The organism is Agromyces sp. NPDC055661 (assembly GCF_053618135.1).
In genome coordinates this window covers 320,361-547,310 of sequence record NZ_JBSHHC010000001.1, presented here as the reverse complement: position 1 = coordinate 547,310, position 226,950 = coordinate 320,361, and the positions used below count along the sequence as shown (strand labels likewise).

203 protein-coding genes, 2 tRNA genes and 1 riboswitch (1 of these 206 cut by a window edge) are annotated in these 226,950 nt (G+C 72.2%); of the genes, 113 read left to right on the top strand and 92 right to left on the bottom strand.

Annotated features, from left to right (window positions below):
- Window positions 1-219 precede the first annotated feature (219 nt).
- The 7 genes from ACWGO8_RS02510 (at window position 220) to ACWGO8_RS02480 (ending at window position 8,029) form a co-directional block, all read left to right on the top strand.
- Window positions 220-1,077 (top strand): hypothetical protein, encoded by an 858-nt coding sequence (locus ACWGO8_RS02510; protein ID WP_452041561.1) that lies wholly within the window; start codon window positions 220-222, stop codon window positions 1,075-1,077.
- A gap of 8 nt (window positions 1,078-1,085) precedes the next feature.
- A complete protein-coding gene (locus ACWGO8_RS02505; protein ID WP_452041560.1) occupies window positions 1,086-2,723 on the top strand; it encodes an O-antigen ligase family protein in 1,638 nt (545 codons plus the stop codon).
- Window positions 2,720-3,580 carry a glycosyltransferase gene (locus ACWGO8_RS02500; RefSeq protein ID WP_452041559.1) on the top strand — a complete coding sequence of 287 codons (861 nt, stop codon included), beginning with the start codon at window positions 2,720-2,722 and terminating at the stop codon, window positions 3,578-3,580. The genes ACWGO8_RS02505 and ACWGO8_RS02500 overlap by 4 nt, the downstream gene beginning before the upstream one ends.
- Window positions 3,544-5,193 (top strand): lipopolysaccharide biosynthesis protein, encoded by a 1,650-nt coding sequence (locus ACWGO8_RS02495; RefSeq protein WP_452041558.1) that lies wholly within the window; start codon window positions 3,544-3,546, stop codon window positions 5,191-5,193. The genes ACWGO8_RS02500 and ACWGO8_RS02495 overlap by 37 nt, the downstream gene beginning before the upstream one ends.
- Window positions 5,190-6,074 (top strand): SGNH/GDSL hydrolase family protein, encoded by an 885-nt coding sequence (locus ACWGO8_RS02490; RefSeq protein WP_452041557.1) that lies wholly within the window; start codon window positions 5,190-5,192, stop codon window positions 6,072-6,074. Before ACWGO8_RS02495 ends, ACWGO8_RS02490 begins: the two co-directional genes overlap by 4 nt.
- Window positions 6,071-7,003, top strand: coding sequence for a glycosyltransferase (locus tag ACWGO8_RS02485; RefSeq protein ID WP_452041556.1), 933 nt, complete (start codon window positions 6,071-6,073; stop codon window positions 7,001-7,003). Before ACWGO8_RS02490 ends, ACWGO8_RS02485 begins: the two co-directional genes overlap by 4 nt.
- Before the next feature lie 72 nt (window positions 7,004-7,075).
- Complete coding sequence (locus ACWGO8_RS02480) at window positions 7,076-8,029, top strand: glycosyltransferase family 2 protein (protein ID WP_452041555.1); 954 nt, start codon at window positions 7,076-7,078, stop codon at window positions 8,027-8,029.
- Here ACWGO8_RS02480 and ACWGO8_RS02475 read toward each other — a convergent pair.
- The 4 genes from ACWGO8_RS02475 to ACWGO8_RS02460 form a co-directional block, all read right to left on the bottom strand.
- The gene (locus ACWGO8_RS02475) at window positions 7,978-9,132 is read right to left on the bottom strand and encodes a glycosyltransferase (protein WP_452041554.1); all 1,155 of its coding nucleotides are present in this window, start codon (window positions 9,130-9,132) and stop codon (window positions 7,978-7,980) included. The two genes, ACWGO8_RS02480 and ACWGO8_RS02475, sit on opposite strands and share 52 nt — an antisense overlap.
- 32 nt (window positions 9,133-9,164) lie before the next feature.
- A complete protein-coding gene (locus ACWGO8_RS02470; protein ID WP_452041553.1) occupies window positions 9,165-10,682 on the bottom strand; it encodes a sugar transferase in 1,518 nt (505 codons plus the stop codon).
- A 336-nt stretch (window positions 10,683-11,018) separates the two neighbouring features.
- Complete coding sequence (locus ACWGO8_RS02465) at window positions 11,019-12,221, bottom strand: glycosyltransferase (RefSeq protein ID WP_452041552.1); 1,203 nt, start codon at window positions 12,219-12,221, stop codon at window positions 11,019-11,021.
- Window positions 12,218-12,778, bottom strand: coding sequence for an acyltransferase (locus ACWGO8_RS02460; RefSeq protein ID WP_376956356.1), 561 nt, complete (start codon window positions 12,776-12,778; stop codon window positions 12,218-12,220). The genes ACWGO8_RS02465 and ACWGO8_RS02460 overlap by 4 nt, the downstream gene beginning before the upstream one ends.
- Before the next feature lie 323 nt (window positions 12,779-13,101).
- Between ACWGO8_RS02460 and ACWGO8_RS02455 the strand changes: the two genes are divergently transcribed.
- From ACWGO8_RS02455 to ACWGO8_RS02435, 5 genes are read left to right on the top strand one after another with little or no spacing between them, the layout of a single operon-like run.
- Complete coding sequence (locus tag ACWGO8_RS02455) at window positions 13,102-14,847, top strand: fatty acyl-AMP ligase (protein WP_452041551.1); 1,746 nt, start codon at window positions 13,102-13,104, stop codon at window positions 14,845-14,847.
- Window positions 14,844-16,544 (top strand): acyl-CoA dehydrogenase family protein, encoded by a 1,701-nt coding sequence (locus ACWGO8_RS02450; protein ID WP_452041550.1) that lies wholly within the window; start codon window positions 14,844-14,846, stop codon window positions 16,542-16,544. Before ACWGO8_RS02455 ends, ACWGO8_RS02450 begins: the two co-directional genes overlap by 4 nt.
- Window positions 16,541-18,283 carry a hypothetical protein gene (locus ACWGO8_RS02445; protein WP_452041549.1) on the top strand — a complete coding sequence of 581 codons (1,743 nt, stop codon included), beginning with the start codon at window positions 16,541-16,543 and terminating at the stop codon, window positions 18,281-18,283. The genes ACWGO8_RS02450 and ACWGO8_RS02445 overlap by 4 nt, the downstream gene beginning before the upstream one ends.
- Entirely contained in the window at window positions 18,280-18,537 is a 258-nt protein-coding gene (locus ACWGO8_RS02440) for an acyl carrier protein (protein ID WP_452041548.1), read from the top strand. The genes ACWGO8_RS02445 and ACWGO8_RS02440 overlap by 4 nt, the downstream gene beginning before the upstream one ends.
- The gene (locus ACWGO8_RS02435) at window positions 18,534-19,211 is read left to right on the top strand and encodes a 4'-phosphopantetheinyl transferase family protein (RefSeq protein ID WP_452041547.1); all 678 of its coding nucleotides are present in this window, start codon (window positions 18,534-18,536) and stop codon (window positions 19,209-19,211) included. Before ACWGO8_RS02440 ends, ACWGO8_RS02435 begins: the two co-directional genes overlap by 4 nt.
- Here ACWGO8_RS02435 and ACWGO8_RS02430 read toward each other — a convergent pair.
- The 3 genes from ACWGO8_RS02430 to ACWGO8_RS02420 form a co-directional block, all read right to left on the bottom strand.
- A tRNA-Pro gene (locus ACWGO8_RS02430) sits at window positions 19,190-19,266 on the bottom strand. The two genes, ACWGO8_RS02435 and ACWGO8_RS02430, sit on opposite strands and share 22 nt — an antisense overlap.
- 58 nt (window positions 19,267-19,324) lie before the next feature.
- A complete protein-coding gene (locus tag ACWGO8_RS02425) occupies window positions 19,325-20,305 on the bottom strand; it encodes a metallophosphoesterase (protein ID WP_452041546.1) in 981 nt (326 codons plus the stop codon).
- On the bottom strand, window positions 20,302-22,872 hold the full coding sequence (locus ACWGO8_RS02420; protein ID WP_452041545.1) for a transglycosylase domain-containing protein: 2,571 nt from the start codon (window positions 22,870-22,872) through the stop codon (window positions 20,302-20,304). Before ACWGO8_RS02420 ends, ACWGO8_RS02425 begins: the two co-directional genes overlap by 4 nt.
- Before the next feature lie 160 nt (window positions 22,873-23,032).
- Between ACWGO8_RS02420 and ACWGO8_RS02415 the strand changes: the two genes are divergently transcribed.
- Entirely contained in the window at window positions 23,033-23,260 is a 228-nt protein-coding gene (locus tag ACWGO8_RS02415; RefSeq protein ID WP_452041544.1) for a hypothetical protein, read from the top strand.
- Complete coding sequence (locus tag ACWGO8_RS02410; RefSeq protein ID WP_452041543.1) at window positions 23,260-23,730, top strand: RidA family protein; 471 nt, start codon at window positions 23,260-23,262, stop codon at window positions 23,728-23,730. The genes ACWGO8_RS02415 and ACWGO8_RS02410 overlap by 1 nt, the downstream gene beginning before the upstream one ends.
- A gap of 82 nt (window positions 23,731-23,812) precedes the next feature.
- On the opposite strand, the gene acs is transcribed toward ACWGO8_RS02410, so the two are convergent.
- A complete protein-coding gene (acs, locus tag ACWGO8_RS02405) occupies window positions 23,813-25,768 on the bottom strand; it encodes an acetate--CoA ligase (protein ID WP_452041542.1) in 1,956 nt (651 codons plus the stop codon).
- Window positions 25,769-26,239: 471 nt separating this feature from the next.
- Here acs and ACWGO8_RS02400 point away from each other — a divergent pair, with 471 nt between their 5' ends.
- From ACWGO8_RS02400 to ACWGO8_RS02380, 5 genes are all read left to right on the top strand, one after another.
- The gene (locus ACWGO8_RS02400; RefSeq protein WP_452041541.1) at window positions 26,240-27,403 is read left to right on the top strand and encodes a TadA family conjugal transfer-associated ATPase; all 1,164 of its coding nucleotides are present in this window, start codon (window positions 26,240-26,242) and stop codon (window positions 27,401-27,403) included.
- A complete protein-coding gene (locus ACWGO8_RS02395) occupies window positions 27,400-28,407 on the top strand; it encodes a type II secretion system F family protein (RefSeq protein WP_452041540.1) in 1,008 nt (335 codons plus the stop codon). The genes ACWGO8_RS02400 and ACWGO8_RS02395 overlap by 4 nt, the downstream gene beginning before the upstream one ends.
- A gap of 61 nt (window positions 28,408-28,468) precedes the next feature.
- Window positions 28,469-28,732, top strand: coding sequence for a DUF4244 domain-containing protein (locus ACWGO8_RS02390; RefSeq protein WP_452041539.1), 264 nt, complete (start codon window positions 28,469-28,471; stop codon window positions 28,730-28,732).
- 16 nt (window positions 28,733-28,748) lie between these two features.
- Window positions 28,749-29,057 carry a TadE family type IV pilus minor pilin gene (locus ACWGO8_RS02385; protein ID WP_452041538.1) on the top strand — a complete coding sequence of 103 codons (309 nt, stop codon included), beginning with the start codon at window positions 28,749-28,751 and terminating at the stop codon, window positions 29,055-29,057.
- The gene (locus ACWGO8_RS02380; RefSeq protein ID WP_452041537.1) at window positions 29,054-29,428 is read left to right on the top strand and encodes an Rv3654c family TadE-like protein; all 375 of its coding nucleotides are present in this window, start codon (window positions 29,054-29,056) and stop codon (window positions 29,426-29,428) included. Before ACWGO8_RS02385 ends, ACWGO8_RS02380 begins: the two co-directional genes overlap by 4 nt.
- Window positions 29,429-29,430: 2 nt before the next feature.
- Here the strand turns inward: ACWGO8_RS02380 and ACWGO8_RS02375 are convergent, their stop codons facing one another.
- A complete protein-coding gene (locus ACWGO8_RS02375) occupies window positions 29,431-29,667 on the bottom strand; it encodes a hypothetical protein (protein WP_148732086.1) in 237 nt (78 codons plus the stop codon).
- A gap of 205 nt (window positions 29,668-29,872) precedes the next feature.
- Between ACWGO8_RS02375 and topA the strand changes: the two genes are divergently transcribed.
- The 5 genes from topA to ACWGO8_RS02350 all read left to right on the top strand — a co-directional run bounded on the left by topA (window position 29,873) and on the right by ACWGO8_RS02350 (window position 36,224).
- Complete coding sequence (gene topA / locus ACWGO8_RS02370) at window positions 29,873-32,686, top strand: type I DNA topoisomerase (RefSeq protein WP_452041536.1); 2,814 nt, start codon at window positions 29,873-29,875, stop codon at window positions 32,684-32,686.
- The gene (tmk, locus tag ACWGO8_RS02365; protein WP_452041535.1) at window positions 32,683-33,303 is read left to right on the top strand and encodes a dTMP kinase; all 621 of its coding nucleotides are present in this window, start codon (window positions 32,683-32,685) and stop codon (window positions 33,301-33,303) included. Before topA ends, tmk begins: the two co-directional genes overlap by 4 nt.
- 44 nt (window positions 33,304-33,347) lie before the next feature.
- On the top strand, window positions 33,348-34,517 hold the full coding sequence (locus ACWGO8_RS02360) for a DNA polymerase III subunit delta' (RefSeq protein WP_452041534.1): 1,170 nt from the start codon (window positions 33,348-33,350) through the stop codon (window positions 34,515-34,517).
- Window positions 34,514-36,073, top strand: a complete 1,560-nt coding sequence (locus ACWGO8_RS02355; RefSeq protein WP_452041533.1) for an alpha/beta hydrolase — start codon at window positions 34,514-34,516, stop codon at window positions 36,071-36,073. The genes ACWGO8_RS02360 and ACWGO8_RS02355 overlap by 4 nt, the downstream gene beginning before the upstream one ends.
- A gap of 78 nt (window positions 36,074-36,151) precedes the next feature.
- A tRNA-Thr gene (locus ACWGO8_RS02350) sits at window positions 36,152-36,224 on the top strand.
- A 65-nt stretch (window positions 36,225-36,289) separates the two neighbouring features.
- Here the strand turns inward: ACWGO8_RS02350 and ACWGO8_RS02345 are convergent.
- Complete coding sequence (locus tag ACWGO8_RS02345; RefSeq protein ID WP_452041532.1) at window positions 36,290-37,177, bottom strand: SGNH/GDSL hydrolase family protein; 888 nt, start codon at window positions 37,175-37,177, stop codon at window positions 36,290-36,292.
- Window positions 37,174-37,971 carry an SGNH/GDSL hydrolase family protein gene (locus tag ACWGO8_RS02340; protein ID WP_452041531.1) on the bottom strand — a complete coding sequence of 266 codons (798 nt, stop codon included), beginning with the start codon at window positions 37,969-37,971 and terminating at the stop codon, window positions 37,174-37,176. The genes ACWGO8_RS02345 and ACWGO8_RS02340 overlap by 4 nt, the downstream gene beginning before the upstream one ends.
- 215 nt (window positions 37,972-38,186) lie before the next feature.
- Here ACWGO8_RS02340 and ACWGO8_RS02335 point away from each other — a divergent pair, with 215 nt between their 5' ends.
- Together ACWGO8_RS02335 and ACWGO8_RS02330 are read left to right on the top strand one after the other, a co-directional pair.
- A complete protein-coding gene (locus ACWGO8_RS02335) occupies window positions 38,187-38,513 on the top strand; it encodes a DUF7882 family protein (protein WP_452041530.1) in 327 nt (108 codons plus the stop codon).
- Window positions 38,510-38,854 carry a hypothetical protein gene (locus ACWGO8_RS02330; RefSeq protein ID WP_452041529.1) on the top strand — a complete coding sequence of 115 codons (345 nt, stop codon included), beginning with the start codon at window positions 38,510-38,512 and terminating at the stop codon, window positions 38,852-38,854. The genes ACWGO8_RS02335 and ACWGO8_RS02330 overlap by 4 nt, the downstream gene beginning before the upstream one ends.
- 71 nt (window positions 38,855-38,925) lie before the next feature.
- Here ACWGO8_RS02330 and ACWGO8_RS02325 read toward each other — a convergent pair whose 3' ends face one another.
- The gene (locus ACWGO8_RS02325) at window positions 38,926-39,276 is read right to left on the bottom strand and encodes a hypothetical protein (RefSeq protein ID WP_452041528.1); all 351 of its coding nucleotides are present in this window, start codon (window positions 39,274-39,276) and stop codon (window positions 38,926-38,928) included.
- Between the two features lie 132 nt (window positions 39,277-39,408).
- Here ACWGO8_RS02325 and ACWGO8_RS02320 point away from each other — a divergent pair, with 132 nt between their 5' ends.
- The 6 genes from ACWGO8_RS02320 (at window position 39,409) to ACWGO8_RS02295 (ending at window position 45,885) form a co-directional block, all read left to right on the top strand.
- Entirely contained in the window at window positions 39,409-40,392 is a 984-nt protein-coding gene (locus ACWGO8_RS02320; protein ID WP_452041527.1) for a Gfo/Idh/MocA family protein, read from the top strand.
- A 63-nt stretch (window positions 40,393-40,455) separates the two neighbouring features.
- The gene (locus tag ACWGO8_RS02315; RefSeq protein WP_452041526.1) at window positions 40,456-42,036 is read left to right on the top strand and encodes a D-alanyl-D-alanine carboxypeptidase/D-alanyl-D-alanine-endopeptidase; all 1,581 of its coding nucleotides are present in this window, start codon (window positions 40,456-40,458) and stop codon (window positions 42,034-42,036) included.
- On the top strand, window positions 42,033-43,313 hold the full coding sequence (locus ACWGO8_RS02310) for a M20/M25/M40 family metallo-hydrolase (protein ID WP_452041525.1): 1,281 nt from the start codon (window positions 42,033-42,035) through the stop codon (window positions 43,311-43,313). The genes ACWGO8_RS02315 and ACWGO8_RS02310 overlap by 4 nt, the downstream gene beginning before the upstream one ends.
- Complete coding sequence (locus tag ACWGO8_RS02305; RefSeq protein ID WP_452041524.1) at window positions 43,310-43,912, top strand: isochorismatase family protein; 603 nt, start codon at window positions 43,310-43,312, stop codon at window positions 43,910-43,912. The genes ACWGO8_RS02310 and ACWGO8_RS02305 overlap by 4 nt, the downstream gene beginning before the upstream one ends.
- A complete protein-coding gene (locus tag ACWGO8_RS02300) occupies window positions 43,909-44,685 on the top strand; it encodes an alpha/beta fold hydrolase (protein ID WP_452041523.1) in 777 nt (258 codons plus the stop codon). Before ACWGO8_RS02305 ends, ACWGO8_RS02300 begins: the two co-directional genes overlap by 4 nt.
- Window positions 44,686-44,811: 126 nt before the next feature.
- Window positions 44,812-45,885, top strand: a complete 1,074-nt coding sequence (locus ACWGO8_RS02295) for a type IV toxin-antitoxin system AbiEi family antitoxin domain-containing protein (RefSeq protein ID WP_452041522.1) — start codon at window positions 44,812-44,814, stop codon at window positions 45,883-45,885.
- Between the two features lie 147 nt (window positions 45,886-46,032).
- On the opposite strand, the gene hpaD is transcribed toward ACWGO8_RS02295, so the two are convergent.
- The 8 genes from hpaD to ACWGO8_RS02255 all read right to left on the bottom strand — a co-directional run bounded on the left by hpaD (window position 46,033) and on the right by ACWGO8_RS02255 (window position 54,831).
- On the bottom strand, window positions 46,033-47,175 hold the full coding sequence (gene hpaD / locus ACWGO8_RS02290; protein ID WP_452041521.1) for a 3,4-dihydroxyphenylacetate 2,3-dioxygenase: 1,143 nt from the start codon (window positions 47,173-47,175) through the stop codon (window positions 46,033-46,035).
- Between the two features lie 118 nt (window positions 47,176-47,293).
- A complete protein-coding gene (gene hpaE / locus ACWGO8_RS02285; protein WP_452041520.1) occupies window positions 47,294-48,787 on the bottom strand; it encodes a 5-carboxymethyl-2-hydroxymuconate semialdehyde dehydrogenase in 1,494 nt (497 codons plus the stop codon).
- Window positions 48,788-48,886: 99 nt separating this feature from the next.
- The gene (locus tag ACWGO8_RS02280) at window positions 48,887-49,567 is read right to left on the bottom strand and encodes a GntR family transcriptional regulator (protein WP_452041519.1); all 681 of its coding nucleotides are present in this window, start codon (window positions 49,565-49,567) and stop codon (window positions 48,887-48,889) included.
- The gene (locus tag ACWGO8_RS02275) at window positions 49,564-51,060 is read right to left on the bottom strand and encodes a fumarylacetoacetate hydrolase family protein (RefSeq protein ID WP_452041518.1); all 1,497 of its coding nucleotides are present in this window, start codon (window positions 51,058-51,060) and stop codon (window positions 49,564-49,566) included. Before ACWGO8_RS02275 ends, ACWGO8_RS02280 begins: the two co-directional genes overlap by 4 nt.
- A gap of 72 nt (window positions 51,061-51,132) precedes the next feature.
- Window positions 51,133-51,942 (bottom strand): HpcH/HpaI aldolase family protein, encoded by an 810-nt coding sequence (locus ACWGO8_RS02270; RefSeq protein WP_452041517.1) that lies wholly within the window; start codon window positions 51,940-51,942, stop codon window positions 51,133-51,135.
- Window positions 51,927-52,712, bottom strand: coding sequence for a 2-oxo-hept-4-ene-1,7-dioate hydratase (hpaH, locus tag ACWGO8_RS02265; protein WP_452041516.1), 786 nt, complete (start codon window positions 52,710-52,712; stop codon window positions 51,927-51,929). The genes ACWGO8_RS02270 and hpaH overlap by 16 nt, the downstream gene beginning before the upstream one ends.
- A gap of 143 nt (window positions 52,713-52,855) precedes the next feature.
- Window positions 52,856-54,511 carry a thiamine pyrophosphate-binding protein gene (locus ACWGO8_RS02260; RefSeq protein ID WP_452041515.1) on the bottom strand — a complete coding sequence of 552 codons (1,656 nt, stop codon included), beginning with the start codon at window positions 54,509-54,511 and terminating at the stop codon, window positions 52,856-52,858.
- Between the two features lie 155 nt (window positions 54,512-54,666).
- Complete coding sequence (locus ACWGO8_RS02255; protein ID WP_376956437.1) at window positions 54,667-54,831, bottom strand: hypothetical protein; 165 nt, start codon at window positions 54,829-54,831, stop codon at window positions 54,667-54,669.
- Between the two features lie 178 nt (window positions 54,832-55,009).
- Here ACWGO8_RS02255 and ACWGO8_RS02250 point away from each other — a divergent pair, with 178 nt between their 5' ends.
- From ACWGO8_RS02250 to ACWGO8_RS02235, 4 genes are all read left to right on the top strand, one after another.
- On the top strand, window positions 55,010-55,321 hold the full coding sequence (locus tag ACWGO8_RS02250) for a hypothetical protein (RefSeq protein ID WP_452041514.1): 312 nt from the start codon (window positions 55,010-55,012) through the stop codon (window positions 55,319-55,321).
- A 193-nt stretch (window positions 55,322-55,514) separates the two neighbouring features.
- Window positions 55,515-57,008: a glyceraldehyde-3-phosphate dehydrogenase gene (locus ACWGO8_RS02245; protein WP_452041513.1), complete on the top strand. Its 1,494-nt coding sequence runs from the start codon at window positions 55,515-55,517 to the stop codon at window positions 57,006-57,008.
- Between the two features lie 55 nt (window positions 57,009-57,063).
- The gene (locus ACWGO8_RS02240) at window positions 57,064-58,239 is read left to right on the top strand and encodes a thiolase family protein (RefSeq protein WP_452041512.1); all 1,176 of its coding nucleotides are present in this window, start codon (window positions 57,064-57,066) and stop codon (window positions 58,237-58,239) included.
- A 76-nt stretch (window positions 58,240-58,315) separates the two neighbouring features.
- Window positions 58,316-59,104: an SDR family NAD(P)-dependent oxidoreductase gene (locus ACWGO8_RS02235; RefSeq protein WP_452041511.1), complete on the top strand. Its 789-nt coding sequence runs from the start codon at window positions 58,316-58,318 to the stop codon at window positions 59,102-59,104.
- 71 nt (window positions 59,105-59,175) lie between these two features.
- Here ACWGO8_RS02235 and ACWGO8_RS02230 read toward each other — a convergent pair whose 3' ends face one another.
- The 3 genes from ACWGO8_RS02230 to ACWGO8_RS02220 all read right to left on the bottom strand — a co-directional run bounded on the left by ACWGO8_RS02230 (window position 59,176) and on the right by ACWGO8_RS02220 (window position 62,255).
- Window positions 59,176-60,153, bottom strand: coding sequence for a permease prefix domain 1-containing protein (locus tag ACWGO8_RS02230; protein ID WP_452041510.1), 978 nt, complete (start codon window positions 60,151-60,153; stop codon window positions 59,176-59,178).
- A complete protein-coding gene (locus ACWGO8_RS02225) occupies window positions 60,150-60,491 on the bottom strand; it encodes a PadR family transcriptional regulator (protein ID WP_452041509.1) in 342 nt (113 codons plus the stop codon). Before ACWGO8_RS02225 ends, ACWGO8_RS02230 begins: the two co-directional genes overlap by 4 nt.
- Before the next feature lie 321 nt (window positions 60,492-60,812).
- The gene (locus tag ACWGO8_RS02220; protein ID WP_376956451.1) at window positions 60,813-62,255 is read right to left on the bottom strand and encodes a helix-turn-helix domain-containing protein; all 1,443 of its coding nucleotides are present in this window, start codon (window positions 62,253-62,255) and stop codon (window positions 60,813-60,815) included.
- A 128-nt stretch (window positions 62,256-62,383) separates the two neighbouring features.
- Between ACWGO8_RS02220 and ACWGO8_RS02215 the strand changes: the two genes are divergently transcribed.
- The 3 genes from ACWGO8_RS02215 (at window position 62,384) to ACWGO8_RS02205 (ending at window position 65,026) form a co-directional block, all read left to right on the top strand.
- The gene (locus ACWGO8_RS02215) at window positions 62,384-64,249 is read left to right on the top strand and encodes a phosphoenolpyruvate carboxykinase (GTP) (RefSeq protein WP_452041508.1); all 1,866 of its coding nucleotides are present in this window, start codon (window positions 62,384-62,386) and stop codon (window positions 64,247-64,249) included.
- A 141-nt stretch (window positions 64,250-64,390) separates the two neighbouring features.
- Window positions 64,391-64,771 (top strand): DUF1622 domain-containing protein, encoded by a 381-nt coding sequence (locus tag ACWGO8_RS02210; RefSeq protein ID WP_452041507.1) that lies wholly within the window; start codon window positions 64,391-64,393, stop codon window positions 64,769-64,771.
- 57 nt (window positions 64,772-64,828) lie between these two features.
- Window positions 64,829-65,026, top strand: a complete 198-nt coding sequence (locus ACWGO8_RS02205) for a hypothetical protein (RefSeq protein WP_452041506.1) — start codon at window positions 64,829-64,831, stop codon at window positions 65,024-65,026.
- Window positions 65,027-65,042: 16 nt separating this feature from the next.
- Here the strand turns inward: ACWGO8_RS02205 and ACWGO8_RS02200 are convergent, their stop codons facing one another.
- The 6 genes from ACWGO8_RS02200 to ACWGO8_RS02175 all read right to left on the bottom strand — a co-directional run bounded on the left by ACWGO8_RS02200 (window position 65,043) and on the right by ACWGO8_RS02175 (window position 70,824).
- The gene (locus ACWGO8_RS02200; protein ID WP_452041505.1) at window positions 65,043-65,519 is read right to left on the bottom strand and encodes a 2'-5' RNA ligase family protein; all 477 of its coding nucleotides are present in this window, start codon (window positions 65,517-65,519) and stop codon (window positions 65,043-65,045) included.
- A gap of 50 nt (window positions 65,520-65,569) precedes the next feature.
- Entirely contained in the window at window positions 65,570-66,391 is an 822-nt protein-coding gene (locus ACWGO8_RS02195) for a hypothetical protein (protein ID WP_452041504.1), read from the bottom strand.
- Between the two features lie 157 nt (window positions 66,392-66,548).
- Window positions 66,549-68,438: an ABC transporter ATP-binding protein gene (locus tag ACWGO8_RS02190; protein ID WP_452041503.1), complete on the bottom strand. Its 1,890-nt coding sequence runs from the start codon at window positions 68,436-68,438 to the stop codon at window positions 66,549-66,551.
- 170 nt (window positions 68,439-68,608) lie between these two features.
- On the bottom strand, window positions 68,609-68,836 hold the full coding sequence (locus tag ACWGO8_RS02185) for a hypothetical protein (RefSeq protein WP_376956465.1): 228 nt from the start codon (window positions 68,834-68,836) through the stop codon (window positions 68,609-68,611).
- A 187-nt stretch (window positions 68,837-69,023) separates the two neighbouring features.
- A complete protein-coding gene (locus tag ACWGO8_RS02180) occupies window positions 69,024-69,923 on the bottom strand; it encodes a carbohydrate kinase family protein (RefSeq protein WP_452041502.1) in 900 nt (299 codons plus the stop codon).
- On the bottom strand, window positions 69,907-70,824 hold the full coding sequence (locus ACWGO8_RS02175) for a pseudouridine-5'-phosphate glycosidase (protein ID WP_452041501.1): 918 nt from the start codon (window positions 70,822-70,824) through the stop codon (window positions 69,907-69,909). Before ACWGO8_RS02175 ends, ACWGO8_RS02180 begins: the two co-directional genes overlap by 17 nt.
- A 91-nt stretch (window positions 70,825-70,915) precedes the next feature.
- On the opposite strand from ACWGO8_RS02175, the gene ACWGO8_RS02170 reads away from it, so the two are divergent.
- From ACWGO8_RS02170 to ACWGO8_RS02160, 3 genes are read left to right on the top strand one after another with little or no spacing between them, the layout of a single operon-like run.
- The gene (locus ACWGO8_RS02170) at window positions 70,916-71,842 is read left to right on the top strand and encodes an ABC transporter ATP-binding protein (RefSeq protein ID WP_452041500.1); all 927 of its coding nucleotides are present in this window, start codon (window positions 70,916-70,918) and stop codon (window positions 71,840-71,842) included.
- Window positions 71,839-72,675, top strand: coding sequence for an ABC transporter permease (locus ACWGO8_RS02165; protein WP_452041499.1), 837 nt, complete (start codon window positions 71,839-71,841; stop codon window positions 72,673-72,675). Before ACWGO8_RS02170 ends, ACWGO8_RS02165 begins: the two co-directional genes overlap by 4 nt.
- A complete protein-coding gene (locus ACWGO8_RS02160; protein WP_452041498.1) occupies window positions 72,672-73,505 on the top strand; it encodes an ABC transporter permease in 834 nt (277 codons plus the stop codon). Before ACWGO8_RS02165 ends, ACWGO8_RS02160 begins: the two co-directional genes overlap by 4 nt.
- A 14-nt stretch (window positions 73,506-73,519) precedes the next feature.
- On the opposite strand, the gene ACWGO8_RS02155 is transcribed toward ACWGO8_RS02160, so the two are convergent.
- Window positions 73,520-75,520, bottom strand: coding sequence for a glycosyltransferase (locus tag ACWGO8_RS02155; RefSeq protein ID WP_452041497.1), 2,001 nt, complete (start codon window positions 75,518-75,520; stop codon window positions 73,520-73,522).
- A 30-nt stretch (window positions 75,521-75,550) separates the two neighbouring features.
- Window positions 75,551-75,865, bottom strand: coding sequence for a hypothetical protein (locus tag ACWGO8_RS02150; RefSeq protein ID WP_452041496.1), 315 nt, complete (start codon window positions 75,863-75,865; stop codon window positions 75,551-75,553).
- A 200-nt stretch (window positions 75,866-76,065) separates the two neighbouring features.
- Here ACWGO8_RS02150 and ACWGO8_RS02145 point away from each other — a divergent pair, with 200 nt between their 5' ends.
- Window positions 76,066-76,419, top strand: a complete 354-nt coding sequence (locus tag ACWGO8_RS02145) for a hypothetical protein (protein ID WP_452041495.1) — start codon at window positions 76,066-76,068, stop codon at window positions 76,417-76,419.
- An 85-nt stretch (window positions 76,420-76,504) separates the two neighbouring features.
- On the opposite strand, the gene ACWGO8_RS02140 is transcribed toward ACWGO8_RS02145, so the two are convergent.
- The 8 genes from ACWGO8_RS02140 to ACWGO8_RS02105 all read right to left on the bottom strand — a co-directional run bounded on the left by ACWGO8_RS02140 (window position 76,505) and on the right by ACWGO8_RS02105 (window position 83,908).
- Window positions 76,505-76,930 carry a hypothetical protein gene (locus tag ACWGO8_RS02140; RefSeq protein ID WP_452041494.1) on the bottom strand — a complete coding sequence of 142 codons (426 nt, stop codon included), beginning with the start codon at window positions 76,928-76,930 and terminating at the stop codon, window positions 76,505-76,507.
- A gap of 194 nt (window positions 76,931-77,124) precedes the next feature.
- Entirely contained in the window at window positions 77,125-78,546 is a 1,422-nt protein-coding gene (locus ACWGO8_RS02135; protein WP_452041493.1) for an MFS transporter, read from the bottom strand.
- A 181-nt stretch (window positions 78,547-78,727) separates the two neighbouring features.
- The gene (locus tag ACWGO8_RS02130) at window positions 78,728-79,084 is read right to left on the bottom strand and encodes a hypothetical protein (RefSeq protein ID WP_452041492.1); all 357 of its coding nucleotides are present in this window, start codon (window positions 79,082-79,084) and stop codon (window positions 78,728-78,730) included.
- An 86-nt stretch (window positions 79,085-79,170) separates the two neighbouring features.
- Window positions 79,171-79,641: a 6,7-dimethyl-8-ribityllumazine synthase gene (gene ribH / locus ACWGO8_RS02125; RefSeq protein WP_452041491.1), complete on the bottom strand. Its 471-nt coding sequence runs from the start codon at window positions 79,639-79,641 to the stop codon at window positions 79,171-79,173.
- The gene (ribA, locus tag ACWGO8_RS02120) at window positions 79,638-80,936 is read right to left on the bottom strand and encodes a GTP cyclohydrolase II (protein WP_452041490.1); all 1,299 of its coding nucleotides are present in this window, start codon (window positions 80,934-80,936) and stop codon (window positions 79,638-79,640) included. The genes ribH and ribA overlap by 4 nt, the downstream gene beginning before the upstream one ends.
- Complete coding sequence (locus ACWGO8_RS02115) at window positions 80,933-81,601, bottom strand: riboflavin synthase (RefSeq protein WP_452041489.1); 669 nt, start codon at window positions 81,599-81,601, stop codon at window positions 80,933-80,935. Before ACWGO8_RS02115 ends, ribA begins: the two co-directional genes overlap by 4 nt.
- A 1-nt stretch (window position 81,602) precedes the next feature.
- Complete coding sequence (gene ribD / locus ACWGO8_RS02110; RefSeq protein WP_452041488.1) at window positions 81,603-82,643, bottom strand: bifunctional diaminohydroxyphosphoribosylaminopyrimidine deaminase/5-amino-6-(5-phosphoribosylamino)uracil reductase RibD; 1,041 nt, start codon at window positions 82,641-82,643, stop codon at window positions 81,603-81,605.
- Window positions 82,644-82,717: 74 nt separating this feature from the next.
- Window positions 82,718-82,863, bottom strand: a riboswitch (FMN riboswitch).
- 61 nt (window positions 82,864-82,924) lie between these two features.
- Window positions 82,925-83,908, bottom strand: a complete 984-nt coding sequence (locus ACWGO8_RS02105; protein WP_452041487.1) for a sugar-binding transcriptional regulator — start codon at window positions 83,906-83,908, stop codon at window positions 82,925-82,927.
- A 148-nt stretch (window positions 83,909-84,056) separates the two neighbouring features.
- Between ACWGO8_RS02105 and ACWGO8_RS02100 the strand changes: the two genes are divergently transcribed.
- From ACWGO8_RS02100 to glpK, 3 genes are all read left to right on the top strand, one after another.
- On the top strand, window positions 84,057-85,805 hold the full coding sequence (locus tag ACWGO8_RS02100) for a glycerol-3-phosphate dehydrogenase/oxidase (protein ID WP_452041486.1): 1,749 nt from the start codon (window positions 84,057-84,059) through the stop codon (window positions 85,803-85,805).
- Between the two features lie 233 nt (window positions 85,806-86,038).
- Window positions 86,039-86,812, top strand: a complete 774-nt coding sequence (locus tag ACWGO8_RS02095; RefSeq protein WP_452041485.1) for an MIP/aquaporin family protein — start codon at window positions 86,039-86,041, stop codon at window positions 86,810-86,812.
- Window positions 86,813-86,878: 66 nt separating this feature from the next.
- Window positions 86,879-88,393, top strand: coding sequence for a glycerol kinase GlpK (glpK, locus tag ACWGO8_RS02090; protein WP_452041484.1), 1,515 nt, complete (start codon window positions 86,879-86,881; stop codon window positions 88,391-88,393).
- Window positions 88,394-88,571: 178 nt separating this feature from the next.
- Here the strand turns inward: glpK and ACWGO8_RS02085 are convergent, their stop codons facing one another.
- The 9 genes from ACWGO8_RS02085 to sdhC form a co-directional block, all read right to left on the bottom strand.
- Entirely contained in the window at window positions 88,572-89,318 is a 747-nt protein-coding gene (locus tag ACWGO8_RS02085) for an HAD family hydrolase (RefSeq protein WP_452041483.1), read from the bottom strand.
- The gene (locus ACWGO8_RS02080; protein ID WP_452041482.1) at window positions 89,315-89,896 is read right to left on the bottom strand and encodes a GNAT family N-acetyltransferase; all 582 of its coding nucleotides are present in this window, start codon (window positions 89,894-89,896) and stop codon (window positions 89,315-89,317) included. The genes ACWGO8_RS02085 and ACWGO8_RS02080 overlap by 4 nt, the downstream gene beginning before the upstream one ends.
- A 1-nt stretch (window position 89,897) precedes the next feature.
- Entirely contained in the window at window positions 89,898-90,908 is a 1,011-nt protein-coding gene (gene trpS, locus ACWGO8_RS02075; RefSeq protein ID WP_376956514.1) for a tryptophan--tRNA ligase, read from the bottom strand.
- Between the two features lie 28 nt (window positions 90,909-90,936).
- A complete protein-coding gene (locus tag ACWGO8_RS02070; RefSeq protein ID WP_452041481.1) occupies window positions 90,937-91,776 on the bottom strand; it encodes an exodeoxyribonuclease III in 840 nt (279 codons plus the stop codon).
- A gap of 10 nt (window positions 91,777-91,786) precedes the next feature.
- Entirely contained in the window at window positions 91,787-93,112 is a 1,326-nt protein-coding gene (locus ACWGO8_RS02065) for a YhjD/YihY/BrkB family envelope integrity protein (RefSeq protein WP_452041480.1), read from the bottom strand.
- Window positions 93,113-93,203: 91 nt separating this feature from the next.
- Entirely contained in the window at window positions 93,204-93,965 is a 762-nt protein-coding gene (locus ACWGO8_RS02060; RefSeq protein ID WP_148732026.1) for a succinate dehydrogenase iron-sulfur subunit, read from the bottom strand.
- A gap of 1 nt (window position 93,966) precedes the next feature.
- Window positions 93,967-95,775, bottom strand: coding sequence for a succinate dehydrogenase flavoprotein subunit (sdhA, locus tag ACWGO8_RS02055; RefSeq protein ID WP_452041479.1), 1,809 nt, complete (start codon window positions 95,773-95,775; stop codon window positions 93,967-93,969).
- A 7-nt stretch (window positions 95,776-95,782) separates the two neighbouring features.
- A complete protein-coding gene (locus ACWGO8_RS02050; protein WP_376956523.1) occupies window positions 95,783-96,229 on the bottom strand; it encodes a succinate dehydrogenase hydrophobic membrane anchor subunit in 447 nt (148 codons plus the stop codon).
- Between the two features lie 11 nt (window positions 96,230-96,240).
- Window positions 96,241-96,663, bottom strand: a complete 423-nt coding sequence (sdhC, locus tag ACWGO8_RS02045; RefSeq protein ID WP_376956525.1) for a succinate dehydrogenase, cytochrome b556 subunit — start codon at window positions 96,661-96,663, stop codon at window positions 96,241-96,243.
- 180 nt (window positions 96,664-96,843) lie between these two features.
- On the opposite strand from sdhC, the gene ACWGO8_RS02040 reads away from it, so the two are divergent.
- The 11 genes from ACWGO8_RS02040 (at window position 96,844) to ACWGO8_RS01990 (ending at window position 108,573) form a co-directional block, all read left to right on the top strand.
- Window positions 96,844-97,968 (top strand): mannose-1-phosphate guanylyltransferase, encoded by a 1,125-nt coding sequence (locus ACWGO8_RS02040; RefSeq protein ID WP_452041478.1) that lies wholly within the window; start codon window positions 96,844-96,846, stop codon window positions 97,966-97,968.
- Between the two features lie 26 nt (window positions 97,969-97,994).
- Window positions 97,995-99,056, top strand: a complete 1,062-nt coding sequence (locus ACWGO8_RS02035; RefSeq protein ID WP_452041477.1) for a BMP family lipoprotein — start codon at window positions 97,995-97,997, stop codon at window positions 99,054-99,056.
- A 224-nt stretch (window positions 99,057-99,280) separates the two neighbouring features.
- Window positions 99,281-100,390, top strand: coding sequence for a BMP family lipoprotein (locus ACWGO8_RS02030; RefSeq protein ID WP_452041476.1), 1,110 nt, complete (start codon window positions 99,281-99,283; stop codon window positions 100,388-100,390).
- Between the two features lie 165 nt (window positions 100,391-100,555).
- A complete protein-coding gene (locus ACWGO8_RS02025; protein ID WP_452041475.1) occupies window positions 100,556-102,070 on the top strand; it encodes an ABC transporter ATP-binding protein in 1,515 nt (504 codons plus the stop codon).
- Window positions 102,067-103,443: an ABC transporter permease gene (locus ACWGO8_RS02020; RefSeq protein ID WP_452041474.1), complete on the top strand. Its 1,377-nt coding sequence runs from the start codon at window positions 102,067-102,069 to the stop codon at window positions 103,441-103,443. The genes ACWGO8_RS02025 and ACWGO8_RS02020 overlap by 4 nt, the downstream gene beginning before the upstream one ends.
- Window positions 103,440-104,753: an ABC transporter permease gene (locus tag ACWGO8_RS02015; protein ID WP_452041473.1), complete on the top strand. Its 1,314-nt coding sequence runs from the start codon at window positions 103,440-103,442 to the stop codon at window positions 104,751-104,753. Before ACWGO8_RS02020 ends, ACWGO8_RS02015 begins: the two co-directional genes overlap by 4 nt.
- 62 nt (window positions 104,754-104,815) lie before the next feature.
- Complete coding sequence (locus tag ACWGO8_RS02010) at window positions 104,816-105,235, top strand: cytidine deaminase (protein ID WP_376956539.1); 420 nt, start codon at window positions 104,816-104,818, stop codon at window positions 105,233-105,235.
- Window positions 105,232-106,533: a thymidine phosphorylase gene (locus tag ACWGO8_RS02005; RefSeq protein ID WP_452041472.1), complete on the top strand. Its 1,302-nt coding sequence runs from the start codon at window positions 105,232-105,234 to the stop codon at window positions 106,531-106,533. The genes ACWGO8_RS02010 and ACWGO8_RS02005 overlap by 4 nt, the downstream gene beginning before the upstream one ends.
- Before the next feature lie 109 nt (window positions 106,534-106,642).
- Window positions 106,643-107,764: an adenosine deaminase gene (locus ACWGO8_RS02000; protein ID WP_376956543.1), complete on the top strand. Its 1,122-nt coding sequence runs from the start codon at window positions 106,643-106,645 to the stop codon at window positions 107,762-107,764.
- Between the two features lie 51 nt (window positions 107,765-107,815).
- Entirely contained in the window at window positions 107,816-108,292 is a 477-nt protein-coding gene (locus ACWGO8_RS01995) for a PTS sugar transporter subunit IIA (protein WP_452041471.1), read from the top strand.
- Window positions 108,289-108,573, top strand: coding sequence for a PTS sugar transporter subunit IIB (locus tag ACWGO8_RS01990; RefSeq protein WP_452027772.1), 285 nt, complete (start codon window positions 108,289-108,291; stop codon window positions 108,571-108,573). Before ACWGO8_RS01995 ends, ACWGO8_RS01990 begins: the two co-directional genes overlap by 4 nt.
- Before the next feature lie 74 nt (window positions 108,574-108,647).
- Here the strand turns inward: ACWGO8_RS01990 and ACWGO8_RS01985 are convergent, their stop codons facing one another.
- Both ACWGO8_RS01985 and ACWGO8_RS01980 read right to left on the bottom strand, forming a co-directional pair.
- The gene (locus ACWGO8_RS01985; protein WP_452041470.1) at window positions 108,648-110,354 is read right to left on the bottom strand and encodes a phospho-sugar mutase; all 1,707 of its coding nucleotides are present in this window, start codon (window positions 110,352-110,354) and stop codon (window positions 108,648-108,650) included.
- 10 nt (window positions 110,355-110,364) lie between these two features.
- Window positions 110,365-111,192: a purine-nucleoside phosphorylase gene (locus tag ACWGO8_RS01980; RefSeq protein ID WP_376956551.1), complete on the bottom strand. Its 828-nt coding sequence runs from the start codon at window positions 111,190-111,192 to the stop codon at window positions 110,365-110,367.
- Between the two features lie 85 nt (window positions 111,193-111,277).
- Here ACWGO8_RS01980 and ACWGO8_RS01975 point away from each other — a divergent pair, with 85 nt between their 5' ends.
- The 3 genes from ACWGO8_RS01975 (at window position 111,278) to ACWGO8_RS01965 (ending at window position 115,421) form a co-directional block, all read left to right on the top strand.
- Window positions 111,278-112,708 (top strand): NAD(P)H-quinone dehydrogenase, encoded by a 1,431-nt coding sequence (locus ACWGO8_RS01975; RefSeq protein ID WP_452041469.1) that lies wholly within the window; start codon window positions 111,278-111,280, stop codon window positions 112,706-112,708.
- 46 nt (window positions 112,709-112,754) lie between these two features.
- On the top strand, window positions 112,755-114,269 hold the full coding sequence (locus ACWGO8_RS01970; RefSeq protein WP_376956555.1) for an APC family permease: 1,515 nt from the start codon (window positions 112,755-112,757) through the stop codon (window positions 114,267-114,269).
- Window positions 114,270-114,530: 261 nt separating this feature from the next.
- Window positions 114,531-115,421, top strand: coding sequence for an endonuclease domain-containing protein (locus tag ACWGO8_RS01965; protein WP_452041468.1), 891 nt, complete (start codon window positions 114,531-114,533; stop codon window positions 115,419-115,421).
- Window positions 115,422-115,693: 272 nt separating this feature from the next.
- Here ACWGO8_RS01965 and ACWGO8_RS01960 read toward each other — a convergent pair whose 3' ends face one another.
- Window positions 115,694-117,472, bottom strand: a complete 1,779-nt coding sequence (locus ACWGO8_RS01960; protein ID WP_452041467.1) for an acetyl/propionyl/methylcrotonyl-CoA carboxylase subunit alpha — start codon at window positions 117,470-117,472, stop codon at window positions 115,694-115,696.
- 90 nt (window positions 117,473-117,562) lie between these two features.
- Entirely contained in the window at window positions 117,563-118,201 is a 639-nt protein-coding gene (locus ACWGO8_RS01955; protein WP_452041466.1) for a Maf family protein, read from the bottom strand.
- Between the two features lie 46 nt (window positions 118,202-118,247).
- On the opposite strand from ACWGO8_RS01955, the gene ACWGO8_RS01950 reads away from it, so the two are divergent.
- From ACWGO8_RS01950 to ACWGO8_RS01935, 4 genes are read left to right on the top strand one after another with little or no spacing between them, the layout of a single operon-like run.
- Window positions 118,248-119,600, top strand: coding sequence for a class I SAM-dependent RNA methyltransferase (locus tag ACWGO8_RS01950; protein ID WP_452041465.1), 1,353 nt, complete (start codon window positions 118,248-118,250; stop codon window positions 119,598-119,600).
- Window positions 119,601-119,621: 21 nt separating this feature from the next.
- Entirely contained in the window at window positions 119,622-120,308 is a 687-nt protein-coding gene (locus tag ACWGO8_RS01945; RefSeq protein ID WP_376956564.1) for a response regulator transcription factor, read from the top strand.
- Window positions 120,295-121,536 carry a sensor histidine kinase gene (locus tag ACWGO8_RS01940; RefSeq protein ID WP_452041464.1) on the top strand — a complete coding sequence of 414 codons (1,242 nt, stop codon included), beginning with the start codon at window positions 120,295-120,297 and terminating at the stop codon, window positions 121,534-121,536. The genes ACWGO8_RS01945 and ACWGO8_RS01940 overlap by 14 nt, the downstream gene beginning before the upstream one ends.
- On the top strand, window positions 121,533-122,540 hold the full coding sequence (locus ACWGO8_RS01935) for a hypothetical protein (protein WP_452041463.1): 1,008 nt from the start codon (window positions 121,533-121,535) through the stop codon (window positions 122,538-122,540). The genes ACWGO8_RS01940 and ACWGO8_RS01935 overlap by 4 nt, the downstream gene beginning before the upstream one ends.
- Window positions 122,541-122,895: 355 nt before the next feature.
- On the opposite strand, the gene ACWGO8_RS01930 is transcribed toward ACWGO8_RS01935, so the two are convergent.
- Window positions 122,896-123,153 (bottom strand): acyl-CoA carboxylase epsilon subunit, encoded by a 258-nt coding sequence (locus tag ACWGO8_RS01930; RefSeq protein ID WP_452041462.1) that lies wholly within the window; start codon window positions 123,151-123,153, stop codon window positions 122,896-122,898.
- A gap of 8 nt (window positions 123,154-123,161) precedes the next feature.
- A complete protein-coding gene (locus ACWGO8_RS01925) occupies window positions 123,162-124,760 on the bottom strand; it encodes an acyl-CoA carboxylase subunit beta (RefSeq protein WP_452041461.1) in 1,599 nt (532 codons plus the stop codon).
- A gap of 112 nt (window positions 124,761-124,872) precedes the next feature.
- Between ACWGO8_RS01925 and ACWGO8_RS01920 the strand changes: the two genes are divergently transcribed.
- The 3 genes from ACWGO8_RS01920 (at window position 124,873) to ACWGO8_RS01910 (ending at window position 127,291) form a co-directional block, all read left to right on the top strand.
- Window positions 124,873-125,736, top strand: coding sequence for a biotin--[acetyl-CoA-carboxylase] ligase (locus tag ACWGO8_RS01920; protein ID WP_452041460.1), 864 nt, complete (start codon window positions 124,873-124,875; stop codon window positions 125,734-125,736).
- A gap of 7 nt (window positions 125,737-125,743) precedes the next feature.
- The gene (locus ACWGO8_RS01915) at window positions 125,744-126,307 is read left to right on the top strand and encodes a PH domain-containing protein (protein WP_452041459.1); all 564 of its coding nucleotides are present in this window, start codon (window positions 125,744-125,746) and stop codon (window positions 126,305-126,307) included.
- Window positions 126,308-126,451: 144 nt separating this feature from the next.
- Window positions 126,452-127,291 (top strand): DarT ssDNA thymidine ADP-ribosyltransferase family protein, encoded by an 840-nt coding sequence (locus tag ACWGO8_RS01910; RefSeq protein WP_452041458.1) that lies wholly within the window; start codon window positions 126,452-126,454, stop codon window positions 127,289-127,291.
- On the opposite strand, the gene ACWGO8_RS01905 is transcribed toward ACWGO8_RS01910, so the two are convergent.
- Window positions 127,227-127,877 carry a GtrA family protein gene (locus tag ACWGO8_RS01905; RefSeq protein ID WP_452041457.1) on the bottom strand — a complete coding sequence of 217 codons (651 nt, stop codon included), beginning with the start codon at window positions 127,875-127,877 and terminating at the stop codon, window positions 127,227-127,229. The two genes, ACWGO8_RS01910 and ACWGO8_RS01905, sit on opposite strands and share 65 nt — an antisense overlap.
- A gap of 77 nt (window positions 127,878-127,954) precedes the next feature.
- Here ACWGO8_RS01905 and ACWGO8_RS01900 point away from each other — a divergent pair, with 77 nt between their 5' ends.
- From ACWGO8_RS01900 to ACWGO8_RS01890, 3 genes are all read left to right on the top strand, one after another.
- Window positions 127,955-129,100: a 5-(carboxyamino)imidazole ribonucleotide synthase gene (locus tag ACWGO8_RS01900; protein WP_376956582.1), complete on the top strand. Its 1,146-nt coding sequence runs from the start codon at window positions 127,955-127,957 to the stop codon at window positions 129,098-129,100.
- Between the two features lie 110 nt (window positions 129,101-129,210).
- Window positions 129,211-129,678: a 5-(carboxyamino)imidazole ribonucleotide mutase gene (gene purE, locus ACWGO8_RS01895; RefSeq protein ID WP_376956838.1), complete on the top strand. Its 468-nt coding sequence runs from the start codon at window positions 129,211-129,213 to the stop codon at window positions 129,676-129,678.
- Complete coding sequence (locus ACWGO8_RS01890) at window positions 129,675-131,039, top strand: LCP family protein (protein WP_452041456.1); 1,365 nt, start codon at window positions 129,675-129,677, stop codon at window positions 131,037-131,039. The genes purE and ACWGO8_RS01890 overlap by 4 nt, the downstream gene beginning before the upstream one ends.
- Window positions 131,040-131,123: 84 nt before the next feature.
- On the opposite strand, the gene ACWGO8_RS01885 is transcribed toward ACWGO8_RS01890, so the two are convergent.
- Window positions 131,124-132,266 (bottom strand): glycosyltransferase, encoded by a 1,143-nt coding sequence (locus ACWGO8_RS01885; protein WP_452041455.1) that lies wholly within the window; start codon window positions 132,264-132,266, stop codon window positions 131,124-131,126.
- Between the two features lie 97 nt (window positions 132,267-132,363).
- Window positions 132,364-133,323: a glycosyltransferase gene (locus tag ACWGO8_RS01880; protein WP_452041454.1), complete on the bottom strand. Its 960-nt coding sequence runs from the start codon at window positions 133,321-133,323 to the stop codon at window positions 132,364-132,366.
- Window positions 133,324-133,364: 41 nt separating this feature from the next.
- Here ACWGO8_RS01880 and ACWGO8_RS01875 point away from each other — a divergent pair, with 41 nt between their 5' ends.
- Window positions 133,365-133,649, top strand: a complete 285-nt coding sequence (locus ACWGO8_RS01875; protein ID WP_452041453.1) for a hypothetical protein — start codon at window positions 133,365-133,367, stop codon at window positions 133,647-133,649.
- A complete protein-coding gene (locus tag ACWGO8_RS01870; RefSeq protein ID WP_452041452.1) occupies window positions 133,646-135,160 on the top strand; it encodes a glycosyltransferase family 2 protein in 1,515 nt (504 codons plus the stop codon). Before ACWGO8_RS01875 ends, ACWGO8_RS01870 begins: the two co-directional genes overlap by 4 nt.
- Before the next feature lie 52 nt (window positions 135,161-135,212).
- Here the strand turns inward: ACWGO8_RS01870 and rfbD are convergent, their stop codons facing one another.
- Window positions 135,213-136,064: a dTDP-4-dehydrorhamnose reductase gene (gene rfbD / locus ACWGO8_RS01865; RefSeq protein WP_452041451.1), complete on the bottom strand. Its 852-nt coding sequence runs from the start codon at window positions 136,062-136,064 to the stop codon at window positions 135,213-135,215.
- Window positions 136,065-136,068: 4 nt separating this feature from the next.
- Window positions 136,069-137,067, bottom strand: coding sequence for a dTDP-glucose 4,6-dehydratase (gene rfbB, locus ACWGO8_RS01860; RefSeq protein WP_452041450.1), 999 nt, complete (start codon window positions 137,065-137,067; stop codon window positions 136,069-136,071).
- A gap of 216 nt (window positions 137,068-137,283) precedes the next feature.
- Here rfbB and ACWGO8_RS01855 point away from each other — a divergent pair, with 216 nt between their 5' ends.
- The 3 genes from ACWGO8_RS01855 to rfbA are packed head-to-tail and all read left to right on the top strand — an operon-like array spanning window position 137,284 to window position 140,618.
- Window positions 137,284-139,101 (top strand): PIG-L family deacetylase, encoded by a 1,818-nt coding sequence (locus ACWGO8_RS01855; protein WP_452041449.1) that lies wholly within the window; start codon window positions 137,284-137,286, stop codon window positions 139,099-139,101.
- A gap of 39 nt (window positions 139,102-139,140) precedes the next feature.
- Window positions 139,141-139,749, top strand: coding sequence for a dTDP-4-dehydrorhamnose 3,5-epimerase family protein (locus tag ACWGO8_RS01850; RefSeq protein WP_452041448.1), 609 nt, complete (start codon window positions 139,141-139,143; stop codon window positions 139,747-139,749).
- A 2-nt stretch (window positions 139,750-139,751) separates the two neighbouring features.
- Window positions 139,752-140,618, top strand: coding sequence for a glucose-1-phosphate thymidylyltransferase RfbA (rfbA, locus tag ACWGO8_RS01845; protein WP_452041447.1), 867 nt, complete (start codon window positions 139,752-139,754; stop codon window positions 140,616-140,618).
- Window positions 140,619-140,673: 55 nt separating this feature from the next.
- On the opposite strand, the gene ACWGO8_RS01840 is transcribed toward rfbA, so the two are convergent.
- The 5 genes from ACWGO8_RS01840 to ACWGO8_RS01820 all read right to left on the bottom strand — a co-directional run bounded on the left by ACWGO8_RS01840 (window position 140,674) and on the right by ACWGO8_RS01820 (window position 145,788).
- Complete coding sequence (locus ACWGO8_RS01840) at window positions 140,674-141,507, bottom strand: hypothetical protein (protein WP_452041446.1); 834 nt, start codon at window positions 141,505-141,507, stop codon at window positions 140,674-140,676.
- Complete coding sequence (locus ACWGO8_RS01835) at window positions 141,507-142,739, bottom strand: ABC transporter ATP-binding protein (protein WP_452041445.1); 1,233 nt, start codon at window positions 142,737-142,739, stop codon at window positions 141,507-141,509. Before ACWGO8_RS01835 ends, ACWGO8_RS01840 begins: the two co-directional genes overlap by 1 nt.
- A gap of 64 nt (window positions 142,740-142,803) precedes the next feature.
- Entirely contained in the window at window positions 142,804-143,721 is a 918-nt protein-coding gene (locus tag ACWGO8_RS01830; protein ID WP_452041444.1) for a glycosyltransferase family 2 protein, read from the bottom strand.
- A complete protein-coding gene (locus tag ACWGO8_RS01825) occupies window positions 143,718-144,635 on the bottom strand; it encodes an ABC transporter permease (RefSeq protein WP_452041443.1) in 918 nt (305 codons plus the stop codon). The genes ACWGO8_RS01830 and ACWGO8_RS01825 overlap by 4 nt, the downstream gene beginning before the upstream one ends.
- Window positions 144,636-144,672: 37 nt before the next feature.
- The gene (locus tag ACWGO8_RS01820) at window positions 144,673-145,788 is read right to left on the bottom strand and encodes a glycosyltransferase family 2 protein (RefSeq protein WP_452041442.1); all 1,116 of its coding nucleotides are present in this window, start codon (window positions 145,786-145,788) and stop codon (window positions 144,673-144,675) included.
- A gap of 151 nt (window positions 145,789-145,939) precedes the next feature.
- Here ACWGO8_RS01820 and ACWGO8_RS01815 point away from each other — a divergent pair, with 151 nt between their 5' ends.
- Both ACWGO8_RS01815 and ACWGO8_RS01810 read left to right on the top strand, forming a co-directional pair.
- A complete protein-coding gene (locus ACWGO8_RS01815; RefSeq protein WP_452041441.1) occupies window positions 145,940-148,276 on the top strand; it encodes a DUF7402 domain-containing protein in 2,337 nt (778 codons plus the stop codon).
- A 79-nt stretch (window positions 148,277-148,355) separates the two neighbouring features.
- Window positions 148,356-149,729: a hypothetical protein gene (locus ACWGO8_RS01810; RefSeq protein WP_452041440.1), complete on the top strand. Its 1,374-nt coding sequence runs from the start codon at window positions 148,356-148,358 to the stop codon at window positions 149,727-149,729.
- A gap of 145 nt (window positions 149,730-149,874) precedes the next feature.
- On the opposite strand, the gene ACWGO8_RS01805 is transcribed toward ACWGO8_RS01810, so the two are convergent.
- From ACWGO8_RS01805 to ACWGO8_RS01785, 5 genes are all read right to left on the bottom strand, one after another.
- The gene (locus ACWGO8_RS01805; RefSeq protein WP_452041439.1) at window positions 149,875-153,111 is read right to left on the bottom strand and encodes a DUF7402 domain-containing protein; all 3,237 of its coding nucleotides are present in this window, start codon (window positions 153,109-153,111) and stop codon (window positions 149,875-149,877) included.
- A gap of 177 nt (window positions 153,112-153,288) precedes the next feature.
- Window positions 153,289-156,603: a PIG-L family deacetylase gene (locus ACWGO8_RS01800; RefSeq protein ID WP_452041438.1), complete on the bottom strand. Its 3,315-nt coding sequence runs from the start codon at window positions 156,601-156,603 to the stop codon at window positions 153,289-153,291.
- Between the two features lie 163 nt (window positions 156,604-156,766).
- Window positions 156,767-157,660: a DUF7402 domain-containing protein gene (locus ACWGO8_RS01795; protein WP_452041437.1), complete on the bottom strand. Its 894-nt coding sequence runs from the start codon at window positions 157,658-157,660 to the stop codon at window positions 156,767-156,769.
- A gap of 116 nt (window positions 157,661-157,776) precedes the next feature.
- Window positions 157,777-158,913, bottom strand: a complete 1,137-nt coding sequence (locus ACWGO8_RS01790) for a glycosyltransferase family 4 protein (RefSeq protein WP_452041436.1) — start codon at window positions 158,911-158,913, stop codon at window positions 157,777-157,779.
- On the bottom strand, window positions 158,910-160,193 hold the full coding sequence (locus ACWGO8_RS01785; protein ID WP_452041435.1) for a hypothetical protein: 1,284 nt from the start codon (window positions 160,191-160,193) through the stop codon (window positions 158,910-158,912). Before ACWGO8_RS01785 ends, ACWGO8_RS01790 begins: the two co-directional genes overlap by 4 nt.
- 188 nt (window positions 160,194-160,381) lie before the next feature.
- Between ACWGO8_RS01785 and ACWGO8_RS01780 the strand changes: the two genes are divergently transcribed.
- The 5 genes from ACWGO8_RS01780 to ACWGO8_RS01760 are packed head-to-tail and all read left to right on the top strand — an operon-like array spanning window position 160,382 to window position 165,215.
- Window positions 160,382-161,029 (top strand): glycosyltransferase family 2 protein, encoded by a 648-nt coding sequence (locus ACWGO8_RS01780; protein ID WP_452041434.1) that lies wholly within the window; start codon window positions 160,382-160,384, stop codon window positions 161,027-161,029.
- 6 nt (window positions 161,030-161,035) lie between these two features.
- Window positions 161,036-161,440 (top strand): DUF2304 family protein, encoded by a 405-nt coding sequence (locus ACWGO8_RS01775; RefSeq protein WP_452041433.1) that lies wholly within the window; start codon window positions 161,036-161,038, stop codon window positions 161,438-161,440.
- A complete protein-coding gene (gene galE, locus ACWGO8_RS01770; protein WP_452041432.1) occupies window positions 161,437-162,429 on the top strand; it encodes a UDP-glucose 4-epimerase GalE in 993 nt (330 codons plus the stop codon). Before ACWGO8_RS01775 ends, galE (ACWGO8_RS01770) begins: the two co-directional genes overlap by 4 nt.
- A 4-nt stretch (window positions 162,430-162,433) precedes the next feature.
- A complete protein-coding gene (locus ACWGO8_RS01765; RefSeq protein ID WP_452041431.1) occupies window positions 162,434-164,065 on the top strand; it encodes a DUF2142 domain-containing protein in 1,632 nt (543 codons plus the stop codon).
- Window positions 164,058-165,215: a glycosyltransferase family 4 protein gene (locus ACWGO8_RS01760; protein WP_452041430.1), complete on the top strand. Its 1,158-nt coding sequence runs from the start codon at window positions 164,058-164,060 to the stop codon at window positions 165,213-165,215. The genes ACWGO8_RS01765 and ACWGO8_RS01760 overlap by 8 nt, the downstream gene beginning before the upstream one ends.
- Here ACWGO8_RS01760 and ACWGO8_RS01755 read toward each other — a convergent pair.
- Genes ACWGO8_RS01755 through ACWGO8_RS01745 form a run of 3 tightly spaced genes read right to left on the bottom strand, consistent with a single transcriptional unit; the run spans window position 165,202 to window position 168,406 of the window.
- Complete coding sequence (locus tag ACWGO8_RS01755) at window positions 165,202-166,293, bottom strand: glycosyltransferase family 4 protein (protein WP_452041429.1); 1,092 nt, start codon at window positions 166,291-166,293, stop codon at window positions 165,202-165,204. The genes ACWGO8_RS01760 and ACWGO8_RS01755 overlap by 14 nt on opposite strands.
- Window positions 166,290-167,537 carry a hypothetical protein gene (locus tag ACWGO8_RS01750; RefSeq protein WP_452041428.1) on the bottom strand — a complete coding sequence of 416 codons (1,248 nt, stop codon included), beginning with the start codon at window positions 167,535-167,537 and terminating at the stop codon, window positions 166,290-166,292. Before ACWGO8_RS01750 ends, ACWGO8_RS01755 begins: the two co-directional genes overlap by 4 nt.
- Window positions 167,534-168,406: a glycosyltransferase family 2 protein gene (locus ACWGO8_RS01745; RefSeq protein WP_452041427.1), complete on the bottom strand. Its 873-nt coding sequence runs from the start codon at window positions 168,404-168,406 to the stop codon at window positions 167,534-167,536. The genes ACWGO8_RS01750 and ACWGO8_RS01745 overlap by 4 nt, the downstream gene beginning before the upstream one ends.
- Before the next feature lie 55 nt (window positions 168,407-168,461).
- On the opposite strand from ACWGO8_RS01745, the gene ACWGO8_RS01740 reads away from it, so the two are divergent.
- Together ACWGO8_RS01740 and ACWGO8_RS01735 are read left to right on the top strand one after the other, a co-directional pair.
- A complete protein-coding gene (locus ACWGO8_RS01740) occupies window positions 168,462-169,637 on the top strand; it encodes a glycosyltransferase family 2 protein (protein WP_452041426.1) in 1,176 nt (391 codons plus the stop codon).
- Complete coding sequence (locus ACWGO8_RS01735; protein ID WP_452041425.1) at window positions 169,637-170,635, top strand: glycosyltransferase family 2 protein; 999 nt, start codon at window positions 169,637-169,639, stop codon at window positions 170,633-170,635. The genes ACWGO8_RS01740 and ACWGO8_RS01735 overlap by 1 nt, the downstream gene beginning before the upstream one ends.
- Before the next feature lie 11 nt (window positions 170,636-170,646).
- On the opposite strand, the gene ACWGO8_RS01730 is transcribed toward ACWGO8_RS01735, so the two are convergent.
- The 3 genes from ACWGO8_RS01730 to ACWGO8_RS01720 are packed head-to-tail and all read right to left on the bottom strand — an operon-like array spanning window position 170,647 to window position 174,515.
- Window positions 170,647-171,960: an O-antigen ligase family protein gene (locus ACWGO8_RS01730; RefSeq protein WP_452041424.1), complete on the bottom strand. Its 1,314-nt coding sequence runs from the start codon at window positions 171,958-171,960 to the stop codon at window positions 170,647-170,649.
- Window positions 171,957-173,312, bottom strand: a complete 1,356-nt coding sequence (locus ACWGO8_RS01725; protein ID WP_452041423.1) for an O-antigen ligase family protein — start codon at window positions 173,310-173,312, stop codon at window positions 171,957-171,959. The genes ACWGO8_RS01730 and ACWGO8_RS01725 overlap by 4 nt, the downstream gene beginning before the upstream one ends.
- Before the next feature lie 24 nt (window positions 173,313-173,336).
- Window positions 173,337-174,515: an acyl-CoA dehydrogenase family protein gene (locus ACWGO8_RS01720; RefSeq protein ID WP_452041422.1), complete on the bottom strand. Its 1,179-nt coding sequence runs from the start codon at window positions 174,513-174,515 to the stop codon at window positions 173,337-173,339.
- Window positions 174,516-174,622: 107 nt separating this feature from the next.
- Here ACWGO8_RS01720 and manA point away from each other — a divergent pair, with 107 nt between their 5' ends.
- Both manA and ACWGO8_RS01710 read left to right on the top strand, forming a co-directional pair.
- Entirely contained in the window at window positions 174,623-175,864 is a 1,242-nt protein-coding gene (manA, locus tag ACWGO8_RS01715; protein WP_452041421.1) for a mannose-6-phosphate isomerase, class I, read from the top strand.
- 349 nt (window positions 175,865-176,213) lie between these two features.
- Complete coding sequence (locus ACWGO8_RS01710) at window positions 176,214-176,525, top strand: GIY-YIG nuclease family protein (RefSeq protein ID WP_452041420.1); 312 nt, start codon at window positions 176,214-176,216, stop codon at window positions 176,523-176,525.
- Between the two features lie 145 nt (window positions 176,526-176,670).
- On the opposite strand, the gene ACWGO8_RS01705 is transcribed toward ACWGO8_RS01710, so the two are convergent.
- Entirely contained in the window at window positions 176,671-177,627 is a 957-nt protein-coding gene (locus ACWGO8_RS01705) for a GlxA family transcriptional regulator (protein WP_376956642.1), read from the bottom strand.
- Window positions 177,628-177,711: 84 nt separating this feature from the next.
- Here ACWGO8_RS01705 and ACWGO8_RS01700 point away from each other — a divergent pair, with 84 nt between their 5' ends.
- The 5 genes from ACWGO8_RS01700 (at window position 177,712) to ACWGO8_RS01680 (ending at window position 184,275) form a co-directional block, all read left to right on the top strand.
- Window positions 177,712-177,861, top strand: a complete 150-nt coding sequence (locus ACWGO8_RS01700) for a hypothetical protein (RefSeq protein WP_452041419.1) — start codon at window positions 177,712-177,714, stop codon at window positions 177,859-177,861.
- Between the two features lie 161 nt (window positions 177,862-178,022).
- The gene (gene galE / locus ACWGO8_RS01695) at window positions 178,023-178,991 is read left to right on the top strand and encodes a UDP-glucose 4-epimerase GalE (protein ID WP_452041418.1); all 969 of its coding nucleotides are present in this window, start codon (window positions 178,023-178,025) and stop codon (window positions 178,989-178,991) included.
- 225 nt (window positions 178,992-179,216) lie between these two features.
- Entirely contained in the window at window positions 179,217-179,537 is a 321-nt protein-coding gene (locus tag ACWGO8_RS01690) for a WhiB family transcriptional regulator (protein ID WP_148731958.1), read from the top strand.
- A gap of 174 nt (window positions 179,538-179,711) precedes the next feature.
- A complete protein-coding gene (locus tag ACWGO8_RS01685; protein WP_452041417.1) occupies window positions 179,712-182,840 on the top strand; it encodes a glycosyltransferase in 3,129 nt (1,042 codons plus the stop codon).
- The gene (locus ACWGO8_RS01680) at window positions 182,824-184,275 is read left to right on the top strand and encodes a DUF5719 family protein (protein WP_452041416.1); all 1,452 of its coding nucleotides are present in this window, start codon (window positions 182,824-182,826) and stop codon (window positions 184,273-184,275) included. The genes ACWGO8_RS01685 and ACWGO8_RS01680 overlap by 17 nt, the downstream gene beginning before the upstream one ends.
- A gap of 69 nt (window positions 184,276-184,344) precedes the next feature.
- On the opposite strand, the gene ACWGO8_RS01675 is transcribed toward ACWGO8_RS01680, so the two are convergent.
- Complete coding sequence (locus ACWGO8_RS01675; RefSeq protein WP_376956652.1) at window positions 184,345-184,713, bottom strand: hypothetical protein; 369 nt, start codon at window positions 184,711-184,713, stop codon at window positions 184,345-184,347.
- A 117-nt stretch (window positions 184,714-184,830) separates the two neighbouring features.
- Between ACWGO8_RS01675 and ACWGO8_RS01670 the strand changes: the two genes are divergently transcribed.
- From ACWGO8_RS01670 to ahcY, 3 genes are all read left to right on the top strand, one after another.
- Window positions 184,831-185,046 (top strand): DUF3499 family protein, encoded by a 216-nt coding sequence (locus ACWGO8_RS01670; protein ID WP_376956653.1) that lies wholly within the window; start codon window positions 184,831-184,833, stop codon window positions 185,044-185,046.
- Complete coding sequence (locus ACWGO8_RS01665) at window positions 185,043-186,476, top strand: phosphomannomutase/phosphoglucomutase (RefSeq protein WP_452041415.1); 1,434 nt, start codon at window positions 185,043-185,045, stop codon at window positions 186,474-186,476. The genes ACWGO8_RS01670 and ACWGO8_RS01665 overlap by 4 nt, the downstream gene beginning before the upstream one ends.
- Window positions 186,477-186,647: 171 nt before the next feature.
- Window positions 186,648-188,126, top strand: coding sequence for an adenosylhomocysteinase (gene ahcY, locus ACWGO8_RS01660; protein ID WP_452041414.1), 1,479 nt, complete (start codon window positions 186,648-186,650; stop codon window positions 188,124-188,126).
- 38 nt (window positions 188,127-188,164) lie between these two features.
- On the opposite strand, the gene ACWGO8_RS01655 is transcribed toward ahcY, so the two are convergent.
- The gene (locus ACWGO8_RS01655; RefSeq protein WP_452041413.1) at window positions 188,165-189,007 is read right to left on the bottom strand and encodes an RDD family protein; all 843 of its coding nucleotides are present in this window, start codon (window positions 189,005-189,007) and stop codon (window positions 188,165-188,167) included.
- Between the two features lie 17 nt (window positions 189,008-189,024).
- Here ACWGO8_RS01655 and ACWGO8_RS01650 point away from each other — a divergent pair, with 17 nt between their 5' ends.
- Window positions 189,025-190,020 carry a stage II sporulation protein M gene (locus tag ACWGO8_RS01650; protein WP_452041412.1) on the top strand — a complete coding sequence of 332 codons (996 nt, stop codon included), beginning with the start codon at window positions 189,025-189,027 and terminating at the stop codon, window positions 190,018-190,020.
- A gap of 73 nt (window positions 190,021-190,093) precedes the next feature.
- On the opposite strand, the gene ACWGO8_RS01645 is transcribed toward ACWGO8_RS01650, so the two are convergent.
- The 6 genes from ACWGO8_RS01645 to ACWGO8_RS01620 form a co-directional block, all read right to left on the bottom strand.
- Window positions 190,094-190,876: an aquaporin gene (locus ACWGO8_RS01645; RefSeq protein WP_452041411.1), complete on the bottom strand. Its 783-nt coding sequence runs from the start codon at window positions 190,874-190,876 to the stop codon at window positions 190,094-190,096.
- A gap of 200 nt (window positions 190,877-191,076) precedes the next feature.
- Complete coding sequence (locus ACWGO8_RS01640) at window positions 191,077-192,414, bottom strand: DUF58 domain-containing protein (protein ID WP_452041410.1); 1,338 nt, start codon at window positions 192,412-192,414, stop codon at window positions 191,077-191,079.
- Between the two features lies 1 nt (window position 192,415).
- The gene (locus tag ACWGO8_RS01635; RefSeq protein ID WP_452041409.1) at window positions 192,416-193,390 is read right to left on the bottom strand and encodes an AAA family ATPase; all 975 of its coding nucleotides are present in this window, start codon (window positions 193,388-193,390) and stop codon (window positions 192,416-192,418) included.
- Window positions 193,387-194,679: a DUF4350 domain-containing protein gene (locus ACWGO8_RS01630; protein ID WP_452041408.1), complete on the bottom strand. Its 1,293-nt coding sequence runs from the start codon at window positions 194,677-194,679 to the stop codon at window positions 193,387-193,389. Before ACWGO8_RS01630 ends, ACWGO8_RS01635 begins: the two co-directional genes overlap by 4 nt.
- Entirely contained in the window at window positions 194,676-195,332 is a 657-nt protein-coding gene (locus tag ACWGO8_RS01625) for a DUF4129 domain-containing protein (protein ID WP_452041407.1), read from the bottom strand. Before ACWGO8_RS01625 ends, ACWGO8_RS01630 begins: the two co-directional genes overlap by 4 nt.
- Window positions 195,323-196,738: a hypothetical protein gene (locus ACWGO8_RS01620; RefSeq protein ID WP_452041406.1), complete on the bottom strand. Its 1,416-nt coding sequence runs from the start codon at window positions 196,736-196,738 to the stop codon at window positions 195,323-195,325. The genes ACWGO8_RS01625 and ACWGO8_RS01620 overlap by 10 nt, the downstream gene beginning before the upstream one ends.
- A 204-nt stretch (window positions 196,739-196,942) precedes the next feature.
- Here ACWGO8_RS01620 and mtrA point away from each other — a divergent pair, with 204 nt between their 5' ends.
- The 6 genes from mtrA (at window position 196,943) to secA (ending at window position 205,556) form a co-directional block, all read left to right on the top strand.
- A complete protein-coding gene (gene mtrA / locus ACWGO8_RS01615) occupies window positions 196,943-197,623 on the top strand; it encodes an MtrAB system response regulator MtrA (RefSeq protein WP_452041405.1) in 681 nt (226 codons plus the stop codon).
- 10 nt (window positions 197,624-197,633) lie between these two features.
- On the top strand, window positions 197,634-199,307 hold the full coding sequence (gene mtrB / locus ACWGO8_RS01610) for an MtrAB system histidine kinase MtrB (protein ID WP_452041404.1): 1,674 nt from the start codon (window positions 197,634-197,636) through the stop codon (window positions 199,305-199,307).
- The gene (locus ACWGO8_RS01605) at window positions 199,300-200,973 is read left to right on the top strand and encodes a GerMN domain-containing protein (RefSeq protein ID WP_452041403.1); all 1,674 of its coding nucleotides are present in this window, start codon (window positions 199,300-199,302) and stop codon (window positions 200,971-200,973) included. The genes mtrB and ACWGO8_RS01605 overlap by 8 nt, the downstream gene beginning before the upstream one ends.
- Window positions 200,974-201,094: 121 nt before the next feature.
- Window positions 201,095-201,844: a ComF family protein gene (locus ACWGO8_RS01600; RefSeq protein ID WP_452041402.1), complete on the top strand. Its 750-nt coding sequence runs from the start codon at window positions 201,095-201,097 to the stop codon at window positions 201,842-201,844.
- A 23-nt stretch (window positions 201,845-201,867) separates the two neighbouring features.
- Window positions 201,868-202,569: a ribosome hibernation-promoting factor, HPF/YfiA family gene (hpf, locus tag ACWGO8_RS01595; RefSeq protein ID WP_376956683.1), complete on the top strand. Its 702-nt coding sequence runs from the start codon at window positions 201,868-201,870 to the stop codon at window positions 202,567-202,569.
- 194 nt (window positions 202,570-202,763) lie between these two features.
- Window positions 202,764-205,556, top strand: a complete 2,793-nt coding sequence (gene secA, locus ACWGO8_RS01590) for a preprotein translocase subunit SecA (protein ID WP_452041401.1) — start codon at window positions 202,764-202,766, stop codon at window positions 205,554-205,556.
- Between the two features lie 89 nt (window positions 205,557-205,645).
- Here secA and ACWGO8_RS01585 read toward each other — a convergent pair whose 3' ends face one another.
- Window positions 205,646-206,092 (bottom strand): Rv3235 family protein, encoded by a 447-nt coding sequence (locus tag ACWGO8_RS01585; RefSeq protein ID WP_452041400.1) that lies wholly within the window; start codon window positions 206,090-206,092, stop codon window positions 205,646-205,648.
- Between the two features lie 176 nt (window positions 206,093-206,268).
- Here ACWGO8_RS01585 and ACWGO8_RS01580 point away from each other — a divergent pair, with 176 nt between their 5' ends.
- Window positions 206,269-206,874, top strand: coding sequence for a hypothetical protein (locus tag ACWGO8_RS01580; RefSeq protein ID WP_452041399.1), 606 nt, complete (start codon window positions 206,269-206,271; stop codon window positions 206,872-206,874).
- Here the strand turns inward: ACWGO8_RS01580 and ACWGO8_RS01575 are convergent.
- The gene (locus ACWGO8_RS01575; protein WP_148731936.1) at window positions 206,871-207,164 is read right to left on the bottom strand and encodes a helix-turn-helix domain-containing protein; all 294 of its coding nucleotides are present in this window, start codon (window positions 207,162-207,164) and stop codon (window positions 206,871-206,873) included. The two genes, ACWGO8_RS01580 and ACWGO8_RS01575, sit on opposite strands and share 4 nt — an antisense overlap.
- Window positions 207,165-207,284: 120 nt before the next feature.
- Here ACWGO8_RS01575 and ACWGO8_RS01570 point away from each other — a divergent pair, with 120 nt between their 5' ends.
- Genes ACWGO8_RS01570 through ACWGO8_RS01560 form a run of 3 tightly spaced genes read left to right on the top strand, consistent with a single transcriptional unit; the run spans window position 207,285 to window position 210,704 of the window.
- Window positions 207,285-207,914 (top strand): hypothetical protein, encoded by a 630-nt coding sequence (locus ACWGO8_RS01570; protein ID WP_452041398.1) that lies wholly within the window; start codon window positions 207,285-207,287, stop codon window positions 207,912-207,914.
- A complete protein-coding gene (locus tag ACWGO8_RS01565; protein ID WP_452041397.1) occupies window positions 207,914-209,161 on the top strand; it encodes an AAA family ATPase in 1,248 nt (415 codons plus the stop codon). The genes ACWGO8_RS01570 and ACWGO8_RS01565 overlap by 1 nt, the downstream gene beginning before the upstream one ends.
- 49 nt (window positions 209,162-209,210) lie before the next feature.
- Window positions 209,211-210,704, top strand: a complete 1,494-nt coding sequence (locus ACWGO8_RS01560) for a sensor histidine kinase (protein WP_452041396.1) — start codon at window positions 209,211-209,213, stop codon at window positions 210,702-210,704.
- Window positions 210,705-210,749: 45 nt separating this feature from the next.
- Here the strand turns inward: ACWGO8_RS01560 and ACWGO8_RS01555 are convergent, their stop codons facing one another.
- Complete coding sequence (locus ACWGO8_RS01555; RefSeq protein WP_055859573.1) at window positions 210,750-210,998, bottom strand: WhiB family transcriptional regulator; 249 nt, start codon at window positions 210,996-210,998, stop codon at window positions 210,750-210,752.
- Between the two features lie 203 nt (window positions 210,999-211,201).
- On the opposite strand from ACWGO8_RS01555, the gene ACWGO8_RS01550 reads away from it, so the two are divergent.
- The gene (locus ACWGO8_RS01550; protein ID WP_452041395.1) at window positions 211,202-211,660 is read left to right on the top strand and encodes a hypothetical protein; all 459 of its coding nucleotides are present in this window, start codon (window positions 211,202-211,204) and stop codon (window positions 211,658-211,660) included.
- 48 nt (window positions 211,661-211,708) lie between these two features.
- Here the strand turns inward: ACWGO8_RS01550 and bcp are convergent, their stop codons facing one another.
- From bcp to aroA, 3 genes are all read right to left on the bottom strand, one after another.
- Window positions 211,709-212,179 (bottom strand): thioredoxin-dependent thiol peroxidase, encoded by a 471-nt coding sequence (gene bcp / locus ACWGO8_RS01545; RefSeq protein WP_452041394.1) that lies wholly within the window; start codon window positions 212,177-212,179, stop codon window positions 211,709-211,711.
- Between the two features lie 79 nt (window positions 212,180-212,258).
- Window positions 212,259-213,296, bottom strand: coding sequence for a ribosome small subunit-dependent GTPase A (gene rsgA / locus ACWGO8_RS01540; RefSeq protein ID WP_452041393.1), 1,038 nt, complete (start codon window positions 213,294-213,296; stop codon window positions 212,259-212,261).
- Entirely contained in the window at window positions 213,293-214,663 is a 1,371-nt protein-coding gene (gene aroA / locus ACWGO8_RS01535) for a 3-phosphoshikimate 1-carboxyvinyltransferase (RefSeq protein ID WP_452041392.1), read from the bottom strand. Before aroA ends, rsgA begins: the two co-directional genes overlap by 4 nt.
- A gap of 109 nt (window positions 214,664-214,772) precedes the next feature.
- Here aroA and ACWGO8_RS01530 point away from each other — a divergent pair, with 109 nt between their 5' ends.
- From ACWGO8_RS01530 to ACWGO8_RS01520, 3 genes are all read left to right on the top strand, one after another.
- Window positions 214,773-215,435 carry a sigma-70 family RNA polymerase sigma factor gene (locus ACWGO8_RS01530; RefSeq protein ID WP_376956703.1) on the top strand — a complete coding sequence of 221 codons (663 nt, stop codon included), beginning with the start codon at window positions 214,773-214,775 and terminating at the stop codon, window positions 215,433-215,435.
- Window positions 215,432-215,689: a zf-HC2 domain-containing protein gene (locus ACWGO8_RS01525; RefSeq protein ID WP_376956705.1), complete on the top strand. Its 258-nt coding sequence runs from the start codon at window positions 215,432-215,434 to the stop codon at window positions 215,687-215,689. Before ACWGO8_RS01530 ends, ACWGO8_RS01525 begins: the two co-directional genes overlap by 4 nt.
- A 117-nt stretch (window positions 215,690-215,806) precedes the next feature.
- Window positions 215,807-218,083, top strand: a complete 2,277-nt coding sequence (locus ACWGO8_RS01520; protein WP_452041391.1) for an MMPL family transporter — start codon at window positions 215,807-215,809, stop codon at window positions 218,081-218,083.
- 74 nt (window positions 218,084-218,157) lie between these two features.
- Here ACWGO8_RS01520 and ACWGO8_RS01515 read toward each other — a convergent pair whose 3' ends face one another.
- Window positions 218,158-222,009, bottom strand: a complete 3,852-nt coding sequence (locus ACWGO8_RS01515; RefSeq protein WP_452041390.1) for a multifunctional oxoglutarate decarboxylase/oxoglutarate dehydrogenase thiamine pyrophosphate-binding subunit/dihydrolipoyllysine-residue succinyltransferase subunit — start codon at window positions 222,007-222,009, stop codon at window positions 218,158-218,160.
- Between the two features lie 146 nt (window positions 222,010-222,155).
- On the opposite strand from ACWGO8_RS01515, the gene guaB1 reads away from it, so the two are divergent.
- From guaB1 to ACWGO8_RS01495, 4 genes are all read left to right on the top strand, one after another.
- On the top strand, window positions 222,156-223,595 hold the full coding sequence (guaB1, locus tag ACWGO8_RS01510) for a GMP reductase (protein WP_452041389.1): 1,440 nt from the start codon (window positions 222,156-222,158) through the stop codon (window positions 223,593-223,595).
- Window positions 223,596-223,847: 252 nt separating this feature from the next.
- The gene (locus ACWGO8_RS01505) at window positions 223,848-225,182 is read left to right on the top strand and encodes a hemolysin family protein (protein ID WP_452041388.1); all 1,335 of its coding nucleotides are present in this window, start codon (window positions 223,848-223,850) and stop codon (window positions 225,180-225,182) included.
- Window positions 225,179-226,216, top strand: coding sequence for a hemolysin family protein (locus ACWGO8_RS01500; RefSeq protein WP_452041387.1), 1,038 nt, complete (start codon window positions 225,179-225,181; stop codon window positions 226,214-226,216). Before ACWGO8_RS01505 ends, ACWGO8_RS01500 begins: the two co-directional genes overlap by 4 nt.
- Before the next feature lie 92 nt (window positions 226,217-226,308).
- A complete protein-coding gene (locus tag ACWGO8_RS01495; protein ID WP_452041386.1) occupies window positions 226,309-226,743 on the top strand; it encodes a VOC family protein in 435 nt (144 codons plus the stop codon).
- A 9-nt stretch (window positions 226,744-226,752) separates the two neighbouring features.
- On the opposite strand, the gene ACWGO8_RS01490 is transcribed toward ACWGO8_RS01495, so the two are convergent.
- Window positions 226,753-226,950 carry the 3' portion of an NADH:flavin oxidoreductase/NADH oxidase gene (locus ACWGO8_RS01490; protein ID WP_452041385.1) on the bottom strand. Its footprint extends 912 nt past the window's final position, so 198 of the gene's 1,110 nt are visible here — the last part of the coding sequence; its start codon lies beyond the right edge, outside the window — the gene reads right to left on this strand; it ends in the stop codon at window positions 226,753-226,755.

Here is a 226,950-nt window from a genome sequence, read left to right as displayed (position 1 = left end):
GGACACAACGCGCGTCGTCGGGTTGACGCGCAGAGTTAACAGACCCGCAACAGAGGCCGGGTCGGGCGTTAACAATCGGCCCCCACGATGAGTCTGACGGAGTGTTCCTCATTCTCGCGTTGGCGATGGCGCACCGGGACCGAGTGATCGGAACGGGGGCGCTCGCCGATGCGTCCGACGGCCGACAGGCCGGCGGACACGGAAAAAGGGGGACGCGCCATGGAGACTCCGAAGTACCTCCAGACGCTCTGGAGCTACAAGTGGCTGCTGGCATTCGGGCTCATCGTCGCGATCGTCGCGGCGTTCTTCGCCGGCTTCTCGATCACCAACGGACAGGTCGAGTCGCGGGCGGTCAAGACCTTCTCGGCCGGGACCACGGTGCTCGTCACGAGCCCGAGCGACACGCTGTACCAGGCGCAGGTCCCCGGGCAGCCCGTGGATCCGACCGTGACCGCACCGCAGCAGCTCGACCTCGCCGGCGCCGCGCAGATCTACGCGTACATCGTCGCCGGCCAGACGATCGAGGACCAGGTCGTCGCCGAGGTCGGGCCGCTCGACGAGGACACCGAGTCGATCACGGCCATCCGGCGCACCACGCAGCCCGCGGGCGACGAGCGGTTCCCCGGGTCGCTGAAGCTGCCCCTGCTCGAGGTCGTCGGCACCGCGTCGACCGAGCAGCGGGCCGAGGACATCAGCGCGGCGGCGACCGACGCGTTCCTCGCGTACGTCGTGGCCGAGCAGGAGGCGAAGCAGATCGCGGCCGAGAACCGCGTCGAGCTCGAGGTGCTCGCGCGGGGCGCCGCGGTGGAGGGCGATACGAGCAACCCCGCCATCCCGATCGTCATCACGGGCGTCGCGGTGTTCCTCGGGTTCGTCGCGCTCGCGCTCATCCTCGGCGGCATCCGCTCGGGTCGTGAGAAGCGTCGCACCCGCAGCTGGCGCCGCACCCGCGACGCCGGGGCGTCGCCGGCACCCGCCGGCATGGCCGATGAGCCGACCGACTCCGAAGACACGGCCGATGCCGGTGACGCCGAGCGCGAGCTGATCGGCGCAGGCACGGGTCCCCGAGCGGACTGAACGACGCCATGACGGTCCTCAACGGCGCACCGCCGGAGGCCGGCGAGACGAACCGGGCTGCGGATGCCCCCGGCTCCACGAACGGGGCATCCGCAGGGCCGCTCGCGGGCGTCGGCCGTGGTCGGGTGATCGCCGCGGCCGCGGTGCTCGCGGCAGCGGTGCTGGCCGCGGTGCTGCTCCTGCCGCCGCTCATCGCGGGCGGGGCGCTGCTCGTGCTCGCGCTGCTCGTGATCTTCCGCCGGTTCGTGTTCGCCTGGACGACGGCGCTCGTGCTGCTCGTCGCGGTGATCATGTTCGTCCCCGCCCGGCGGTACGCGATCCCGATCCCGCTCCCGTTCCAGCTCGAGCCCTACCGGCTCGTGCTCGGGATCGTGATCGTCGCCCTGGTGGTGGCGCTCCTCACGAAACCCGACTTCAGATGGCGACCCATCGCCTTCGGGGTCCCGATCGCGATCATGCTCGTCACGGTGCTCGTGTCGTTCCTCGTGAACGGCATGGCGCTCGCGAACTCGGGACTCGTCGAGACGGCGATCGGCGGCATCACCCAGCTTCTGGTCATGCTGTCGGTGTTCTTCGCCTTCCGGCAGCTCCTGCGCAGTGAGCGCGACGTCATGCTGCTCATCACGGTGCTCACCTGGGCCGGCGTGATCGTGTCGTTCTTCGCCCTGATCGAGCGGGTGGCGCGCACCAACGTCTTCCTCATGCTCGGGAGCTTCCTGCCGCTGACCCTGCTGCGGGAGGGCGGCGACGTGAGTCGAGCGGGTGCCGCGCGAGCGTTCGGCTCTGCGCAGCATCCGATCGCCCTCGCCGTGGCGCTCTGCCTCCTGATTCCGCTCGCCATCTACCTCGCGAAGTACGCCGTGTGGCCGCGCAACGAGATCAATCGGCGGCTCGTGTACGCAGGTGCGATCATCATGCTCTTCGGAGGCGTGCTGGCCGCGATCTCACGCACGGCCGTCGTCGTGCTCGGGGTGATGTTCCTCATCACGTTGCTCCTGCATCCACGCGTCGCCGCAGTGCTCTTCGCGATCGCGTTCCCGGTGGTGCTGCTCGCGGCCGTCGTGCTGCCGAAGGCGTTCGACAAGATGGTGCTCTCGTTCCTCGACGTCGACTCGCTCGTCGCGTCGCAGTACCAGTCGGCCGGAATGGGCGGCGCCGGGCGGCTCGCCGACCTCGAACCCGCGATGCGTGAGGTCGCGAAGCAGCCGTTCTTCGGCAGCGGGTTCGGCAGCCGCATCGTCATCGGTGACGAGGCGAACTCGTTCATCCTCGACAACCAGTTCCTCGGCACGCTCATGGAGACGGGCGCGCTCGGCGTGCTGGGACTCGCGGTGTTCCTGCTGGTGCCACCGGTCATGCTGATCCGCTTCGCGTTCGGGCAGGCCGCCGAGCGGCGGCACGCCGCCCTCGCCTTCACGGTCGCGGTGGCGATCGCGGGCTACATCGCCGCGATCTTCTTCTACGACGCGTTCGGGTTCTTCCAGACGTTCTTCATCCTGTGCATGCTGCTCGCCGTGGGCGCGTGGCTGCTCACCGAGGCGCCGCGGCGCGCGGCAGCCGTCGTGCCCCTCGAGGGCGAGCCCGCGAGCGCGGAGCCCGCGACGGCCGCACCCGCGACGGCCGCACCGGCGGAGGCGACGGCATGACGCCGCGGATGTCGGTCGTGATCCCCGCCCACGACGAGGCGGCGGTGCTCGGGCGGCTGCTCGACGCGCTCACGGGCGACCCGCGCTCTGGCGAGCTCGAGCTCGTCGTGGTGGCGAACGGCTGCACGGACGCGACCGCCGACGTGGCACGCGCGTACGGGGCATCCGTCGCCGTCGTCGAGATCGCTCGGGCCTCGAAGATCGCGGCGCTCGAGGCCGGCGACGAGGAGGCGTCCGCCTTCCCGCGCGCCTACGTCGACGCCGACGTGCTCGTCGAGGTGGCCGCCCTGCTCGCGCTCGCCGACGAGCTCGAGCGGCCCGGCGGCGCGCTCGTGGCGTCGCCGCGGCTCGAGGTCGACACCGACGGGGCGTCCTGGCTCGTTCGGCAGCACTACCGCGTCTGGGCGCTCACCGACTACCGGCGGGCGGGCCACATCGGGTCGGGCGTCTACGCGCTCTCCTCGGCGGGCCGGGCGCGATTCGGACGGTGGCCCGACGTGATCGCGGACGACCGCTTCGTGCAGCAGCTGTTCCTCCCCGAGGAGCGCCGCACGCTCGACGCGCACGCGTTCTCCGTGCGCAGCGCCCGCACGATCGGCTCGCACCTGCGCCGGTCGACGCGCATCGCCCGCGGCAACCTCGAGCTGCCCGACGAGGTCCAGCGGGCGACGGATGCCCCGACCGGCGCGCGTGCGACCAACCTCCTGCGGCGGGTCGCCGCCCGCCCCCGGCTCTGGCCGGCGTTCGGCGTCTACGCCGTGACCTCCACCCTGCCGAGGGCGCGCGCCCGTCGGCTCATCGCGGAGCGGACGGAGGCGGAATGGGCACGCGACCAGACGAGCCGGGCGACCGCATGAGCGCCCCGGCGACGGACCGGCTCGCGCACACGTCCTCTCGCGGCGTGTTCGTCACCATGGGCGGGTTCGGGGGCAAGACGCTCATCCAGCTCGCCTCGACGGTCGTCCTCGCGCGCCTGCTCTCGCCCGCCGACTTCGGCCTCGTCGCGATGGTGACGGCGATCGTCGGGGTCGCCGACCTCGTGCGCGACTTCGGCCTGACGGGGGCGATCATCCAGGCGCGCAAGCTCAGCGAGCGCATGTGGATGAGCGTGATGTGGCTGTCGGTCGCGCTCGGCATCGGGCTGATGCTCCTCATCGCGGCATCCGCGCCACTCATCGCCTGGCTCTACGACGAGCAGCGGCTCATCCCGCTGACGCTCGCGATCGCACCCATCCTGCTGGTCAACGGCCTCACGATGCCCATGCAGGCGCGCGTGCAGCGGGACCTGCGGTTCGGCACCCTCGCGAACATCGACGTCGTGTCGATGCTCGTCGGGGTGGGACTCGGCATCGCCACGGCGGCGCTCGGCTGGGGCGTGTGGTCGCTCGTCGTGATGTCCGGCGCCGGCCAGGTCTACCGGCTCGTCGCACTCTGGGTCGCGTCGCGGCCGAGGTTCGGCCGGCCGCACATCTCGCGCGAAGTGCTGCCGCTCGTCACCACCGGCGGGAGCCTCTTCGGCGTGCAGTTGCTGAACTACGCCACGAAGAACCTCGACAACGTGGTGATCGGCCAGCAGCTCGGACCCGCGGCGCTGGGCCAGTACTCGCGGGCCTACGCGCTCTACCTGCTGCCGATGCAGCAGCTCAACGGCACCCTCGGACGCGTCGCGCTCCCGGTCCTGAGCAAGCTGCAGGACGACCCTGAGCGCTTCCGCCGCTACACGCGCGGCGCCCTGATGATCATCGGGTACCTCACGATCCCGGTCTACGCGGTCGCCGCGGCCGTGTCGTCGCCGCTCGTCGCGATCCTGCTCGGCCCGGGGTGGGAGGAGGCGGCGACGCTCTTCAGCATCCTCGCCCTCGCGGGCATCGCCCAGGCCATCGGGAGCGTGCTCGGCTGGCTGTACCTCACGCTCGGACGCGCGCACAAGCAGCTGCTCTTCTTCGTGATCACGCGGCCGATCCTCATCGCCGGCTACTTCGTCGGCATCTGGTGGGCGGGCGTCGAGGGCCTCGCGCTCGTGTTCGGCGTGCTCTCGCTGCTCCTGCTGATCCCCGAGCTCGTCTACGCGACCTCGGGCACGTTCATGCGGGTGCGCGACATCCTCGCCCCGATCGCCCGGCCGCTCGTGCTCGCCCCGTTGTGCTTCGCTGCGGCGTTCGCGGTGGAGCGGGCGACCGACGGGATGCCCGCAATCCTGCAGCTCGTGCTCGGCGTCGCGGCCGGCGTCGTGCCGCTCCTCGCGTCGCTCGCGATCCCCGCGTACCGCAGGGACCTCGCGCAGATCGTGGGCTTCGTGAAGCAGGTGCGCAAGCCGGCCCGCACGGCGCCGGCATCGGATGCCGCGGCATCGGGCTCGGCGGAACCGGACGAGCCGACCGGGGAGTCGTCAGCGGCGGCGCGCAGCGATGTCGACGAGGTGATCCTCGACGACGCCGAATTGGCCAGGGAGCGGAAGGCGGAACCATGACGAGCACCTCGATGCGAGGCCGGGCCGGGCGTCTCGCCCGGGTCGGCGTCGCGACCCTCGCCCTCGGCGTCCTCGCGGGTTGCGCCTCGAGCGCGGCCTCGGCGCCCGACCTCGAGCAGCTCGAGCCGCCGGCCGCCGCGCCCGAGGTCGTGACGCTCGGCATCCTCGGCGACTCGATGTCGCTCGGCGTGAACGCGTGCCAGGAGCCGGGGCAGTGCGCCGAGGTGTCGTGGTCGGGCGGCACCGACCCCGCGGTCGGCTCGATCGCGCTCCGGCTCGCCGCGGCATCCGGTGTCGAACCGAAGGTCGTGAACGCAGCGAAGGACGGCGGCGACGTCGGGGACGCGCTCGACCGCGTCGACGAGGTCATCCAGGCCGGTCCGCAGCTCGTGACGGTGCTGCTCGGCGGGAACGACGCCTGCAAGCCGACGCTCGAGGAGATGACGCCCGCCGCCGAGTACGAGGTGCAGCTGACCGAGCTGTTCGGCCGGCTGAACGCCGAGGCGCCCGACGCGACGATCCTGGCGCTGTCGGTCCCCGACCTGTACCGCCTGTGGGACATCGGCCGTGCCGACCCGCGGGCCGTGCAGACGTGGAACAGCAGCCCGTCGTGCTCGAACCTGCTCGGCGACGCCGACGACGACTCGGCCGAGGCGACGGCGCGGCGCGACGCCGTCGCCGCGCGCGTCGACGAGTTCAACGCGGCCATCGCGCGGGTGTGCGCGGCCGCCGAGCGGTGCATCGACGACGGAGGAGCGGTGTTCGCCTACGACTTCTCGGCGGACGAGATCTCGGGGATCGACTTCTTCCACCCGTCGGTGGCCGGACAGCGCGTGATCGCACAGCTCGCATGGGAAGCACTCGAAGGGGGATCGCAATGACGACCATGCTCGTGGCCATCTCGGGGGGCCATCTCGCTCAACTGCACATGCTCGCGCCGCGGATCGTCGGCTCCGACCACGTGGTCTGGATGACCGACGACACGGCGCAGAGCCGCTCGCTCCTCGAGGGCGAGCACGTCTACCACGTGCCGACGCGGCCGCCGCGGGACACGCTCGGCGTGCTCCGCGACACCCGCATCGCACAGCGCGCCTTCGCCGAGCACCGGATCGAACGCGTGGTGAGCTCGGGTGCCCAGATCGCGCTCTCCGCGCTCATCCCGGCGCTGCTGCACCGGGTGCCGTTCAGCTACGTCGAGAGCGCGACCCGCGTGACCGACCTCTCGACGACGGGCCGGCTCGTCGACCACATCCCGTCGGTGCGGCGCTACGTGCAGTACCCGAACCGGGTCTCGGTGCGCTGGCAGTACGCGCTGTCGGTCTTCGACGGCTTCCGCGTCGAGCGCGCGCCCGAGCGGCCGATCACGCGGGCGGTGGTGACGGTCGGCGGCAACGGCGACTACGGCTTCCGACGCCTCGTCGAGTCGGCGCAGCGCGCGCTGCCCGACGACGCCCGGGTGCTCTGGCAGACCGGGTCGACGGATGCCTCGGGGCTCGACATCGATGCCGTGGCCTCGGTGCCGTCGGCGACCCTCTCGGAGGAGCTCGCCGCGGCGGACGTCGTGATCGGGCACGCCGGAACGGGGACCGCGCTCGCGGCGCTCAGCGCGGGCAAGGTCCCGGTGCTCTCGCCGCGATCGGTCGAGCTCGGCGAGCACGTCGACTCGCACCAGGACGACCTCGCGCGGTTCCTGTCCGACCGCGGCCTCGCCGTGGTGCGCCCGGCCGACGAGATCACGCTCGACGACCTGCGCGAGGCGTCGCGCTGGCAGGTCACCCGGCGCGACGACCTCGAGCCCGTCGCGATCTGACGCGTCGCGGCCGGGCGGTCCCTCGGGCCCGCCCGGGCGTCGCCACCCCTGCAGCCGACCGGAAGGAGCGCCGTGCCCGACCTGAGCGTCGTCGTCGTCAACTACAACACGAGGGATGCCACGTCGGCGTGCCTGCGCTCCGTGGTGCAGGCGGCATCCGCCGTCGACCTCGAGCTCGTCGTCGTGGACAACGGCTCGACCGACGGCAGCGCGGCGGCGTTCGCGTCGCGGTTCCCCGATGCCGTGATCGTCGACGCGGGGGAGAACCTCGGCTTCGCGCGCGGCGTGAACCGGGGCGCCCGCTCGGCCACCGGTTCGTGGCTGCTGCTGCTCAACCCCGACACCCTCGTGCTGCCCGGGTCGCTGCGCGCTCTGCTCGACTTCGCGGAGGCGCACCCCGAGTACGGCGTGTACGGCGGCCGCACGCTCCGACCCGACGGCGGCGTCGATCCGAGCTCGTGCTGGGGCGCGCCGAGCCTCTGGTCGCTCGCCATGTTCGCCACGATGCTCTCGACGGCGTTCAAGCGGTCGCGCGTGTTCGACCCCGAGTCGCTCGGCGCCTGGGACCGCGACTCCGTGCGCGAGGTGCCGATCGTCACCGGATGCCTCCTGCTCATCCGACGCGCGGATTGGGAGCGACTCGGCGGCATGGACGAGGACTACTTCCTGTACGGCGAGGACGCGGAGTTCAGCCTCCGGGCGGGCCGCGCGAGCCTCCGGCGCGTCGTCGTGCCCGAGGCCGTGATCGTGCACGAGGTCGGCGGCTCCAGCGACGCGGGCGGCGAGAAGGGCTGCATGGTCATGGCGGGCAAGGTGACGCTCCTGCGCAAGACGTGGTCGCGGCCCGGTGCCGCCGTCGGGGTGTGGCTGCTGCTCGCCGGGGTCGGCGTGCGCGCGGCCCTCGAGACCGTGACGCGGCGCGCGCGAGCGCCGTGGCGCACGGTGTGGCGGCGTCGGGCGGACTGGCGGGAGGGCTACCCGGCCGCCGAGGCGACGCTGTTCGGGCGGGAGGTCGTGCCGGTCTGACCGAGCACCCAGCCGCGCACCTCGTCGAGGAACCGGTCGGTGTCGAACGCGAGCGCGCGCCGGCGCGCCGCCGCCCGGTCGATGCCTTCTGCCGCGGCGACCGCCGCCTCGAACCCGGCGGGATCGTCGGGATCGAAGTGCACGCCTGAGGCCCCGTCGACCACGGACTCCGCGGCGCCGCCGACGCGGTTGGCGAGCACGGGGCATCCCGCCGCCATCGCCTCGACGGGCATGATGCCGAAGTCCTCGATCGGCGGGAACACGAAGGCCAGCGCGCGCTGGAACAGCGCGCGCATCAGCTCGTCGGAGACGCGCCCGAGCAGGTGCACCGGCACGCTCGCAGATGCCGCGAGGGCCTCGAGCCGTTCGCGTTCGGGCCCCGAGCCGGCGATCACGACCGGGATCCCGAGCCGCTCGCCCATGCGGATCACGGCGTCGTGGCGCTTGTAGGGCACGAGTCGCGACGCCGCCATGAGGAATCCGCGCTCGGGCAGGGACGCGAGGAGGTCCTGCTCGGCGGGGGTGGCGCGCGCCGCCCAGTCGGGCACGGCGGCGATCGCGGCCGCGTCGACCGGCGGGTGGATGACGCGGGCGTCCCGGTCCCAGGCGCGGCGGATGCGCTCGCGCACGAACGCGCTGTTCGCCGCGATCGAGCCCGACGCTCTCGAGGCGCGCCGGTCGACGCCGCGGAGGTACGACCGCGCGACGCCCGCCAGGGGACTCGCGGTGCGGCCGTCGAGGCCGGGCTCCCAGAGGTAGCGCGCCGGCGTGTGCACGTAGGAGAACTTCGGCACCCCGCTCCGGGTGCCGAATCCGGCGTGGTGCGCGAACACGTAGCTGCTCGTGAGCACCCACTCGGGCTCGGCGTCGCCCCAGCCGCGTCGCCACGTGGGCGACATGAGCGGCAGCGCGAGCGCCTTGCGGCCGCGGAGCGGGGTGCGCGCGAGCCACGACTCGTCGACCGTGTCCGCGGGGAACCGCGTGGGGTCGTCGTTCCACAGGCACGCGACCCGCGACTCGGGGAACGCGAGTCGCATCGCGTCGAGCACCTGCTCCGCGCCGCCCGTCTCCTCGATCCACTCCTGGACGATCAGTCCCGCCACCCGTGCCTCCGTTCAGAACGCCGCAGAACGCTTCAGTACGCGCCGTTGCTCCCGACGACCGCGCGCACGGTCTTCAGGAGGATCACGAGGTCGCCCGTGATCGACCAGTTCTCCACGTAGTAGAGGTCGATCTTCACGCTCTCGTCCCACGAGAGGTTCGACCGGCCGCTCACCTGCCAGAGCCCCGTGATGCCCGGCTTCGTGAGGAGCCGGCGGTTCACGTCCTCCTCATAGCGCTCCACCTCGCTCGGGAGCGGCGGGCGTGGGCCGACGAGGCTCATGTCGCCGATCACGACGTTCCACAGCTGCGGCAGCTCGTCGAGCGAGTACCGGCGCAGCGTGCGCCCGAACGGGGTCACACGGGGGTCGTCGTGCAGCTTGAAGAGCACGCCGTTGCCCTCGTTGCGGTCCTGCAGCTCGCGCAGGCGGGCCTCGGCGTCGGTGACCATCGAGCGGAACTTCAGCATCGTGAAGCGGCCGCCGTGCGCCCCGACGCGCTCCTGGCGGAAGAGCACTGGCCCGTCGCTCGAGAGCCGAACGCCCACCGCGATCGCGGCGAAGAGCGGGCCGAGCAGCACCACGGCCGTGCCGGCGACGACGACGTCGAAGAGGCGCTTCATGGCGTGCGCGAAGCCCGAGTACTGGGGCAGGTCGACGTGCACCATCGGCAGGCCGTTGATGGGCCGGAGGTGGATGCGGGGGCCGGCGACGTCGGTGAGCCGGGAGACGAGGATGAGCTCGGTCTGCGAGTTCTCGAGGTCCCAGCCGAGGCGCCGGATGGTCGCGCTGCCGCCCGGCAGGTCGCCCGCGACGATGACCGCGCGGGTCCGCGTGCGCTTCGAGGTCGCGGCGAGGTCGTCGAAGTCGACCGTCGGCAGGTCGATCCGGCTCGCCTGCGTGGTGCGCGCGGAGCCGGCGAACGTCGCGCCGATCGCGCGGTAGCCGACCCGGTACTGCCGCCGCAGCTCGTCGACGACGCGCGCCACGTCGTCGGGGCGGCCGACGATGATCGAGCCCGTCGTGCAGCGTCCGACGCGGCGCATCCGGTGCAGGATCCAGCGCCAGGCGACGCGTCCGCCCAGGAGCAGCACGAGGCCGAGCGGCAGCGCGACCGCGAGGTAGCCGCGCGCGATCTCGATCTGGAGCAGGAACGCGACGACGGCGAGCGTGCCGAACGTGATGAGGGTCGCGTTGACGACGCGCTGGTACTCGACCGTGCCCGTGCCGATGTTGCGGATCATCCGCGAACGCGTCGCGGACAGGGCGATGAGCCACACGGCGGCGATCGCCGCGCCGAGCGAGAGGTACGCCACGTCGCTCACGGGCGTCGCGGCGCCGAGCGCGGTGGTGCGGAACCGCACGAACTGCGCGACGAGGAGCGCGACGACGATGCCCGCGGCATCCGTCACCGCCAGCGCGAAGACCAGCCGGTGCCGCCAGCCGAGCTTGCGCGGCTGCGACGCGACGCGCTGCCCCACGGCGGCGGCCCGGTCGAGCAGCCGGTCGGCGGGCGGGCCCGCGAGCGTGATCGTGTCTGCCTCTGCGGTCAACTCGCGCTCCCCCCTCGGCGGCCTCGTGCACCCGCTCGGGCGAGGTGGGTCGATGCAGGGAGCGACCACCGTGACCCGTCCGATTCCGGCTGCGGTGCAGGCGGTCGTCGCCTGTGTTGCGAGGGCGGTCGACGGTGGCGCTCACGTGCCGTTCGGGCGGTTCGCAGCGGTTCCCCGGATGCTGCGGCCGATCGTCCTCTGCGGCGATGCTAGCCGCGCGGCACGGGCGCCCGGAACCCGGTCGGCGTGCAGTTCACAGGCTCTTCAGGCGGCCGATACATGATCGACACACTGGGGGACGCGAGGCCCTCCGTTCGGGGGACAGCGGCGGGCGGATCAGCTCCTGGCGAGGGCGAAGACGCGCTCGTGCCGCGCCGCCCACGAGTTGCCGGCGATGAACGCGGTGCGCTCCGTCTCGGCTGCGCGACCGAGGGCGAGGGCGTCGGGCACGACGTCGGCGAAGTCGTCGACGGTGGACACGAGCAGCACCCGGTCGTCGATGCCCCGCACCGGCGGCAGGTCGGTGGCGATGACGGGCGCCCCGGCCGCGAGGTACTCGTAGACCTTGAGCGGGCTCATCGCCTCGGTGAGCGGCGTGCGACGATGCGCGAGGAGGCAGAGGTCGGCGTTGCGGAGCGTCGCGACGAGCTCGGCGCGGCCGACGCTCGGGTGCACGTGCACGTTCGGCAGGGAGGCGAGCTCGGCCACGTAGGCGGGGTCGGGCAGCGGACCGAGGAGCACGACCTGCAGGTCGGGCCGGCGCCGCGCGAGGTCGGCGATGCCCGGCACGTCGAGGCGGGAATCCAGCGTGCCGACGTACACGGCCCTCGGGCCGGGCAGCGCGGCGAACCAGTCGGGCGCTGCGGGCAGGGGCCCCAGCCATTCCGACGGCTCGACGCCGTTCGGCACGACCTCGTGCGGGCCAGTCGGCGCGATGCGGTCGATGATCTCGGCCGACACCGCGGCAACCGGGCGGCCCGACTCGGCGATCCGGCGGTACGCGTCGCGGTAGGCGGGCCAGTACGCCTCGCGCGCCGGCGAGCTCGACCAGTCGTCGCGGGCGAAGAAGGTCACGCCGCTCGCCCAGTCGAACGGGGCGAAGCCCGCGACGAGGGGGTTCGTCGTGATGGCGTAGGGATCCACGAGTCCGAGCTTCCGCGCCGCGCGGAGCAGCGAGCGGTCGTAGGCGCGGTACGCCGCGGCGACGGCGGGCACGTCGGTCGGGTCGTCGCGGCGCGCCCGGGCGGGGCGATGCAGCGACATCCGCCCGCTCGACGGGAACGGCGCGTCGCGGTCGAGGAGCGGCGTCGCGGCGACGCGCGGGAACCACCGGAACGGGTTCGCGACCAGCAGGCGCCGCACCTCGGGGCTGTGCATGAGGCTCGCCAGGATGCGGTCGGGCGGGCGCATCATGCCCCGCCGCACGGCGTCGGAGTACGTCTCGTAGCTGAAGGTGAACACGAAGTCGGCGGCGCCACGGGGCGCGGATGCCGCGCCGACCCCGATCGGGTAGGCGCCCGTGTCGACCCGCTCGCTCATGCGGCCAGCTGCCTGATGAGCCGGGCCGGCGCGCCCGCGACCACGGTCCTCGGTGGCACGTCCTCGCGCACGACCGAGTTGGCGCCGACCACCGCGCCCGCGCCCACGGTCACGCCCGGCATGATGACCGCGTTCTGGCCGAGCCAGGCGCCGCGGCAGATGCGCACCGGGGACACCCGCACGAGCGGCTGGTCCCTGATGAACGTGTCGGGCTCGTCGAACCCGTGGGTGTGGTCGGAGATGTACACGCCGCGCGCCATGGCGACGCCGTCCTCGATCACGACGCTGCGCACCGCCGAGATCGAGGTCTCGTTCATGCGGACGCGGTCGCCGATGACGATCACCGGACCCGGCTCGTCGAGGCGAGGGACGATGAGCCACGATCCCGGGCCGATGAGCACGTCGGAGCCGATGGCGATGCGATCGGCGTTGCCGACGCGGAACGGGAGCAGGATGCGCGTGCGAGCGCCGAACCGCGCGAATCCGGTCGCGGCGATCCGCGAGAAGACCGCATCGCGTGCGCGCTGCGCCAGCAGCAGCAAGTCCAGACCGTTCACTTCCGCCCTCCCCGGGCCGGCGTCGGGGGACATCCTCCCGGGCCGGTGTTCGCACCGAGAGGTCCGTCATCGGCAGCCGCCAGCCCGACCAGCGTATCCGCGGACGCACCGCCGACACCGTGGCGGGACGGATTGTTTACCCGCAGGTAACAGGGCGGCTCCATTCCGTCGCCCCCGAGTTGGGGGTACGGCGCCACCGAGTTGTAACACCCGTGCAACACCGCGCGTGCTCGCCGTTCAAACACCGGCCATAGGCTCGCCGGACCGAATGGGGGACGGTGCGCAGTGCGATCGCCCCTCGGCCGACCAGCGGAGGGACCAGCGTGACCCCGAACAGCACCTTCCTCGACGCCATGCGCGACGCGGCGGCGGCCGCCGGCGACGCGCGCGGGTTCCGGTTCTACGACACTCCGACGGACTCGACGTTCGCCTCGTACGCCGCGCTCGAGCGACGGGCGATGGCGGATGCCGCGGCGCTCGCCGGCGCCGGACACGCGCCGGGCGACGTGGTCGTGCTCGCCTTCGAGCCGGGGCTCGGGTTCATCCGGGCGCTCTACGCCGTCTTCTACGCGGGACTCGTGGCGTCGCCCGTGCCGGTCGCGGCCATGCGCCGGCCCGAGGCCGCGGTGCGACGGCTCGAGGCGATCGTGCGCGACGCGGGCAGCCGGCTCGTGCTCACTGAGGGGACAGCCCTCGCGCCGCTCGGCCTCGAGCCCGGCGCCTCGGTCGGCGGCGCGCGGATCGCGATGCTCGGGTCGCGTGAGCGGGACGAGCCGGGCGCCACGACCTCCGAGTGGATCGCGCCGCGAATCACGTCCGACTCCCTCGCGATCCTGCAGTACACGTCGGGATCCACGGGCACGCCGAAGGGCGTGATGGTGAGCCACGGCAACCTCGTCGCCAACGAGGCCGCGATCACCGGCGCCACCGGCATCACGGCGGAGTCCCGCACCATGGGGTGGCTGCCGCACTACCACGACATGGGCCTCGTGGGGCAGCTGCTGCAGCCCATCTCGGTCGCCGCCGACAGCGTGCTCACGTCGCCGAGCCAGTTCCTGCGGCGTCCGAACCTCTGGCCGACCCTGCTCACCCGCCACCGGTCGACGCACACGGTCGGTCCCGACTTCGCCTACGCGCTCTGCACACGGCTCGTCACCGACGAGCAGCTCGCGTCGCTCGACCTCTCCGCACTGGAGGGCGTGATCACCGGTGCGGAGCCGGTGCGCGCCGGCACGCTCGCGGCGTTCGCGGAGCGGTTCGCCCCGACGGGCTTCCGGGCGCGCGCATTCATCCCCGCCTACGGCATGGCCGAGACGACGCTGCTCGTCACGGCGAGCGTGCGCGACGATGCGGTGTCGGCGGTGCACGCCGACGCCGGCGCCCTCGAGCGCGGCGAGCTGCGAGCGGCGGCGCCGGGCGAGCGCGCGGTCGCGCTCGTCTCGTGCGGACCGCCCGCCGCCGGCCACGAGGTCGCGATCGTCGACCCGCAGACGGGCGGCCGCGCCGAGCCCGACGCGATCGGCGAGATCCTCGTGCGCGGGCCGAGCGTCGCGCAGGGCTACTGGCATCGGCCGGATGCCACGGACGAGACGTTCGGCGCCGCGATCGCGGGCGAGACCGACGATCGCGCCTGGCTCCGCACCGGCGACCTCGGCGCGCTCCTCGACGGGGAGCTCGTCATCACCGGCCGCATCAAGGACCTCATCATCATCCGCGGCCGCAACCTCTACCCGCAGGACCTCGAGCACGCCGCGGCGAGCGTGCTGCCCTCGGGATGCCTGAGCGCCGCGTTCGAGGGAACGGTGAGCCAGCCGCTCGTCGGGCTCGTCGCCGAGGTCGACGCGGCGCGCGCGGCGCCCGGCGACCTCGCCGACCTCGCCGAGCGGCTCCGCCGTTCGGTCGCCGAGGAGTTCCTGCTGCCCGAGCTCGGCGTGGCGCTGATCCGCAAGGGCACGCTGCCCCGCACCACGAGCGGCAAGGTCCAGCGAGGGCTGGCCCGGTCGCTCCTGGCCGACGAGCGGCTCGCGACCGTGCACACGCTCGGCTTCGAGCGGGCGGGCGCCGGATGAGCGTCGTCACGGAGTTCGAGCGGTTCCTGGGCGACCCGCGGGACGCGGCATCCGTCATCGGCGCCGACCGGTCGGTGGCGCTCGACGAGCGCCGCGAGTTCCCGGGCGAGGCGATCGCGGCCATCGACGGATGGGGGCTGCAGCGCTGGTACGTGCCCGGGGCGCACGGCGGCGAGCTGCGCGACCTCCTCGTCCCGATGCGCATGATCCGCGCCATCGCACGACGCGATCTCACCGTCGCGGTCGCGCACGGGGTGACGTTCCTCGGTGCAGTCGGCGCCTGGATCGCCGGCGGCCCGGTCGCCGGGGTCATGGCCGGGCTCGTGCTCGACGGCGGACCCGTGTCGTGGGGCCTCACCGAGCGGGGGCGCGGCTCCGACCTCTCGAGCACCGCCAGCACGGCCGCCATCGGCGAACGCGTCGTGCTCGACGGCGAGAAGTGGCCGATCAACAACGCGACCCGGGGTCGAGCGATGACGGTGCTCGTGCGCAGCTCCGACCAGCCCGGCCCGCGCGCGCTCTCGCTCGTGCTGCTCGACAAGCGCCGCGTCGACGAGGGCACGCTGCGCACCCTGCCCAAGGTCGCCACGCACGGCACGCGCGGCGCCGACATCAGCGGACTCGCCCTGCAGCGCGCGACCGTCGACGCCGACCAGCTCATCGGCGAGCCGGGCCACGGCCTCGAGACCGTGCTCAAGAGCCTGCAGCTCACCCGGCCACTCACGACGCCGCTCTCGGTCGGGGCGGCCGACCACGTCGTCGACGTGGCGCTGCGGTTCGCGCTCGAGCACCGCAGCGCGGGGCACCGCGTCGCCGACCTGCCGTCGGCGCGGGCGACGCTCGGCACCGCCATCGCCGATCAACTCCTCGCCGAGTCGGTGATGGTCGCCGCCGCACGCGAGATGCACCACGCGACGCACGAGATGGCGCTCGTGAGCTCGCTGGCGAAGTTCCTCGTGCCGTCGACCGTCGACCGAATGGTGCGCGACGTCACGCCGCTGCTCGGGCCGTGGGCGCAGGTGCTCGGCATCGGAGGGGCGGGGGAGTTCCAGAAGGTCGCGCGCGACAACCGCGTGGTCGGCATCTTCGACGGCAACTCGATGGTCAACCTCAACATGATCGTCAACGAGTTCGGCACGATCTCCCGACCCGACGAGCCGGCGGATGCCGCGGCGCTCGTCGCCTCGTTCCGGCACGACGCGGCGCCCGACGGGTGGCTCGATCCGACCCGCCTCCGGCTCGTGACCCGTCGCGGCTCCCGGCTCCTGCGCGCGCTCCCCGGCCTCGTCGAGCTCCTCGCGAGCGGCGGCGCGTCGGGCGGCACGACCTCGGGAACCGATGCGACCGTCGGGGTGGCGCGGCGCATCGCGGCCGAGTACGAGCGGGTGGTCGTCGAGGCCGGCGCCGCGCCGCGGGAGGCGATGCCGAGCGCGCGGTCGTTCGAGCTCGCCGAGCGCGTCGCGCTGTGCTTCGGGGCGTCGTGCGCGATCGCGGTCGGGCTCGCCGCCGCGGACGCCGGCACCGCGGCATCCGATGCCCGCCTGCTCGCCGTGCTGGAGCGACTCGCGGCGCGGCTCGGCCTCATCGACCAGGTCGCGGCGACCGGGTCGGCCACCCGGCTCGCCGGACTCGCGCTCGAGGCCGCCCAGGCCGGCTCCCGCGTCTCGGTGCTCGACGATCGGACGGAGGCCGCATGAGCCTCGACCGCCTCGACGCCGCGCCGAGCGTCGCTCCCATGCCCGACGGCCTCGACGTGCTGTTCGGCGACCCTCGCGAACCCGGTCCGTTCGACCACGCCGCGATCGTCGCCGACGACGAAGCCCGCCGAGTGAGCGACGTCGCGGGCGCGCTGCTCGACGAGTGGGACGCGGCTGCGGACGCCGTGCCGGTCGCCCTCGGCGGACGCTGGGGCTCCACCGAGGAGCTCGTGCGACGCTGGCGACCGGTGTTCCGACGCGACCCGGCGCTCGGCCTCGCGCACGGGCTCTCGACGTTCGCCGCCGCGCTGCCGGTCTGGATCGCCGGCGACGAGTCGCAGCGGACCGAGGTCGCGGCGCGGCTCCTGCGTGGCGAGCGCCTGGCCGCCACGCCGCCGGCGTTCCTCGGCGACGCCCAGGGCGAGGGCGTGGGCTGCGCCGCCGACCTCTACGGCGACCGCTGGCTCGTGCGCGGCGTGCAGCGCTTCGTCGACGACGCCGACCGGGCCGAGTCGATGCTCGTCGTCGCGCGGACCTCCGCCGAGCCGGGTCCGGGCAGTCGGTCGCTGCTGCTCTGGCGCGCGGATGCCGCGACCCGCCCCGCGGTCGACGTCTCGCAGCGCGTGGCGACCGGCGGCCTCCGCGGACTCCGCGTCGGGAACGTCGAGTTCCATGACCTGCCGGTGCCCGTCGACCGAACGATCGGGAGCCGGGGGAGTGCCGCCGCGACCATCGGCGCGGCCGAGCAGGTGACGCGGGCCGTGATCCCGGCACTCGCGGTCGCGACCGTCGGCGCCTCGGCCGAGCTCGCCGTGCGCTACGGCGCGGAGCGGTCGCTCTACGGCGGCTCGGTCCTCGACCTCCCGCAGTCCCGCGCGCTCCTGGCCGGTGCGGTCGCCGACCTCCTCGTCGCGGACGCGCTCGCCTCGGTCGCGGTGCGCGCCCTGCACGTCGTGCCGAAGGGCTGTCGCGTGCTCACGGCCCTCTCGAGCGTGGTGGTCATGGAGCTCCTGTCCTCGGCGATGCAGGACCTCTCGGTGCTGTTCGGCTCCACGTTCTACGCCCGGGTCGCCCCCTACGACGTGTTCGAGAAGCTCCTCCGCGACGTCGGCACGCTCACCGTGCGCAACGGCAGCCCGGCCGAGCTGCTCGGTGCCGCGCTCGCGCACCTGCCCGCCTGGATCGAGCGCTCGCGCGACGGGGGCGCCGATCCCGCCCTGTTCCGGCTCGGCGCACCGCCCGCCCCGATCCGCCTCGACCGGCTCGCGTCGCGGGCCGGTTCGGGGGACCCGGTCGGCGGCTCGTTGCACGATGCCGGGGTGCGTGCGGCGTTCGCGCCGGGCAGCGCCGAGCTCGCGACGCTCGAGCGCCTCGCCGACACGGTCGCCGCGCTCCGCTGGGAAGTCGCGGCACTGCCTCCGCCCCAGGCGCGCGCGGATGCCGCGCCGCCGGCGCTCGCCGTCGCGCACCGCGTCGCGCTCGCGCTCGCCGCCGCCGCGTTCGCCGGGGTCGGCGCCGCGGCCGACGACGCCTCCGCCGCGGCAGACCCCGTGATCCGCGAGGCGTGCCTGCGTCGCATCGAGGACCGGCTCGCCGGCCGCGTGGGGCCGCTCGAGCCCCACCTGGTGGAGCACGTCGTGGCGTACGCCGCGGATCGGACCGAACGCGGCATCCGACTCGACCTGTCGGCCGCCGGAATGACCACGCCCACTCGGGCGGAGGAAGGAGACACCCCATGACCACCACGGATGCCGCGACGATCGAGGCCTGGCTCGAGGGCCGGGTCGTCGCCTACGGCAAGGTCGAGGCCGACTCGTTCACGGCCGACACCCCGCTCGCGGAGCTCGGGCTCGACTCGGTGTACGCGCTGACCCTGTGCGGTGACATCGAGGACGCGTTCGACCTCGAGGTCGACCCGACCATCGTCTGGGACCACCCGACGATCCGGTCGCTCGCGCACGGGATCTCGGAACGGCTCGCCGCCGCCGCGTGAACGCGCCCACGACCGCGGTCGCCGTCACCGTCGCGTCCGTCGAGGGGGTCACCGCCACCGGCGTGCGCTGGCGGATGGGGTCGTGGCGTGCGGCGGGCGACGTGCGCGGGCGGCACTTGCTGGCACGGCGCTGGGCCCGCGAGCTCGTCACCGGGCGCCTCGGGCGCGACTGGGAGGGGTTCGCACCCAGCGAGCCCGGGCGCAAGCCGCGCCTGCTCGGACCGCCCGGCGTGGACGTGAGCATCTCCCACGGCGACGACACGCTCCTCGTCGCGGTCGTCGGGTCGGGGCTGGTGGGCGCCGACGTCGAGGACGAGCCGTTCGCGGCCTTCCAGGCACCGTCGCTCGTGCGCCGGATGTGCTCGCCGGCGGAGCTCGCGGAGCTCGCGGCGCTCGCCGGGCTCGACATGCCGTGGGCGCTCCGGCGACGCATCCTCGCCAGCGCGTGGACCGTCAAGGAGGCGACGCTGAAGGCGCGCGGCGTCGGGCTCGCGGAGGACCCGCGGTCGGTCGAGGTGGACCTCGCCGCCCTCGCGGCCGGGGGAGCGGCATCCGGGCCGGCGGTCGCCATCGTGCACCTCGTCGACGGACGGGCCGCGGTCGAGCACCCCGGGAACGACGGAGCCCCCTCCGCGTGGGAGGGGGCTCCTGGTGGTCGGGGTGACAGGATTTGAACCTGCGACCTCTTCGTCCCGAACGAAGCGCGCTACCAAGCTGCGCCACACCCCGGTGCCCTCTCGGGCCTCAACAAGGATAGCCGAAAAAACGCGGCCCCCCGACCATGCGCCTACTCGGCGGGGACGAGCGTGAGCAACGTCGCCTCGGGCGGGCAGGCGAAGCGCACCGGCGCGTAGATCGACGTGCCGAGGCCCGCCGACACGTTGAGGTACGCGGTGCGCAGCCCGTGCCGCCAGAGGCTCAGGCCCTTGACCTGCTGCCGCGGGATGTCGCAGTTCGTGACGAGGGCGCCGAAGCCCGGCACGCACACCTGTCCGCCATGCGTGTGGCCGGCGAGCATGAGCTGTGCGCCGTGGTTCACGAACGAGTTGAGCACCCGCTGGTACGGCGCGTGGGCGACGCCCACGGTGACGGTGGGCCGACGCTCGCCGACGACGGATGCCGTGTCGGGCCACAGCTCGTCGCCGAGCGGGTCGTCGGCGCGCAGCTCGTCGATGGCCGCCGTGATGAGGTCGAGACGGTCGTATCCGCGGTGCGGATCGTCGACGCCGAAGAACTCGAAGTGCGTGCCGCGCAGGTCGAGGCTCGTCGCCGTGTTGTCGAGGTCGCGCCACCCGAGCTCCGCGAAGTAGGCGTGCAGCCCCTCGATGTCGAGCCGCTTCGCCCGCTGCACGACGCCCGACGGGCCGCCGAAGTACGTGAACGGGTTCTTGAGCGCTGGGCCGAAGTAGTCGTTCGAGCCGTTCACGAACACGCCGGGGATGCCGGCGAACGCGTCGAACGCGCGACGGATGCCGTCGAGGCCGCGCTCATGGCCGAGGTTGTCGCCCGTGTCCACGATGAGGTCGGGCTCGAGCGCCGCGAGCGAGCGGACCCACTCCTGCTTCTCGCGCTGCCACGGCGCCATGTGCAGGTCGGAGAGGTGCAGCACCCGGATCGGCTCGGCGCCGGCCGGGAGCACCGGGACGTCGGCCCGACGCAGCGTCCAGCGCGTGCGCTCGACGAGCGAACCCCAGGCGAACGCGGCGGCGCCCGCCGCGCCGATCGCGATGGCGATCCGCGCGGCGGGCGTCAGCGGGCGGGGGCTCAACCGTTCCCCGGCGCGTTGTTGCCGCCGCCACCACCGGAGTCGAACTGGACCGTGACGTCGTCGCCCTTCTTGACCGTGGTGTTCGGCGCCGGGTTCTGGCTCGTCACGGTGCCGGTCGGGTTGCCGCCGCCGCCCTTCATCTTGAGGCCGGCCGCATCGAGCGCCGCCTTGGCCTCGAGGGCGTTCATGCCGGTGAGGTCGGGAACGACGGTGCTGTTGCTGTTCCCGTTGCTCGTGAACACGCGGATCGTGGCGCCCTTGCCGGCCTGGCCGGACGGGTCCGTGCCGATCACCGTGCCGGCCGGCTGCTCGGAGTCCTGCTGGCCGCCGTCCTCGACGACGAACCCTTCGGCCTCGAGTGCGGCCTTCGCCTGGTCGAACGTGAGTCCGGCCACCGCCGGGATGTCGACGAGCACCTGCTTGAACGCCGCCGCATCGGGCTCGGGGAACGCGTCGCCGCCGTACTTGGTGTCGGCCAGCTCCATGATCGACGGCCAGATGCGGTGTCGCGCCGTGGCGGCGCTGCCGGAGTCGAAGCTCGTGTTCCTGAGGTTGGTGCGGTTGTCGCCACCGGTGACGTTGCCGACCCAGACCGCCGTGGCGACCTTGGTGCTGGCGCCGATCATCCAGGTGTCGAACGCGTTGTCGGTGGTACCCGTCTTGCCGATGTGCGGCACGCCCGTGCCCGGGTCGGACGCGGTGGCGGTGCCGCCGCTCGCGAAGGTCTGCTGCATCGCGTACTCCATGGCGTGCGCGACCTCGGGGGTCACGGACTGCGTGCACGTCGACGCCGGCGGTGCGACCTCCTCGCCGTTGCCCTTCACGATCTTGTCGATGGCGACGGGCGTGCAGGTGAGGCCGTTGTTGGCGATGCCGGCGAACGCCGCCGCCATGGTCACGGGGGCGACCTCCTGCGTGCCGAGCACGTCGGAGGGGTTCATGCCGAGCTCGCCGCCGTCGGCGCGGTGCACGCCGAACGCCTGGGCGGTCTGCTTGAGCTTGCAGAGGTCGAGCTGCGAGGCCATCGCGACGAAGCTCGAGTTCACCGACCACGCCGTGGCGTCGACCGCGTTGTTCGCGATGCGGCCGTCGTCGTTGCGCGGGTTCCAGGCAGGGCTCACCTGGAAGGTGCCGCCCTCGCAGCTGTTGTTGAACGTCGAGAACGCGCGGCGACTTCCGTTGAACGTCTCGCGCAGCGAGTGGCCCGCGTTCAGCCACTCAGCGAGCGTGAAGACCTTGTAGGTCGATCCGGGCTGGAAGCCCGCCGACCCGCCGTAGTCCTGGTCGGTGCTGTAGTTGATCGAGGTGTACTCGGGGCTCGTCGCCGCGACCTCGGGGTCTTCGGTGAACTTCTTGTTCTGCGCCATGAAGAGCACGCGACCCGTGCCCGGCTGCACCCCGACGGCCACGGAGCCCACGTCGAAGCGCGGGTCGGCGAACGGCACGTTCGCGGCGACGGCCGTCTCGGCCTTGTTCTGCAGCTCGAGGTCGAGCGTCGTGTAGACCTGCAGGCCCTCGGTCTGCAGCAGCTGGCGACCCTCGTCGACCTCGGGGGTGTTCGGGTCGTCGTAGTAGTTCAGGATGATGTTCTTGACGTAGTCGCAGAAGTACGCGCTGCCCGCTGCCGTCACGCAGCCCGTGCTGGGCTCGTGGATGGCGGGCGCGACCGGCTCCGCGATCGCGGCGTCGTGCTCCTCCTGCGTGATCTTCCCGCCCTTGAGCATCTCGTCGAGGATGTAGTCGCGGCGCTCCTTGTTCGCAGCGTACGGCGCGGGCTCGCCCTTGTCGTTCACCGTGTTCACGCCGTTGTCCTCGCTGTCGGGCTGGTCGAGGCGGAACTTCTCGGGGTGGTTGACGATCGCGATGAGGCTCGCGGCCTGCGCGAGCGTGACGTTCGCGGCCGTGGTGCCGTAGTAGTACTGGGCGGCCGACTCGATGCCGTAGACCCGCCCGCCGAACGCGGCGATGTTCAGGTAGCCCTTGAGGATGTCGTCCTTCGAGAACTTCTTCTCGAGCGCGATCGCGTACCGCATCTCCTTGAGCTTGCGCTCGGGGGAGGTCTCGGTCGCCGCGTCGTAGGCCGCCTGCTTGTCCTCTTCCGTCGTCGCCTCGCGCACGCCGTTGTTGATGAGCACGTTCTTCACGTACTGCTGCGTGATCGAGGAACCGCCCTGCACGTCCTTGTTCAGGATGTAGGTGCTGACCGCACCGCGGATGGTGCCCTGGATGTCCACCCCGCCGTGCTCGTAGAACCGAGGGTCCTCACCGGAGACGGCGGCGTCCTTCACGTACTGGCTGATCGCGTCCCAGCCGACCTCCTCGCGGTTCTCGTCGAAGAACGAAGCGAGGAGTGCCTGCGAACCGTCGGGCTGGGTGGCGTAGATGTCCGTCTTCTGCGAGAGGTCGTCGATCTCGAGGTAGCCGGGGAGGTTCTCGAACATGGAGATGCCGTTGTTGGCGGCCATGCCGGTCACGGCGAGTGCCGGGGTCACCGCAGCGGTGACGAGAACGCCGGCGAGAGCGCTGAGGCCGACGAAGCCGAGGATCCCGGTGCCGACGTCGCTCATCGTACGTTTTTGGGCAGACATATAGTGGAGCTTAACAAAGAAGGCTGGCAAAACCCGCTATGCGGGCCGCCGGTCGCGCTCGCCTGCCGACACGCCGGTCTCCGCCGGATCCGTCGCGCATCGAAGCCATTCCACCCCAGTATCAGAGACGAGGAATCGCATGCCGGCCTGGGAGTACATCACCACCCCGCTGCTCATCCACAACACCGCGGCCATCCTGAACAACTGGGGATCCGAGGGCTGGGAGCTCGTGCAGATCGTGCAGGGGCCCGAGGGCGGCCTCGTGGCCTACCTGAAGCGTCCCGTCGGCGGCGAGTCGTCGGCCGCGGCATCCGCCGGCGCCGCCGCAGCCGCCCAGGCCGCCAAGCAGTTCGAGGGAGAGGCCTGATGGCCGCCGTGGAGGCGCGCCTCGCCGAGCTCGGCATCGAGCTCCCCGAGGTCGCCCCGCCCGTGGCCGCCTACGTGCCTGCGGTCGTCACCGGCTCCTTCGTCTACACGTCGGGCCAGCTCCCGTTCACGGCGGGCGCCCTGCCCGCGACGGGCAAGGTGGGCGACGGGCACGGGCTCGTCCCCGCCGACGATGCGAAGGAGTACGCCCGCACCTGCGCGCTCAATGCGCTCGCGGCGGTGCGCGCCGAGCTCGGCTCGCTCGACCGCGTCACGCGCATCGTGAAGCTCGTGGGCTTCGTGGCATCCGACCCGTCGTTCACCGGCCAGCCGGGCGTGATCAACGGCGCATCCGAGTTCCTGGGTGAGGTCTTCGGCGAGGCCGGGCGCCACGCGCGCTCCGCGGTGGGCGTCGCGGTCCTGCCGCTCGACGCGCCCGTCGAGGTGGAGCTCATCGTCGAGTTCGCGTAGTCGCGCGGGCGCACGTACCTGAGACGACGGATGCCGCGGCGGGAATGCTCCCGGCCGCGGCATCCGTGTCTCCGGCCTCAGGTCACTGCACCTGGCGCGTGATCGCGGTCATGACCGACGTGTCGGCGAGCGTCGTCGTGTCGCCGACCTGCCGGCCCTCGGCGAGGTCGCGCAGCAGGCGCCGCATGATCTTGCCCGAGCGGGTCTTCGGCAGCTCGTTGACGATGAAGACCTGGCGCGGGCGGGCGATCGCTCCGATCTGGGTCGCGACGTGCTTGCGCAGCTCCTCGGAGGCGACGGCGGGGTCGTCGATGTGCGAGACCTGGCTCGCCTTGAGGATGACGAACGCCACGACCGCCTGGCCGGTGGTCTCGTCGGACGCGCCGACGACCGCGGCCTCGGCCGTGTAGGGGTGCGCGACGAGCGACGACTCGATCTCGGCGGTCGACAGGCGGTGCCCCGAGACGTTCATGACGTCGTCGACCCGGCCGAGCAGCCAGATGTCGCCGTCCTCGTCGCGACGCGCACCGTCGCCGGCGAAGTACTTGTCGCCGAACTTCTCCCAGTAGGTCTCCTTGAACCGCTCGGGGTCGCCCCAGATGCCTCGGAGCATCGACGGCCACGGCTCGGTGATGACGAGCAGGCCGCCGCCCTCGCCCTCGACCGACTCGCCCTCGTCGGAGAGGATGTCGACCGTGATGCCCGGGATCGGGACCTGGGCGCTGCCCGGCTTGAGGTCGGTGACGCCCGGCAGCGCCGAGATCATGATGGCGCCCGTCTCGGTCTGCCACCACGTGTCGACCACGGGGATGGAGCCGCCGCCGATGACGTGGCGGTACCAGATCCACGCCTCGGGGTTGATCGGCTCGCCGACCGAGCCGAGCAGGCGCAGGGAGCGCAGGTTGAACTCGTGCGGGATCTGCCGGCCCAGCTTCATGAACGATCGGATGGCGGTGGGCGCCGTGTAGAGGATGGTGACGCCGTACTTCTCGACGATCTCCCACCAGCGGCCGGGATGCGGCGTGTCGGGCGTGCCCTCGTAGAGCACCTGGGTCGCGCCGTTCGCGAGCGGGCCGTACACGACATAGGAATGGCCGGTGATCCAGCCGACGTCGGCCGTGCACCAGTACACGTCGCGCTCGGGGTGGAGGTCGAACACGTTCCGGTGCGTGAACGCCGCCTGCGTGAGGTACCCGCCCGAGGTGTGCAGGATGCCCTTCGGCTTCCCGGTCGTGCCCGACGTGTAGAGGATGAACAGCGGGTGCTCCGCGCCGAACGCCTTCGGCTCGTGCTCGCCCGACGCCTGCGCCACCGTGTCGTGCCACCAGTGGTCGCGGCCGTCGACCCAGTCGACGTCGTTCTCGCCGCGGCGCACCACGAGCACGTTGCTCACCGTGCCGCCCTCGGCCTTCTGGAGCGCCTCGTCGACGACGGGCTTCAGGGGGAACACCTTGCCCTTGCGCCAGCCGCCGTCGGCAGTGATGACGACGGATGCCTCGGCGTCGTCGATGCGGGAGGCGAGGCTGTCGGCGCTGAAGCCGCCGAAGACGACCGAGTGCACGGCGCCGATGCGGGCGACCGCGAGCATCGCGACCACGGCCTCGGGGATCATGGGCAGGTAGATGGCGACGCGGTCGCCCTCGCCGACGCCGAGGTCGGTCAGCACGTTCGCGGCGCGCTTCACCTCGTCGGTGAGCTCGGCGTAGGTGACGTCGCGGGAGTCGCCGGGCTCGCCCTCCCAGTGGAGCGCGACGCGGTCGCCGATGCCGGCGGCCACGTGGCGGTCGAGGCAGTTGACGGCGACATTGAGCTCGCCGTCGTCGAACCACTTCGCGAACGGCGGGTTCGACCAGTCGAGGGTGCGGGTGAAGGGCTTCTCCCACTGGAGGAGCTCGCGGGCCTGGTCGGCCCAGAAGCCGAGGCGGTCGGCCGCGGCTGCTTCGTAGAGGCGTTCGTCGGCGACGGCCTGGGCGGCGAACTCGGGGCTCGGGCGGAAGCGCCTGATCTCCTCGAGCGCGTGATCGATCTGAACGGTCATGTTCTCCGGTCGCTCCTTCGCGATTGGTGCATCGGTTGGGTCGCCTGCCCCACCAGCACATTACCTCCCGTCGCCGAGCACCTCGTAACGGGTGGGTCACGCCGGGTCCCATACTCTTCCGAGCACCGACGGGAGCGGTTACTGTGCCTTTGCGCAGAGAAATCTGTACGTCCGCACAAATGGGGACAAATAATGCTTGCGCATCCTTCCCGAGGCCATACACTGGGTACCGCCCGAACACTCGTTTCGAGGCCTGCAGCGCTCGTGATTCCCCCCAATCCTTGCGCTGCCGAGGCGGCACCTGTTCCCCCCAATGGGTGCCGCCCCCTTTCGTTAAGGGCACCGCTCCGCATCCGTGCGGGAGCGATGCATCCGGAACGAGTCCTCCTCCACAACGACGTGGGGGAGGCTCCTTTCCCCACCAGCCTCCGGCGCGGCTCCGCGTCGTGACGCCGACCGTACGGTCGTTGCATGACCACCCCGTTCGTCGCGACGCCCTCCTGGCTCCGGTCGCCCGCGCCCGAGGCTGCGGATGCCGCGGGCGTCGGCGCCTCGGATGCCGCGGGCGTCGGCGCATCGGCGGCGGGCCTGCGCGGCGCGGCGACTCCTGACGACGCCGGCCCTGCCGCTCTCGTCTCCGATTCGCCCGGCACGGATGCCACGGCGGTCCCCGATGGCGCCGCGCTCGCCGCGCGCGTGAGCTCGGGCGGCATGCCCGACCTCTCGCTCCTCGGACCGCTCGCGCCGTTCGCCGCCGCCGGTCCCGTGACCGACCTCTTCGTGAACGGCGACCGCGGGCTCTGGATCGACCGCGGCTCCGGTGCCGAGCGGGAGCCCGCGTGGACGGCCGACGAGCCTGAGGTGCGCGCGCTCGCGATCCGGCTCATCGCGCGCGGCGGCCGTCACATCGACGAGGCGACGCCCGCGGTCGACGTGCGGCTGGGCGGCGGCGTCCGCGTGCACGCCGTGCTGCCGCCCGTCTCCACGCGCGGCACGGTCATCTCCGTCCGGGTGCCGCGCGTCGCGGGCTTCCCGCTCCGCGCACTCGCCGCGGCCGGCATGCTCGACGCCGCCCAGGAGGCGATGCTGCGCGACGCCGTCGCGAGACGGCGCAACCTGCTCGTCACCGGTGCGGCCGGCGCGGGCAAGACCACGCTGCTCGCCGCGCTCCTGTCGGAGGCCGACCCCCGCGACCGGATCGTGCTCATCGAGGACGTCGCCGAGCTGGCGGTCGACCACCCGCACGTGGTCTCGCTCGAGGCGCGGCAGGCGAACCTCGAGGGCACCGGCCGGCTCGGGCTCGACGCGCTGCTGCGCGAGGCGCTCCGGATGCGCCCCGATCGCCTCGTCGTGGGGGAATGCCGCGGCGTCGAACTGCGCGAGCTCCTGTCCGCACTCAACACCGGTCACGACGGCGGCGCCGGCACGCTGCACGCGAACTCCCTCGACGACGTGCCCGCACGGCTCGAGGCCCTCGGGTCCGCGGCCGGCCTCGATGCCCATGCGGTCGCGCGGCAGGCCGTGAGCGCGTTCGACCTCGTGCTGCACGTCGAGCGCGTCGACGGCCGCCGACGGCTGGCGGGCATCGGCCGCTTCGCCATGCGCGACGGGCGCCTGGCGGTGGTGGCGCAGTGACGGCCGCCCGAAGGCTTCGAGCCCGCCTCGCGTCGTGGCGACGTCGGCGCCCCGACGCGGTCGCCGAGCTCGACGCCGTCGCGGCGATCGCCGAGCGGCTCGCCGTGCTCCTGTCGGCCGGCGTGCCGGCGACCGTCGCGTGGTCGCACGTCGACGTCGCGCCCGTGGCCGGCCGAGGCGCCCGTGAGGTCGACCGTGATGAGGACGCGGCCGTGCTGCGCGCGGTCGCTGCGGCGGCGGCCGACGGGGAGTCCGTGCCGGCTGCGATCGCCGCCGCGCGTGCTGGGGCCGCCCGCACGTCGGTGCGATGGGCGCTCCTCGGCGCGGCCTGGGAGGTCGCCGTCGAGTCGGGCGCGCCGCTGGCATCGGGCCTGCGCGAGCTGGCCGGCGCGCTGCGTGACGAGGCGCAGCTCCGTCGCGAGGTCGGCAGCGCGCTCGCCGGACCGGTCACGAGCGCCCGGCTCGTGCTGGCGCTGCCGCTCATCGCCGTCGTGTTCGGCGCGGCGTTCGGATTCGACACGGTGGCCGTGCTGTTCGGCAATCCGGTCGGCATCGCCTGCGTCGTCCTCGGCGGCGGGCTGCTCTGGGCCGGCCGTCGCTGGAGCCGGCGGCTCGTGGCGACGGCGACCTCGTCCGAGGCGGAACGCGGGCTCGAGCTCGAGCTCGTCGCCATGGCGATGTCGGGCGGCGCCTCGGTCGAGCGCGCCCGTGCGATCGTCCGCGACGCGCTCGCGCCCGTCGGCACGACCGAGTCCGACGCGTCCGACGTCGACGGCGTCATCGCCGTGGCCGCGCGGGCGGGCGCGCCCGTCGCCGAACTCCTCCGCGCCGAGGCCGCTCGGCGGCGACGCACGGCCCGAGCGGATGGCGCGGCCAGGGCCGCGGCACTCGGCGTGCGCCTGATGCTGCCTCTCGGCGCGTGCGTGCTGCCAGCCTTCGTGCTGCTCGGCGTCGTGCCGCTCATCGTCTCCGTCGTGACCGGCACCCTCGGCGGTGCCGCATGACCCTCCCGACTCGTGCCGCCCGCCCGCCGGCCATCCGGCGCCAGAAGGAAGGAACACCACCATGCACCAGCACCCCGGCGACGCGCCGCCTACCGTCGCCCCCGTCGCCGGCCGCGACACCGCGGCCCCTGCCGTCCCGAGGAGCACGCCGCTGCGCCGCACGCTGCGCCGCTTCGCGGGCGAGCGCGGTGCAGCGACCGCGGAGTACGCCGTCGCCACCATGGCGGCCGTCGGGTTCGCCGGCCTGCTCGTCGTCATCCTCCGCGGCGACGAGGTGCGCGGCATCCTCACCGACCTCGTGCGGAATGCGCTCACGGTCGGATGACGGGGATCGGGGCAGCGTGACGGCCGAGTTCGCCGTGGCGCTGCCCGCGATCGCCCTCGTGCTCGCGGCATGCCTCGCGGCCGTGCTCGTCGTCGCGCAGCAGGTGCGGCTCCAGGACGCCGCCGCCGACGCCGCTCGGGCGCTGGGTCGTGGCGAGTCCGAGGGCGTCGCCGCGTCGATCGCCGATCGCGTGGCGGGCGGGGCACGGCTGTCCTCGTGGCAGGAGGACCCGTTCGTGTGCGTCGCCCTCAGCGCAGACGGCGCCGGGCTGCTCGCGGCGATCGAACTGCGCGCGGAGTCGTGCGCCGTGGCGGGCGGGCTGTGAACTCCGCGGCGGCACCCGAACCGTCCGCGACGTCAGGCGAGCGCGGTGCGGCGTCGGTGCTCGCGCTCGGGATCCTCGGCGCCACAGTCGCGCTCGCGGTCACGGTCGTGCCGATCACGGCGGCGTTCGCGGCATCGCAGCGCGCTGCCGGCGCCGCAGATGCGGCAGCGCTCGCCGCAGCGGACGCGCTCTCGGGCGCCGTCGCCGGCGTGCCGTGCGAGCTCGCCGGGCGCACGGCGGAACGCAACGGCGCCGCGCTCGCGTCGTGCGAACTCGGCGGACCCGTGGCATCCGTCACCGTGACCGTCTCGTCGTTCGCCGTCGAACTCCGAGCGACGGCCAGGGCCGGCCCGCCGGGATGGGACCCGTGAACTCAGTCGAAGACGGTCTCGATGAAGCGGTACTCCACGGCCGTCGGACGGTCGTCGTCCTCGGCGCCGAACTCGAGGCCCGCGGCCCGGGCGTAGATGTAGTGCTTGCCTTTGTCGGTGTTCAGCTCGAGGCGCGGGCGGGGATCGCCCGTCTCGAGGAAGGCGGTCGCGACCGTCTTCCCCTCGAGCGGACCGTCGATGAGTTTCGCCGTGTACGAGCTCGCGGAAGAGGTGTCCATGCCGCCATTCTCCTCCGCGCACCGGGAACTGCAAGAGGTGCGTCGGGGCGTCGCGGCCCGCGCCGACGCGGCGCAGAATGGGTGCACTCACGGTCGATATGTGTATGGTGTGGCTGTCGGCGGACCGCTCCGCTCGACCACGGCACACCGCTCGGGGGCGCGGCAACGATGTGCGTTCTCCCATCCACGGAACAAGAGGAGTCTGGTGTCAGGCGCGAAGAAACTGGTCATCGTCGAGTCGCCGACCAAGATGAAGTCGATCGCCCAGTACCTCGGCGACGGCTACGAGGTGCTGTCCTCGGTCGGCCACATCCGTGACCTCATCGAGCCGAAGAACCTCCCGGCCGAGCTGAAGAAGGGCTCGCTCGGCAAGTTCTCCGTCGACGTCGAGCACGGCTTCGAGCCCTACTACGTCGTGTCGGACTCGAAGAAGAAGACGGTCGCCGAGCTCAAGCGCGCCCTGAAGGACGCCGACGAGCTCCTGCTCGCCACTGATGAGGACCGCGAGGGCGAGGCCATCGCGTGGCACCTGCTGCAGGAGCTGAAGCCCAAGGTGCCCGTGCGCCGCATGGTCTTCCACGAGATCACGCGCGACGCCATCCAGAAGGCGAAGGACAACACGCGCGAGCTCGACACCGCGCTCGTCGACGCCCAGGAGACCCGCCGCATCCTCGACCGGCTCTACGGCTACGAGGTGTCGCCGGTGCTGTGGCGCAAGGTCGGGCCCGGCCTCTCCGCCGGGCGCGTCCAGTCGGCCGCCACGCGACTCGTCGTCGACCGGGAGCGCGAGCGCCTCGCGTTCGTCGCCGCCGGGTACTGGGACCTCATCGGCCGGTTCGCCCCGTCCGCCGCGGAGGGCGAGCCGTCGTTCGAGGCTCGCCTCGTGCGCCTCGGCGGCGAGCGCGTCGCGACGGGCCGCGACTTCGACGACTCCGGCCGGCTCAAGGGCAAGGCGGTCGTCCTCGACGAGCCCACCGCCCACGCGCTGGCCGCCGCCCTGCGCGACGACGCCGTCGCGCGCCGGGTGAGCAAGGTCGAGTCGAAGCCGTACTCGCGCCGTCCCGCCGCCCCGTTCACCACCTCGACGCTGCAGCAGGAGGCCGCGCGCAAGCTCCGGCTCTCGGCCCGCGACACGATGCGCGTCGCGCAGTCGCTGTACGAGAACGGGTACATCACCTATATGCGCACCGACTCGACGTCGCTCTCGCAGCAGGCGATCACGGCCGCGCGCACCCAGGCCACCTCGCTCTACGGCGCCGACTCGATCCCCGACCAGCCGCGCACCTATGCGAGCCGGTCGAAGAACGCGCAGGAGGCGCACGAGGCCATCCGCCCGTCGGGCGACGTGTTCCGCACGCCCGCCGAGCTCGAGCGGGTGCTCCGCGGGAGCGAGTACAAGCTGTACGACCTCATCTGGAAGCGCACCGTCGCATCCCAGATGGCGGACGCCAAGGGCCAGACCGCGACCATCACGATCGAGGTCGGCCCCACCGCATCGACAGCGTCTACTGAGACCGGCGCGACCCCCGCCGAGGCATCCGCCGCCGTGGCCGGCACCATCGCAGAGTTCACGGCCAGCGGCACGGTCATCACGTTCCGCGGCTTCCTCGCCGCGTACGAAGAGGGCCGCGATGAGGAGCGCAACACCGACGACGCCCCCGGCGACGCCAAGCTGCCGCCGCTGAAGGAGGGCCAGTCGCTCGACCTCGCCGAGCTCGACGTCAAGGGCCACGAAACCAGCCCGCCGCCTCGCTACACGGAGGCGAGCCTCGTGAAGCGGCTCGAGGAGCTCGGCATCGGCCGACCCTCGACGTTCGCGTCGATCATCTCGACCATCCTCGACCGCGGCTACGTCACGCAGCGCGGACAGGCCCTCGTGCCGAGCTGGGTCGCGTTCAGCGTCGTCCGCCTGCTCGAGGAGCACTTCGGCGACCTCGTCGAGTACGACTTCACCGCGGAGATGGAGGACGACCTCGACCGGATCGCGTCGGGCGAGGCCGACCGCGTCGACTGGCTGAACGGGTTCTACTTCGGCTCCGACACGCACCGCGGACTGCGCCAGGTCGTCGACAACCTCGGCGACATCGACGCGCGCGAGATCAACTCGGTGCGCATCGCGCCCGACGTGACGCTCCGCATCGGCAAGTACGGCCCGTACCTCGAGACCGTGGAGCCCGATGCGGCGCCCGACGCCCCGCCGCGCCGGGTCAACCTCCCGCCCGACCTCGCCCCCGACGAGCTCACCGAGGCCAAGGCCCGAGAGCTCATCGAGGCGCCCGTGCAGGGCGACCGCGTGCTCGGCGAGAACCCCGCGAACGGCAAGCAGGTCGTCGTCAAGGACGGCCGCTTCGGACCGTACGTGACCGAGCTCGAGCCCGAGCCCCCGTCGACGGGCTCTGGGACCGAAGCATCGGTCGACCCCGCGACCGGCGAGGTCGTCGAGGCCAAGCCCAAGCGCAGCGCGAAGAAGGCCGCGGCGCCCAAGCCGCGCACGGCGTCGCTCTTCAAGAGCATGCAGGTCGAGGAGATCGACCTCGACACCGCGCTGAAGCTCCTCGACCTCCCGCGCGTCGTGGGGCTCGACCCCGAGTCGGGCGACGAGATCACCGCGCAGAACGGCCGGTACGGCCCCTACCTCAAGAAGGGCGCCGACACCCGCACGCTTCCGAGCGAGGACGCGATCTTCGAGATCGGCCTCGACGGCGCCGTCGAGCTGTTCGCCCAGCCCAAGTACGGTGCGCGCACGGCGTCGAGCGCCCTGAAGGAATTCGACAACGACCCGGTGAGCGGCAAGCCGATCAAGGTGAAGGACGGCCGGTTCGGCCCCTACGTGACCGACGGCACCACGAACGCCACGATCCCGCGGGCGGAGTCGGTCGAGGACATCACCTTCGAGCGGGCGGTGGAGCTGCTGCAGATCAAGCGCGACAAGGGCCCGGCGGCGCCGCGCGCGAAGCGCACCACCACGGCGAAGAAGGCGCCCGCGAAGAAGGCGCCCGCCAAGAAGAGCAACGCGTGACCCGCGGCGTCTTCATCACCCTCGAAGGCGGCGACGGCTCCGGCAAGACCACGCAGGCCGAGCTCCTGCGGGAATGGCTGTCGGGCGAGGGGCGCACCGTGCTGCGCACGCGCGAGCCGGGCGGCACCGAGGTCGGCGTCGAGATCCGCGAGATCGTGCTGCACCACCGCGGCGACATCTCGCCCCGAGCTGAGGCGCTGCTCTACGCGGCCGACCGGGCGCACCACGTCGCCACGGTCGTCCGCCCCGCCCTCGAACGCGGCGAGGTCGTGATCCAGGACCGCTACATCGACTCGTCGGTCGCCTACCAGGGCGTCGGTCGCGTGCTCGACCCCGAAGCCGTGCGCAGCCTGTCCGAATGGGCGACCGAGGGGCTCGCGCCCGACCTCACGATCCTCCTCGACCTCGACGCGGATGCCGCGCGCGGACGCCTCGACGAGGCGCGGACGCGCTACGACCGCCTCGAGGCCGAGGCATCCGAGTTCCACGACCGCGTTCGCGCCGCGTACCTCGCCCTCGCCGAGGCCGAACCCGACCGATTCCTCGTGGTCGACGCCGCACGCCCGGTCGACGAGATCGCCGGCGACATCCGCGGCCGCGTCGCGCACCTGCTCTGAGCAACGCACAGCCGACGGTCGGAAGCGGAAGGTAGCGTGGTCGCGTGAGCGTCTGGGACGAGCTGACGGGGCAGGAGCCCGCGATCGGCGTGTTCCGCGCCGCGGCGGCGGCCGCGGGCGGCGCGGCATCGCAGCAGATGACGCACTCGTGGCTCATCACGGGCCCGCCCGGCTCGGGTCGCTCCAACCTCGCCTATGCCTTCGCGACCGCGCTCATCGCCGGCGATCCCGACGGCGACGAACGCACCCGCATCCAGGTCGAGGCGCGCAGCCATCCCGACCTGCACGTGCTGGCCACCGAGGGCGTCATCATCAAGCGCGACGACGTGCGCGAGATCGTGAAGCGCTCCCACTACGCGCCGTCGGTCGGGCGGCACCGCGTCATCATCGTCGAGGACGCCGACCGCATGACCGAGCAGACGTCGAACTTCCTGCTGAAGGAGCTCGAGGAGCCGCCCGAGCGCACGGTCTGGATCCTCTGCGCGCCCAGCGAGGCCGACCTGATCCCCACGATCCGCTCGCGCGTGCGCACCGTGCGACTGCAGATGCCCACGGTCGCCGAGGTCGCCGCTTTGCTCGTTCGCCGCGACGGCGTCGAGGAGGCGCTCGCCGAACGCTCGGCGCGCGAGGCGCAGTGCCACATCGGCATGGCCCATCGCCTCGCCACGAGCGAGGAGGCCAGGGATCGACGCGCCGAGACGCTCCGGCTCGCGCTCGGCGTGCGCTCGGCCGCCACGGCGGTCGCGACCGCGGCGCGCTTCCTCGAGATCGCGGGCGACGACGCCAAGGCCATCACCGAGCTCCGCGACGCAGAGGAGCGCGCGCACGCCCTGCACTCGCTCGGACTCGCGCCCGGCCAAGCCGTGCCGGCCGCGCTCCGACCGCAGCTCAAGGCCCTGGAGGACGACCAGAAGCGCCGCGCCACGCGCAGCCTCCGCGACGGCATCGACCGGATCCTCGTCGACCTCGCCTCGCTCTACCGCGACGTGCTGCTCATCCAGCTCGACGCCGAAGTCGACCTCGTCAATCGCGAGATCGCCGAGCCGATGCGCCGGGCCGCGGCATCCGCCACGCCGGCGCAGACGCTCGCGACGCTCGACGCCATCCAGGAGGCGCGCGAGCGCATCGAGGGGAATGTGCAGCCCGCACTCGCCCTCGAGGCGATGCTCGTGAGCGCCATCCGCACGACCGTGAACGAACGGGGAGCCGCATGACCGACCGACGACCGAGCGCGATCGGCCGGATGCCGCGTGCCCGCCGCCTGGGCATCGGCGCCGTCGCCTTCGCGGTGCTCGTCGCGCTCACGGGCTGCATGCCCACCTTCCTCGACCAGTCGAAGCCCGTCTCGACACCGACGCGGGAGGACGTCTCCGCCGACCTGCAGCCGTTCTACTCGCAGGTGCTCGAGTGGGAGCCCTGCGGCGACGGACTGGGCTGCGCCACCGCCAAGGCCCCGCTCGACTGGGACGACCCCGGCGCGGGCGAGGTCGAGCTCGCGCTCGTACGGCACGTCGCCGGCGGCGATCGCATCGGCTCCCTGCTCGTGAACCCCGGCGGCCCGGGCGGCTCGGGCTACGACTTCATCGCCGACTCGCTCGACTACGCCGTCGGGCAGCCGCTGCAGGAGCGGTTCGACATCGTCGGCTTCGACCCGCGCGGCGTCGGGCGCTCGTCGGCGGTCGCGTGCTACGACGCGGCCAAGATGGACGACTACCTGTACGGCATCGTGCCCGCCGAGCGCGGCAGCGACGAGTGGATCCAGTACGTGGGCGACGCGGCCGGCGACTTCGGCGCGGCCTGCGCCGAGCAGAGCGGTGCGCTCCTCGGCGAGGTCGACACGGTGAGCGCCGCGCGCGACCTCGACCTGCTCCGGGCGATCCTCGGCGACGAGCAGCTCAACTACCTCGGGTACTCGTACGGCACGTACCTCGGCGCCACCTACGCCGACCTCTACCCCGACAAGGTCGGCCGGATGGTGCTCGACGGCGCGATCGACCCGTCCGCGAGCGACACCGAGGTCACGGAGGCGCAGGCGGTCGGCTTCGAGCACGCGCTCAGCGCCTACCTCGAGGACTGCCTGACCGGCAGCGACTGCCCGTTCACCGGCACGGGCGACGCCTCGATGCAGGAGGTCGGCGATCTCCTGGCGTCGGTCGACCAGAGCCCGCTCCGCGGCACGGACGGGCGCATGGTCGGGGCCGACACGCTGCTCACCGCGATCATCTACCCGCTCTACAGCCCCGAGTCGTGGCCGTACCTCAGCCAGATGCTCGAGTCGGTCATGCTCGGCGACGCCGACCTCGCCCTCTCGTTCGCCGACGGCTACAACGGCCGGAACGAGGACGGCACGTACCGCGACAACTCGACCGAGGCGTTCCGCGCCATCAACTGCCTCGACTACACCTACCAGCCCGACGTCGACGTCATGCGCGAGAAGGCCGCGGCCATCGCAGAGGCGGCCCCGACGATCGGCCCCTACTTCGGGTACGGCGACCTCAGCTGCATCCAGTGGCCGTACCAGGGCGACCGGGAGCGCGGCGAGATCCACGCGTCGGGCGCGGCGCCCATCATGGTCGTCGGCACCACGGGCGACCCGGCCACGCCCTACGACTGGGCGGTGTCGCTCGCCGACCAGCTCGACAGCGGCGTGCTCGTCACCTACCAGGGCGAGGGGCACACCGCCTACAACAAGTCCAACACCTGCGTGTCCGACGCCGTCGAGTCCTACCTCATCGACGGAACCGTGCCCGCGAGCGACCCGCGCTGCTGAGATGGTCAACGACGATCGCGAAACCCGCTAACATAGACTCTCGTGCCAGCCGGATCGCCGAGGCGAGACGGATGCCACGCCGCCTTAGCTCAGTCGGCAGAGCGATTCACTCGTAATGAATAGGTCGAGGGTTCGATTCCCTCAGGCGGCTCGCGAGACTCGAAGGGCCCGGAGAGATCCGGGCCCTTCGTCGTTCGTGCGACCGAACTCCGACGGTCAGCCGATGACCTTCCGGATCTCCGTCGCATACGCCGCGTAGCCGGTGGCGTTCGGGTGGAAGCCGTCGGTCGTTCGCAGCCAGGACCAATCGTTGATCCACGGACTCTGGCTGCCGATACCGTGGCCGGCGAACGCGGGCTCGACGTCGACGAACACCGCGCCGCTCGCCGCCGCCGCGGCGGCCACCGCGTCGTTCAGCGCGGCCGTGTCGACATTCGCGCGTGCCGCCCACTGGTAGCGGCTCGGCTCGTTGAAGAGCAGCGGATACCCCGTCACCACGACCTTCGCCTCGGGCGCCCGCGCGCGGATCGCCTGGATCGTGGCGGCCACGTTCGCCGCCACCGTCCCGTTCGCGACGAGGGTCTCGGCGTTCGCGAGGCTCGACTGGCACGCGGACACGACGATGACGAAGCAGTTCTGCATGATCGACGCGAAGCCGACGTCGTTGCCGACCGCGGTGAGCGTCACGCGCTTCGCGGTCGACGGGATCGTCGGCACCTGCGAGGAGATCACGATCGCGGTCGAGGCGCCGGTGCAGGCCGGGAACGCCGTCAGCCGGAGGTTCGCGTCCGCGTCGAGGAGCTTGGGGTAGCTGAGCGAGCTGCGGGAGCAGGTCGTGTCGAGGTAGCTCCGGGCGCCGACGCCGGCGGCGAAGGAGTCGCCGACCGCGGCGTATTCGAGCTCCGTCGTTCCGCCGCCTGAGCCGCCGCCTCCGCCGCCCGGGGGCTTGCCGGGCTTGTCGGGCTTCCCTGTCGAGACGGCCGCCGTCGCGGCATGCGCCGGACCTGCGACCGCGGCGCCGAGGGCGAGTGCCGCCGCGGCGAGGATCGCGGCACCGGTGAGGGCGAGCCGGCGGGTCGCCGACTCGTGCTCCGCGCGGATCACAGTGCGGCCCGGATCGTGTTCGCGTACGCCAGGTACCCGGCCGGGGTGGGGTGGAACGCCTCGAGCGAGGGCGGCGGGATGATCCACGGGTCGGCCGAGCCGATGCCGTGGCCGGCGAAGGCGGTGGTGACGTCGACGTACCTGAAGCCCGGGCCGGACGCCAGGGTTGCCGCGGCGATGACCCGGTTGAGGGCGATCACGCCGTCGTTGACGAACCCGGACTGCGGAATCGCGGGATCGAGCAGCAGCGGATACCCCGTGACCACGACCGTCGCCTTCGGCGCGGCAGCGCGGAGGCTGGCGAAGGTCGTGACGAGGTCCTGCGCGAGCGGCGTGAGGTTCGCCAGTGCCGCCTGCACGGCGGCCTGGCACTGCTCGGGCGTTCCCGTCAGGCAGGCGAGCGTGACCGCCTCGAGGCCGAGGTCGTTGGCGCCGGCCGTGAAGGTGACGAGGCGGGTGCGCAGGTCGAGCCCGGCCAGCTGCGTCGCGGCGACGACGTCGACGGTGGCGCCGACGCAGCCGCGCAGCGACGAGTGCTGGGTGCGGCCGGGATCGTCGGCGAGGTCGGCCGCGTACCCGTTCGGGCTCGTGAGGCAGAGGTCGAGGTAGTCGCCGCCGCCGACACCGGCGGCATAGGAGTCGCCGAGGGCGGCATAGGACGACTTGTCGGAGGAGGAGCCCGGTCCGCCTGGAGCGGCGTGGGCGGGAAGAGCGCCGAAGACCGTCGCCGAGGCGACGAGGATCGATGCGCTGGCGAGCGTCGTGAGACGCCGGGATCTCGACAGCGTTGTCATGCACGGAGGGTAGTGCCGAACCGGGCCGCGCCGCGCGACCCAGTTCGGGGGCTGATCGGCCGGCGTACGCAGCAATCATGCGGGCGTCCGCCGGAACACGCACGGACCATCTTGCCCGTCAAGGGGGCGCGGCGCCACGGGAGTCCCGTTATCCTGACGGCACGTCCGCCGTGTCGATGACCCGATCGACCGCGAGTTCGAGCATCGGAGGCCCGATGGGCAAACTCACCTACGACTCCACCCTCACCGTCGACTTCGACGACCGCGTCCTCGCCCACCTGCAATTGGTGATCGGCGCGAAGCTCCGTCGGGCCGAGTCGTTCTACTTCAGCTGGCGGGACGACCCCGCCATCGGCGACGGGCGCAGCACGCTGTGGCTGCATCCCACCATCCCGCTCCATTTCAAGTACGCCGGCGGCCGGCAGCCGTCGATCAACCGCGCGTGGATCGACCTGCTGATGAGCGCGGCGAACTCGCCGAGCGGACTGCACCTGATGCCCGAGCCCGAGGAGTCCGGGGCCGGGGGAGAGCGGGAGTCATGAAGCGCATCGGCATCATCTACGCCGGACGGGACTTCTCGATCGGCCAGGAGGACTTCGACCGGATGAAGGAGGAGATCGAGGCCGCGCATCGCGACGGCGTCGCGACCTGGATCCGGGTCAACCACGGCGAGGGCCGGCCCCAGCCGGCAGAACTGCTCATCGGCCCGGGCATCCCGATCGCCATCCTGCCGATCCCGCCCGACCTCGTCGAGCCCGCGGCTCCGGGGGAGGTCGATGCCGCTGCGGCCGCCGTGGAGGGCGACGGGCGGGGCGCGGGCGCGGTGTCCACGGCCATCCAGGGGGAGGTCGGCCCCGACGGCGAGCGGGTGCCCATCGAGTAGCGCCGGTCGCGGTCGACGAGCGCCGGTCCCGACCGACGGGGCAGTGCAGCGGTTCAGGTGACGTCGAGCGGTCAGACCTCGTCGGTCCAGTCGTATCCCGAGGTGCCCTCGGGCTCGACCGCCGACGGCTGCGCCACCGGGTGCATGGGCGAGAGCTCGACGGTGAGCGCGCGCAGCCGGGCGACGAGCTGCTCGTCCTGGATCTCCTCCCCCGCCTCGCCGTCGATCGACTCGGTCGCGAGCTGGCTCGCCGGCCCCACGAGGAAGTTGACCACGCCGACGGTGCCGTCGGCGTGTCGCACGGGGATCTCGATCGCGCCGGCCGATCCCTGCCGTGCGAGTGCGGCGGCGTACTCGACGAGGGCGCGTGCCAAGTCGGTTCCGGTCAGGAATCGGTCGCCTGCGTAGTAGATCCGTTCCATGGGGACCACGAAACACGTTCGGCGGATCTCGATCAATCCCTTGACGCGGATGCCGCGACCACCCGTACAACGCTGACGACGGTGCCGAACAGCGCCATGAGCGGGCTCTCCCGGCGGCGCTAGGCTTGCGCCATGACCGATCGACTGCGCTGGGGAATCCTCGCGACGGGCGGGATCGCCCACGCCTTCACGAACGACCTGCGGCTCAACGGCTTCACCGTCCAGGCGGTGGGGTCGCGCACCCAGGCGGCCGCCGACGCGTTCGCCGGCGAGTTCGAGATCCCGAACGCGCACGGCAGCTACGAGGCGCTCGCCGTCGACCCCGAGGTCGACGTGGTGTACGTGTCGACGCCGCATCCGCTGCACGCGAGCGCCGCGCGCCTGCTGCTCGAGGCCGGCAAGCACGTGCTCGTCGAGAAGCCGTTCACCGTCAACGCGCGCGAGGCCCAGGAGATCGCCGATCTCGCCGCCGAACGCGGCCTCCTCGCCCTCGAGGCGATGTGGACCCGCTACCTGCCGCACATGGTGCGCATCCGCGAGCTGATCGCCGAGGGTGCCCTGGGCGAGGTGCGCACCCTCATCGTCGACCACACCCAGAAGCTCTCGTCCGATCCGGCGCACCGCATCAACGCGCTCGAGCTCGGCGGCGGCGCGCTGCTCGACCTCGGCATCTACCCGGTCTCGTTCTCGTGGGACCTGTTCGGCGCGCCGGTGACGATCGAGTCGACCGCCACCTTCAAGGACACCGGCGCCGACGCGCAGATCGCGAACGTCTTCGGCTACGAGGGCGGCCGGATCGCCTCGATGCTCTCGGCGAGCGACACGCTCGGTCCGAACACCGCCGCCGTGATCGGCACGGAGGCGCGCATCGAGATCGACCGGGTCTGGTACACGCCCACGAGCTTCCGCGTGATCGACGCCGAGGGTGCAGTGCTCGAGGAGTTCCGCTCCGAGGTCACGGGGCGCGGCATGCACTTCCAGGCGGAGGCCGTCGAGCGGCTCCTCGCCGAGGGCAACCTGCGCGGCGACGTGCTCACGATCGACGAGACGATCGCGATCATGGGCACGCTCGACGCGATCCGCGAGCAGATCGGGCTGCGCTACCCGGGCGAGTGACCATCAGCCGGCGTTCGGGCGACGGTCAGGTTCCGCTCCGGGGCGCCGCGTACAATTCCCCGGATGGCCGACGAAACGGATGCCGCGGGCGACGCCCGTCCGTCGGGCGACCCCGCCGACCCCGCCGCCTCCGGCAGCTCCAGCGGTCCGGTCGAACCCGTCGAGACCGGGGACCCCGGCCCCGCTGAGGCCGTCGACGCCACGACCGGCCCGACGGCCCACCGGCAGGGATTCGGGGCATCCGTCGCCGCCTTCGCGCGGAAGCACCGCCTCGCGCTCTCGATCACGGCCGGCGCAGTGGCGCTCGCGCTCCTCGGAACGGGGGCCGTGTTCGCCGGCGCCGCCGTCGCGGGCGGCGACGAGGTCGAGGTCACCGCGGCGACCGCGACGCCGACGCCCACCGCCGATCCGGCTCGTCCGGCGCCCGCGTCGGCCGCGGCCGCGAGCCGGATCCGCACGTGCTCCGTCGCCGACCGAGCGGCCGACGGCCGTCTCGCGAACCTGCAGGCGCAGGTCGTGAACGCGACGACGGGCGAGGTGCTCTACGACCGCGGCGGCGGCACCGCGTCGCGCACCGCGAGCGTCATGAAGGTCCTCACGTCCGCCGCGGCGCTCTCGATCCTCGGCCCCGACTACCGCGCCACGACCACCGTCGTGAAGGGCTCGGAGCCCGGCTCGGTCGTGCTCGTGGGCGGCGGCGACGTCACGCTCTCGCGCACGTCGAGCGGCGACGAGGGGGTCTACCCGGGCGCCGCGCACCTCGACGACCTCGCTGCCCAGGTGCGCGCGGCGTGGGACGCCGATCCGTCGAACCCGCCGCTCACCAAGCTGATCCTCGACGCGAGCTACTTCGGCGGCGACGAGTGGGAGCCCAGCTGGGACCCGGTGGAGCGCGAGGACGGCTACATGTCGAACATCACCGCTCTGCAGATCGACGGCGACCGCGATGACCCGTACGCCGAGACCTCGGCGCGCAGCGGCGACCCGATCGGCCGCGTCGGCGACGCGTTCGCCGACGAGCTCGGCGGCGTCTCGGTGATCGAGCGCGGCACCGCGCCGGCGGGTGCGGCGCAGCTCGGCGCGGTCTCGTCGCCGACGGTGGCGCAACTCATCGACAAGGCCCTCGTCGTCTCCGACAACTCCGTGGCCGAGATGCTCGGCCGCCTCGTCGCGATCAAGGCCGGCGCCGGCAACACGTTCTCGGCGATCAACGCGGGCGTGCTGCAGGGGCTCGCCGCGTACGGCATCGACACCACGGGCATCACCGTCGTCGACGGCTCGGGGCTCAGCGACAACAACGCGGTCCCGCCCTCGTACCTCACCCGGCTGTTCGTGAAGATCAACGCCCGCGAGGCGAACCTCGGCGTCATCATGGACGGCCTGCCCGTCTCGGGCCAGCGCGGCTCGCTCTCGTACAGCGACCGGTTCTCGGGCGACAACGCGGTGGCCGACGGCGCCGTCTCCGCGAAGACCGGCTGGATCGAGACCGGCTACACGCTCTCGGGCGTCATCCGCGCACAGGACGGCGCGACGCTCACGTTCGCGATCTACGCGCTCGGCGATGTCTCCGATGACACCAAGCAGGCCATCGACACGCTCACCACCGGCTTCTTCCTCTGCGGCGACAACCTGTCGAACGCATGACCGACCCGGGCGCGACGGCGAACGGCGAGCGGATGCCGCGGGCCGACGTCGTGGCGCTCACCCGTGAGCTCGTGGCGGTCGACGCGACCAACCCGTCGCTCGTCCCGGGCGGCGCCGGCGAGCGCGAGCTCGCGGAGCTCGTCGCCGCCTGGCTGGCGGAGCGCGGCTTCGCCGTGCGGCTGGTCGGCGCGGATCCGACGCGCCCGAGCGTGCTTGCGCGGCGTCGCGGCGTGGGCGGTGGGCGTACGCTGCTGCTCGCCGGCCACCTCGACACGGTGGGCGGTGCGGGTGACGGTGAGGGCGCGGGCGCCGGCGGGCCCGCCGACGGGCGCCCGGGCGATGGCGATCGGATCGTCGGCCGCGGCGCCTACGACATGGCCGGCGGGCTCGCCGCGGCGATGATCGCGGCGGCGGCCGCGCCCGAGGAGCTTCCGGGTGACCTCGTGCTCGCCTTCGCGGCCGACGAGGAGTTCGGCTCGGTCGGCATGGAGGAGCTGCTGGCGGCGCTCGACGCCGAGACCGACGGCCTCGCCGGTGCCGGTGGCGACGGGGCATCCGCTCGGTCGGCGCTGCCGCGCCCCGACGGCGCGATCGTGCTCGAGCCGACCGACCTCGAGGTGACCCTCGCGCACCGCGGCTTCGCGTGGTATCGCGTCGAGTACGAGGGCGTCGCGGCGCACGGGTCCCAGCCCGAGCTCGGCGTCGACGCGATCGACCGCGCGCTCGACGGGCTCGTCGCCCTGCGCGCGTTCGCCGCCGAGGTCGACGCCCGGCCGCGGCATCCGCTGCTCGGAGCCGGCAGCGTGCGCGTGGCGACGATCGAGGGCGGCACGGATGCCGCGACCGTCGCCGATCGCTGCGTGCTCGTCGTGGAGCGCCGCACCCTGCCCGGAGAGCCCGATCCGGGTGCCGAGCTGGAGCGCGTGCTCGACCCGTCGCAGCCCGCTCGGGTCGTGGAGCTCGTCGCCCGACCGGCCATGGAGGCGGATCCCGCGTCGCCGATCGCGAGGGCGGTGCTCGTCTCGGTCGAGGTCGCGAGCGGTGCGTCCGCCGTACGTCGCGGCGACCCCTGGTGGACGGACGCGGGCCTCATCGCGGCCGCGGGCATCCCCACGGTGCTGGTCGGCCCCATCGGGGGCGGCGCGCACGCCGACGAGGAGTGGGTGTCGACGGACTCGCTGGAGCGGCTCGTCGACGTCGTCGAGGGGGCGATCCTCGCATTCTGCGGCGAGAATGGACGCGAGGCGAGGACGCGAGAGCGGAAGGAGCACCCGTGACGAGGGCACTGTTCATCATCGACGTGCAGAACGACTTCACCGAGGGCGGCGCGCTGGGGGTGCAGGGCGGGGCGGCCGTCGCCGCGGGCGTGACCGAGCTGCTCGAGAAGCACGGCGACGTCTACAAAGTCGTCGTCGCCTCGCGCGACTGGCATGACGCCGACAACGACAACGGCGGGCACTTCGCGACCGACGAGGAGCCCGACTTCGTCGACACGTGGCCCGAGCACTGCGTGGCCGGCAGCGACGGCGCCGAGTACCACCCCGCGTTCGACACGGCGGCCGTCGACATCCACGTGCGCAAGGGGCAGGGCATGCCGGCGTACTCGATCTTCGAGGGCATCGACGACGACGGGCGACCCGTCGCGCACCACCTCGACGACCTCGGCATCACCGACGTCGACCTCGTCGGCCTCGCCACCGACTACTGCGTGCGGGCGAGCGGCCTCGACGCGATCGAGCACGGCCGCCACGTGCGCGTGTTCACCGACCTCATCGCGGGCGTCGCCCCCGCCAGCTCGGACGCCGCGCTCGCCGAGCTCGGCCACGCCGGCGCCGAGATCACCGAGTCGACGGTGCTCGACGAGGCCTCGGCGTGAGGCAGGTCGGCGCCCACGACGTCCCGACGCTGCACGCCGAGGGCCCCGACGGGGTGCTCGTCGCCTACCGGGTGCATGGCGACGTCGCCGCGGATGCCCCGAGCCCACCGGTGCTGCTCGTGCACGGCTTCGCGTCGAACGCCGCGATCACCTGGGAGGGCACCGGCTGGGTGCGATCGCTGGCCGACGCCCGACGGAGCGCGATCGTCGTCGACCTCCGCGGCCACGGCGACAGCGACAAGCCGGTCGACGCCGACGACTACGCCCCCGAGCGCCTCGGCGGCGACCTCGTGGCCGTGCTCGACTCGGCCGGGGTCGGAGTGGTCGACGTGGTCGGCTACTCCATGGGCAACCGCGTCGTATCGGCGCTCACCGAGCTCGCGCCCGAGCGCGTCCGGCGCGTGGTGATCGGCGGCGCGGGGCCCGACGAGCTGTTCGCGAGCTGGGACCTCGACGACGCACGTGGCGTGCTCGAGCGCGACGAGCCCGCCCGCAACCCCGTCATCGAACAGGTGCTGCGCCCCGCGATCACGGCCGGCGCCGATCGCGAGGCGCTCCTCGCCTGCATCGAGGGGGTCTCGGGCGCGCCGCTCCTCATCCCGGGAGACATCCCGACGCTCTTCGTCGCCGGCGAGGACGACCCCGTGCCGCAGGGCGCGCGCGAGCTCGCCCTCGAGTGGGACGCGGACTACGTGTCGATCCCGGGCCGCGACCACGTCTCGACGCTCACCTCGCGCGCCTTCAAGGACGCGGCGATCGCGTTCCTCGCCTGAGGGGCGGCAGGCGCGCCGCCCACACCACGCGGCGCCACTCTGGCGCCACGGCACCCCACCAGTTCCGCCTGCCTGCGTGCACAACTCCGGATGCCGCGTGCGACACCCCGATCGTGCGCTCCGACGTTGCGGCGCGTCGGGCGCAGCATCCGGAGTCGTGTACGGCTGAGGCCACGTGACCTGCCCTCCCCAAATGTCGACGACGAGCGGCTGCCCTCAGAGTGGGGGCGTTGGACCTCCCGCGGTCGCAGGACGGACATGCTCCGTCGCATGCTCGATCCACGCAGCGTCGCTCGCGCACATCGGGGCGTCTGCACGGCAGCCGACCTTCGCGAGGCGGGATCGACTCGGCGGGCAGTCGAGGCGGCCATCGCATCTGGCGCCATCGAGCGTGTGCGCCGAGGCGTCTTCGTCGACCCCGGCATGCCGCTCGACATGAAGCGCGCAGTGCGCGTCGGCGGACAGCTCGCCTGCGTCTCGGCGGCCCGTCAGCACGGGCTCCGTGTCCTCACGCCGCCATCCGAACTGCACGTCGCGGTCGACCACCACGCGACCCGGCTCCGTCATGCCGACGACGTCGGCCGCCTGCTTCGCGCAGGCGACCCGTCGGGCGGCGTCCGCCTGCACTGGACTCGCGAGACCGGCCCGGGCGCCATCGTGTCCCTGCAGACGTGCCTCCGGCAGATGCTCGCGTGCGTTCCCGAACTCGACGCGATCTGCGCGCTCGACTCGGCCCGTGAGCGTGTGGAGTGGCGGCCGGACCGCGCGGCGTTGCTCGGCCAGCCCGCCTTCGAGCGGTTCACGGCTTCGCTGCCGCGGCACCTGCGTCGCGTCGCGGAGCGGTCGATCACCGGGAGCCAGGCGATCGGCGAGACCGTCGCGCGGGAGGCGCTCGGCGCGGCCGGCATCCCGGTGCGGGCCCAGGTCCGGCTTCCGGGCGGGTACTGGGCCGATCTGCTGATCGGCGAACGACTGATCTTCGAGGTCGATGGCGAGACACCGCACTCCTTGCCCGGCGCGTTCGATCGCGACCGCTCACGCATCGGATGGCTGGTCGCCATCGGGTACGAGTACGTGTCGTACAGCCATTGGCAGGTGCTGACGGACTGGGGGTCAATCGAAGCGGCACTGCGACTGATGCTGCGGCGCGGCTCGCACAGATGGGACAGCATCGCGGCCCGTCCGGTAGAGTTCGACTGAGCCGCGATGGTCGGGCCGAGGGCGTACACAACTCCGGATGCCGCGTCGACACGCCGGGGATCGTCGCCCGCTGCTCAGGCGCGTCGTCGTGGCATCCGGAGTTGCGCACGCGTTTCCGGCACGGTACGACGCTCGATGCGCGCCGCCCTACAGCGTGTTGCCGAGCTTGAAGCCCTTCGCCTCGTCCCCCTTGCGGGTGTACGAGAACCCGTCGGCGCCGACGGTGACCTCCATCTCGGAGTCATCCGTGCGGGAGACGACGGGCTGCGGGTTGCCGTCGAGGTCGAGCACGAGGGAGGCCTCCGTGTACCAGGACGGCACGACGGGGTTGCCCCACCAGTCGCGGCGCTGGTTGTCGTGCACGTCCCAGGTGACGACGGGGTTGTCGGGGTCGCCCGTCCAGTAGTCCTGCGTGTAGATCTCGACGCGGTGGCCGTCGGGGTCGCGCAGGTAGAGGTAGAAGGCGTTCGAGACGCCGTGGCGTCCCGGGCCGCGCTCGATCACGTCGGACATCCGCAGCGCGCCGAGCTTGTCGCAGATCGCGATGATGTTGTGCTTCTCGTGCGTCGAGAACGCGATGTGGTGCAGGCGGGGTCCGTCGCCGCCGGTCATGGCGGTGTCGTGCACCGTGGGCTTGCGGCGCATCCAGGCGGCGTACGTGGTGCCGGCCTGGTCCTGGATGTCCTCCGTCACGCGGAAGCCGAGGTCCTCCATGTACTTGACGGCTCGGGGCACGTCGGGCGTCACCTGGTTGAAGTGGTCGAGGCGCACGAGGCATCCGGGGGTCTGCAGGTCGTAGCGCCATGCGAGCCGCTCGACGTGCTCGACGTCGTGGAAGAACTCGTACGGGAACCCGAGCGGGTCCTCGACGCGCACCGAGTCGCCGATGCCCGTCGCGAAGCCCTCGGGCCGGCGCTCGACGCGGCATCCGAGCTCGGTGTAGAACGCGACGGCGCGGTCGAGGTCCTCGGGCGTGCGCACGCGGTACGAGAACGCGGCGGCCGCCGCGACCGGGCCCTTGCGGAGCACGAGGTTGTGGTGGATGAACTCCTCGAAGCTGCGCAGGTAGATCGCCTCGTCGTCCTCCTCCGTGACGACCAGCCCGAGCACGTCGACGTAGAACGCGCGCGAGGCGGCGAGGTCGGTCACGACGAGGTCGAGGTAGGCGCAGCGCACCACGTCGGGCGGCGTCGCTGCGGGCGTGGGGATCGGGTTCGACGCGGCGATCGGGTCGGTGCCCGTCACGACGGGCTCGGGGCCGTCGGGGGTGACGACGTGGTCGGTGCTCATGTCAGCGTCCTTGCTTCGAGGGTTGATCGGGGGTTCGGGGTGTGGTGATGGTCGGATGCCGCGGGGCCGGGTCTCGAGACGCGTCGCCTGCGCCGGCGCTCCTCGACCACCGGTGTGGTCAGTGCGTACCGAACCGGGGCGAGTGCGCCTCGTTCAGCGTGATGTGCACCGCCTGCTGGTCGGTGTAGAAGTCGATCGAGCGGTAGCCGCCCTCGTGTCCGAGGCCCGACGCCTTGACGCCGCCGAACGGCGTGCGCAGGTCGCGCACGTTGTTCGAGTTCAACCACACCATGCCCGCCTCGACGGCCTGCGAGAAGTTGTGGGCGCGCTTGAGGTCGTTCGTCCAGATGTAGGCCGCGAGGCCGTACATCACGCCGTTCGCGAGCGCGAGCGCCTCCTCGTCGGTGTCGAACGGGGTGATCGCGACGACGGGGCCGAAGATCTCCTCCTGGAAGATCCGGGCGTCGGGTGCGACATCCGCGAACACCGTGGGGGCCACGTAGTTGCCGGTGTCGAGCCCCTCGGGGCGACCGCCGCCGGCGACGAGGCGGCCCTCGCCCTTGCCGATCTCGACATACGACATGACCTTGTCGTAGTGCTCGGGGTGCACGAGCGAGCCGACCTCCGTGGCGGGGTCGTGCGGGTCGCCGACGACGATGTTGCGCGCCCGCTCGGCGTAGCGCTCGACGAACTCGTCGTAGATCGGGCGCTCGACGAGGATGCGGCTGCCCGCGGTGCAGCGCTCCCCGTTCAGCGAGAACACGCCGAACACGGTGGCGTCGAGCGCCTGCTCGAGGTCCGCGTCGGCGAACACCACGGCCGGGCTCTTGCCGCCGAGCTCCATCGAGAGGCCCTTCAGGAACGGCGCGGCGTTGCCGAAGATGAGCTGCCCGGTGCGGCTCTCGCCGGTGAACGAGATGAGGGGCACGTCGGGATGCTTCACCAGCGCGTCGCCCGCCTCCTCGCCGAGCCCGTTGACGAGGTTGAACACGCCCGCGGGCACGCCGGCCTCGCGGAAGATGTCGGCCCAGAGCGACGCCGACAGCGGGGTGAACTCGGCGGGCTTCAGCACCACGGTGTTGCCCGTGGCGAGCGCGGGGGCGAGCTTCCACGATTCGAGCATGAACGGCGTGTTCCACGGCGTGATCAGGCCCGCGACGCCGATGGGCTTGCGGTTCACGTAGTTCACCTGGCGGCCGGGCACCTTGTAGGTGTCGTCGCGCTGGGCGACGATCAGGTCGGCGAAGAACCGGAAGTTCTCGGCGGCGCGCTGGGCCTGGCCGAGCGCCTGCGTGATCGGCAGGCCGGTGTCGAAGGTCTCGAGCTCCGCGAGCCGGGCGTCCTGCTGCTCGACGAGGTCGGCGATGCGGTGCAGCACCCGCGCGCGGGCGCGGGGGAGCATGCGCGGCCAGGGTCCGTCGGTGAACGCCCGCCGGGCGGCCGCCACCGCGCGGTCGACGTCGGCCTGCTGGCCGGCGGCGGCCTGCACGTAGGGCTCGTTGGTGACCGGATCGAGCACGTCGAACACCTCGCCGCCGATCGAGTCGACGAACTCGCCGTCGATGTAGTGGCGGATGCGGTCGGGGAGTCCCTCAGGGATGTGGTGCGTCATGTGGGTCGGCTTTCGATTCGGGGATGTTCGCTCCCTGAGCCTCGTCGAAGGGAGCCTGTTCGGTGAGTGCTCCCTTCGACGAGCTCAGGGAGCGGTGGATCAGGGAGCCACAGGTTCGGCGACCGCATGCCGGTGGGACGCCTGGTAGGCGAGCATCGCGTCGAGCGTGGCGGTGCGGTGGCGACGGGCGGCGAGCTCGATCTCGAGCGGGTCGGCGCCCTGCTCGATGAGGTCGACGATGCGGTCGTGCTCGTCCACGGACTCGCGCGCCCGGCCGGGCACGAAGCTGAACGAGGAGTCGCGCAGCATGCGCATGCGGTTCCAGCCGCGGTGCACGAGGTCGAGGATGTGCGGGTTCGGGCACTCCTCGAACAGCACCGCGTGGAACTCGAGGTTGAGCTCGGTGAACCGGTGCGGGTCGAAGTCGTCGAGGGTGCGGCGCATCCGCTCGTTCACCTCGCGTGCGCGGCGCAGGTGCTCGGGCGTGACGTACGGCGCCGAGAGCGCGGTCGCGGCGCCCTCGACGAGCGAGAGCGTCTGCATCGTGTGCAGGTACTCGGTCTCCTTGATGAGCGCGACCTGCGCGCCGACGTTGCGCTCGAACGTCACGAGCCCCTCGGCCTCGAGGCGGCGGATCGCCTCGCGCACGGGCACGACCGAGACGTCGAGCTCCCTCGCGATCTGGCCGAGCACGAGCCGGTACCCGGGCACGTAGCGTCCGTCGTCGATGCGCTCGCGGATGAACCGGTACGCGAGCTGCGACTTGCTCTCGGCGGTCACGGTCGCACCAGGTCGGGTCCGCGGCGTTCGGCCTCGTACCGTGCGCGCCACTCGGCGTTCATGGGGAAGAGGCCGTCGACGGATGCCCCGGCCGCGACCTGCTTCGCGACCCACTCGTCCTCGTCCTCCTGGGCGGACGCCTCGCGGGCGACCTCCCACGCGAGGGACGGCGGGATCACGATGACGCCGTCGCCGTCGCCCACGATCACGTCGCCCGGCTCGACGGCCGCGCCGCCGCACGAGATGGCGACGTCGACCTCCCAGGGCACGTGCCGGCGCCCGAGCACCGAGGGGTGCGGGCCCTGCGAGAACGTCGGGATGTCCATGGCCGCCACGACGTCGAAGTCGCGCGTGCCGCCGTCGGTGACGATGCCGGCCGCCCCGCGCACCTGCGCGCGGAGCGCGAGGACGTCGCCGACCGTGCCGGTGCCGCGCTCGCCGCGGGCGTCGATGACGAGCACCTCGCCGGGTCCGACGGTGTCGAACGCGACCTTCTGCGCGTTGTAGCCGCCGCCCTTTCGGGCGAACAGGTCGGGACGGAACGGGATGAACCGCAGCGTGCGGGCGCGGCCGACGACGCGTGCCCCGGCGCGGTTGGCGTGCACGCCCTCGAGGAACACGTCGGTGTAACCGCGCTTGCGGAGCTGCACGCTGAGCGTCGCCGTGCCGACCGACGAGAGCAGGGCGCGCAGCTCGTCGGTGAGCTCGAACGCGGGCTCGGCGGCATCCGTCGACGTCTCGGCCAGGCCGGCGGACTCGGCGTCGCCCCACGCCTCGATGCGCTGCCGGTCGTCGACCTCGGGGGCCGAGCCGAAGTCGCCGAACGGCACCGTGCCGCCGGTGATCGTCGTCACGAGGCGGCCGGAGCTCGGCGCACCCGGAACGCCGGGCGCGTCGACCTCGACCTCGACGACGCTGCCCGGGACGACGACCGATGACCCCGCGGGCGTGCCGGTCAGGATGACGTCGCCGCGCTCGAGCGTCATGAGCTGGGAGAGGTCGGCGACGAGACGTCCGAACGGGAAGAGCAGGGTGGCGCTCGTGTCCTCCTGCACCAGCTCGCCGTCGACCCAGGTGCGCACGCGCAGGCCGGCGGGGTCGAGGGATGCCGCGTCGAGGAGCCGGGGGCCGAGCGGCGTGAAGCCGTCGCCGCCCTTCGAGCGCACGTTCGAGCCCTTGTCTGCGGCCCGCAGGTCGTAGAGGCCGAAGTCGTTCGCGGCCGTCACCGCGGCGACGTGCGCCCAGCCCTCGTCGGGGGAGACCCGGCGCGCGGGTTCGCCGATGACGAGCGCGATCTCGCCCTCGAAGGCGAGGAGTTCGGTGCCGGCCGGACGCTCGAGCGAGGAGCCCGACGACGCGAGCGACGACGCGGGCTTCAGGAAGTAGCTCGGCTGCGCCGGAGTGCGACCCCGCTGCGCGGCACGCGACGGGTAGTTGAGGTGCACGGCGATGATCTTGCCGGGGGCGGCGATGCCGGGGATGGCGGTGCTCATGGACGTCCTCGTCTGGTCGGTATCTGAAATCATATACGATCCGTTCGCGCGCTGGAAGCGCGGCGGGAGCCCTCAGTACTCGGAACGGACCGCCGCGCCGCCGTCGCCGATGAAGCGATCGGCGAGGGCCTCGGACGCACGCGCAAGGAGCTGCACGTCGGCGCCGACCAGCACGAACGCGGCGCCGGCGTCGAAGTACCGCTGCGCGGCGTCCGGCGCGAACGCGTTGACGCCGACGGGCACGCCGAGCTCGACGCCCACGCGGATGGCGTGCAGCACTGCGTCGACGACCTCGGGGTGGTCCTGCTGCCCGAGCAGGCCCATCGACGCGGCCAGGTCGGCCGGTCCGACGAGGATCCCGTCGACGCCGTCGACGGCCGCGATCTCGGCGACGCGCTCCATCGCGGCCTGCGACTCGACCTGCACGAAGAGCGACACGGTCGTCGCGGCGGCGGCGAGGTAGCCCGGCACGCGGTTCCAGCGCGCCGAGCGCGCGAGCGAGCTGCCCACGCCCCGGACGCCCTCGGGCGGATAGCGCACGGCGCGCACGAGCTCGGCGGCCTGCTCGGGGGAGTCGACCATCGGGATGAGCAGGTTCTGCACGCCGAGGTCGAGGTACTGCTTGATGACGACCGTGTCGCCGAACGGCGGCCGCACGAGCGGCGCGACCGGGTAGGCCGCGACGGCCTGGAGCTGCGCGAGGATCGACTCGGGTCCGTTGGGCGAGTGCTCGGCGTCGATGAGCACGATGTCGAGGCCGCTGCCGGCGGCGATCTCGGCGTTGAGCGCGCTGCCCGAGCACACCCACATGCCCGCGAGCGGGCGGTCGGATGCCGCGATCCGCTGGGCCAGCGTCGTGGGCAGGGTCATTCGAACCGGCATGTCACCGTTCCCAACTCGTGGTAGTCCGCGTGCACCGTGTCGCCGCGCTGCACCCACATCGGGCGGGTGAACGACCCGGCGAGGATGATCTCGCCGCCCTCGAGCGCCTGCCCGTGCTGTGCGAGCTTGTTCGCCAGCCAGGCGACGCCCAAGGCGGGGTGCCCGAGCACGGCGGCGGCGACGCCCGACTCCTCGATCACCTCGTTGCGCGAGAGCAGGGCCGAGACCCAGCGCAGGTCGAGCGCGTCGGGCCTGACCGGGCGGCCGCCGACGACCATCGCGCCCATGGCCGCGTTGTCCGAGATCGTGTCGACGATCGTGCGCCCCTCGAGCTCCACGTGCGAGTTCAGGATCTCGAGCGCGGGCACGACGTACGCAGTCGCGTCGAGCACGTCGAAGATCGTCGTGCCCGGCCCGACGAGCCGGTCGCGCAGCACGAAGGCGAGCTCGACCTCGATGCGCACGTTCGAGAAGCGGTCGAACTCGACGGATGCCCCGGACTCGATGACCATGTCGTCGAAGATGACGCCGTAGTCGGGCTCCGTGATGCCGGTGGCGGCCTGCATGACCTTCGAGGTGAGGCCGATCTTGCGGCCCACGATGCGTCGTCCGGCGCTCACACCGCGGTGCGCCCACTCGCGCTGCACGGCGTAGGCGTCCTCGACGGTCATGCCGGGATTGCGGGCGGTGAGCAGCGGCACGGTCGTGCGCTTCCGGTCGGCGTCGGCGAGCTCGTCGGCGATCGCCGCGATCTGGGAGGGGTCGAGCACGTGCGCTCCACTTCGTCGTCGGATGCTGCTGGTGTCGTGCGCCGAGTGCGAGGCCGGGCTGTCGTCGGATGCCGCGGACGGCGCTGGTGCGATCGTATACGATCCGGCGGCGTCGCGTCGCGGCATCCGCTCGGGAGGAGGGCTCAGCGGGTGTTCACCGCGATGATCTCGTGCTGGTACGGCGCGATCACGGAGCCCGAGATGCGGCAGTCGAGCACCAGGAACCGGCGCTCGCCGACCGGTTCTGCGGCCCAGTCGCCGAGGCGGTCGAGGTCGGCGAGCTCGCGCACCACCACGCCCTCGGCGCCGACGGCCGCCCCGAGGGCCGCGAAGTCGACCTCGGGGATGCGCATGGGCGGCTCGGCGTAGCCCTGCAGGCCGTAGAGGTGCACCTCCGCGCCGTAGGCCGCGTCGTTCCACACGACGGCGATGCCGCGCCCTCCTGCCGAGCGGACGGCCGTCTCGAGGTCGGCGAGCGCCATGAGGCCGCCGCCGTCGCCCGTCGTGAGCACGATCGTCGACCCGGGCTTCGCCGCCGCGGCGCCTGCGACGCTCGGGAAGCCGAGGCCGATCGACTGGAATGCGGTGCCGACCATGAGCATGCGGTCGGGCGACGCCACCGTCCAGTACATGTTCGCCCAGCCGATGAAGTGCCCGCCGTCGGACACGATCACGCGATCCTCTGGCAGCAGCTCGCCGATGCGCGCCGCGACCGTGCGCGGGTCGAGCCGCCCGTCGCCCGCCACGACGCCCGTGCCCGGATCGTGGACCCGGAGCGGGGCGAGCTCGACCGACTCCCGCCATCCCGACGGCGTCGCGTCGAGTGCGGCCAGCTCGTGGACCAGCGCCCGCGCCACCACGCCCGCGTCGCCGCGCACGTAGCCCCCGACGTGCGGATGCGTCGCCGCGGGCGCGACGTCGACCTGCACGACGCGGGTGCCGGGCGCGAAGAGCTCGCCGAAGCGCATCGTGAACTGGTTGAGCGACGCGCCGAAGACCACCGCGACGTCGGCCTCGCGGACGAGCGCCATGGCGCCCTCGGCGCCGAAGCCGCCCGTGACGCCCAGGTCGAAGCGGTCATCGGGGAAGATCCCGCGACCGAGGGCCGTCGACGCGGTGATCGCGCCCGTGGCGTCGGCGAGGGCGCCGAGCGCCTCGCCTGCGTCGGCCAGCCAGGCCCCGCGGCCGGCGAGGAGGAACGGGCGCTCGGCTGCGGCGAGCATGCGTCCGAGGTCGGCGACCGCCCGCACTCCGAAGGGACCCGCGGGCGCGACGGCCGAGGGCAGCACGGGGGACGAGATCGCGGGGAGGTCGCCCGCGTCGCGCGTGCCGACGTCGTAGGGGATGGCGAGCACGGTGGGTACGCGGAACGCGAGGGCGTGCTCGATCGCGATGACCGTCGTCGCCGCGGCATCCGTGCGACCGACCGTGTAGGTGCGGGCGCCGACAGCCGAGGCGAGGGCGATCTGGTCGACGCCCCACGGGCGCGGGCCCGACGTCGGCTCGTCGCCGACCACGAGCACGAGCGGCACCTTCGCCTGCACGGCCTCGGCGAGGCCCGTCAGGGTGTTCGTGAAGCCGGCGCCGTAGGTGGCGGTGGCCACCGCGAGGCGGCCCGACGCACGGAAGTACGCGTCGGCGGCGACGACGGCGGCCTGCTCGTGCCGGACGGCGGTGTAGGCGACGTCGGTGTCGTGGAGCGCGTCGAGGAACGCGGCGTTCCCGTTGCCCATGAGGCCGAAGACGTGGTCGACGTGGGCGGAGACGGCGTGGGCGACGTGCGCGGAGACGGAGGCCATGCGGGTCCTTCGAGACGGTGACGGAGGTGTGTTCCGTATGTGTCTCGCTCGACCGCGTCATGGGCCGGCTTCGTGCCCTTTTTTCGAGCACCGGCGCGGTGCGCCTGGACGGGACGAGTATACGACTCGTCCAGGCGTGCCGACGTCGTTCGGGATCAGACGCTGCGGTTGCCCGTCAGCATCCGCACCAGCCACACGATCACCGCGATCGCGAGCAGTACGATGCCGACCCACAGCAGGAAGTTCAGCGACTGCACGAAGCCGCCGGTGAACAGCAGGATGATGGCGACGATGGCGACGATGATCAGGAGGATGTTCATGGAGCTTCCTTCCCTTCGGGACTGGGCGATCACGCGTTCGCACCGGGCCGGGCGAGCGTGAGTGCCTCTGGCGTCACTCGACCACAGTTCCGGGGTCGTGTCGAGGGGTTTCCGAGAATGGCCGAAGTGCGATACGCGCGTGCGGAACGGCCCCGCAACGCAGGGCAGAATGGGTGGGGTGAAGACGACCCAGCTGCGCCGGTACACGCTCGTCGACGGAGAGTACGACGCGTTCGTCGAGTGGTGGCGCGGCGCCATGCCCGCCGTCCGTCCCCCTGCGGGGTTCACGATCGAGTTCGCCTACGGCCTGCGGGAGTCGAACGAGTTCGTGTGGGCCGTGAGCGCCGCCGGCGACCGCGACGAGTTCCTGCGCCTCGAGCAGGCCTACCTGGCGTCCGACGCGCGTGCCGCCGTCTTCGAGGGCGTTCCCCAGCGCATCGCGGTGTACGACATCCGCTTCGTCGACGACGAGGAGACCCCCGTCGCCTGACCGCGGCATCCGCTGGCCCTCGTGGCCACGTTCTGCCGTGCCATGCGCCGTCGCGTACACCCGGGGTTCAGACGGGTCCGCCTATGATCGAGGCATCCCCCGGAACACCGACGGTCGACGCTGCCCACCGGCGCGCGCGGCCCGAGCATGACCACGGCGACGACGCCACGCGCGCGAGCCGGAGAGGAACGACGTGAGCCACGAGTTCGACGCCCGACGCACCGAATGGATCGCCAGGGAGGAGCTCGCCGAGCGGATGATCCCGCTCGTCGGCGGCCTCTACCGGGACCACGGGGTGGTGACCTCGATCCACGGCCGTCGGCTCATCAACCGCTCGGCGATCGAACTCCTGAAGGCGCACCGGTTCGCCCGCCAGGCCGGCGACGACGAGCTGTCGCTCGCCGACTCGATGCGCGTCCTCGAGGCGCTGGGCGAGCTGCGCCCCGGCCCGGCGTCGATCGACGTCGCGCGGCTCGTGGCGCGCTACCGCGAGTCGGGCGAGCGGATGCCGCTCGTCGACTTCCTGCGTGACGAGCTCGCGCCCGTGCTGGACGCCGCCGGCGACGACGGCCCGGCCGGCACCGACGTCGTGCTGTACGGCTTCGGCCGGATCGGCCGCCTCCTCGCTCGCATCCTGATCGCCCACACGGGCGGCGGCCAAGGACTGCGGCTGCGCGCCATCGTCGTGCGCAAGGGGTCGGCGAACGACCTGATGAAGCGCGCCAGCCTGCTCCGCCGCGACTCGGTGCACGGCCCCTTCGCGGGCACCATCGAGGTCGACGAGCAGCGCAACACGATCCTCGCGAACGGCACGCTGATCCAGGTCATCTACTCGAACGACCCCGCGACCATCGACTACACGGCCTACGGCATCCGCGACGCCATCGTCGTCGACAACACGGGCCGCTGGCGCGACGCCGAGGGCCTCGCCCAGCACCTGCAGTCGAAGGGCGTCGCCCGCGTGCTGCTGACCGCGCCGGGCAAGGGCGCGATCAAGAACATCGTGCACGGCATCAACCACGGCGACATCCAGCCGTCCGACCGCATCCTCTCCGCGGCATCCTGCACGACCAACGCGATCACGCCTGTGCTGAAGGCCGTGAACGACGCGTACGGGGTCGTGCGCGGCCACGTCGAGACGGTGCACTCGTTCACGAACGACCAGAACCTCATCGACAACTTCCACGCGGGCGACCGCCGCGGACGCTCCGCCGCGCTGAACATGGTCATCACCGAGACGGGGGCCGCGAAGGCCGTCGCCAAGGCGCTGCCCGCGTTCGCGGGCAAGCTGACGGGCAGCGCGATCCGCGTGCCCACGCCCGACGTGTCGCTCGCGATCCTCAACCTGCAGCTCGAGCGTCCCACCGACAAGGGCGAGCTCAACCGCTACCTGCGGCAGGTGTCGCTCACGTCGCCGCTGCGCCAGCAGGTCGACTACATCGAGTCGCCCGAGGTCGTGTCGACGGACTTCGTCGGCTCGAACCGGGCCGGCATCGTCGACGGGCTCGCCACGATCGCCGACGGCACCGACGCGGTGCTCTACGTCTGGTACGACAACGAGTACGGCTACAGCTGCCAGGTGGTGCGGGTCATCGAGGCGATGGCGGGCACGCACCCGATCGTGCTGCCCGAGCGCGAGCCCGTGCTGGTCGAGCGGGAGCTCGTGTCCGCGGCGGTGGTCGAGTAGCCGCTGCGACCCCGGTGGCGCTCCTCGAATCACCGAGCGAACGTAGGCTGGACGCATGAGCACCGAAGCCGTCATCGTCGACGTCATCCGCACGCCGGTCGGGCGCGGCAAGCCCGGCGGCATCCTCTCGGGCGTGCACCCGGTCGACCTGCTCGCCGGCGTGCTCGACGACCTCGTGTCGCGGAACGACCTCGACCCGGGCATCGTCGACGACGTGATCGGCGGATGCGTCAGCCAGGTCGCCGAGCAGAGCTACAACATCACCCGCAACGCCGTGCTCGCGGCGGGGTTCCCCGAGACGGTGCCGGGCACGACCCTCGACCGGCAGTGCGGATCCAGCCAGCAGGCCGCGGCCTTCGCCGCGCAGGCGATCCTCGCCGGCCAGGCCGACATCGTCATCGCGTGCGGCGTCGAGTCGATGAGCCGCGTGCCGCTCGGATCGAGCGCGGTCGGGGCCGACCCGTACGGACCGCGCCTGCACGCGCGCTACCCCGACGGGCTCGTCAACCAGGGCGTGTCGGCCGAGCTCATCGCCGCGAAATGGGACCTGTCGCGCGAGGAGCTCGACGCGTTCGCCGCGCGGTCGCACCGCCTTGCGGCTGAGGCCGGGGCGTCCGGCGCCTTCGCGACCGAGGTGGTGCCGGTACCGGGCGTCGACACGCTCGTCGACGAGACCGTGCGGCCCGCGACCTCGGTCGAGTCGCTCGCAGGGCTCAACCCGGCGTTCCGCACCGACGCGCTCGCCGAGCGCTTCCCCGACCTGGACTGGCGTATCACGCCGGGCAACTCGTCGCCGCTCACCGACGGCGCGTCGGCCGCGCTCATCATGAGCGCCGAAGCCGCCGAGCAGCTCGGGCTCGAACCGCGCGCGCGGTTCCGCTCGTTCACGGTGGTCGGCAGCGACCCGCTCTACATGCTCACGGGTGTCATCCCGGCGACGGCGAGGGTGCTCGAGCGGGCCGGGCTCACGCACGACGACATCGACGCCTACGAGGTGAACGAGGCATTCGCGTCGGTGCCGCTCGCCTGGCTCGCCGACACGCGGGCGGATGCCGCGAAGCTGAACCCGCGCGGCGGCGCCATCGCCCTCGGCCACGCGCTCGGCTCGAGCGGCACTCGCCTGCTCACGACCCTCGTGAACCAGCTCGAGGCGACCGGCGGACGCTATGGGCTGCAGACCATGTGCGAGGGCGGCGGCATGGCGAACGCCACGATCATCGAGCGCATCTGATCCACCGCCCGCCGAGCCGGTCGAAGCGGGCATGCACCGGCGCTCGCTCAGCGAGCGGACTCACGAAAGGACGCACATGGAACTCAGCGGGGCATCCGCGATCGTCACCGGCGGGGCGTCGGGCCTCGGCCGCGCCACCGCGCGCGCGCTCGTCGAGGGCGGGGCATCCGTCGTGCTCGTCGACCTGCCCGGTCCGCGCGGCGAGGAGGCCGCGGCGGAGCTGGGCGAGCGCGCCCGGTTCGTGGCGGCCGACGTCGCGAACGAGGCGGAGGTGCAGGCGGCCGTCGACGCGGCATCCGCCCTCGCGCCGTTGCGCGTCGCCGTGAACTGCGCCGGGATCGTCACCGCGAACCGCACCGTCGGGCGCGACGGACCCGCGCCGCTCGACGCGTTCGAGCGCACGATCCGGGTGAACCTCATCGGGACGTTCAACGTCACCCGGCTCGCGGCCGCGGCGATGGCCGCCACCGAGCCCGTGGAGGCGTCGGTGCCGAGTGGCCCGGCGACGCCCGAGCGCGGCGTCATCGTCTCGACGGCCTCGGTCGCGGCGTTCGACGGCCAGGTCGGCCAGGCCGCCTACTCGGCGTCGAAGGCCGCGGTCGCGGGCATGACCCTGCCGATCGCACGCGACCTGTCGAAGCTGCTCATCCGCGTCGTCACGATCGCGCCGGGCATCTTCGAGACGCCGATGATGGCGGGGATGTCCGACGAGGTGCGCGCCTCGCTCGAGGCCCAGGTGCCGCATCCGTCGCGCCTCGGACACCCGACGGAGTACGCCGCGCTCGTGCGGTCGATCATCGCGAACCCGATGCTGAACGGGGAGGTCATCCGCCTCGACGGCGCGATCCGGATGCAGCCGAAGTAGCATCGCCCAGCGAGTCGGACGAGCGGATGCCGTGGGGTCGGGCCCCGCGGCATCCGCTCGCGTCGGCTGGATCAGATCCGTCCGATGGTCGGCATCGCGCCGCCACGACCCCGCACCGTCTTGATGACGCCGTCGACCACGTCCCAGATCGCGACGCCGATGACGACGACGAGGATCACGGGCACGATCACGTCGCCGGCGTCGCCCCACGGCCAGCCCATCGCGTCGAGCGCCGCGGGGTTGATGAGCTGCCCCGTCGTGAAGAGCCAGACGGCCGGCACGACGAACGCGACGTTGAGCACGAGGTTGGCGGCGGCGAGCCACCAGTTCCAGCCCCACAGGTGGATCGCGACGGCGAAGAGCATCTCGAGTCCGATGAGCACCAGGAAGTACGGGAGCCAGAAGCTCCACAGGTCGGGGTTCAGCAGCGGGATCGACTCGAGCGCCCCGACCCACGGGATGCCGAACTGCTGCCAGACGATGAGGATCGCGAACAGCCCGAGGAAGACGATCGACGCGATGAGCTCCGAGAGCTTTCCGGGACGGCCGAGTTCGGGCAGCTGGGGCAGCATCTCGGGATTCCAGGTGAGCTCGGCGGCTGCGGCGCCGGGGGAGCGCTCGGCGATCGCGAAGGCGGCCGTGGTCCAGAACCCGAGATTCACGACGAGCGAGAAGCCGACGCTCACGGCGCTGCCGATCACGTCGCCGACCTGGGCGCCCGAGAGCACCTGGGCGAACGCGACCGCCGCCACCGCGATGGGCAGCACCACGGCGTAGAGCAGCTTCAGCAGGCGCCACCAGGCGAGGTAGTAGCGCGGCCCGATGAGCTGCAGCGGGCGGTCGACGTAGCTCGCGGCGAGTGCCGCGGGATCGCCGAGTTCGACGAGGGCCATGCGCTCGGCGTCGGCCGGGGCCCGGCCGGTCTCCACCAGGGCATCCGTCGCGTCGCCGATGCGCTCGCGGAGCTCGCGCTCGAGGTCGGTGCGCTGGGCCTCGGGCACGCTGCGCGCGGCGGCGTAGACGTACCGGTCGGTCAGTGAGGCGTTCATCGTTCGTCTCCCGTGGTCAGGCGCGTGAGCGCCGCGTCGATCAGGTGCCAGTCGGTGGTGAGGGCACCGGCGAGTCGCTCGCCGGCGTCGCTCGTGCGGTAGAACTTGCGGGGCCGGGCCTCGTCGGTGTTCCACTCGCTCGTGAGGAGTCCCTGTTTCTCGAGGCGGCGCAGGAGCGGGTACAGGGTGTTCGCGTCGACCGTGATGCCGAGCCCGTTGAGGGACTCGAGCAGCGCGTACCCGTAGTCGGGCGTGCGCAGCCGGATCAGGCACGCGAGCACCACGGTGCCGCGGCGCAGTTCCTGCAGGTGGCCGGCGGTCGTGTCATCGGTGCTCATGTCCGACACGATACTGTGCGTCGCACACTAATGCAAGAGACACGATGCAGTGACGGATGCCGCGGCGCGCGGCATCCGCTCACTCCGCTCACATCCGCTCACTCCGCTCACTCCGCTCACATCCGCGCACATCCACGTTCACCCGCGCACATCCGCGTCCATCCGTGTTTCTCAGGACGCACCCCGCGAATGCGGCTGCTTCTCAGGAGATGTCGACGGCTTCGTCCGGCCGATCCCGAGATCCTCCTGAAATCGGACAGTCGACAGTCACCGACGAGCCGAAGCGGATGCCGCGCCCGCGGCATCCGCTGCATCACCGCGTCACTGGTCGGCGTGGGCCTCGAGGAACTCGTACACCTCGGCATCGTCGACGCCCGGGAACGTGCCCGACGGCAGCGGCGACAGCACGTGCGCGTGCAGGCGCGCGCTCGGCCACGCCCGCCCGGACCAGCGCTCGGCGAGTCCGAGCGGCGCCCTGCGGCAGCACGCGTCGTCGGGGCACGTCGACGCCGCCCGCAGGGTGGTCTCGCGCCCGCGGAACCACTTCGCCTGCGCGAACGGCACGCCCACGGTGATCGAGAACTCCGCGGCATCCGTGCGCCCGGTCTGCGTGGCGCACCAGAAGGTGCCCGCGGGCGTGTCGGTGTACTGGTAGTTCTCGGTCGTGCGGTTGGTGTGCTCGAACGCCGTGCGGGCGCTCCACTTCTTGCAGACCCACTGGCCCTCGATCGAGCCCGTGACGTCGGTGGGCAGCGGCAGGCCGTCGTTCTCGTAGCCCTTCAGCAGTGCGCCGTCGCCGTTCACACGCAGGAAATGCAGCGTCATGTCGAGGTGGCTCGTGGCGAGGTTGGTGAACCGCAGCGCCGCGGCTTCGTGCGTCACGCCGAACGCGTCGCGGAAGTCCTCGATCGCGAGCCGCTTCTCCTTCTTCGCCTGCTGCAGGAACGCGACGGATGCCTCCTGCGGCATCAGGCACGCGGCCGCGAAGTAGTTGATCTCGAGCCGCTGCCAGAGGAACTCGTCGTAGCTCGCGGGCGGCGTATGCCCGAGGAGGCGGTGCGCCATCGCCTGCAGCGCCATCGAGCGCAGGCCGTGTCCGCCGGGGATCGACGCGGGCGGCAGGTAGATGCGGCCGTTCGCGAGGTCGGAGATCGAGCGCGTCGAGTCGGGCAGGTCGCTCACGTAGATGAGCTGGAAGCCGAGGCGCTCGGCCATCACGCTGACCTCGCGGTGCGTGAGGGCGCCCGCGCGATGGCCGGAGGCGCGCACCTGGTCCTCGGCGAGCTGCTCGATGTGGGCGAGGTAGTTGTGCTGGGCGCGCATGCGCTCACGCAGGTCGGTGTTCGCCCGGCGCGCCTCCTCGGGAGTCGCGATGGCCTCGCTCGCGCGGCGCTGCAGCTCGCGGTGCAGGCCCACGATGGACTCGAGCGTCTCGTCGCTGATGCCGCGGCCCGGCCGGATGGCCGGAAGGCCGAGGGACGCGTAGAGGGGGCTCGACTGCGCGCGGCCGAGCTCGAGCTCGAGTGCGGCGCGTCGGCTGGGCGCCTCGCGGGCGAGGAGGTCGGCGAGCTCGACGTCGAGGGCGCTCGCGAGGGCGTCGAGCGTGGAGAGCTTCGGCTCGCGCTTGCCGTTCTCGATGAGGGAGAGCTGGCTGCCGGCGAGGCCCACCGCGTCGCCCAGCTGGTCGAGGGTCAGGCCGCGCTCGCCGCGGAAGTGGCGGATGCGTTGTCCCAGCGTGGCGAGGTCAGGGGTGCCGGCTCTCATGGCTTAAGGATAGCGAAAGATCGTGGATTCTTAACACGCGATTTGGCCGAACAGAACCCGCAAACCGGCGCATCCTTGAAGTACGAACCACTCCGGCCGGCCGGTCGGGACCCTGGAAAGGAACGAAGATGACGATCTCCGAGTTCTCCATCGGCACCGAGACCACCGCCGACGACGACCGGGCACGACGCGGCACCACCGACCCCGCGCTCAATGCCTGGGTCGCGGAGATCGCCGCCCTCACCAAGCCCGACGAGATCGTCTGGTGCGACGGCTCGAAGCACGAGGCCGACCTCCTCACGAAGCAGCTCGTGGCCGAGGGCAAGCTCACCAAGCTCAACCCGGAGTGGCGCCCCAACAGCTACCTCGCCCGCACCGACCCGTCGGACGTCGCCCGCGTCGAGGACCGCACGTTCATCTGTTCCACGTACGAGGAGGACGCCGGCCCCACGAACAACTGGCGCGACCCGCGCGAGATGCGCGCCGAGCTCACCGAGGTCTTCGACGGCTCGATGAAGGGCCGCACGCTGTACGTCGTGCCGTTCTCGATGGGCCCGCTCGGCGGCCCCATCTCGCAGCTCGGCGTCGAGATCACGGACTCGCCCTACGTCGTGCTCTCGATGGGCATCATGACCCGCATGGGCGAGCAGGTGTACCGCCTCATCGAGGCCGGCGAGCCGTGGGTGCGCACCGTGCACTCGGTCGGCTACCCGCTCGTCGACGGCGTCGGCCACCGCCGCGCCGAGGTCGACTGGCCGTGCAGCGACACGAAGTACATCGTGCAGTTCCCCGACTCGCGTGAGGTCTGGTCGTACGGCTCGGGCTACGGCGGCAACGCCCTGCTCGCGAAGAAGTGCTTCGCGCTGCGCATCGCGAGCGTCATGGCCCGCGACGAGGGCTGGCTCGCCGAGCACATGCTGCTCATCAAGATCACGTCGCCGCAGGGCAAGGTGTACCACGTGGCCGCCGCGTTCCCGTCGGCCTGCGGCAAGACGAACCTCGCGATGCTGCAGCCGACGATCCCCGGCTGGTCGGTCGAGACCATCGGCGACGACATCGCCTGGATGCGTCCCGGCGACGACGGCCGCCTCTACGCGATCAACCCCGAGGCCGGCTTCTTCGGCGTCGCGCCCGGCACGGGCGAGACCACGAACCCGACCGCGGTGCAGACCCTGTGGGGCAACACGATCTTCACGAACGTGGCGCTGCGCCCCGACGGCGACGTGTGGTGGGAGGGCCTCACCGACACCCCGCCGGCGCACCTCACCGACTGGGAGGGCAACCCGTGGACGCCGGAGTCCGGCCGCCCCGCCGCGCACCCGAACTCGCGCTTCACGGTGGCCGCCGCGCAGTGTCCGCAGATCTCCGACGACTGGGACGCGCACGACGGGGTGCCGATCGACGCGATCCTGTTCGGCGGACGCCGCGCCACCAACGTGCCGCTCGTCGCCGAGGCCCGCAGCTGGAAGCACGGCGTGTTCATGGGCGCGACGATCTCGTCGGAGCAGACCGCGGCCGCCGAGGGCACCGTCGGCGAGCTGCGCCGGGACCCGTTCGCGATGCTCCCGTTCTGCGGCTACAACATGGCGGACTACTGGGGCCACTGGGTCAAGATGGGCCGAGTCCTCGGTGGGAACGCGCCGAAGATCTTCCAGGTGAACTGGTTCCGCAAGGGCCACGACGGCACGTTCCTCTGGCCCGGATTCGGCGAGAACTCGCGCGTGCTCGAGTGGATCGTCGGCCGCATCGAGGAGGAGGCCGACGCCGTCGAGACGCCGATCGGCCTGCTGCCGGCGACGGGGTCGCTCGACCTCGAGGGCCTCGAGATCACGGATGCCGCGCTCGAGCACCTCTTCGAGGTCGACCGCGACTCGTGGCTCGCCGAGTGCGACCTCACCGAGGAGTACTTCGCCCAGTTCGGCGACCGCGTGCCCGCGGCGCTGAAGGCGGAGCTCGCCAGCCTGCGCTACCACCTCTCGCACCAGGCGGCGTAGTACCTGAGACTCGAGGGCCGGAGCGCGCACGGGAAGGCGCGCCCGGCCCTCGTGCATGCGCGGCGTCGTTCGCGGCGCGCGGCGGAATCGCGCGTCCCGATCGGCCCCGCGCGGCTAGCGTGTGCCGCAGAGGGGAGCGCGATGGAGTTCGGCGAGATCATCTCCAGGGCCGGCGAGGTCGTCGACGTCATCGGCGTGATCGCGATCGTCGTCGGCGTCGCCTATGCGATCATCGACGCGGCCCTGCGCGGCATGCGTCGCCTGAGCCCGATCTACACGCGGTTCCGTCGCGTGCTCGGGCGGGCGATCCTGCTCGGCCTGGAGCTGCTCGTCGCCGCCGACATCATCAAGACGGTGGCCGTCACCCCGACCCTCGAGTCGGTCGGGGTGCTCGCGATCATCGTGCTGATCCGGACGTTCCTCAGCTGGTCGCTCGAGCTCGAGATCTCGGGCCGCTGGCCGTGGCAGAAGCGCACCCAGGACGTCGACGAATCGGCGAGGGCGGAGGCCGAGGGCATCTGAGCGCCGCCCGTCCCGGACGGATTGCCGCTCCACGGAGCGGGGAGTAGCTTGCCGCCCATGGATTGGTGGTGGACCGTCCTCATCCTGGGAGGTGGGCTCATCGTCTTCGGCGTGGTGCTCGCGCGGCGGATCCGGCGCGATCGATCGTCGGGGACCGAGGGTCCCGACGCGTTCGACGACCCGGGCACCCGTGCGGCGGAACGCGGGCGCGACGATCCCGAGATCAGGCAGTGGGGCGCCGGAGGTCCCGGCTAGCCGCGACGCGCAGGCCTCACGCGCTGAGCGGCCACGCTGCGACGACGCGACGGTGATGGCCGCCCTGCGGCGGCCGCATGTCGATGAGCGCGACCGTCCTGAGCTCGACCCTGTCACCCGGGCGCACCCGTCCGTGCTGCTTGCGGGTCACGTGCGGCCGGAAGTCGAGGCGCGGCTGCACGTCCACGTCCGCGTGCCGGAGCGCCGCGAGCGTGCGGGTGCGCAGCGCGGCGAGCTCCCCACCGTCCTCGACGAGCGTGACCGGCACGTCGCGCCGTCGCCCGAACATCGCGTCCTCGCCGGCCGCCGCGTGGATCGCGCGAGCCTCCCGTCCGATGCCGTCGACGCCGCCCAGCACGGCGGCGACCTCCGCGGCATCGAGCGACGTGGGGAACGGCTCCACCAGCGTCACGTGCAGCGGCCATTGCGCGAGCGTGAACTCGTCGCCCGCGGCGAGCGGGACGAGCGGCAGCACGACGACGAAGCGCGCCATCCGGCGAGTCTAGCCGGGGCGCGCTCCGTCGATCGTGGTGGGTGCGGGCGTCACGCCACCCGGTGCGGCTCGTCGAGCCGGCCGACCAGGCGCAGCATCGCGGCCGGTGCGTAGCGGAACTCGATCGTGCCGCTGGCGCCCTGGCCGGCCGGGCCGATCCAGGTGCTCGAACCCTCGTGCACGCGCACCCAGCCGTCCTGGAACAGCAGGTCGGTGCCGATCACGAACGCCATCGCCGGGGTGTCGCCCTGGCGCACGGCGATCGATCCCTCGAACACCTGCGATGCCGACGCATCCTGGTCCTCGCGGGCCTGCACGCCCACGAGCGGGCGGGCGATCGGGGTGCCGAAGCCCGGCGCCTGGAAGGGGCTGGCCTTCGCGGCATCCGCGACGACGCCGAAGTTGACGCTCGTCGACGCGAGGCTGAGCGCCGCCTGGCCGTCGAGCACGAGCCGGCTCGACACGCTGAAGCGGTAGTAGAGGCGCCCGGACTCGCGGGCCGGCGGCAGCACGGCGACGCTCGCCCAGTTGCGCGACCAGCCGAGGGGCGCGCCCTCGCGGCTGGGCGGGTCGTAGACGCTCGCCGTGACGCGCACGGCGCCGTCGGCCTGGGTCGCGGCGGCGTGCAGCGAGCTCCGTCCGCGGTCCGACTCGGGCATCTCGTCGCGGACGGGCGTGAACGCCGGGAGCCGCTGCGGCTCCCAGTGGCGCAGCCAGCCCTGGATGCCGGCCTGGATGCGGTCGAACGAGTCGCCGAAGCCGCTGCGCGACGTCGTCGCGTCGGTGGCGTTGGGCAGGTCGTCGATGAGCTCGACGGGCAGCTCCTCGAAGCGGGAGAGGTCGCGGGCGCTGGTGACGGTCGCGATGGTCATGATGGTCCTCCGGGGGGAATGGGCTCGGGGCATCCGGAACCGGATGCGGATTCCCACGCTACGGAGGCCGTCGCGCCGGGCCATCCCGGCTAGCCCCCAAACCGCCCCGGGGTGAACCCTGAGGCGAAGCGGGGGCAGCCGACGGCCGACGGGCCGATCAGACCAGCAATTGGTGCGCCGCGAGGTCGCGGTACAGCGGCACGGATGCCACGAGCTCCGCGTGCGTCCCCTCGCCGATCACGCGCCCCTCCTCGAGCACGACGATGCGGTCGGAGTCGATCACCGTCGAGAGCCGGTGCGCGATCACGACGAGCGTGCGCCCGGTGGCGACCTCGTCGATGGCCTCGCGCATGAGGCGCTCGTTGACGCCGTCGAGCGACGACGTCGACTCGTCGAGCAGCAGGATGGGCGGCGCCGAGAGCAGGGCACGGGCGATCGCGAGGCGCTGGCGCTCGCCGCCCGAGAGCATGATGCCGTCCTCGCCCACGGCCGCGTCGAGACCGGCGGGATCGCGATCGAGCACGGCGCCGAGGTTCACCGCGCGCAGGACGTGCTCGCACGCGTCATCGGTCGCGTCGGGGCTGCCGAGCTTGAGGTTGTCGCGGAGGGTTCCGGCGAGCACGGGGGCGTCCTGCTCGACGTACCCGATCTGGCTGCGGAGTTCGCCGCGGTCGAGCGCGCGCAGGTCGAGGCCACCCATGCGCACCTCGCCGATGCTCGGGTCGTAGAAGCGCTCGATGAGCGCGAGGATCGTCGACTTGCCGGCGCCCGACGGGCCCACGAGGGCGATGCGCTGCCCGCGCGGCACCCGGAAGCTCACGCCGCGCAGCACGTGCTGCCTGTCCGTCACGTCGGGTTCGGGGAGGTGCTCGTCGGGGGAGTCGTTGCCGGGATCGGCCGGGTCCTGCCTCGTCGCGGCGTACGCGAAGTGCACGTCGTCGAACTCGATCGCCGCGGCATCCGGTCGCATGCCGTCGTTCGCGTCGCCGACCATGAGCGCGAGCGGGGCGAGCTCGCGGTCGTAGGCGTCCTCGTCGGGCAGGTCGAGGATCTCCTGGATGCGCCCGAGCGCGCCGAGCGCGGAGTTGACCGACGTGATCGCGCCGAACGCCTGGCCGAGCGGCAGGATCATCATGAACAGGAACAGGATGAACGACACCAGGTTGGCGACCGTGATGGCGCCGCTCGCGACGCGGTAGCCGCCGACGCCGAGCACCACGAGGAACGAGACCTGCATCGCGATCCCCGCGATCGGCACGATGAGCGCCGAGATCTTCGCGACCTGCACGCCCATGCGCCACGCGCCCTCGGCCTCCACATCGACGGCGCCGATCTCGCGGTCGGTGGCGCCCGCGGCGCGGATCGTGCGCACCGAGCTGATCGCGCGCTCGACCGCCGCGGCGACGTCGCCGACCTTCTCCTGCGCCCGGTGCGACGCGTCGCGCACGCGGCGCGAGAGCAGCGTGACCGTCGTGATCGCGATCGCGATGACGAGCACGGTCAGGCCGAGCAGCACGGGATCGAGGATGAGCATGGCGATGAGGGCGCCCACGAACGTGACGGCGCCGCCGATGGCCTCGACGAGGCCCTGCGTGAGCACGGCGCGGAGCATCGTGGTGTCGCTGCCGACGCGCGAGACGAGGTCGCCCGTGCGGCGCGTGTCGAACTCCGCGACGGGCAGGCGCAGGAGCTTCGCGACGAGTCGCTTGCGGCTGGACAGCACCACGCCCTCGCCCGTGCGCTGCAGCAGGTAGTGCTGGTAGCCCGAGATGATCGCGCTCACGACGACGAGCGCGACGAGGCCCCACACGAGCCAGCCGAGGGGCTCGCCGGCCTCGACGACGTTGATGACGCGGCCCACGAGCAGCGGCTGCGCGAGGCTCGTGAGGGCGCCCACGATCGAGAGCACGGCGACCCACATCAGCACGGGCCGGTGCTCGAAGAGGAACGGCAGCAGCTGCTTGAAGGTGGCGCGCGGCCCCTCCTGCGGCGGACGCCGCGCGAACGGGCTGCGTCGGGTCTCGGTCCGGGTGTCGGTGTCGCTCATGTCCTCTTCCTGCTCCGCGCTCGCGCGGTGGGCGGATGCCGCACCCGCCCGGTGGTCGCGTCGTCGCCGCCTTGCAGCATACGTGGCCCTGCTGGGTGCGGACCCGGGCCGGGTGCCCCAGCACTGCCGCGGCCCAGCACCGCGGGGGCTCGGCGCCGCGGGGGCTCGGGCTAGCCGCGCCCGTACTTCTTGTGCACCGCCTGCTTCGACACGTCGAGCGCCAGGGCGATGAGCTGCCAGCTCGACCCGGCGGCGCGGGCGCGGCGCACGGCGACCGCCTCGGCGCGGTCGAGCTCGCGGTTCAGCTCGATGCGCGCGTGGTGCAGCTCGCGCAGCGCCCGGTAGGGGTCGCCGCCGTCGGCCGCGGCGATGGCGGTGCGGAGGGTGCGGTCGTCCATGGCGTCAACCGTAGTTGACGCTGCCATGGCGTGTCAACCGTGGTTGACGTCTGCTGGCCGTTTCTCCCGCATCGACGCACGAACCCCCGCGACTCCTGAAAGCAAGGACGCGTTCGTGCGAGGGTGCGCGTGTCCTCGGATTCAGGAGCCGCCCGGGGCCGCGTTCGCGCCCGAGTTCGCCCGTTGTTCAGGAGCCGCCGGGCGTCGCGTGCGCGCCCGGGTTCGCGAGCACGGATGCCGCGCTCGCATGCCCGGCGAGGCAGGCCGCCGCGGCGTCCGCCCCGCGCAGCACGGCGGCGAGGTACCCGGCCGCGAACGCGTCGCCCGCGCCCGTGAGGTCGCGGATGTCGGGGACGGGCGCGACGTCGACGCGGTCCGCGAGAGCACCGCGCACGATGACGTCGGTGGGCAGCGGCCCGTGCTTCACGACGACGGTGTCGGCGACGGATGCCGCGACCGCCCCGCCGCCCGCCAGGCCGAGCAGCGCCGCCTCGTCCTCGTTCGCGAACACCAGGTCGGGCGCGATCGACCGGAACAGGTCGAGTGCGACGTCGGTGCCGAGCCCCGCGATCAGGCCCGTCGACGACGCGTCGACCGATACGCGGATGCCGCGCTCCCGCGCCACCGCGGCGAGGCGCACGAGCTCGTGCCGCATGGGCTCGCACTCGAGGCCGTACGCCGGAAGGTGCAGCCACGCGACGCCGTCGAGCCACGCGTCGTCCACGTCGGCCAGCAGCGCGGAGGCGCCGCGGTCGGGGAACATCGTGCGCTCGCCGTCGGCGTCGATGAGCAGCACGACGGTGCCCGTGCGGCCCTCGCGCTGCACGCGCACGTCGACCCCGGTGGTTGCGAGGCCGTGCGCGAGCGCGTCGCCCGCGGCATCCGCCCCGACCCGGCCGATGAAGCGCGTCGGCACGAGCGGTGCGGCCAGGGCGGCGACGTTCGCGGCGCTGCCGCCGCGAGCGCGGAACACCCGCGCGGCCGTGTCGGTCGCGACGCGCAGCGGCTCGTCGGCCCACACCACGATGTCCTCGACGAGGTCGCCGACGACCGCGAGGAGGCCCCTCGGCTCAGCCGGCGACGGCACGCGCGATCTCCGCGCCGAGGGCGACGTTGCCGCGGTACACCTCGAGGTTCACCTCGAGGCTGCGCCCGCCGGTCGCGCGCTGCACGTGGTCGAGGAGGAACGGCGTCGTGTCGTGCCCCGAGACGCCGGCCGCGGATGCCGCGTCGAGCGCCTCGCCGAGCACCCGGTCGTGGAACTCGGGATCGAGCTGCTTCGCCGGATCGACCGGGTTGGCCACGAGCACGGCCGACGCGAGGCCGAGGTCGTCGCGCGCACGGGCCAGCGCCGCGGCATCCGCGGGGCTCTCGATGCGGTAGTCGAGCGCGAAGCCCGAGTCGGCGACGTAGAACCCCGGGTAGTGGTCGGTGCGGTAGCCGACGACGGGCACGTTCAGCGACTCGAGCCGCTCGAGCGTCGCGCCGATGTCGAGGATCGACTTCACGCCGGCGCTGACGAGCGTGATGGGCGTCGTCGCGAGCGTGCCGAGGTCGGCCGACTCGTCGAACGTCTCGCTCGCGCCGCGGTGCACGCCGCCGAGGCCGCCCGTCGACATGACGCGGATGCCGGCGCGATGCGCGAGCCACGCGGTCGCGGCGACCGTGGTGCCGCCGTCGAGCCCCTTCGCCCGGGCGATGGGCAGGTCGCGCACGCTCACCTTCACGACGCCGCCGGCGGTGCAGAGCCGTTCGATCTCGGCGGCGGACAGGCCGACGACCGGCATGCCGTCGACGACCCCGATGGTTGCGGGCAGGACGCCCGCGTCGCGCACCTGCTGTTCGGACGCGAGCCCCACCTCGAGGTTGCGCGGGCGCGGGAGCCCGTGGGTCAGGATCGTGGACTCGAGCGCGAGCACCGGGCGGCCCTCGTCGACCGCGGTGCGCACCTCGTCGGACACCCGGATCGCGGGCGGGGGAGTCTGCATGAGGTCATCGTAGGCGGGCGTCGTGCCGCCGTGGCGGGCCGCCGCGGCATCCGTTCGCAGATGTCGGTGGCCGAGGCTACGGTGGGATACCGTGCCAGCACCTGTCATCGTCGCCCGGAACCTGGTCAAGCGGTACGGCGACTTCGCCGCCGTCGACGGCATCTCGTTCGAGGTGGCGCCCGGCGAGTCGTTCGGGCTGCTCGGGCCGAACGGCGCCGGCAAGTCGACGACGATGCGCATGGTCGGCGCGGTCTCCACTCGCACCTCGGGCGACCTCGAGGTCGTCGGCCTCGACCCCGACGTGCACGGCCCCGAGATCCGGTCGCAGCTCGGCGTCGTGCCGCAGTCCGACAACCTCGACACCGAGCTGCGCGTGCGCGAGAACCTCCTCGTGTACGGCCGCTACTTCGGCCTGCCGTCGCGGCTGATCGCCACGCGCGCCGACGAGCTGCTCGCGTTCGCCCAGCTCGCCGACAAGGGCAAGGCGAAGGTCGACTCGCTCTCGGGCGGCATGAAGCGGCGGCTCACCATCGCGCGCGCCCTCATCAACGACCCGCGCGTGCTGCTGCTCGACGAGCCCACGACCGGCCTCGACCCGCAAGCCAGGCACATCCTCTGGGATCGCCTGTTCCGCCTCAAGGAGCAGGGCACCACGCTCCTGCTCACGACGCACTACATGGACGAGGCCGAGCAGCTCTGCGACCGGCTCGTGGTCGTCGACAACGGCGCCATCATGGCCGAGGGCACGCCCGCCGAGCTCATCCGCCGCTACTCGTCGCGCGAGGTGCTCGAGGTGCGGTTCGGCAGCGACCGCAACAGCGAGGTGGCCGAACGGCTGACCGGCATCGGCGACCGCATGGAGGTGCTGCCCGACCGCATCCTCGTCTACAGCGACAACGGCGAGTCCGAGCTCGTACGCATCACCGAGGCCGGCCTGCACCCGCTCACGAGCCTCGTGCGCCGGTCGAGCCTCGAGGACGTCTTCCTGCGCCTCACCGGACGGAGCCTCATCGAATGAGCGGCGACGTCTCCACCGGCGTGCGCAGCGACACCGCGCGGGCGCTCGCCGCGGGCCGCCGCTCACGCCGCTGGGGCGCCTGGTACGTCGCGCTGCACCGCTTCCGCGTGATGCGGAGCTACACCGGCACGGTCGTCGTCGCGGGCATCGGCAATCCGCTCATCTATCTCTACGCGCTCGGCGTCGGCCTCGCCACGATCGTCGACACCGACCTCGACGGCGTGAGCTACCTCGTGTTCGTGGCGCCCGCGCTGCTCGCGAGTGCCGCCATCACGGTCGCGAGCGAGGAGTTCACCTACCCGATCATGCTCGGGTACAAGTGGAACCCGACCTTCACGGGCATGAGCGCGTCGCCCCTGCGGCCCACGCAGATCGTCGACGGCATCGTGATCTCCGTCGCCGTGCGCATGACCGTGAACCTCGTGCTGTTCTTCGCGCTGATCCTGGTGTTCGGCGCCGCGCCGTCGCCGATCGCGTTCCTCTCCATCGTCGCGGGCCTGCTCGGCGGGCTCGCCTTCGGCGCCGTGCTCATGGGCTACACGTCCACGCTCGAGGAGGACACCGGGCAGCTCGCCATGGTCATGCGCTTCGTCGTGCTGCCGATGACGCTCTTCTCGGGCACGTTCTTCCCGCTGTCGACGTTCCCGATCTGGCTGCAGTGGATCGGCTGGATCTCGCCGCTGTGGCACAGCACCGAGCTCGCACGCGTCTTCTCCTACGGCTACGCCGAGCCCATCTGGCTCACGATCGTGCACGTCGCCTACCTCGCCGTGCTCATCGTGGTCGGGTGGGCGTGGTCGCGCCGCATCGCCGTGCGGAGGCTGAACCGATGACCGACCTCACGCAGCGCGACCGGGTGCGGCCCGGCGCAGGGTCGCGCCCGGTGCGCTCGCTCTACGCCGGCAACGCCCGCGCGGTGATGCTGCGCGGCTGGCGTGCCACCCGCAGCACGAACTGGCTCGTGATCGTGAGCGGCTTCTTCGAGCCGATCTTCTACCTGCTCGCCATGGGCATCGGGCTCGGCACGCTCGTCGGCACCGTCACGACGACGGGCGGCCAGCAGGTGCCGTACGCCGCGTTCATCGCGCCGGCGCTCCTCGCGACGGCCGCGATGAACGGCGCGATCTACGACTCCACGTGGAACGTGTTCTTCAAGATGCAGTTCGCGAAGCTCTACGAGGGGATGCTCTCCACCTCGCTCGGCCCGCTCGACGTGGCCCTCGGCGAGATCATGCTCGCCCTGCTCCGCGGCGCGCTGTACGCCGTCGGCTTCCAGCTCGTGATGCAGGTGCTCGGGCTCAACCTCTCGTGGTGGGCGCTGCTCGCCGTGCCGGCCGTGCTGCTCATCGCGTTCGGCTTCGCGAGCCTCGGCATGGCGATCACGAGCTACATGAAGACGTTCCAGCAGATGGACTGGATCAATTTCGTGATGCTCCCGATGTTCCTCTTCTCGGCCACGTTCTACCCGATCACCGTCTACCCCGAGTGGCTGCAGGCCGTCATCCAGGCGCTGCCGCTCTGGCACGGCGTGGAGTTGGTTCGCGGCCTGACGACGGGCGACGTGAGCTGGGGCATGCTCTGGCACGTGCTCTACTACCTGGTCATGATCGCGATCGGGCTCGTGTTCACGACCCGGCGGCTGCGCGCGCTGTTCCTGGACTGAGCCGGTCCGAGCGCTCACGCGCCTGCGGCGCGTCGCCGCCCGTACTCGTCGTGCGCGTAGCCGACCGCGCCCGCCAGCATGCCGAGCCCACGGCTCACCGTGCGGGCACCGCGTGCGCGGTGCACGAGCGAGCCCGCGAGCGTGCCCCAGACCAGCCGGGCCCCGCCGCCGAGCACGCGCGTGGTGCCGCGTCCGATCGCGCGGAGTCGTTCTACGAGCCTGCCTGCCCGAGTGGGGGCGAGGGCGATGCGCACGCGCGCCGAGGTGTTGCCGAACCGGAACGTGCGCGCGAGCACCCACCGACGGGTGAACCGCTCGGGCTCCTCCTGCTCGGTCACGACGGCGTCCTGCGCCCAGCGGATGGTCCCGCCGCGCCGGGTGAGCTGGAGCGTGAACATGCTGTCGCTCCCGCCGGTGAGCCCGAACCGCTCGTCGAACGAGAGCCCGAGTCGCCGCACGGCCGGAACGTCGAGCAGCAGGTTGTTCGTCGCGGCCTCGCGCAGCGCCTGGCCGTCCCGGCGCACCGGGCGGATGAACGCGCCGCTCGCGCCGACCCAGGGATGCACCGGATCGGGGAAGCGCGTGACCACGCGCCCGGCGACCGCCGTCGGTCGCATGCCCGTGAACGCGTCCACCATCGTGCGCAGCCACCCGGGCTCGGGCACCTCGTCGTCGTCGAGGAAGAGCAGCGCACCCGTTCCGTCGCACTCGGCCAGCGCGCGATTGCGCACGGCCGCGATCCCGGGCCGCGGCTCCACGACGTAGGCCGCGCCCTGCTCGCGAGCGACGGCCTCGCCCGACCCGGCCGGGTCGTTGTCGACGACGAGGATCGAGCAGCGCAACGGCGCGTCGGCCCGGGCGTTCTCCGCATCGACCTGCGCACGAACTCCCGCGAGCGCACGACGCAGCGCCTCGGCGCGGTGGAACGTGGGGATGGCGACCACGAGCTCGCGGGGGAGCGGCTGCTCCACCGGTTCCGGGGCAGGGCGGATGCCGCGGCGCCGCGCCCGTCGGTCCATCGCGAGCCGGTAGGCGGCGGCGTGGACCGCCCCCACGCCGTCCCACTCGCGGGCGTGCAGGTCGGGCGCGCCCGACGGCGGGTCGTCATGCACCGCTCGCATCGCCTCGAGCAGCTCGGCCGCGGTGAGCTCGCCGTCGAACCGATGCACCCAACCGTGACCGACCTCCGCGCTGAGGGCCCGGGAGACGTCGTTGTCGGGCACGAGCACCGGCCGATCGAGCGAGAGGGCCGCCAGGGCGGCCCCCGAGTTGTGCAGGTGCCGGTACGGCAGCACGACGAGCTCGCTCGCCGTGACGACCTCGACGAACTCGGCATCGTCGACGTACCGCAGCGCGACCGCCAGGCCGTCGAGCCGCGCGGCCGCCTCACGGAGGTCCCGTGCGACCACGTCATCGGTCGGCTCGCCGGCGATCCGCAGCGTGAGCGCCGGCGTGCCCGGGTCCGGTCCTGCGACGGATGCCGCGGCATACGCCTCGACGAGCCGCTCGACGCCCTTGTACGGCTTGATCAGGCCGACGTACCCGAGCCGCCCGGGCACGACGTCGCTCCGCGGCATCCGCTCGAACCAGGCGCGGTAGTGCCCGTGGGGGATGAGCACCGATGGGATGCCGGGCGCCTCGGGCGTCTGCGCGGAGATGCGGATGCGCACGTCCGTCGACCGGTCGAGCGACCGGTCGAGGGCGCGATCGACGGCCGGGCCGCGCGGCGGCGTGACGTTGTGCACGGTGCGCACGACCGCGATCCGTCCTGCGCGGGCGCGAACGGCGAGCGCGGCGAGGGCGGCTCGCTTGCCCGCGCGCGTCCACCGGCTGCGTCCGGCGAGCAGCGCGTCGGGCCAGTGCACGTGCAGGACGTCGTAGCGCCCGACGAGCCCCTCGCGCCAGGAGAACGGCACGTGCTCGACGGACGGCTCGGCGACCAGCGCGTCGCGGAGCATGACGAGGTAGGGATTCGTGGTCGGCCGCGGTTCCCCGAACGTCTGCATCACGCGCATCGGCGCATCCACCGCGACCTCCGGCGATCCTCAGTCCACGAGGTCGTCAGGCGGCAGCGCCCAGGCGTCGTCGAGCAGGATCCGTTCGGGCGGCGTCGCATGCCAGCGGCCCTCGGGGTCGTCGTCGGCGGCCGCGGCGAACAGCGCCGGCAGCGCGGCCTCCCAGTGCGCACGCGACTCCCACATGGCGATGCCGATGACCCGACCGCCCGCCTCCTCGCGCCACGGCCCGATCTGGATCAGCCCGGGCGTGCCAAGCGCGGCGAGGCGTACGCGGTTCATCGAGTCGAGCACCTCCTGCTCGTAGCCCGGGTTCGGGTGGTGGATCGACATGTGGATGAACATGGGCCCACGCTAGCCCGGCGCCTGTCGCGCGGCCATCCCTCCTCCGGGGCCGGGCGACGAGCCCCTCGGGCCGCTCGCCCCGGTCGCCCACGAACCGGGCCGGCGGTCGCGGGCGCCAGTGTTTCCGCGTGTGACGGCCCGCCGCGACATCCGATCCGCCCGCGCGTATCGTGGCCGGAACGAACAACCGAGGAGCACTCATGTCGCATCGCGAGCCGCACGCCGCCACCGAGCCCCGCACGGGCGCGGTCATGGGCATGCGCGGCTGCGAGTCGGCGGCGGAGTGCCGGAGCCACCGTCCGGGGCACGGCCTGCACGTCATGCAGGATCGCCTCGCGACGACGACGGCGAGCAAGTGGATCGACGCGATCGTGGTCGACGTCGACGACCAGGGCTTCGCGACGCTCGCCGACCTCGGCGGCGACGGGCTGCGCCGCGTCTGGCACCACGACGCGTTCGGCGGCACGCTGGTCGTCGGCGAGCCGGTGGCGCTGCACGGCGTCTACGGCGTGCTCGCCCGCGGCGACGAGCGCCACAGCGTCGCCTTCGCCTGATCCATCGCGTTCGCCTGCCCCTGCCGACCGCATGATGCAGGGCGCGTCGTCGCAGACCTGACGCGCCCCGGAACCTGCTCCGGACTCACGCCATCGGCATCGCCTCGCTCATGGCGCTCATCATCTTCTCCATGGCCATCACGGCCTGGTCGCACGCCATCGCGCACATGCGGCAGTGCTCGCTCATCTCGGCGTGCATCATGCACTCCGCGGAGCAGGCGCGGCACATCACGATCGTCGTCTGCATCATCGACATCATGACCTGGGGGTCCATGCCGTTCATGCGGAGCAGCATGCGCGTCATGGTGTCGCAGACGTCCGCGCAGTTCGCGCAGAGCCCGGCGCACCGGCCCATGCCCTCGCCCGCGTCCGAGTCGGCGCACATGATGCACGCCTGGGTACACGCGGTGAGGGCTTCGATGGCCTCCTGCATCATCATCGGGTCCATGTCCTTCATGGGCATGTCCGACGACGACATGGCGCCCTTCATCATGTCCATCGTCGAGTTCATCATCTGCGGCTCGCGTTCCGGGTCCCCGAGCGCCGGCGGTGCCGGCTGGACGTCCTCGGCGGCCCTGTTCGGTCACATGCTACGCCCGGCCCCGGGCGCCGAGAAGGGTCCAGTCCCAGGGTTCACGAGCACGAAACAGGGCGGATGCCGCAGCCTCGAGTGCTGCGGCATCCGCCCGTCGTTGCATGGCACCGCTAGAGCGACGCGGCCTCCGCCTGCGCCTCGGCGAGCCGGCTCTCGGCGTCGCCCGCGGCCTCGAAGTCGACGTCCTTCGTCTCCTTGGAGACGAGCAGGGCGATGAGCGTGAGCACCGCCATGACCGAGAGGTAGACGCCCACCCAGAAGGGGCTGCCGGCGCCGGCCTGCCAGAGCGCGACCGCGATGAACGGCGCCACCGCGGCGCCCAGGATCGACGACACGTTGTACGAGATGCCCGACCCGGTGTAGCGCACGTTGGTCGGGAAGAGCTCGGGCAGCAGCGCCCCCATGGGGCCGAACGTCAGGCCCATGAGCGAGAAGCCCACGACGAGCCAGAGCATGACGCCCCAGAAGCCGGCGCCGAGCAGCGGCACCCAGAGCAGGCCGAACACGATGATGCCGAGCGTGACCCAGATGAGCGTGCGGCGGCGGCCCCAGCGGTCGGCCCACGGGCCCGAGACGAGCGTGAAGACGCCGAAGAACAGCACGCCGCCGATGAGCATGAGCACGAACGTGTTGTACGAGTAGCCGAGGCCGGGCAGCGCGCCCTCGGCCGGCTCGACCGGGGCACGACCGTACGCCAGCGAGAACGTGGTCATCAGGTAGAAGAGCACGTACGTGGCCAGCATGAAGAACGTGCCGAGGATGAGCTGCTTCCAGTAGCTGCGGAACACGCTCACGAGCGGGAGCCGCTTGAGCTTGCCCGTCTTCGACGCCTTCGAGAACGCCGCGGACTCCACGAGGCGGAGCCGCACCCAGAGGCCGACGGCCACCATGACGATCGAGAAGAGGAACGGGATGCGCCAGCCCCAGTCGAGGAAGGCCTGCGACGGCATCGACGGGTCGTCGGACGGGAGGATCGCCGCGATGACGAGGAAGAGGCCGTTCGCGATGATGAAGCCGATCGGCGCACCGAGCTGCGGGAACGTGCCGTACCAGGCGCGCTTGCCCTCGGGGGCGTTCTCGGTCGCGACGAGCGCGGCACCCGACCACTCTCCGCCGAGCGCGAAGCCCTGCGCGATGCGGAGGACCACGAGCAGGAGCGGCGCGAGCCAGCCGACGGCCGCGTAGGTCGGCAGCACGCCGATGAGGAAGGTCGCGATGCCCATCGTGAGCAGCGCGCCGACGAGGGTCGCCTTGCGGCCGTGCTTGTCGCCGAGGTGGCCGAAGACGATCGCGCCGAGCGGTCGGGCGACCATGGCCGCGCCGAAGACGGCGAACGACGAGAGCAGGGCGGTCGTGGGATCGCCCGTTGGGAAGAAGAGGTGGGGGAAGACCAGCACCGCCGCCGTCGCGTAGACGTAGAAGTCGTAGAACTCGATCGTCGTGCCGATGAGGCTGGCGAGGATGACGCGACTACGGGGATTGGCTGGGGTGGTGGCTGCGGCCGTGGCGGCCGCCGAACTGGATGAGGACATCGCCTGCGAGACTCCGTGGAACTGGTGGATCGACTCCACGACGGGCACGTCGGTCAGGCGTATGCGGGCCGCGAAGGGCTGGGAATCGTCGCTTGTGGCAACCGGACAACAGTACGCCCGCCGCATCCGGGAGGTCGAACCGGATGCGACGAGCGGTGTGGTCGGTGCGGTGAACGGCGGGTCAGCGCCAGGCGACGGCGATGACGATGTTCGCGAACGTGAGCGCTCCGACCGTCCAGAGCGCCCAGCTCGGCGCCGGGTCCTTCTTGCGGTACACGAAGACGAGCACCGTGATGATGATCGCGACGAGGAGCTTGACGCCGATCTTGATGTTGTTGATCTCGAACAGGTCGCCGATCTCGATCGTCGCCACGAGCAGCAGGCCGGTCACGATCTGCGTGAGCGCGCCGCGCCACATGATGGGCAGCACAGTGCCCTTGCCCTGCGCGATCGCCTTCTGTTGCACCAGGAACCCGCCGAACAGCATCGCGAGGCCGACGAAGTGGAGGATGAGCAGGATGATGCGCAGGACGTCCATACCCCGAGCCTAGGACTCGGGCGCCCGTCCGCACGACCGGAATCGGCCCGTCCGGGCCGGAATCAATCGAAGGTCGGAGCCGCGGCTCAGGCCCAGACGGCGCGCAGCACCCGGGCGGTCGCGATCGCCGCCTCCGCGGCCTCGCGACCCTTGTCCTCCTTCGAGCCGGGGAGCCCGGCGCGGTCGAGGCCCTGCTGCTCGTCGTCGAGCGTCAGCACGCCGAACCCGACCGGCTTGCCCGTGTCGATGGCGACGCGCGTGAGCCCGTCGGTCGCGGCCGACGAGACGTACTCGAAGTGCGGCGTGCCGCCGCGGATGATGACGCCGAGCGCCACCACCGCGTCGGCGCCCGCCTCGAGCGCGGCCTTCGCCACGACGGGCAGCTCGAAGCTGCCGGGCACGCGCACCAGCTCGTACGATGCTCCGGATGCCTCGAGCGTGCGCGTCGCGCCGGCGATCAGGCCGTCGCTGATCTCGTCGTGCCAGCTGCCGGCGACGACCACGACCTTGAGGCCGGTGCCGTCGACGTCGAGGGTGGGAGAGCCGTGACCGCTCATGATGCGTGTCCTTCCAGGAGGGCCTCAGCCGCGGCATCCGTCAGCTGCTGGTCGTCGATCGCGTGGCCCATGCGGCGACGCTTGGTGTCGAGGTAACCGGTGTTGACGGCGCCGACGCCGACCACGAGGGGGAGGCGCTCGGCCACCCGGATGCCGTGGGACTCGAGCTGGCGCACCTTCTCGGGGTTGTTCGTGAGCAGGCGCACGGTGTCGATGCCGAGGTCGGCGAGGATCGCGGTGGCGGCGCCGTAGTCGCGGGCGTCGATGGGGAGGCCGAGCGCGAGGTTCGCGTCGAGCGTGTCGAGGCCGTCCTCCTGCAGCCGGTAGGCGCGGAGCTTGTTGATGAGCCCGATGCCCCGGCCCTCGTGCCCGCGCAGGTAGACCACCACGCCGCCGCGCTCCTGGATCTCGCTGAGCGCCGTGTCGAGCTGCGGCCCGCACTCGCACTTCAGCGAACCGAACGCCTCGCCGGTCAGGCACTCCGAGTGCACGCGCACCACGGCCCCTGCGGCGTCGTTCGCGGGATCGCCGGCGATGATCGCGACGTGGTCGGCGCCCGTCGAGCGGTCGCGGTAGGCGCGCACGGTGAAGACGCCGTGATCGGTCGGCAGCGAGGTCTCCACCTCGAACTCGACGCGCGACGATTCGGGCACCACGGCGGGCGCCCCCGTGAGGGCCTGGCCCGTGTGCCACTCGTCCATCCACTCGACGAGCGCCTCGACGGTCGTGACCGGCAGGCCGTCGCGGGCGCCGAGCTCGATGAGCCCGGGCAGGCGCATCATCTCGCCGTCGTCGGCGACGATCTCGCCGATGACGCCGACGGGGGAGAGGCCCGCGAGCAGCATGAGGTCGACGGCCGCCTCGGTGTGCCCCGCGCGCTCGCGCACGCCGCCGTCGACGGCGCGCAGCGGCAGGATGTGGCCGGGGCGGATGAGGCGGTCGGGCGTCGACGCCGGGTCGGCGAGCACCCGCAGCGTGTGCGCGCGGTCGGCGGCGCTGATGCCCGTCGACGTGCGGTCGGCCGCGTCGACCGAGATCGTGTACGCCGTGCCGCGCACGTCCTGGTTGCGCTCGGTCATGAGCGGGAGCTCGAGCTTGTCGGCGATCGCGTTCGTCATGGGCGCGCAGAGGAAGCCGCTCGTGTGGCGCACCATCCACGCGATCCACTCCTGGGTCGCGAACTCGGCCGCCATGATGGCGTCGCCCTCGTTCTCGCGGGCCTCGTCGTCGGCGACGATGACGGGCTTGCCGGCGCGCAGCGCCTCGAGCACCTCGGGGATCGTGGCCAGGCTCATGCGAGACCTCCCGCCCCGGCGACGGCCGGCTCGGCGGCGAGCGACGACGGCAGCGAACGGTGCACGTCGAAGCGCAGCATCCGCTCGACGTGGCGGGCGAGGATGTCGGTCTCGATGTTGACGAGGTCGCCCACCTCGCGTGCGCCGAGCGTCGTGGCGGCGAGCGTCTCGGGGATGAGGGACACCTCGAACCACGAGCCCGACGGCTCGTCGCCGAGCGCGCTGACCGTGAGCGAGACGCCGTCGACCGCGATCGAGCCCTTGTCGACCACGAGCGGCGCGTGGGCGTCGTCGAGCGAGAAGCGGATGACGCGCCAGGCCTCGCCCGGGCGCACCTCGAGCACGCGGGCGGTGCCGTCGATGTGGCCCTGCACGATGTGGCCGCCGAGGCGGTCGCCCACCTGGGCGGCACGCTCGAGGTTGACGCCGAGGCCCTCGCGCACGCCGTCGAGGGTGGACATCGCGAGCGTCTGCGCCATGACGTCGGCGGTGAACGACGCGTCGTCGAAGTCGACGACCGTGAGGCACACGCCCGAGACGGCGATCGAGTCGCCGTGCTTCACGCCCTGCACGGCGAGGGGTCCGCGCACGGTGAGGCGCGCCGCGTCGGCGCCGCGCTCGACGCGCGTGACGGTGCCGAGCTCCTCGATGATTCCGGTGAACATGTCAGTTCCCTTCGGTCGGTCTGGGGTGGGCGATGACCAGGAGGTCGTCGCCGAGCCGCTCGACGGCGGCGAGTTCGAGGCGGACGGCGTCGGCGATGGTCGCCACGCCGAGGTCGCCGAGCGCGAGTCGGGGTCCGCCGAGCAGGGCGGGCGCGAGGTAGACGAGCACCTCGTCGACGAGGCCGGCCGCGAGGAATGCGCTCGCGAGGGTCGGCCCGCCCTCGACGAAGAGCGAGCGGATGCCCCGGCGCTGCAGTTCGTGGAGGTCGGCGGCCAGGTCGGCGCCCTCGAGGAACATGGGTGCGTGCGGATGCCGCGACACGGCCGCCTCGGCGGGCACGGGGCGTCGCCCGAACACCACGGGCACCGGCTGGGCGTCGAAGAACTCGCCGCCGGGCGTCCGCGCGGTGAGCGCGGGATCGTCGGCGAAGACGGTGCCGGTGCCGACGGCGATGGCGTCGGCCGCCGCGCGGCGGCGGTGCACGTCGGCGCGGGCCGCGGGACCCGTGATCCACTGGCTCGTGCCGTCGGCAGCCGCCGCGCGGCCGTCGAGCGTCGACGCCCACTTCACGGTCACGTGCGGACGGCGGTGCCGAACGGCGAAGAGCCAGTCGTCGATCACGGCCTCGGCCTCGTCGGCCAGCACCCCGGCGGTGACCTCGACGCCGGCGGTGCGCAGTCGGTCGGCCCCGCCGGCCGAGTGGTCACCGGGATCGGCGACGGCGTACACGACGCGGGCGATGCCGGCGTCGACGAGCGCCTCGGCGCAGGGCCCCGTGCGGCCCGTGTGGTTGCACGGCTCCAGCGTCACCACGGCGGTGGCGCCCTCGGCGGCGCCGGGCGCGAGCTTCGAGAGCGCGTCGACCTCGGCGTGCGCGGTGCCCGCGCCGCGGTGCCATCCCTCGGCGAGCACCTCGCCGTGCGGGGAGAGGATCACGCAGCCGACGCGCGGGTTCACGCCGGTGGCGGGGCCGCGCATGGCGAGCTCGAGCGCACGGCGCATCGCGGAGGCATCCGCCATGGTGTGCTCACCGGTGGTCATCTGGGTCCCGTCTTCCTCGGGCTCCGGGGATGCTCGGCGATGCCGTCTGTCGTCGACCACGCATGGCGCAGCCGACACGTGCCGCCTCCCATCCGGACTTTCACCGTCGGTACCGGAATTCCACCGGTTCAACCGCTCGCTCGAGGCCTCTCGACCCCGCGCTCGCGGCTCGCGGACTTTCACCGCCGGTTCGGACTTGCACCGACCCCGGAGCACGTTTCTCGTGTCGATTCTAGGTCAACGCGCCGACGCGCCGACTATTCCCCGACCCGTGGCGACGCTCAGGGCTCGACGAGCGCGCGAGCGGTGCCCTCGTCGACGATGAGATCGGTGATGAGCCCCGCCGCGAGCGCACCGCGCAGGCTCGGCAGCTTCGCCCGGCCGGAGACGACGCAGATGCGTCGCGGCGCGCGACGGAGGATCGCGAAGTCGGGTCCGGTCGCACGGTCGTTCAGGGCGATGCCCTCGCTCGTGCCGTCGGTGCGGTAGAACACCGTCGCCACGTCGCCGACCACGCCCTCGCGGCTCAGCGCCTCGTAATCGGACCGCTCGAGGTAGCCGCCCTGGTAGACGTGGCTCGGCACCTCGGCGAACGGGGAGCCGACGCCGAAGATCGCCACGTCGAGCCGCGCCTGCAGGTCGAGGAGGCGGCGGGTGCTGCGCTCGCGCCAGAACGCGCGCTTCGTGTCCGGGTCGTCGAAGAACGCCGGCACGGGGAACTGCTGCACGCGCGCGCCGAACGCGTCGCCGAACCGGCGCAGCAGCTCGCTCGCGTAGAGGATGCCGGTGGTGCGCAGGTTGCCGGCGCCGTTCAGCTGCACGATCTCGGTGTTGTGCGTCGCCTTCGGCACGAGGTGCCGGCTCATCGCCGTCATCGTCGATCCCCACGCGACGCCGATCATCTGGTTCGAGTCGACGTACTGGCCGAGAATCCGTGCAGCCGACAGGGCCACCCGGTCGAGGCGGTCGACGTCGCTCGCGTGGTCGGGCACCGGGACGACGTGCGCGCGCACCTCGTGCCGCTCGAGGATCTCGTGCTCGATCCGGCTCGGGAGGTCGAGCGGGGAGTGGATGGAGATCTCGACCAGGCCGCTGGCCCGGGCATGGCTCAACAGGCGCGAGATCGAGGATCGCGAGGTGTGCAGCTCCGACGCGATGGCGTCCATCGTGAGGTCCTGCATGTAGTACAGGTGGGCGGCCCGAAGGGCGTCGCGCGTCTTGCCCGAGACGGTCTCGGGTGCGTGCTGGTCGTTCTCGAGGTTCATGCGACTCCTTGCACATATGTGCACGCGGCTTGCAACTGCGTGCGAGCGTGCTCACGATGTATTCATCCACACCGGCCCCGCCCAGCGCAAGCCCGGCGATGCCGCGGATCCCGCATCGAGAATCGACCGCATCGAGAAGAGGACAGCGATGTCTGCGAACCCCACGACCACGTCTCGTCACGACCGCTCAGGGCGCCTGCGCCCCGAGGTCGCCGCGCTGCGCGCACGGCCCGCCGCCGATGTCGTCATCATCGGTGGAGGCATCAACGGCCTCGCCACCTTCCGGGACCTCGCCCTGCAGGGCGTCGACGTCGTGCTCGTCGAGCAGGCCGACTTCGTGTCGGGGGCGTCGTCGGCGTCGTCGCACATGATCCACGGTGGCATCCGCTACCTCGAGAACGGCGAGTTCCGGCTCGTGCAGGAGTCGGTGCAGGAGCGCAACGCGCTGATCCGCCTCGCGCCGCACTACGTCAAGCCGCTCGAGACGACCGTCCCGATCTTCTCGACCTTCTCGGGCGTCCTCTCGGCCCCGCTGCGGTTCCTCACGCACCGGCAGGGCAAGCCGACCGAGCGCGGGGCGGTGCTCATCAAGAGCGGCCTCACCATCTACGACGCGTTCTCGCGCGACGGCGGCTCGGTCCCACGGCACCGGTTCCACGGCCGTCGACGCTCGCTCGCCGACCTGCCGGCGCTGAACCCCGACCTGAAGTACACCGCGACCTACTACGACGCGAGCATGCACGACCCCGAGCGCCTCGCACTCGACGTGCTGTTCGACGGCCTCGCCGCCGGGCCGCACGCCCGCGCGGTGAACCACGTCGCAGCCGTCGGGCTCGGCGCCGACGGCGTGCGCGTGCGCGACGGCCTCACCGGCGAGGAGTTCGCGATCGCCGCCGACGTCGTCGTCAACGCGTCGGGACCCTGGACCGACCTCACGAACGCGGGACTCGGCCGGCCGACGACGTACATGGGCGGCACGAAGGGCTCGCACATCGTGCTCGACCACCCCGAGCTGCTCGCGGCGACCGGGGGACGCGAGATCTTCTTCGAGCACGAGGACGGGCGCATCGTGCTCATCTACCCGCTGAAGGGCCGCGTCATGGTCGGCACGACCGACCTCGAGCACGACATGCGGGAGCCCGCGGTGTGCACCGAGGAGGAGGTCGACTACTTCTTCGAGCTCATCGCGCACGTTTTCCCAGGCATCCTGGTCGACCGCTCGCAGATCGTCTACCGCTTCTCGGGGGTCCGCCCGCTGCCGCGGCACGACGACACCCAGCCGGGCTTCGTGAGCCGCGACTACCGCATCGAGCGGGTCGAGGTCGCCGAGCGGCCGGGCACGACGCTGCTCAGCCTCGTCGGCGGCAAGTGGACGACGTTCCGCGCCTTGGCCGAGCACCTCTCCGACGAGGTGCTCGGGCTCCTCCGCCGCGAGCGGCTCCGGTCCACCGCGGGTCTCGCGATCGGCGGCGGCGCGGGCTTCCCGGCCTCCGACGACGCGCGCCGCGTGTGGGTCGTGTCCCACGCCGACGAGGTCGGCCGCGAGCGCGCCGAAGTGCTGCTCGACCGGTACGGCACGCGCGCAGCTGCGTTCCTCGACGACGTGGACGGCGTCGAGGACGCCGCCCTCCGGCACCACGCCGGGTACACGCGCGGCGAGATCGGCTGGCTCGTGCGCACCGAGCGGGTCGCGCACCTGCTCGACCTCGTGCAGCGGCGCACCAGCATCGCATTCACCGGCACGCTCACCGCGCCCCTCCTCGAGGAGCTGGCGGACCTCGCCGCGGCCGAGCTCGGGTGGGACGCCGAGCGGCGCGACGCCGAGGTCCGCGAGGCGCGATGGGTGCTCGCCGAGCGCCACGGGGTCGCGATCGCCGAGTCCTCGCTGGTCGAGTAGCGGGCCGCGCGGCCGTCGGCGCAGCGCGTCGTGCGGCGTCGCGCTCCGCCTGAATCTGCACGGATGTGCACCCCGAAACCCGCGTCAGCGGGGGTCTCGGGGGATACCGTTCATCGGGGCCACCGGCTGATCCAAGCCATCGGCGCCCGGTGATCATCCCGGGGCGAGCACGCTCGCCTCGGACGCCACGGGCGCGCCGTTCGGCGCGCCCGCACTCCTCAAGGAAGGTCAACGTGGACAATCTCGGAATCGTGTTCCTCTCGGAACTCGTCGGCACGGCCATGCTCGTGCTGCTCGGCTGCGGCGTCGTCGCCAACGTCGCGCTCGCGAAGAACAAGGGCCTCAACGGCGGGTTCCTCATGGTGAACTTCGGCTGGGGCCTCGCGGTGTTCGCCGGCGTCATCGTCGCGTACGCGTCTGGCGCCCACCTGAACCCCGCGGTCACCCTCGGTCTCGTCGCGAACGGCGCCACCGAGTTCGGCAACCCCGCCTTCGGCACGGGCGTGCCGGTGGACGTCGTCTCGGTGCTCACCTACATCGGCGCCCAGCTGCTCGGCGCCTTCCTCGGCGCCGTCGTCGCGTGGCTCGCGTACAAGCAGCACTTCGACGCGGAGCCCGAGCCCGCCAACAAGCTCGGCGTGTTCTCGACCGGCCCAGCCATCCGCTCGTACGGCTGGAACCTCGTCACCGAGATCATCGGCACCTTCGTGCTCGTCTTCGTCGTGATCGGCTTCGGACGCCAGGGCGACGCCTCCGGCCTCGCCGCGCTCGGCGCGCTGCCCGTGGCGCTCCTCGTGGTCGGCATCGGCGCCTCCCTCGGCGGTCCGACCGGCTACGCGATCAACCCGGCCCGTGACCTCGGCCCGCGCATCGCCCACGCCATCCTCCCGATCACGGGCAAGGGCGGCAGCGACTGGTCCTACTCGTGGGTGCCCGTCGTCGGCCCGATCATCGGCGGGCTGCTCGCCGGCTGGGTCGCGATCCCGCTCCTGCCGCTCCTCGGCTGAGCCGCGGCATCCGCCCACCCCACCCCAACCGCATCACCCATTCACTGACAGCAACGGAGTTCTCAGATGGCTGACTACGTCCTCGCGATCGACCAGGGCACCACCTCGTCGCGCGCGATCATCTTCGACAAGGCCGGATCGATCGTCTCGACCGGACAGCTCGAGCACGAGCAGATCTTCCCCAAGGCCGGCTGGGTCGAGCACGACCCCGCCGAGATCTGGCGCAACACGGGGGAGGTCATCGGCCAGGCCCTCGGCAAGGCCAACCTGACCCGGCACGACATCGCCGCCGTGGGCATCACGAACCAGCGCGAGACCGCCGTGGTCTGGGACCGCACGACCGGCGAGCCGGTCTACAACGCGATCGTCTGGCAGGACACGCGCACGCAGGCCATCGTCGACCGGCTCGCGGCCGAGGGCGGCGTCGAGCGGTTCAAGCAGAAGGTCGGCCTGCCGCTCGCCACGTACTTCTCGGGCACCAAGATCGTGTGGATCCTCGAGAACGTGCCCGGCGCGCGCGAGAAGGCCGAGGCGGGCGACCTGCTGTTCGGCACGACCGACACCTGGGTCCTGTGGAACCTCACCGGCGGCGTCGACGGCGGTGTGCACGCGACGGATGTCACGAACGCGAGCCGCACGATGTTCATGGACCTCGAGACCCTCCAGTGGGACGACGAGATCCTCGCCGCGTTCGGCGTGCCGCGCTCGATGCTGCCCGAGATCAAGTCGTCGTCGGAGGTGTACGGCGTCGCGAACGAGCACTCGCTGCTGCGCGAGACGCCGATCGCCGGCATCCTCGGCGACCAGCAGGCCGCAACGTTCGGCCAGGCGGCGTTCGACGCGGGCGAGGCGAAGAACACCTACGGCACCGGCAACTTCCTCATCTTCAACACGGGCGAGGAGATCGTGCACTCGCGCAACGGGCTGCTCACCACTGTGGGCTACAAGCTCGGCGACCAGCCCGTGCACTACGCGCTCGAGGGCTCGATCGCGGTCACCGGGTCGCTGATCCAGTGGCTGCGCGACAACCTCGGCCTCATCTCGTCGGCCGCCGAGGTCGAGGACCTCGCGAAGGGCGTCGAGGACAACGGCGGCGCGTACTTCGTGCCGGCGTTCTCGGGCCTGTTCGCCCCGTACTGGCGGCCCGACGCGCGTGGCGCGCTCGTGGGCATCACGCGCTACGTGAACAAGGGACACATCGCGCGGGCGGCCCTCGAGGCCATCGCCTTCCAGACCCGCGACGTCGTCGAGGCGGTGAACGCCGATGCGGGCATCGACCTCTCGGAGCTGCGCGTCGACGGGGGCGCCACCGCGAACGACACCCTGCTGCAGTTCCAGGCCGACATCCTCGGCGTGCCGGTCGTGCGGCCGGTCGTGGCCGAGACGACGGCGCTCGGCGCCGCGTACGCGGCGGGCCTCGCGGTCGGGTTCTGGTCGGGCCTCGACGAGCTCCGCGCCAACTGGCAGGAGGACCGTCGATGGGAGCCCGCGATGGAATCGGGCGAGCGCGAGCGGCTCGACCGCAACTGGAAGAAGGCCGTGTCGAAGACCCTCGACTGGGTGGACGACGACGTCGACTGACGTCGACTGACGTCGACTGACGACGACTGACGACGACGACGGCGACGTCGAATCGTCGTGGAGCCTCACCGCAGGTACGGTGGGATGACGGGCCGGGTGCATGGGGGTGCGCCCGGCCCGTTCTCCGTGTCGGCGCGTCGGGAAGGGGGCGGCGCAGCCGTCGGGCGCCAGCTCGTCGTCAGCCGGCGAGCCGCGGCACGAGCAGGGGCGCCAGCTCGTCGAGTCCGGGCACCTCGAGCACGCCCGCAGCCTCCGCATCGGCGGCGTCGGACGCGTCGGGCGTCGCACCCGTGCGGTTCACCCAGACGCCGATGAGCCCGGCGCGGGCGGCGCCGATGGCGTCGGTGCGGAGCCGGTCGCCGATGTACGCGGCACCCGACACGGCCCCGGCCGTGCGGAACCGATCGACTGCCGCGTCGAAGATGGCCCGGTCGGGCTTCGTGACGCCGAGTTCGCCTGAGGCGATGACGTGCTCGACCCGGCCGTGCAGCGCGAGCCGCACGATCTTGGCCGTCTGGAACTCGAGCTCGCCGTTCGTGACGATCCCGAACCGCACGCCCGGCAGGCCGGCCGCGAGGGCCTCGAAGGCCGGGATCACGTCGTCGTGCAGCGCCCACGAGTCGCGGTAGCGCTCGAAGTACTCGGCGAACCACGCGCTCGCGTCGACGTCGTCGAGCTCCTCGCCGAACTCGCGCGCGAAGGCCGCGGCCCGCGCCCGCCGCTGGCCCTCGAAGCTCAGCGCACCGCCGAGGTAGGCGTGGTAGTGCTCCTCCTCGAGCTCGTGCCACCGCCGCGCGGCGAGTTCCTCGTCGCCCTCGTAGGCGCGCTCGCGCATGTACCGCACGATCCCGGCGGCGACCGCCTCGCGATGGGCCATGAGCGTGTCGTCGAGGTCGAACAGCACGACGGGCGCACCGGCGGTCACGCGGCCTCGCCGAGGATGTCGTTCCAGCTCGCGAACGCCGCGGGATCGGCCGGCGCCGTGCGCACGGCGTGCCATGCCGGCAGGCGTCCCTGGCCGTCGCGGGTCGGCAGGGTGGGATCCTCGGGCTGCACGCGGAGGAAGCCGGCCGCGCGGGCGACCTTCGCCGACGCCACGTTGCCCTCGACCGCTCGCCAGCGCAGCGTGGTCGCGTGACGGATGCCGCCGCCGAGCGCCCACTCGACCACGGCGATCGCCGCCTCGCTCATGTAGCCGGCACCGCGGTGCTCCGCGCCGATCCAGTAGCCGATCTCGTGCTCGCCCGACCGCACGCTGATGACGCCGAGGAGCTGGCTGCCGTGCGCGAGCCGCAGCGCCCACGTGAGCTCGGCGCCCGTCGCCCAGGACTCGGGCACGTGCACGCCGAGGAACGCCTCGGCGTCGGCGCGACGGTAGGGCCACGGCGTGGTCAGGTACTGCTCGAACAGCGGGTCCTGGCAGTACCGGGCCACCGCCTCCGCGTCGTACGGCATCGGCTCGTCGAGCACGAGCCGCTGCGTGCGGAGGACGACCGGGCGCACGTCAGCCCCGGCGCACGAAGCCGACGCGGTCGTAGACCGTGCGCAGCATCCGCTCGGCCCGCTCGCTCGCCCGCTCGGCGCCGATCGCGAGCAGGCGGTCGAGCTCCGCCGGGTCTTCGAGGAGCTCGAGCGTGCGCGTGCGGATGGGCGCGAGTGCCTCGACCACGGCATCGGCGACGTCCTTCTTGAAGTCGCCGTAGCCGCGGCCGTCGTACTCCGCCTCGAGCTCGGGGATCGGCCGGCCGGTGGTCGCCGCGAGGATGTCGAGGAGGTTCGAGATGCCGGGCTTCCCGCTCGGGTCGTAGCGCACCTCGCGACCCGTGTCGGTGACCGCGCTGCGGAACTTCTTCGCGGTGACGGCGGGGTCGTCCATGACCTTCACGAGGCCGGCCTCGGACTGCGCCGACTTCGACATCTTGGCGGTCGGCTCCTGCAGGTCGTAGATGCGCGCCGACTCCTTGGGGATGAGCGCCTCGGGCACGACGAACGTCTCGCCGAACCGGGAGTTGAAGCGGCCGGCGAGGTCGCGCGTGAGCTCGAGGTGCTGGCGCTGGTCGTCGCCGACCGGCACGAGCTGCGTGTCGTAGAGCAGGATGTCGGCCGCCATGAGCACCGGGTACGTGAACAGGCCGACCGTCGTGGCATCCGTGCCCTGCTTGGCCGACTTGTCCTTGAACTGCGTCATGCGGCTGGCCTCGCCGAAGCCCGTGAGCGTGCCGAGCACCCAGGCGAGCTCGGCGTGCGCCGGCACGTGCGACTGCACGAAGAGCGTCGAGCGCTCGAGGTCGACGCCCGCGGCGAGGTACTGGGCGGCGGTGCGCCGGGTGGCGTCGCGGAGGGCGGCCGGCTCCTGCGGCACGGTGATGGCGTGCAGGTCGACCACGCAGTAGATGGGGTCGTGGTCGTCTTGGAGGGCGACCCAGTTGACGAGCGCGCCGAGGTAGTTGCCGAGGTGGAGCGAGTCGCTCGACGGCTGCATGCCGGAGAAGACGACGGGACGGGAGTCGTTCATGCGGTGGGAGTCCTTGTCAGCGGTGGGGTCAGATGGCGTAGTCGACGACGACGGGAGCGTGGTCGGACCATCGGGCGTCGTACGTGTCGGCGCGATCGATCGCGTAGGCGACCGCGGCGTCGGCGAGTGCGGGGGTCGCGAGCTGGTAGTCGATGCGCCAGCCCGTGTCGTTGTCGAACGCCTTGCCGCGCCACGACCACCAGGAGTAGGGACCGTCGACCTCGCCGGCGAAGCGGCGGCCGAGGTCGACCCAGCCGAGCCCGGCGCCGCGGTTGTAGTCGTCGGCGTCTTCGGCGCCGACGAACCGGTCGAAGTACGCGCGCTCGTCGGGGAGGAAGCCGGCCCGCTTGACGTTGCCCTTCCAGTTGCGGATGTCGAGCGTGCGGTGCCCGACGTTGAGGTCGCCGACGACGACCGCGAGCTCGGACTGCGCGGCGAGCTGCGGCAGTCGCGCCTCCATGGCGTCGAGGAAGCGGTACTTCTCGACCTGCTTGGGAGTGTCGGCCTCGCCGGAGTGCACGTAGGCGCTCACCACCGTGACGACGCGGTCGCCCACTTCGTAGTCGGCCTCGAGCCAGCGGCCCGCGCTGTCGAAGTCGGGCGCACCGAGCTCGACGCGGTGGATGCTCGCGCGGTTGCGGCTCGCGATCGCGACGCCGGCGCGGCCCTTCGCGGTGGCCGGGTCGTGCAGGATGTCCCACTCGTCGCCGAGCAGCGCCTGCACGTCTTCGGTGGAGGCGCGCACCTCCTGCATCGCGAGGATGTCGACGTCGCGTGCGGCGAGCCATTCGCCCATGCCGCGGCGGTATGCGGCCCGGATCCCGTTGACGTTGGCGCTGACGACACGGAGCGGTTTCGCGGGGGGCATGCCTTCGATCCTAGGGGAGCCCCCCGACGTCGTCGCTCGGGGGCGGGGACGCCGCCTCGGTCTCCGCTCGGGCCAGTTCCTCCTCCGCCCTCGCGAGCCGGCGCCGGGCGGGCATGCGCTCGAGCCAGTTCGCGTCGGCGAGCGCCTGCTCGGCCTCGCGCACCCGCACGCGCGCGGCCGTCACGAGCGCCTCGTGCTCGCGTGCGAGCTGTTCCGCCTCGAGCTGCGCGGCCGTCACGAGCCGGAGCGACTCGTGGTTGTCGAATGCCTCGACGGCGATCCACGCGGCGGCGACGAGGATGATGATGCTCGTGATCCGGAACCACAGGAGCAGCGCGATGAACACGGCGAAGGTCGCGAGGAGCGGGTTCTTGCCGGCCGCCGTGAGGACGTAGCCGCCGAGCAGCTGCAGTACCGTGATCGCGAAGGAGCCGAGCAGGGACCCGACCCACATGCGCCGCCACGGCATCGCCGCACCGGACAGGAACCGGAACAGCACCGCGAGCGCGAGCGTGTCGATGACGAACACGACGAGGAGTGAGCCCGCCTGGACGGCGACGTCCGTCCACCCGGAGTCGCGGGGCATCCCGGTCAAGGTCGTGATCCAGCCGAAGAACGACGTCGTGACCACCGACAGCACCGTCGCCAGGATGAGGATCCCGCCGAAGGCGAGCCCCACGAGGAGGTCGCGCGTCTTCAGGAGGACGTACGCCCGGGTGTCCTTCTGCAGGCCGAAGGTGCTGCGCACCGCGATCCGCGCGTAGGTGATCCACCCGATCGCCGTCCAGACGAGGCCGACGAGCGCAACGGCGCCCGTGAGGCCGAACAGGCTGGTGTTCGCGGTCGCGATCGCCACGAGGTCGTCGGTGGAGATGATGCCGTCGTCGCCGACCAGCCCCGGCGCGTAGGTGTTGAGCAGGGCGATGAACGCGGTGAGCGCCTGCGAGTTCCCGGTCAGCCAGATGCCGGCGACCGCGAACACCACGTACACCGCCGCGAAGATCGCGAACAGCGCCTGGTAGCTCATGCCGGCCGAGAGGATGAACCCGTTCCGCGCGAGGAAGTGGCGCCAGACTCGCACGGGGAAGAGGGCCATCGTCTTCCGGGTGATCGTGGTGACCCGGTTGATCGGCTCCTCGAACCGCTCCTTGGTGCGGGTGCCCAGCTCCTCGAGTCGCTCCCGCGTGGACTCCCCGGCTTCCGAGTGCCCGGATGCCGCGTCATCCACGGCGGCGTCGGGTCCTTCGTGCTCGACGCCGGGTCCTTCGTGCTCGACGTCGGCGGCCGACCCGCGGCGACGACCGCGACGACCGACGGCGGAGGTGGGCTCGCTCACGCTCCCAGCGTAGCGATCCGGCCGGGCCGAGTCGGCGACGAGGGGCCGGTGCGATCGGCACCGGCCCCTCGTCGTCAGCCGACGGCTCGCGTCAGGGCTTGCCGCGCATGATCGCCTGCTTCACCTCGGCGATCGCCTTCGTCACCTCGATGCCGCGGGGGCACGCGTCGGTGCAGTTGAAGGTCGTGCGGCAGCGCCACACGCCCTCCTTGTCGTTGAGGATGTCGAGGCGCACGGATGCCGCGTCGTCGCGCGAGTCGAAGATGAACCGGTGCGCGTTGACGATCGCCGCGGGGCCGAAGTACTGGCCGTCGGTCCAGAACACGGGGCACGACGAGGTGCACGCCGCGCAGAGGATGCACTTCGTGGTGTCGTCGAAGATCTCGCGCTTGGCGATCGACTGGATGCGCTCCTTGCCCGGCTCGGGCTTCGAGTTCGCGATGAGGAACGGCTGCACCTCGCGGTAGCTCGCGAAGAACGGCTCCATGTCGACGACGAGGTCCTTCTCGAGCGGGAGGCCCTTGATCGCCTCGACGTAGATCGGCTTCGAGATGTCGAGGTCCTTGATCAGCGTCTTGCAGGCGAGGCGGTTGCGTCCGTTGATGCGCATCGCGTCGGAGCCGCAGATGCCGTGAGCGCACGAGCGGCGGAACGTCAGCGAGCCGTCCTGCTCCCACTTGATCTTGTGCAGGGCGTCGAGCACGCGGTCGGTCGCGTACATCTCGACGTCGAAGTCCTGCCAGCGCGGCTCCGTGTCGACGTCGGGGTCGAAGCGGCGGATCAGGAACGTGACCGTGAACGACTGCACGGGCGCGCTCGCGGCCGGCGGGTTCTCGAGCGTTGCGGTGCTCACGTCAGTACTTCCTCTCCATCGGCTGGTAGCGCGTGACCGTCACCGGTTTCCAGTCGAGCCGGATGTGGTCCTCGGCGTGCGACGAGTGGGCGTCGCCGGTCAGGTACGCCATCGTGTGCTGCATGTACTTCTCGTCGTCGCGGTTCGGGAAGTCGTCGCGCATGTGGCCGCCGCGGCTCTCCTCGCGGTTCCGCGCGGAGTGCACGACGACCTCGGCGAGGTCGAGCAGGAACCCGAGCTCGACGGCCTCGAGCAGGTCGGTGTTGAACCGGCGGCCCTTGTCCTGCACCGCGATGTGCTTGTAGCGCTCGCGCAGCGAGGCGATGACGGATGCCACGTGGGCGAGCGACTCGTCGGTGCGGAACACCTGGGCGCCCTTGTCCATCTCGTCCTGCAGCTCCTTGCGGATGGCGGCGATGCGCTCGGTGCCGTTCGAGTCGCGCAGCAGCTGGAGCAGGTCGCGCACACCGGCGGCCGGGTCGGCGGGCAGCGGCGTGAAGTCGACCGTCTTCACGTACTCGACCGCGTTGCGGCCGGCGCGCTTGCCGAAGACGTTGATGTCGAGCAGCGAGTTGGTGCCGAGGCGGTTCGAGCCGTGCACCGAGACGCACGCGCACTCGCCGGCGGCGTAGAGGCCGGGCACGACGGTCGTGTTGTCGCGCAGCACCTCGGCCGCCACGTTGGTGGGGATGCCGCCCATCGCGTAGTGGGCGGTGGGCATGACGGGCACCGGCTCGTAGACCGGGTCGACGCCGAGGTAGGTGCGCGCGAACTCGGTGATGTCGGGGAGCTTCGTCTCGAGCACCTCGGCGCCGAGGTGCGTGCAGTCGAGCAGCACGTAGTCCTTGTGCGGGCCGGCGCCGCGGCCCTCGGCCACCTCCTGCACCATGCAGCGGGCGACGATGTCGCGCGGCGCGAGGTCCTTGATGGTGGGGGCGTAGCGCTCCATGAAGCGTTCGCCCGAGGCGTTGCGCAGGATCGCGCCCTCGCCGCGGGCGCCCTCGGTGAGGAGGATGCCGAGGCCGGCGAGGCCGGTCGGGTGGAACTGGAAGAACTCCATGTCCTCGAGCGGCAGGCCCTTGCGCCAGATGATGCCGACGCCGTCGCCCGTGAGCGTGTGCGCGTTCGAGGTGGTCTTGTAGATCTTGCCGAAGCCGCCCGTGGCGAAGATGACGGCCTTCGCCTGGAAGACGTGGAGCTCGCCGGTGGCGAGCTCGTAGGCGACGACGCCCGACGGCTGCTCGACGCCGTCGACCTCGGTCATCACGAGGTCGAGGGCGTAGTACTCGTTGTAGAACTCGATCCCGAGTCGGACGCAGTTCTGGAACAGCGTCTGCAGGATCATGTGGCCGGTGCGGTCGGCCGCGTAGCAGGCGCGTCGCACGGGCGCCTTGCCGTGGTCGCGCGTGTGCCCGCCGAAGCGTCGCTGGTCGATCTTGCCCTCGGGCGTGCGGTTGAACGGGAGGCCCATGTTCTCGAGGTCGATGACCGCGTCGATGGCCTCCTTCGCGAGGATCTCGGCCGCGTCCTGGTCGACGAGGTAGTCGCCGCCCTTGACGGTGTCGAAGGTGTGCCACTCCCAGCTGTCCTCCTCGACGTTCGCGAGCGCGGCGGCCATGCCGCCCTGCGCGGCGCCCGTGTGCGAGCGGGTCGGGTACAGCTTCGAGATGACCGCGGTGCGCGCACCCGGCCCGGCCTCGATCGCCGCCCGCATCCCCGCGCCGCCGGCGCCGACGATCACGATGTCGTACTGGTGGTAGTGGACGCCGTCGACGACCTTCGTCTCGACGTGGGCGCTCTCGGGATTCACAGGTCTCCTAGGCCGCGGGGCAGAACGAGGGGAGCAGGTCGGCGGGGGCGCCGGCGGGGCACGGGTCGAACGTGAACACCACGAGGGTGCCGAGCACGATCAGCACGGCCGCGGCCGCGAACAGCGCGATCTTCAGGAGCCGCTGGATGGTGCCGGGGCTCGTGTAGTCGTTCACGATCGTGCGCATGCCGTTGGCGCCGTGGATGAGGGCGAGCCAGAGCATCAGCACGTCCCACCACTGCCAGAACGGGTCGGCCCACTTGCCGGCGACGAAGCCGAAGTCGATGGCCTTGACGCCCTCGCCCACCATCAGGTTGGTGAACAGGTGGCCGAAGATGAGCACGAGCAGGACGACGCCCGACGCGCGCATGTAGATCCAGCCCCACTTCTCCCAGTTGACGCCGCGCCTGCGGGCCGGGCGCGCGGGGCTGCGGGGTGCTTCGATGGCAGTCATGTCGCGGCCTCTCAGTGGCTGAAGACGTTCATCAGGTGACGGGGCACGAACGCGAGCATGGTGACCACCCAGAGGGCGATGACCACGTAGAAGAGCACGCGCTGATGGCGGGTCGCCCACGCCCAGAAGTCGACGAGGATGATGCGCAGGCCGTTGAAGGCGTGGAACACGATGGCGCCGACGAGGGCGACCTCGCCGAGGCCCATGATCGGCGTCTGGTACGTGCCGATCACCGCGTTGTAGGCCTCGGGGCTGACGCGCACGAGCGAGGTGTCGAGGACGTGCACCAGGAGGAAGAAGAAGATCGCGACACCGGTGATGCGGTGCAGCACCCATGACCACATGCCCTCGCGGCCGCGATAGAGCGTGCCGCCCGGCCGCTGCTTGGCCGGCTTCTCGGGTGCGGTCAGGGTTCCTGCCGAGGTCTCTGGCATGAACAACCCTCCCTGGCTGTGTGATTCGCCCTTGACGAGAGGGCACGACGGGCGCTCGGCCCGCATGCGAGTCTAGTCCCGCGCCGGAGGTGGTGCCGGTTAGGGCTGCCTAACCCCGGTCGCGGGCAGAGCGAGCGATCACGCGGATGCCGCGGAGGACGTCCCGGTATCCTCGATCGCATGTCGACAGCATCCCTGCCCCTCGAGGGCTTCTACAGCGTGATCCCCGCGGGGGGCGTCGGCTCACGGCTGTGGCCGCTGTCCCGGGCGGACGCGCCGAAGTTCCTGCACGACCTCACGGGGTCGGGCCAGACCCTCCTGAAGGACACGTGGGACCGGCTCGCACCCCTCTCGGGCGAGCAGCGGATCATGGTCGTGACGGGCCGCGCGCACCGCGCGGCGGTCGAGGCGCAGCTGCCCGCGCTCGCCGACGAGAACATCGTGCTCGAGAGCGAGCCGCGCGACTCCACCGCGGCCATCGGCCTCGCCGCCGCCATCCTCGAGCGCCGCGAGCCCGGCGTCGTGATCGGCTCGTTCGCGGCCGACCACGTGATCTCGGGCGACGCGCTGTTCCGCTCGGCGGTCGCCGACGCGGTCGCCGCGGCGCGCGCCGGGTACATCGCCACGATCGGCATCACCCCGACCGAGCCCGCGGTCGGCTTCGGCTACATCGAGTGCGGCGGCCAGGTCGAGGTGCCCGGCGCCGACCGTGTCGAGGCCGTGTCGAACTTCGTCGAGAAGCCCGACCTCGAGACGGCCAAGCGCTACCTCGAGGGCGGCGATCACCTCTGGAACGCCGGGATGTTCATCACGAAGGCGTCGACGCTGCTCGAGGAGCTCGCCCGCACGAAGCCCGAGCTGCACGCCGGGCTCGTCGAGCTCGCCGGCGCGTGGGACGACCCCGAGACGCGCGGACCCGCGGTCGACCGGATCTGGCCCACGCTCGAGAAGATCGCGATCGACTACTCGGTCGCCGAGCCCGCCGCCGCGGCCGGCCGGCTCGCGGTCATCCGCGCGCACTTCCAGTGGGACGACGTCGGCGACTTCGCATCGCTCGCGAAGCTCAACACGGCCGGCCGCTCGGGAGAGCTGGCGATCCTCGGCGAGAACGCCCGCGTGCTCGCGGACGCGTCGAGCGGCATCGTCGTGAGCCGCGCGAACCGGGTCATCAGCCTGATCGGCGTGCACGATATCGTCGTCGTGGACACGCCCGACGCGCTCCTCGTCACGACGAGCGAGCACGCGCAGCGGGTCAAGGCGGTCGTCGACGCCCTCCGGCTCGGCGGGTCGAGCGACGTGCTGTAGGGGCACTCGAGAGAACGGGGCAGCGGATGTCTGTGCGTCGGTGGTTCGGCTTCGGAGCGGCGCTCGTCGCGGCATCCGTCACCCTCGCGGCCTGCGCGCCCGCGCCCGAGTCGGGCGGCACGGATGCCGCAGGCACGGACTGCGTGCGCATGGTCACGAACTCGGGCGGCCTCGAGGACCGCTCCTTCAACCAGTCGAGCTGGGAGGGCCTGCAGCAGGCGGAGGACGAGCTCGGCGTCGACGCCGAGGCCATCGTCTCCACCGGGGAGACCGACCTGGCGCCGAACGTGCAGCAGGCCGTCGACTCCGGCTGCGGCCTCATCGTCACCGTCGGCTTCGAGCTCGCCGAGGCGACGCTCGAGCAGGCGACGGCCAACCCCGACCTCGCGTTCGCGATCGTCGACGAGACCGTCGAGGCCGACAACGTGAAGCCCGTGGTCTTCGACACGGCGCAGGCCTCGTTCCTGGCCGGATACCTCGCGGCGGGCGTCTCGAAGACGGGCGTGGTGGCCACGTTCGGCGGCGGCAACCAGCCGCCCGTGACCCTCTTCATGGACGGCTTCGTCGACGGCGTCGCGAAGTACAACGAGGTGCACGGCACCCAGGTGCGCGCGCTCGGCTGGGACAAGGCCAAGCAGGACGGCGCGTTCACCGGCGACTTCGAGGACATCAACAAGGGCAAGGCGCTCACGGAGGGCTTCATCGACCAGGGCGCCGATGTCATCCTCCCGGTGGCGGGACAGGTCGGCGAGGGCGCCGCGTCGGCGGCGCGCGAGCGCGGCGGCGTCTCGGTGATCTGGGTGGACAGCGACGGCTACGAGACGCTCGCGCCCGAGTTCCGGCCCATCATCCTCACGAGCGTGCTGAAGAACACCCAGGACGCGATGGTCGAGATCGTCGGCGAAGTGCAGGACGGCGCGTTCACGAACGAGCCGTACATCGGGACGCTCGAGAACGGCGGCGTGGAGATCGCGCCCTATCACGACCTCGCCACGCTCGTCTCGCCCGAGCTCGACGGGGAGATCGAGGGACTGCGCCAGGCGATCATCGCCGGAGAGCTGGTCGTGGACTCGCCGAGCCGGCCCTGAGCGCGGTGCCCCCGGGGAGCGGGCGAGCACACCCCTGATCACTGGGGAATGCGCATCCCCGTCCCCCGAGCGGGGGCCGACCGGTCTGCTCATATGAGCAGAATGTCGCGGCTTGATAACCATTGCATGTCACCTGCCGCCCGATCCTGAGCGTCGACCGCAACATTCGGTAACGTGACTCCACGAGTCCCGCGACGGTCGGGGCGCAGTCTTTGGAGGACACAGTGAAGGTCACGACCAGGAAGGCCGCGCTCGGCGGTCTTGCCATGTTCGGCGCAGCCGTGCTGCTCGCCGGTTGCGGTTCCGCGCCCGAGGATTCGGGCAGCACCGACGGGGGAGAGGCGGCCAGCGACTTCCTCCCCTGCATGGTCTCCGACGCAGGCGGCTTCGACGACAAGTCCTTCAACCAGCTCGGCTTCGAGGGCCTGACGGCCGCCGCCGACGAGCTCGGCGTCGAGCCGGTCACCGTGCAGTCCGACGCGGAGACCGACTACGCGCCCAACCTGACGAACCTCGTCGACCAGGGCTGCAACCTCATCGTCACCGTCGGCTTCGCGCTGGCGTCGGCGGCGGGCGAGTCGGCCGAGGCCAACCCCGACATCGACTACGTCTCGATCGACGACACGGTCGACCTCGACTTCGACGGCCAGACCGACTTCGACAACATCAAGCCGATCATCTTCGACACGGCCCAGGCGGCGTTCCTCGCCGGCTACGCGGCCGCCGACTACTCGAAGACCGGCATCGTGGGCACCTTCGGCGGCATGAACTTCCCGACCGTCTCCATCTTCATGGACGGCTTCGCCCAGGGCGTCGAGTACCACAACCAGGAGAAGGGCACGAACGTGCAGGTCCTCGGTTGGGACCGCGCCGCGCAGGACGGCCTCTTCACCGGTGGCTTCGAGGCGAACGACACCGCGCGCAACACCGCGCAGGGCCTCATCGACCAGAACGTCGACGTGCTGCTGCCCGTCGGCGGCCCGATCTACCAGTCGGCCGCCGCGGCCATCCGCGACTCCGGCCGTGAGATCGCGATGATCGGCGTCGACGCCGACTTCACCCAGACCGACCCGTCGGTCGCCGACCTCATGCTCACGTCGATCCTCAAGGGCATCGACGTCGGCACCAAGGAGGCCGTGCTCGCAGCGGGCAACGGCGAGTTCGACAACACCCCGTTCATCGGCACGCTCGAGAACGAGGGCGTCGGCATCGCGCCGTTCCACGACTTCGAGTCCAAGGTGTCGTCCTCGCTCCAGGGCGAGCTCGACGACCTGAAGGCCGCCATCATCGCGGGCGACATCAAGGTCGAGTCCTACCTCGCAGCGTCCGAGTAGGGACGCACGCTCTGATCGGGGAGGTCGGCACCAGCCGGCCTCCCCGATCGGCGTTCCGACGCCATTCGGAGCGCGTCGCGCAACATCTGCGCACGCGGCATCCGACCCCTTCAACATTCGTGCAGCATCACCAACGGATGCAGCCATCTCACTAGGATCGGGGACATGAAGCTCGAACTTCGCGGCATCACGAAGCGATTCGGCAGCTTGGTCGCCAACGACCACATCGACCTCACCGTGGAGGCCGGAGAGATCCACGCCCTCCTCGGCGAGAACGGTGCAGGCAAGTCGACGCTCATGAACGTGCTCTACGGCCTCTACCAGGCCGACGAGGGCGAGGTGCTCCTCGATGACGAGGTGCAGCACTTCGCGGGCCCAGGCGACGCGATGGCCGCCGGCATCGGCATGGTGCACCAGCACTTCATGCTCATCCCCGTGTTCACGGTCGCCGAGAACGTCATGCTCGGCCACGAGTCCACCCGCGCGGGCGGGCTCCTCGACCTGCCCACGGCCCGCGCGAAGGTGCGCGAGATCTCCGAGCGGTTCGGGTTCGACGTCGACCCCGACGCGCTCGTCGACGACCTGCCCGTGGGCGTGCAGCAGCGCGTCGAGATCATCAAGGCGCTCTCACGCGACGCTCGCGTGCTCGTGTTCGACGAGCCGACCGCCGTGCTGACCCCGCAGGAGACCGACGAGCTGATGGCGATCATGCGCCAGCTGAAGGAGACCGGCACGTCGATCGTCTTCATCACGCACAAGCTGCGCGAGGTCCGCGAGGTCGCCGACCGCATCACCGTGGTGCGACTCGGCAAGGTGGTCGGCGAGGCGTCGCCCACGGCGACGAACGCCGAGCTCGCCTCGCTCATGGTCGGGCGCGCGGTCGAGCTCACCGTGCAGAAGGAGGAGGCGAAGCTCGGCGAGCCGGCCCTCCAGGTCGAGCACCTCAAGGTCATCGACCACATCGGCCAGCTCGTCGTCAACGACGTGAGCTTCGAGGTGCGCGGCGGCGAGATCCTCGCCGTCGCCGGTGTCCAGGGCAACGGGCAGACCGAGCTGACCGAGGCGCTCCTCGGCCTGCAGCCGCGCGTCGAGGGCTCGATCAGGCTCGACGGCGTCGAGCTCGCCTCGGCCGGCGTCAAGAAGATCCTCGACTCGGGCGTCGGCTTCGTGCCCGAGGATCGCACGGAGGACGGCCTGGTCGGCGAGTTCACGATCGCCGAGAACCTCATGCTCGACCGCAGCGGCGGCGCGCCGTTCGTGCGGGCCGGCAACATCCAGCGCGGCGCGCTGGCCGACTTCGCCCGCGACAAGGTCGAGGAGTTCGACGTCCGCACCCAGGGCATCGACTCGAAGGTGCGCCAGCTCTCGGGCGGCAACCAGCAGAAGGTGGTGCTCGCGCGCGAGCTGAGCCGCGACCTGCGCCTCCTCGTCGCCGCGCAGCCCACGCGCGGCGTCGACGTCGGGTCGATCGAGTTCATCCACAAGCGCATCGTCGAGACGCGCGACTCGGGCGTGCCCGTGGTCGTCGTGTCCACCGAGCTCGACGAGGTCGTCGCGCTCGCCGACCGGATCATGGTCATGTACCGCGGCCGAATCGTCGGGATCGTCCCCGGCGACACCCCGCGCGACGTGCTCGGCCTCATGATGGCCGGCGAACAACCCGAAGGAGCGGCCGCATGAGCGACCCCCAGAACCCCGAGGCCGCGCGGCCGACCGGTGCCTCCGGCGACCTCGACGCCGACGTCGCCATCGAGGAGCCCGACGCCGTCTCGCCCGAGCAGCAGACCGCCGCCGACGCCGCGCGGACGACGGGCGGCCCCGGCACGGCCGCCGCCGACGTCCCGCCGCCGTCGCGCTGGCACACGATGCTCCACCAGATCGCGACCGGCAACGCGATCATCTCGGTCCTGGCGGTGGTGCTCGCACTGCTCGTCGGCGCCATCATGATCGCGTTCACCGACGAGCGCGTCCAGGAGACGGCCGGGTACTTCTTCGCCCGCCCGACCGACATGCTCGGCGCGATCTGGGACTCGGTCGCCGGCGCGTACACGGCGCTGTTCCAGGGCGCGATCTACAACTTCCGCCGCGACACGTTCCTCGCCGGCATCCGGCCGCTCACCGAGACCCTGACGTTCGCGACTCCGCTCATCGCCGGTGGCCTCGGCGTCGCCCTCGCCTTCCGCGTCGGCATGTTCAACATCGGTGGCCGCGGCCAGATGCTCATCGCGGCATCCGTCGCCGGCTGGATCGGCTTCGGCTTCGACCTGCCGTGGGGCCTGCACATGCTCGTGGCCCTCATCGGCGGTCTCGTCGGCGGCGCGCTCTGGGCCGGCATCGCGGGCCTGCTGAAGGCACGCACGGGCGCCCACGAGGTGATCGTCACGATCATGCTCAACTACGTCGCGTTCTACCTGGTGTCGTGGCTGCTGCGCACCCCCGGCCTCCTCCAGGCGCCGGGCTCGTCGAACCCGAAGACCCCGGCGATGAAGGACACCGCGATCTTCCCGGCGCTGCTCGGTCCGCAGTTCAACCTGCATTTCGGGTTCGTCCTGGTGGTCATCGCCACGGTCGTGGTCTGGTGGATCCTCAGCCGCTCGAGCCTCGGCTTCCGGTTCCGCGCCGTCGGCGAGAACCCGAACGCCGCGCGGGTCGCCGGCATCAACGTCCGCAACATGTACGTGTACGCGATGCTCATCTCGGGCGCCCTGCTCGGCCTCGCGGGCGTCAGCCAGGTGCTCGGCACCGTCACCACCGGCTTCACCGCGGGCATCGACGCCGGCATCGGCTTCGACGCGATCACCGTGGCGCTGCTGGGCCGCTCGACGCCGTGGGGCACCTTCATCGCGGGCCTCCTGTTCGGCGCGTTCAAGGCCGGCGGCTTCTCGATGCAGGCGGCCGAGGGCGTGCCCATCGAGATCGTCCTGGTCGTGCAGTCCCTCATCGTGCTCTTCATCGCGGCGCCTCCGCTCGTCCGCACGATCTTCCGCCTCCCCGACCCGGCCTCGCGACGCAGAGCCGTTCCGAACGTCTCCCAGGAGGTGAAGGTCAAGTGACCACCGCCGTTCAGCACAACGCCCCGGCCCCGGTGGCCGAGCCGCTCGACACGACCGTCGTCACGAGCTGGAAGGCGCCGATCGCGTTCGCGATCTTCACGCTCCTCGCGCTCGCGCTCGCGGTCTTCGCACCGCGCGACGGCAACACGACCTTCCGCCTCTCGACGCCGGCCGACGCGATCCAGCTGCCCGAGATCACGGTCCCGTCGCTGCCCGCGCTGTGGATCACGATCGTGCTGCTCGCGCTCGCGACCGCGTACTCGGCGATGCTCGTCGCGACGAAGCGCAGGGTGCCGCTCTGGCTCGTCGTGGTGTTCGCGATCCTGTTCATGTTCGGCTTCCTCACCTGGGCCGCCTCGGGCGCCGCCATCCCGGTGATCGGCCTGCTGTTCGGCTCGCTGAGCCTCGCGGTGCCGCTCATCTACGGTTCGCTCACGGGCGTGATCGGCGAGCGCGTCGGCGTCATCAACATCGCGATCGAGGGCCAGCTGCTCGCCGGCGCCTTCACCGCGGCCGTCGTCGCGTCCCTCGTGTCGTCCTCGACCGGCCAGCCCTGGCTCGGCCTGATCGCCGGCACCGTCGGCGCGATGGTCGCGGGCGTGCTCGTGGCCATGGTGCTCGCGTCGTTCGCGATCAAGTACTTCGTCGACCAGGTCATCGTCGGCGTGGTCCTCAACGTCCTCGTCGTCGGCCTCACGAGCTTCTTCTTCTCGCAGGTGCTCACGCCGAACTCGGCCGTGCTCAACACGCCGCCGCGGTTCGAGCGCCTGCCCATCCCGCTGCTCAGCGACATCCCGATCATCGGGCCGGTCTTCTTCCGCCAGACCATCGTCGTGTACCTCATGTACATCGCGGTCGCGCTGGTCTACGTCGGGCTGTTCCACACCCGGTGGGGCCTCCGGCTCCGCGCGGTGGGCGAGCACCCGCAGGCCGCCGACACGGTCGGCATCAAGGTGAACCGCACCCGGTTCTGGAACGTGGCCCTCGCGGGCGCGATTGCCGGCCTCGGCGGCACGTTCTTCACGATCGGGTCCGGCATCGCCTTCAACAAGGAGATGACCGCGGGCGCGGGCTTCATCGCGCTCGCCGCCGTCATCTTCGGCCAGTGGGATCCGATCAAGGCGACCCTCGCGGCGCTGCTGTTCGGCTTCGCGTCGAACCTGCAGAACACGCTCTCGGTCATCGGATCGCCCGTGCCGAGCGAGTTCATGCTCATGCTGCCGTACGTCGTCACGATCTTCGCCGTGGCCGGCCTGGTCGGCAAGGTGCGGGGGCCCGCGGCGGCCGGCAAGCCGTACATCAAGTCCTGAGCGGATGCCGCGGCGTCGCGGCATCCGTCAGTGGAACCGAACCCATCCTTGAGGGGAGCACCATGACCGCAACGGATGCGATCGACTGGGAGTCGCTGCGCGAGCGCGCTCGCGAGGCGATGGCGAAGGCGTACGTGCCGTACTCCGAGTTCCCGGTCGGCGCGGCCGCGATCGTCGACGACGGCCGGGTCGTGAGCGGATGCAACGTGGAGAACGCGTCGTACGGCGTCACCCTGTGCGCGGAGTGCTCGCTCGTCTCCGCGCTCGTGATGTCGGGCGGCGGCAAGCTCGTCGCATTTACGTGCGTGGACGGCCACGGCGCCACCCTGATGCCGTGCGGCCGCTGCCGCCAGCTGCTGTACGAGCACTCGGCCGAGGGCATGCTGCTCGAGACCGTCTCGGGCGTGAAGACCATCGACGAGGTGCTGCCCGACGCGTTCGGCCCGCGCCAGCTCGCCGAGTTCAAGGGGGCGGGCGCATGAGCGCGGTGGAGGCGTTCGACGCCGTCGACCTGATCCGGGCCAAGCGCGACGGACGCGAGCTCTCGACCGCGCAGATCGACTGGCTCATCGACGCGTACACGCGCGGCTACGTCGCCGACGAGCAGATGTCGGCGCTGACCATGGCGATCTTCCTGAACGGCATGGCGCGCCGTGAGATCCGCGACATGACCATGGCGATGCTGGCGTCGGGCGAGCGCCTGGACTTCTCGGGCCTCGGCAAGGCGACGACCGACAAGCACTCGACGGGCGGCGTCGGCGACAAGATCACGCTGCCGCTCATGCCGCTCGTGGCCACGTTCGGAGTCGCGGTGCCCCAGCTGTCGGGCCGCGGGCTCGGCCACACCGGCGGCACGCTCGACAAGCTCGAGTCCATCCCCGGCTGGCGCGCCGACCTCACGAACGAGGAGATCTTCGACCAGCTCCGCGACGTCGGCGGCGTCATCTGCGCGGCGGGCGCCGGCCTCGCCCCGGCCGACAAGAAGCTCTACGCGCTGCGCGACATCACCGGCACCGTCGAGGCGATCCCGCTCATCGCGTCATCGATCATGTCGAAGAAGATCGCCGAGGGCACGGGCGCGCTCGTGCTCGACGTGAAGTTCGGCTCCGGCGCGTTCCTGCAGGACATCGAGCGCTCGCGGGAGCTCGCCCGCACCATGGTCGAGCTCGGCGAGGACGCCGGTGTCGCGACCTCCGCCCTCATCACGAACATGAACGTGCCGCTCGGCCTCACCATCGGCAACGCGAACGAGGTGCGCGAGTCGGTCGAGGTGCTCGCCGGCGGCGGGCCCGCCGACGTGCGCGAGCTCACCATCGCGCTCGCCCGCGAGATGCTCACCCTGGCCGGAGTGCACGACGCCGACGTGGAGGCCGCGCTCGACGACGGCCGCGCGATGGACACCTGGAACCGGGCGATCCGCGCCCAGGGCGGCGATCCCGACGCACCGCTGCCGGTGGCGCGCGAGCAGCACGTCGTCACGGCCGACCGCGACGGCGTGCTCGTGGAGCAGGAGGCGCTGCCGTTCGGCATCGCCGCCTGGCGCCTCGGCGCGGGCCGTGCGCGCAAGGAGGACCCGGTGCACCACGCGGCCGGGATCGACCTGCACGCGAAGCCCGGCGACGCGGTGCGGGCCGGGCAGCCGCTCTTCACGCTGTTCGCCGACGAGCCCGCGCGCTTCGCGCGTGCGCTCGAGGCGGTCGAGGGCGCGTACCGCATCGGCGACGAGGGCGAGGCCGTCGAGGACGGCGGCCCGCTCATCGCCGACCGCATCGGGCGCTGACACGTCGGGCCCGCCGTGATCCGACGGCAGGGCACCGGGCCCCGAACGGGCTCGGCGACGCTTCGAGATTGCCGAGACTTCGCGTGAGCCGCACCGCTATCGTTGTCACGTGAACACGATTCCGACGGAGTACCGCCTCGAGGGCGACGGCACGAGCATCCAGTCGCTGCCGAAGATCTCGCTGCACGACCACCTCGACGGCGGGCTGCGTCCGCAGTCCCTGATCGAGCTCGCCGACGAGATCGGACTCGAGGTCCCGGCGCCCGACGCCGAGGCCCTGGGCACGTGGTTCACCGACCAGGCGAACGCCGGGTCGCTCGTCGAGTACCTGAAGACGTTCGACCTCACGACCGCCGTCATGCAGACCCGCACCGGGCTGCAGCGCGTCGCACGCGAGTTCGTGCAGGACCTCGCGGCCGACGGCGTGATCTACGGCGAGATCCGGTGGGCGCCCGAGCAGCACCTCGAGCGGGGCCTGAGCCTCGACGAGGCGGTCGAGGCAGTGCAGTCCGGCATCGAGGAGGGCATCGACGACGTGCGGCACCAGGGGCGGTTCATCCGCGCCGGCCAGCTCGTCACCGCGATGCGCCACGCCGACCGGGGCCTCGAGATCGCGGAGCTCGCCGTACGGCACCGCGAGCGCGGCGTCGTCGGCTTCGACATCGCGGGCGCCGAGGCCGGGTTCCTCCCGAGCCGTCACCGCACGGCCTTCGACTACCTGGCCTCCCAGTTCTTCCCCGTCACCGTGCACGCGGGCGAGGCCGACGGCCTCGACTCCATCCGCAGCGCCCTGTTCGACGGCCGCGCCCTGCGCCTCGGGCACGGCGTGCGCATCGCCGAGGACCTCGCCATCGAGCGCCAGGACGACGAGAACACGTACGTGTCACTCGGCCCGATCGCGCAGTGGGTGCGCGACCGCGAGATCGCGCTCGAGACGAGCCCGTCGTCGAACCTGCAGACCGGCGCGATCGCCGCGTGGGGCGACGAGCTCGTCGACCACCCGTTCGACCTGCTCTACCAGCTCGGCTTCCGCGTGACGGTCAACACCGACAATCGCCTGCAGAGCGGCACGTCGCTCACGCGCGAGCTCTCGTTGCTCGCCGACGCGTTCGGCTACGACCTCGACGACTTCGAGACGTTCCAGCTGAACGCCGCGGCATCCGCGTTCCTCCCGCTCGACGACCGCGAGGAGCTGGCCGAGCGCATCCAGGACGGCTTCGACGAAGCCTGACCGGCGCCCCACGCGGCCTCCCCGGCCCGTCGCGACTCCGATCGGACCCCCATGACCTCCATACCCCCGCTTCCCGACACGGCCGTGGTGCTCGGCGCGCGCGTCGACGACTGGCGCGCCGCGGTGCGCGAGGCCGGCCGTGCCCTCACCCGCTCGGGCGCGACCCGCTCCGAGTACGCCGACCGCATGATCGGCGTGATCGAGGAGTTCGGCGCCTACGTCGTCATCGCGCCCGGCCTCGCGCTCGCGCACGCGCGTCCGGGCTCCGACGTGCGTCGCGAGGGACTCGCGGTCGTGACGCTGGCCGACGCGGTGCCGTTCGGGCACCCGCACAACGACCCCGTGCGGGTCGTGATCGGCCTCGCCGTGTCGAACGCCGAGGACCACGTGGCATCCGTCGCCCAGCTCGCGAACGCGTTCAACGACACGGGCATCGTCGGCCGCCTGGCGCGGGCCACGACCGCCGACGAGGTGCGGGGCCTGCTGGGCGTCGACGCGGCGTCGGCCGAGACGGGCGCCGGCGCATGAGGATCGTCGCCGTCTGCGGTGTCGGCGTCGGCACGTCGGCGATCCTGAAGACCAACGCCGAGCGCGCGCTCGACCGGCTCGGGCTCAGCGCCGACGTCTCGGCGAGCGGCCTCGCCGACATCGCGGCGGCTGCGGCCGACGCGCAGGTGATCCTCACGTCGACCGAGCTCGCCGACGAGGTGCGACGGGCGGTCGGCCGCAGCTACGCCGAGATCGTCGAGGTCGTGAACTACTTCGACGTCGAGGAGATCGGCGAGAAGCTCGAGGCGTCGATCGGCTGAGGCTGACCACATGTTCCGGCGCCTCGACGCTCCGAGGCCGGCGTCCGATCCGCCCGAGGCCCGACCCGCCCGGCTCAGGCCGTGAGCTCCCGCATGCCAGCCTCGAGCGCGGCGACGGCGGCGGATGCTGCGGCGCGCCGCTCCTCGACCGAGCCCTCGGTGCCGACGGCGTCGATGTAGACCTTGAGCTTCGGCTCGGTGCCGCTGGGTCGCACCATGACCCGCGCGCCGCCCTCGAGCACGATGCGCAGCACGTCGGACGGCGGCAGCGCGCCGAACCCGTCGGCGAGGTCCTCGATGCGCTCCACCCGGATGCCGCCCACCGACGACGGCGGCTCGGCCCGGAGGCGCGACATGATGGCGCCGATGCGCGACAGGTCGGTCACGCGGATCGACACCTGCGACGAGTCGAAGCATCCGAACCGCTCGACGAACTCGTCGAGGTGGTCGGCGATGGTGCGTCCCTCGGCCTTGAGGGCGGCGGCGAGCGAGAGGAACGCGACCGCGGCCGAGATGCCGTCCTTGTCGCGCACCGTCTCGGGGTTCACGAGGTAGCCGAGCGCCTCCTCGAAGCCGAACACGAGGTTCGTCGCGCGGGAGATCCACTTGAAGCCGGTGAGCGTCGCCTCGAAGTCGAGGTCGTACGCGTTCGCGACGGCCTCGAGCCCGGGCGACGAGACGATCGAGCACGCCAGCGTGCCGTCGGGGCCGGCGTCGCCGGAGACGTCGGCGGCCCGCCGGGCGGCCTGCCATCCGAGCAGCAGGCCGACCTCGTTGCCCGAGAGGCGGCGGTAGCCGTCGGCTGCGGACGCGTCGGGGATCGCGATCGCGAGGCGGTCGGCGTCGGGGTCGTTCGCGATGATGAGCTCGGCCCCGACCTCGCGGGCCTCGGCGAAGCTGAGGTCCATCGCGCCCGGCTCCTCGGGGTTCGGGAACGCGACGGTCGGGAAGGCCGGGTCGGGGGAGATCTGCGCCGAGACGATGGCCGGCGCGTCGAAGCCCGCGACGGCCAGCACGCGGGCCGCGGTCTCCCAGCCGACGCCGTGCATGGCCGTGTAGACCACCCGAGGCTGTGCGGCGGGCGCGTCAGCGACGAGCGCGGTCTGCCGTACGTACTCGTCCGCGACCTCCTCGGACGCGGTCTCGAACTCGCCGCGGGGGAGGTCGGGCACGGTGGTGCTCGCGGCGACGTGGTGGATCGCCGCGGCGATCTCCGCGTCGGCGGGCGACACGATCTGCGAGCCGCCGTGCTCGCCGCCGAGGTACACCTTGTAGCCGTTGTCGTTCGGCGGGTTGTGCGAGGCGGTGACCATGACCCCGGCCGTGGCGTCGAGGTGGCGCACGGCGAACGCGAGCACGGGCGTCGGCAGCAGCTGCGGCAGGAGGACCGCGCGCACGCCGGCCCCCGCCATGATCTCGGCCGAGTCGCGGGCGAACACGGCGGAGTTCTTGCGACCGTCGTAGCCGATCACGACCGAGGGCGTCTCGCCGGGACGCGCGCGCTCGAGGAGGTAGGCCGCGAGGCCGGCCGCGGCCTGCGACACCAGCACGCGGTTCATGCGGTTGGGACCGGCGGCGATCTCGCCGCGGAGCCCGGCGGTGCCGAACGCGAGGCGGGTGTCGAACCGGTCCGCGAGCTGCTCGGCGGCCGCGGCATCCCCGGCCTTCGCGCCGTCGACGAGGGCGGCGAGCTCCGCCCGGGTCTCGGGGTCGGGGTCCTGGGCGAGCCAGGCCTCGGCGAGGGCGAGACGTTCGGCTCCGGCGGCGTTCGTCTGCGACATCCGATGCCCCCTAGAGCTCGGCGACGATGTCGGCGAGCAGCTTCGAGATCACGGGTTCGGCGGCGCGACCGGCCTCGATGACCTCCTCGTGGCTCAGCGGCGTGAGCTGGATGCCGGCCGCGAGGTTCGTGATGAGCGACATCCCGAGGATCTCCATGCCGGCCTGGCGGGCGGCGATCGCCTCGAGCGCGGTGGACATGCCGACGATGTGGCCGCCGATGGTCTTGGCCATCTGCACCTCGGCCGGCGTCTCGTAGTGCGGGCCGCGGAACTGCACGTAGACGCCCTCGTCGATGCCGGGGGAGACCGAGCGGGCCAGGTTGCGCAGGCGCCGCGAGTACAGGTCGGTGAGGTCGATGAACGTCGCGCCCTCGAGCGGCGAATCGCCCGTGAGGTTGATGTGGTCGCTGATGAGCACGGGCGTGCCGGGCGTCCAGTGGTGCTTGATGCCGCCGGCGCCGTTCGTGAGGATCATGGTCTTCGCACCGGTCGCGGCCGCGGTACGCACCGAGTGCACGACGCGTCGCACGCCGTGGCCCTCGTAGTAGTGCGTGCGCGCGCCGATGACGAGCGCATGCTTGCCGTTCGGCAGCGCGATCGAGCGCAGCGTGCCGACGTGCCCCTCGAGCGCGGGCTTGGAGAAGCCGGGCACCTCGGTGGCGGGGATGGTGTGGGTGGTCTCGCCGATGAGCTCCGCGGCGCGGCCCCAGCCGCTGCCGAGCGTGAGCGCCACGTCGTGGTGCTCCACCCCGGTGAGTTCCGCGATCCGCGCGGCCGCCTCGGCGGCGATGGCGAAGGGGTCGGCGTTGGGATCGTCGAGCGGGTTGGTCTCCTGCATCCCACCACTCTAATGAGGGGCGCGGATGCCGCGTCAGGCCGTGCTCGATTGCTGCGATTTCGCGCGCTACGACAGAATGATGAGCATGGCCTACGAGTTCGAGCGCACGCAACGGATCGCCGTCCTCGGAGGAGGGCCGGGCGGCTACGAGGCCGCGCTGGCCGGCGCGAGGCTCGGGGCGGAGGTCACGCTCATCGAGCGCGCCGGCGTCGGCGGTTCCGCGGTGCTCACCGACGTGGTGCCGTCGAAGTCGCTCATCGCGACCGCCGAGGCGTCGAACGCGGTGAAGGAGGCGGCCGACCTGGGCGTGCAGTTCTACGCCAAGGGCTCGGGCGACAAGGCCGTGAAGCCGAGCGTGGCGATCAACCTCCAGGCGGTGAACAAGCGGCTGCTCGGCCTCGCAGCGCAGCAGTCCGAGGACATGCGGGCGAACCTGCTCGACGCGGGCGTCAACCTCGTGCAGGGCGAGGGACGCCTCGACGGGCCGAACGCCATCATCGTCGCGACCGCAAAGGGCGGCACCGACTTCGACCGGATCGAGGCCGACACGCTCGTCATCTCGGTCGGCGCGACCCCGCGCGTCCTGCCGACCGCGGTCCCCGACGGCGAGCGCATCCTGAACTGGAAGCAGCTCTATGACCTGCCCGAGATCCCCGAGCACCTCATCGTGGTCGGCTCCGGCGTCACGGGCGCCGAGTTCGCCTCGGCGTACCGTGCCCTCGGCGCGAAGGTGACGCTCATCTCCAGCCGCGACCAGGTGTTGCCCGGCGAAGACGCCGACGCGGCTGCGGTGATCGAGAAGGTCTTCAAGCGCAACGGCATGAAGGTCCTGAACAAGTCGCGGGCCGAGTCCGTCGTGCGCGACGGCGACTCGGTGGTCGCCACGCTGACCGACGGGCGCGAGGTGCGCGGCAGCCACTGCCTCATGGCGGTCGGCGCGGTGCCGAACACGTCCGACATCGGTCTCGAGGAGGCGGGCGTCCAGCTCAGCGAGAGCGGCCACATCCGCGTGAACCGGGTGGCGCGGACGTCGATGCCGAACATCTACGCGGCCGGCGACTGCACGACGTTCCCGCCGCTCGCGTCCGTCGCCTCGATGCAGGGACGCACCGCGATCTTCCACGCCATGGGCGACATCGTCGATCCGCCCGAGGAGCGCAACATCACCTCGAACATCTTCACGCAGCCCGAGATCGCGACGGTCGGGTGGACCCAGAAGGCCATCGAGGAGGGCATCGTGCCCGGTGTCGTCTACAAGCTGCCGCTCGCCTCCAACCCGCGCGCGAAGATGATGGGCATCCGCGACGGGTTCGTGAAGCTCTTCGCGTCGAGCGGATCGGGCGCCCTCATCGGCGGCGTCATCGTCGCGCCGAAGGCGTCGGAGCTGGTCCTGCCGCTCGCGCTCGCCGTCGAGCACCGCCTCACGGTCGACCAGTTCGCCGAGGCGTTCCCGGTCTATCCGTCGCTCACCGGGTCGCTGACGGATGCCGCGAGGGCCATGCACGTCGTACGCTGAGACGACGCGGCGTCGCGGGGGTCGACGCCCGAGCTCAGGGGGAGCGATGAACTGGCGCGTGAAATCCGTCGAGGCGTCGATCGCGGACTCGGGCGACGAGGAACGCAGCCTCCGCCGCTCGCTCGGCACATGGGACCTCGCCCTCATGGGCATCGCGGTGGCCGTCGGCGCGGGCATCTTCTCGGTCGGCGCGCAGGCCGCGGCGAACTTCGCCGGCCCGAGCGTGATCGTCTCGTTCGTCCTCGCAGCCGTCACGTGCGGCCTCGCGATCATGTGCTACGCCGAGTTCGCCTCGACGGTGCCGGTGGCGGGCAGCGCGTACACCTTCACGTACGCGACCATGGGCGAGCTCCTCGCCTGGATCATCGGCTGGGACCTCATCCTCGAGATGTTCACGGGCGCGGCGGTGCTCGCGAAGTACTGGGGCGTCTACCTCGGCGAGGCGCTGCTCGCGTTCGGCATCCCGTTCCCGGCCACGATCGAGATCGGCGGCCTGCAGGTGAGCTGGCCGGCCTTCCTCATCGTCGCGCTGTTCACGGCGCTGCTCGTGGCGGGCACGAAGCTCACGTCTCGGGTGGGCGCGGTGTTCACGATCATCAAGGTCCTGATCGTCGTCTTCGTGATCGTCGTCGGCTTCTTCTTCATCAACGCCGCGAACTTCACCCCGTTCATCCCCGAGGCCGTGCCGACCGAGGGCGGGGCATCGGATGCCTGGACGCAGTCGCTGTTCGCCTGGCTGACGGGCGCCGCCCCCGCGCAGTACGGCATCTTCGGCATGCTGTCGGCCGCGTCGCTCGTGTTCTTCGCCTTCATCGGCTTCGACGTCGTGGCGACGAGCGCCGAGGAGGTCCGCGAGCCGCAGAAGCGCCTGCCGCGCGGCATCTTCCTCGGGCTCGCGATCGTCACGGTGCTCTACGTGCTCGTCTCGATCGTGATGACCGGCATGGTGTCGTACACGCAGCTCGCCGCGGAGGAGACGCCGTCGCTCGCCACGGCGTTCCGACTCGTCGGGCAGGACTGGGCGTCGGCGGTCATCTCGCTCGGCGCGATCGCCGGCCTGACGACCGTCATCATGGTGCTGTTGCTGGGGCTCTCGCGCATCGTGTTCGCGCTGAGCCGCGACGGGCTGCTGCCGCGCTGGCTGTCGAAGACGACCGAGCACACGAAGACGCCGGCGCGCATCCAGATCATCGGCGGCACCGTGATCGCGCTCGTGGCGGCGTTCACCGATGTGGGACTCCTCGAGGAGATGATCAACATCGGCACGCTCTCGGCCTTCGTGCTCGTGAGCCTCGGCATCGTCGTGCTGCGCCGCACGCGGCCCGACCTCCCGCGCGGGTTCCGCGTGCCGTGGTCGCCCGTGCTGCCGATCCTCTCGGCCGCGCTGTGCGTCTGGCTCATGCTGAACCTCACGACCCTCACCTGGGTGCGGTTCCTCGTGTGGCTCGCGATCGGAGTCGTGATCTACCTGCTCTACGGCCGGCGCCGCTCGCGGGTCGCGGGCGAGATGGTCAGCGAGGTCGAGCTGCCGTCGCCGCAGGGGGCGCCGCCTATCGGGTGATCGCGCCGGCCCCCCGGCCCCGCCCCCGCTCCGGCCGGCCCCCTCACGCTCGACACCACCCACTTCCGTTTCTCAGGAGATCCGCGGGCGCGAAGCCGCCTCGGACGGCGTGTCGTCCTGAGAAGCGCTGGGTCCGGTGGGGTGCGTCCTGAGAAACGCCGTCGGGTCGAGTCGTCCTCCACAGCGGTGCGGCACGGATGCTCCGCCCACACGTTCCGCGGCCTCCGTCCGTCGCGTCGGGGCTCGGGGCAGGCTCCCGACGTGCCCGACGTGTCCGACCTGCTCGCCCGACTCGGTGGGATCGCCACCCGCGACCAGCTGATCGCCGGTGGGATCCGCGGCGCCGAGATCTCCGTCGCCGTGGCTGCCGGACGGGCGCGACGGATCCGCCGGGCGCATTACGGATCGCCCGGCGCACCCGCCGCCGGCGTCTCGGCGGTCCGGATCGGCGGACGGCTGGGCTGTATCAGCGCGGCGGCGACGCTCGGGATCTGGACGAACGAAGACGGCCGCGTGCACGTCTCATTGCCGGCGAACGCCGCGAGGCTTCGGACGAACCGGGCGCTCGTGGCCAGCGCCGAGTCGCTCACCTCGGACCGCCAGCTCCTCGAGGTCGAACTTCACTGGGTCGATGTCCCCGTCGGCAGCCGCGAGCTCGACGAATCCGCGTGGCGGGTGCCTTTGCGTCGCGCACTCGCACAGATCGCCGTATGCCGGCCGCGCCTCGAGGTGCTCGCAGCGTTCGAATCCGCCGTGAACGCGGGCCACCTGTCACTTGCCGACGCCCAGCGCCTACTGGACGACGCTGCGCCGCAGCGACTCGGTCGGCTGACGCTGAGCGGGCTCGACGGGTCGGGCGCGGAGACCTACCTCGCCGACGAGTTCCGTCGGCTCGGCATCGCCTTCGCGCAGCAGGTGCCGTTCGCACGCGTCGGCTTCGTCGACTTCCTGGTCGAAGGATGCCTCGTCGTGGAAGTCGACGGCTTCGGATTCCACTCCGGTCGAGCCGAGTTCCGCCGCGACCGCGCGCGCGATCGCGTCATGCTGCGCAACGGTTTCCCCACGCTCAGGATCCCCGCGGACGAGGTGCTCGCGGACGCGCCGGGCGCGGCGCTCGAGGTCGTGGCGGCGCTCGCGGCGCTGCGACGCTGAGCGACCGACGCGGCGGGGCATCCGCTCCGCCCACTCGCCGTTCGAGCGGCCGCTCGCTGCGCTCGCGGCCGAGTGGCCGTTCTCAGGACCGATGCCGATGCTGAGACCGAATTCAGGAGAAATCGGGGCCTTCACGGCGCGATCGACCGAATTCTCCTGAGAAAAGCGATAGCGGCGCGATCGACCGAATTCTCCTGAGAAGAGTGGATGGCGGCGCGAGCGCGGCGCGAGCGGGCGCGGGCACGTTCGTCGGGAGTCGTGCCCGGCGCCGGTCAGCTCGGGTCGTTGATCGCGAGCAACAGGTGCCCGCTCGACACCGTGGCGCCCGCCTCGGCGTTGATGAGGCCGATGACGCCGTCCTTGTGGGCGACGATCGGCTGCTCCATCTTCATGGCCTCGAGCACGAGCACGAGGTCGCCCTTGACGACCTTGTCGCCCTCTGCGACGGCGACCTTCACGACGGTCGCCTGCATGGGCGCCTTCACGGCGTCGCCTGCGACGGTGTCCACAGCGTGCGAGACGTTGCGCCGGCGCGGGGCGGGGCCCGCGGTCGCGGTGCCGGCCGACGCCGAGCCGCCGAGCAGCTTCTTCGGGAGCGTCACCTCGATGCGGCGGCCGCCGACCTCGACGACCACGTCGGTGCGCGCGGCGGGACCGGCCGACTCGGCGAGCTCGCCCGACCACGGCTCCAGCTGGTTGTCGTACTCGGTCTCGATCCAGCGCGTGTAGACCGAGAACGGCTCGTCGCCCTCGGGCGCGAACGCGGGGTTGCGCACGATGTCGCGGTGGAACGGCAGCACCGTGGGCAGGCCGGCGACCTCGAACTCGTCCAGCGCGCGGCGGGCGCGCTCGAGCGCGTCCTTGCGGGTGGCGCCGGTGACGATGAGCTTCGCGAGCAGCGAGTCGAACGCGCCCGAGATCTCGTCGCCGCTGGTGACGCCGGAGTCGATGCGGACGCCGGGGCCGCCGGGGAAGCGCAGCTGGTGCACGGGGCCGGGCGCGGGGAGGAAGTTGCGGCCCGGGTCCTCGCCGTTGATGCGGAACTCGATCGAGTGACCGGTCGTCACGGGGTCGGGGTACTCGAGCACGCCGCCCTCGGCGAGGCGGAACTGCTCGCGCACGAGGTCGAGGCCGGTGACCTCCTCGGACACGGGGTGCTCCACCTGCAGGCGGGTGTTCACCTCGAGGAACGAGATCGTGCCGTCCTGGCCGACGAGGAACTCGCAGGTGCCGGCGCCGACGTAGCCGACCTCCTTGAGGATGGCCTTCGAGGCCTCGTACAGCAGGCGGTTCTGCTCCTCGGTGAGGAACGGCGCGGGCGCCTCCTCGACGAGCTTCTGGTGGCGGCGCTGCAGCGAGCAGTCGCGCGTCGAGACGACGACGACGTTGCCGTGCTCGTCGGCGAGGCACTGGGTCTCGACGTGGCGGGGCTTGTCGAGGTACTTCTCGACGAAGCACTCGCCGCGGCCGAACGCCGCGACCGCCTCGCGGGTGGCCGACTCGAAGAGCTCGGGCACCTCCTCGCGCGTGCGGGCGACCTTGAGGCCGCGGCCGCCGCCGCCGAAGGCGGCCTTGATCGCCACGGGCAGGCCGTGCACGTCGACGAACTCGAGCACCTCCGCGGCATCCGCCACCGGATTGAGCGTGCCCGGCGCGAGCGGGGCGCCGACCTTCTCGGCGACGTGGCGGGCAGAGACCTTGTCGCCGAGGCGCTCGATGGCCTCGGGCGACGGCCCGATCCAGATGAGGCCGGCGTCGATGACGGCGCGGGCGAAGTCGGGGTTCTCGGCGAGGAAGCCGTAGCCGGGGTGCACCGCGTCGGCGCCGGAGCGGCGGGCGACCGAGAGGAGCTTGTCGATCACGAGGTACGTCTCGGCGCTCGTCGTGCCGTCGAGCGCGTAGGCCTCGTCGGCGAGCTTCGCGTGACGGGCGTCGCGGTCCTGGTCGGCGTACACGGCGACCGAGCCGATGCCGGCGTCACGGGCGGCGCGGATGACGCGGACGGCGATCTCTCCACGGTTGGCGATGAGGACCTTGGTGATACGCGGCATAATCCTCAAGCCTATTGGGCTGCCTCCGCTCGCCTTTGGATTGCTTCCACAAAAAAGGCCGATGACCCTTGCGGGCGTCGACAATGGTCGTCAGCGGCGATTCCAGAGGGACGGCCAGTCCGCGCCGAGCTCCCGCACCAGGTCGCGCAGCGTCGAGAGCGACAGCCCGACGACCGTCGACGGGTCGCCCTCCACGCGCCGGATGAACGGTCCGCCCAGGCTGTCGATGGTGAACGCGCCCGCGACGAGCAGTGGCTCGCCCGTGGCGATGTAGGCGTCGATCTCGGCCTCGTCGAGCGCCGCGAAGCGGACGGTCGCGACATCCGCCCGCCCGACGGCCCCGTCGGCCCGCCCGCCGCGGTGGTCGATGAGCCAGTGACCCGACCACAGGTCGCCGTGGCTGCCGTTCTGCGCGAGCCAGCGCTCGCGGGCCACCTCGGGCAGGTGCGGCTTGCCGTGGATGGCGCCCCCCGTGAGGAACGCCGAGTCGCCGCCGAGGATGAGGCCGTCGATCGGCTCGCCCTCGTGCTCGCGCCCCACGACGGCCTCGGCCTTCAGCCGCGCGAGCAGCTGCACCATCTCTGGCGCCTCGAGCGGGCCGGATGCCGCCTCCGCCGCAGCGACGGCCGCGGCCTCGTCGACCCCCGGTGCGATCGCGATCGGCTCGATGCCGGCGGCCCGGAGCGTCTGGAGCCGGGCGGGCGACGTCGAGGCGAGGTAGAGGCGCATGTCCCCATCCTGCCGCGCCCGGTGCGCGCTGTGGAATGCTCGGAGCATGGCCGAGTCCCGTCGCCCCCGCCGTCCGAGCCCCCGAGCCCGGGGCGCTCGGCGACCCGCCGCCTCCTCGGCCGCGCCGACCGCGCCGCCCACCGACGGTCCCGTGGTCGAGCTCGACGTCGAGCGGGTGGCGCACGGCGGCGTCTTCGTCGCGCATCACGAGGGCCGCGTCGTGTTCGTGCCCGACGCGATCCCGGGCGAGCGGGTGCGGGCACGCATCACCGACCGCCGCCACGACCGCTTCTGGCGCGCCGAGACGCTCGAGGTGCTCGACGCCTCGCCCGACCGGCAGGAGCACGTCTGGGCCGAGGCCTCCGTCGAGCGCCCGCCCGAGCGGCGCGCCGGGGGAGCGGAGTTCGGCCATATCCGCATCGACCGCCAGCGCGCCCTCAAGGCCGAGGTGCTCGGCGACGCCCTCCGCCGCTTCGGGGGGGTCGAGCACGACGTCGACGTGCGGGAGATCGACCCGGCGCTCGCGCCCGGCGTGTCGGCCGACGGCACCGGCTGGCGCACCCGCGTGCGGCTGCAGGTCGCCGAGGACGGCGCGGTCGGCCCATACGCCGCACGCAGCCACACGGTCGTGCCCGTGGCATCCGTGCCGCTGGCCGTCGCGTCGCTGGGCGAGCTCGCGCCGCTGTCGTCGCACTTCCCGGGCGCGCGCGCCGTCGACCTCGTCGCGCCGAGCGTCGGCGAGCCGGCCCTCGTGGTCCTCGACGCCGAGCGGATGCCCCGGAGCGGCCCGCGCCCGACGATCACCGAGCGGGTCGGCGACCGCACCTTCGTCCTCGATCGCGACGGGTTCTGGCAGGTGCACCGCGGCGCAGCGGCCACGCTCACGCGAGCGGTGCAGGACGCCGTCGACCCGGCGCTGTTCGACCCCCGGGCGGCGAACCTCGACCTCTACGGCGGCGTCGGGCTGCTCGCGGCGGCCGTGGGCGACCGCTTCGGCGATGCGGTGCGCATCACCACCGTCGAGGCCGATGCTCGCGCCACCGAGCACGCCGGCGCCAACTTGGCCGAGTGGGTCGGCTCGCGGGCCGTCACGGCGCGCGTCGACCGCTTCCTCGACGACCTCGCGGATGCCGCGACCGCCCCCGAGCTCGCACGGCTCCGGGACGCGACCGTCGTGCTCGACCCGCCGCGCTCGGGGGCGAGTCGGGCCGTCGTCGACCGCCTCGCCGAGCTGCGGCCGCGCCAGCTCGTCTACGTCGCCTGCGACCCCGTCGCGCTCGCGCGCGACGTCGGGCTGCTGCGGGAGCGCGGGTACGGGCTCGACGAGGTGGTCGCGTTCGACCTCTTCCCGAACACGCATCACGTCGAAGCCGTCGCGAGGCTGACCGCTATCGTGTGAATGTCGGGAAAGGGGGACGGCGTGACGGATGCACCGAAGCTCGACACGGCCGCCACGGTCGCCATCGTCGACGACCACGAGGCGGTGCGCCTCGGACTCCGCGCGGCCTGCCGCGACGCCGGCTACGAGGTCGTGGCCGAGACCTCGAACGTGCCCGAGCTGCTCGCGGCGCTCGACGGGCACTCCTGCGACGTGGTCGTGCTCGACCTCTCGCTCGGCGACGGTTCGTCGGTCACCGAGAACGTGCGCGCGGTGCTCCAGACCGGCAGCGCCGTGCTCGTGCACAGCATCGCCGACCGCGTCGCCGCGGTGCGGGAGGCGCTCGCCGCCGGAGCCGCGGGCGTCATCCCGAAGGCCTCGCCCATGTCGACCGTGATCTCCGCGATCGCGACCGTCGCGCGTGGCGAGGTGCTCAACAACGTGGAGTGGGCGAGCGCGATCGAGGCCGACCGCGACTTCGCCAAGGCCCAGCTCGGACGGCGCGAACGCGACGTGCTGCACCTCTACGCGTCGGGGCTGCCGCTGAAGCTCGTGGCGATGCAGCTGGGCATCGCGCACTCCACCGCGCGCGAGTACCTCGATCGGATCCGCGCCAAGTACGTCGAGGTCGGACGCCCCGCGCCCACGAAGGTCGACCTGCTGCGCCGCGCGGTCGAGGACGGCATCCTGCCGGGCCTCGACGTCGAAGGCGGGGATGCCCGCCGCTGAGTGGCGGGTCGCGCGACTCGCGACGCGCCGTCGGACCGCGGTCACCAGGGCGCAGGTCGAGACGATCTCGGGCCGTGCGCTCGGCCTCTTCGGCCTGGTGTTCGGCGCGCAGACGGTGCCGATGGCGCTCGAGCAGTCGGCCGCGCTCATCGAGGGCGCGGGCGCCGCGCTCATGGCGGTGCTCTACGGGTCGCTCGTCGCGGTCGCCGTCGCCTCGATCGCGAAGCTCGCCGTGCGCGGTGCGGCCTTCGCGTTCGCGGCCCTGTACGTGCTCGCCCTGCTCGCCTGGCCGTTCCTCGTGACCGATCCCGCGGTCCTCGCCGGCCAGACGCCATGGCTCTACTACATCTGCACGGTCGCCACGACGGCCGCCGTGGTCGCCCTGCCGGCCCCGGTCGCGACGGTCTACACGCTCATCGTGCCGATGATCTACGGCGTCATCCGCCTGTTGCCGGCGGGCGGCGAGGCGGACCCGCTCCTCGCGGTGCTCGACGCGATGTACGCGATCATCCTCGGCGTCGTGGTGCTCATCATCGTGGTCATGCTGCGCCAGGCCGCGGAGTCCGTCGACACGGCGCAGGAGGCGGCGCTCCAGCGGTACGACCTCGCCGCGCGCCAGCACGCGACCGAGAACGAGCGCGTGAAGGTCGACGCGCTCGTGCACGACAGCGTGCTCACCACCCTCCTGTCGGCGGCGGCCGCCGACTCGCCCGAGGAGCAGGACCTCGCCGCGCGGATGGCCCGCGACGCGGTGAAGCGCCTCGACGAGGCGGGTGCCGCAGGGCCGCGAGCGCTCGACAGCGTGGGGCTGCCCGTGCTGGTGCGACGGCTGCGCGCGGCGCTCACCACGTTCTCGGCGCCGTTCACGGTGCGCGTCGTCAACGCCGGCGGGGTCGAGCTTCCTGTCGAGGCGGTGGAGGCGCTCTACTCCGCGACGGTCCAGGCGATGGTGAACAGCATGCAGCACGCCGACGAGCCCGGGCGCAGCACGCGGCGCGAGCTGCGCATCCGCGGGGTGCGCCTCGGGGGCGCCGTCATCGAGGTGGCCGACAACGGCGTCGGCTTCGAGCGCGGCGAGGTGCCCGACGAGCGCCTCGGCCTGCGGGTCTCCATCGAGGAGCGCATGGCGAACGCCGGGGGTGCGGCGGAGATCGCCTCCCGCCCGGGCCAGGGGACGCTCGTCACGGTGTCGTGGCCGGCCGACGACGACGAGGCGGACGACGCATGATCACCGTCCCCCGCTGGCTGCTGCTCGTGCTCGGCGCGATGTTCTCGGCGTACCACGTGATCCTCGGCATCTACTCGCTCAACGTGCCGGCCTCGCCGTGGCCCGCCATCGTCGCCCTCGTGCTGTACACGGTGGCGACCATCGCGAGCCTGTGGCCCGTGCAGCGGATCCGGATGCCCGACTGGCTCGCCGCGTTCGACCTGGCGGTCTGCATCGTGCTTCCGCTGCTCGTCACGAGCCAGCTCGACGCGAACGCGCAGAACGGCTACGCCACCTGGTACGTCGCGGCCGTCGGCACCCTGATGACGATCGCCGCGGCGCGCCGGCAGCTCGCGGCGGCCTGGCTCGGCGTCATCGCGCTCGCGGTGCAGAGCGTCGTCTGGGACGGCGTGCTCTCGCTCGGCACGCTCGGCGTCATCGGCAGCATCGTGTGGGTGGGGATCGCGCACATGCTGACCGCGGCGCTCACGACCGCGGCCCGCGAGACCCGCCGCTATGCGCAGGCCGAGCGCGAGGCCGCCGCCTGGCAGGCCGCCCAGGACGCGCACCTGTTCGAGGGCCGCATGCGCCTCGCGCAGACCAACCGCATCGCGGCGCCCATGCTCCGCCGCATCGGCGACCGCGAGGGACGCCTCACCGACGACCAGCGGCGCGAGTGCCGCATGCTCGAGGCCGCGATCCGCGACGAGATCCGCGGTCGGATGCTGCTGACCGACGCCGTCCGCGCCGAAGTGCAGCGGGCGCGCGAGCGCGGGACGGTCGTGACCCTGCTCGACGAGGGCGGCATCGACGACCTCGACGAGCCGACCCGCGACCGCGTGCTCTCGCGTCTGGCGGAGGCCGTCGCGGGGTCGAGCGCGGATCGCATCATCGCGCGCACGGCGGCAGAGGGCTCGGCCGTGGCGGTCACGGTCGTGGGCCTGCGCGAGCCCGAGGGCGTCCTGCCGTCGGACAGCACGGACGACCTGGAGGTCGAGTTCTGGCTGGAGATCCCGCGCACCTGAGTCGCGCACGCACGCGATCGGCGCGGACACGGTGGATCGGCCCCGGACATGAAGGTGGGGGCCGGTCAGCGACCGGCCCCCATCAAGCCCGAGCCACGGCGACAACCCGAATATCGCCCTGACTCGCCCCCAACGGTCACCGGTTACCCGACCGGTGACGGTGGCGACTCCACAGGGGAGCCTGCGAGAACAATACTGGCGCACTCCGGGCGGATCGCAAAGTCATCATTTGTGAGGACACGGCGACGTTCGGGGGACAAGCGAGGGGCTCAGCGCTCTCGTTCGTCCGGAATTCCGCTGATGGAGGGGGCACACCGTCCCCCGACGCATCTCGCGAAACGGGGGACATCCGGATTCAGGCGCGGGAGCGCGCCCAGTTGCCGGGTCCGACGGCGAGCGGCGCGCGCATCGCAGCGCTCGATCGGACCCAGCGATCGCGCCCGGTCTCCTCGGCGGCGGCTTCCGGGACGCCCTCGTCGAGCGCCGCCAGGAGGACGGCGGTGACTGCGGCGGCCTCCTCGTCGGTCACGTCACGCGTGACGAAGCGGAGGGCCGCGGCGCGCTCGTCGCCCTCGGCTGCGCCGGCACCGCCGGCCGTGTAGTCGTCGACCATGGCTCCCCCTAGAGCGGGATGTTCCCGTGCTTCTTCGGCGGCAGGCTCGCGCGCTTGGTGCGCAGCGTGCGCAGCGCCTTCACGATCGCGACGCGGGTCGCCGCGGGCTCGATGACGCCGTCCAGCTCGCCGCGCTCGGCCGCGAGGAACGGCGACGCCACGTTGTAGGTGTACTCGTTGGCGAGCTGCGTGCGCACGGCGGCGACGTCCTCGCCGGCCTCCTCGGCCCGCTTGATCTCCGCACGGTAGAGGATGTTGACGGCGCCCTGCCCGCCCATGACGGCGATCTCGGCGGTCGGCCACGCGAGGTTGATGTCGGCGCCGAGCTGCTTCGAGCCCATGACGATGTACGCGCCGCCGTAGGCCTTGCGCGTGATCACGGTCACGAGCGGGACGGTCGCCTCGGCGTAGGCGTAGAGCAGCTTCGCGCCGCGTCGGATGACGCCGGTCCACTCCTGGTCGGTGCCCGGCAGGTAGCCCGGCACGTCGACGAGCGTGAGGATCGGGATCGAGAACGCGTCGCAGAACCGCACGAAGCGCGACGCCTTCTCGCCCGCGGCGATGTTCAGCGTGCCCGCCATCTGGCTCGGCTGGTTCGCGATGATGCCGACCGAGCGGCCCTCGATGCGGGCGAACCCGATGAGCACGTTGGGCGCGTAGAGCGGCTGCACTTCGAGGAAGTCCGCGTGGTCGACGATGCCCTCGATGATCGAGTGCATGTCGTACGGCTGGTTCGGCGAGTCGGGGATGATCGTGTTCAGCCGACGGTCGTCGTCGGTGATCTCGAGTTCGACCTCGGCGTCGTAGACCGGGGCATCCGTCATGTTGTTGTCGGGCAGGAACGAGACCAGCGTGCGCGCGTAGTCGAGCGCGTCGGACTCGTCGCTCGCGAGGTAGTGCGCGACGCCCGAGACGGTGTTGTGGGTGAGCGCACCGCCGAGCTCCTCCATGCCGACGTCCTCGCCGGTGACGGTCTTGATCACGTCGGGGCCGGTCACGAACATCTGGCTCGTCTTGTCGACCATGATGACGAAGTCAGTGAGCGCGGGGGAGTAGACCGCGCCGCCCGCCGCCGGGCCGCAGACGATCGAGATCTGGGGGATGACGCCCGAGGCGGCGGTGTTGCGGCGGAAGATCTCGCCGTACTTGCCGAGGGCGACCACGCCCTCCTGGATGCGCGCGCCGCCGGAGTCGAGGATGCCGATGATCGGCACGCCGAGCTTCAGCGCGAGCTCCATGACCTTGATGATCTTCTCGCCCGCGACCTCGCCCAGCGAGCCGCCGAAGATCGTGAAGTCCTGCGAGTACACCGCCACCTGCCGGCCGTGGATCGTGCCGGTGCCGGTCACGACCGCGTCGCCGTAGGGGCGCTTGGCGTCCATGCCGAACGCGTGCGTGCGGTGACGCACGAACTCGTCGAGCTCGACGAACGAGCCGGGGTCGAGCAGCTCGGCGATGCGCTCGCGCGCGGTCATCTTGCCCTTGGCGTGCTGCTTCTCGATGGCCGCCTCGCCCGACGCGGTCACGGCTTCGTGATAGCGCTGCTTGAGGTCGGCGAGCTTGCCGGCGGTCGTGAAGAGGTCGGGGCCGTCAGTCGCTTCGGTCACGCCGTTCACTCTACCGGCGAGCATCCCGGGCACTTCGTTGACGGATTCCTACAAATCCTCCCGCCGACCTCGTGCATTCCCGTGACGTGCCCACCTGCGGGAGGATGTCGGCATGGACCTTCCCCTGAGCCGCGCGGCGGTTCCGCGCCTCGAGTTCCTCGCCACCGCCGGGTCGACGAACGACGAGCTGCGCACGGCCGCGACCGGGGCGGATGCCGCGGCCTGGCCGCACGGCGCCGTCATCGTGACCGACGACCAGACGAGCGGCCGCGGCCGCCTCGGACGCACCTGGTCGGCACCGACGGGCAAGACGCTCGCGATCTCGGTGCTCCTGCGCCCCGAGCTGCCGGGCGGCGCGCCGTTCCCGTCCGAGGGCTACGGCTGGATCCCGCTCATCGCGGGGGCCGCGATGACCGAGGCCGTGCGCCGGGCCGTCGAGGGCGCGGCATCCGCTCGCGCCGAGGACGCCGAGGAGGACGACGGCTCGGGCGGCGTCGAGGTGGAGCTCAAGTGGCCCAACGACGTGCTCGTGTCGGGCTACAAGGTGTGCGGCATCCTCTCGGAACTGCTGCCCCCTTCGACGGGCTCAGGGACCCCAGCCGTCGTCGTGGGCGCCGGCCTCAACCTCACGCTCGACGAGCACGACCTGCCCACGCTGACGTCGACGTCGCTCCTGCTCGTCACGGGCGTGCAGCCCGACGCCGACCGCGTGCTGGCCGACTACCTGGGCACGTTCCTGTCGCTCGTGCGCGCGTTCGCCGAGCACGGCGCGGATGCCGCGGCGAGCGGCATCGCCGACCGGGTCAGCTCGCTCTGCGGCACGCTCGGCGCCGAGGTGCGCGTCGAGCTGCCGGGCGGACACGAGCTGCTCGGCGTGGCCGAGCGGCTCGACGCCGACGGCCGACTGCTGGTGCGCGACCGGAATGGGGAGGCGCAGGCTGTCGCCGCCGGGGACGTCACGCACCTGAGGTATTAATGGGCGTATGAGCTCCGCCGCGAGCCAGGCTGCCGCCCAGCCTGCAGCATCCGTCGAGCGCGTGGTCGCACGCGTCCGCCGGCACGCGCGGATCCTCATCCTGCCGGTGCTCCTGCTCGTGGCGACCGCCGGCGCGGCGACGTACCTGCTTCTCACCCTCCCCGAGGTGTGGCAGCTCATCGCCGTCGGGGTGGTCGCGCTCCTCGTCGTGGTCCTGGGCTGCCTGCTCCCGTTCGTCTCCTGGCTCGCACGCCGCACGACCATCACGACGCGGCGCATCATCCTGCGCAGCGGGGTCTTCGCGCGCGTGCGGCAGGAGCTACTGCACAGCCGCGGGTACGACGTGACCGTGCGGCGCACGTGGCTGCAGAGCGCGTTCGGCTCGGGCGACGTGCGCGTGAACACCGGCCACGAGCGCCCGTTCGTCATCCGCGACGTGCCGAAGCCGTTCCAGGTGCAGGCGGCCCTCGACGAGCTCATGGAGGCCGCGCACAGCCTCGTCGCGGACCGCCGGCGTGCCGAGCAGTCCACGCTGTTCGACGGCGACACGATCGCCTGGGGCGGCCGCTGAGGCGTCGCCGCCTCGATGCGGGCATCGCGCGGGCCGAGCGCGGTCGTGCGTCCTGCGCGGTGCCGCGGCATCCGCTGGGAGGCGTAACGTAGACAGGTGGTTCCGCGCGCCCCCGAGCGCGGGACGCGCGATGAAGGGTTCCACGTGGCCGACGAATGCATCCATGGTTTCGACGACGGCCTCTGCGCCATCTGCTTCCCGCCGAAGGAGCCCGAGCCGAGACCGGTCGCGAAGGCGGCGCCTCGAGCACGCGGGGCCGGGACGCGCTCGGCGCGTCCGGTCGCCCGGGTCGCCGGGGCCTCGCGTGCGGCGACGTCGCTCATGGACGCCCCCGTCGACCCGAAGACCGTGCGCATCTACCACGTGACGCACGTGGAGAACCTCGCCCCGATCCTCGGCTCGGGCGCCGTGCTGGCGGATGACGCCGGCGCGACCCCCGTCGTCGACCTCGCGGCACCCGACGCCCGGGAGTTCCGGCGCTCGGCCGCCGTCGAGGGCGTCGACGCCGTCGTCGCCGACTACGTCCCGTTCCTGCTCTCCACCGACGCGCACGTCTGGAACGCCATCCGCACCGGCACGCCCGACCCGCGGCTCTCGGCCGAGGCGGTGCAACGGCCCCCGGCCGACCACGTGATCCTCGTGAGCTCGGTCGCGTCCGCCGTCGGCGCGCGCACCGAGACCGCGGGCACCGTGGTCGTCACCGACGCGGATGCCGCGACGGGCGGCGTCGGCTCGGCGTCGGCCTGGCCCGACGTGCTCCGCATGCTGCAGCGGCTCCACCGCGAGGACGACGGCGCCCGGCTGCGCTCGGCGGAGTTCCTCGTGCGCGAGCTGCTCCCGCTCGAGCGCGTGCTGCTCATCGCCGTGGGCAACGACCGCGTCCGCGACCGCGTGCGTTCGGCGCTCGACGCGGTCGGCGTCAGGACCCGGGTGGCGGTGTACCCGCCGTGGTTCCAGCCGACGGTCGAGGAGCCGGAGGCGTAGCCGCGGCATCCGTCGACCGCTCGTCGTCGTCGGGCACGATCGCCGCGCGCTCCTCGGGCGGCGTCGGCTCCTCGAAGAGGGTGCGCTGCGCCTCCTCGACGCGCTCGAGGTTCGAGAGGCCGTCGGCGCGGTGGTGGCCGAACACCCAGTAGCGGTAGAGCAGGAAGCGGAACGCCGTGCCGAGCGCGAGCCCGATCACGTTCGACGAGACGTTGTCGGCGAAGAGGCTCGTGTAGCCGAGCACGTGGTGGCTGATCCAGAGGCAGCCGAGCGCGATGAGCATCCCGCCGACGGAGACGATCGCGTACTCCACGAACTCGCGCACGTAGTTGCGGCGGCGATGGCGGCGGAAGGTCCAGTACCGGTTGCCGAGCCAGTTGAAGATGATCGCGACGCTCGTCGAGATGGTCTTCGCGCCGATCGCCGACTGCGCCCAGTGGTCGTCGCCGAACACGCCGAGGCGCAGGAGGTTGAACAGCACCACGTCGATGACCAGGCCGATGAGCCCCACCACGCCGAACTTCACGAGGTACGCCAGCAGGCCGTGCCACAGGCGGGCGAACGCGCTGCCGACGGTGGTGGTCACCGGCACATCCTATGCCGTCGGGGTCGGCCTAGACTGAACGGGGCGTCCCATCGGGGCGTCGTCTCGGCCGACGGCGAATGGAGTGTGCACGAGTGCGGGTCGGAGTGATCGGCGGCGGGCAGCTCGCCCGGATGATGATTCCCGCGGCGATCGAACTCGGCGTCGAGTTGCGCGTGCTGGCCGAGGCGGAGGGCATGTCCGCGGCGCTCGCGGCCGACCGCGTGGGCGACTACACCGACGCGGAGACCGTGCTCGCGTTCGCGCGCGACGTCGACGTCGTGACGTTCGACCACGAGCACGTGCCGCAGGACGTGCTGCGCCTGCTCGTCGACGAGGGCATCCCCGTGCACCCCGGCCCCGACGCGCTCCGCTTCGCGCAGGACAAGCTCCTCATGCGAGAGCGGCTCTCCGAGCTCGGCCTTCCCGTGCCCGACTGGGCCCGCGTCACGACGACGGGCGAGCTCGACGACTTCATCGCCGACCACGGCGGCTCCGCGGTCGTGAAGACGCCGCGCGGCGGCTACGACGGCAAGGGCGTGCGCGTGGTGCGCTCGGCCGCGGAGGTCGCCGAGTGGTTCGCCACCGTCGCCGAGGACGGCCGCGGGGGCGCCCTGCTCGCCGAGGAGCTCGTCGACTTCCGCCGCGAGCTCGCGCAGCTCGTGGCCCGCCGCCCGTCGGGCGAGGTCGCGGCCTGGCCGCTCGTCGAGACCGTGCAGGTCGGCGGGGTCTGCAGCGAGGTCATCGCGCCCGCGCCCCGCTCGGCCGGCCGCCTCGCCGACGTCGCCGCCGACGTGGCCATCACCATCGCCGAGGGCGTCGGCGTCACGGGCGTGCTCGCCGTGGAGCTCTTCGAGACGACCGACGACCGCGTGCTCGTGAACGAGCTCGCCATGCGCCCGCACAACAGCGGGCACTGGTCGATGGACGGCTCGACGACCGGGCAGTTCGAGCAGCACCTCCGCGCCGTCCTCGACCTGCCGCTCGGCGGCACGGGCAGCCACGAGGCGTGGAGCGTCATGGTGAACGTGCTCGGCGGCCCCGCCGAGGGCTCGCTCGCCGACCGCTACGCGGAGGCGCTGGCGGGGCATCCGACCGTGAAGCTGCACAACTACGGCAAGGCGCCACGGCCCGGCCGCAAGGTCGGCCACGTCACGGCGATCGGGGCCGACCTCGACGACGTCGTGTACGAGGCGCGCGCGGCGGCCGCCGTCTTCCAGGACTGACGGTTCCGGGGGACGCCGTCGCGGCACTGCGCGCCCTCCGGGCATCTCACAGCACCTCGCCTTAGGATTCTCGGGTGACTGCAGCAACCACCCCGCTCGTGGGCGTCGTGATGGGCTCCGACTCCGACTGGAACGTGATGCGCGAGGCATCCGAACTGCTCGACGAGTTCGGCGTCGCGCACGAGGTGGAGGTCGTCTCCGCGCACCGCACGCCCGAGAAGATGATCGCGTACGGCAAGGAGGCCGCCGGCCGCGGCCTCAAGGTGATCATCGCGGGCGCCGGGGGAGCTGCGCACCTGCCGGGCATGCTCGCCTCGGTCACCACCCTCCCGGTCGTCGGCGTGCCCGTGCCGTTGTCGCGCCTCGACGGGCTCGACTCGCTGCTCTCGATCGTGCAGATGCCCGCCGGCGTGCCCGTCGCGACCGTGTCCATCGGCGGCGCCCGCAACGCCGGGCTCGTCGCCGTGAAGATCCTCGCGACGTCGGATGCCGCGCTCACCACGGCGCTCGCCGACTACGCGACCGCCCTCGCCGCCCTGGTCGAGGAGAAGAACGAACGGCTGAAGTCCACCCGATGAGCCTCGCCGCCAGCCCGATCCGCTACCCCGACCTCGGGTCGCGCACGGTCATGACCCGCCGCGCGTGGTGGCTGGTCGTGCTCAACGTGCTGATCCCGGGCTCCGCGCAGGTGCTCGCGGGCGACCGCAAGCTCGGCCGGTTCGGACTCGGAGCGACGCTCACGCTGTGGTTCCTCGCGCTCGTCGCGCTCGTCGTGTGGATCTTCTGGCCCGCCGTCCTCTACACGGTGTTCTCGACGACCATCACGCTCTGGGTGGTCGCGGGCGTGCTCGCGTTCTACGCCGTGCTCTGGGCCATCCTCACCCTCGACACGCTCCGGCTCGTGAAGCTCGTGAAGACCGCGCCGTCGGCTCGCGCCGCGGTCGCGGCGCTCTCGGTCGTGCTCATGGTGCTCGTCTCGGGCACAGCCGCCTACGGCGCCTACCTCGCGACCACCGCGAGCGGCTTCCTCTCGTCGGTGTTCGTCGCGGGGCCGAGCGAGCCGCCCATCGACGGGCGGTACAACGTGCTGCTGCTCGGCGGCGACGCCGGGCCCGACCGCGACGGCCTGCGTCCCGACAGCATCCGGGTCGTCAGCATCGACGCCGAGACCGGCCAGGCCGTGACCATCGGCCTGCCGCGCAACATGGTCGACGTCCCGTTCGACGACGACTCCCCGCTGAAGGCGGTGTATCCCGAGGGCTACGGCGCGATCGACGGCTGCGAGGTCGACGTCTGCATGCTCAACTCGATCTACACCGAGGTCGAGCTGAAGAGCCCCGAGATGTACCCGAACGCGGTCGCCGAGGGCTCCGAGCCGGGCATCGAGGCGATGCGGGATGCCGCGGAGGGCATCACCGGCCTGCCGATCCAGTACTACGTGCTCATCGACATGGCCGGCTTCCAGCAGCTCATCGACGCGCTCGGCGGCGTGACGATCAACGTGCCCGAGGACGTGCCGATCCACGCCGACGAGACGTTCACGACGGTCGCCGAGTGGATCCCCGCGGGCGAGCAGCACCTCGACGGCTACCACGCGCTCTGGTACGCCCGGTCGCGTCACGGTACGAGCGACTACGACCGCATGGCGCGCCAGCTCCAGCTCCAGGAGGCAGTGCTCGCCCAGTTCAACGCGGCGAACGTCCTCTCGAAGTTCCAGGAGATCGCCGCGGCCGGCTCGCAGGTCGTGAAGACCGACGTCCCGCAGGGCATGCTCGGGTACTTCGTCGACCTCGCGTCGAAGACCAAGGAGCTGCCGATCATCGACGTCCCGCTGGTGCCCGACAACGGCGTCGATCCCGAGGATCCCGACTACGACTACATCCGGCAGCTCGTGCAGCAGGCCGTGTTCCCGCCCGAGACCGAGGAGCCCGCGGGCTAGGTCGGCGGGTCGGGCTGCGCCGGCGACGGATGCCCCGCCGGGAGGTGTGCGCTCCGCCGTCGGGTCTCGCTGCGCGCCCGGCCGTCAGAGGTCGGCGTGCAGCTGCCAGACCCGCTCGCCGGCATCGCGCCAGCTGAACGCCCGACTGCGGTCGTGGCCGGTGATCGCGAGGCGCTCGGCGAGGGCGCGGTCGGACACGACGGAGGTGACGGCCGCGGCGAGCCGGTCGGCGTAGCCGTGGTCGGCCATGCCGACGGGAACGCCGAGCCCTGCGCCCGCCGAGACCTCGAGGTATGCGGGGGTGTCGGAGTGGATCACGGGCACGCCGAGGCTGAACGCCTCGATGAGCCCGGTGCCCGACCCCTCGTCGTGGCTCGGCGCGACGTAGGCCATGGAGCCGCGCAGCACGACGGCGAGGTCGGCCGCGTCGAGGTCGTCGAGGTGCCGGATGCGCGAGGCCGCGACGCCGAGCTCCTCGGCGACCTCGGCCACGTGCTGGTCGCCCCACGACTCGGGGCCGAGCACCACGACCGGGACGTCGGGCACGCCGCGGCGTCCGAGTGCCGTGAACACGTCGACGAGGCCCTTGCGCGGCTCGAGCGTGGCGGGCACCACGATGTACTCGCGCGGGAGCCCGAGTCGCGCGGCGCGCTCCTCGGCGTCGGGCCCGATCACGAGACCCGATCGCGGGGCGGTGCCGATGACGCGCACCCGGTCGCCGAGGTCGGCGACCTGCTGGAGCCGCTCGGCCAGCGCGTGGGTGGGCACGACGACCGCGTCGGCGTGCTTGCGCGCACGCTTCATCATGCCCTTCTGCCAGGTGACGGATGCCGCGCTGATCGCCTCGGGGTGGGTCCACGCGAGCACGTCGTGGACGGTCACCACGACCTGGTTGCCGCCGGTCGTGCGATCGTGCTTGCGCAGCGGCGCGAACAGGCTCGTGGCATGGATCATGCCGCTGCCCGGCGACGTGGTGATGCCGAGCTGCCAGGCGGCGGCGAGCTCGCGGCGCGCGAGGGACGTCTTGTAGAGGCCGGCGAGTCCGGGAACCTCGGCCTGCACCCGGTCGTAGTCCTCGGGGAGCGACGACGACACGATCGCCTCGACCTCGCAGCCGCGCGGGGCGGTCGCCACGATCGCACGGCCCAGGTCGCGGGTGTAGCGGCCGATCGGACCGGGGACCGGGGCCACGATCTGGTCGAGGATGACGCGCAGGGTGGTCGTCACGCTGCTCCTTCCGCACCGACGCCGGTCGGTGACCTGCCCACCCTAGTCCGTCGCGAACGGGGAGGCTCCGCCGTCGTCCACACGTCCGGGGAGGGCGTCAGGTGATGAGCGCCTTCAGCCAGCCGGGGATCATCCCGCGGCGCCGGACGAGGCCGTGCACGGTGCCGGTCGTGATCGCGAGGACCTGCGCGATGCGCTGCGGTCCGCTCACCATCGACACGATCATGCCGCCCATCTCGCGGCGCAGCACCGCGCCCACCCATCGCGGGCGGCGCGCCACGTTGCGGAGGATGAGGTCGATGTTGTTGCGCGCGATGTAGTACCGCCGGAACGGCGAGTGGTACTGGTAGGTCGCGATCCGGCCGCTCTCGCGGTGGCGCAGCGGGATGCCGAACGGGCGGAGCTCCGCGCGGCGCCCGATGGAGTGGCGGATGTCGGTGCCCTTCGCCACGGCGATGCGGAACCCCCGGTCGCGCACGCGCAGGCAGTACTCGGTGTCGACGCAGTCGATCACGAGGCGCTCGTCGAACAGTCCACCGTGCTCGAGGCACTCGCGGCTGATCACGAAGCCCGTCTGGATGGCCTCGGGCACGAGCCCGAAGCCCTCGGGAGAGACCCACGTCGGCAGGGCCGGGGCGCCGTTCACCGCGTCGACGGCGACGATGCCGAGGCGCGTGACCGCGTTGGCCCGCGCGAAGATGCCGAGCGCGATGCCGACGTAGTCCTCGGGCAGGTCGGTGTCCTGGTCGACGTTCACGACGTAGTCGGCTCCGTCGTCGAGCGCGACGCGCACGCCCGTGTTGAGCGCCGCGGCGATGCCCGAGTTGCGCTCGAGCCGGTGCACCTCGATGCCGGATGCCGCGGCATCCGCGAGCGCCGCGTCGGCCGACGGGCCGGAGCCGTCGTCGACGACGATGACCCGGTCGACCTGGCGAGCCAGGTCGCGAAGCCGGCCCACGACCCCGTCGTCGGGGTGGAACGTGGGCACCACCGCGATGACGCGGGGGGCGGATGCAGCGACGGGCGAGCTCTCACGGGGCGGTCTCGTCGAGGGCATTAGGCTAGTTTACGACCGCCGACGAGAGGATCAGATCCATCGTGACCAACGCCACGAGCACTCGATGGCCGGACACCCGGCCCGAGGCCCGCGTGAGCTCCGAGGCGGAGCTCGCCGAGGAGCGCCTGGCCTTCGCCGACCGCATCATCGGCCTCGAGGAGCAGGTCAGGGAGCTGCAGGCGGCGAGCCGGCTGACCCCGACCGAGACCGTCGCCGTGGAGTCCCGGCTCGCGGTGATGCAGTCGTCGCTCACCTGGCGGGCGGGGCGCGTCGTGACGCTGCCGGTGCGCGTGCTCAGGGTCGTCAAGCGCCGAGTCCTCGGATGAGCGTGGCCGACGCCGCCCTGGCGGCTCGCGTCGAGGCGTGGATCGACTCGGCCGGCCACACGGCCGACGAGGTCGTGCGCACCGCACGCGCCGTGCTCGGCGCCGGCTTCGATCCCGCCGCCGTGCGCATCGTGGTCGACGACGTCGCCCACGAGGACACCTCCGAGATGATCCGCGGAGCGGAGTCGGTGGGCCTCGAGGTCCTCTCCGCCCAGCCCGCGGCCCTGAACGCCCGGCTCGCCGACACGGCGGCGGAGGTCCTGTTCGTCGTGCGGTGGGGCGCCGTCGCGGGCGACCTGCTCCCGAAGGCCGTCGGGTTCCTCGACCGCTTCCCGGCCATCGACGTCGTCTACGGCGACTCGGTCACCGACGCCGGACTGCCGCTGCTGCGCCCCGCGTTCTCGCCGCTGCGGCTGCTGAGCAACGACTACCTGGGTCCCGTCGTGGGCGTCCGCGTGGCCGCGCTGCGCGCGATCGGCGGATTCGACCCCGTGTCGCGCCGCGCGCAGGTCCTCGACGTGGTGCTCCGCGCGCACGCCGCGGGCCGGAGCATCGCCCTCGTGCCGGTGATCCTCGCGACCGAGGACCTCGCGCCGGGCGACTTCGCCGGCACCTCGAGCGCGCAGGCCGAGGTCGTGGCGCGGCACCTCGCCGAACGCGGGATCGAGGCATCCGTCGAGGAGATCGAGCCGTTCGTGCGTCGCGTGCGCTACGCCATCGTCGACGAGCCGCTCGTGTCGATCGTGATCCCCACCCGCGGCGGCAGTGCGCAGATCGCGGGCACCGATCGCGTGCTCGTCGTGGAGGCGATCCGCGGCATCGTCGAGCGCTCGACCTACGCGAACCTCGAGTTCGTCGTGGTCGCCGACGCCGAGACGCCCGACGAGGTCGTCGCCGAGCTCGAGGAGCTGTGCGGCGACCGCCTCCGGCTCGTGCTCTGGGACGCGCCGTTCAACTTCAGCGCGAAGATGAACCGCGGTGCCGTCGTGGCCCGCGGCGACTACCTGCTGCTGCTCAACGACGACGTCGAGGTCGTGAGCGACGACTGGATCGAGACGCTGCTCGGGCTCGCCCAGCAGCCCGGCGTCGGCATCGTCGGCGCGCAGCTCTACTTCGAGGACAGCACCGTGCAGCACGCCGGGCAGGTGTACACGGGCGGCGTCGCCGGGCACGCGGCGTTCGGGTGGGCCGGCGGCCGCGACGACTCGATCCGGTCGATGGCCACCGACCACGAGGTCTCGGGGGTGACCGCCGCCTGCGCGCTCATCGCGCGCGACGTCTACGACGAGGTCGGCGGATTCACCCTCGCGCTGCCGGGCAACTACAACGACGTCGACCTCAACATGAAGGTCCGCGCAACCGGCCGCTCGGCCGTGTTCAGCCCGTGGGCGCGCCTCTACCACTTCGAGTCGAAGACCCGCGACCCGCGGATCCTCGAGAGCGACCTCGCGACGCTGCAGGGGCGCTGGTCGCGCCGCATGCAGGTGGAGCTGTACTCCCGCATGATGTGACGGATCGGGCGGTCCCGTGGGCCGCACGCCGGCGATCGCGCACCGTCGGCCGTCAGGACGTGCTGACGGCGCCCGTCGCGATCGCGTCGGCGAGCGCCTCGCGCCAGGGTCGCATCGGGGCGAGCCCCGCGGCGGCCCACGCGTCGTGGCCGAGCACCGAGTAGGAGGGTCGCGGCGCCGGACGCACGAAGGCGCTGCTGTCGGTGGGCGTGATGCGCTCGGGGTCGAGCCCCGAGTCCTCCAGCACCGCACGCGCGAACTCGAACCAGGTCGCCTCGCCCGAGTTCGTGCCGTGGTAGATGCCGGCCGGGGCGTCGGCGTCGAGCATGGCCACGAGCTGGGCGGCGAGGTCCGCGGTCCAGGTCGGCTGGCCGAGCTGGTCGTCGACGACCGACCACGTGTCGCGCGAGGCCGCGAGCTGCAGCATGGTGCGCGCGAAGTTCGGGCCGTGCTCGCCGTAGAGCCACGCCGTGCGCACCACGTACGTGCCCTCGGGGTGCGCCTCGAGGGCGAGCTCCTCGCCGGCGGCCTTCGTGCGGCCGTACGCGTTTATCGGGTCGCGGGGGAGGTTCTCGGCGTACGGCGTCGTGGCCCGGCCGTCGAAGACGTAGTCGGTCGAGATCGTCACGAGGCGTGCGCCGAGGTCGGCGCACGCCGCGGCGAGGTTCGCCGGTCCGGTGGCGTTGGCGGCGTACGCCTCCGCCTCATGCGTCTCCGCGTCGTCGACCTTCGTGTAGGCGGCGCAGTTCAGCACGACGTCGTGGCCGCGCACCGCGGCCGCGACCGCCGCGGCATCCGTCACGTCGAGGTCGGCGCGACCGAGGGCGGTCACCTCGCGGCCGGCCAGCGCGGCCTGCAGGTCGCGCCCGAGCATGCCGGATGCCCCGGTGATCAGGTAGCGCATCGGGTCACTGCCCCTGGGCCTTGTAGCGGGCCTCGGTCGCGTCCTTCTGCGGCGCCCACCACGCCTCGTTGTCGCGGTACCACGCGATCGTGTCGGCGAGGCCGGACTCGAAGTCGGAGAACTGCGGCTCCCAGCCGAGCTCGGTGCGCAGGCGCGTCGAGTCGATGGCGTAGCGCAGGTCGTGGCCCGGGCGGTCGATGACGTGGTCGTAGGCGTCGGCCGGCTGGCCGAGCTGCGTGAGGATGAGCTCGACGACGTCCTTGTTGTTGCGCTCGCCGTTCGCGCCGATGAGGTAGGTCTCGCCGATCTCGCCCTGGTCGAGGATCGTGAGCACGGCGGAGGAGTGGTCGTTCGCGTGGATCCAGTCGCGGACGTTCTCGCCCGTGCCGTAGAGCTTGGGCCGCTCGCCGCGGAGCACGTTGGTGATCTGGCGGGGGATGAACTTCTCGACGTGCTGGTACGGCCCGTAGTTGTTCGAGCAGTTCGAGATCGTGGCCCGCACGCCGAAGGAGCGGACCCACGCGCGCACGAGGAGGTCGCTGCCGGCCTTCGTCGACGAGTACGGGCTCGACGGGTTGTAGGGCGTCGTCTCGGTGAACTTCGCGGGGTCGTCCAGTTCGAGGTCGCCGTAGACCTCGTCGGTCGAGATGTGGTGGAACCGGCGGTCGTGCCGGCGCGCGGCCTCGAGCAGCGTGTAGGTGCCGATGATGTTGGTGTCGAGGAACGGGCGGGGGTCGTCGAGCGAGTTGTCGTTGTGGCTCTCGGCCGCGTAGTGCACCACTGCGTCGGCCTCGGCGAAGAGCCCGTCGACGAGCTCGGCGTCCTGGATGTCGCCCTGCACGAACCGGAAGCGGTCGGCGGGCAGGCCCTCGAGCGAGGCGAGGTTGCCGGCGTAGGTGAGCTTGTCGAGCACGGTGACGGAGTGGTCGGTGTTCGCGAGCACGTAGTGGACGAAGTTCGAGCCGATGAAGCCGGCACCGCCGGTCACGAGGAGGTTTGACACCCGGCTATCGTAGCGACCCCGTGCCGCCCGACCCTGAGCGGACGGCGGGAGGGGCGCTGCGAACGACGGATGCCGCGCGCCACGGAGCGACCGCGCGGATCCACACGGACCCCCGCGCGCGAGGGCGCTTCGGGGCGCCGCGGAGCGCGAATCGGCGTATCGTCGCACCCGGAGGGGTGCGCCGCGCGCGCGTGCCCCGGCCGTTGGGGGTGCGCGATGGTCGACCTTGAGGCGGAGGGCGCGGGCAGCCGGTTCCTGAGCATCGTCGCGCACGAGGACGACGACCTCCTGTTCCAGAGTCCCGAGCTCATGGAGACGGTCCGCTCGGGCAGGCCGAGCCTGACCCTCTTCGTGACGGCGGGCGAGGCGAACGGCGACCTGGTGAGTCGCGAGCACTACGCGGCGGAGCGGCAGGCCGGCATCCGCGCCGCCTACGCGGAGGCCGCGGGCGTCGCCGACGACTGGAACCGCAGCACGGCGGCGCACGCCGGCAGGGTGATCGAGATCGCGGAGCTCGACGGGCGGCCCGACGTGCAGGTGATGTTCGTGTGCCTCCCCGACGGCGGCGACTCGCTGCATCCCGATGCGCTGCCCGGCCTGCTGCAGGACCCCACCCGCGTGGAGCCCACGATCCTGCCCGACGGATCGCCAGTGGCCCAGACCTTCGCCTACCGGCAGGACGATCTCCTCGCTGTGCTCGTCGCGGTCATGGCCGAGTTCGGCCCGACCGTGGTCCGGATCGCCGACACGAGCCCCGCGGCCGACCTCACCGGCGACCACGGCGACCACATCGCCGTCGCCAGGTTCGCGCGACTCGCCATCGCCGTCCACGAGGCCGGCGGGGCCCGCGTGACGCTGATCGAACACCGCGGCTACAACATCCAGCCCATGCCGACGAGCCTCTCTCCCGGCAGGAGCGCCGAGAAGGCCGCGATCTTCCAGGCGTACCGCGACCACGACGTCAACGCCGTCGGGTCGCCCCCCGAGTGGCTGACGCGGTTCTACCGCAAGTGGGAGAACGGGGCGGACTGGGCGACGCTCGACGATGCCGGGCGGATCCACGCGTTCGCGATCCAGGGCGGCGCGGTGCGGCATTGGCGGCAGCAGGCTCCGGGCGGTCCGTGGGCGGCCCCGAGCGCCCTCGATCCGCTCGAGCTCGCGCCGGCCCTCGCGGTCGGCCGCCACGCCGACGGCCGGATCGCGGTCTTCGGGGTCGACGTCGACTCGCGGAACCTGTTCACGAGCCGGCAGCTCGCGCTCGGCGGGGGCTTCTCGGGGTGGGTCGACCTGGGCAACCACAGCGGCGCGGAGAACAACCTCGCCCCCGCCGTGGTGCCGAACGAGGACGGCCGCCTGCAGGTCTTCCTCCGAAACTCGGGCACCGGCCTCAGCACGATCTGGGAGACGACGGGCGGAGCGTGGTCGGACTGGCGCGACTTCGGGCAGGTCGACCTGCAGGGCACGCCCGCGGCGCTCCTCCGGCCCGACGGGCTCGCGTTCGTCGCGATGGCCACCCGTGCCACGATCCGGAGCTGGTCGCAGGACGAGGTCAACGGCGGGTGGGCGTCGCCCGTCATCCGCGTCGGCGAGGGGCCGAGCAACTCGCCCACCGTGGTGCTCGGTCCGGACGATCGCCTGCACTGCTTCTTCCGCGACGGCAACGGCGCGGTGTGCTTCGCGGCGGAGACGTCGATCGACGGTGACTTCGGCGACGTCGACGACCTGGGCGGCGACGACGGCGTCGGCGTCATCGCGGCGCTGCGCGCCGACGGCGTCGGGGTCGACGGGCGCATCTTCCTCGCGCAGCGGACGCTCGCCGGCGGCATCCAGGTGACGTGGCAGGTCGAGCCCGACGACGAGTTCGAGGACTGGGTCGACCTCGGCGGCATGGCGACCGGCACGCCAGTGCTCGTGGCCGACGCCGACGGGCTCCCGGTGGTCCTCATGCACGCCGCGAACGGCTCGATGCACGTGGCCGAGCTGACGGGGACGGCGCCGATCGCCTGGGGCGACTGGGCGCCCGCCGGCGGCTGAACTCCGCGGCATCCGCTCGCCCCGGTAAGCTAGCGTCTCGTGCAGATCCGTGAACTGAAGATCCCCGACAGCTACGAGATCACTCCCAAGCAGTTCGGCGACGACCGCGGCGTGTTCCTCGAGTGGTACCGCTTCGACCGCCTCGAGGAGGCGGTCGGACACCGGCTCGACCTCGCACAGGGCAACACGTCGGTCTCGAAGCGCGGGGTCGTGCGCGGCATCCACTTCGCCGACATCCCCCCGAGCCAGGCCAAGTACGTCACCGCGACGCACGGCGCCGTGCTCGACTACGTCATCGACATCCGCGTCGGCTCGCCCACGTACGGGCAGTGGGACTCGGTGCTGCTCGACGACGTCGACCGGCGGGCCATCTACATCGCCGAGGGCCTCGGCCACTGCTTCGTGGCGCTCACCGACGACGCGACCGTCAGCTACCTCGTGACCTCGACGTTCGACGCCGGGCGCGAGCACGGCATCGACCCGCTCGACCCCGAGGTCGGCCTGGTGTTCCCGGATGCCGCGGGCGAGCCGCTGCTCTCGCCGAAGGACACGGCGGCGCCGACCCTCGCCGAGGCCGCCGCATCGGGCCTCCTGCCCACCTGGGAGGCGGCCCGCGCCTTCTACGCATCGCTCGACGGAGGAGTGTAGCCATGCGCGGAATCATCCTGGCCGGCGGATCGGGCACGCGCCTGTGGCCCATCACCAAGGGCATCTCGAAGCAGCTGATGCCGATCTACGACAAGCCGATGATCTACTACCCGCTGTCGACGCTCATGATGGCGGGCATCAACGAGATCCTCGTCATCACGACGCCCGAGTACAACGCGCAGTTCCGCGCGCTCCTCGGCGACGGCAGCGACCTCGGCATCCGCCTCGAGTACGCGGAGCAGCCCTCGCCAGACGGGCTCGCGCAGGCGTTCATCATCGGCGAGGAGTTCATCGGCGACGAGAGCGTCGCGCTCGTGCTCGGCGACAACATCTTCCACGGCACCGGCCTCGGCTCCGCCCTGCGCAACCACACCGACATCGACGGCGCGCTCATCTTCGCGTACCAGGTCAGCGACCCGACCGCCTACGGCGTCGTCGAGTTCGACGACGAGTTCCGCGCGCTCTCGATCGAGGAGAAGCCCGCGGCGCCGAAGAGCGACTTCGCCGTGCCCGGCCTCTACTTCTACGACAACCGCGTCGTGGAGATCGCGAAGACCATCGAGCCGAGCGCGCGCGGCGAGCTCGAGATCTCGACGGTGAACGAGCGCTACCTCGAGGCCGGCCGCCTCAGCGTGCAGGTGCTCGACCGCGGCACCGCCTGGCTCGACACGGGCACGTTCGAGTCGATGATGCAGGCGTCGGAATACGTGCGCGTCATCGAGGACCGGCAGGGCTTCAAGATCGGCTGCATCGAGGAGATCGCCTGGCGTGCCGGGTGGATCGACGACGCACAGCTCGACGCGCTCGCGAGGCCGCTCGTGAAGAGCGGCTACGGCGCGTACCTGCGCCGCATCCTCGGCGCGGCCTGACGGTCGCGCCGCGGCCGCGGCTCGCGCCCAGCGCGGGCGCTGCGCGACCGCGCGCTCAGCGCGGCTCGAGGTCGGGACGCTGGTTGTACAGGAAGCGGAAGAACTCCTCCTTGAGCTCGTGCAGCCCGAGGTGCTGGTTCCGCTCCTGCAGCACGAACTCGACCGGGATGTCGGCCTTGCGCAGGCCCCACCCGGCGACCCGGGCGCAGTAGCTCATCCACTGGTCCTCGACGAACGCGAACCGGTCGGGCAGCCGGTGCCAGAAGCCCGGCAGGTCGACGATCGTCGCGTCGACGACGCAGCCGCCCGTGCCGACGTAGGTCGCGGGGCCGTCGTCGGGCACCTCGTCGCGACCCCAGTACGTGCCGCGCTGGGTGAACGCCCAGACGCCCGCGATCGAGCGAGGGCGGTACCGCGCCACCAGCGCCGCGGCGAAGTCGTCGCCGATGAGCTGGTCGTCGTCGAGCAGCAGCACGGGACCGTCGTAGCCCGCGCGGCGGAGCTTCGCGATGAGGAAGAAGCGCACGATGCCGCCGAAGTTCGTGCGCGAGGAGCGGAGCTCGACCGACGCGACGGCGCCTGCCGGCAGCGCGGCGGCCGCCCGACGGTAGCTCTCGTCGTTGACCGGCGCGTTGTTCCAGAGCATCACGCGCAGCGGCGGGACGCCCTCCTGGGCGTTCAGCTGGGCGAGGAACTCGGGTGCCCTTTCGGGTCGCGACCACAGCGCCATCACGACGGGGAGCGCGTCGTCGCGCACCGATCCGGCGATCACGGGCATCGCGAAGCGGCCCCGGGCGTACCGGCGTCGCAGCGTCGAGCGGCGGTATCGGTTCAGGCGGCGCTTCGCCTTGGCCGCCGCGAGGGCGACCTGACGACGGAGGCGACCCATCAGTCGCTCACGCGGAAGTCCGGCTTCGCGTAGAGGGAGCCGGCGGCATCCGCCTGGTCGGCGACCGTGAACGTCGCCGCCTGCGGGAGGTCGAACAGGTGACGGCCGTCCATGTCCATGAGCGACACGTTCACGAAGTACTTGCCGCCCGCGAACATCGCGTCTCGGACGGTGAGCGTGAGCGTGCGCTCGCCGATGAGGCGTCCGGGCTGCAGCCCGACGCGCTTCGTCGTCGTGCCCCAGACCGGCTGGCCCATGACGTTGTCGATCTGGATGCCGCACATCCACTCGTCGATGCCCGTCGAGTGCGCGAGCGTGGTCGTGATCTCGAGGTCGTCGCCGGGCTGGGCGGGCTCGCCAGCCGCGCGGCCGATCGGGTGCGCCTCGGCGCCGAGGACCCGGCCGTTCTGCAGCACGGGGTTGTTGGGTGCGGCGTGGATCTGCTCCTGGCGCTGGTTCTCGAGGAGGTCGCGGAATGCGGCGATCGCGGCGTTCGGCTCGCCGTCCTGGATCACCTCGCCGTGGTGCAGCAGGATCGCGCGGTCGGCGAGCTCGGAGACCTGCCCGAGCGAGTGCGTCACGAGCACGATGGTGCGGCCCTCGGTCTGGAAGGTGCGGATGGTGTCGAGGCACTTGCGCTGGAACGCCTCGTCGCCGACCGCGAGCACCTCGTCGACGAGCAGGATGTCGGGGTCGGTGTGGACGGCGACCGCGAACGCGAGGCGCACGTACATGCCCGACGAGTAGAACTTCACCTGGGTGTCGATGAACTCGGCGATCCCCGAGTACGCGACGATGTCGTCGAACTTGGCGTCGGTCTCGTCCTTCGAGAGGCCGAGGATCGACGCGTTGAGGTAGACGTTCTCGCGGCCGGTGAGGTCGGGGTGGAACCCGGCGCCCAGCTCGAGCAGCGCCGCGAGGCGTCCGCGCCGCTCGACGGTGCCCTCGGTCGGCGAGATGATGCCGCCGATGATCTTCAGCAGCGTCGACTTGCCCGACCCGTTGTGGCCGATGAGCGCGACGGTCTGGCCGGCGTGCAGCTCGGCGCTGAGGCCGCGGAGCGCCCAGAAGTCCTCACGGTGGCGCTTGCCCGCCCGCCCGAGGGTGACGAGCCGCTCCTTGAGGGAGTTGTCCTTGCGGATGACGAACCGCTTCGACACGCCGTCGAGCCGGATCACCGGCGGCGCCGCCGGGATCGCGGCCGACTGGAGGTTCGTGTCGGCGGTGGTCATGGACGTGGTGCTCCGTTCGCAGGGGAGATGGGGGAGAGGGGATCGGTGGGGAAGCGCCCCAAGCCTACCCGGAGGCGGCTGTACGACCGTTGTGCACGCCCCGGCGGTCGTTCCGCGCGACGGTGGCGTGCATCCGCAGCGCGAGCCCGATGCGCAGGGCGAGGCGCACGGGCGCGAGCCACCATCCGCGGTAGCGCCGTGAGAGGTAGCGGTAGGCGCTCTGGTGGTGCACGGCGAGCATGCGCGACGACGAGGAGCCGGTCGAGTGGCCGCCCACGTGGGTCACCCGCGCGTCGGGCACGTACACGTTGTGCCAGCCGGCCGTGCGGAGGCGGTCGCCGAGGTCGACGTCCTCGAAGTACATGAAGTAGCCCTCGTCGAACCCGCCGAGCTCGCGGAAGCGATCGGCAGGCACGAGCAGGCATGCGCCGGAGAGCCAGTCGGCCTCGCGCGGCGTCGTGGCGGGCGTCGTCTCCTCGCGGTAGGTCTGCGACCAACGGTTGCGCGGCGCGATGTCGCCGAGCAGCGCGTGCCCGATGCCGACCCGCAGCGACGGCGATCGCCGTGCGCTCGGGTAGACCGTGCCGTCCTCGTTGAGGATCGCGGGGCCGACGCTCCCGAGCCCCGGGTGGGACGCCGCGAACCCGACGAGCTCGTCGATCGCGCCCGGCTGGAACTCGAGGTCGGCGTTGAGCACGAGCACGTAGTCGCCGGGCTCCTCGAGCGACGCGAAGCCCGCGTTCACGCCCGCGCCGTAGCCGAGGTTCTCGTCGAGCTGCAGGTACGCCGCGCCGTGCTCCTCGGCGATGCGACGGCTCTCGGCGCGGTCGGTGCTCGCGTTGTCGACCACGAGCACGTGCGTCCGCACCCGCTGCGAGGCGGCGGGCAGCGACGCGAGCAGCCCCGGCAGCACGGGACTGGAGTTGTAGAGCACGACGATCGCCGAGACGCCGGCGTGCTCCGCCGCGGGCTGCGCGGTCACAGCGCCTGGGCGAAGTCGCCCTGCATCCGGTTGAACACGGCGTGCGAGGCCACGAGGCCGACGAGGCCGACAAGGAGCGCGATGCCCATCCGGAGCAGGAGGTCGTCAGGGTAGGAGCTCTCGGGGCCCGACACCCAGAACGCCTTCTGGAAGCCCATGACCGCGAGCGTGATCGGGTTGTTGGTGTAGATCTCGAGCACCAGCGGCGACACGTTCTCCTTCACCATCGTCCAGCTGTAGACGATGGGCGACGCCCACATCAGCAGCATCACGACGACCTCGATGAGGTACTGGATGTCGCGGAGGAAGACGTTCGCCGCCGAGAGCACGAGCGCCAGCCCGGCGCCGTAGACGAGGAGCAGCGCGAGGCCGGGGAAGAAGTACAGGATCTCGGCGTGCCACGGGAACACTCCGAACACGAGCGTCGCGAGGAGCAGGATCGCGAGCTGGATCCCGAAGTTGAACAACGCGGAGCCCACCGATGCCAGCGGGAAGATCTCGCGCGGGAGGTAGATCTTCTTCACGAGGCCGCTGTTGTTCACGATCGAGCCCGCGCCGCCGAGGACGATCTCGCTGAACAGCGTGTACGCCGTGAGGCCCGTGAACACGTAGATCGCGAAGTCGGGGATGCCGCGGGCGGCCCCGAGGAACTGGCCGAGGACCACGTAGTAGATGGCGAGCTGCGTGAGGGGGCGCACGAGCGACCACATGAAGCCGAGCGACGAGTCCTTGTACCGGGCCTTGAGGTCGCGGCGGATCATCAGGTCGAGCATCTCGCGCCGGCCGAAGATCTCCTTCAGCGACGCCCAGCCCCGGTAGCCGTTCGACGAGCCGGCGTTCGAATCGAGCGGCAGCTCGGCGAGCCTCGTGAACCGGGCAGCACGGAGCTCGGAGGCGGAATGGGGGGTGGACATAGCGGCTCAGTCTACCTGCTGGGTCCTGAGCGACCGCTCAGTCCGCGGCGGTGTCGTGCGGGGGGCGCCGCAGGCCGCGCGCGACCTTGTCGGTGAGCCGCACGACCTTGCGCCGACGGATGCCCGCGAGCTCCTCGTTCAGCCGGCGATTGTCGGCCAGCGCGGCGTCGCGCTGCTCCACGGCCATGTCGTGCGCGGCCTGGATCCTGGCCGCCTCCAGCTCGCCCGCCAGCTCGACCGCGCGGAACTGGCGACCGAGGCGCGAGAGCGACTGCTGCTCCGCGTCGCCGTAGCGCTCGTCGGCGACGAAGCCGGGGGTCAGCGGTCCCTCGAGGTGGGCGAGGCGCGTCTCGGGCGCGAACGCCCCCGACGCGATGCCCTCCGCGGCCTCTTCGGCGGTCGGATGCTTCGCCACGTACGTCGACTCGAGGCGCCCCTGCTGCAGGCGACGGAAGTCCTGCATGCCGTGGTGGCGCGGGCTCGGCGCGAGCTCGGGATTGGCGAGGTACGCCTCGCCGGACACACGGACCTTGTAGGAGTACTGCTTCCATGACCGCCACGGGAGGTGGAGTACCTCGGCGTCGAGGGCGTCGACGGGCGCACCCCAGCCCGGCGCCTCGGCCCGGTGGTTGCCCTGCGCGATCTCGACCTCGGGGTGACCGCGGTGCACGGCGTTCGGGGTGGGGTGGAAGGGGATGCCCGCCGTGGTGAGCTCGGACTCGGAGCGCTGGTCCCTGAGGTCGAGCCGCGCCAGGCCGCTGCCCACGCGGGAGGGCGCCCCGGTCAGGTTCACGACCGGGATGCGCAGCACGTCGACCGACGGCGGCACGGCTGCGAGGACGTCGCGGATCGTGCGCCCGGGGTCGCGGGCGACCATGAACTCGTCGGCGTCGGCGTTGATGACCCAGTCGGCGCCGAGCTCCGTCGCGGCGTGGCGCGCCATGCGCGTGACGACGCGGTACTGCTGCTTGCGGTGCTCGGGATCGTGCCAGAGGGTCACGAACCCCTGGCGCTCGAAGGTGCGCAGCAGGTCGACCGTGCCGTCGACGGAGGCGTTGTCGGTGACGATCACATGATCGACGCCCTGTTCGCGTTGATGGGTCAGCATCGCACCCACGATGTCCGCCTCGTCGCGGATCATCAGCGTCGTCACTATTCTCATTCGGCTCCGGATCACCCCTTGGGCGGATTTCCGACCCACACTAGTTCAGGATGACGCGCCAGCGCATGTCGCCGGTTTCGGGGGTGCCTCCCGCTACCGTGGGTACGCGCGGGCAGGGGGCCCGTGGTTGGGTGGGCGACGCGTGAAGCGGAGATCCTCAGCACTGGCAACGGCGATCGGTGCGGTCGTCGCCCTCGTCGTGTCGCTCGTGGCGTGGGGACCCGCCCCGAAGGCCGAGGCCATCACGGGAGCCGACTTCCAGGCCGGCTACATCATCTCCGACGAGGTGTTCTTCAACTCGGGCTCGATGAACGAGTCGCAGGTCCAGCAGTTCCTGAACTCGAAGGTGCCGAACTGCGTGGGCGGCAACGGGTATCCCTGCCTGAAGGACTACCGCATGTCCACGTACAGCCGTTCGGCCGGCGAGGCCGGGCACTGCACGGCCTACGCGGGCGCCGCCGACGAGCCGGCCGCGCGCATCATCGTGAAGGTCGCGCAGGCGTGCCGCATCAACCCGCAGGTGCTGCTCGTGATGCTGCAGAAGGAGCAGAGCCTGATCGGCTCGACGTCGCCCACTGCACGCCAGTACCAGGCCGCCATGGGCTACGGATGCCCCGACACCGCGCCGTGCGACGCGGAGTTCTACGGCTTCTACAACCAGCTCTACAAGGCGGCGTGGCAGCTGCGGCAGTACACGAACTACCCGGCGCGCACCTATCGCATCGGGAACGTGTCGATCGGCTACCACCCGAACGCCGGGTGCGGCTCGAGCGTCGTCAACATCCGCAACCAGGCGACCGCGAACCTCTACAACTACACGCCGTACCAGCCGAACGCCGCGGCGCTCGCGAACCTCCGCGGCACCGGCGACGGCTGCTCGGCCTACGGCAACCGCAACTTCTGGGTGTTCTTCAACGACTGGTTCGGCTCGCCGACCGGTCCGATCGCGATGGGCTCGGTCGACTCCGCGTCGGTCGTGCGCACCGCGGGCGAGGCGAGCATCGTCGTCTCCGGCTGGACGTTCGACCGCGCGGGACCGTCGGCGTCGATCGACGTGCGGTTCACGGTCGATCGGCCCGGCGGCACGACCACCCAGACCGTGAAGGCCGACGCCTCGCGGCCCGACGTGGCATCCGTCTACCCGGCCGCCGGCGACAGGCACGGCTTCTCGGTGCGGCTCCCCGTGACGGCCTCGGGCGCGCACCGCGTGTGCGTGCAGCCGCTCACGGCCTCGGGGGCGCTCACGCTCGGCTGCTTCGACTTCGACGTGAAGCCGGCGCAGGTGCTCGCCAGCCTCGACTCGGCCTCCGCGAAGCGACTGCCCTCGGGCGGTGCCATCGCCGTCGGTGGCTGGGCGTTCGACAGCGCAGCGCCCACGGCCACATCCGACGTGCACGTCTACGTGAACGGGAGCGGCACGGCGATCCAGGCGAACGTCACGCGCACGGACGTCGGCGCGGCCTACCCCGGCGCCGGCTCGCAGCACGGCTTCTCGGCCGCGATCCCCGTGCCGTCCGCGGGCTCGTACCAGGTCTGCGTGTACGCGATCGCGCTCGCGCCGTTCGCCTCCTCGAACCTGTTCCTCGGATGCCGCACCGTCGTGGTGTCGGCCGAGGACGCCACGCCCATGGCGAACCTCGCAGGGTCGGCGTCGGTGTCGGCGAGCTCGCAGAACACAGCGACGGCGCAGACCGCGGCGAAGGCGATCGACGGGGTCGCGGCGGGATATCCGGCCGACAGCTCGAAGGAGTGGGCGACCGTCGGCGGGAGAGCGGGCTCGACGCTGACCCTGGCGTGGTCGTCGGCGCAGACGGTCTCGGCGGTGGTGCTGCACGACCGGCCGAACACGGGCGATCGGGTCACGGGCGGCACGCTCACGTTCTCGGACGGCAGCGTCGTGAACGTGCCCGCGCTCGACGATGCGGGCGGCGCCACGACGGTGACGTTCACGGCGCGGGCGACCACCAGCATCCGCTTCACCGTGACCGCGGTGAGCGCGTCGACCGTCAACGTCGGGCTTGCGGAGTTCCTGGCCTTCGGGCAGGCCGCCGCCCCGCCGACGACGAACCTCGCGGGGTCGGCGCAGGCGTCGGCCAGCTCGCAGAACACGGCGACGGGTCAGACCGCGGCGAAGGCGATCGACGGGGTGGCGGCCGGGTATCCCGGCGACAGCCCGAAGGAATGGGCGACCGCCGGCGGGCGGGCGGGCTCGACGCTGACATTGACATGGTCGTCCGCACAGACGGTCGGTTCCGTCGTGCTCTTCGACCGACCCAACCTCAGCGACCGCATCACGGGCGCGACCCTCACGTTCTCCGACGGCAGCACGGTGACCGTGCCGGCTCTCGACGACGGGGGAGCCGCGACGAAGGTCGCCTTCCCCGCTCGCGCGACCACGAGCATCCGCCTCACCGTCACCTCGGTCAGCGGCAGCACGACCAACGTGGGGTTGGCCGAGTTCCAGGTCTTCGCCTCCTAGACCGGACCCCCACTCCGGGGCCTGCGGCGGTCGTCCAGCGGGACCTGCACTATGGTCGTTGTGACTTGAAAGGAGCCGCGTGATCCCCGCTATCCCGGCCGAGGCCCCGACGCGCGGACGCGTCGCTCCGACCTTCACGTGGCGCGACGCCGTCGTGGGCGTCATCCTGATCATCGCGAGCCTCGTACTCGCCGCCGTGCACGTGCCGCGGCACGCGACCGTCTCGCCCATCGACGAGTACGTCTACATCGACTACTACGCGAAGGTGATGGACCAGGGCGTCGTCGTGCGCGGCGAGGAGACCGGGTCGTACGCGCGGGAGTACCTCGCGTGCCACGGCGTCCGAGCGATCGGGTACTACCCCGAGGCGCTGTGCGCCACCGAGGGCGAGGGTCGCGACGCCCAGTACCCGAACGCCGGCTACACGTCGGTGGAGGCGTACACGCCGCTCTACTTCGCGATCACGCGCGTGCTCGCCGCGCCGCTGCAGTGGTTCGGCGTCGAGCTCACCGACGCGGGTCGCGCCGCCGGCGCGCTCTGGCTGGCGGCCGGCGTGCTGCTGCTCTACGCGGCACTGCGGCGATGGTCGGTCAACCCCTGGATCGGGCTCGGCCTCGGACTGGTGATCGTCGGGTCTCTGCCCGCCTACTGGTCGAACACCTACATCAGCACGGATGCCACGGCGATGCTGGCCGGCGGCCTGATGCTGTTCCTCGGGGCGGAGCTCACCCGCGAGTCGAAGGCGCGGTGGGTCGTCGGATTCGCTGTGGCGGCGGCCGCGGTCACCGCGCTGAAGCTGCAGAACTTCTTCGCCGTCGTGGTGGTGGCGCTGTGGCTGCTCCTCATCGCGGCCGTGGAGGCGCGACGCAGCGACGGTGAGGTGGGTGGCTGGTTCCGGCGGTGGATCCGCGACCGCCGCTCGGTCGCCGCGTTGTGGGCGATGGTCGCCGGCGTGGTGACCGAGGTCGCCTGGGTCGCCACGTCGATGCTGCTCGCCACGGGGCCTGCCGCCGACCAGGGCATCGGCGTTCCGCCGACGCTCCGGCGCCTGCTCAACGACGCGTTCAAGACGCTCCCCGGGGTCGCCCAGGGCGCGCTCTCGCCGGGCGACGCCGGCCCGACCGGCTTCGCGATCTCGGTGATCCTCACGCTCGTCATCGCCGGCGGCGTCATCGGCCTCGTCGCGAGCGCCCGCGCCGGATCGCGCGGCGAGCTGCTCGCCATCTCCGTGCTCGCGGTCTCGATCATCGGCCTGCCCGTCTTCGCGATCGCCAACATCGTCGTCTCGGGCGGCTACTTCGAGATGCCCACCCGGTACGGCATCGCGCTCATCCCCGCGATGGTCGCGTGCGCCGGCGTGCTCTTCGCGCAGGGTGAGAAGCGCTGGCTGACGCCCGTCGTGGCCGCCACGGGCGTGGGCACGTTCGCGCTCGCGATGGTGCTGCAGGGCTAGTCTCCGGTCGTCGCGAACGCCCCTCGGCTCCGGCCGAGGGGCGTTTCGCGTGCCGCGAGCGTTGCGGTGGGCAGTCTGGCGCAGCCGCGGCGTGCGTCGGATGCCGCTCCGGCACGTCGTCCTCGAGGAGACCCGGTCCGGGGCGTCAGTGCGAGCTGAGCGTCCAGCGGGCCACGACCGATCCGTCGGCGCCGAGCAGCACGATCGCGAGCGAGGCCGCGTCGCTCGGGACGTCGATGGTGGTCACCGCGTCGACGGTCTCGCCGGGGTTCACCGTGCCGCCGACGGGCTTCGACCCGTCGCCCTGCTGTCCGGTCTCCGCGTCCGCCGCGTAGAGGTTGCCGGCCGCGTCCTCGATCGCGAGCATCGCCGCGGAGTACCCGGCAGTGTCGCCCTCCACCGAGAACCTCGTGGTGACCTCGAGCGTGCGCTCAGGGGCGTCGCCGCCCCCGGCCACGGATGCCACGGCGCGCGGCTGCACGAACAGTTGCGCGGCATCCGCCTGCACGCCGACGATCGTGCCGAGCGCGTACGGCAACGGAGCGGTGAACGACCGGCGCTGCGCGCCGCCCAGCATGACGACGGGCGCCTTGCCGATGGTCTCGCGCGCCTCCTCGGGCGTCGAGCCCGGCGTGGGCTCGTCCTCCGCCGTGGCCTGGCGGATCGGCGTGACCCGCAGGGCGCTCGGCGTCGACAAGGCGCTCGACCCCGTGGCGTAGCCCATGACCTGGATCTCGGCGAGGCCGACGTTCGAGGTCTGGCTGCTCACCGTGCCGACCGTGAGGCGCACGCTCGTGACGCTGCGGGGACTGAAGTTGAGGGTCGTAGCCGCGCCGGCGTTGTCGAGCTGGGGCACCGACACCGTGCTGCCGTCGGAGAAGGTGAGCGTGCCGCTGTTGATGCGGTCGTCGAGGTTCGGCCGGTCGTAGAGCCGGATCGAGCTGATCGTCTGCGGGGTCGACCAGAGCAGCGTGAGCGTGCTGCCGATCTTGCCGCCCGTTGTCGCCCACTCCTTCGTGGAGTCGGCCGGGTAGCCCGAGATCACGCCGTCGATCGCCTTTGCGGCGGTTTGGCCGGTGGCGGTGTTCTGCGTCAGGGCCGTCACGGCCGCGGATCCGGCGATGTTCGTCGGGGTCGGCGTCGGCGTGGGCGTGGGCGTGGGGGTGGGGGTCGGCGTCGGCGTGGGGGTCGGCGTGGGGGTGGGGGTCGGCGTCGGCGTGGGGGTCGGCGTCGGGGTGGGAGTCGGCGTCGGCGTGGGAGTCGGCGTCGGCGTGGGCGTCGCGGTGGGCGTGGCGATGCCCATGGCCTGGATCTCGGCCAGCCCGACGTTCGAGGTCGTGTCGCTGACTCCGGTGACCGTGAGGCGAACGCTGGTGACGCTACGCGGGCTGAAGCTGACCGTCGTGGCCGAACCAGAGTTGTTGAGCGCCGGCACCGGCACGGTCGTGCCGTTGGAGAACGTCAGGGTGGCGCCCGTGATCTGGTCGGAGGAGTTCGGCCGGTCGTAGAGGCGGATCGAGCTCAGCGTCTGCGGGGTCGACCACATCAGCGTGAGGAAGCTGCCGTTCCTGCCGCCCACAGTCGACCATTCGTTCGACGCACTGGCGGGGTAGCCCGAGATCACTCCGTCGATCGCCTTGGCAGCGGTCTGGCCGGTCGCGGAGTTCTGCGAGCTCGCGGTCACCACGGCCGATCCAGCCACGTTCGTCGGCGTCGGCGTCGGGGTCGGCGTCGGGGTGGGGGTGGGCGTCGGGGTGGGCGTGGGCTCGGGCGTCGGCGTGGGCTCGGGCGTCGGAGTGGGCGTCGGGGTGGGCGTGGGCTCGGGCGTCGGAGTGGGCGTGGGCTCGGGCGTCGGAGTGGGCGTCGGGGTGGGCGTGGGTTCGGGCGTCGGCGTGGGTTCCGGGGTCGGGGTCGGGGTCGGGGTCACCGTCGGGGTGACGTAGCCCATCGCCTCGATCTCGGCGAGCCCGACGTTGGCCGTCGCCGCGCTGACCGACGTCACGGTCAGGCGGACGCTGGTGACGCTCCGCGGGGCGAAGCTCACGGTGGTGGCGCCGCCGGCGTTGTCGAGCGCGGGCACGGCGACGACGCTGCCGTTCGAGAACGTCAGCGTGCCGCCCGTGATGCGGTCGGAGGTGTTCGGACGGTCGTAGAGGCGGATCGAGCTGAGCGTCACCGACGTCGACCAGAGCAGGGTCAGCGTTGTGCCCTGCCGACCGCCGGACGTCGCCCACTCCTTCGTGGCGTCGGCCGGGTAGCCCGAGATCACGCCGTCGATCGCTTTCGCCGCCGTCTGTCCGCTCGACATGTTCTGCGAGGTCGCGCTCACCACTGCGGAACCGGCGAGGTTCGTCGGTGTCGGGTCGGGGGTCGGTGTCGGCGTCGGTGTCGGCGTGGGGGTCGGAGTGGGATCGGGCGTGGACGTCGGTTCAGCGGTCGGCGTCGGGGTCGGCGTCGGCGTAGGCGTCGGGGTGGCCGTCGGAACGGGCACCGGGGTGCCGACGGTGTACATCTTGGGAAGCCAGCGGCTCTCCGAGAAGGTCTGGCACGCCTCCGCGCTGCTGCACGTCCGGTAGTCGTACTCGGCGTAGCGGTAGAAGGCCTCGCTCTTCGTCGTCAGGTCGCTGCCGCTCACGTTCTCGGGCTTGCCCGCGATCTCATAGCCCTGGTAGCCGGCGAAGCCGTGCGGTGTCGTGTAGGACTCCTGCGCGAGCAGCGTGAGGTAGGCCACGGTGAGGTGGTCGCTGTGGTCGCCGTCGTCGTAGGTGGCGGTGTAGTCGAGGGTGTTGACGGAGTTCGGCTGGTAGGCCGTCATGAGCGCGGTGAAGGTGGCGACCAGCTCGTCGAGCGAGTACTGCGTGGATCCGTCGACGGCGTAGATCGCGGGGATGGTCTGCGCGTAGAGCTTCTGGAGCGACTCGTCGTCGTAGCGCTCGAAGCCCCCGCCGTCCATCGCGCCGTCGGGCAGTCGCATGAACGCGAGCGAGACGTTCGGCGCTGCCGTGAGCGTCCGCAGGCGGATGGGGTGCCCCGGGACGCCGGCGTCCGACGTCGTCCACGCGTCGGCGACGCCCATCATGTAGGCGTAGGCAGCCTCGACGCCGTCCTCGCGGGCGCCCCAGTACGTCTCCTCCTCGCCGGCGTCGCCGGCAAGGACGTAGACGGTGCGGAGGCATCCGCCGGCCTGCACGCGCTGCAGGACCATCGGGTTCTGGAAGAGCAGGTCGTCGTCCTCATGGGCGACGAAGTTCATGGTAGCGCCGCTCGAACACGCCGCCGCTGCTGCCGGCATGGCCGACGCCACGACGCCGAGAACGCACACGATCGCCGTCAGTGCCACCCACACGAGCACGAGACGGAGACGTCGGATGGTGTCAGTCACGGCACTCGTCTCCCAGGAAGTCCTGCCGAACGTAGCATTCCGCGGGGGTCGGGGAACGGCGTTTCCGGAGGATGTCCCCCGTATTGGGGAGGTCCGCAGAATGGGGGACCGGATGGGGACGACGAACGGCGTCGTTCCGGGCGCGCGGCGGCGTTCGCTGCCCGCCGGCGGGGGGCGTCAGTGCGAGCTGAGCGACCAGCTCGTGATGACGGAGCCGTCGGCGCCGAGCAGCACGATCGAGAGGGCTTCGGCGTGGCTGGGCACGTCGAAGTAGGCCACGGCGTCGACGGTCTCACCGGGGTTCACGATGCCGGTGTCGGGTTTGGGTCCGTTGCCGTGCTGTCCGGGCTTCGCGTCCGCGGCGTAGCGGGTGCCGTCGGCGTCCTCGATCGCGATCATCGCCGCCGAGTACTCGGCCGCGTCGCCCTCGACCGAGAACCGAACGTCGACCTGGAGCGTGCGCTCTGGGTCGTCGCCGCCGCCGGCGATCGTGGCGACCGCCGTGGGCTGCGCGAGCAGCTGCGCGGCATCCGCCTGCACGCCGACGATCGTGCCGAGCGCCAATGGCACCTCGGCCGTGAGCGACCGGCGCTGCGCGCCCTTCATCACGACGGGCGCCTTGCCGATGGCGTCGCGTGCCTGTTCCGGCGTGGAACCCGGCTTCGGCTTGTCGGCCGCGGTCGCCTGGCGGATCGGGGTGACCCGCAGGGAGCTCGTGGTCGACCCCGTCGCCCCCGTGGTGTAGCCCATGGCCTGGATCTCGGAGAGGCCCACGTTCGTCGTCGTGCTGCTCACCGAGGTCACCGTGAGGCGCACGCTCGTGACGCTGCGGGCGCTGAAGGTGACGGTGGTCGCGGAGCCGGCGTTGTTGAGGGAGGGGACGGTCACGGTGCTGCCGTCCGAGAACGTGAGCGTGCCGCCGGTGATGCGGTCATCGCTGTTCGGACGGTCGTAGAGCCGGATCGAGCTGAGCGTGCGCGGCGTCGACCAGAGCAAGGTGAGCGTGCTGCCGGCCTTGCCACCGACGGTCGCCCACTCCTTCGTGGAGTCGGCCGGGTAGCCCGAGATCACGCCGTCGATCGCCTTCGCCGCGGTCTGCTGGGTCGCGGTGTTCTGCGAGCTCGCCGACACGACCGCCGCGCCGGCGATGTTCGTCGGCGTCGGCGTCGGCGCCGGGGTCGGCGTGGGTGTCGGCGTCGGCGCCGGGGTCGGCGTGGGTGTCGGCGTCGGCGTCGGCGTGGGCGTCGGGGTCGCGGTCGCAGTCGGCGTCGGCGTCGCGGTGGGCGTCGGGGTCGGCGTCGGCGTGGGCGTCGGCGTCGCGCTCGGTGCGACCGTGTTGGACGCATAACCCATGGCCTGGATCTCGGCGAGTCCCACGTTCGCCGTCGTGCCGCTGACGCCGGTCACGGTGAGGCGCACACTGGTGACGCTCCGGGCGCTGAAGGTGACGGTTGTCGCGGAGCCGGCGTTGTTGAGCGAGGGGACGTTCACCGTGCTGCCATCGGAGAAGGTGAGTGTGCCGCTCGTGATCTGGTCGGCGGTGTTGGGCCGGTCGTACAGCCGGATCGAGCTCAGCGTCTGCGGCGTCGACCAGAGCAGGGTGAGCGTGCTTCCGACCTTGCCGCCGACGGTCGCCCACTCCTTCGTGGAGTCGGCGGGGTACCCCGAGATCACGCCGTCGATCGCCTTGGCGGCCGTCTGCTGGGTCGACGTGTTCTGCGAGCTCGCCGTCACTGCGGCCGAGCCGGCGACGTTGGCGGGGGTCGGCGTGGGCGTCGGGGACGGAGTCGGCGTCGGCGTGGGCGTCGGCGTCGGAGTGGGCGTCGGAGTCGGAGTGGGCGTCGGTGTGGGCGTCGGAGTCGGAGTCGGGGTGGGAGTCGGCGTCGGCGTCGGGGTGGGAGTCGGCGTCGGCGTCGGGGTGGGAGTCGGCGTCGGCGTCGGGGTGGGAGTCGGCGTCGGCGTCGGCGTCGGTGTGGGCGTCGGAGTCGGGGTCGGCGTCGGCGTGGGTGTCGGCGTCGGCGTGACGTACCCCATCGCCTGGATCTCGGCGAGGCCGACATTCGAGGTCGTGCTGCTCACCGAGGTGACCGTCAGGCGCACGCTCGTGACGCTGCGCGGCGCGAAGCTCACGGTCGTGGCCGCCCCGGCGTTGTCGAGTGCTGGGACGGAGACGACGTTGCCGTCGGAGAAGGTCAGCGTGCCGCCCGTGATGCGGTCCGAGGTGTTCGGTCGGTCGTAGAGGCGGATCGAGCTGAGCGTGCGCGGCGTCGACCAGAGCAGGGTGAGGGTGCTGCCGGCCTTGCCGCCGACCGTCGCCCATTCCTTCGTGGCATCGGCGGGGTAGCCCGAGATCACGCCGTCGATCGCCTTCGCGGCGGTCTGCTGCGTCGACGTGTTCTGCGAGCTGGCGGACACCACGGCCGCCGTCGCCATGTTCGTCGGGGTCGGAGTGGGGGGCGGCGTGGGCGTGGGTGTCGGCGTGGGGGTCGGCGTCGGAGTCGCCGTCGGGTCGGGCGTGCCCGTCGGCGTCGGCGTCGGGGTCGGGGTCGGGGTGGGCGTCGGCGTGGGTGTGGGCGTGGGCGTGGGCGTCGGGATGGGGACCGGCGTGCCGACGGTGTACATCCGGGAGAACCATGCGCCCTCCTGGCGGCTGGCGCACGCCGAGGCGGTGTTGCACGTGCGGTAGTCGTACTGCGCGTACTCGAGGAAGGCGTTGGTCTTGCTCGAGAGGTCCGAGCCGGAGACGTTGTTCGGCCGGATGGCGATCTCGTAGCCCTGGTAGCCCGCGAAGCCGTGCGGCGTGGTGTAGGACTGCTGGGCCAGCAGCGCGAGGTAGGCCACCGTGAGGTGGTCGCTGTGGTCGCCGTCGTCGTAGGTCGCCGTGTAGTCGAGTGTGTTGACCGAATTGGGCTTGTAGGCCGTCATCAGGGCGGTGAGGGTACCCACCAGATCGTTCAGGGTGTAGCTCGAGGATGCGTCGACGGCGTAGATCTCGCCGATGGACTGCGCGTAGAGCTTCTGCAGCGACTCGTTGTCGTAGCTCCCGAAGCCCGTCCCGTCGATGTCGCCGTCGGGCAGCCGCATGAACGCGAGCGAGACGTTCGGCGCACCCGAGAGCGTGTACAGCGGGATGGGATGCCCGGAGATCCCGGCATCCGACTTGGTCCAGTTGTTGGAGACCCCGAGCATGTAGGCGTAGGCATCGAGGACGCCGTCCTCGCGGTCGCCCCAGTAGCTCCCGTCCTCGCCGGCGTCGCCCGCCGTGACGTACACGGTGCGGAGGCAGCCGCCCGCCTTCACCCGCTGCAGGATCATCGGGTTCTGGAAGAGCAGGTCGTCGTCCTGGTGCGCGACGACGTTCATGGTGGGCCCGTTCGCGCACGTCGCGGCCGTCGCCTGGGTCACCGCCGCGACCACTCCGAACACGGAGATGAGCGCCGTCACCGCGACCCAGATGAGCACGAGACGGAGTCGTCGGAATGTCTCTGCCACGGCGCTCGTCCCCCAGAAATCACTGCCGAAACTAGCACCGTGCGGGCGCGGCGGAACCTGCTTTGCCAAGGATGTCCCCCGGTTTGGGGAGGTCCGTCATTTGGGGGACCCGCGTGGCGCGCTGAACCCGCCCCCGTTGGGGGCACAGCCGCCGGTTGTCAGGTCAGGGCGCGTTCAGCGTCCACGTCGCGATGACGTCGCCCGTCGATGCCGGTCCGTAGGCGAGGAGCAGGCCGGGGGACCGCTCGGGCACCTCGATGTAGACCGCGCCGGCGGCCTCGTCGCCCGCCTCGAGCTCGTGGTCGCCGAGGCCCTCATCGGGCCCGTCGACGGGTTCGTACCTCGTGCCGTCGGCGTCGACGATGACGAAGTCGGAGGCGCCCGTCGAGGCGCGTCCGGCCAGCGCGGCGAGCTCCACGTCGATCTTCAGGAGCCGGCGGCCATCGACCACCTCGACGGTCTGCACGGCCCGCGGCAGCACGCGGGCGACGCCGTCGGCGTCGGCGATGGTGCGGCTTGTGCCGAGGAACGACGCCACCTGCTGCTCGCCGCGGACGCCGAGCTCGGACAGGCCGATGTTGTACGTGCCCGACCGCACCGCGTCGATCGTGAACCGGAGCGTGTCGGTCGCGCGCGGGAGGAAGTCGAGCTGCAGCGCCTCGCCGGAGTTGGGCAGCGTCGGCACCATGATGGTGGTCCCGTCGGCGAACTCGATCGTCGCCGCGGTGACCTGGTCGTCGACGTTCGGCCGGTCGTTCAACACGACCGAGCCGACCTGCTGCTCCTCGGGCCACGTGATGGCGAGCCAGCTGCCGGCCTTCCCGCCGATCGTGGCCCATTCGGTCGTGTGGTCTCCGGGGTATCCGCCCGCGACGCCGTCGATGGCCTTCTGTGCGGTCTGGCTCGTCGAGGCGTTCTGCGAGCTCGCCTTCGCCGTCGCGCAGGCCGCGGCATCCGTCGTCGGGTCGCAGACCGCGGATGCCGCTGGACCCGTGGCGACCACGGCGGCCCCCACCCCGACGGCGACGATGACGGTCGGCAACAGACGTGCGAGCATTCGCGTGACCTCCTGAGCGCCCGCGTGGACGCCTCACTCACCTCCCATGATGGTCGCGGGAGCGTGGAATGGCCAGTGCGACGCGCGACGCCCGACGAAGGCGCCGCGTCGCCGGTTCAGCGGGCGATGTCGGCCGTGGCCAGCACGTCGTCGACGATGTCGGCGTACTGACGAGCGCGGGTCTGCCACGACCATGCCGTGAGCGCCTCGTCGGTGACCGGCGGCAGCGGATGCTCGAGCGCCTCCGCGGCCTGGCGCGTCAGCTCGTCGACATCGACCGGGTCGACCAGCCGCACGGGCGCGCCGTACTCGAGCAGGGCCGGCGCCGCCGGAACCGGGTACGTCACGATCTGCGCGCCGACCGCCATCGCCTCGAGGAGCGTGATGCCGAATCCCTCCGCGAGGACGGACGCGTTCACGAGCACGGCCCCGGCGAGGACGTCGCGCACGACCGCCGAGTCGGCCGGTCCGTGCAGGTGCACGAGGTCGGCGATGCCGAGCGACTCGACCTGCTCGCGGCAGCGGTCGGCGTCGGGTCCGCCGCCCAGCACGTGCGCCTCCACGCCTCGCTCGCGCAGGGTGTCCTGGAGGCCCGCGCAGACCGCGAGGAACGTGTCCCAGCCCTTGCCCGGAACCAGGCGGCCGACGAACACGAGGCGCGTCGGCGTCGCCGGTCGGGCGGATGCCGGGACGCTCCATTCGTCGAGGTCGATCGCGTTGGCGAACAGCTCGGAGTCGCGTCCGCTGAGCCGCTTCACGAAGTCCGCCGCATCCGTCGACACCGCGAGCACGCGCGTGGACCGCCGGAGGGAGTGACGGCCGAACGTCCGGTCGACCATCCGGCTCGCGAACTCGACGAGGCGCGAGGGCGAGCGCACGTGGTCCGAGCCGTGCTCGGTGTGAAGGGACGGGATGCCCGCCCGTCGTGCGGCACGCGTGCCCACCCAGGTCATCGGGAAGAAGCGGGTGTGCGTCGACAGCGCGTCGACGCCGTGCTCGCGGATCGCGGCCGTGAGCCGGCGGGTCGTGCCGAGCGGAGGGAATGCGATGACGTCGGCGACCGGGAACCGGCGGGGGAGCCGGTGCACGCGCACGCCGTCTTCGACCGCGACGCCCGGGTCGTCGGAGAGCGTGAAGACGGTGACCCGGTGTCCGAGGGCGACGAGTCGCTTCGAGAGCGCGCCGACGTGCTTCTCGACGCCGCCGACGCGGGGCGGGTAGTTGTTGACGACGAACGCGATGTGACGGCTCAACGCCGCTCCTCCTGGTCTTCGGCGATCGGCTGGGCCCCGGCGTCGGCTCGGCGCAGCGACACCACCTGTGCGACGACATGGATGACGGCTCCCACGAGCGGGCCGACGAGCAGCGCGAGCACGGCCTTGGCCTCGAGCGGCATCGGCAGGGCGAGGCATCCGATCGCGACGACGGCGGCGATGGCCCAGCCGAGCGAGTACGGGGTGTGCAGCTGACGCGCGAGCGTCGCCGGGCCGGTCACGTACAGCCACGCGATCGCCGTCGCGGCGAGCACGAGGGCGGACACCGTCAGAGGCTCGACCTGGTAGGCCGACCCGAACAGGGCGCTGAGCAGCGGGGGCCCGATGAACGCGCCGAGCACGGCGCCGACCGCGCCGACCGCCGCGACGACGCCGAGCACCAGGAACTCCGAGCGCAGGAGCCGCGAGCCGGGGAGGTGCGTGAAGCGCACGACGAGGAGCGACTGGATGGCGCTCAGCGGCATGAGCAGCGGCGCCCGCGTGAGCGTGATGACCAGCACGAGCGTCGCGAACTGCGCGGGGGCGGTCGCCCCGGCGAACACGGCCAGCACGGCGGGGAACCCGGCGACGAAGAACGCCGCGCCGACGCCGGCGAAGACCGCACGCGCCGTGTTCCAGTGGAAGTCGCGGTCCCGTCCCGTGTCCACGCGCACGGCGCGGAGTCGGCGGCCGCCGACGAGCACGCCCACCGCGACGGTGAGGGGGATCGGCAGCACCGTGGCCCAGCCGAGCGCTTCGGCGCTGCCGCCCACCCAGAGGGCGATCAGCGTGAAGCCGAGACGCAGCACGGCGTCGACGGTGAGCAGCAGCGCGAGGTCGAGCCAGCGCTCCGTGCCGGCCATCGCGCCCTGGATGGCCGCGACGAACACGTAGCACGGCACGGCGACGAGGATCGGCACCGACCACGTGACCCAGGCCGGGCCGAGCGTCGACGGGCCGAGCAGCACGAGCACGAGCACCACGAGAACGGCGACGACTCCGGCGCCGGCGGCGAGCCGACGCCAGGGCGACGCGGTCGGCGCGGTCGTACCGGCACGACCTGCGGCGGCCACGCCGCGCGCCATCTCCTGCTGGACGCCGAAGAGCACGCTCACCATGAAGAAGAGGAGCGCCCAGAAGACCGCGAAGTCGGCGTAGGTGGTGGGTCCGGCGACCGCGGCGACGAGCCAGGTGACGACCAGTCCGGCCAGTCCGCTCACGACCGCGGCGGCGAACAGCGGGGCGCCGCCCCCAAGTCTGCTAGCGATGAGAATCTCCACACGGCCGTCGCTCGAAAAGGCCGGGGCTATCCTAACAAGGGGGTCGATCGCGCCCGCGCGCCGTGCGCGGATCGGAGACGCAGGGACGCGCCGGTACACTTGGGGCGGTCTGCGAGCAGCGCAGCCCCCATGCAAGATTCGACCGGAGCACCATCATCGTCAACTCCATCGCCAGTCGCACGTGGCTCGTGGTCCCGCTCTTCAACGAAGCGCAGGTCGTCCGCGAGGTGATCGAGCACGCCCGCCAGACCTTCCCCAACATCGTCTGCGTCGACGACGGCAGTTCCGACGACTCGGTCGCCGAAGCCCGCGCAGGCGGCGCGTCGGTCGTGCAGCATCCGTTCAACCTCGGCCAGGGCGCGGCGCTGCGCACCGGCCTCGACTACGCGCTCGGCGACCCCGACGCCGAGTACTTCGTCACGTTCGACTCCGACGGCCAGCACCGCGTCGAGGACGCGCTCGCGATGGTCGAGCGCCTCTCGACCGGCACCGTCGACGTCGTGGTGGGCTCGCGGTTCCTCGACGACCGCACGAAGCCGGGCGCGCTGAAGAAGGTCGTCCTGAAGTTGGCGGTGCTCTTCGAGAACCTGAGCACGGGCGTGAAGCTCACCGACGCGCACAACGGGCTGCGCGCGTTCAACCGCACCGCCGCGTCGGCGATCCGCATCGACCAGAACCGCATGGCGCACGCCTCAGAGATCGTCGCCGAGATCGGCCGCAACAAGCTGCGGTACGTGGAGATGCCCGTGCACGTCGTGTACACCGACTACTCCAGGTCGAAGGGCCAGTCGATCTGGAACTCCGTCAACATCCTCAGCGATCTGTACTTCAAGTAGGCCCCGATGGACAACCAACTCATCATCAAGATCATCCTGATCGTCCTCTTCGTGGTGTTCGGGATCGCCCTGATCCTCCCGGCCGTCGGCGCGCGCCGCCTCGCGATCCGCCGCATCCTCCTGTTGCTCGCGACGCTCGCCGCGGTGGTGGCGATCGCGTTCCCCGAGCTCGTGAACGGGCTGGCGAACCTCGTGGGCGTCGGCCGAGGCACCGACCTCGTCCTCTACGTGCTCGTCGTGGTCTTCATCGGCAATTCGATCTCGAACTCGATCCGGCACCGTCAGCTCGAGCGCGAGGTCACCAAGCTCGCGCGTCAGGTCGCGATCTCGTCGGCGCCCGCGCCTGTCGAGCGCGAGGTCGAGCGCGAGCAGCCCGGCGGAGAGGGCGCGACCGGGGCCGCGGCCTCGTGAGGGTCCTCGTCACCGGCGGAGCGGGCTACATCGGCTCGCACGTCGTCCGCCTCCTCGTGCAGCGCGGCGACGAGGTCGTCGTGGTCGACGACCTCTCGAACGGCGACGTCGCACGGATCGGCGACCTCCCGCTCGTCCGGCTCGACCTGGCCGATCCGTCGACCATCCCGGCGCTCGCCGACGCCATGCGCGACCACCGCGTCGACGCCGTCATCCACTTCGCGGCGCGCAAGCGCGTGGACGAGTCCGTCGCGCGACCCGCGTGGTACTACGGGCAGAACGTCGGGTCCCTCGCCAACCTCCTCGAGGCGATGGAGGGCGCGGGCGTGCACCGCCTCGTCTTCTCGTCGTCGGCCGCCGTCTACGGCGCGACCGAGGGCAGTGCGATCGACGAGGACCACGCGACCCTCCCCATCAACCCGTACGGCGCGACGAAGCTCATCGGCGAGCAGCTCGTGGAGGCGGCGACCGCGGCGTTCCCGCTGCGGGCGACGAGCCTGCGCTACTTCAACGTCGCTGGTGCCGGCTGGCCCGAGCTCGGCGACACCGCGGTGCTGAACCTCGTGCCGATGGTGTTCGAGCGCATCGACGCCGGCACGTCGCCGCTCATCTTCGGCGACGACTACCCGACCGCCGACGGCACGTGCGTGCGCGACTTCGTGCACGTCCTCGACCTCGCCGAGGCGCACCTCGCGATGCTCGGCCACCTCGATGCGAACGAGCCGGGGCACGTCGCGGTGAACGTCGGAACGGGCACCGGGTCATCGGTGCGCGAGGTCATCGATGCCATCGTCCGCGTGGCGGGCGCCGACCTCGAGCCCGAGGTGCGCGATCGCCGGGCCGGGGATCCGCCCGCCGTCGTGGCCGATCCCGGCCGCATCCGCGAGCTCACCGGATGGTCGGCGCGGCTCGGCCTGCAGGACATCGTCGAGTCCGCGTGGGCATCGCACCTGCGCCTCGGGGCGACGTCGCGGAATCCGGTAGTCTGACGCCGTGACGAGCGCTGCCGCGTCGGCGCGCGGTGCGCGCACGACCCTCTTCCTTGCGCCATTCGCCGTGTTCGCGCTCCTCGGCATCCTCTGGTCGCTCGCGTCGCCGGTGTTCAGCGTCCCCGACGAGAACGCCCACGCCACGAAGGCGATCGCGCAGGTGCGCGGGCAGATCATCGGCTACACGCTCCCCGACGTGCGGCACATCGTGGTCGACCTCCCCGAGGGCTACCACTACAGCCAGGACACGCTCTGCTACGCCGAGCATCCCGAGCGGACGGCGGCCTGCGCGCCCGAGTTCGGCGGTCCGAACGCGCAGACCTGGTTCAACACGTGGGTGGGCGCGTACAACCCCGTCTACTACTACCTGGTGGGCTGGCCGAGCCTGCTGTTCGACGGCAGCGCGAGCATCTACGCCATGCGCATCGCGAGCTCGCTGGTGGGGGCCGCGCTGCTCGCGTGGGCGTTCCTCGCCGCGGCATCCGGCAGCCGTGCCCGGTGGATGCCGGCCGGCATCGCCTTCGCGGCCGCGCCCATGGGCATGTACCTCATCGGCGCGGTCAACCCGAACGGGGCCGAGCTCGCCGCGGCCGTCGCCGTGTGGGCGGGCGTCCTCGGGCTGCTCGAGTCGTACCGCGCGGATGCCGCGGCCCCACGAACGCCCGAAGACGGTGCAGGTCCCGAACGTGCGAGACGCGCCAGTCCGCTCCTCTCGCGCACGGCGCTCTGGGCGGGCGTGACCGTGGCGTCGATCGTGCTCCTGAACGCGCGCGCGCTGGGACCGCTCTGGCTCGTGATCATCGTGGGCATCTGCTTCCTCGCGAGCGGGTGGCCGCCCGTGAAGCGACTCTTCACGACGGCCTCGAGCTACTGGTGGCTCGCGGCGATCGCCGTCGGCGGGCTCTTCTCGCTCGGCTGGACGCTCTCGGGCGGCAGCCTCTCCAACCAGGCCCTCGTCTCCGACGGACCGCTCGTGGGCGGCACGTTCCTCGAGGGCTTCGGCTACGTCATCCGCCTGACGCCGCACTACCTGCAGCAGGCGATCGGCTTCTTCGGCTGGTTCGACACCCCGCTGCCGATCTGGACCTACTGGCTCGTCGTCGCAGCCCTCGCGGTGATCCTGGTGCTCGCGTTCATCGCCACCCGCCGCCGCAGCGTGCTCGTGCTGTCGGTGGCCGTGCTCGCCGCGTTCCTCGTGCCCGCGCTCGTGCAGGGCTACAGCGTGCACCAGACCGGCATCATCTGGCAGGGGCGGTACGGCCTCTTCCTCTACGTCGGCGTCGTGATCCTCGCCGCCTGGCTGCTCGGCCGGGACGCGCCCGAGGTCGCGTTCCTCGCGCCGCGCGCGGCCTGGGTGACCACCTCGCTCCTCGCAGCCTACGGCGTCCTCGCGTTCCTGCTGGTGCTCGTGCGCTATGTCATCGCGAAGGCGCCCCTCGCGCAGATGTTCACGGCACCGCAGTGGCAGCCGCCGCTCGGGTGGATGGCGCTCACCGCCGGCTACGTCGTCGTCTCGCTCGGCCTCGTCGCGCTCGTCGGCCTCGCGACGCGGTGGATCGTGCGACGTGAGCAGCCGCTCGCCCGCGAGGACGAGGACGAGCCGCGCCCGCTCGCGGAGGCCCCCGCCCGTGGCTGAGCCGCGGGTCGCGATCGCGTACGACTGCCTGTTCCCCTTCGACGCGGGCGGGGGCGAGCGCGTGTACCGCCGCATGGCCGAGCTGCTCGGCGAGCGCGGCAGCACGGTCGACTACGTGACCCGCACGGACCGCGAGGTCGGGCCCGACGCGGGCTTCGCGGTCGTCGGGGTGTGGACCGGCGACATCGCCGACGCCGTGGGGACCCGGAAGATGTCGAGCGCGGTCGCCTTCGCCGTCGCACTGTTCCGGTACTTCGTGCGCCACCGCCGCGACCACGACCTCGTGGTCGTCGCGGCGCTGCCCGTGCTCAACGTGTTCGCGGTGCGGTTGGCGCTCCTCGGCACGCGCACGGTCGTGGCGACCGACTGGCTCGAGATCTGGACCTGGCGAAAGTGGCGCACGTACTCGGGCGCGCTCGTCGGCACCGTGGCGTTCGTGCTCCAGTCGCTCGGCGTGCACGTCGGCCGCATCCAGACCGTGAACAGCGGCTTCACCCGCGACCGGCTGCGGCGCTACCGGCGGCGGGCCGATCCGATCGTGCTCGGGCTGGTCGACCTCGTCGGCGAGGGCACGGATGCCGCACGCCCGACGGCGACGCCGCCGTTCGCGCTCTTCGTGGGCCGGCACATCCCCGACAAGCGGCTCGATGCGCTGCCGCCCGCGCTCGCGGCGGCGCGAGCAGAGGTTCCCGCGCTCGAAGCGGTCGTCGCGGGCTCGGGCTCCGAGACCGGCGCGGCCCGACGTGCCGCCGAGGCCGCGGGCGTCGCCGACGCCGTGCGCTTCGCGGGCCGGGTGCCCGACGCGGAGCTCGAGCGGCTGATGGGCGATGCGGCGGTGCTCGTGAACCCGTCCGCGCGCGAGGGCTTCGGCCTGGTGGTCGCCGAGGCGGCGTCGCACGGCACCCCCTCGGTCGTCGTCGCCGGCGAGGACAACGCGGCGGCGGAACTGGTGGTCGACGGCGAGAACGGGTTCGTCGCGGCATCCGCCGCACCCGACGTGCTCGGCGCCGCGATCGTGCGCGCCGTCGCGGGCGGCGAACCGCTTCGGCGCTCGACCGCGGCCTGGTTCGCGCGCGAGCGGCGTGCGCGGTCGCTTGCTGGTTCGGTGACGCAGCTCGTGGAGCGGTGGCGGGCGGTCAGCTCGCGCTGAGCGCGTCGAGCAGCGCCGACCGCGTGGCGGCTGCGGTGGTGTCCCACGAGAACTCCGCGGCGCGGGCGAGGCCGGCGCGCGACATCCGCTCGCGCTCGTCAGGGGAGTCGAGCAGCGACCGGATCGCCCCGGCGATCGCGCCGGGATCGGTCGGGTCGACGTAGACGGCGGCGTCGCCCGCGACCTCGTGCATGACGGGGAGGTCGGACACGATGACGGGGCATCCGCGCGCCATCGCCTCGAGCGGTGGGAGGCCGAACCCCTCGAACCGGGTGGGGAACACCAGCGCCGTCGACTCGGCGTAGAGGGTGTCGAGCTCGTCGCGCGAGAGCCAACCGCGCAGGGTCACCGAGCCGCCGAGGCCGAGGCGGTCGACGACGGGCGCGAGCGGGTCGTCGCCGTGGCTGCCCGTGATGACGAGGTGCGGCCGGGCGTCGGCGTCGAGCCGGGCCAACGCCTCGAGGAGGGTCTCGAAGCCCTTGTGCGGCATCCGGTTGCCCACCGCGAGGAGCCGGTCGTCGCGTCGCGCAGCACCCCCCGCGTCGGCCACGACGCGCGACCCGGCGAGCGGCGTGACGACCACCCGGTCGGCCCGCACGCGCAGGAACTCGACGATGTCGTCGCGCGACGCGCGGCTCACGGTGAGCACCCGCGTCGCGGCCCGGGCGGCGAAGCGGATCATGGTGCGGAGGATGCGCGAGTACGCGCCCGGCACGTACTCGGGGTGCCGGAAGGCGAGCAGGTCGTGCACGGTGAGCACGACGGGCACGCGCGAGCGCCACGGCCCGAAGTTCGCCGGGCAGTGCACGAGGTCGGCCCCGAGTCGGCGGGCTGCGCTCGCGACGGCGACGAGCTCGCCACGGGCCCACGCCACGCGGTCCTCGCCGCTGATGCCCGAGTCCACCACGCGCCCGGGGAACCACGACGTGTCGGTCGCGGCGAGCTCGGTCGACGCCCATCCGACGAACTCGAGGTCGGCGTCGTCGGCCGAGAAGCGCGAGTACACCTCGCGCACGTACGACTCCATGCCGCCCTTCGTGCCCGTGTAGAAGAGCAGGTCGACGAGCACGCGTCTCATGCGTCGCCGCCCGGCTCGAGCGCCGCGTCGGCATCGGGGGCGTCGGCATCGGTGGCGTCGGCGGCTTCGGCGGTGCGGCCGGCGCGGCCCTCGGCCGCTGCGGCCTCGCGGATGCCCCGCGCCAGCCGTCGCCGCCGGGCGACCTCGTACACCACCGCCGACGCCAGCTCGGCCGCGAGCAGCCCGAGGAACACGGCCGACAGGCTCTGCGCGGCGAGGCCGAGGGCCGCGAGCGCGAACGTGAGCACCGACACGGCCGCACGCAGCCCGGTCACGAGCCGCACCTCGCCGGCGCGCCGCAGCGCGGCGAAGGGGATGGTCGTCGCGAGCGACGCCGCGCGCCAGGCACAGGCGAGCAGCAGCGGCACGAGCGTCGCGGACTCGGTCCACGCCTCGCCGAAGACGAAGGCGAACACGCCCGTGAACTCGAGCACGAGCAGCGCGACGACGGCCGCGAGCACCGAGGCGCCCGAGACGACGATGTCGAGCCGCGAGTGCTCCTTGAGGAGGCGCAGCCGCATGAAGTTCAGGGGGATGGCGAGCAGGCCCGACACGGTCGCGATCGACGTGAACAGCACGGCGTCGGCCGAGCCGAGGAACGCGAGGATCATCGTGTTGAGCAGCGGGTAGATCACGCCGGTGATCGCCGTGTCGGCCACCACCCAGCCCATGACGGCCGGTTCGGGCCGGCTCGCGCGGTGCGTGACGGGCAGGCACCGCACGCACGTCGCGACGGCGATGCCGACCACGAGCGGGATGAGCGCCCATTGCTGCCCGGCGAGTCCGGCGAGCACGCCGATGAGGGCGCCGAGTCCGACGGCGACGGATGCCGCGATCTCGCGCCGATCGAGCCGCTCGGCGACCGACACGCCGCGTCCGACCTCGAGCGCGGCGATGAGGATCGGCAGGCCGATCGCCAGCGCGATCGCGTTCGGCGGGATGATCGCGAGCACGAGCGCGGTGAGGACCGAGATCGCGGCGAGCCACAGCGGGAAGACCACGCGCCGCTCGGTCGCCGCGGAGCTGAGCCGCGACTCCACGACGACCGCGAAGGTGAGCTGGCCGGCGAACGTGGCCACGAGCACGGCCACGGCGAGCACGCCCTGGTCTTCGACCGTGAAGAGGCGCGACGAGATCGACACCGTCGCGGCGGGGATGACGGCCAGGGAGACGCCGCCGAGGAGCGTGATGAGGCTCATCGCGGCGCGTCGCATCCGGAGCGGCCCGGGCATCGGCTCGGTCACCGCGTCACCGCCTCGTTCGAGCCGCCGAACGTGCGCCCGAGCGTCCCCTCGGCACGGCCGAGGAACACCCACCAGCCATCGCCGACGGTGTTCGTCGCCCGATGGCGCAGCCCGAAGGCGAGCCCGCCGAACACGAACGCGAAGCGCCACCACCACGGGTACGGATGCCGCACGACGAGTCGTCCGAGCCCGCGCCCGTAGGCGCGCAGCTTGCGGCGTCGTTCGTGCGTCGAGAGACCCGACGGGTCGGCGACGCCGCCGACGGCCACGTCGGGCGGGAGCCACGCGAACGCCGTCGCGAGGTCGGGACGCCGCTCGGCCATCCGCAGCAGCAGGTCAGTCGCCTCGCCGGCCTGCCACGGCGTGGGCGCGCCCGTTCCGAGGTCGGGGTCGAACCCGCCGACCTCGTCGAACACCGAGCGGCGCATGAGCAGTCCCATCTCGATGACGCTCCACACGTTCCAGCGGTCGAGCGGCGTGCCGGACGCAGGCAGCGTGAACTTCGGGCCGTGCTCGTCGACGACGGTCAGGGCGCCGGCCGCGACCGAGCCCGACGCTGCCCGAATGGCCGCGACGCTCCCGTCGGGGAACCACGTCGTGTCGTTGGGGAAGTGCAGGAGCCGCTCGCCGGCGGGGAGCGCGGCGACGCCGGCGTTGCGGCCGCGGGAGGCGCCCCGTTCCGACGTGGTCACGTCGATGGCGACGTCCGCGCCGCGGAAGCGCGCCGCGAGGCGCTCCACCTGGTCGCGATTGTCCTGCGCGACGAGCACGATCCGGTCGTCGGGGCCGACCTGCGGGGCGAGGGATCGCAGCAGCCGCTCGAGCGGTTCGGCCCGGCCGAGCGTCGAGACCACGAGACCCAGATTCATCGCACCCATTCTGTACGATGGGGAGGCTGCCCCGCGTACGACAGGACCCCCGCGCATGCCGACTTCCACCGAGGCGATCGAGCTCTCGATCGTAATGCCGTGCCTCAACGAGGCCGAGACCCTCGCGACGTGCATCGACAAGGCCCAGGGCTACCTGGAGCGCAGCGGCGTCGTCGGCGAGGTCGTCATCGCCGACAACGGGTCCACCGACGGTTCGCAGGACATCGCCCGCGCGCACGGCGCCCGCGTCGTCGACGTGCCGGCGAAGGGCTACGGCAGCGCGCTCATGGGCGGCATCGACGCCGCCCGCGGCGAGTACGTCATCATGGGCGACGCCGACGACAGCTACGACTTCTCCCGCCTCGACCCGTTCGTCGAGCGGCTCCGCGCGGGCGACGAGCTCGTCATGGGCAACCGCTTCAAGGGCGGCATCGCCGAGGGCGCCATGCCGCCGCTGCACAAGTACCTCGGCAACCCCGTGCTCTCCTGGATCGGGCGGGTGCTGTTCCGGTCGCCCATCGGCGACTTCCACTGCGGCCTCCGCGGGTTCAACCGCCGGTCGATCCTCAACCTGCACCTGCAGACCACGGGCATGGAGTTCGCGAGCGAGGTCGTGGTGAAGTCCACGCTCGGCGGCCTCCGCGTCTCCGAGGTGCCGACCACCCTCGACAAGGACGGCCGCAGCCGGCCGCCGCACCTGCGCAGCTGGCGCGACGGCTGGCGCCACCTGCGGTTCCTCCTGATCTTCAGCCCGCGCTGGCTGTTCCTCATCCCGGGGGCGGTGGCGTTCTTCATCGGGCTGCTCGGCACCCTGTTCCTCAGCTTCGGGCCGATCATCCTCGGCGACGTCGGCTTCGACGTGTCGAGCCAGGTGTACCTCGCGGCGCTGACCGTCGTCGGGTACCAATCGGTGCTGTTCGCGATCCTCACGAAGATCTACGCGCAGCACGAGGGGTTCCGCATCCCCAGGTCGCGCAACTTCGACCGGCTCGAACGGCGCATCAGCCTCGAGAGCAGCGCGCTCGTCGGGCTCGCGATCTTCGTGATCGGGCTCGCCATCGCGATCTGGCAGTTCTCCGTGTGGGCGTCGACCGGCTTCGGGGCGCTCGACCCGACGAGCACGCTGCGCACCGCGGTGCTGGCCGCGCTGCTCATGATGCTCGGCGCGCAGACGATCATGGCCGGCATGTTCCTCGGCGTGCTCAACGTGGGCCTCAAGCGGAACCGCTGATGTCCGCCACGCCCCGGGCGCGCGTCTCGGTCGCGCTCGGCACGCACAACGGCGCGCGTTACCTGCGCGAGCAGCTCGAGAGCATCCTCGCCCAGACGCACCCGGTCGACGAGATCGTGCTCTCCGACGACGCATCGGGCGACGGCACGGTCGAGCTCGCCGAGCAGGTCATCGCCGAGCACCGGGCGACGGATGCCGCGACGCCGGCGCTCGTCGTCAGGCGCAACCCCGTGGCGCTCGGCGTGACGCCCAACTTCGAGCAGGCCCTGCGCGCGGCATCCGGCGACCTCATCGCGCTCTGCGACCAGGACGACGTGTGGCACCCCGACCGGGTGGAGCGCGCGCTGGCCGAGTTCGGCGGACGCCCCGGGCTCGACCTCGTCGCGGCCGAGGCCCGGCTCGTCGACGAGACCGGGGCTCCGCTCGGCTCCTCGCTGCTCGAGACCCTCGGCGTCGACCACGCGACGCGCACGAGGCTCGGCACGGATGCCGCGTTCGGCGAGCTGCTGAAGCGGAACCTGCTCACCGGGGCGACCATGCTCGTGTCCCGGGCGCTCGTCGAGCGCGCCGCGCCGTTCCCCGCAAGCTGGGTGCACGACGAGTGGCTCGCGATCGTCGCGTCGGTCGGCGGGGGCATCGCGGTCGTCGCCGAGCCCGTCATCGACTACCGTCAGCACGGGGCGAACCAGATCGGCGTGTCCCGGCTCGGCGCCGGCGGCAAGCTCGCGCGCCTGCGCGAACCGCGTACGGCACGCAACGCGCGACTGCTCGCCCGCGCGCAGGACCTCGCCGACAGGCTCCCCGCCATCGCCGGCGATCGCCCCGAGGTCGAGGCCGAGGTGCAGGCGAAGCTGGCGCACGAGCGCATGCGGCAGGGCATCCCCGCCTCCCGCCTGCGTCGCCTCCCGTCGGTCTGGCGCGAGTGGCGCTCGGGGGCATACGGGCGTTACGGCCTCGGTGCGCAGGACGTGCTGCGCGACCTCGTCCAACCCGTCTAGGGCGGCTCCGCCTACGTCAGTTCCTCGTGCGTGGGCGCGGGCGGACGACCGGCTGCGAGCGCGTCGCGCCAGCTCATGTCGCGGGCGGCCTTGACCGCGCACACGACGAGGAGCATCCAGCCGCCCTCGCCGAGGGCGAAGCTCTCGGCGAAGCTCGTGACGGCGATGACGACGAGCATCAGCGCCGGCCACACGTACACGACGCTGCGGCGGCTCGAGGCGAGCAGCCACGCGCGCACGAGCGCGACGCCGACGAGCGCGATGAACATCAGCGCCCCGATGACGCCCACCTGGAAGTACACGTCGATGTACGCGCTGAGCGCCGACGAGTGCGGCCGGCCCGTGGCGAGCTCGATCCACGTGTACGGCGCCGTGTCGGGCCAGGCGCCGACCCACCCCCAGCCCTGCAGCGGGTTCTGGTTGAGGTAGCGCGACAGCTCGCGCCAGACGTCGAGGCGCACGTCGAACTCGCCGCGTGCGTCGAGCAGCTCGATGATCCGGATCCGCAGGATCCACGCGGTCACGAGCGCGGCGAGGCCGGCGGCGAGCAGCACGAGCTGCCAGCGCCAGCGCGTCGCGGGCGCGGCCCGGCGCAGGCCGTAAAGCGCGGCGAGCGCCAGCAGCGCGGCGCCGAGCGCGACCCACGTGGTGGGCGAGCCCGAGAGCACGATGCACAGGGCCGCGAGCACGATGGAGCCGATCGCGCGTCCGCGCTGCACGATCTTCGTGCGCCACTCCACGATGAAGGTGAGCAGGGCGATGAGCGCCACGAAGCCGAGCAGGTTGCGCGACCCGAACACGCCCTGGATCGGGCCGAGATTCGCGATGTTCCCCTGGATGCCGAGCACCGCGATCGGCGCGTCGATGAGGATGCCGGCGAGCACCTCGAGCCCGATCGAGACGCCCAGGAGCACGCGCATGACGTCGCCGAAGGCGCGCACGATCTGGATCGTGTCGCGCATGAGCGCCACGTAGACCCCGATCACGGCGAACGCCACGAGGTAGACGACCCGCAGCGCCGTGGCGCCGGGCGTGCTGCTCCAGAGCACGGATGCCGCGCACCACCCGACGAACACGAGGATGGTGATCGGCAGGATGCCGTACCACTCGACCGCGCGCCACCGCGCGACGAGGGAGAGCCCGCAGAGCACGAGGAGGCCGACGAGCGCCGCGACGAGTCCGGGCCAGCCGATGAGGCTGCGCACCGCGTGGGTCGAGAACGCGAAGCCCACGGCGAGCAGCGTGAGCGCCTGCGCGAACCGGGCGGACCCCACGAACTCGCGCAGCGCGCGGCTGAGGTGCGCGCCGGCGGCGGGATCCGTCATCGGGCGGGCTCCGGCGGCGGCATCCGCGAGGCGGGGACGGGCGGCGGTTCCGCGGGCAGCGGCTCGGGCGCCCACTGCCGCCGCTTCGTCGACCAGGCGATGGCGATGAGCAGCAGCCAGCCGCCCTCGATCAGGATGCGGCTCTCGGCGATGCTCTGGCCGATCAGTGCGACGAGCACGAGCAGCGGCACGAGCGACGCCGCGGAGTGGGGGAGCGGCCCGCCCGCCTCGTCGCGCGGCCGGTCGACGGCGAGGAACCACGACCGCCACAGCGCGCCGATCACGATCGACGCGAACGCGATGAGCCCGACGATCCCGAGCTGCAGCCAGACGTCGAGCCACGCGTTGTGCGCCTGCAGGTACTCCACGCCGTTGCGCACCGCGAGCCCCTGGAACGGCTCGACCCACGGTTGCCAGTAGCCGATCCAGCCCCAGCCGAACCACGGCCGCTCGGCGGCGAGGCCGATCACCGACGACCAGATGTCGAGCCGGCCGGTGAGGTCCTCGCTCTTGCCGAACAGGTCGAGCAGCGCACCCCAGAACACGACGAGCAGGGCGACGGATGCCGCGAGCACGCCGGCCGCGGCCCAGTACACGCCTCGGCGCCGGTCGGGCCCGACCCGTCGCGCCCACACGACGAAGCCCCATGCGACCAGCACGACCACGCCGACGAGGATGACGGTCGCCGAGCGGGTGAGCAGCATCACGGCGCCCGACACCACGAGCCAGCCGATGCCCTGCGCGCGCCGGATGCTGCCGGCCGCGAGGCGCGCCCCGAACACGATGAGGCCGAGGAGCGCGATCATGCCGAGTAGGTTGCGGCTCGCGACGATGCCCTCGATCGGGCCGCCCTGGAAGAGCAGGTCGCGCGACCAGAAGAACGCCGCCGGCGCGTCGTCGGGGTAGTCGGTGAAGTTCGGGGGCAGCGGCTCCTGCACGAAGATCGCCACCCACAGCTCGAACGCGATCGAGAGCCCGAGCACCCACTTGATCGCCGCGGCGAGGGCGCGCTCGAACCGCGTCCAGGTGAGGCACAGCGCCAGCGCGACGCCGGTGAACGTCGTCACGAGGGTGATCACGACGCCGAGCACGGATGCCGCGGGGTAGAACGACCACGCGATCGACAGCACGGCGAGCCCGACGAACGCGATCGTCGACTTCGGCACCCGCCGCCACCGCCAGGCCGGCTTCTCGGCGACGACGAGGATCACGGCCCCGACCACGACCGCGAGCGCGACCGCCGCGAAGCCCCACCAGCCGAGGAGGTTGCGCCAGAACTGGCCCGCGAGGACGGTGAACAGCGCGAACGTCGCGTACGCGCCGATGAGCGTGCGGCGTCGGCCGGTGGTCATGCGTCCAAGGCTATCGCGCGAGCATCAGACGAACGCGGCGGTCCCGGTGATCTTGCGGCCCACGATGAGGGTGTTCATCTCGCGCGTGCCCTCGTAGGAGTAGAGGGCCTCCGCGTCGGCGAAGAACCGGGCGGCCTCGTGTTCGAGCACGATGCCGTTGCCGCCCATCGCCTCGCGTGCCCACGCCACCGTCTCGCGCATGCGCGAGGTGGCATACGCCTTCGCGAGGGCCGAGTGCTCGTCGCGCTGCTCGCCGGCGTCGAGCATCTCGGAGACGCGCACGACCATGCCGATCGAGGCGGTGATGTTGCCGAGGCACTTCACGAGCAGGTCCTGGATGAGCTGGTGCGAGCCGATGGTCCGACCGAACTGCACGCGCTCGCCGGCGTACCGCACGGCCGCCTCGTAGGCGCCGATCGACGTGCCGACCGCGGCCCACGCCACCTCGGCGCGCGTGAGGCGCAACACGCTCGCGGTGTCGCGGAACGAGTTCGCCCGCTGGAGCCGCAGCGACTCGGGCACGCGCACGTGGTCGAGCGTGATGTCGGCGTTCTGCACGGGCCGCAGGCTGATCTTGCCCTCGATCTTCGTGGCGGAGTAGCCGGGCGTCGACGTGGGCACGATGAAGCCCTTGACCTGGCCGTCCTCGACGTCCTTCGCCCAGATGATCGTGATGTCCGAGAAGGTCGCGTTGCCGATCCAGCGCTTCGCGCCGGTGAGCACCCACTCGTCGCCGTCGCGCGTCGCGGTCGTGCGCAGGCCCTGCGCCGAGTCCGAGCCCGACAGCGGCTCGGTGAGGCCGAAGGCGCCGACGAGCTCGCCGCTCGCGAGCCTCGGGATCCACTCCGCGCGCTGCTCGTCGGAGCCGCACAGCGACAGCGCGCCGGTGACGAGGCCGTTCTGCACGCCCACGAAGGTCGCGACCGACGCGTCGACGCGGGCGAGCTCCAGGGCGACGAAGCCGCGGAAGACGGCCGAGTTCTCGAACGGCGCCGTCTCGTCCCACGCGTACGACAGGACCCCGAGGTCGGCGAGCGGCTTGACGAACTGCGTCGGGAACTCCGCGCGCTCCCAGTAGCCGTTGATGACCGGCCGGACCTCGGCCTCGAGCCACGCACGGAGCTCCGCGATGGCGGCCCGCTCCCGGTCGCCGAGAAGGGATTCGTACGAGTAGAAGTCGCTCGCGAGCGGCTCGAACGTCATGACTGCTCCAATGCGTGGGGTGGGATGGCCCGAGACTACGGGCGGCCCCGAACGCGGCCCGAACCGGTTGGTAGTTTGGACCCAAAGGCGGAAGGGGACCAGCGAGGATGTTTGTGGCCATCGGCAACACGCCGCGCGATTACGCGTGGGGATCCACGAGTGCGATCGCCGAGTTCCGCGGCGTCGAGCCGTCGGGCTCGCCCGAGGCGGAGCTCTGGCTCGGCGCGCACGCGGGGTCGCCCGCCCGGGTGCACGACGCGGCATCCGTCGGCCATGACGACCTCGCCGCGTGGATCGCGGCCGATCCCGAGCGCGCGCTGGGGCCGGCGCTCGCCGCGCAGGGTGCGCGGCTGCCGTTCCTGCTGAAGCTCCTCGCGGCCGCCGAGCCCCTGTCGCTCCAGGCCCACCCGACGCCCGAGCAGGCGCGCGCCGGCTTCGCCCGCGAGGAGGCCGAGGGCATCCCGGCGACCGCGTACGACCGCAACTACCGCGACGCGTTCCACAAGCCCGAGCTGGTCGTCGCCGTGAGCGACGAGTTCGACGCGCTGTCGGGCTTCCGGCCGCTCGACGAGGTCGCGGGCGTGCTCGCGGTGCTGCGCGAGGCGGATGCCGCAACCGACGAGCCGCAGCCCGGAGCGCTCGACCTGCTCGCTGCTCGCCTCGGCACCGCGGACCCGCTGCGCGACACGGTGGAGTGGCTGCTGCGCGACGGCCGCGGCGAGGACACGGGGGAGGCGACCTGGGTCGTCGAGCGGGTCACCGCGCTCGCCGGGTCCGACGTCGCCCGCGGCTCCGCGTACGCGGACTCCTTCGCGACGGTCTCGCGGCTCGCCGAGGTGTACCCGGGCGACCCGGGCATCGTGATCTCGCTGCTCCTCAACCGCGTGGTCCTGCGCCGCGGCGAGGCGCTGTACCTCGCGGCCGGCAACATCCACGCCTACCTCTCGGGCCTCGGCATCGAGCTCATGGCGGCCAGCGACAACGTGCTGCGCGGCGGCCTCACGCCGAAGCACATCGACGTGGGCGAGCTCCTCGACGTGCTCGATTTCACGCCCATCGCGCCGCCGCGGCTCGCGCCCGAGCAGGTCGGCTCATCGCTGCAGGCGTTCCGTCCCGACGTGCCCGACTTCGTGCTCTACCGCGCCGAGCTCGGCGGGTCGGCGGATGCCGCGCGCGTGCCCCTTTCCGGGCCGGCCATCGTGCTCGCCGAGGGCGACGCCATCCGCCTCCGGGGGGCGCACGGCGAGGCGGAGCTCGCCCGCGGCGAGGCGGTCTACGTCACGCCCGACGAGGGCGCGCTCGACGTGACGGGCCAGGGCATCGCGTGGATCGCGACGACCGGCGACTGACGTCCGCTCCCTGAGCCCGTCGAAGGGAGCTGCCTCCGCTCCCTGAGCCCATCGAAGGGAGCTGGTGCCGCCGCTCCCTGAGCTCGCCGAACGGAGCTGCCGCCGTCGCTCCCTGAGCCCGTCGAAGGGACTTACGCGGTCGCTCCTTGAGCCCGTCGAAGGGAGCTGCCTCCGGTCCCTTAGCCCGTCGAAGGGAGTTGCTGCCTCCGCTCCCTGAGCCCGTCGAAGTGGGCTCGCGCAGCGACGTCGGTTGCGCGACCACCCCTCCACAGGCGCTCACCGAATCGAGAGCCGCCACGGATCGACGGATGCGAGCACCGACGCGTGCGATGCAGGCGATGCTCTGCCCATGGCTTGGGTGTACATCCTGCGATGCAGCAACGGAGCGTTCTACACGGGCAGTACAGTTCAGCCGCTCGAGTCTCGGATCTGGCAGCACAACGAGGGCCTGGGCGCCAACTTCACGCGCAAGCATCGGCCGGTGCGCCTCGTCTATTTCGAGGAGTTCGACCGCGTCGACGACGCATTCGCTCGGGAGAAACAGATCCAAGGTTGGAGTCGGTCGAAGAAGCTCGCACTCATCATCGGGGCAGGCGAAATCCTCCCGAGACTCGCGCGCGGCCGTTCACGCGGAACGGCGGGTCGCGAAACGACGTCCTGAGTTGGCAGAAACGCCGATTCGGTGGCTCGCTTCGACGGGCTCAGCGAGCAGGGAGATCCGCTTCGACGGGCTCAGCGAGCGGTGCGCTCGCTTCGACAGGCTCAGCGAGCGGTGCGCTCGCTTCGACAGGCTCAGCGATCCTTCGTCAGCCGACCGCGCGGAGGCCGAACAGGCGGCGGTACTGGGTGGGGGTGGTCTGCAGCACCTTCAGGAAGTGGTGGCGCATCACGGCCGCGGCGCCGAAGCCGGTCTCGCGGGCGATCTCCTCGAGCGAGAGCGAGGTCTCCTCGAGCAGCTGCTGCGCGCGCAGCAGGCGCTGGCGGTTGAGCCAGGCGTTCGGCGTGGTGCCGGTCTCGGCGCGGAACCGTCGCGCGAACGTGCGCGGCGACATGAGCGCCTTGCGGGCGAGCAGGTCGACCGTCAGGTCGTGGTCGAGGTGCTCGAGCATCCACTCGGTGACCTTGGCGAACGAGTCGCTGTGGCACTCGGGCACGGGCGTCTGGATGAACTGCGACTGACCGCCGTCGCGCTGCGGCGGGACGACCATGCGGCGCGCGACGATGTTCGCGGCGCTCGCGCCCAGTTCGGTGCGCACGATGTGCAGGGCCGCGTCGATGCCCGCTGCAGTGCCGGCACCGGTGACGACCTTGTCGTCCTGCACGAAGAGCACGTCGGGGTCGACCTCGGTCTCGGGGAACATCTCGGCGAGGCGGTCGGTGTACATCCAGTGCGTGGTGGCGCGGCGGCCGGCGAGCACGCCCGCGTGGCCGAGCGTGAAGGCGCCCGAGCACACGGACAGCACCCACGCGCCGCGCTCGACGGCGTGGCGGATGACGTCGAGCACGCGCTCGTCGGGCGGCGTGTCGATGAGGGAGGCCGGTACGGCGACGAGGTCGGCCTCGTAGGCGAACTCGAGCCCCTCGTGCACGACCACGTCGAAGCCGAGCTTGGTGGGGATCGGGCCGGGCTCGGCCGCGACCACGTGGAAGTCGAAGGTGGGACCGCCCTGCTCGCTGCGGTCGATGCCGAAGACCTCGCAGATCACGCCGAATTCGAACGGCGCCATCTGGGGAACGGCGATGCAGGCGATGGAGTGGAGCACGGGTGCCTCCGTTGGCAGGAATGAGTCGTTGTATGGCTACTCTGCCACTGTCGGCAGGATGTCGCAAGAGATAGATTTTCTGCCATGACCACCATCGTGTTCCTCGTCATCGCGGGGCTCGCCGTCTGGGGAGTGCTCGCCACCGTGCTTCGCCTCGAAGGCGACGGTTACGGTCGTCCCGAGATCCGGGACCGCAACCGCCACATCGAGAACCTGCCCACCCGTCTCGTCTGATCCCGCCCACGGGAGTGCACGCGCGGCGATCGACGCCGCGCGTGCGGCCCGTCCGGCCCGGTCCCGGACGGCCGCCGGCGACTCGCGACCCGCGCCGTCCCGCCGCCCCTCGATAGCATCGGGGTGAGCATGCGGATCGACCGCGTGCGGGAGGCGGGAACATGAGCTGGCTGGTCACCGGAGGCGCCGGGTACATCGGATCGCACGTCGTGCGTGCGTTCGCCGAGCAGGGCATCGACACGGTCGTCGTGGACGACCTCTCCTCGGGCCGGCACGCCTTCCTCCCGACCGGCGCACGTTTCGTGCAGGGCACCATCCTCGACGGGCCGCAGCTCGAGAACACCATCGAGCGGTTCGACGTCCAGGGTGTCGTGCACCTGGCCGGCTTCAAGTACGCCGGCGTCTCGGTCTCCCGCCCGCTGCATACCTACCAGCAGAACGTCACCGGCACGGCGACGCTGCTCGCCGCCATGGCGGCCAAGGGGGTCGATCGCATCGTCTTCTCGTCGAGCGCCGCCGTCTACGGCACGCCCGACGTCGACCTCGTGACCGAGGACACCGAGCAGCATCCCGAGTCGCCCTACGGCGAGTCGAAGCTCGTGGGTGAGTGGATCATCGCCGACCAGGGGCGTGCCGAGGGACTGCGCCACACAAGCCTGCGGTACTTCAACGTCGTCGGCTCGGGCACCACCGAGGTGTTCGACCCGAGCCCGCACAACCTGTTCCCGCTCGTGTTCGAGGCGCTCATCGAGGGCCGCACGCCGCGCATCAACGGAGACGACTACCCGACGCCCGACGGCACGTGCGTGCGCGACTACATCCACGTGGCCGACCTCGCGGCGGCGCACGTGGTCGCGGCGAAGCGCCTCGACGCGGGCGAGCCGCTCGAGCCCGTCTACAACCTCGGCTCGGGGGACGGCTCGTCGGTCGGCGAGATCATGCAGACCGTCGCGGCCGTCACCGGCATCGAGTTCACGCCCGAGGTCGGGCCGCGGCGCCCGGGCGATCCCGCCCGCATCGTCGCGTCGGGCGACCTGGCCGCCCGCGACCTCGACTGGAAGATGCGGCACACGCTGGCGCAGATGGTCGAGAGCGCGTGGGAGGCGCGTCGCGCGGCATCCGAGGAGTGAATCGGGTCCGACGGGACTCGCACGAACGGAGATCGACCTCCGGAACGCGGGACGCCCGTCCCGACTGCGTAACGTCTGGCGAACACGTCGGCGTGTCGCGGTGGCGATGAAGCCTCGACGCAGAGTTGAGGGTTTACGATTCCCGACTTGACTCCCGCGAATTACACCGGTGTAATTGTCATGACACACCCTCTGGGTGGTCGGTACAACTGGGTGGGAGACGATATGGGCAATCCTGAATATCGTTCTGGAGTACCTGACGATTGGTTCATCGATCCGGTGAGGCTGGGCGTTCCGGGGGTTCGCTCAGGGGTCGGCGACGACAATCCGCTGGCATGGCAGAGCGACGCATTGTGCGCGCAGACCGATCCGGAGGCGTTCTTCCCTGAGAAGGGCGGCTCCACCCGCGACGCGAAGAAGATCTGCACCGGGTGCGAGGTCCGCGGCGAATGCCTCGAGTACGCACTCGCCAACGACGAGCGCTTCGGCATCTGGGGCGGACTCTCCGAGCGCGAGCGGCGCAAGCTCCGCAAGCGCGCGGTCTGACACTCCCCGTCCGGCGCGGCCGCGTGTCGCGCCGGACGGGTGATCCGCGTCGAGGCGACGGTTTCACGACGTCGCCTCGCCAGCGGTCGGCCCGCCTGACGTTCACCTCCCGTTTCATGGCGCGCCCGGTGGCCTGCCCGGATGCCGCGCCGGGGGCCGCTTAGGCTGGCCCCGATGTTCCCCAGAGTCACCGCCGTCCTCGTCGTGCGTCACGGCGGCGACCACCTGCAGCGGACCCTCGAGGCGATCCGCTCCCAGGATCGCGCCCCCGACGCGCTGGTCGTCGTCCTCGCCCAGGCCGATGCGCTCGCGCGCGAGCAGGTGGCCGGGGCGACGCCCGACCGCATCGTCGAGCTGCAGGAGCCGCTCTCGTTCGGCGAGGCGCTGCGCGCGGGGGAGCGCGTGCTCGAAGCGCCGGCATCCGACGCCGACGCGCTCTGGCTACTGGCCGAGGACACCGAGCCGCAGTCCGGCGCGCTCGCGAAGCTCATGGCGACGCTCGAGACCTCGAGGTCCGTCGCCGTCGCCGGGCCGAAGCTCATGGAGTGGGACGAGCCCGACCGCATCGCCGGCCTCGGGCGCACCATGACCCGCCTCGGCCGCAGTGTCCCGGTCGTCGCCGACGAGCTCGACCAGGGCCAGCACGACGGGCTGAGCGACGTGCTCGGGCTCGATCCCGCAGCCGTCCTCGTGCGGCACTCCGTCTGGCAGGCGCTCGAGGGCTTCGATCCCGCGCTGCCCACGGTCGACGACGGCCTCGACCTCGGGGTCCGCGCGCGAGTGGCCGGACATCGCGTCGCCGTCGTTCCCGAGGCGAAGGTGCGGTACGCCGCGGACGGCGTCGCGGGCCCGCCCGGTGACGGCCGCAGCCGGACCCGTCGCCGGAACGCTCGGGCGGCACGCGCCGCCGCACTGCACCGGCGCCTCGCGTATGCGCCGGCGCCCGCCGTGCCGCTGCACTGGATCAGCTTCGTCCCGCTCGCGCTGCTCCGCGCGATCCGGCTCCTCCTCATCAAGCGTCCGGGCGAGATCCCGGGCGAGTTCGGCGCAGCGCTCGGCACGATGTTCTCGGGCATGCGCGTTCCACGCTCCCGACGGGTGCTCGCGGCCTCGAAGCAGGCCAAGTGGTCGGCCATCGCGCCGCTCCGCCTGCAGCCCGACGAGCAGCGCCGTCGCCGCGAGGCGGCCGCGGAGGCGCGCAAGGCGCGGGCACGCGGTCGCTCGAACGAGCTGCAGTTCCTCGGCACGGGCGGCGGCTGGGTGCTGCTCGCGACCGCCGCGGCATCCGTGGGGCTGTTCTCGTGGCTCATCACGGCAAGCGGCGTCGGCGGCGGCGGGCTGCTGCCGTTGTCGGGTTTCGCGGAGCTGTGGCGCAACGCGGCGTTCGGCTGGCGCGACGTCGGCACCGGCTTCGTCGGGGCGGCGGATCCGTTCAGCGGCGCGCTCGCCGTGCTCGGCTCGTTCACCTTCTGGGCGCCGTCGTACGCGATGCTCCTGCTCTGGCTCGTCGCGATCCCCGCCGCCGCGATCGGCGCCTGGTTCGCGGCGTCACGGCTCACCGAGCGCGGCTCGCTGCGCGCGGTCGCCGCGCTCGTGTACGCGTTCGCGCCGCCGTTCCTGACGGCGCTCGCCGAGGCGCGTCCCGGCGCGGTGATCGCGCATGTCCTCCTCGGCTGGCTCGCGTTCGCGGTCTTCGGCGCGGCCTCGTCGTGGGCCGCGGCGGCGACCGCGTCGCTGCTCTTCGCGGCCGTGATCGCCGCGGCCCCGAGCCTCGCCCCGGCGCTCGTCGTCGGCTGGATCGTCGCCCTCGCGGTGAGTGGACGCGCGGCCGTGCGCCTCGCCGGCCTGCCGGTTCCCGCCCTCGTGCTCGCGCTGCCGCTCATCGTCGAGCAGGTCGGCCGCGGGACGCCGTTCGGGCTCCTCGCCGACCCGGGCGTGCCCGTGGGCGGCCCGGTGCCGACGCCGTGGCAGCTCGCCGTGGGCCTGCCGAGCGGCGGCTGGGGCGGATGGGACGAGCTCGTCGGCTCGTTCGTCGAGCTCGACCCCAAGCTCGTGGCGAGCATCCTCGCGGTGCCGCTCGTGCTCGCCGCCCTCGCCGCGGTGCTCGCGCCCGGATGGCGCCGTGCGACGCTCACGCTCGGCACGGTCCTCCTCGGCTACGCGACCGCGGTCGCCGCGACCCACGTCGCCGTCGCGGTCGTCGGGCCCGACGTCGTGGCCGTGTGGGCCGGCGCCGGGCTCAGCCTGGCATGGCTCGGCCTCGTGCTTGCCTCGGTCTCCGCCCTCGACGCGCTGCGCCGCGGGCCGGCGCTCCTCGGCACGGTGGTCGCGGTCGTGGCGATCGTCGCCGTGGTGCCGACCATCGTCGCCGTCGCCGCGGACGCCGTGCCACTCGCTCCGGCAGGCGAGCGGACGCTGCCCGCCTACGTCGTCGCGCAGGCAGAGACCGATCCGCGCGTCACGACGCTGCGCATGGAGCCCGAGGTCGACGGCGGACTGCGCGCGACACTGGAGCACGGCACGGGCGAGACGCTCGACGACCAGTCCACGCTCGACCAGACCCGCACCCAGCTCACCGACGAGCAGGTGCAGCTCGCGACCGTGGCGGGCAACCTGGCGTCGCGCAGCGGGTTCGACCCCGAGGCCGCGGTGCGCGAGTTCGGCGTCTCGTTCGTGCTGCTCGCACCCGCGTCGGACGACGGCCGCGAAGCGGTGCAGACCGAGGCGCGGGCACGCACGGCGCTCGACGGGAATCCCGCCCTCATCGCAGTGGGGGAGACGGACTTCGGCGCCCTCTGGCGGTTCGCGTCCGCCGAGCCCGACGCCGAGGCGGCGCAGATCCCGCCCGACGCGGGCGGCTGGCTCGCCGTGCTCATCACGATCGTGCAGGTGCTCGTCATCGGCGCGACGGTCCTGCTCTCGATCCCGACGGGTGCGGGCCGCGAGGTCGATCGGCGTCCGCACCGCAGGCGCGGGAAGGCCGCAGCCGTCGGAGGTGCGGTGGCCGTGGCGGGCGGGACGGTCGTGATCGCCGAGTCGGAGGTCGAGGCGGCCGAGGCTGAAGCCGCGGAGCCGGAGGCCGAGGCGGACGCGGTCGAGGCTGAAGCCGCGGAGCCCGTCGACGACACCGTCGAGGCCGAGGCCGAGGCCGACGCCATCGAGGCGGATCCCGTGGCATCCGATGCCGAGGCCGACGCGGTCGAAGCCGAGCCCGCGGCATCCGACGCGGACCGCGCCGCCGACGCACCCGACGACCCCGCCGACCCCGCAGCGAAGGGAGACGACGATGGCCGTTCGTCGTAGGACCGTCATCCGCGTCCTCCTGCGGGCCCTTGCGCTCGTCGCCGCGGCCGCGCTGGCGGTCGCCACGGTCGCCGCCGCGGCGCTCGTGCCGTGGCCCGACCACCGGAACGAGGCGCCGTCCGAGCTCGTGCAGCCCGCCGAGAGCCGCCAGCTCCGCGTGTGCCCGGGGCCGCTGCTGTCGCTCGGCGAGGATGCCACGGCGGCGACGACGGCCTCGTCGGTCGGTCCCGCCGACGTCGTGACGGCGACCGAGCCGGCCGACGCCGCGCTCGAGCAGGTGCCGCTCGAGGCGCCGGGCAACCCGAACGCGGCCCAGGACGGCACGCCCGTCGCGATCGCCGCGGAACCCGGCGGCGTGGACGCCGGCATGCTCGGGGGCGCCCAGTCGCAGTCCGTGTCGACCGAGACGCTCCGTGGCTTCGCCGCCGCGGCCTGCGGGGAGGCGGTCGCCGACGCGTGGCTCGTCGCCGGCGCGACGAACCTGGGCCGCAGCGGACTCGTGCTGCTGTCGAACCCCACCGCCGTCGCCGCGACGGTCGACGTGCGCGTCGTGGGCGAGGCGGGCGCGGTCGAGGCGCCGTCGGCGCTCGGCATCATCGTGCCCGCGGGCAGCCAGCGCGTGCTCTCGCTCGCGGGCCTCGCGCCGAACCTCGTCTCGCCGGTCGTGCACGTCACGAGCACCGGCGGCGCGATCGCCGCGACGCTCGAGCAGTCGACCATCGTCGGACTCGCGCCCGCCGGCATGGAGCTCACCGGCACGACCGCCGCGCCCGCCACGACGCAGGTCATCCCGGGCCTCGTGGTGCCGCAGTCGGGCGGCGTCGAGGCGGTCGAGGACCACGCCGACGGCGACGACTTCCCGATCGTCCGCCTCTTCGCCCCGGGGAACGCGCCCGTCGACGTCTCGATCGGGGTCGTGCCCGAGGGCGGCAGCGGCGGCAGCACCATCGAGGCGACGCTCGATCCCGGCCGCACGCTCGACGTGCCGCTCGGCGTGCTCGACGCCGGATCGTACACGGTCCGCGTCGAGGCCGACGCTCCGGTCGTCGCCGCGGCTCGGGCCTCGGTCGGCGGCACCGAGGGGCTGACGGATGCCGCGGCCCCCTCCGACTTCGCATGGACCGCCGCCACCGCGCCCCTGCTCGACAGCGCGGTCGTCGCAGTGCCGCCCGGCCCGTCCGCGACGCTGCACCTGGTGAACCCCGCCGGCGCCGACGCGGAGGTCACCCTCACGCTCGACGGACAGGAGCGCACGGTCGCCGTCCCGGCCGCCGGCGCGACGTCGGTGCCGCTCGCGGGCGCCTCCTCGGCGGTGCTCTCGGGGACGCAGGGCCTGCACGCGACGGTCTCGTTCGACGGCCCCGACGAGCTCGCGTCGTTCGGCGTGCAGCCGCCAGGGCCGCTCGACTCGCCGATCCGCGTCTACCCGAACTGAGCGTCTACGCGGCCTCCGAGCGGGTCGCTCGACGCGTCGACGCTCACGGCCGGCAGTGGCGGCGTCGCGTCAGAAGTGCCGATAGCGCCCCGGCGCCAGCTCCCAGGGGTCCTTGTCGAGCAGCTCGGCCACCGCGCGGAACACGCAGCTCTCGACGAGCAGCTTCTCGTCGCGGTCCTCGCCCTCCTGGAGGCGCAGGAACCGCACGATCGGCAGTCGGTAGAAGGTGATGCGACGTTCGTCGTGCACGACCTTCCACCGGTCGATGTGGTCGCCGTGGATCGCCTCGGCCGGACCCTGCGCCACCTCGAACACGACGCCCTCGAGCTCGGGCCAGAGCCCGCGCAGGTACGCGGCCGTGGTGGCGACGGTGAAGTCGAACTCGTCGAGACGCGTGCGCAGCGGTTCGAGGTGCGGTCCGGTCACTGCGGAGCGCATGCCGCGACCGTGCCGGTCCCTGGCCAGCCGCCGAGGTGAGCGAGGCGTGGCGACACGACGGGATCGAGGCATACCCTCCATCGTAATGTCCGCTCCGGTCGCTACTCTGGTGGAGCCATGAGGAGATGCTCGCGCACCGCATGCGCCGCCGAGGCGGTCGCGACGCTGACGTTCGACTACGCGGACTCGATGGCCGTCCTGGGGCCGCTCTCCCTCACCTCCGAGCCGCACGGCTACGACCTCTGCCGCCGTCATGCCGAGCGCACCTCCGCGCCCGTCGGCTGGCAGATCGTCCGGCACGCGTGGATGGGTGAGGTAGGTTTCAAGGCATGACTCCCGCTGAAGGCCCTGAGGTTCGCGCGCGCCTCCACGCGATCGTGAAGGCGTACGACGTCCGCGGGATCGTGGGCGAAGGGCTCACGGCCGAGACCGTCGAGGCGCTCGGCGCAGGCTTCGCCGACGAGGTCGGCGCAGCCGGCGGGCGCATCGTCGTCGGCCACGACATGCGCGACTCGTCGCCCGGGTTCGCTGCCGCGTTCGCACGCGGGGCCACCCGCCGCGGCGCCGACGTCGTCGCCATCGGCCTCTGCTCCACCGACGAGTCGTACTTCGCATCGGGCTCGCTGCACGCGCCCGCCGCCATGTTCACGGCGAGCCACAATCCAGCCACCTACAACGGCATCAAGTTCTCGCGCGCCGGCGCCCAGGGCATCTCGCTCGACACCGGCCTCGCCGCGATCCGCGACCGCGCGGCGGACTACCTCGAGCAGGGCATCCCCGACGCGCCGGTCGCCGGCACGGTCGCCACGGCCGACGTGCTGGCGGACTACGCGGCGCACCTGCGGTCGCTCGTCGAGCTCGGCGGCATCCGACCCTTGAAGATCGTCGTGGACGCCGGCAACGGCATGGGCGGGCTCACGGTTCCCGCGGTGCTCGGCGAGGCCGCCGGCCTGCCCGAGTTGCCGCTCGAGATCGTGCCGCTCTACTTCGAGCTCGACGGCACGTTCCCGAACCACGAGGCCAACCCCCTCGAGCCGGCGAACCTCGTCGACCTGCAGCGCGCGGTGGTCGAGCACGGCGCCGACCTCGGCCTCGCCTTCGACGGCGACGCCGACCGCTGCTTCGTCGTCGACGAGCTCGGCGGCGCGGTCAGCCCGTCGGCGGTCGCCGCGATCGTGGCCGTCCGCGAGATCGAGCGGGTCCGCGCGACCGGCGAGGAGGAGGTGGCGGTCATCCACAACCTCATCACCTCGCGGTTCGTGGCCGAGACCATCGAGAACGAGGGCGCCGTCGCCGTGCGCACGCGCGTGGGCCACTCGCTCATCAAGGACCGCATGCGGGAGACGGGCGCGGTGTTCGGTGGCGAGCACTCGGCGCACTACTACTTCCGCGACTTCTGGGGCGCCGACAACGGCATGCTCGCCGCGATGCACGTGCTCGCGGAGTTCGGCGCGCAGGAGGCCCCGCTCTCCGAGCTCGCCGCCCGCTTCACGCCCTACTCGCTCTCGGGCGAGATCAACAGCGTCGTCGACGACGTGCCGGCCGCCTACACGCGAATCGTCGAGGCCTACACCGGGCGCGCCGACTTCGACGAGCTCGACGGCCTCACCGTCACGGGCATCACCGCCGAGAGCGAGCCGTTCTGGTGGTTCAACGTGCGGCCGTCGAACACCGAGCCGCTGCTGCGCCTCAACGTCGAGGGCGCGGATGCCCCGACGATGGCCGCGGTGCGCGACGAGGTCCTGGCGCTCATTCGGGCCTGACCGGCGGGCGACCTCCGTCGCCGTCCAGACCCGTGCCCGCCTTCTCCCGTTTTCAGGAGATCCTCGGCGGAATCGCGTCGGTCGGGGCGATTCGTCCTGAGAACGGGCGGTTCGGAGCGGACGCCTCCTGAGAACGGTGACACGACGGAGGAGCCTGTCACAATGGTGGGCATGGATGCGCCCGTCACCACCGCCCTGCCCTTCAAGGTCGCCGACCTCTCGCTCGCCGAGGCCGGCCGCCACCAGCTCCGCCTCGCCGAGAACGAGATGCCGGGGCTCATGGCGCTCCGCGCCGAGTTCGGGGCGTCGAAGCCCCTCGCCGGCGCCCGGATCGCGGGCAGCCTGCACATGACGGTGCAGACGGCCGTGCTCATCGAGACGCTCGTCGCACTCGGCGCGCAGGTGCGCTGGGCGAGCTGCAACATCTTCTCGACGCAGGACGAGGCGGCCGCCGCGGTCGTCGTCGGTCCCGACGGCACGGTCGACGAGCCCGGGGGCGTCCCGGTCTTCGCCTGGAAGGGCGAGACGCTCGAGGAGTACTGGTGGTGCACCGACCGCATCTTCGACTGGACCGGAGAGGCCGCGGACGCCGGCGCCGACTGGATCGGCCCGAACATGATCCTCGACGACGGCGGCGACGCCACCCTGCTCGTGCACCACGGTCGCGAGTTCGAGGCGGCCGGCGCGGTGCCCGAGGCGACGGATGCCACGAGCCACGAGTTCCGCGTCGTGCTCGACACCCTGCGCCGCTCGCTCGAGCTGTCGGCCGACCGGTGGACGCGCATCGCCGCCGAGATCCGGGGCGTCACCGAGGAGACCACGACGGGCGTGCACCGCCTCTACGAGCTGCACGCGCGCGGCGAGTTGCTCTTCCCGGCGATCAACGTGAACGACTCCGTCACGAAGTCGAAGTTCGACAACAAGTACGGCATCCGGCACTCGCTGCCCGACGGCCTGAACCGCGCCACCGACGTGCTCATGGGCGGCAAGGTCGCGTTCGTCGCCGGCTACGGCGACGTCGGCAAGGGCGCCGCCGAGGCGCTGCGCGGGCAGGGCGCACGCGTCATCGTCTCGGAGATCGACCCGATCAACGCGCTGCAGGCCGCGATGGACGGCTACCAGGTCTCGCGACTCGACTCGGTCATCGGCGAGATCGATATCCTCGTCACCGGCACGGGCAACAAGGACGTCGTGCGCGTCGAGCACCTGCTCGGCCTCAAGCACCTCGCGATCGTCGCGAACGTCGGGCACTTCGACAACGAGATCGACATGGCCGGCCTCGAGGCGCTCGCCGGCGCCGAGCGCGTCGAGATCAAGCCCCAGGTGCACGAGTGGCGCCTGCCCAACGGACGCAGCGTGCTCGTGCTCAGCGAGGGACGCCTCATGAACCTCGGCAACGCGACGGGGCATCCGTCGTTCGTCATGTCGAACTCGTTCACGAACCAGGTGCTCGCCCAGCTCGAGCTGTGGACGCGACCCGACGCCTACCCCGTCGGCGTCTACGTGCTGCCGAAGCACCTCGACGAGAAGGTCGCGCGCCTGCACCTCGACGCGCTCGGCGTCGAACTCACCGAGCTCACGCCCGAGCAGGCCGCGTACATCGGCGTGCCGGTCGAGGGCCCGTACAAGGTCGACCACTACCGGTACTGACCAGGTGACGGATGCCGCGAGCCCGCGGCATCCGCTCGTCACCGATCGGGGAAGCCGACCGGCGTCGCCGTGAGCACCGGCGCGAGCGACGCCATGCGGGCGTCCTCGAGGCGGAGCGCCGTGAGGTCGCGGTCGCGCCGGAGCGCGACGACCGCGGCGAGGAACCGCTCGGGATCGGCGGCCGGCAGCGGCGACACGAAGGGCGCCGCCTCGGCGGCGAGTGATCGGGCCAGCCGTGCCCGGCTCTCGGGCACGAGGTGGTGCACGTTCTCGAAGAAGGAGGCCACCCGGCGGGCGAGCGGGTCGGGCAGGCGCGCCACGTCGGCGGTCGCGGCCCATGCCACGAGCTCGGGCGGGACGCCGAACGCGGTCGACGGCACCTTGGGGACCCGCTCGACCTGGGCGTGCGTGCCGGCGAGGATGTCGCCGAGGCGCTTCGACGAGGGGTTCAGGAAGCCGACGAGCACGGCGAGCCCGCCGAACGTGAGGTAGATCTCGATGACGCCGGTGAGTGCGCGGATGAACGCGTGGCGGAAGCCGGTGCCGCCGCCGTCGTCGCGCACGACGCGCAGCCCCATCACGAGCTTGCCGACCGACCGGCCGTGCGAGGCGGTCTCGATCGCGGTCGGCAGCACGACGATGGCGAACACGAGGGTCGCGATCATGATCGCCCGGAACGCTGCCTCGTCGAGCGAGAGGCCGGCGAGGGCCAGCAGCATCGCGATGATGACGACCACCGTGAGCAGCACGTCGAGGGCGGCGCCGCCCGCCCGGATGAGGGCGCTCGCGGGCCGCAGGTCGAGGGCGACGGCCTCGCCCGTGACGAGGGACTCGTCGTCGAAACGGGCCGCCCGGCTGCGGGATTCGGGCGGATCGGCCATGGGTAGTATTCAAGCAGATGGACCTCGACGCGCTCGCCTCCGCCCGCCATGACGACTGGGAGCGGCTCGACGTGCTCTCGCGGTCGGCCGGGCTCGACGGCCACGGGGCCGACGAGCTCATCGAGCGCTACCAGCATGCGGCATCCGACCTCTCGCTCGTGCAGACCACGGCCGGGTCGACGGCGCTCGGCGACCGGTTGTCGGTGAGCCTCGCGAAGGCGCGGCTGCGGTTCACGGGAACGCCCGAGAACCCGCTGCGCCAGTTCACCCGGTTCGCCCTCGTGAGCCTGCCGGCCGCGCTCTACCGCCTGCGCTGGATCACGCTCGCGGTCGCGGTGGTCACGTTCGTCGTGGCCGCGCTCTACGCGTGGTGGGTGTCGGGCGACCCGCGCGTGCTCGCGAACCTCGGCACCGAGGAGGAGCTGCAGCAGCTCGCGGACGAGGGCTTCGCGGCGTACTACTCCGAGAACCCGGCCGCGTCGTTCGCGGGCTCGGTCTGGACGAACAACGCGTGGATCGCCGCGCAGTGCATCGCGTTCGGGATCCTCGGCGTGTGGGTGCCCTACGTCATCCTGCAGAACGCGCAGAACCTCGGCCTCACGGCGGCGATCATGTTCGCCTACGACGAGGCCGACACCTTCTTCCTCTACATCACCCCGCACGGCCTGCTCGAGCTCACCTGCGTGTTCGTCGCGGCCGCCGCAGGCCTCCGGATCTTCTGGGCCTGGGTCGCGCCGGGCCCGCGCACGCGCGGCGTCGCCCTCGCCGAGGATGCGCGGTCGCTGTTCACCGTGGCGATCGGCCTGGTGTTCTTCCTCTTCGTCTCGGGCCTCATCGAGGGCTTCGTGACGCCGGCGCCGTGGCCGTGGCCCGTGAAGATCGGCATCGGCGTGCTCGCCCTCGGCGGCTTCCTCGCGTACATGCTCGTACTCGGCGGCCGGGCGTGGCGCGCCGGCGAGACCGGCGACCTCGTCGAGTTCGACGCGGGCGCGAGCCGCATCGTCGCGGGCTGAGCCGAGAGATCACGACGGCGGATGCCCCGTGGGGGACATCCGCCGCCGAGTTGTTCGGGTGGGCGCTCGCCGACTACGCCGTGAGCTTCGCCGGCCGGTCGAAGACGGCCCTGAAGGTCGCGCCCGCGATGATCGCGCCGAGGATGGGCGCCGCGATCGACACCCACAGCTGCACGAGCGCCTCGGTGCCGCCGTAGATCGCCGTCGCGATCGAGCGGGCGGGGTTGAACGAGGCGTTCGACACGGGGATCGCGACGAGGGCGAGGACGGTGAGCGTGAGGCCGATCGCCAGCGGGGCGAAGCCGGCCGTCGCCCGCGCGTGGGTCACGCCGAGGATGACGAAGAGGAACACGCCGGTCGCGATCGTCTCGATGAGGAACACCGAGACGAGGCCGAAGCCGCCGGGCGACAGCTCGTCGTAGCCCGTCGACGCCCCGCGGAAGACGAGGACGTCGAACAGCGGGCCGGTCGACAGCACTCCGAGGAGCAGCGTGGTGGCGAGGACGCCGCCGACGACCTGCGCGGCGAGGTAGCCGAGCACGTCCTTCCACGCGAACCGGCGGGCCACCGCGAGCCCGAGCGTCACGGCCGGGTTGAAGTGCCCGCCCGAGACGGGGCCGAACGCGTAGGCGGCCACGACGACGCTCAGCCCGAGGGCGATCGCGACGCCGAGGAAGCCGACGTTGAGGTTGCCCTCGCCGGCGGCGAAGCCGGCCGCGAAGATCGCGGTGCCGATCACGCCGAACACGAGGATGAAGGTGCCGAGGAGCTCGGCGGTGAGGCGCTGGACGAGGGAGGGAGCGGCGAGCTCCTCGGCGAACGACGGCGCGGCGGTCGCGGGTGCCGTGTCGGACATGGCGGTTCCTTTCGTAGGGCTTCCAGGACGGGGTCGATCGGCGCGCCGGACGCGCGCATGGAGAAGGGGCGCCCACACCCCCGTCGGCGCCCCACAGCGACCATATCGATGGGCGTCGGGGGCGCGAGGGGCGGCTCGCGCGGATGTCGCGAATCGACGCCGTGCGTCGCCACGTGTCGGCGCGCGTGCGCGTCGCACGGCTACAGCCGGCCGGCGGCCTTGAGCTCGAGGTAGAGGTCGGCGAGGGCAGGCGGGAGGTCCTGCGGCGGAGCCGACACGGTCAGCGCGCCGAGGCGTCGGATCGCCGCCGCCACGCGGTCGGCGTCGAGCAGGCTCCGCTCGGCGGCCGCGGCGCGGTAGGCGTCGTCGAGCGAGCTCCGCTCCCGCGAGGCCGCGACGACATCGGGGTCGGCGACCGACGCCACGACGACGAGGTGCCGGGCCGTGAGCTGCGGCAGCACCGTGAGCAGGCTCCGCGCGCTGCCGGGGGAGTCCGCGGCGGTGAGGAGCACCACGAGCGCGCGTCGGCTCGTGGTGCGTCGGATGTGTCCCGGCACCGCCGCCCAGTCGGCCTCGATGAGCTCCGCCTCGATGCCGGCCATGGTGTCGACGAGCCGGGCGAGGAGCTCGGCGCCGCTCGCACCGTGCACGCGGCCGCGCACGCGCCGGTCCCACGCGAGGAAGTCGATCCGGTCGCCGGCGTGCGAGGCGAGCGCCGAGAGCAGCAGCGTCGCCTCCCACGCGGTGTCGAGCCGTGGCTCGTCGGCGATGCGGGCCGCGGCGGTGCGCGACGTGTCGGCGACGATCACGATGCGCCGGTCGCGCTCGGGACGCCACGTGCGCACCATGAGGCGTGCGCTGCCGGGCACCTCGAGGTTCGCGTGGCGGGCGGTCGCACGCCAGTCGATCGAGCGGATGTCGTCGCCGCGCACGTACTCGCGGATCGAGTCGAACTCGGTGCCCTGGCCGCGGATGAGCAGCGGCGTGCGACCGTCGAGCTCGCGCAGCCGCGTGAGCCGCGACGGGAGGTGCGCGCGCGAGTGGAACGGCGGCAGGACGCGGATGCGGCCGGGGGCGGCGAGCGTCGCCTGCCGCGACCAGAGCCCCAGTGGCCCGGCCGAGCGGATCGTCACGTGCTCGACCCGACGGTCGCCGCGGCGCCACGGCGTGAGCTGGAGCGTCATCCGCCGCCGCTCGCCCGGCGGGATGCGCAGGCGCGTGCGGTTGGGCCCGGCGACCCCCGCCGAGGGCTCCCAGCCGTCGCGGACGGTGGCCCGCAGCATCCGCGGGCCCGTCTGCTGCAGGGCGAGCTCGGCCGTCACGGTCTCGCCGAGCCGCACCCGGTCGGGCAGGCCGCGCTCGAGGATCACGCGTCGCGGCGACGCTGCGAGCGACAGGTCCACGATGCCCGCGACGAGCGCGAGCCCGAGCCACGCGAGCAGCGCGAGCCACGCCGCGCCGGCGTCGCCGAGGCCCGCCGCGACGACGGGGACCACCCCGAGCGCGACGAGGAGCGCGAACCGACCGGAGACCGCCATGTCAGAGGGGCACCTGCACCTGCTGGACGATCGAGCGGAGCACGGCGTCGACGGCGACGCCCTCGAGCTCGGCCTCGGGCCGCAGCTGCACGCGGTGCCGCCACACCGGCAGGAGCATCGCCTGCACGTGGTCGGGCGTCAGCGAGTCGTAGCCCGTGAGCCACGCCCACGCCTTCGAGGCCGCGAGGAGGCCCGTCGTCGCGCGCGGGCTCACACCCAGCCGCATCGACGGGCTCCGGCGCGTGGCGCGCGCGAGGTCGACGACGTACGCGAGCACGTCGTCGGAGACGCGGACGGATGCCGCGGCGGCACGCGCCGCGGCGAGCTCCTCGGCGCCGAGCACGGGTGTGACACCCGCGGCCGCGAGGTCGTGCGGATCGAAGCCGTCGGCGTGCCGGCGCAGGAGCGACACCTCGGCGTCGCGCTCGGGAATGTCGAGCACGAGCTTCAAGAGGAAGCGGTCGAGCTGCGCCTCGGGCAACGCGTACGTGCCCTCGTACTCGATGGGGTTCTGGGTGGCCGCGACCATGAACGGGTCGGGCAGCGGCCGGGTCACGCCGTCGGCCGAGACCTGGCGCTCCTCCATGGCCTCGAGCAGCGCGGACTGCGTCTTCGGCGGCGTGCGGTTGATCTCGTCGGCGAGCAGGATGTTCGTGAACACCGGCCCCTCGCGGAACGCGAACTCGCCCGTGCGCGGGTCGTAGGCGAGCGAGCCGGTCACGTCGCCGGGCATCAGGTCGGGCGTGAACTGCAGGCGACGCGTGTCGAGTCGCAGGGTGCGGCTGAGCGTGCGCACGAGCAGCGTCTTCGCCACGCCCGGCACGCCCTCGAGCAGCACGTGGCCGCGTGTGAGCAGGGCGATGATGAGGCCCGTCACGGCGCCGTCCTGGCCCACGACGGCCTTGCCGACCTCGGTGCGCACGCGGTTCAGCGCGGCGCGCAGCTCCTGGTCGGTGGTCGTGGTCGCGTCGGTCATGGTCGCCTTCCTGTCGGGTGCGGTCGGTCGTCGGAGTCGGGGCCGGCCGCGCCGGCTGATGCGGGTCGCACGGAGTCCGCGACCTCGTGCTCGAGTCGGTCGAGCTCCACCGCGAGGTCGACGAGCTCGCGATCCCCGGCGGGCTCGGTGCCGATGAGCAGTCGGGCGACGGATGCCGCGTCGCGTCCGGTCGCGACCGCAGCGGCCTCCGCGACGGCGTGCGCCGGTGCCGATCGCGGCAACTTCAGGACCGACGCGATGCGCCCGACCGCGCCGATGCGCAGCTGGTCGAGCGCGTGCCCGCGCGCGGAGCCGCGCGCGTAGAGCCGCGCCCGTCCCTCGCTCGTCTCGCCGGCCGGGACCTGCACGGGCAGCCGCTCGACGACGAGCGGTCCGAAGCGTCGTCCCCGCCAGATGCCGGCGACGACGGTCACGACGATGGCGAGCACCAGCACCGGGCTCACCCAACCGGGCGTCAGCTCGGCGATCGTCGGCGCGGACCCGGCGTCGGCGTCGGCCGGGCCGGGGAGGTACCAGGCGAGCTCCTCGGATGCCCCGAGCAGCCCGATCGCGAGCGCGGCGTTGCCCGCCTCGTCGACGTGCTCGTTCTCGAACACAGTGGTCGCGGCGACGATCGTGACCTCGGCGCCCGACGGACCCGGTCCGGCGGCCACGGCGAACGCCTCGCCGTCGCGGAAGCACCCCTGCCAGCCCTCGGCCGCCGCCTCGTCGTCGACGGTGACGAGCCGCTGCCCGTCGGACAGCTCGCCGGCTCGCTGGGCGGGCCGCACGTCGCAGGCCACGTCGTCGAGCGGGCCGCTCGCGACCCCGCCGAGCCGCACGCCCGGGGCGAGCGTGCGCAGGGCCGCGAACCCGGGCTCGACGACGACGAGCCGGTCGGATGCCGCGGCGAGCTCGCCGAGGCCGTCGGCGTCGAGGATGCCGAGCTCGTCGGAGAGGAGCACCGTGGCGCCGCCGCGCGCGAGGTCGACGGCGGCGTCGAGCGAGGAGGCCTCGGTCACCTCGACGCCCTGCCGGCGCAGCACCTCGACGAGGGCCTTCGACCCGGCGGGCGCGGCGTTGGCCGGACCGAGCAGCGGGCCAGGCGCGCGGATGCCGCCCTGCACCACGAGGAGGACGAGGGCGCCCACGACGAGCACGATCCCGATCACGATCCACGGGCGCCGTCGGCGCAGCTGCTGGCGGACGGTCGGCGTGAGGGCCTCGGCGGTCGCCGAGCCGTCGGCGGATGCGGGCGCTGGGGACGCGGGTGGTGCGGTCACGGTCATGCCGGCGCCACCGCCGTCTCGGCGTGCTCGGGCACGGTCGCCTCCACGGCGAGGTCGAGGCGAACGATCGCCTCGTAGCGCTCGCGCGAACCCGGACGACCCAGGTACCGCACCGCATCGAAGTCGGCGGCGGCCGCCCGCAGGGCCTCGGCGTGCGCGGGCAGCGGGCGGCCCGCGGCATCCGCGAAGCCGTGCGCCGTCGTGCCCGGATGCACCTGCACGAGGTCGCGGTCGACGACGCCCCGCACGATCGCCCGGAAGCGCTCCTCGATCGCGAGCGCCCAGTCCTCCGACCCGGCGGCCGCCTCGGCGGCGCGGCGGAGCGTGCGGAGGTCGCGCAGGTCGTGGTCGTCGAAGAGCGGCGCGACCGCGTGCCGTCGCCGGCGCAGGCGGGGGAGGCCGTACACGAGGAGCGCGACGACGAGCAGCACGGCCACCACGATCACGGCGAGCAGGGCGAGCAGCGGGCCGGGGACGCCCGTCGCGCCCTCGAAGAGGCTCGCGATCCAGTCGCGGATCGCCTGCATCGCGAGGTCGAACGGCGTCGGCTGCGCACTCGCGTACTCGGGCTTCGAGAGCTCCTCGACGACCCAGCGTCGCGCCTCGGGCGCGTCGGGATCGAGCGGGATCTCGAGATGCGGGATCAGGACCACGTCGCCGGCTGCTCGCTTCCGGCCGCCGCCGCCGCCGGGGCGGGTGCACGGTACGGGTCGTCGCTCGGCTGTCCGGCCTCGCGACGCTCGACGAATCGCTGGAGCTCGAGGTCGAGCCCCTCCTTGCGCATGCGGAGGTCGATGTAGATGACGGCGACGAGCGCGGCCTGCACGACCGCCGTGATGGCGCCGATGAGCAGCGACAGCACAGTGGTGACCACCGTCGTGATGATCGTGATGGTGAGGTACGCGCCGGTCCCGGTGGGGTCGATCACGACCCCGAGCAGGGTGCCGACGATCGAGACCGGCTGCACGACGACCTGCGCGGCGAAGTTGAGGATCGCCCCGACGAGCAGGAGCACGCCGAACGTGCGCCAGAAGTACCCGTCGGTGAGCCGCCACGAGCGTGCCACGGCCTGGCGGATGCCCGCCTGCTCGAGCACGATGACGCTCGGCACGAGCGAGAGCTTGACGCCGATCCACGCACCCAGCACGGCGAGGCCGAGGCCGAGCAGCACCGCGATGACGATGCCGACGACGAGCCCGGTCGTCGAGACGGATGCCGCGAGCACGACGATGAGCACCAGGAACGCGACGCCGACGATGAGCGCGAGCCCGACGAGCAGCGTCCAGCCGATGAGGGGGCCGATGCGCTTCGCGGCCCGCTTCCACAGGGCCGCGAAGCCGAGGCGGTCGCCGACGGTGCCGGTCGCGACGTCGACGACCATGACGCCCTGGAGGAAGGCGCTCGCGACGAGCGAGATGCCGACGGGCACGAGGAAGAGCAGCAGCAGCGCGCCGACCGTGCCGGACGTGATGGCGTCGAGGTCGTCCGCCGTCGCGCCCTCGACGCGCGAGAACGTGTAGAGGAAGAAGGGGACGAACACGGCGGCCGTCGCGACCACCGACACGAGCTGGACGACGAGGCCGCTGCCGAACGTGGCGGCCGGGTTGCGTCGCAGGGTGCGGAACGGCGCCCAAAGCAGCGTGCCGAACCCGAGCGGGCGGAGCGGGAGCAGGCCCGGCTTGGGCGGCGGCGTCCACCCGCCGGGCGCGGTGGGAGGGTACGTGCCGGGTGCGGCATACGACGGCTCCGCGTAGGCGGGCTGCCCGTAGGCGGGCTGGCCGTAGGCGGGCTGGGCCGGGGCCGGCGGCGGCGGATACCCGGGCTGTCCGTACGCCGGCTGGCCGGCGGGCGGCGGGTATGCGGGCGGAACGGGCGGCGGGTAGGCGGGCGGAACGGGCGGCGGGTACGCGGGCGGAACAGGCGGCGGCGGCGGTGCCGCGGCAGGGCCGGACGGAGGCGCGGGCGGCCCGGATGCGTCGTCGGGCGCGGGCTCAGCGGCATCCGATTCGTTCGAGGGCCGCGCCGGTGCGCCGGGTGCCTGCCAATCGTGATCGGACACCTGCATGCGCTCCTTCCGGCGGGGTGTCCCCATGCTCGCATATTTCCCGTCGGCGGGGGCCGTCGGGCGGCGCCGCGACCCGCTGCGAGGCGGGTTCGGCGCGCAGGCGGCGTCCAGCGCGCTTCCGGGCGACTCACGGCCTGGAGCGGATACAGTGGAGCCACCAGCGGCCTGCCCTCGCGGGCCCAGACGGAGACCGGACGGATGACCCCACGCGTACTCGTCGTCGACGACGACACGGCCCTCGCGGAGATGATCGGCATCGTGCTGCGCACGGAGGGCTTCGAACCCGTGTTCTGCGCCGACGGTACCGGTGCGCTCGCGGCGTTCCGCGAGTCGAAGCCCGACCTCGTGCTGCTCGACCTCATGCTGCCCGGCATCGACGGCATCGAGGTGTGCGGTCGCATCCGCTCGGAGTCCGGCACGCCGATCATCATGCTCACGGCGAAGTCCGACACGGCCGACGTGGTCAAGGGCCTCGAGTCCGGCGCCGACGACTACATGGTGAAGCCGTTCAACCCGAAGGAGCTCGTCGCCCGCATCCGCACGCGCCTGCGGCCGGCGCCCGAGCCGGTCGTGGAGACGCTCGCCGTCGGCGACCTCACGATCGACGCGGCCGGGCACGAGGTGCGCCGCGGCGACGAGCGCATCAACCTCACGCCGCTCGAGTTCGACCTCCTCCTCACCCTCGCGTCGAAGCCGCAGCAGGTCTTCACGCGCGAGATGCTCCTCGAGCAGGTCTGGGGGTACCACTACAAGGCCGACACCCGGCTCGTGAACGTGCACGTGCAGCGGCTCCGCGCGAAGGTCGAGCACGACCCCGACAATCCGCGCATCGTCATGACCGTGCGCGGCGTCGGCTACCGGGCCGGCGCGACGACGTAGGCCGGTCGGGATGTCTGCGGCCGACACCTCCAAACTCCTCGCCGCGGGCCCGTGGCGGGAGGTGCCGCGTCGCCTCGCCGCACTCTGGCGGCGCTCGCTGCAGTTCCGCACGGTCATCATCACGCTCGGCCTGTCGGGGCTCGCGATCCTCGTGATCGGCCTCTACATCTCGTTCAGCGTGGCCTCGAACCTGTTCCAGGCGCAGCGCGAGAGCGTGCTCGAGGCCTCGAACAACGCCACCGCCGCTGCGCAGAGCATCCTCGACTCGTCGGCTGCCGCGGACCGGGCGTCGCTGCAGTCCCTCATGGGGGACGCGGTCTCGACGATCACGAGCATCTCGGGGAGCTCGGACTACGCCATCTTCCGCGCGCCGGGCCAGGCCGTGAACACGAACGCACCGCCCGACCAGCTCAGCCGCGGGCTCGGCGGCGTCATCACGCCCGAGCTCCGCCAGCAGGTGCAGGACAATCCCGGCGGGCAGTACTGGCAGTCGGTCGCGCTCACGAACGCCGACGGCGGCACCGACCCCGGCATCGTCGTCGGCAGCACGCTCAACGTGCCGGCCGCCGGTCGCTACGAGCTGTACCTCGGCTACAACCTGGCCGAGGCCGAGGAGACGCTCGCCTTCATGCAGGTCACCGGGATCGTGGGCGCCGCCGCGCTGCTCGCGCTGCTCAGCGCCATCACGCTCGTCGTCGTGCGCGGCGTCATCGAGCCGATCCGGGAGACGGCCGCGACGAGCCGGCGGCTCGCGGCCGGCGACCTCGGCGTGCGCATGCCCGAGCGCGGGGAGGACGAGCTGGCGACCCTCGCCGCCTCGTTCAACGGCATGGCCGACAGCCTGCAGGCGCGCATCCGGGAGCTCGCCGAGCTCTCGGTCATGCAGCAGCGCTTCGTGTCCGACGTGTCGCACGAGCTGCGCACCCCGCTCACCACGATCCGCCTCGCGGGCGACGTGCTCTACGGGCAGCGCGAGGACTTCCCCGGGCCGACCTCCCGCACGGTCGAGCTCCTGCACACGCAGACCGACCGGTTCGAGCGTCTCCTCGCCGACCTGCTCGAGATCAGCCGCTACGACGCCGGCAGCGTGACGCTCGCGACCGAGCCGACGAACCTCGTGCACCTCGCGGGCGACGCGATCGAGTCGATGCACGAGCTCGCGTTCGAGCACGGCAGCGAGCTGCGGCTGATCGCGCCCGGCGGGCACCTCGATGCCGACGTCGATCCGCGCCGCATCAAGCGGATCGTGCGCAACCTCATCGGCAACGCCATCGAGCACGGCGAGGGCCGGCCGATCGTCGTCGCCGTCGACAGCAACGAGACGGCCATCGCGCTCTCGGTGCGCGACTACGGCATGGGCATGACCGAGGAGGAGGCGGCGCGGGTCTTCGACCGGTTCTGGCGCGCCGACCCGAGCCGCACCCGCACGATCGGGGGCACCGGCCTCGGACTCGCGATCTCGCTCGAGGACGCGGTCGCGCACGGCGGCAGCCTCGACGTCTGGTCGAAGCCCGGACAGGGCACCGTGTTCCGCCTCACGCTGCCGCGCACGCCGGATGCCGCGACGGTCGTGTCACCGCTGCCGCTCGAGCCCGACGATCCCGCCGCCGCCGGGCCGCCGCCCACGGGCGCGACCGGCGCGATCGAGGCCGAGCTCGCCGAGCGGGAGGTGCACGATGCGTAGGGCATTCGTCGCGGCATCCGTGGCCGTCATCGCACTGCTGCTGTCGGGCTGCGCCTCGATCCCGAGCTCGGGGCCGGTGCAGGCGGGTGATCCGCAGCCCGCCGACGCCGCCAACGACGTCGACATCCTGGTGCCGGGACCCGCGGCAGGCGCCAGCCAGCGGGACATCCTCGAGGGCTTCATCACCGCGGCGCTGAGCCCGCGCAACAACTACCAGGTCGCGCGCGAGTTCCTCACCACGGAGTTCGCCGACGAGTGGCAGGCCGACGCCGGGGCGACGATCGACGTCCTCGCCGACCGGGAGCTCGTCACCGTCGACGACACGACCATGCGCGTCGACGCGACCCCCGCGGCCGCGCTGCTCGAGAACGGGCAGTACGAGGAACCCGACGTGCGCACGCCCATCCCGCTCGACTACCGGTTCGAGCAGGTCGACGGCGAGTGGCGCATCTCGAGCGCGCCGACCGGGATCCTCATCGACCAGATCGGGTTCACGCAGGTGTTCCGCGAGTACCCGCTCTACTTCCTGGATCCGACGTTCGCGTACTTCGTGCCCGACGTGCGCTGGTTCTCGGGGCCCGAGTCGGCGCAGACGAGCATCGTGCAGGCGATCCTCGCCGGGCCCGCGGAGTGGCTCTCGCCCGGCGTCGTCTCCGCCTTCCCCGAGGGCGTGGAGCTCGACCCCGCCGCCGTGACGGTGTCGGGCGGCGTCGCGAGCGTCTCGCTCGTCGGCGCGGCGTTCGAGGACCTGTCGACCGTGCAGCGCATGGAGGCGCAGCTCGACGCCAGCCTCGTCGGCGTGCGCAACATCGACTCGGTCGCGCTCACGCTGAACGGCGTGGATCCGGCCGCCCCGCCGCTCACGCCCGAGCCCGTGCGGAACCCACGTGTCGACCCGCGGAGCGTCGTCTACGACGGCGAGACGTTCGGGTACCTCGCGACCTCGGGCGAGGGGGTCGACCCCATCGCGGGCATCTCCGACCAGGTCGCATCGCTGAGCCCGACCGGCGCATCGCTCGGGCTCGACGCCGAGGCGGCCGCCGTGCGGAACGCCGACGGTGTCTGGGTGGTGCGCTCCGGCGAGGAGGCCGTGCTGCTCGACCCTCGCGAGGGCCTCGTCACGCCCGCGATCGACGGGCAGGGCGTGGTCTGGTCCGTGCCCGCGAACCTGCCCGACCAGCTCGTGTGGTTCGCACCCGACGGCACCTCCGAGCAGGTCCCGGCGCCGTGGACGGGCTCCTCGATCACCGCGATCGAGGTCTCGCGCGACTCGACGCGCATGGCGGCGCTGCTCTCGGAGGGCGGACGCACGCACTTCGTCGTCGCCTCGATCGAGCGCGCCCGCGACGGCAAGCCGGTGGGGCTCGGCCCGACCGTGCTCGAGCTCGCCGACGTCGCCGGCACGCCACTCGACGTGGCCTGGCTCGACTCCCGCAGCGTCGCCTCGATCACCGGACTCGACGGCGGCGCCACGCGCATCGTCACGCAGGAGCTCGGCGGCTTCGCCCGCGACCGCGACGGCCCCCCGAGCGGCGTGCTCATCGACGGCGGCAACAACGACTTGCGCGTGCTCACGGCGGCGGGCGACCTCGACGTGGCGAGCGGCGTGGGCTGGCAGGTGCGCGCGGGCGGCATCCGGTTCATCGCGTCGCAGCAGCCCGGCTGACGCGCGGCCGTCGGCGGCCGGCGGCCCGCTCTCGTCCTCCCCAGCGCTGCGACGTGGGTCGGCCGGATGCCGCGAGGCGGCGTCGGGCGCGGGCTGCGGCGCCGTTCGCGAGGCTGGTCGCATGTCCGCGCTCGCGTCCGTCCGCCGCTCCGTCCTCGACGCGCTCGCGCTGCTCGTGCCGGTCGCCTGCGCCGGATGCGGCGACCCCGACCGCTCCGTGTGCGCCGCCTGCGTCGCCGACTTGCGGCCCGCGCCACGGCTCGCGCACCGCGACGCCGTGTCCGCCTGGGCTGCCCTCGACTACGCCGGCGCGGCGGCGGCGGTGATCGGCGCGTACAAGGACGGCGCCCGGACGGATGCCGCCGCGCCGCTCGCCGCAGCCCTCGCCGCGTCGATCGCCGCCGCGCTCGGCGCGCTGCCGTCGGGCTCCGTCGAGGTGTGCACCGTGCCCTCGACGCGTGCCGCGATGCGACGTCGAGGGTACGCGCCCGTCGACGCGCTGCTCGTCCGCTGCGGCATCCGACCGTCGCACGTGCTGCGGCCGGCCCGCGCCCGCGACGACCAGGCCGGACTCGGCGCCGACGCCCGCCGGCTCAACGCGCACGGCGCGCTGGTCGCCCGCGCGGACCTCCGCGGGCGGCGCTTCCTCCTCGTCGACGACATCCTCACGACCGGCGCCACGCTCGCCGAGGCGGCCCGCGCGGTGACGGCCGCGGGCGGATCCGTGGCGTCCGCAGCGGTGCTCGCGCAGACCCCGCTGCGACATCCGGGACGCTTGGTCGCTTCTCGCGACGCACTCCGTGACATCGCGAGCGAGTCCGGCTACGGTGGCAGGACAGGCGTGGTCGATCCACCCTTCAGATCCGGGTGACACGCCGGTGGATGGAGGTCGTCATGGAACTGAACATCGTTGGACGAAACCTGGGAATCACCGATCGATTCCGCGCCTACGCAGCGGAGAAGGCCGAGAAGGTGACCAATCTCGCCGAACGGGCGATCTCCCTCGACGTCAAGCTGAGTCGTCACAACGAGAAGAACGGCAACACCGGGCTCGACCGCGTCGAGCTCACCCTGGTCGGCAAGGGGCCCGTCGTACGGGCGGAAGCCGACGGATCCGACAAGTACGCCGCGTTCGACGTCGCCCTCGGCCGACTGCTCGAGCGCATCCGCCGCGCCAAGGACCGCCGCAAGGTCCACCGCGGCCAGCGCCGGCCCACCTCGCTCCGCGAGGCGACCGACATCGGCTTCGCCGAGGTCGGCGTGCAGGCCGCAGCGCCCGAGGTGCTCGAACAGGTGCGCACGGGCAGCATTCCGATCGTCGAGGAACAGCCTCAGGCGACCGAGGAGGACGACGTCTACTGCCCGGTGGTCATCCGCCGCAAGGTCTTCGCGTCCACCCCCATGACCGTCGACGACGCGCTCTACTTCATGGAGCTCGTCGGCCACGACTTCTACCTCTTCGTCGACTCCGAGACGGGCCGGCCCAGCGTCGTCTACCGCCGCAAGGGCTGGGACTACGGCCTGATCGGCATCGACGACCGCGCGGACGTCCCGTCCGACGCATCCGTCGACGAGTACGAGCGCGCCACGGCCTGACACCGGGCGCCGTCGCGGGCCGGACGCGAGCCGAGGGCTCGCCTCCGGCCCGCTCCATGTGCAGCCGGCTCCCCGTCGGCACCCAGCCTGCGGCCCGCTAGCATGGCTATGATGACCGTCTGCACGGCGGTGACGGGCGCGCCCTGCCGTTCCGAACGAGGGACGCGGCGCCCGACGACTACAGGAGACAATTCGTGGCTTCGATTCTGGAAAAGGTCCTGCGCGTCGGCGAGGGCCGAACCCTCCGACGACTCGAGAACTACGCAGCGGCGATCAACGCGCTCGAAGACGACTTCCAGGCCCTCAGCGACGAGGAGCTGAAGCACGAGACGGTCGAGCTCCGCGAACGATACGGCAACGGCGAGTCCCTCGACGACCTGCTGCCCGAGGCGTTCGCGGCCGTCCGCGAGGCGAGCCGTCGCACGCTCGGCCTGCGCCACTTCGACGTCCAGCTCATGGGCGGGGCGGCGCTGCACCTCGGCAACATCGCGGAGATGAAGACCGGTGAGGGCAAGACCCTGGTCGCCACGACGGCGGCCTACCTCAACGCGCTGACCAGCCGCGGCGTCCACGTCGTCACGGTCAACGACTTCCTCGCGAGCTACCAGTCCGAGCTCATGGGCCGCGTGTTCCGCGCGCTCGGCATGACCACCGGATGCATCGTGGCCGGCCAGACGCCGGCCGTGCGCCGCGAGCAGTACGCGGCCGACATCACCTACGGCACGAACAACGAGTTCGGCTTCGACTACCTGCGCGACAACATGGCGTGGCAGGCGGCCGACATGGTGCAGCGCGGCCACCACTTCGCCATCGTCGACGAGGTCGACTCGATCCTCATCGACGAGGCCCGCACGCCGCTCATCATCTCGGGCCCCGCCTCCGGCGAGGCGAACCGCTGGTTCACCGAGTTCGCGCGCCTCGCGCAGCGCCTCGTGCCCGGCGACGACTACGAGGTCGACGAGAAGAAGCGCACCGTCGGCGTGCTCGAGCCCGGCATCGAGAAGGTCGAGGACTACCTCGGCATCGAGAACCTCTACGAGTCGGCGAACACCCCGCTCATCTCGTTCCTCAACAATTCGATCAAGGCAAAGGCGCTCTTCAAGCGCGACAAGGACTACGTCGTGATGAACGGCGAGGTGCTCATCGTCGACGAGCACACGGGCCGCATCCTCGTCGGTCGCCGCTACAACGAGGGCATCCACCAGGCGATCGAGGCGAAGGAGGGCGTGCAGGTCAAGGCCGAGAACCAGACCCTCGCCACCGTGACGCTGCAGAACTACTTCCGCCTCTACGAGAAGCTCTCGGGCATGACCGGTACCGCCGAGACCGAGGCCGCCGAGTTCATGTCGACCTACAAGCTCGGCGTGGTGCCGATCCCCACCAACAAGCCGATGGTTCGCATGGACCAGCCCGACCTCGTCTACAAGAACGAGGAGGCCAAGTTCGCGCAGGTCGTCGAGGACATCGTCGGCCGGCACCAGAAGGGCCAGCCCGTGCTCGTCGGCACGACGAGCGTCGAGAAGAGCGAGTACCTCTCGCGGCTCCTCGCGAAGAAGGGCGTGCGCCACGAGGTGCTGAACGCCAAGAACCACGCGCGCGAGGCCGCGATCGTGGCGCAGGCCGGACGCCTGGGCGCGGTCACCGTTGCCACCAACATGGCCGGCCGCGGCACCGACATCATGCTCGGCGGCAACGCCGAGTTCATGGCCGTGCAGCAGATGCACGAGCGCGGCCTCAGCCCGGTCGACACCCCCGACGAGTACGAGGCGGCCTGGGACGGCGTCTTCGACGGCGTCAAGGCCGAGGTCGCGACCGAGGCCGACAAGGTCATCGGCGCGGGCGGGCTCTACGTGCTCGGCACCGAGCGCCACGAGTCGCGCCGCATCGACAACCAGCTCCGTGGTCGCTCCGGCCGCCAGGGCGACCCGGGCGAGAGCCGGTTCTACCTGTCGCTGACCGACGACCTCATGCGCCTGTTCAACGCCGGCGCCGCCGAGAGCCTGATGTCGCGCGGCGTGCCCGACGACGTGGCGATCGAGTCGAAGGTGGTCACCCGCGCCATCCGCTCGGCCCAGTCGCAGGTCGAGGCGCGCAACGCCGAGATCCGCAAGAACGTGCTGAAGTACGACGACGTCCTCAACCGCCAGCGCGAGGCGATCTACTCCGACCGCCGGCACATCCTCGAGGGCGACGACCTGCACGAGCGCACGCAGAACTTCCTCGAGAACGTCATCGACGAGGTGCTCGACCAGCACACCGCCGACGGCAACCCCGACGAGTGGGACTTCGACGCGCTCTGGACCGAGCTGAAGACGCTCTACCCGATCGGCATCACGATCGACGAGGTCGTCGCCGAGGCGGGGGAGAAGGGCCGGCTCAACCGGGAGTTCATCCGCCGCGAGATCCTCTCCGACGCGAAGCTCGCCTACCGGCGCCGTGAGGAGCAGCTCGGCAGCCCCGCGATGCGCGAGCTCGAGCGCCGCGTGGTGCTCTCGGTGATCGACCGCCGCTGGCGCGACCACCTCTACGAGATGGACTACCTGAAGGACGGCATCGGACTGCGGGCCATGGCCCAGCGCGACCCGCTCGTGGAGTACCAGCGCGAGGGCTACGCGATGTTCCAGCAGATGATGGGCTCGATCCGCGAGGAGACCGTCGGCTTCCTGTTCAACCTCGAGGTCGAGGTCGCAGCCCAGGGCGCGACCGGCGCGACGATCGAGGCGAAGGGCCTCGGCCGCCAGGGCGCCTCGGACGACAAGCTGAGCTACTCCGCGCCGAGCGACTCGGGCGGCGTCGAGGTGCGCAACCAGCGCGGCCAGGTGCAGCAGGCGGCGACGCAGCGCGCCCGTCGCGCGGTCGCGCAGGCGCAGGCGCCCCAGGCCGAGCCGTCGCGCGGGGCCTTCGGCCAGCGCACCGACGCCGGTGGCGGGGAGCTCCAGCCGCAGAACCGCGCCGAGCGTCGCGCCCAGGACCGCAAGGGCCACTGAGCTCGAACGGATGCGCCGCGCCCCGTGTTGGGGCCCGGCGCATCCCGTCGTTCGTGCGCCGGGCGGGATCGGCGCACGGCGAAGACCCGCTAGAGGACGCTGATGGCGCTGGCGCGCCAGCGCTGGTCGAGGCCCTCGAGTCGGATGGCGACCGCGCGCGACCGCGCTCGCTGGTGCACCATCACCACGGCCTCGACCACGCCGTCGGCGGGTTCGCAGGTGCGCACCCGCCCGACGGTGAACGCCGGACGCTGCGGCGCCTGCCCCTTCACGCGGCGGGCGCGGGCGGCGAGCACGACGCGCTTCGACAGGTTGCGGTAGACGTCGTCGTTGACCCAGCGCGCGAGCTGCTCGAGGTCGCGCGCACCGGCGAGCGCCTCGATGACGCAGTGCGTGAGGCTGCGAAGCAGCTGCTCGGGATCGGGGAGGTCGGTACGGCGAGCGGGCTGACGTCCGAAGTACTCGTCGTCATCGTCGAGGAACTGGCGGGCAGAACCTCGCGCCGGGGCGTGGCCGGCGGCAGGGCGTGCGGTCATCTCGGCTCCATGAGGGGGTGGCCACGGCCTCGCGGCCGACGACAGGATCACCCCCGATCGGGGGTGTTCGAGGGATCCTGACTGAACCGTATTGATCGGCCCCGAGGCGTGTCAAGGAAATTCCCCGACTGTGGACAACCGAGGGCCGGTTCGGTCGCCGGGGGTAACGTTCGTGCATGCGCTGGGACCTGCTGTTCGACGACCTCGAGTCCCAGCTCGACCAGGAGCAGCGCGACGAGGAGCGGGCGCTGGCGCTCGAGGAGGAGCGCCTGCGGCTCGCGCGGCTGACGCTCCGCGATCGCCTGACGGCACTGGCGCGCGGCGACGACGGCGGTCCGATCGCGATCCGCGTCGAGCTGCACGGCGGCGCGGAGCTCGAGCTCCGGCCGCTCGCGTTCGGGCGCGACTGGATGAGCGCGACGGTCGTGGAGGCCGGTCGCGGGCCCGGCCAGTGCCTGATCCCGCTGGGCGCGATCGCCGCCGTGCTCCCGACGCGTGCGCAGGTCCTCGCGAGCCTCGAGGCCGGCGCCGAGGGGTCGGGTCGCCCGTCCGAGCGCATCGGACTGCCGTTCGTGCTGCGCGACCTGTGTCGGCGCCGCACGCCCGTGCACGTCACGACGCACGACGGTCGCGTGCACGGGACGATCGATCGCGTCGCGCGCGATCACCTCGACCTCGCGGTGCACGAACCGGGGACCGCACGACGGGACCGCGACATCCGCGGCATCCGCATCGTGCCGATCGCGCGGATCGTGCTCGTCGCGTTCGACTCGGCGTCCTAGTCGACCGGGCGGAGGCGCGCGGTGCGCGCACCCGAGAGCTCGACGATGTTCGCGAACTCGCCCTGCTGCCAGGCGGAGTGCCGGCGCGTGAGCTCGTACTGCTCCTCGATCCACACCTCGAGCTGCGTGCGCTCGATGCGCCACGGACCCGAACTGCCCACGCGGATGGCCGGAAGCTCGCCGGAGCGGATCAGCTCGTCGACGGCCGCGACGTCGACGGCGAGGATCTCCGCCGCGTCGGCGACGGTGAGGAACCGGCCGATCTGGTCGCCCGAACCTGGAGCGGTCATGCATCCAGTATCGACCCGACGCCCTCGGGCGGATGCCGGTGTGGATAACTTCGCGGCGTCCTCTCGGATTCACGCCACCATGAATTCCGGCGCGAGAGCGCCCCGACCGGAAGGATCACGATGCCCCGTCGACCGGAACGCTCGGAGCGCGGCGCGCTCCGGCTCGACCCGCGCCTCGTCATCGGCGTGGTGCTCGTCGCCGCGTCGACCACGGGCGTGTGGGCGCTCGTGAACGGGCTCGACGACTCGATCGACGTGTACGCGGTGCGCGACACCACCATGCCAGGCACGCGCATCACGGTCGACGACCTCGCGGTCGAGTCCGTCCGGCTCGGGCACCTCGCCGAGGCGTACCTCGTGCCGGGCGACGTGCCCGACGACGGCCTCGTCGTGGTCAGGACGATCGAGTCGGGGGAGCTGGTGCCCACGACCGCGGTCGACGACGCCGACCGCACGGGGCTCGCCACCGTGGTCGTGCCGAGCCGCAGCTCGCTCCCGGGCGGGCTCGGCGCCGGCTCCACGGTCGACGTCTGGTCGGCACGGCTCGTCGAGCGCGGCGAGTACGAGCCACCCGCCGTGCTCGTCGCGGCGGCCGAGATCGCGGCGATCCAGGAGCCCGAGGGCATGGTCGAGACGGGCGGTCCGGCCGTGGAGCTCCTCGTGCCGCGCGAGAAGGTCGCCGCCCTGCTCGAGGCGCTCGCCGCGGGCGACGCCATCGACCTCGTGCCCGCCCGGCCGAGCGGCCGCTGATGGCACGGCTCGCGCTGGCCCTCGACCCGGCGACCGAGGATCGCCTGCTCGCCGACGTCGTCGAGCACGGCCACACCGTCGTCGCCCGACTCGTGGGCTGGCGCGACCTCGTCGAGAGCCTCGACGTGCTCGCCCCCGAGGTCGTGCTGGTGGGGGCCGCGCGCGTGAGCCTGAGCGCCGACCTGCTGGCCGCGTGCGACGAACGCGGCATCCGCATCGTCGCCCTGGCCGCGACCGACGGGGAACGCGCCCACGCCGCCCAGCTGGGGCTGCACGAGGTCCTCGACCGCTCCGCCGACTGGCGCGAGATCGAGGAGCTCGTGAGCGGCGGCGTGCCCGTGCCCTCGCGGCTCGGCGACGCACGCCGCGCCCCGCGTCGCACCGGAGAGGTGGTCGCCGTGTGGGGCCCGGCTGGTGCACCCGGCCGCACCACGATCGCCGTCAACCTCGCCGCCGAGATCGCCGCAGCCGGTCACTCGGTCGCGCTCGTCGACGCCGATCCCTACGGGGGCACCGTGGCGCCGTCGCTCGGCCTGCTCGACGAGGCGCCCGGGTTCGCCTCCGCCTGCCGGCTCGCGAGCGGCGACGCGCTCGACCGCACGGAGCTCGAGCGCATCGCCCAACGCCACTCCGCGCCGCGCGGCTCGTTCGACGTGTTCACCGGGCTCGTCGGTCCGAGCCGCTGGCCCGAGCTGGCGCACGACCGCGTGACCGCCGCGCTGCAGGCCATCGCCGCCCGATCCGAGTTCGTCGTCGTCGACACGGGGTTCAGCCTCGAGCGAGACGAGGAGCTCACGAGCGACCAGTTCGCGCCACGGCGCAATGCGGCCACGTTCGCCGCGCTCGGCGCCGCCGACCGGGTCGCCGCGGTCGGACTCGCCGACCCGGTCGGCCTGTCCCGCCTCTTGCGCGGCCACGGCGACCTCGTCGAGGTCGTCGAGCCCGACCGCATCGACGTGATCGTCAACCGCGTGCGCTCGGCCGCCCTCGGCATCGATGCGCACGCGCAGGTGCGCCAGACGCTGCGCCGGTTCGCGGGCATCGCCGACGCCACACTGCTGCCGCACGACGGCCGGGCGACGGATGCCGCGATCCTCACCGCGCGCACCCTGCGCGACTCGGCGCCCCGCAGTCCGCTGCGCACCGCGCTGCGCGAGTACGCGCTGGACCGCATCGTGCCCGTCCCCGAACCCGTGAAGCGGCGCGGATTCGGGTTCGCTCCGGCCCGTCGCGCCGTCGCCGGCTGAGCGCCGTCACCCGGCAGGACGCACGGGGGCCACGCACTACGCTGGGTCTGTGTCGACCCTCAGTGAACTCGTCCTCGCCCAGGGCCGCAGCAGTCAGGCAGACGTCGACTGGCTGCACATGCTCGTCGGCGACCTGCAGCTGCTCGCCGACCTCGCCTTCGCCGACATCGTGCTGTGGGTGCCGTCGGGCGACGACGACTTCGTGGCGGTCGCGCACGCGCGGCCGTCGAGCGCGGCGACGCTCTTCTATCGGGACTTCGTGGGCCAGCCGATCAAGTCGCAGTGGCGCGACCTCGTCACGCAGGCGTTCGAGACGGCGGCCATCGTCGACTCCTCCGCGCCCGACTGGTACGAGGAGATGCCGACGCGCGTCCGCGCCGTGCCCGTGATGCGCCGCCTCTCGGCGACGGGCACCGAGCTCGCCCCCGAGCCCGTCGCCGTCATCACCCGGCACACCAACCTCGGCGCGACCCGCACGCCGAGCCGGCAGGAGCTGACGTTCAACGAGTGCGCCGAGGAGCTCTTCCAGATGATCGCGTCGGGGGACTTCCCCGACCTCGGCGCGCCCACCGGACCCCGTCGCGGCGCGCCGCGCGCGTCCGACGGCCTCATCCGCCTCGACGTCGACGGCACCACCACCTTCGCCAGCCCGAACGCCCTCTCGGCGTTCAACCGCATGGGCTTCGACGACGAGCTCGAGGGCGAGTCGCTCGCCGAGGTCACCACGCGGCTGCTCAGCGGCAAGCTCGTGGTCGACGAGTCGCTGCCGCTCGTCGTGACCGGACGGGCCCCATGGCGCACCGACGTCGAGTCGCGCGGGGTCACCGTGTCGCTCCGGGCGATCCCGATCCGGCGCCGCGGCGAGCGGATCGGCGCCATCGTCCTCAGCCGCGACGTCACCGAGCTCCGCCACCAGGAGCAGGAGCTCATCACGAAGGACGCGACGATCCGCGAGATCCACCACCGCGTCAAGAACAACCTCCAGACGGTCGCGTCGCTCCTGCGCATCCAGGCGCGTCGCACCCACTCCGACGAGGCGCGCGACGCACTCACGCAGGCGATGCGTCGTGTCGGCGCAATCGCGGTCGTGCACGACACCCTCTCCGAGGGCCTCACGCAGAACGTCGACTTCGACCAGGTGTTCGACCGGGCGCTGCTCCTCGTCGCCGAGGTCGCCTCGGCGCACAACACGACGGCGCACCCGAAGCGCTCGGGCTCATTCGGCGTGCTGCCGAGCGAGTACGCGACGCCGCTCGCCCTCGCGCTCACCGAGCTCGTGACGAACGCGGTCGAGCACGGCCTCGCCGGTCAGGAGGGTGACGTCGAGATCACCGCGGACCGCTCGCCGACCATGCTCACCGTCCAGGTCCGCGACACCGGCTCGGGCCTGCCCGAGGGCAAGGTCGGCGAGGGCCTCGGCACCCAGATCGTGCGCACCCTGATCCAGGGCGAACTCGGCGGCACGATCGACTGGCACACGGTCGTCGGTCGCGGCACCGAGGTGACGATCGAGGTGCCGCTGCGGTGGATCACAGCGGAGTAGGGCTGGTGCGGCGGATGCCGCGCGGGCGTTGACGCCCGCCGGCGATCAGCCCGCCCGACGCGCGCGAGCCGCGCGGCGCTTCAGGGCGCGCCGCTCGTCCTCGCTGAGGCCGCCCCACACGCCCGAGTCCTGACCGGTCTCGAGGGCGTACTGGAGGCAGATCTCGGTGACGGTGCACCGGGCGCAGACAGCCTTCGCCTTCTCGATCTGGTCGACGGCGGGACCAGTGTTGCCGACCGGGAAGAAGAGTTCCGGGTCAGCGGTGAGGCAGGCGGCTTTGTCGCGCCAATCCATGGAGATGCTCCTTGTGTGTACTTCGTTCGCAGACGCGCACGATTGCGCGAAGCCCGGGTCGGGCTGTGCTGCAGGGGGAAAGGCCGAATCTCGGGAAGTAGGATCATGACTGATCGGCTCACGTCCCTGTGAGCATCAACTCGGCCTCATAAATGGTCGCATAGCGGAGAGATCGAATCAATAGTCGTGCTTGGGATAACGCTGTGAATGAGGACCGTCCTGAGGGAGACATGCCGCCCGCGGCATCCGCTTCGACCGGGGTGAAGGCGGCACTCGTGGTCGTCTCGGCGATCCTCGTGCTGGAGGCGCTGGCGCTCATCGCCGTGGTGATCTGGCTCGTCGTCGACCTGCTCGCGCTGCAGCCGTCGTCGTACGCCACGGCCATCGCGCTCATCGTGCTCGTGCTGATCGCCGCCGTCTGGGTCTCGGCGGTCGCACTCGGGTCACTGCGCCGTGCGCCGTGGACGCGGGCGGGCGCGATCGTCTGGCAGATCCTGCAGGTGTCGATCGCGGTCGGGGCGTTCCAGGGGCTGTTCGCCCGTCCCGACATCGGCTGGCTGCTGCTCGTCCCGGCGGTCGTCGTGGCGGGGCTCCTGCTCTGGACGCCGGTGCGGCTCGCCTACACGCGCTCCGAGCACGAGTCGGCGCCCGGCGCCGACTGAGGGTCGGGCACCGGGCGCCGAGGAGGAACGAGTGCGAGCCGTGCGGTGCTACAGCCCGAGCTCGCGGCGCACGCGCGCCACGTGGCCGGTCGCCTTGACGTTGTACCAGGCCTTCTCGAGGCGCCCGTCGGCGCCGACGACGAAGGTCGAGCGGATGCTGCCGACGACGATCTTGCCGTAGAGCGACTTCTCGCCCCAGACGCCGTAGCGCTGCTGCACGGCGAGGTCCTGGTCGGAGAGCAGCGTGTAGTTCAGGCGGTCGCGATCGGCGAACGTCTTGAGCTTGGCGACGTCGTCCTTCGAGACGCCGAGCACCCGAACGCCGGCGGAGGCGAACGAGTTGAGGTTGTCGCGGAAGTCGCACGCCTCGGTGGTGCAGCCCGGGGTCATCGCCTCGGGGTAGAAGTACAGCACCACGCGCGAGCCGCGCAGCGAGGAGAGGGTCACCGGGTTGTCGTCCTGGTCGTGGAGCGTGAAATCGGGAGCGAGGTCGCCGGGGGCGAGACGTGCTTCGGTCATCCGTCCATGCTAGGCAGCGAGCCTGAGTGCGACGTGCGACGGGTGCCCCCGGACGCCTCGGGCGCGCGGCATCCGCTGGTCAGGCGAACGTCGCGAGCAGCCGCTGGAGCGAGTCGAGACGCGCCCGCCCGGTCTCGCCGAGCTCCCCGGCCTCGACCGCCTCGATGATGGCGCAGTCGGGGGAGTCGGGCAGGTGGGTGCAGCCCCGCGGGCAGTCCTCGGCGATGCGTGCCAGGTCGGTGAAGGCGCCGAGGATGTTCGCCGGATCGACGTGCCCGAGGCCGAACGAGCGGACGCCGGGGGTGTCGACGACCCAGCCGGTGCCGCCGTCGCCCTCGATGCGGAGCGACACCGTCGACGAGGACGTGTGGCGCCCACGGCCGGTCACCTCGTTGACCCGCCCGATCGCCCGGTCGGCGCCGGGGACGAGCGCGTTGACGAGCGTCGACTTGCCGACGCCCGAGTGCCCGACGAACACCGTGCGGTGGTCGATCAGCGCGCGCGTGATCTCGTCGAGCGGCATGTGCTCGGTGCTCGAGCGGAATACGGGGAGGTCGAGGCCCGCGAAGTTCTCGAGGAACTCGGCCGGGTCGGCGAGGTCGGTCTTCGTGATGACGAGGAGCGGCTGGATTCCGGCGTCGAAGGCCGCGACGAGGTAGCGGTCGACGAGCCGGATGCGCGGCTCGGGATTCGCCGCGGCGACGACGATGAGCATCTGGTCGGCGTTCGCGACGATGATGCGCTCGACCTCGTCGGTGTCGTCGGCGCTGCGCCGGAGCAGGGTGGAGCGCTCGCCGACGCGCACGATTCGGGCGAGCGTGCCGGGCTCGCCACTGGCATCGCCGACGAGGTCGACGTGGTCGCCCGTGACCACCGACTTGCGGCGCAGCTCGCTCGCCCGGGCGGCGGTGATGGCGCGTTCGTCGGGTTCGCCCTCGTCGACGAGCACGGCGTAGCGCCCTCGGTCGACGCCGAGCACGGTTCCCGACACGGCGTCGGCGTGCTCGGGGCGCACCTTCGTGCGCGGCCGGCTGCCGCGGCGGTTGGGACGCACGCGCACGTCGGACTCGTCGTACTCGGGCTCGTCCTCGTCGTCGTCCGCGTCCCACCAGCTCATGCCAGCATCTGCTCCCAGAGTTTGGTGAACTGCGGCAGGGTCTTCGACGTGGAGCCGATGTCATCGACGACGACGCCGGGCACGGCGAGGCCGATGATCGCGCCGGTGGTGGCCATCCGGTGATCCGCGTAGGCGCGCCACGGCCCGCCCGTGAGCCCGACGGGCTCGATGCGCAGCCCGTCGTCGAGCTCGGTCACCCGGCCGCCCAGGCCGTTGAGCTCGGCCGCGAGGGCGGCGAGCCGGTCGGTCTCGTGGTGGCGGATGTGGCCGATCCCCGTGAACGTCGAGGGGCCGTCGGCGAACGCGGCCAGCGCGACGAGATTCGGCACGAGCTCGCCCGCCTCCGAGAGGTCGAGGTCGACGGCGCGGATGCCGCGACCGCCGTCGGCGGCCCGCTCGGGCGCGTGCACGGTGAGCCGGTCGTCGTCGAGCGAGACACGGGCGCCGAACCGGGGGAGGAGATCGGCCAGCTGCGCCCCGACCTGCGTGGTCTGCGCGGGCCAGCCCGTGATCGTGACGTGGCCGCCCGCGACGAGCGCGGCCACGAGGAAGGGTGCGGCGTTCGAGAGGTCGGGCTCGATCGCCACGTCGACGGCGGCGATGGGACCGGGCTCGACGACCCAACGACCCGGCTCGGGAGTCGCCACCTCGACGCCGCGGGCGCGGAGCGTCTCGATGGTCATCTCGATGTGCGGCATGCTGGGCAGCCGCTCGCCCGTGTGGCGGAGGTCGAGGCCGCGCTCGAAGCGCGCCGCCGAGAGGAGCAGGCCCGACACGAACTGGCTCGAGGCCGAGGCGTCGATGGCGAGCTCGCCGCCCTCGACCCGTCCGGTGCCGTGGACCGTGAAGGGGAGCGCGCCGCGCCCGTCGTCGTCGAGGTCGACGCCGAGCGCCTGCAGGCCCTGGATCGAGCCACCCATCGGGCGGCGCCGGGCGCCCTCGTCGCCGTCGAACGTCGTGGGGCCGAGCGCGAGCGCCGCGACCGGCGGGAGGAAGCGCATGACCGTTCCGGCCAGGCCGCAGTCGATCGTGGTGGAGCCGAGGAGCTCGTCGGCCGGGAGGACGCGGAGGTCGTCGCCGAATCCGCCGGTGCCCGGCATCCGCTCGAATCGCGTGCCCAGCGCACGCAGGCCCTCGACCATGAGCTCGCTGTCGCGCGACCAGAGCGGCGCGTGCAGCGTGGACGGGCCGTCGGCGAGGGCGGCGAGCACGAGCTCGCGGTTCGTGAGCGACTTCGAGCCCGGGATGGCCACGACCGACTCGAGCTGGGCCGTCGCGGTCGGCGCGAGCCATCCCGCGTCGGGCTCCTGCTGGCGGTTGTCGCCGTAGGGGTCGAACTCGGGTGCGGAATACCTCGAAATCTGCATCGGTTATCAACAGTAGCGTCCGAGACAGCAGAAGGAGTTGGTGCGCGTGGCGGTGGCGATGCTCGAGCGCCCGGCGGTCGTCGAGAGAGACGATCTAGTATGGCCGGTGATGACTGGCGACGAGATCGAGACCACGCCGGACGACGCGGCAACCCCTGACGAGGAGCGCAGCCTCGGTGAGCTCTTCGAGGAGCAGGCGCTGCCGTTCCTCGACCAGCTGTACGCCGCGGCCCTCCGCATGACCAAGAATCCCGCTGACGCGCAGGACCTGGTGCAGGAGACGTTCGTGAAGGCGTTCGCCGCGTTCGGGCAGTTCAAGCAGGGCACCAACCTCAAGGCGTGGCTGTACCGCATCCTCACGAACACCTTCATCAACAGCTACCGCAAGAAGCAGCGCGAGCCCTACCAGGGCACGATCGACGACCTCGAGGACTGGCAGCTCGGCGGCGCCGAGTCCACGACCGCGCGGTCGAGCCGCTCGGCCGAGGCCGAGGCGATCGACCACCTGCCCGACAGCGCCGTGAAGGACGCGCTGCAGGCGCTGCCCGAGGACTTCCGGCTCGCCGTGTACTTCGCCGACGTCGAGGGCTTCTCCTACCAGGAGATCGCCGACATGATGAACACCCCCATCGGGACCGTGATGAGCCGCCTGCACCGTGGCCGGCGGATGCTGCGCGAGTCCCTCGCCGACTACGCCAGCGAGCAGGGCTTCGCGGGCGCCACGGCGCAACCCACCACCAGGAGGCAGAGCATGCCCAGGAGCGCGAGATGACCGACTGCGGCTGTGAGAAGGCTCGGGCCGAGCTCGAGGAGTACCTGCACCACGAGCTGTGCCGTGAGGACGCCGCGGACATCCGCGAGCACATGGAGAACTGCGCCGACTGCCGGGGCGAGTACCGCGTCGGCATCGCGATCACCGAGGTCGTGCAGCGCGCCTGCAAGGAGAGCGCTCCCGAGCAGCTGCGCACCGTGGTGCTCGCGCGCATCCGCGACATCCAGTCGGAGCACGGCGTCCTCGTCGACTGACCGCCTGACCCCGCCGGGGCCGCGGCTTCCGCGCGCGACTCGTCGTCGCGACCCGTCGCGCGGTTCCGTCTTTCGGTGGAAGCGAGTGAGCCGCCGGCGGCCGTAACGTCGGTCGGGATGGAACCCTCGAACCGCTCGCGTCCCGAATCGACGCCCTCCCGCGTGCCCACCTGGCTGCGGGCCCTCATCCCCACCGTCCTCATCCTCGTCTGGTTCGGCGCGTTCGGCGCCGGCGGGGCCTCGTTCGGGGCGCTCAGCGACCTCGTCGAGAACGAGCAGGCGCAGTTCCTGCCGGCCGACGCCGAGTCCACGCGCGCGCTGGACCTCCAGTCGGAGTTCCGTTCGGAAGACGTGATCCCCGCGATCGTCGTGTACGAGCGCGACGGCGGCATCACGGCGGCCGACGAGCGTGCGATCGAGGCAGACGCGGCCGCGTTCCAGGACGTCGAGGGCGTCGTCGACGACGGCGTCTCCCCGCCGGTCGCCTCGGACGACGGCGAGGCCGTCGAGGTGTTCGTGCAGGTCGACGCCGCGGCCGAGACCGACGTCGTGGTCGGCGAGCTGCGCGACCGCGTCGCGGAGACCACGGGCGACGGACTGCAGGGTGCGGTCACCGGACCCGCGGGGTTCACCACCGACCTCGTCGCGGCGTTCGCGGGCATCGACGGGCTGCTGCTGATCGTGGCGTTCGCCGCCGTCTTCGTGATCCTCGTGATCGTCTACCGGTCGCCGCTCCTGCCGGTCATCGTGCTCGGAACGAGCCTGACCGCGCTGTGCGGCGCCGTGCTCGCGGTCGTCGCGCTCGCCCGCGCCGACCTGCTCGTCCTGAACGGGCAGACGCAGGGCATCCTGTTCATCCTCGTGATCGGCGCGGCCACGGACTACTCGCTGCTCTACATCGCCCGCTACCGCGAGGCGCTGCACGTGCACGAGCGCAAGTGGGATGCCACCTGGGCGGCGCTGCGCGGATCGTGGGAGCCCATCCTCGCGTCGGGCGGCACGGTCATCGCCGGACTGCTCATGCTGCTCGTCTCGGAGCTGACGAGCAACAAGATCCTCGGCCCCGTCTCGGCCATCGGCATCGTCTTCGCCCTGCTCGCCTCGCTCACGCTGCTGCCCGCGCTCATGCTGTGGGCCGGACGTGCGGCGTTCTGGCCGGTGCGGCCGCGGTTCGGCGCGCACGTCGAGTCCGACGACGTGGTCGGGCGTCGCGGAGTGTGGCCGAAGGTCGCGCGCCTCATCGCCCGCCGGCCCCGGGTCACGTGGATCGCGTCGACGCTGCTCCTGGCCGTCATGGCGATCGGGATGACCCAGCTGAAGGCCGATGGCGTGCCGTCGAGCGAGTTCGTTCTCGGCGAGTCGCAGGCCCGCGACGGCCAGGCCGTGCTGAGCGACCACTTCCCGGGCGGATCCGGCACTCCCGCAGTGGTGTTCGCGCCCGAGGGGGACCTCCAGGCCGTCGCCGACGTGCTGCTCGCCACCGACGGCGTCGAGTCCGTCGCCGTCGTGTCGGCCGACTCGCCGAGCGGCTCCCTCCCGGTGACCGGCGACGGCATCCAGCCGCTCGGACCTCCCGGCACTCCCGCAGGCGACCCCACCGTGGTCGACGGACGCGTGCAGCTCGACGCCACGCTCGCCGCCGCGAGCGACTCCGACGCGGCCGAGCAGGTCGTCGCCACCCTGCGCGCCGAGCTCGCCGACGTCTCGAGCGGCGATCCGGTGCTCGTCGGCGGCACGACGGCGGTGGCCCTCGACACGAAGGAGGCGTCGATCCGGGACCGGAACCTCATCATCCCGCTCGTGCTCGCGGTGATCCTCGTGATCCTCATGCTGCTGCTGCGCGCGATCGTCGCGCCGTTGCTGCTGATCGGCACCGTCGTGCTCTCGTTCGCCGCGGCGCTCGGCGTCTCGGCCCTCGTCTTCGACGGCATCTTCGGGTTCCCGGGCGCCGATCCCGTCGTGCCGCTGTTCGGCTTCGTCTTCCTCGTCGCGCTCGGCGTGGACTACAACATCTTCCTCATGACGCGCGTCCGCGAGGAGAGCGTGCGGCACGGCACGCGCGAGGGCGTGCTGCGCGGGCTCGTCGTGACGGGCGGCGTCATCACGTCGGCCGGCCTGGTGCTCGCCGCGACGTTCGCTGCGCTCGGGGTGCTGCCGATCCTGTTCCTCGCGCAGATCTCGTTCATCGTCGCGTTCGGCGTGCTGCTCGACACGTTCCTCGTGCGGTCGCTGCTCGTCCCGGCGCTCTCGTACGACCTCGGGCGTGCGATCTGGTGGCCGTCGCGGCTGTCCCGGTCGGGCGGCGCCGAGCCGTCGCGCGACGACGCGGCGGTCGCGGTCGAGTCCGAGGCCGGCGAGCCCGCCGAGCACCGCGAACCCGTGCACCGCGCCTGATCGGCCCGGGCGGCGCCCGGAGACGCGAAGAGCGGATGCCGCGAGGCATCCGCTCTTCGTCGTGCCAGGGGCGGCTACAGCTGGAGGGCGCGGCGCACCAGCTCGGCCTGCTGGGCCGCGTGGCGCTTGGCCGAACCGGTCGCCGGCGACGCTGCCGCCGGACGGGCGACGACCGAAACCGGACGCGGGCCGAGCTTGTTCGTCTCGATGATGAAGAACGGCCAGGCGCCCTGGTTCTCGGGCTCCTCCTGGGCCCACATGAGCTCGGCGTTCGGGTACGAGTCCGCGATCGCCTTCAGCTCACGACCCGGCAGCGGGTAGAACTGCTCGAGGCGCACGACCGCGACCTCGGGGTCGGGGTTCCGCTCGAGCTCGGCGATCAGGTCGTAGTAGAACTTGCCCGAGAGGAACACGACGCGCTTGACGGCGGCCTTGTCCGTGATCCGGGCGTCGTCGATGACCGGCTCGAACCGGCCGCTCGTGAAGTCGGACACCTCGCTCGTCGCGCCGCGCAGGCGCAGCATCGCCTTCGGCGTGAACACCACGAGCGGGCGGCGTGGCCGAGCGTACGCCTGCCGGCGCAGCAGGTGGAAGTACGACGCCGGCGTCGACGGCCGGGCGACGGTCATGTTGTCCTCGGCGCAGAGCTGCAGGTACCGCTCGATGCGGGCGCTCGAGTGGTCGGGACCCTGGCCCTCGTAGCCGTGGGGGAGCAGCAGCGCCACGCTGGAGCGCTGGCCCCACTTCTGCTCGGCCGACGAGATGAACTCGTCGATGATGACCTGCGCGCCGTTGGCGAAGTCGCCGAACTGCGCCTCCCACATGACGAGCGCGTCGGCCCGCTCGACGGAGTAGCCGTACTCGAAGCCCATCGCGGCGTACTCGCTGAGGAGCGAGTCGTAGATCCAGAACTTCGCCTGGTTCTCGGACAGGTTCTGCAGCGGCAGCCACTCCTGGCCGTTCATGCGATCGTGCAGCACGGCGTGGCGCTGGACGAACGTGCCGCGGCGGGCGTCCTGGCCGGCGAGGCGCACGGGCGTGCCCTCGAGCAGGAGCGAGCCGAGGGCGAGCAGCTCGCCGAAGCCCCAGTCGATCTTGCCGTTGCGGCTCATGTCGAGGCGCTTGGTGAGCAGCTGCTGGATCTTCGGGTGCACCGTGAACCCGGCGGGCTTGTTGTCGAAGGCGTCGCCGATCGCGTGCACCACCTCGAGCGAGACGCCCGTGGTCTCGAGCTCGCCGGAGGCGGGCTCGGGCTCGCGGGTCGACTCGGTCGCGCCGATGATCGGGATCGCCCCGGTCTGCGCGGCGTGCGTCTCGGCGAAGGCGCGCTCCATGCGGTCCTGGAAGTCGCGGTGCGCCTCCTCGTACTCCTCCTCGGTGATGTCACCGCGGCCGACGAGGGCCTCGGTGTACAGCTTGCGCACGGAGCGCTTCGCCTCGATGAGGTTGTACATGAGCGGCTGCGTCATCGACGGGTCGTCGCCCTCGTTGTGGCCGCGGCGGCGATAGCAGACGAGGTCGACGACGACGTCGCGCTTGAACTCCTGGCGGTACCGGAACGCGAGCTCCGCGACGCGGACGACGGCCTCGGGGTCGTCGCCGTTCACGTGGAAGATCGGGGCCTGGATCGTCTTCGCGACATCCGTCGAGTAGATCGACGACCGCGCGTCGCCCGGGACGGTGGTGAAGCCGACCTGGTTGTTGATGTTGACGTGGATCGTGCCGCCCGTGCGGTAGCCGCGGAGCTGCGACATCTGCATGGTCTCGACGACGATGCCCTGGCCGGCCATGGCCGCGTCGCCGTGGATGAGGATCGGCAGGGTCGAGAACGTGCCGATCGGCTTGCGGTCCTGCTTGGCGCGGACGATGCCCTCGAGCACGCCGTCGACGGCCTCGAGGTGCGAGGGGTTCGCGGCGAGCGACACGGGCACCTGGTTGCCGTCGTCGGCGGTGAAGGTGCCCTCGGTGCCGAGGTGGTACTTCACGTCGCCGGAGCCCGAGAAGGCCCGCGTGTCCTGGGTGCCCTCGAACTCGCGGAACACCTGGCCGTAGGTCTTGCCCGCGATGTTCGTGAGCACGTTGAGCCGGCCGCGGTGCGCCATGCCGATGGCGACCTCGTCCATGCCCTCCTTGGCCGCGCCCTGGAGGATCTCGTCGAGCAGGGCGATGACGGACTCGCCGCCCTCGAGGCTGAACCGCTTCTGTCCGACGTACTTCGTCTGCAGGAAGGTCTCGAACGCCTCGGCCTCGTTGAGCTTGCCGAGGATGCGCATCTGCTCGTCGTGCGAGGGCTTCTCGTACTTGCGCTCGACCTCGCCCTGGATCCACTTGCGCTGCACCGGGTCCTGGATGTGCATGTACTCGATGCCGATGGTGCGGCAGTACGAGTCGCGCAGCACGCCGAGGATGTCGCGCAGGAGTGCCGTGCGCTTGTCGCCGAAGCCGCCCGTGACGAACTCGCGGTCGAGGTCCCAGAAGGTGAGGCCGTGGCTCGCGATGTCGAGGTCGGGGTGCGAGCGCTGGACGTACTCCAGCGGGTCGATGTCGGCCATCATGTGGCCGCGCACGCGGAAGGAGTTGATGAGCTCCTGCACGCGGGCGGTCTTGTCGATCGCGCTCGCGATGTCGACCGAGATGTCGGGCGCCCAGCGGATGGGCTCGTAGGGGAGTCGCAGTGCGGCGAAGAGGTTCTCGTAGAAGTCGCGCTGGCCGATGAGCAGCTCGTGCACCTTCTTGAGGAACTCGCCCGAACCGGCACCCTGGATGACGCGGTGGTCGTAGGTCGACGTGAGGGTGATCGTCTTGCCGATCGCGAGGTTCGCGAGCGTCTTCTCCGACGAGCCCTGGAACTCCGCCGGGTACTCGAGGGCACCGGCGCCGATGATGCAGCCCTGGCCCTTCATGAGCCGCGGAACCGAGTGCACGGTGCCGATGCCGCCCGGGTTGGTGAGGGAGATCGTCGCGCCCTTGAAGTCGTCGGCCGTGAGCTTGTTGGTGCGGGCGCGCGTGACCAGGTCCTCGTAGGCGGTGAGGAACTCGTTGAAGGTCATCGTCTCGGCGCGCTTGATCGCGGGCACGAGGAGGGCGCGGGTGCCGTCGGGCTTGGGGATGTCGATCGCGATGCCGAGGCCGATGTGCGCGGGCTTCACCATCGCCGGCTTGCCGTCGGTCTCGGTGTAGTACACGTTCTGGCTCGGGAACTCCTTGAGCGCCTGGATGAGCGCCCAGCCGATCAGGTGCGTGAACGACACCTTGCCGCCGCGGGTGCGGCGGAGGTGGTTGTTGATCACGATGCGGTTGTCGATCATGAGCTTCGCCGGCACGGTGCGCACGCTCGTCGCGGTCGGCACGGTGAGGCTCTGGTCCATGTTCGCCGCGAGGGTCTTGGGGAGGCCCTTGAGGGTGACGACCTCGTCTTCGAGGACCATGTCGGCGACGACCGGCTGCGGGCTCGTGATCGGCACGTCGGCCGGCACGGGCGCGGTGCGCGGGGCGACCGACGTGGTGCGGGCCTCGGGGGCCTGCCCGATGACGGGCGAGGGCGCCGTGGCCGGCGCGGGCTCGACGGCGGCGGATGCCGCCGGCGGCGCGGCCTCGGAGACCGGAGCGTCGGGGGCGGCGGGTGCCGCCGGTGCGGCGGGAGCGGCCGGCGCGGGCTGGGCCGCCTCAGCGACCGGTGCGGCCGGCGCTTCGGGGGCGGATGCCTCGGCGGGGGCGGCCTCAGCGGCCCGCGCCTCCTGCGTGGCGGCGCCGTCGCCGCCGGCGCGGACCTGCCGGTAGTGCTCGAGGACCGGCCACCACGTGCGGTCGACGGAGTCGGGATCGGCGACGTACTTCTCGTACATCTCGTCGACGAGCCATTCGTTGGCTCCGTACTCGCCCGCGGTCTTCTCCTCGGACCCCGACCCGGTCAATTGGCTCGACACAGCCTCTCGCCCACTCTCTCCGTTGATGCTGGATTCCTCTGCCGGCGATCGGCACGTGCGCGCACGCATCCGTGCCCGATCACCCACACAAGCCTAAACCCCTCGCGGAGGCTCGGGCGCCTCCTCGCGGCGGTAGCGTGGGGCGCATGGAGTTCTACCGGACGACCCCGCGCCACGACCTCACGTACTCCGACGTCTTCCTGGTGCCGAGCCGGTCGGGCGTGACGAGCCGCCTCGACGTGTCGCTGGCGCCCGACGACGGCTCCGGGGCATCCGTGCCCATCGTCTCGGCGAACATGAACTCGATCACCGGACCGCGACTGGCGGCGACGCTCGCGCGCCGCGGCGGGATCGGCGTCCTGCCGCAGGACCTGCACCTGCAGGAGCTCGACGAGGCGATCCGCTGGGTGAAGGCGCAGTCGCCCCGGTTCGACACGCCCCACGACTTCTCGCCCGACGACACGGTCGCCGACGCCCTCGCCGTGCTGCCGCCCGTGCCGGGCCATGGGATCGTGCTGCACGACTCGCGCGGCGCGTACGTCGGCACCATCACCGCCGAGCGCCTCGCGACCGCGCTCTCGGACGCGCGACTCGGCGACCTCGTGCACGGCGGCCTCGCGTCGATCGACGCCGACGACGTGGACTCCCCGCGCCGGGCGTTCGACCTCATGGTCGACTCCGACCTCGACTTCGCCCCGGTCATGGAGCACGGCCGCGTGGTCGGCACGCTGAGCCGGCGCAGCGCCCTGCGCGGCACCCTGTACGAGCCGAACGTGGATGCCTCGGGTCGCCTCCGGGTGGCGGCGGCGGTCGGCATCAACGGCGACGTGGCCTCGAAGGCGAAGGCGCTCGTGGGCGCCGGCGTCGACATGCTCGTCATCGACACCGCGCACGGCCACCAGGAGGGCATGATCCGCGCGGTCGGGATCGTGAAGGAGCTCGACCTCGGCGTGCCCATCGTCGCGGGCAACATCGTCACGGCCGACGCGGTGGGCGACCTCGTCGCCGCGGGCGCGGACGTGCTGAAGGTCGGCGTCGGCCCGGGCGCGATGTGCACGACGCGCATGATGACGGCGGTGGGTCGGCCCCAGTTCTCCGCGGTGCTCGAGACCGCCGAGGCGGCGCGCGAGCTCGGCGCGAAGGTCTGGGCCGACGGCGGCGTGCGGTACCCCCGCGACGTGGCGCTCGCGCTCGCCGCCGGCGCGGCATCCGTCATGATCGGCTCGTGGTTCGCGGGCACGATCGAGGCGCCCGGGACGCTCCGGCGCGACTCCTCGGGCCGGCTCTTCAAGGAGAGCTGGGGCATGGCCTCGACGAAGGCGGTGCGCGAGCGGTTCGACCGGCTCTCGCCCTACGAGCTCGCGCGCAAGGAGCTCTTCGCCGAGGGCATCTCGTCGTCGTCGATCTACCTCGACCCGCTGCGTCCGTCGCTCGAGGACCTGCTCGACATGATCACCTCGGGCGTGCGCAGCTCGTTCACCTATGCGGGCGCGCGCTCGATCGAGGAGTTCCGTGAGCGGGCGCTCGTGGGCGTGCAGTCGGCGGCCGGCTACGAGGAGGGCAAGGCGCTGCCGGTCAGCTGGTAGGTCTCGCCTGCCCGTCGGGCTCGGCCGCTGCGCCACTTCGACGCGGATTGCGCCGGCTGGAGTGGCGCGGACGTCACGGAAGTGGCGCAGAGGCGAGCGGATCCGACGGGTCTCCGGCGGCGTGTGTCAGGGGCGTTACGGCTCAGGAAGGAGCCGGGCGCCGCCGATATACTGGGCGGACAATGGACGATCCTCCCTCTGCGAAAACGCCCGACCATAGACCCTCGCCCGTGACCGAACAGGGTGGTGGAGATGTCTGAGTGGATCCTGCTCGGCATCGGACTCCTCCTCACGATCGGCACGGGCTTGTTCGTTGCGAGCGAGTTCGCGCTCGTCAACCTCGACCGCTCGGAGCTCGAAGCCCGGCGGGCACGGGGCGAGACGCGACTCGGACTCACCATCTCGGCGTTGAAGATCACCTCGACGCACCTCTCGAGCGCGCAGCTCGGCATCACGCTGACGACGCTGCTCACGGGATACACGATGGAGCCCGCGATCAGCTCGCTCCTCGCCGGCCCGCTGACCGCGATCGGCCTGCCCGAGGGCATGGTCCGGCCGGTCGGCGCGACCACGGCGATCATCATCGCCACCCTCCTCTCGATGGTGCTCGGCGAGCTCGTGCCGAAGAACTTCGCACTCGCGCTGCCGCGCCAGACCGCGGTCATCGTGATGCCGTTCCAGACGGCGTTCACGTGGGTGTTCCGCCCCGCGATCGCGGTCCTCAACGGCAGCGCCAACGCGCTGCTGCGCGCCGTCGGCATCGAGCCGAAGGAGGAGCTCTCCGCCGCTCGTTCGGCCGAGGAGCTCTCGTCGCTCGTGCGCCGATCGGCGAGCGCGGGCCTGCTCGAGCAGGACACCGCCACGCTGCTGGGCCGCACCCTTCGGTTCGCCGACCACGACGCATCCGACGTCATGACCCCCAGGCCGCGCGTGGCCGCCGTGCAGCGGCAGGAGCCGGCCGAGGCCGTGCTCGAGCTCGCCCGGCAGACCGGCTTCTCGCGCTTCCCCGTCTACGACGAGAACCTCGACGACATCGTCGGTGTCGTGCACGTCAAGCAGGCCGTGGCCGTTCCGCGTGAGCGGCGATCGGATGTCCCGAGCTCGGCCCTGCAGTCGGAGGCGCTGCGCGTGCCCGAGACGATGAAGCTCGGCATGCTGCTCGGCGAGCTGCGCGGTCGCGGCTTCCAGATGGCGGTCGTGGTCGACGAGTACGGCGGCACCGCGGGCGTCGCGACCCTCGAGGACCTCGTCGAGGAGCTCGTGGGCGAGGTCGCCGACGAGCACGACCGCACCCGTGCGGGCATCGTCCGCCGCGGCGACGAGGTCAGCTTCCCCGGCATCCTCCGTCCCGACGAGCTCGTCGAGCGCACCGGCATCCGCGTGCCCGAGAACGGCGACTACGAGACGGTCGCCGGCTTCGTGATCGCGAGGCTCGGCCACCTGCCCGCCGTCGGCGACGAGGTCGAGATCGACGAGGGCACGCTCATCGTGCGCCGCCTCGACGGACGCCGCATCGACCGGCTCCGGTTCGTGCCGAAGCCGCCGCCCGAACCCGACAGCCTCGACGAGCGGGAGGAGGACCGATGAGCGACTGGGCCGGAATCGTCTGGCTGTTCGTGCTGCTCCTCGCGAACGCCTTCTTCGTCGGCGCGGAGTTCGCCGTCATCTCGGCGCGCCGATCGCAGATCGAGCCGCTCGCCGAGCAGGGCAGGCGCAGTGCCAAGACCGCCCTCTGGGCGATGGAGCACGCCACCCTCATGCTCGCCATGAGCCAGCTCGGCATCACGATCTGCTCGCTGCTGATCCTGAACGTGTCGGAGCCGGCCATCCACCACCTGCTCGAGGTGCCGCTGCAGCTCACGGGATGGTCCGAGGGCGTGGTCTCCACGATCGCCTTCATCGTCACGCTCGTGCTCGTCTCGTACCTGCACGTGGTGTTCGGCGAGATGGTGCCGAAGAACCTGTCCTTCTCGGTGCCCGATCGCGCCGTGCTGCTGCTCGCGCCGCCGCTCGTGTTCATCGCCCGGATCTTCCGCCCGATCATCGTGGCCCTCAACGCCACGGCCAACGGGGTCCTGCGCCTCGTCGGCGTCGAGCCGAAGAACGAGGCGAACTCGACGTACACGCTCGAGGAGGTCCAGACGATCGTCGACCAGTCGCGTCGCGAGGGGATGCTCGAGGACGCGAGCGGCACGCTGACTGCGGCCTTCGAGTTCACGACGAAGCGCGTGCACGACGTGGCGGTGCCGATGGCGGGGCTCGTCAGCCTCCCGTCGACCGTGACGCCCGGCGACGTCGAGCGCGCCGTGGCCCGCCACGGGTTCTCGCGCTACGTGATCCTCGGCGCCGACGGCGAGCCCGACGGCTACGTGCACCTCAAGGACGTGATCGACCTCGACGACGACGAGTTCGACGACCCGATCCCCGCGAAGCGCGTGCGCCGCCTGGTGTCGATCTTCGACGGGACCGACCTCGAGGACGCCCTCGCGACCATGCGCCGACTCGGCACGCACGTCGCCCGGGCGTTCGACGAGGAGGGCGCGACGACCGGCGTGATCTTCCTCGAGGACATCATCGAGGAGCTCGTCGGCGAGGTGCAGGACGCCACTCGTCGCGGGTGATCCCGGGGCCGCGCGCCACCCGGAAACGGGTGGCGCGGCCCGCCTCGGGTCGGCGTAAACTGACGCCGACCCGAGGGAACCGAGGAAACATCATGTTCGACAAGATGATGGCCACGGCCGTGCTCGCCGCATCCGATCTCGACCGTGCGAAGGCATGGTGGCACGACGTGCTCGGTCGCGACCCGGTCTACGAGGACATGGAGGGCGAGGCGGTCTTCTACGACATCGGCGGCACCGGGGTGATGGTCTACCGCAGCGACTTCGCGGGCACCGCGAAGAACACGGTCCTCAACCTCATGACAGATGACCTCGACCGCGACATGACCATGCTGCGCACGCACGGGGTCATGTTCCACGACTACGACATGCCCGGCCTGAAGACGGTCGACGGCGTCGCCGAGCTCGGCGACGAGCGCAGCGCGTGGTTCAGCGACAGCGAGGGCAACATCTTCGCGATCGGCCAGGCCCCACCGCAGATGATGGAGATGGCCATGAAGATGCGCTCCGCGGCGGCCGGGATGGGATGATCCGGGGGATCACCACTCGCCGTCGTTGACCTCCGGTCGCGCCCGGAGGTACTGCGGCGGCCACATCGAGGGATCTGCGCCCAACTCGTATGCGGCCCGCAGCGCGAAGTGCGGGTCGCGCATCATGGCCTTGCCGAACATGACCGCGTCGACCTCGCCGTCGGCGACCAGCCGTTCGGCCTGCTCGGGCATCGTGATCCGTCCGAC

Coding starts and splice junctions, on each gene's coding strand:
- ACWGO8_RS02510 (WP_452041561.1), top strand. CDS start 220: ATGGAGACTCCGAAGTACCTCCAGACGCTCTGGAGCTACAAGTGGCTG.
- ACWGO8_RS02505 (WP_452041560.1), top strand. CDS start 1,086: ATGACGGTCCTCAACGGCGCACCGCCGGAGGCCGGCGAGACGAACCGG.
- ACWGO8_RS02500 (WP_452041559.1), top strand. CDS start 2,720: ATGACGCCGCGGATGTCGGTCGTGATCCCCGCCCACGACGAGGCGGCG.
- ACWGO8_RS02495 (WP_452041558.1), top strand. CDS start 3,544: ATGGGCACGCGACCAGACGAGCCGGGCGACCGCATGAGCGCCCCGGCG.
- ACWGO8_RS02490 (WP_452041557.1), top strand. CDS start 5,190: ATGACGAGCACCTCGATGCGAGGCCGGGCCGGGCGTCTCGCCCGGGTC.
- ACWGO8_RS02485 (WP_452041556.1), top strand. CDS start 6,071: ATGACGACCATGCTCGTGGCCATCTCGGGGGGCCATCTCGCTCAACTG.
- ACWGO8_RS02465 (WP_452041552.1), bottom strand. CDS start 12,221: ATGAGCGAGCGGGTCGACACGGGCGCCTACCCGATCGGGGTCGGCGCG.
- ACWGO8_RS02450 (WP_452041550.1), top strand. CDS start 14,844: ATGAGCGTCGTCACGGAGTTCGAGCGGTTCCTGGGCGACCCGCGGGAC.
- ACWGO8_RS02445 (WP_452041549.1), top strand. CDS start 16,541: ATGAGCCTCGACCGCCTCGACGCCGCGCCGAGCGTCGCTCCCATGCCC.
- ACWGO8_RS02440 (WP_452041548.1), top strand. CDS start 18,280: ATGACCACCACGGATGCCGCGACGATCGAGGCCTGGCTCGAGGGCCGG.
- ACWGO8_RS02420 (WP_452041545.1), bottom strand. CDS start 22,872: ATGAGCGACGTCGGCACCGGGATCCTCGGCTTCGTCGGCCTCAGCGCT.
- ACWGO8_RS02415 (WP_452041544.1), top strand. CDS start 23,033: ATGCCGGCCTGGGAGTACATCACCACCCCGCTGCTCATCCACAACACC.
- ACWGO8_RS02410 (WP_452041543.1), top strand. CDS start 23,260: ATGGCCGCCGTGGAGGCGCGCCTCGCCGAGCTCGGCATCGAGCTCCCC.
- acs (WP_452041542.1), bottom strand. CDS start 25,768: ATGACCGTTCAGATCGATCACGCGCTCGAGGAGATCAGGCGCTTCCGC.
- ACWGO8_RS02400 (WP_452041541.1), top strand. CDS start 26,240: ATGACCACCCCGTTCGTCGCGACGCCCTCCTGGCTCCGGTCGCCCGCG.
- ACWGO8_RS02390 (WP_452041539.1), top strand. CDS start 28,469: ATGCACCAGCACCCCGGCGACGCGCCGCCTACCGTCGCCCCCGTCGCC.
- ACWGO8_RS02375 (WP_148732086.1), bottom strand. CDS start 29,667: ATGGACACCTCTTCCGCGAGCTCGTACACGGCGAAACTCATCGACGGT.
- ACWGO8_RS02355 (WP_452041533.1), top strand. CDS start 34,514: ATGACCGACCGACGACCGAGCGCGATCGGCCGGATGCCGCGTGCCCGC.
- ACWGO8_RS02340 (WP_452041531.1), bottom strand. CDS start 37,971: ATGACAACGCTGTCGAGATCCCGGCGTCTCACGACGCTCGCCAGCGCA.
- ACWGO8_RS02335 (WP_452041530.1), top strand. CDS start 38,187: ATGGGCAAACTCACCTACGACTCCACCCTCACCGTCGACTTCGACGAC.
- ACWGO8_RS02330 (WP_452041529.1), top strand. CDS start 38,510: ATGAAGCGCATCGGCATCATCTACGCCGGACGGGACTTCTCGATCGGC.
- ACWGO8_RS02325 (WP_452041528.1), bottom strand. CDS start 39,276: ATGGAACGGATCTACTACGCAGGCGACCGATTCCTGACCGGAACCGAC.
- ACWGO8_RS02320 (WP_452041527.1), top strand. CDS start 39,409: ATGACCGATCGACTGCGCTGGGGAATCCTCGCGACGGGCGGGATCGCC.
- ACWGO8_RS02315 (WP_452041526.1), top strand. CDS start 40,456: ATGGCCGACGAAACGGATGCCGCGGGCGACGCCCGTCCGTCGGGCGAC.
- ACWGO8_RS02310 (WP_452041525.1), top strand. CDS start 42,033: ATGACCGACCCGGGCGCGACGGCGAACGGCGAGCGGATGCCGCGGGCC.
- hpaD (WP_452041521.1), bottom strand. CDS start 47,175: ATGAGCACCGACCACGTCGTCACCCCCGACGGCCCCGAGCCCGTCGTG.
- hpaE (WP_452041520.1), bottom strand. CDS start 48,787: ATGACGCACCACATCCCTGAGGGACTCCCCGACCGCATCCGCCACTAC.
- ACWGO8_RS02275 (WP_452041518.1), bottom strand. CDS start 51,060: ATGAGCACCGCCATCCCCGGCATCGCCGCCCCCGGCAAGATCATCGCC.
- ACWGO8_RS02270 (WP_452041517.1), bottom strand. CDS start 51,942: ATGCCGGTTCGAATGACCCTGCCCACGACGCTGGCCCAGCGGATCGCG.
- ACWGO8_RS02260 (WP_452041515.1), bottom strand. CDS start 54,511: ATGGCCTCCGTCTCCGCGCACGTCGCCCACGCCGTCTCCGCCCACGTC.
- ACWGO8_RS02255 (WP_376956437.1), bottom strand. CDS start 54,831: ATGAACATCCTCCTGATCATCGTCGCCATCGTCGCCATCATCCTGCTG.
- ACWGO8_RS02240 (WP_452041512.1), top strand. CDS start 57,064: ATGAGCACCGAAGCCGTCATCGTCGACGTCATCCGCACGCCGGTCGGG.
- ACWGO8_RS02235 (WP_452041511.1), top strand. CDS start 58,316: ATGGAACTCAGCGGGGCATCCGCGATCGTCACCGGCGGGGCGTCGGGC.
- ACWGO8_RS02230 (WP_452041510.1), bottom strand. CDS start 60,153: ATGAACGCCTCACTGACCGACCGGTACGTCTACGCCGCCGCGCGCAGC.
- ACWGO8_RS02225 (WP_452041509.1), bottom strand. CDS start 60,491: ATGAGCACCGATGACACGACCGCCGGCCACCTGCAGGAACTGCGCCGC.
- ACWGO8_RS02220 (WP_376956451.1), bottom strand. CDS start 62,255: ATGAGAGCCGGCACCCCTGACCTCGCCACGCTGGGACAACGCATCCGC.
- ACWGO8_RS02215 (WP_452041508.1), top strand. CDS start 62,384: ATGACGATCTCCGAGTTCTCCATCGGCACCGAGACCACCGCCGACGAC.
- ACWGO8_RS02210 (WP_452041507.1), top strand. CDS start 64,391: ATGGAGTTCGGCGAGATCATCTCCAGGGCCGGCGAGGTCGTCGACGTC.
- ACWGO8_RS02205 (WP_452041506.1), top strand. CDS start 64,829: ATGGATTGGTGGTGGACCGTCCTCATCCTGGGAGGTGGGCTCATCGTC.
- ACWGO8_RS02200 (WP_452041505.1), bottom strand. CDS start 65,519: ATGGCGCGCTTCGTCGTCGTGCTGCCGCTCGTCCCGCTCGCCGCGGGC.
- ACWGO8_RS02195 (WP_452041504.1), bottom strand. CDS start 66,391: ATGACCATCGCGACCGTCACCAGCGCCCGCGACCTCTCCCGCTTCGAG.
- ACWGO8_RS02190 (WP_452041503.1), bottom strand. CDS start 68,438: ATGAGCGACACCGACACCCGGACCGAGACCCGACGCAGCCCGTTCGCG.
- ACWGO8_RS02185 (WP_376956465.1), bottom strand. CDS start 68,836: ATGGACGACCGCACCCTCCGCACCGCCATCGCCGCGGCCGACGGCGGC.
- ACWGO8_RS02175 (WP_452041501.1), bottom strand. CDS start 70,824: ATGCAGACTCCCCCGCCCGCGATCCGGGTGTCCGACGAGGTGCGCACC.
- ACWGO8_RS02165 (WP_452041499.1), top strand. CDS start 71,839: ATGAGCGGCGACGTCTCCACCGGCGTGCGCAGCGACACCGCGCGGGCG.
- ACWGO8_RS02160 (WP_452041498.1), top strand. CDS start 72,672: ATGACCGACCTCACGCAGCGCGACCGGGTGCGGCCCGGCGCAGGGTCG.
- ACWGO8_RS02155 (WP_452041497.1), bottom strand. CDS start 75,520: ATGCGCGTGATGCAGACGTTCGGGGAACCGCGGCCGACCACGAATCCC.
- ACWGO8_RS02150 (WP_452041496.1), bottom strand. CDS start 75,865: ATGTTCATCCACATGTCGATCCACCACCCGAACCCGGGCTACGAGCAG.
- ACWGO8_RS02145 (WP_452041495.1), top strand. CDS start 76,066: ATGTCGCATCGCGAGCCGCACGCCGCCACCGAGCCCCGCACGGGCGCG.
- ACWGO8_RS02140 (WP_452041494.1), bottom strand. CDS start 76,930: ATGAACTCGACGATGGACATGATGAAGGGCGCCATGTCGTCGTCGGAC.
- ACWGO8_RS02135 (WP_452041493.1), bottom strand. CDS start 78,546: ATGTCCTCATCCAGTTCGGCGGCCGCCACGGCCGCAGCCACCACCCCA.
- ACWGO8_RS02130 (WP_452041492.1), bottom strand. CDS start 79,084: ATGGACGTCCTGCGCATCATCCTGCTCATCCTCCACTTCGTCGGCCTC.
- ribH (WP_452041491.1), bottom strand. CDS start 79,641: ATGAGCGGTCACGGCTCTCCCACCCTCGACGTCGACGGCACCGGCCTC.
- ribA (WP_452041490.1), bottom strand. CDS start 80,936: ATGAGCCTGGCCACGATCCCCGAGGTGCTCGAGGCGCTGCGCGCCGGC.
- ACWGO8_RS02115 (WP_452041489.1), bottom strand. CDS start 81,601: ATGTTCACCGGAATCATCGAGGAGCTCGGCACCGTCACGCGCGTCGAG.
- ribD (WP_452041488.1), bottom strand. CDS start 82,643: ATGACCACCGGTGAGCACACCATGGCGGATGCCTCCGCGATGCGCCGT.
- ACWGO8_RS02105 (WP_452041487.1), bottom strand. CDS start 83,908: ATGAACCTCGAGAACGACCAGCACGCACCCGAGACCGTCTCGGGCAAG.
- ACWGO8_RS02100 (WP_452041486.1), top strand. CDS start 84,057: ATGTCTGCGAACCCCACGACCACGTCTCGTCACGACCGCTCAGGGCGC.
- glpK (WP_452041484.1), top strand. CDS start 86,879: ATGGCTGACTACGTCCTCGCGATCGACCAGGGCACCACCTCGTCGCGC.
- trpS (WP_376956514.1), bottom strand. CDS start 90,908: ATGAACGACTCCCGTCCCGTCGTCTTCTCCGGCATGCAGCCGTCGAGC.
- ACWGO8_RS02070 (WP_452041481.1), bottom strand. CDS start 91,776: ATGCCCCCCGCGAAACCGCTCCGTGTCGTCAGCGCCAACGTCAACGGG.
- ACWGO8_RS02050 (WP_376956523.1), bottom strand. CDS start 96,229: ATGACTGCCATCGAAGCACCCCGCAGCCCCGCGCGCCCGGCCCGCAGG.
- sdhC (WP_376956525.1), bottom strand. CDS start 96,663: ATGCCAGAGACCTCGGCAGGAACCCTGACCGCACCCGAGAAGCCGGCC.
- ACWGO8_RS02040 (WP_452041478.1), top strand. CDS start 96,844: ATGTCGACAGCATCCCTGCCCCTCGAGGGCTTCTACAGCGTGATCCCC.
- ACWGO8_RS02035 (WP_452041477.1), top strand. CDS start 97,995: ATGTCTGTGCGTCGGTGGTTCGGCTTCGGAGCGGCGCTCGTCGCGGCA.
- ACWGO8_RS02025 (WP_452041475.1), top strand. CDS start 100,556: ATGAAGCTCGAACTTCGCGGCATCACGAAGCGATTCGGCAGCTTGGTC.
- ACWGO8_RS02020 (WP_452041474.1), top strand. CDS start 102,067: ATGAGCGACCCCCAGAACCCCGAGGCCGCGCGGCCGACCGGTGCCTCC.
- ACWGO8_RS02010 (WP_376956539.1), top strand. CDS start 104,816: ATGACCGCAACGGATGCGATCGACTGGGAGTCGCTGCGCGAGCGCGCT.
- ACWGO8_RS02005 (WP_452041472.1), top strand. CDS start 105,232: ATGAGCGCGGTGGAGGCGTTCGACGCCGTCGACCTGATCCGGGCCAAG.
- ACWGO8_RS01995 (WP_452041471.1), top strand. CDS start 107,816: ATGACCTCCATACCCCCGCTTCCCGACACGGCCGTGGTGCTCGGCGCG.
- ACWGO8_RS01990 (WP_452027772.1), top strand. CDS start 108,289: ATGAGGATCGTCGCCGTCTGCGGTGTCGGCGTCGGCACGTCGGCGATC.
- ACWGO8_RS01985 (WP_452041470.1), bottom strand. CDS start 110,354: ATGTCGCAGACGAACGCCGCCGGAGCCGAACGTCTCGCCCTCGCCGAG.
- ACWGO8_RS01980 (WP_376956551.1), bottom strand. CDS start 111,192: ATGCAGGAGACCAACCCGCTCGACGATCCCAACGCCGACCCCTTCGCC.
- ACWGO8_RS01975 (WP_452041469.1), top strand. CDS start 111,278: ATGGCCTACGAGTTCGAGCGCACGCAACGGATCGCCGTCCTCGGAGGA.
- ACWGO8_RS01970 (WP_376956555.1), top strand. CDS start 112,755: ATGAACTGGCGCGTGAAATCCGTCGAGGCGTCGATCGCGGACTCGGGC.
- ACWGO8_RS01960 (WP_452041467.1), bottom strand. CDS start 117,472: ATGCCGCGTATCACCAAGGTCCTCATCGCCAACCGTGGAGAGATCGCC.
- ACWGO8_RS01955 (WP_452041466.1), bottom strand. CDS start 118,201: ATGCGCCTCTACCTCGCCTCGACGTCGCCCGCCCGGCTCCAGACGCTC.
- ACWGO8_RS01950 (WP_452041465.1), top strand. CDS start 118,248: ATGGCCGAGTCCCGTCGCCCCCGCCGTCCGAGCCCCCGAGCCCGGGGC.
- ACWGO8_RS01940 (WP_452041464.1), top strand. CDS start 120,295: ATGCCCGCCGCTGAGTGGCGGGTCGCGCGACTCGCGACGCGCCGTCGG.
- ACWGO8_RS01935 (WP_452041463.1), top strand. CDS start 121,533: ATGATCACCGTCCCCCGCTGGCTGCTGCTCGTGCTCGGCGCGATGTTC.
- ACWGO8_RS01930 (WP_452041462.1), bottom strand. CDS start 123,153: ATGGTCGACGACTACACGGCCGGCGGTGCCGGCGCAGCCGAGGGCGAC.
- ACWGO8_RS01920 (WP_452041460.1), top strand. CDS start 124,873: ATGGACCTTCCCCTGAGCCGCGCGGCGGTTCCGCGCCTCGAGTTCCTC.
- ACWGO8_RS01915 (WP_452041459.1), top strand. CDS start 125,744: ATGAGCTCCGCCGCGAGCCAGGCTGCCGCCCAGCCTGCAGCATCCGTC.
- ACWGO8_RS01900 (WP_376956582.1), top strand. CDS start 127,955: ATGGAGTGTGCACGAGTGCGGGTCGGAGTGATCGGCGGCGGGCAGCTC.
- purE (WP_376956838.1), top strand. CDS start 129,211: ATGGGCTCCGACTCCGACTGGAACGTGATGCGCGAGGCATCCGAACTG.
- ACWGO8_RS01890 (WP_452041456.1), top strand. CDS start 129,675: ATGAGCCTCGCCGCCAGCCCGATCCGCTACCCCGACCTCGGGTCGCGC.
- ACWGO8_RS01880 (WP_452041454.1), bottom strand. CDS start 133,323: ATGCCCTCGACGAGACCGCCCCGTGAGAGCTCGCCCGTCGCTGCATCC.
- ACWGO8_RS01870 (WP_452041452.1), top strand. CDS start 133,646: ATGAGCGTGGCCGACGCCGCCCTGGCGGCTCGCGTCGAGGCGTGGATC.
- rfbD (WP_452041451.1), bottom strand. CDS start 136,064: ATGCGCTACCTGATCACCGGGGCATCCGGCATGCTCGGGCGCGACCTG.
- ACWGO8_RS01855 (WP_452041449.1), top strand. CDS start 137,284: ATGGTCGACCTTGAGGCGGAGGGCGCGGGCAGCCGGTTCCTGAGCATC.
- rfbA (WP_452041447.1), top strand. CDS start 139,752: ATGCGCGGAATCATCCTGGCCGGCGGATCGGGCACGCGCCTGTGGCCC.
- ACWGO8_RS01840 (WP_452041446.1), bottom strand. CDS start 141,507: ATGGGTCGCCTCCGTCGTCAGGTCGCCCTCGCGGCGGCCAAGGCGAAG.
- ACWGO8_RS01835 (WP_452041445.1), bottom strand. CDS start 142,739: ATGACCACCGCCGACACGAACCTCCAGTCGGCCGCGATCCCGGCGGCG.
- ACWGO8_RS01825 (WP_452041443.1), bottom strand. CDS start 144,635: ATGTCCACCCCCCATTCCGCCTCCGAGCTCCGTGCTGCCCGGTTCACG.
- ACWGO8_RS01795 (WP_452041437.1), bottom strand. CDS start 157,660: ATGCTCGCACGTCTGTTGCCGACCGTCATCGTCGCCGTCGGGGTGGGG.
- ACWGO8_RS01775 (WP_452041433.1), top strand. CDS start 161,036: ATGGACAACCAACTCATCATCAAGATCATCCTGATCGTCCTCTTCGTG.
- ACWGO8_RS01755 (WP_452041429.1), bottom strand. CDS start 166,293: ATGAGACGCGTGCTCGTCGACCTGCTCTTCTACACGGGCACGAAGGGC.
- ACWGO8_RS01745 (WP_452041427.1), bottom strand. CDS start 168,406: ATGAATCTGGGTCTCGTGGTCTCGACGCTCGGCCGGGCCGAACCGCTC.
- ACWGO8_RS01740 (WP_452041426.1), top strand. CDS start 168,462: ATGCCGACTTCCACCGAGGCGATCGAGCTCTCGATCGTAATGCCGTGC.
- ACWGO8_RS01735 (WP_452041425.1), top strand. CDS start 169,637: ATGTCCGCCACGCCCCGGGCGCGCGTCTCGGTCGCGCTCGGCACGCAC.
- ACWGO8_RS01730 (WP_452041424.1), bottom strand. CDS start 171,960: ATGACGGATCCCGCCGCCGGCGCGCACCTCAGCCGCGCGCTGCGCGAG.
- ACWGO8_RS01725 (WP_452041423.1), bottom strand. CDS start 173,312: ATGACCACCGGCCGACGCCGCACGCTCATCGGCGCGTACGCGACGTTC.
- ACWGO8_RS01720 (WP_452041422.1), bottom strand. CDS start 174,515: ATGACGTTCGAGCCGCTCGCGAGCGACTTCTACTCGTACGAATCCCTT.
- manA (WP_452041421.1), top strand. CDS start 174,623: ATGTTTGTGGCCATCGGCAACACGCCGCGCGATTACGCGTGGGGATCC.
- ACWGO8_RS01710 (WP_452041420.1), top strand. CDS start 176,214: ATGGCTTGGGTGTACATCCTGCGATGCAGCAACGGAGCGTTCTACACG.
- ACWGO8_RS01700 (WP_452041419.1), top strand. CDS start 177,712: ATGACCACCATCGTGTTCCTCGTCATCGCGGGGCTCGCCGTCTGGGGA.
- galE (WP_452041418.1), top strand. CDS start 178,023: ATGAGCTGGCTGGTCACCGGAGGCGCCGGGTACATCGGATCGCACGTC.
- ACWGO8_RS01690 (WP_148731958.1), top strand. CDS start 179,217: ATGGGCAATCCTGAATATCGTTCTGGAGTACCTGACGATTGGTTCATC.
- ACWGO8_RS01685 (WP_452041417.1), top strand. CDS start 179,712: ATGTTCCCCAGAGTCACCGCCGTCCTCGTCGTGCGTCACGGCGGCGAC.
- ACWGO8_RS01680 (WP_452041416.1), top strand. CDS start 182,824: ATGGCCGTTCGTCGTAGGACCGTCATCCGCGTCCTCCTGCGGGCCCTT.
- ACWGO8_RS01675 (WP_376956652.1), bottom strand. CDS start 184,713: ATGCGCTCCGCAGTGACCGGACCGCACCTCGAACCGCTGCGCACGCGT.
- ACWGO8_RS01670 (WP_376956653.1), top strand. CDS start 184,831: ATGAGGAGATGCTCGCGCACCGCATGCGCCGCCGAGGCGGTCGCGACG.
- ACWGO8_RS01665 (WP_452041415.1), top strand. CDS start 185,043: ATGACTCCCGCTGAAGGCCCTGAGGTTCGCGCGCGCCTCCACGCGATC.
- ahcY (WP_452041414.1), top strand. CDS start 186,648: ATGGATGCGCCCGTCACCACCGCCCTGCCCTTCAAGGTCGCCGACCTC.
- ACWGO8_RS01655 (WP_452041413.1), bottom strand. CDS start 189,007: ATGGCCGATCCGCCCGAATCCCGCAGCCGGGCGGCCCGTTTCGACGAC.
- ACWGO8_RS01650 (WP_452041412.1), top strand. CDS start 189,025: ATGGACCTCGACGCGCTCGCCTCCGCCCGCCATGACGACTGGGAGCGG.
- ACWGO8_RS01645 (WP_452041411.1), bottom strand. CDS start 190,876: ATGTCCGACACGGCACCCGCGACCGCCGCGCCGTCGTTCGCCGAGGAG.
- ACWGO8_RS01640 (WP_452041410.1), bottom strand. CDS start 192,414: ATGGCGGTCTCCGGTCGGTTCGCGCTCCTCGTCGCGCTCGGGGTGGTC.
- ACWGO8_RS01635 (WP_452041409.1), bottom strand. CDS start 193,390: ATGACCGACGCGACCACGACCACCGACCAGGAGCTGCGCGCCGCGCTG.
- ACWGO8_RS01630 (WP_452041408.1), bottom strand. CDS start 194,679: ATGACCGTGACCGCACCACCCGCGTCCCCAGCGCCCGCATCCGCCGAC.
- mtrA (WP_452041405.1), top strand. CDS start 196,943: ATGACCCCACGCGTACTCGTCGTCGACGACGACACGGCCCTCGCGGAG.
- mtrB (WP_452041404.1), top strand. CDS start 197,634: ATGTCTGCGGCCGACACCTCCAAACTCCTCGCCGCGGGCCCGTGGCGG.
- ACWGO8_RS01605 (WP_452041403.1), top strand. CDS start 199,300: ATGCGTAGGGCATTCGTCGCGGCATCCGTGGCCGTCATCGCACTGCTG.
- ACWGO8_RS01600 (WP_452041402.1), top strand. CDS start 201,095: ATGTCCGCGCTCGCGTCCGTCCGCCGCTCCGTCCTCGACGCGCTCGCG.
- hpf (WP_376956683.1), top strand. CDS start 201,868: ATGGAACTGAACATCGTTGGACGAAACCTGGGAATCACCGATCGATTC.
- ACWGO8_RS01585 (WP_452041400.1), bottom strand. CDS start 206,092: ATGACCGCACGCCCTGCCGCCGGCCACGCCCCGGCGCGAGGTTCTGCC.
- ACWGO8_RS01580 (WP_452041399.1), top strand. CDS start 206,269: ATGCGCTGGGACCTGCTGTTCGACGACCTCGAGTCCCAGCTCGACCAG.
- ACWGO8_RS01575 (WP_148731936.1), bottom strand. CDS start 207,164: ATGACCGCTCCAGGTTCGGGCGACCAGATCGGCCGGTTCCTCACCGTC.
- ACWGO8_RS01570 (WP_452041398.1), top strand. CDS start 207,285: ATGCCCCGTCGACCGGAACGCTCGGAGCGCGGCGCGCTCCGGCTCGAC.
- ACWGO8_RS01565 (WP_452041397.1), top strand. CDS start 207,914: ATGGCACGGCTCGCGCTGGCCCTCGACCCGGCGACCGAGGATCGCCTG.
- ACWGO8_RS01555 (WP_055859573.1), bottom strand. CDS start 210,998: ATGGATTGGCGCGACAAAGCCGCCTGCCTCACCGCTGACCCGGAACTC.
- bcp (WP_452041394.1), bottom strand. CDS start 212,179: ATGACCGAAGCACGTCTCGCCCCCGGCGACCTCGCTCCCGATTTCACG.
- rsgA (WP_452041393.1), bottom strand. CDS start 213,296: ATGAGCTGGTGGGACGCGGACGACGACGAGGACGAGCCCGAGTACGAC.
- aroA (WP_452041392.1), bottom strand. CDS start 214,663: ATGCAGATTTCGAGGTATTCCGCACCCGAGTTCGACCCCTACGGCGAC.
- ACWGO8_RS01530 (WP_376956703.1), top strand. CDS start 214,773: ATGACTGGCGACGAGATCGAGACCACGCCGGACGACGCGGCAACCCCT.
- ACWGO8_RS01525 (WP_376956705.1), top strand. CDS start 215,432: ATGACCGACTGCGGCTGTGAGAAGGCTCGGGCCGAGCTCGAGGAGTAC.
- ACWGO8_RS01520 (WP_452041391.1), top strand. CDS start 215,807: ATGGAACCCTCGAACCGCTCGCGTCCCGAATCGACGCCCTCCCGCGTG.
- guaB1 (WP_452041389.1), top strand. CDS start 222,156: ATGGAGTTCTACCGGACGACCCCGCGCCACGACCTCACGTACTCCGAC.
- ACWGO8_RS01505 (WP_452041388.1), top strand. CDS start 223,848: ATGTCTGAGTGGATCCTGCTCGGCATCGGACTCCTCCTCACGATCGGC.
- ACWGO8_RS01500 (WP_452041387.1), top strand. CDS start 225,179: ATGAGCGACTGGGCCGGAATCGTCTGGCTGTTCGTGCTGCTCCTCGCG.
- ACWGO8_RS01495 (WP_452041386.1), top strand. CDS start 226,309: ATGTTCGACAAGATGATGGCCACGGCCGTGCTCGCCGCATCCGATCTC.